The sequence below is a fragment of the Nocardia sp. IFM 10818 genome, assembly GCF_054655275.1.
In genome coordinates, this window is record NZ_BAAHJH010000001.1 from 3,286,397 (window position 1) to 3,517,082 (window position 230,686).

The window sequence follows — 230,686 nt, forward strand, 5'->3', positions numbered from 1 at the left end:
GTCTATCCGGACGGACGGCGCGAACCACTACCGCCGGCCACGGTTGTCGCCACCGTCGTGCGCAGCACCGCCGGCGGCACCTGGCTGCTGGACGAATTCCGTTGAGCGGCACCGACACACAGGTCATCCCAGGAGGCTGAAGATGGCGAAGAAAACGGTGAAGGACCCGGCCGATCCGGGGCCGGACACCACCCTGTACATCATCTACGCGTGCTTCGTGATCTTCGGAACCCTGTGGCTCGCCTTGCATCTGGGCAATCTGCTGTCCTCGCCCAAGCAGGATGTCCCGATCAATCCCATTGCCATCGGCGTGGATCTGGCCAAGGGCAATCTGACCTGGCCCACCGCCGCCACCGTCATCGTGGTGGTCATCATCCTCGCCGGTGTGGCCTGGATCTGGCTGCGCCGCCGGATGAAGGCGCGCGCCAATGTCGGGCGGCTCGCGGTGGACGACAAGGCCGACTACATGGGCAATGGCGGCGCCATCGCGGCGCTCACCGAGGCCGGCGTGCGGGCCAAGGCCGAGCAGCTCGGCATGCGCCTGGGCCGCGAGGACATGCCCGGCGTGCCCATCGGCATGTCGGTCTCCGACCGTGTCATGCTCTACGGCTCCTACGAGGATCTGCACGTCGACATCTGGGGCCCGCGCCAGGGCAAGACCACCTCCCGGGTTGTCCCCGCCATCCTGTCCGCCATCGGCCCGGTGCTGGTCACCTCCAACAAGCGCGATGTCGTGGACGCCACCCGCGACGTGCGCGACCACAAGGGCAGCCCCATCTTCATCTTCGATCCGCAGGACATCGCCTACGACCCGAAGAACCCGGATGACAAGGCGCGCAACTGGTTCTGGGATCCGCTGGCCTGGGTGGACGCCCGCAGCAGCGGCTGCGAGATGCGCGCTGCCCGCCTGGCCGGCCACTTCGCCGACGGCGACGACGGCGGCGGCACCGTCGCCACCTCCACCGACACCTACTTCGACCAGGAAGCCGAGGACCTCCTATCCGGTCTGTTCCTGGCGGCCGCCGTGGACGATCGCCCCATCACCCAGGTCTGGGAGTGGGTCACCAACCCGCAGGACACCGAACCCATCGAACTGCTGCGCCGCACCGGCCGATTCCACTTCATGGCCTCGGGCCTGGCCCAGCAGTACAACGTGGACGAGCGCACCCGTTCCGGCGTCTTCGGCACCGCCAAGAAGATGGTCCGCTGCCTCAAGCTGTCCAATGTGCACCGCTGGATCACCCGCGAATTCGGCGGCGAGCAGTTCGACGAACTCGCCTTCATCCGCGACAACGGCACCCTGTACTGCCTCTCGCTGGAAGGCCGCGGTTCGGCGGCGCCGCTGGTCAGCGCCCTCACCGAGGCCGTCATCGACGTCGCCATGCGGGAGGCCTCCCGCTCGCACGGCGGCCGCTTGGAGATCCCGCTGCTGGCGGTGCTGGACGAGGCCGCCAATGTGGTGCGCTGGAAGGATCTGCCCAAGCAGTACAGCCACTTCGGCTCGCGCGGCATCGTCGTCATGACGGTGCTGCAGTCCTGGGCCCAGGGCGCGCGCTGCTGGGGCGTCGACGGCATGGAAGCCCTCTGGGCCGCGGCCAATATCAAGGTGCTGGGCAGCGGCGTGGACGACACCAAGTTCCTGCAGGAGCGCTCCGAGGCCATCGGCGAATACGAGAGCGTGTCCTCCTCTGTCTCGGAATCCAAGGGCGGCAAGAGCTATTCGCGCTCACTGGGCTCGTCCAAGACCTTCAATGTGCACGCCCTCGCCACCCTGCCGCGCGGGCGCGCCATCGTGTTCTCCTCCGGTACCCCGGCCGTGCTCGTGCGCACCGTGCCGTGGTGGGAGGGCGACTACGCGGAAGACGTGAAAAGGTCGATCGCGCACCACGATCCGTCACCGCGTCGCAAGACCGAGATCAAGGATCTGATCGGCGCGCCGTCGCTGATCAAAGCGGAGCCGGCGAACGACGCCGGGCAAATCGAGGAGGTCAAGCCGCTGTGAGCGAGCGTGCGAGCGAACCATTGACACAGCGTGCTTCACTCGTGGGTGCGCCGAGCGCCAGCGAGGCGCGCCCATGAGCGACCAGCAGCAGAAACCCATGGTCTACGCGAGCGTCGTCGAGTTCGTGGAGAACTATCTGAGCCTGGTGTACCGGCGGCAGGTGACCGACATCAGCGATACCGTGTGGTGCCCGGAATGGTGGAAGCACGCGGAGGCGGTGGCGCGGCTGGATGCCATGTGGCGGGCGTGGGAGCACTACCGGCTGGACGGCAAGACCGGGCTGAGCGTGTGGTTCCTCGACCACGCCGATCCGCACATGGCCAAACTGTTCGACCCCAAGGGGCCGTTCAAATACTGCAGTGTGCGCAACGGGCACAAGGACATGCTCACACCGCTGCCGCTGAAGTCCCCGCAACAGGGGCTGTTCAGCAATCCGGCCGCGCCGATGGGCGATTACCCGAGCTGACCGGGCCGATGTCGCGCGGCTCCTCGGAGCCGCACGATAAAGCTGTTCGACTCAGGAACGGACGCGCTGCAGTCCGCGGGCTTCGACCTCGCGGGCGCGGCGCTGGGCGACCGCGGCTTCCTGCTCGCGAGCGCGCACGGCCTCGGCGGCCGACTGGGCCTGCCCGACTTCCAGCAGCATGCGTACCGCGGCCAGTTCCGGCGCGATCCCCATGCGGGAAAGATGCTGTGCGAGAGCGGTACGGCGCTCCACCGAGTCGTATCGCACCAAGGACTTGTTCACTGCGGCCTGGGTGGCGGCCATACGCGTGGCCTCGGCCTGAGCGGCGAACCGATCCTTCTCCAGGGATACGCCCTTGTCCAGGGGCGGCCTCTCGATCATCTTGGCGAGTTCGAGATTGCGCGGGTCCTTGGCCTTGGCGTCCGCGGCCTCGCGGAGCTGGAGCTCCCGGGCCTGCTTCTGCCGGGCTTCGGTGACCTTCGCGCGGCCTTCCGCCTCTTTCTGGCCACGTTCCCGGGTGCGCAACGCGACAAGTGTCGCGAGCTGCAACATTTGCCTCATCATCGCCGCTGTTTCGCGGCCGATGTCGTCGAGTTCCTCGGCCATTGCCTGCTCCCCGATGCTGCAGTGATCACTATGGATGATTGTGGTGCTTCGTCATGAACATCGCCACACGAACGGTAATTCGGGTAGCCATGTCCCGCCTGCAACGTGGACACCGGGAGTATGTGGGGGCGTGGGAGGGTCCGTTGGGGGTCACCCGGTGGGCCGTACTACGCCACTTCGTACTCCGTTCTACGAGGTTACCAGCGAAAACTCGGAAACTGCCGTACGCGAGCGTCGCGATCCAGCATAACTCTCACAATTCCGGCACTGAACGGAAAAGTTCGGATTTTCTTTGGTTAGGAAAGCCTTACACCGAACGTTCGGCGGCCCCTGGACGGTTGACCGGCCGAAAAATGAACGGGCCCGACCTCACCGTGACACGGCGGATGCCGCATCGTGACGTCGGGCCCGAAAGGCCGTGCTGGTCAGTTGATTTGGACCGATTGAATGGTCACATCGGTGGCCGGTTTGCCGTCCGAGGCGCCGCCGGTCACGCCCGCCTGGGCGATCTTGTCGAGGGTGGCCAGACCGGCCTCGTCGACGGTGCCGAAGATGGTGTACTGCGGCGGCAGCTGCGAGTCGCCGTAGACCAGGAAGAACTGGCTGCCATTGGTGCCCGGCCCGGCATTCGCCATGGCCAGCACGCCGCGCTTGTAGTCGACCGGGAACTGTGCGGCCTGATCATCGGCCGCGTACTGATCGGTCGGGTATTCGTTGTCGAACTCGTACCCCGGACCGCCCATGCCGGTACCGCTGGGATCGCCGCACTGCAGCACCTGCAGGCCCTTGCCGGTGGTCATGCGGTGGCAGCTGGTGCCGTCGAAGAAGTTCTGCTTGGCCAGCGACTCGAAGGAGTTCACCGTGCACGGCGACTCGCCGGCATTGAGGTTCAGGCCGATCTCACCGGCGCTGGTCACCATGGTGGCCTTGGCGTTCGCGGCGGTCGACATCTCCCCGCCCGGCTTGCTGACCTGCTTGTCCGACGGCCGCTGCGAATCGCGGTAGTCGCAGGTGACCGAGGCGGGCTTGGCCTTGGCGGCCGGCGGCGGAGCCGAGGACAGCGAGGCTTCCGGAGTGCTGGTGTCGGTGGCGGTGGTGGAGGCGTTGTCATCGCCCTTGGTCAGGAAGTAGATGCCGACCCCCGCCGCGACGGCGACCACGACGCCGAGAGCCGACGCGGCGATCGTCATCTGCTTGCGCTTGCGTGCGCGCTGGGCGCGGTTCTCCAGTTGACGCTCCAGCTTCCGTTTCGCCGCAGCGCGTCGCTGTTCATTGCTCGGCACTAGCCAGTCCCTCCGTATCGGTTGCTTCCGGCTTAAGAGTGTGCCATCCCTTCCTGAGCAGCTCCTATATAACCGTCACGCGCCTCGCGGGCGGGCCCGCCGATAACCGGTTGGACTTGCGAGGCGGCCGTGGGGAAAACTTATCGGCGTGACCAAGACCAGCAGCTTCAGTGCCCCGAGGGGGGTCCCCGACTATCTGCCGCCCACTTCCGCGGAGTTCGTCGCCGTGCGCGACGCGCTGATTCGCTCCGCGCATCTGGCCGGATACGGGCTCATGGAGCTGCCGGTGTTCGAGGAGACCGCCCTGTTCGCCCGCGGCGTGGGCGAGTCCACCGATGTCGTGTCCAAGGAGATGTGGACCTTCGCCGACCGCAATGGCGAGAGCTTCACGCTGCGGCCCGAGGGCACCGCCGGGGTCATGCGCGCGGTCATCGAACACAATCTCGATCGCGGCTCGCTGCCGGTGAAGGTGTACTACTCCGGTCCGTTCTTCCGCTACGAACGCCCGCAGAAGGGGCGCTACCGGCAGCTGCAGCAGGTCGGCGTGGAAGCCATCGGCGTGGATGATCCGGCCCTCGACGCCGAGGTCATCGCCATCGCCGACGCCGGATTCCGTTCGCTGGGGTTGACCGACTTCCGGCTGGAGCTCACCTCGCTCGGCGACGAGACCTGCCGCCCGCAGTACCGGGAACTGCTGCAGGAGTTCCTGCTCGGGCTGCCGCTCGACGAGGAGACCCGCCGCCGCGCGCAGATCAACCCGCTGCGCGTGCTCGACGACAAGCGCCCCGAGGTCAAGGAGATGACCGCGGACGCGCCGCTCATGATCGACCACCTGTCCGAATCCGCCAAGGCGCACTTCGACCAGGTGCTCGGCCTGCTCGACGCGCTCGGCGTGCCGTACGTGGTGAACCCGCGCATGGTCCGTGGCCTGGACTACTACACGAAGACGACCTTCGAGTTCGTGCACGACGGTCTGGGCGCGCAGTCCGGCATCGGCGGCGGCGGCCGCTACGACGGACTCATGGCCGAACTCGGCGGCCAGCCGCTGTCCGGCATCGGCTTCGGCCTCGGCGTGGACCGCACCGTGCTGGCCCTGGAGGCCGAGGGCAAGTCCGCCACCGACGGCACCCGCGTCGATGTCTTCGGCGTCCCGCTCGGCGATATCGCCAAGCAGCGCCTGGTGGTGCTGGCCGCGCAGCTGCGCGCCGCCGGCATCCGCACCGACCTCGCCTATGGCGGGCGCGGGGTGAAGGGCGCCATGAAGGCCGCCGACAAGTCCGGCGCGCGCATCGCCCTGGTGCTCGGCGACCGCGAGGTGGCGGCGGGTGAGATCGCGCTGAAGGACCTGCGCACCGGCGACCAGCGCCAGATCCCGCTGGACGAGGCCGTCGCCCAGGTGTCGGCCGCCCTTGCGGGCGAACAGAATTGACGCAGCGCCGCGGACCGGACGGTAGGTCCGGTCCGCGGTGATATCGCCCCGGGCGCGCGGTCGAATACCCGCCTACTTTCCGATCACCCTGGTAGCGTCCCGGGCGGTGTCGGCCCCGGTGGTTCCCATCGGCCCGCATCTCCTGTCGGACCCGGACGAATGCGCGAGCTGTGACCGAACAATCCAAATCCGAGCCCGCCGATGAGATCGGGCTCGACCTCATCGCACCCGAGATGTACGCGCCGGCGCTGCGGCGGCTGGCCCTGGCCGCGCTCGGAGTCGGGGTCGGGGTGGGGCTGCTGCTCGCGGTGGTGGTGAGCTGGCCGTGGGCGCTGGCCGCGGGCATCGTGCTGGGCGCGCCGACAGCGCTGTATGCGATCGGGGTACAGCGGCGGCGGATCTGGTTGTCCGGCACCGTGATTCGAGCGCGGACCTGGCTGGGGGAGGCGCGGCTGGATCTGGCGGCGGCGACCGGGGTGGAGATCCTGGTGTATCCGGCGCGGCTGAGCCGGGTGGTGCTGCGGGTGACCGCGGGGCCGGATACGCGCATCGTGCCGCTGGCCATGTACACCGATTCCGGGAGCGGGCGGGAACTGCACATCCTGGGGCTGCGCAAGCTCGCCGACGCCTTGGCGGCCTGTCCGCTGGCGGCGGCGCTGTCGGTCTCGGGGGTGCTGGTGCAGCAACTGCGCGCCGAGGCTCGCGACGCGGCGGCGGAGGAACGGCCGCTGTACCGGGCCATGCAGCTGGTACGGGACCGGGACGCGGTCTCGATGGTGGTGCTCAGCGACGCCGACATCGCCCAGCTGGCGCGCTAGTTCGACGCAGGCCGCTGCCGGGGGCCGCTGGTGCGCGGAGCGTTCCGGCGTACGGAGCCGCTGCGGACCATCGGCACGTGCTGTCCTCCGCTGGAGCGGTGGATGTCTGGTTGCTCACGACGGGTGGGAGGCGGCGGTGAGTGATCGTTAGGGTGGGTACGGGATATCCGCCTAGCGCGAGGAGTTCGCCGTGAGCAGTGCCGCTCGACCCGTGACCGTGACCGTGACCGGAGCCGCCGGGCAGATCGCCTACGGTCTGCTGTTCCGCATCGCGTCCGGTGCGCTGCTCGGCCCGGATACGCCGGTGCGGTTGCGGCTGTTGGAGATTCCCGCCGCGGTCGGCTCGCTCGAGGGCGTGGCCATGGAGCTCGAGGACGGCGCGTTCCCGCTGCTGTCGGGCATCGACATCGCCGATGATCCGTGGGTGGGCTTCGACGGCGCGAATATCGCGTTGCTGGTCGGGGCGCGGCCGCGCACCGCGGGCATGGAGCGCGGTGATCTGCTGGCCGCCAACGGGCCCATCTTCACCGATCAGGGCGCGGCCATCAATGCCAATGCGGCCGCGGACATCAAGGTTCTCGTGGTGGGAAATCCGGCCAATACCAACGCTTATATCGCCATGAGCAACGCACCCGACGTGCCCGCGGAGCGCTTCACCGCGTTGACGCGCCTGGACCACAATCGCGCGATCGCGCAGGTGGCCGAGAAGACCGGTGCGGCGGCGGCCGATATCCACCGGATCGCCATCTGGGGCAACCACTCCGCGACGCAGTACCCGGATATCAACCACGCCACGGTGGCGGGCCGCCCGGCCGTCGAGGTCATCGGCGACCGGGCGTGGCTGGTGGACGATTTCATTCCGACCGTGCAGCAGCGCGGCACCGCGATCATCAAGGCGCGGGGCGCGTCCTCGGCGGCGAGCGCGGCCAGCGCCGCCATCGACCACATGCACGATTGGGTGCTGGGGTCCGCGCCGGGCGACTGGGTGTCCATGGCGGTGCCCTCGGACGGTTCCTACGGGGTGCCGGAGGGGTTGATCAGCTCGTTCCCGGTGACCTGCGCCGATGGCCGGTACGCCATCGTGCCGGATCTCGAGATCGACGAATTCTCGCGCGCCCGTATCGATCTCAGCGTCGCCGAACTGGCGGCCGAGCGGGATGCGGTGATCGAGGCGGGCTTCGCCAAGCACGGCTGAGCCCGGCTCGATCGGCAGGTGATCGTCAGCTGAGTTTGGCGATCACATTGTCGCCGTACCACTTGATCTTGGTGATCTTGTCCTCGAGCGATTCGGTGTCGTGCTCCATGGCGTAGGAATTGCGGAAGCCGATGATCAGATCGGTGATGCCGCGCTCCTCGAGGCGCTTCACGCCGTCGGGGGTGTAGCCGTCCCGCGACACGGCATGGATCTCGAACTCGCCGGGATTGTCCCGCTCGCTGCGCAATTCGCGGATGCGCGCCAGGTACTTGTCCAGCTCCTCGTCCTTGCCGCCGGCATGCATCCAGCCGTCGCACAGCCGGACGGCGCGGCGCAGCGCGGCATCGCTGTGCCCGCCCAGCAGGATGGGCAGCGGCGCGGTGGGGGCGGGGGTCATCTTGATCTTGGGGATGTCGTAGAACTCGCCGTGGTACTCGAAGTACTCGCCGGTGGACAGCCCACGCACGATCTCGATGCACTCGTCCAGGCGCTTACCGCGCCGCTCGAAGGGCACGTCCATGATCTGGAAGTCCTCCGGCCACGGGCTGATGCCGACGCCGAGGCCGAAGCGGTTGTTGCTCAACCGGGCCAGCGAACTGGCCTGCTTGGCCACCAGTACCGGTGGGCGGATCGGCAGCTTGAGCACGAACGGGGTGATCCGTAGCGTGGTGGTCGCCGCGGCAATGGCGGCCGAGAGCACGAAGCACTCGATGAACGGCTTGCCGTCCAGGAACTCGCGATTGCCGTCCGGGGTGTAGGGATATTTGGAGTCCGACTCCGCCGGGTACGCGATGCTGTCCGCAACGGTGATGGAGTGGAACCCGGCCGCCTCCGCCGCCTGCGCCAGCGGGACGTAATAGTCCGGATTGGTCATCGCCTCTGCGTAGGTGAAACGCATCGATCGTCCTCTCGACGGTGAGCAAGTACGAAAACTAGAACAGATTCTAGTTGTTGTTCGGATCATAGTCCCGGTAACCGAGACCATTTTTCGGCCTCGCTTGCGGGCTGATTCTGCACCTTGTTCTAATCGATGTCATGACCATTGCCATCACCGGATCGGGCTCGGGCATCGGCGCCGCGACCGCCGCTGCGCTGACCGCCGCCGGGCACGACGTCATCGGCATCGATCTGCGCAATGCCGAGGTGACCGCCGATCTGACCGATCCGGCGGCGCGCGCGGCGGCGGTCGCGGCCGTGCTGGAGCGCTCGGGCGGCGTGCTGGACGGTGTGGTGCTCTGCGCCGGAGTCGGCCCGCAGGTGCCGGACCCGAACGTCATCGTGGAGATCAACTACCGGTCCACCGTGGCCCTGCTCGATGCGCTGCTGCCCGCATTGCGGAAGGGCGAATCGCCTGCGGCCGTGGTGGTTTCCTCGGTGGCCTCCACTCACATCCAATGGGCCGAGAATCCGATCGCCAAGGGCACCGAGGCCGAAGCCTTCGCGCAGGCAGGCGATTTCGCCGGTTCCTACGCCTACGCCGCCTCGAAGAACGCGGTGACCGTCGCGGTCCGCGAGCGCGCCGTGGAATGGGGCATGGCGGGCGTCCGCCTCAATACGGTGGCCCCCGGCAGCGTCGATACTCCGCTACTGCAAGCCGGGCTGGCCGATCCCCGCTACGGCGAATCCATCCGCAACTTCACAGCACCCATCGGCCGCAATGGCTCGCCGGATGAGATCGCTTCGCTTATCGTGTATTTGCTGGGCCCGCACGCCGGTTTCATCCACGGGGCGCAGTTCGTCATTGACGGCGGCATCGACGCGCAGGTGCGCCCGACCGTCGTCTGAAAACCGCAGCGCCCGGCGGCAATCGGGCGCTGCTCCCCGCGTGTGTGGGGATGAGCCTGGTGGTCGGTGCCCGCGGGGTGTACAGCCGCAGTCGGCCTCCACTGATGCCGCGGTGCCGGAGCAGCTACTCCGGTAACCGCGGCATCGCCTTGTTCACACGCTGCATCGCCTCGTTCACACGGGGCGCATCGCATGGTCCAGCCACCGTGCAGAAGTCAGGCCGGGTCGCCGTCGTAATCTCCGGCAACCTCGTCCTCGGCCTCGCCGATGACGTTCGGGGCCGCCTCGCCCAGATTGCCGGTGAGTTCGCTTTCGCCGGAACGGCTCTGGTGCGGCAGCACCGTGCGCGAATACTCCTGATCGCCGCCGCGCTGGCCCGCGCCCGCCGCATGCGGGGAACCCATGAAGCCCGGGCCGCCGACGCCGCTCGCGCCGGGCAGCCCGCCCGTGCCCGAGCCGAACGGGCTCGCGGTACCCGCCGGGGCCTTGCCGCCGGGAATCGAGGAGCCGGGACCGCCGGGCGTCGATGCGACGCCGCCCAGGCCGCCGCCACCGAGACCGCCGCCGCCTCCGGCACCGCCGCCACCGCCGCCGCCTAGTCCGGCGGCCTTGGTGTCGAGATCGTTCGAGCCGGGCTCGGCCGGGGCGCCGCCGAGGGGATCGCCGGGGGCGCCGCCGCCCTGCAACAGCCCCTTGGCCTGTTCGAGGATCGGCTGGCCGACATTCTGCGCGAGCGACTGGGCGACCTCGGCCGGGTTGGGGCCGCCGCCCTGGCCGAGCAGCTGGGCCACGACACCGTTCAATTGCGCGGTGTATCCGGCCAGTTCGCCGCGGGTGATGTTGACGACCGCCATGGCCTGGCCCAGGTGCTGGGTGGCCGAGGCGATGAGGGCGGTCTGGGCGGGCGGGGTCATGATGACCGGGGCCAGCGCGGTGGCCTGTGCGGCGAAGGACTGCGCGATGGCGGTGAGTTGGATATTGCCGCGCTGCACCACGGCCGCGGCCTGTTCGGTGACCGCCGAGATGTCGAAGCCGCGCTGCGCGGTCTCCTGACCGTGGTTCTGCGCCTGCTGACCGGCGGCCTGGGCATTGCGCGAGGCCTGGCCCTGCCACACCTGCTCGACGGTCTTGAACGCGCCCTGCCCGACGCTCATGGCGCCTTCGATGAGCTTGGAGCCCTGGCTCAGGATCGAGGCCGGATTGAGCCGGCCCAGGACACCGGTGCCGAAGCTGTTGATCAGATCCAGGAACGGCTTGAACAGGGCGTCCATCCCCGGGATGGCGGGCAGCGCCAGGCCCTTCATGAGATCGCCGACCGGGTCGGCGGGCAACGGCGGCAGTGCGGCCGGGTCCACCCCGGCCCGAGCCAGGGCGGCCTGCGCGGACTGCAGCGCGGCGGGCACAGTGTTCAGCGCCGCCTGTGCCGTGCCGAGCGCGCCCTGCGCGTCGCCGAGGGCTTGCTGTGCAGTGCCGAGTACGCCCTGTGCGTCCTCGAGCGCTTGCTGCGCGCCGCCGAGTACGCCGTGCGCGGCATCGAGGGCGGGGGAGTGGGGGCCGTCGAGGACCGAGGCCGCATAGGTGTCGTCACCGTGCGACGAGCCCGGGAAGCTGTGCGGCATACCGCCGGTCAGCGGCGACCCGCCCTGCTCGATCTCCTTGCGCGACAAGGCGAATGCGGGCGGCTCGAACGGGGGCATATCCTCGGGCAACTGCCCGAGCGGCGGGTCGAGCAGGACGCCGGACGCACCGGCGGGTAGCGTGGCGGCCGCACCGGCGACGCCCGGAGCGGTAGGGGCGACGACGCCGATCACGCCGTCCTCGGGGAACCTCATGACTGCTCTCCACGCGGTCCGGCACCGGAGCCGAGGCCGGCGGCGCAGCGGACGACGCCGACCGCGCCAGCCTCGGAAGACTTCGTGCCCGTCCTCCGCGCGGTCCGGCGCCGGAGCCGTCGGCGGCCGTCGCCGAGAACGTCCTCTCCACGGGCGTTCATGCCTGCCCCCCGAGTTGCCCGGTGACCCTGCTCAGCCCACCGGCGAATTCGGCATCGGTGGCGTCGTAGGTGGCGGCGGAGCCGAAGGCGGCCTGGCCGACGTGGGCGAAGCGGGCGGAGAGGGCGTTGATGTCCTTGTCGTGCAGCAGTTCGGCGGCGGCGAAGCTGACCAGGAAGTCCGCGCCGATCAGGCCGAAGACGGGTGTCATGGCGGCGACGTGGGATACGGTGTCCAGGCCGCCGGTCGCGGCGATGTCGGCGGCGACGCCGTCCTGCGTCGCGGCGAAGGTGCGGACCGCTGTGGTATCGACCGAGAGTTCGGCCATGATGTGCCCCCCTATCGTCGTGGACATGCGATGCCGAATATAACCCATCGTTCGTCCAGCTCGGCGTGCCGTCCGGCCCCACGCCGCCGCCGAAGCTTGTCCCGGCCGTTGTTGCAAATTAGAACAAGTTCTATATTCTTCAAGCCATGAAGGTCGCAGTCACCGGCGCTGCCGGGTTCCTTGGCACCAATTTGCTTCGCCTGCTTACGGATCGCGGTCACGAGGTGATCGCCATCGATCGCGTCCGCCCGGCCGGCGCGAGCGAACCCGGTGTCACCTGGGTCTCCGGTGACGTGCTCGATCCGGCCTCCATGCGCACCGCGCTCACGGGCGCCGAGGTCGTCTACCACCTGGTCGCGCTCATCACCCTGGCGCACAAGAACGATCTCGCCTGGCGGATCAATACCGAGGGCGTGCGGGTGGTGGCCGAGGCCGCCAAGGCGGTCGGGGTGCGGCGCATGGTGCACACCAGCTCCATCCACGCTTTCAACCAGTACAGCTGCGGCGGCACCATCAACGAGCGCTCGCCGCGGTCCATCGATCCGGATCTGCCGGTGTACGACCGCTCCAAGTTCCAGGGCGAGGTCGAGTTGCGCAAGGTCATCGACGCCGGCCTCGATGCGGTGATCTGCAACCCGACCGGTGTGTACGGCCCGGTAGACCACTCCGATTCCCGTATCAATGTCACGCTGTGGGATTCCGCGCGCGGGCGCACCCCGGTCATGATCGGCGGCGGCTTCGACCTGGTCGACGTGCGCGATGTGGCGCAGGGCCTGGTGCTGGCCGGCGAGCGCGGCAAGACCGGCGAGAACTATCTGCTCGGCGGCCATTTCGTGAACATGCTGGAGATCACGCGGTTCGCGGCCGAGTACAACGGCAAGCTCAAGCCCGCCTTCGCGATTCCGCCGAAGGTCATCAATGCGCTCATTCCGATCCTGGAGCCGGTGTCCAAGGCGCTGGGCAGCGACCGGATCTCCAAGGCGGCCATGGGTGCGCTGCTGTCGGCGCCGATCGTGGAGAACGCGAAGGCCAAGAGCGAGTTGGGGTATCAGCCGCGCTCCGCGCAGGAGACCGTCGGCGATCTCATCGACTTCTACAACGGGCGCAAACTCGAGCCCGACACGCAGAAGATCGCTTGACAGTCGGTAGAACAAATGTTCGACTTGGGTGGTGCGCTGGCAAAGCCAAACCCTGGACGCCGATGACGGCGCGCTGCCCGGGCTCGAACGTGCCGGTTTCGTACGCAGCGTACAGACACCGGAGTTCGAGGGCATCACATTCCACGAGGTGCTCTGCAAGAGCGCGCTGAACAAGGTGCCCGAGGGCGGGTCGCTGCCGTTCGGCTGGACCGTCAATCCCATGCGCGGCTGCTCGCACGCCTGCCGCTACTGCTTCGCGCGCGGCTCGCACGAGTACCTGGATCTGGACTCGGGCAATGACTTCGACTCGCAGATCGTGGTCAAGACCAATGTGGTGCCCATTCTGCGCAAGGAGCTGCACAAGCGGTCCTGGCGGCGGGAACCCGTCGCACTGGGCACGAATACCGATCCCTATCAGCGCGCCGAGGGGCGCTACCGGTTGATGCCGGGCATCATCGGCGCGCTCACCGAATCGGGCACCGGCTTCTCGATTCTCACCAAGGGCACGCTCATGCGGCGGGATCTGCCGCTGCTGACCCAGGCCGCGCGGCAGGTGCCGGTGCACCTGGCGGTGTCCATCGCCATCCTGGATCCGGAGCTGCACCGGGCCATCGAGCACGGGACGCCCTCGCCCAAGGCGCGTCTGGAGCTGGTGCGCGCCCTGGCCGACGCCGGGTTCGCCGTGAATGTCATGGTCGCCCCGGTCATTCCGTATCTCACCGATTCCAAGACCCATCTGGACGAGCTCATCGGGGCGATCGCCGAGGCCGGGGCCGCGAGCGTCACCGCTTTCCCCATGCATCTGCGCGGCAGCACCCGCGGCTGGTTCCTGAACTGGCTCGCCGAAGCGCACCCGGCGCTGCTGCGACGCTACCGGCAGCTGTATGGTCGCGGTACTTCGGTCACTCCGGAGTATTCTGCGTGGCTACGCGGCCGTATCGAGCCGCTGCTCGACAAGCACGGCTTGAACCGCGACCGTCCGGCCGAACCCGAGGTGCGTGCCGCCGAATCGCATACGCCCGACCCACAGCTGGCGTTGTTCGCCTGACGCCGGTGTAAATCTCTGCGTTCTGCCGCTCACTTTCGCCGGTGTGTCGCGAATAGAGCGGAGTAGTTTGGCGTTGGTACTTCTGACTCGACGAGGAAGTGATGCAGGCGCATGGTTTCGCAGCATGACAACCCGGTGGCGGCGCCCGGAAACGGCGCTGCCGCAGAGAAATTGGAAAAGGTCGTAATTCGCTTCGCGGGCGATTCCGGTGACGGCATGCAGCTCACCGGTGATCGCTTCACCCACGAAGCGGCCGCCTTCGGCAACGACCTTGCCACTCAACCGAGTTTCCCGGCCGAGATCCGCGCACCCCAGGGCACCCTGCCCGGCGTCTCCTCCTTCCAGATCCAGATCGCCGACTACGACATCCTCACCGCCGGTGACCAGCCCGATGTGCTGGTGGCCATGAATCCCGCTGCGCTCAAGGCGAATCTGGAGGACCTGGCGCGCGGGGCCACGCTCATCGTCAACACCGACGAGTTCACCAAGCGCAATCTGGCCAAGGTGGGCTACAGCGGTGATCCGCTCACCGATGACACGCTGACCGATTTCGTGGTGCACCGGGTGCCCATGACCTCGCTGACCCTCGCGGCGACCGAACCGACCGGTGTGGGCAAAAAGGATGGGCAGCGGGCGAAGAATATGTTCGCGCTGGGATTGCTGTCCTGGATGTACGGGCGGCCCATCGGCGGCACCGAACAGTTCGTGCGGGAGAAATTCGCGGCCAAACCGGATGTGGTCGAAGCGAATATCCTGGCATTTCGCGCCGGGTGGAATTACGGCGAGACGACCGAGGCATTCGCCACCACCTACGAGATTGCTCCCGCGACGCTGCCGCCCGGCACCTACCGGCAGATCACCGGCAATACCGCGCTCGCCTACGGCATTGTGACGGCCGGGCAGCTGTCCGGTCTGCCGGTATTCCTGGGCACCTATCCGATCACCCCGGCCTCGGACATCCTGCACGAGCTGAGCAAGCACAAGAACTTCGGCATCACCACCTTCCAGGCCGAGGACGAGATCGCCGGAATCGGTGCGGCGCTGGGCGCTTCGCTGGGCGGCGCGCTCGGCGTCACCAGCACCTCCGGGCCCGGGCTGGCGCTCAAGAGCGAGAGCATCGGCCTCGCGGTCATGACCGAGCTGCCGCTGGTCATCATCGACGTGCAGCGCGGCGGGCCGTCCACCGGCTTGCCGACCAAGACCGAGCAGGCCGATCTGCTGCAGGCGCTCTACGGGCGCAATGGCGAATCCCCGGTGCCCGTGGTGGCGCCGCGCTCGCCCGCCGACTGTTTCGATGCCGCCGTCGAGGCGGCGCGCCTCGCGCTCACCTATCGCACCCCGGTGCTGCTGCTGTCCGACGGCGCCATTGCCAATGGCTCGGAGCCGTGGGCGATTCCGCAGGTCGACCGGATGCCGCGCATCGATCCCGGCTTCGAACCCGGTGGCGAGCCCGACGATTCGTTCCAGCCCTACGCCCGCGATCCGGAAACCCTGGCCCGCCCGCTGGCGGTGCCCGGCACCAAGGGCCGCGCGCATCGCATCGGCGGCCTGGAGAAGGCCGACGGCACCGGCAATATCTCCTACGAGCCGGCCAATCACGAACTCATGGTGCGGCTGCGGCAGGCCAAGATCGACGGCATTGCCGTGCCCGATCTGGAGGTCGACGATCCGGGCGAGCGGGCCGAACTGCTGCTCATCGGCTGGGGCAGCTCTTACGGTCCCATCGGCGAGGCGTGCCGGCGGGCGCGGCGGCGCGGGGTGCCGGTGGCGCAGGCGCACCTGCGGCATCTGAATCCGTTCCCGGCCAATCTCGGTGACGTGCTGCGCCGCTATCGCACCGTGGTCGCGCCGGAGATGAACGGCGGCCAGCTGGCCATGCTGCTGCGCGCCCGCTACCTGGTGGACGTGCAACCGTGGACCAAGATCGCCGGCACCGCCTTCTCCGCGCAGGAACTGGTCGGCGTCATCGACGCGGCCCTGGACGGCTCGATCGCCGAGATGGAACAGAGCAAGGCCTTCGCCGCGCGGGCGCGGGCGACGTATCGCACCACAGGGGGTAAGTGATGACAATTCTGGAAAACCCGCTCGTCGGCACCGATCTCGGCCTCACCGGCCTGTCCGGCGTCCCCACCGCCGACAGCCCGCAGAAGGCCAAGGACTACACCTCCGATCAGGAGGTGCGCTGGTGCCCCGGCTGCGGTGACTACGTCATCCTCGCCACCGTGCGCGGATTCCTGGCCGAGCTCGGCCTCAATCGCGAGAATCTCATGTTCGTCTCCGGCATCGGCTGCTCCAGCCGGTTCCCGTATTACCTGGAGGCGTACGGGATCCACTCCATCCACGGCCGCGCCCCCGCCATCGCCACCGGCCTGGCGGTCACCCGCCCCGATCTGTCGGTGTGGGTGGTGACCGGTGACGGCGACGCCCTGTCCATCGGCGGCAACCACCTCATTCACGCGCTGCGCCGCAATGTGAACATGACGATCCTGCTGTTCAACAATCGGATCTACGGCCTGACCAAGGGCCAGTACTCGCCGACCTCGGAGACCGGCAAGGTCACCAAGTCCACCCCCATGGGCTCGGTCGACCATCCGTTCAACACGCTCTCGGTCGCTCTGGGCGCCGAAGCCACCTTCGCCGCCCGCGCCCTGGACTCCGACCGCGCCGGCCTGACCGAGGTGCTGCGCGCCGCCGCCGAACACCGCGGCACGTCCTTCGTCGAAATCCTGCAGGACTGCCCGATCTTCAATGACGGCTCCTTCGACGCCCTGCGCCGCGAGAACGCCGAATCCCATCTCATCCGGCTACACCACGGCGAGCCCATCCGCTTCGGCGCCGACGGCGAATTCGCCGTAGTCCGCCATGGTTTCGGCCTGCGCGTGGCCCGCGCCGACAGCGTCGCCGAATCCGACATCGTGGTGCACGACGCCTACGCCGACGATCCCGAGTACGCCTACGCCCTGTCCCGCCTGTCGGATCAGGACCTGAACCACGTGGTGACCGGCGTCTTCCGCAGCGTCTCGCGGCGCACCTACGACGACGGCGTCCGCGCCCAGCTCGACAGCGCCGCCGAAGACAAACCGGTGCACGAGGATTCGCTGCAGGCCCTGCTCACCGGCCGGGAGACCTGGACGGTCGGCGCGGCCGGCTAGCCGGCCTCCGGACAGGGGAAGGCGCGGCGGTAATCGCTGGGGGAGACGCCGATCTGCTTGAGGAAATGGTGGCGGAGGTTGTTGGCGGTGCCCAGGCCGCTCAGCTCCGCCACCTTCTCCACCGACAGATGCGTTGTCTCGAGCAGGGTTTGGGCCCGGCCGAGGCGCTGGTTCAGCAGCCATTGCAGGGGAGTGGTGCCGGTCGTCTCCTGCAGGCGGCGGTAGAGCGTGCGCGGGCTGACGGCGGCGCGGCGCGCCAGATCCTCGATGGTGAGGGGCTGGTCGAGATTGGCTCGCGCCCAATCCAGGACGGGCGCCAGGGTGTGCTCGTCGGTGGCGGGCACCGACAGATCGATGAACTGGGCCTGCCCGCCGGTCCGGTGCGCGGCCACCACCATGCGGCGGGCCAGCTGATTGGCCACCCGGGCGCCCAGATCGCGGCGCACCAGGTGCAGGCACAGATCGAGCCCGGCGGTCATGCCGGCGCTGGTGAGTAGGTCACCGTCATCGGTGTACAGCACCGAATCGTCGACCCGGACGCGCGGATAGCGGCGAGCCAGCTCGGCGGTGTGCATCCAGTGCGCGGTGGCGCGGCGGCCATCGAGCAGTCCGGCCTCGGCGAGTGCGAAGGCGCCCGTGCACAGCGAGACCATGCGAGCGCCCGCCGCGGCGGCCTCGCGCAGGGCGGTGATGAGATCCGCGGGCAGCGGAAGCCCGTCCTCGACACAGGCTTCCGGAACCGAGGGGACGATCACGGTATCCGCGCCGACAAGACCGTCCAGCCCGTAATCGGTGCGCAGTGTGAGACCCGTTTCCGCGCCGGGTGCGCGCTCACCGGTCCCGCACAGGCGCAGCTCGTACCAGTCCGGCGACAGGTCCGGCTGCGGCCTGCCGAAGATCGTTGCGGGAATGCTCAACTCGTACATGTCCCAGGACGCCAACCCGATGTCGCCGGGCACGACCAGGGCGACGGAACCGACGCTCATGCCCGTCAGGATATGGCAGGAATTTGGTGATACCCGGCATCGGTGTCACTGGTTCGCCATGATCGACGCTGCGAACCTGGTTCCTGTCAGAGCATCGAATGCAGTACGTCCCAAGGAGATCGCGGGCATGAGCACGAAGGTCGGCCTCTTCGCCGAACTGGAGCCGGAGTTCAACAGCTACGTCGGGGCCATCAACTACGCCACCATGGTGACCGTCGATTCCAGGAACCGGCCGCGCACCCGGGTGCTGATCCCGGTGTGGGAGAACGTGGACGGGCGGCCGCTGGGGTGGCTGGCCACCTACCGGACCCCGATCAAGGAAGCGCATCTGGCGCGCAATCCGCACACCAACTTCTCCTACTGGGCGCCGGGCAACAACTCGGTCGCCATCGACGCCGTGGCCACCGGGGTGGAGGACCGGGCGGACAAGGAACACGTGTGGGAGCTCTACCGCCGCACCAGCCCCCGCGGCGCGGGCTACCACCTCGGGCAGTTCTGGCGCTCGCCTGCCGATCCCACACTGCGGGTGCTGCGGCTGGAGCCGTGGCGGATCCAGGTGATCCGGGGCCGGGATCTGCGCAGCCGCATCTGGCAGGCCGATCCCGGCCCGCGGAATCAGCTCGCGGAGAAGGCGTCGAGCAGCTTGTCGTAGAGCGTCGCGAACCGGGCGCGCGCGGCCACCTGCTCATCGGTGAGGCCCTCGGTGGATTCGGGCGCGTACACGATCAGGTGCACGTCCGGATCCGGCTGGGCCGGCATGAAATCGAGGATCATATTGCCCTGATCGGTGACGGTGGGCGTGCCCAGATCCACCTGGGCCAGGGCCCGGATCTCGGTGGCGGCCGCGGTGGTCACCTCGGTGGGGACCTTGCCCTGCAGTTCCCGGGGCCCGCCGTCCGGCCGCCTCACCGCGGTGCCGTCGGAGCGGATCTCCAGTACCGGTCGCAGATCGAGCCGACTCTGCCAGCCATTGGGCATGGTGGTCAGCATGAACACCGTCGTGGCCGCCGGTTCGTCGGCGGCGGCGAAACCGCCTGTGCCGGTGAGCATCGCGGTCGCGACCAGCACCGCCGCGGCCGCGCGTCGCGCCGCTGTCCCGAATCGTGTTCTCGCGCCCAGTCTTCGCATTCACGTCCTCCGAATCCCTGTGCGGGCGTGCGCCCGCCGCCGGTGATTCTGCCTCGCGCACGACGGGCAGGAGCCGGGGGCACGCCGACGACGGCGCGGATCAGCGCAGAGCGGGCGGATTGTCCAGGTCGCGGGCGGAGTAGGTGTCGCAGGAGGCCACTTGGCCGGTCTTGTAACCGGACAGGAACCACTTCTGCCGCTGCTCGGACGAACCGTGGGTCCACGCTTCGGGATTCACGCGGCCGGTGGCCTTCTCCTGGATCCGGTCGTCGCCCACCGCGGAGGCGGCGGACAGGCCGTCGCGCACATCGTTCTCGGTGAGCCGTTGCAGGAACGGCGTGTTCGAGCCGGGGGCCGGCAGCTTGTCGGCCCAGTACGCCCAGACTCCGGCGTAGCAGTCGGCCTGCAGTTCGGTGCGCACCGCACCGGATTCCGGGCCCTGCGGATCGCGCTGGGCGCGGCCCAGATCGCCGAGCAGGTTCTGGATGTGATGACCGAACTCGTGGGCCACCACGTACTCCTGGGCCAGCGGCCCGCCGGTGGCGCCGAAGCGATCCTTGAGCTCCTGGAAGAAGGCGGTGTCGAAGTAGGCGGTCTGGTCGGCCGGGCAGTAGAACGGGCCGACCGCCGAGGACGCGCGACCGCAGCCGGTATTGATCACACCGGAGAACAGCCGCACCGACGGATCGGTGTAGCGGGTGCCGGTCTGCTTGGCCAGTTCGGTTCCCCACACCGAATCCAGGCTCTGCACCGTCAGCACCACGCGGCAGTCGACGTATTTATTGGCGTCCGCGCCGGTCCTGCAGTGTTCGGGCGTCCCGGCGACGGTCCCCTCCTGCTGCGCCTGCTCGCCGGTGAACTGGCCCAGCACGCTGCCGGGATCGCCGCCCAGCAGCAGCGTCGCGATCAGCGCGATGATGCCGAGGGCGCCACCGCCGAGGACCATACCGCCGCCCATGCCCGGCCCGCCGCCACCGCTTCGCACCCGGTCCGGGTCGATTTGCAGGCCCTCGTTGAAGGTCATGGCTCCTAGCTTGGCACGGCGGCGCGGATATCGGTTTCCTCTAGTCAAACGTGTCTCACTACGATAGGGGCGCACCCGGCCGACCCCGTGGTGCTTCGAGCCCGTCGAAAGGAATCCCGTGCTGCGCACCCACTTGGCTGGTTCGCTGCGAAGCGAGCACGCCGGTCAGACCGTCACCCTCACCGGATGGGTGGCCCGGCGGCGAGACCACGGTGGCGTGATCTTCATCGATCTGCGCGATGCGTCGGGTGTGTCGCAGGCTGTGTTCCGTGAGGGCGAGCCTGCCGAACAGGCCCACAAGCTGCGCAACGAATTCGTCGTGAAGATCACCGGAGTGGTCGAGAACCGACCCGCCGGCAGCGAGAACCCGAATCTGCCGACGGGCGCCATCGAGGTCAACGTGACCGAGCTCGAGGTGCTCAACGAGGCCGCGCCGCTGCCGTTCCAGCTCGACGACGAGCCGGGCGAGGAAGCCCGGCTGAAGTACCGGTACCTGGATCTGCGCCGCGAGGGCCCGGGCCACGCCATCCGGCTGCGGTCGAAGGTCAATGCCGCCGCCCGCGACGTGCTGGCCAAGCATGCCTTCGTCGAGGTCGAGACCCCGACCATGACCAAGTCCACCCCGGAGGGCGCGCGCGACTTCCTGGTGCCCGCGCGGCTGCAGCCCGGCTCGTTCTACGCGCTGCCGCAGTCGCCGCAGCTGTTCAAGCAGCTGCTCATGGTCGGCGGCATCGAGCGCTACTACCAGATCGCGCGCTGCTACCGCGACGAGGACTTCCGCGCCGACCGCCAGCCCGAGTTCACCCAGCTCGACATCGAGATGAGCTTCGTCGAGCAGGAAGACGTCATCCTGCTGGCCGAGGACATCCTGACCGCGCTGTGGAAGCTGGTCGGCTACGAGATCCCGACCCCGATCCCGCACATGACCTACGCCGAGGCCATGCGCCGCTACGGCTCGGACAAGCCGGACCTGCGCTTCGGCATCGAGATCACCGAGATGATGGAGTACTTCAAGGACACGCCGTTCCGCGTGTTCCAGGCTCCGTATGTCGGCGCGGTGGTCATGCCGGGCGGCGCCTCGCAGCCGCGCCGCCAGCTCGACGCCTGGCAGGAATGGGCCAAGCAGCGCGGCGCCAAGGGCCTGGCCTACATCCTGTTCAACGAGGACGGCACCCTCGGCGGCCCGGTCGCCAAGAACCTGTCCGACGCCGAGCGCGAGGGGCTGGCCAAGCAGGTCGGCGCGGAACCCGGCGACTGTGTCTTCTTCGCCGCCGGCGATGTGAAGTCCAGCCGGGCCCTGCTGGGCGCGGCGCGCGGTGAGATCGCCCGCAAGTGCAATCTCATCGACGAGGACGCCTGGGCCTTCGTGTGGATCGTGGACGCCCCCATGTTCGAACCCGCCGCCGACGCCACCGCCAGCGGCGATGTGGCCCTGGGCCATTCGGCCTGGACCGCGGTGCACCACGCCTTCACCTCGCCCAAGCCGGAGCACCTGGCCACCTTCGACACCGATCCGGGTGCGGCGCTGGCCTACGCCTACGACATCGTCTGCAACGGCAATGAGATCGGCGGCGGTTCCATCCGTATCCACCGCCGCGATGTGCAGGAGCGGGTGTTCAAGGTAATGGGCATCGGCCAGGAGGAGGCGCAGGAGAAGTTCGGCTTCCTGCTCGACGCCTTCTCCTACGGCGCCCCGCCCATGGGCGGCATCGCCTTCGGCTGGGACCGCATCACCGCGCTGCTGGCCGGCATGGACTCCATTCGCGAGGTCATCGCCTTCCCGAAGTCCGGCGGCGGCGTCGACCCGCTGACCGAGGCGCCCGCGCCGATCACCTTGCAGCAGCGCCAGGAGGCGGGCTTGAACGTGAAGCTCGACGCCGACGGCAAGCCGATCAAGGACGACAAGGGCAAGGAAACCGGGAAGTAGGCGCTCACCCGGCTAGGCTGCACCCGGCCGGTATCGACCGATACCGGAAAACCCGCTGATCACAAGGGGGTTCGGGTGCTGCACGTCCGGGTGATCTGTCCGGCCGAGACCACCGACGCCGCGCTGGCGCTGCTGCGCGGCGATCCGGGGGCGACGCTCGTCACCGTGCAGCGCGGCGCGGCGGTGGAACCGGCCGGCGATCTGGTCGAGTGCATGCTCGCCCGCGAGGCCGCCGACACGGTGCTGGAAGGGCTCACCGGGCTCGGCATCACCCACAGCGGCGGCATCGGCCTGGAACAGATCGACACCGTGCTGTCGGATATCGCCGACGAGGCGGTCGAGGCCGCGCCGGGCAGTCCCTCCGATGCGGTGGTGTGGGAGGAACTGGTCGCGCAGACCGGTGAGGCGTCCACGCTCACGCCCTCGTATCTGGCGTTCATCACCATCGCCTGCCTGCTGGCGGTGGTGGGTGTGGCGACCGATTCGCCGGTGACCATTGTCGGGGCCATGGTGGTGGGCCCGGAGTTCGGGCCCCTCGCCGGGACCGCGGTCGCCTTGGTGAGCAAGGACTTCCGGCTCGCCGCGCATTCCTCGCTGGCCCTGCTGGTCGGATTCCCGGTGGCCATGGCCATCGCCTGGCTGGCCACGCTGTTGTTCCGTAACCTCGGCTGGATCACCCGCGAGGGGATGGACAACATCCACAATGTCGACTTCATCTACAAGGTGGGGCCGTTCTCGGTGGTGGTGGCGCTGCTGGCCGGCGCGGCCGGGATGCTGGCGCTCATGACCCCGAAATCCGCTGCGCTGGTAGGCGTTTTCATCTCGGTCACCACCATTCCGGCGGCCGGTTTCGCGGTGGTGGCGGCCACGGTGGGGGAGTGGCACAAGGCGTTCATGTCCATCGGGCAGCTGGCGGTGAACATGGTCGGCATCGTGGTGGCGGGCGTGCTGGTGCTGTGGGTGCGGCCGCGCTACGGCAGGCGCGGCGGCGCGCTGGACCGGTTGAAGCGGTGGTGGCTGTCCGACGCGCGGTGAGCGATCAGACCTGCACCACCAGGCCGCCGGTGAGGGTGCGGTAGGCGTAGGTGATGGCGATGGCCGAGACCGGACCGGCCACCAGCAAACCCAAACCGCAGAACAGCATTCCGACCGCGGTGATGATCAGCACCGCCAGCGCCAGCAGCACGGTCGGCACGGGATTGCGGAACACCAGCTGGGCGCTGGACTTGATGGCGGTGACCGGATCCTGCTCCTGATCGATCACGAAGTGCAGCGCGAACATGCACAGCACACCGACGATGACCGCCGGGAACACGCACGCCAGCGAGGCCACCAGCGCGCCGACGAAGACCAGCACCGCGGTCAGCAGCACGCTGCCGGCATTCACGAAGCCGAAGAAGGCCGGGAAATCCGGTGGGGTGCCGTCGGTTTCGTAGAGCGCGCCGCGGATCATGGCCGCTTGCAGCAGCCACACCAGCAGTGAGGCCACCGCGAACAGCAGTAGCAGGGCCGGCAGCGACCGCACATCGAACACGTTCACCAGCAGGGTGACCGTCAGCCAGGAGATCAGGCCGAGCAGGCCCATGCCGATCCAGGGAATCGGATTGAGGCGGAAGCGATCCCAGCCGTAAACCAGGGCGCGGCCGACATCGAGCGATTCGGTGGGCTGGTAGGGCAGCGGCGGCTCGGACACCTGCGGCGGCGGCGCGCCCGGCGGCAGGCCGCCCGCGCCCTGATAGCCGGGCTGGGGCGGCAGGCCGCCCGGCTGGGGCGCGGCGCCCGGGGGCGGCACACTGCCCGGGGGCATGGCGCCGGGCGGCAGTGGAGTTTGCTGTGAATAGCTGGGCGCTGTACCCGGCGCGCCCGACTGCGGGGGCAGCGGCGGCGGGGGTTCCACGGGCTCGCTGCCGTACTGCGCGGCGCCCGGTCCCTCGAACTGCGGGTAGCCGGCGCGGCCGGGCAGCTCGTGCCGGCCGTGCCCCGGGGGCGGTTCGGGCGGTGCGGAATGCGCTGCGGGCTCGGGATTTTGGTGCCGGCCGGGCCGGGCGGAGAATTGCCGGCCACCCTCCTCGGCGGGCGGTTCGCCGGAGGGATCGTTCGGTGCGGAGGGCGGCGTGCCGGTCATGGTCGCGAGCCTTTCACATTTTCCGGTTTACGGTGTGGCGCACGGCAGTTGAACATGAGACAACTAGACCTGCCTGGTTGTGTCAAGCAACCAGCGCCGCGTGGGCAAACCCTTCACAAAGACACGCCGGACGACGCGCGAAAGGTTGCGCAACCGCTCGCTGAAAGTGACCTGAAGCGAGTAACTTGGGACGCGATGACCGCACTATTGGCCGAACGCGCCGCCGAAGTCGTGTCCGCGGCACAACAGTTGCTCACAAAGCGAATGGGTGCTCCGGTAAAGCTGAGCGATCCTATGGAACTCAGCGGCAGTGGTAGGACGACGGTGCTACGCGTCCGTGTTGCGGAGAACGCCTTTTCACTTCCGCGCACCCTCATTATCAAGCAGGTGCGCGGCGGAGCGAAGGAACGACGCACCGGCGGTATGGCGCCCGGCGTAGCCAGCATCGACTCCGCCTTCCTGCGGGAGGCGGTGTCGTACCAGTTCACCACCGCGCTGGGCCGTGACCACCGACCCGGTGCGTACCTGCTCGGCTACAGCCTGCCCGAGCGCCTGCTCATCCTCAGCGACCTCGGGGAGAACACCTCGCTCACCCAGGTGCTGCAGGCCGGCGTGGAGCCCGCCGGGCGCAATGCGCTCATGGCATTCGCCCAGGCACTCGGCCGCATGCACGCGGCGACCGTCGGCCGCGAGGCCGATTTCGTGGCATTGCTACGCCGGGTGGACGTGGTGCACCGGGTGGACGGCATCGCCCAGCAGGCCGAATCCGCGGTCGCCGAGGTGCCGATCATGCTGCAGCGCGAACTGGGCATCGAGGTGCCCGGCGAGATCGCCGAGCGCATCGTGCGCGGTAACCGGCTGTTCTCCGCCGGGCGGCACCGGGCCTTCAGTCCCTCGGACCTGTGCCCCGACAATGTCATCCTCAATGACGAGGGCGCGCGGTTCCTCGACTACGAATGGGGCGGCTTCCGCGACGCCACCCTCGATATCGCCTACGCGCTGGTGTCCTTCCCCGGCTGCCTCTGCGATGTGGAACTGTCCCGCGAACGCGCCCGCCAGATGGTGGAGGCGTGGCGCTCCGAGGTGGTCGCGGTGTGGCCGTCCCTCGCCGACGACGAGGTCCTGGCAGAACGCATTCTGGAGGCGCGCCTCATCTGGGTGTGGCTGTCCACCTTCTGGTTCCTGCCCGCCGATCATTCCCGCATCGCCTCGGCGCGCGAGCACGGGCTCTCGATTCCGCGCTCGGCCGCGCTCATCAACCGGTGGGCCGCGCTCGCCGAGGACGCGCGCTGCACCGGAGACGATCCGCTGGGCGATTTCGCCGAGCACGTATCGGCGACGCTCGAGGAGCATTGGGAGGAATAGTGAACCGGCCGCGTTTCGGGCGGCCGGTCCGTTGTGCTCCCAGGTCGTTCGTTCAGTTCACCGGTCCCGGCCGCGCTTCCACGCGCCCGACGCCGCTGCGCACCCCGAACGAGGCGCCGTGGCGCACACCGGTGTCCGGATCGGCCGCGGCGGTGACGTAGAACCAGTCCATCTGCGCCCGCTCGGCGGTGACCTCGAAGACGCCGTAGCCGTGCGAGTCGAGCTCGGCGTAGTGCAGGTGCGGGTTCAGGTTCCTGATCGTCTGCTCCAGGCCGAGCGATACCGTGCGGGCGGGCGTGTGCATGATCTCGCCGATGCTGGCCATGGACACCGAGGGCACCACGAATTCGGTGGCGGCGACCCGGCCGTGCGGATACTCGCGGGTGTCGACGGGGACATCGGCGGCCCACGAGGTGTGGATGTCACCGGTCAGGAACACCACATCGGCGATGCCGTGCGCGGTGATGGTGTCGAAGAGCCGCTGCCGGTCGGCAGCATAGCCGTCCCACTGATCCAGATTGATCGGGATGCCGGAGTCGGGGGTGCCCATGACCGCCTGGAAGGCCGCCGCCACGGCCGGATTCGTGGTCGGCAGGTGCAGCGGCGCGAACATGACCGGGGTGCCGACCAGCTTCCAGCGGGTGGGCGCGGAGGCCAAACCGGCGGTGAGCCAATCCATCTGATCCTTGCCCGTGATCGAGCGATGCGGATCCTCGGTTTCGCGCCAGCCCGCGACCGCGGGCAGCTGCTCGTCGCGGTAGGTGCGCAGATCCAGCATCGACAGCTCGGCCAGCGCGCCGAACCGGAAGCGACGGTAGAGGCGGGCATTCGCGGCGGTTCCGTTGGCGCGCACCGGCATCCACTCCAGATATGCCTGCAGGGCGGCGGCCCGGCGGGTCTGCCAGTCGCCCTCGGAGGGATCGTGGTTCTCCGCACCGCCCGCCCAGGCGTCATTGGCGGATTCGTGATCGTCCCAGATGGCGATGAACGGATAGCGGGCGTGCAGGGCCGCGAGATCCGGATCGGTCTTGTACTGGCCGTGGCGGATTCGGTAATCGGCCAGCGACACGATCTCATTGACCGGATCGTGTTCGCGCACCATGGGCAGCAGGCCGCGGTGCTTGCCGCGGGAGTACTCGTAGAGGTAGTCGCCCAGATGGATGACGGCGTCGAGATCCTCGCGTGCCGCCAGGTGCCGGTAGGCGCCGAAGTATCCGCCCTCCCAGTTCGCACAGGAGGCGACACCGAAACGCAGCCGGTCGGGGGAGTCCTGCGCGGCCGGGGCGGTGCGGGTGCGGCCGATGGCGGAAACCGCTGCGAGCGCGGTGAATCGGTAGAAGTAGTCGCTGCCCGCCGACAGGCCGGAGACATCGACCTTGACCGTGTGGTCGGCGTCGGGTCCGGTGGTGACCGCGCCCGAGGCGACGACCCATGCGAACGCGGCGTCGGTGGCAACCTCCCAGGTCACCGAAGCCGGTTCGCCGACGCCCGAACCCGGGGCGGCGGCCTCGGAGGGAGTGACGCGGGTCCAGATGATCACGCCGGTGGGCAGCGGATCGCCGGAGGCGACGCCGTGCCGGAACACTTGCCCCGCGGCGTGCGCCGGAGCGGCGGACAGCAGGGTGGCTCCGGCGGCGGCCGTCGCGGTGGTCTTCAACAGGCTGCGGCGGCTCAGCCCGCCCGGCCCGAGATGAACTGAAACACTGGAGTTTTGTTTCACAGCTGTATCGAACCCTGAACTCGGAATGCTCGCTACCGGACGGCGGGGAGTCGTCAGACGAGGGGACCCGGCCGCGGCTCCAGCCGCCCGCCGCGACGGGCGGCGAACGAGGCGCCATGGCGCACACCGGCATTCGGGTCGGCGGGATCGGAGATGTAGAACCAGTCCATCTGCGCCTGCTCGGCGTCGACGTGCAGCACGCCGTAGCCGTGCGAATCCAGTTCGATATAGCCCAGGTGCCGGTTGACGCCCCGAATGGCGCCCTCGGCCATGAGCGAGGCGGTGCGCGGCGGCGTTTTCGTCATATCGCCCATGGAATCCGAGGTCACCGACGGCACCACGAACTCCACGCCCGCGGTCTGGCAGGCCGGGTAGGTGGCGGCCACGGCCGGGACGTCGGCGGCCCACGAGGTGTGGATATCGCCGGTCAGGAACACCACGTCGGCTACCTGATTGCCGATGATGGCATCGAGCAGGCGCTGCCGGTCGGCGGTATAGCCGTCCCACTGGTCGAGGTTGGCCGGGATACCGGCGTCCGGGATGCCGATCAGCTCGGTCAGCGCGGCGGTGCTCGCCGGATCCAAGGGCGGGAACACCAGCGGGGAGATCATGACCGGATTGCCCACCAGCTTCCACTGCACCGGGGCGGTCACCAGAGCATTGGTGACCCAATCCATTTGGTCCTTGCCGGTAATGGTGCGGTTCGGGTCGTCGACCTGCCGCCAGCCCGGACCGGCGTGCACCTGCTCGCTGCGGTAGCTGCGCAGATCGAGCATGGACAGCTCGGCCAGGGTGCCGAAGCGCAGCCGCCGGTACAGCCGCCGGTCGGCGCCCGCGCGCACCGGCATCCACTCCAGATACGCCTGGCGGGCGGCGTCCTTGCGGGCCTGCCAATCGCCCTCGCCCGGATTGTGGTTGTCCGCGCCGCCGGACCAGGTGTCGTCGGCGGTCTCGTGATCGTCCCAGGTGCAGATGAACGGCAGCAGGGTGTGCAGGTTCGCCAGATCCGGGTCGGTCTTGTACTGCGCGTGCCGGATTCGGTAATCGGCCAGCGAGATGATCTCGTGCGCGGGCTCGTGCAGGCGGACCGAGCCGTTGCGGCCGCCGTACTCGCCATTGCCGTACTCGTAGAGGTAATCGCCGAGGTGCACGATGGCATCGAGGTCGCCGCGATCGGCCAGATGCCGGTAGGCGCTGAAGAATCCGGCCTCCCAGTTGGCGCACGACACCACGCCGAAGCGCAGGCGATCGGGGGCGTCGTCGGCGGCCGGGGCCGTGCGGGTGCGGCCGGTCGGGGAGGTCTGATCGAGCGCGGTGAAGCGGTAGAAGTAGTCCGCGCCCGGCGCCAGCCCCGAGACGTCGACCTTCACGGTGTGGTCGGAATCCGCTGTCGCGGTGTGTGTTCCGGAGGCGACGACGGAGCCGAACCCTTCGTCCCGCGCGACCTCCCAGCGCACGCTGACCGGGTCGCCCGCCCCGGAGCCCGGTAGCGCGTCCTCCGACGGGGTCACCCTGGTCCACAGGATGACGCCGCCCGGCAGCGGATCGCCCGAGGCGATGCCGTGCCGGAAGACCGCGGACTCGGCGCGCGCGACGGCGGTGCCGAGCAGGCCGGCCGCGGCGGTGCCGGTCAGGAGTACCGCGGCGGTGCCGCCCTTGATCGCCGCGCGGCGACCGATTCGGGCGGAAATGATCTCAGGGAGGCGCACGCCACAGATTCGATCGGATCGGCATCCCGAAAGCAAACTGGACAGATGAACAGTTAGTGAATCGATACCTGCCCGGACCTGCGCGCACCGACCTGTCGGAGCCCCTCGGTAGGGTCGTCCAGGTGAGCGATGGGTTGTTCGACGCGCCCGGATCGGAGGCCGTGTCCGAGGAGTTCGAGGTGATCAAGCCGACCGCCGGCGACAGGTTCGCGCCCTTGGCCGTGCGCATGCGCCCGCGCACCCTCGACGAAGTCGTCGGTCAGGAGCACCTGCTCGGCCCCGGATCCCCGCTGCGCCGCCTCATCGAAGGCTCCGGCGCCGCTTCGGTTCTCCTCTACGGACCGCCCGGCACCGGCAAGACCACCCTCGCCTCGCTGCTGTCCCAGGCGACCGGCCGCCGCTTCGAAGCGCTGTCCGCCCTGTCCGCCGGTGTGAAGGAAGTCCGCGGCGTCATCGACCTCGCCCGCCGCCGCCTCACCGCGGGCGAGCAGACCGTCCTGTTCATCGACGAGGTCCACCGCTTCTCCAAGACCCAGCAGGACGCCCTGCTGGCGGCGGTCGAGAATCGCATCGTCCTGCTGGTCGCGGCGACCACGGAGAATCCGTCCTTCTCGGTGGTCTCCCCGCTGCTGTCCCGCTCCCTGGTGCTGCAGCTGAAGTCGTTGTCGGCGGACGACATTCGCGCGGTCCTGACTCGCGCCATCGCCGACCCGCGCGGCCTGGCGGGCGAATACAAGGTCACCGACGCGGCCCTGGATCACATCATCCGCATCGCGGGCGGCGACGCCCGTCGCTCGCTCACGGCCCTCGAAGCCTCCGCCGAGTCCTCCCTCGACGGCACCGTCGACGTCGAACTCGTCGAAGCCAGCGTCGACAAGGCCGCCGTCCGCTACGACCGCGCCGGCGACCAGCACTACGACGTCATCAGCGCCTTCATCAAATCCCTGCGCGGCTCCGACGTGGACGCCGCCCTGCACTACCTGGCCCGCATGATCAGCGCCGGCGAAGACCCCCGCTTCATCGCCCGCCGCCTGATGATCCAGGCCAGCGAGGAAGTCGGCATGGCCGACCCCACCGCCCTCCACACCGCCGTAGCCGCCGCCCAAGTCGTCCAACTGGTCGGCATGCCCGAAGCCCAGCTCGCCCTGACGCAGGCCACCATTCACATCGCCACCGCCCCCAAATCCGGTGCGGTGGTCAAGGGCATCGGCGCGGCCATGGCCGACATCCGGGCGGGCAAAGCCGGAGCCGTCCCACCGCATCTACGCGACGGCCACTACGCCGGAGCCGAAAAACTGGGTAATGCCAAGGGCTACAAATACCCCCACGACCATCCGGACGGCGTTCTCGCCCAGCAGTACCCGCCCGACGAACTGGTCGGCACCGACTACTACCACCCCACCGACCACGGCTACGAACGCGAAGTAGGCCCGCGCGTCACCAAACTCCGCCGCATCGTCCGCGGCAAATAGAACGGCCCGATTCAGGCGCGGCCGAAGGCGAGGGCGACGTTGTGGCCGCCGAAGCCGAAGGAGTTGTTGAGAGCGTAGTCGATGCGGGTCCGCCGGGGTTCGTTGGTGACGACGTCGAGATCGATTGCCGGATCGGGGTTTTCGAGGTTGAGGGTGGGCGGGATCACCTGATCGCGGAGAGCCAGCACGGTCAGGACCGATTCGAGCGCGCCCGCCGCGCCGATGGAATGGCCCAGCGCGGACTTCGGGGCGTAGACGGCAGGGTGCGTGCCCACGGCCTGGGCAATGGCCTTGGCTTCGGCGAGGTCGCCGACCGAGGTGGCGGTGGCGTGGGCATTGATGTGGGTGATGTCGGCGGCGGACAATCCCGCCACCTGGATGGCCCTGGTCATGGCGCGCGCCGCGCCGGTGCCCTCCGGGTCCGGGGCGACGAGGTGGTAGCCGTCGGAGGTGATGCCGGTGCCGAGCAGGCGGGCCAGCACGGTCGCACCCCGGGCGCGAGCGTGCTGTTCGGTTTCCACCACCATGAGCGCGCCCGCCTCGCCGAAGACGAAACCGTCGCGGTCGGCGTCGAAGGGGCGCGACGCGCCCTTCGGGTCGTCATTGCGGGTGCTCATCGCCCGCATCATGGCGAACGCCGCGATCATGAGCGGATCCAGACAGCCTTCGACGCCGCCGGTGACAACCATGTCGGCATCACCCATGACGATCATCTGCCACGCCTTGGCGATGGCCTCCGAACCGGAGGAACACGCTGAGACCGGGGTGATCACCCCCGCGCGCGCCTTCAACTCCAGGCCGACGACCGCCGCCGGGCCATTGGGCATCATCATCTGCACCGCCAGCGGCGAGACCTTCCGATACCCGCCCGCGGTGAGGGCGTCGCGCGCGTGCACCACCGCGTCCGCGCCGCCCTGCCCGGTGCCGATCGCCACCGCCAACCGCTCGGTATCGACCTCCGGACTGCCCGCATTGCGCCACACCTGGCGGCCGAGCACCGCCGCCAGCTGCTCCACATAGGCCAGCCGCCGCAGTTCCACCCGGCTCAACCGGGTCTCGGGTTTGACGCGCAGCGCGCCCCCGATCCGCACCGGCAGCCGGTAGGTCCGCACCCACGGATCGGTGAGTTCCTCGATGCCGGATTCACCCGCAAGCAGCCCGCTCCAGGTGCCCTCTACATCACCGGCGATCGATGTCGAGGCCGCCAGCGCCGTTACCACGACATCCGGAAACCTGCCGTCCTCCGCGAACGGATTGCGCACTCCCACCGTGCCCTCCCGCTTTTCCACCCAGTGTGAGCCAGGTCGTACTCGGGAGATACCCAGACACCGGGCGGATTCGCCCAGCAGCGGCGATTCTGCGTGTCGTAAAGGTGAGTCCCCGCAAATTTTGCTCGCTGCGCGACACTGGTACCTAGGCTGATCGCGTCGATCCGCGATCCGCCCAGCAGAACGGAGGGATTCGGTGCCCGTCATGGCGAATCGGCCGAACGCTGCGGACCAGCCGCAGATGTCCGTTGCGGACTTCGAGGAGCTAGCGCGTCTGGCACGAAATGCCGAGTTGGGAGCCAGGCTCGAATTCATCGACGGGAAGCTGGGGGCGAAGCCGATGCCGGACGGGGATCATGACGAGATCTTCCAATGGCTGCTCGACCAGTTCCGCGAGCAGCGGGATGAGCGCTCGGTATATCCGGAGGTCGGTCTCAAAGTCGCGTCATATCGGGGTGGGCGGGCCCGTACCGATGCGGTGCTCGCGCCCAAGCGAGCTTTTGCCGGTCAGGGTGAGTGGAAAGATCCCGACCCGGTGCTGATGGTGGTGGAAGTGACATCCTTCGACTCCGATACGGATCGGCGCGACCGCAAGGAAAAGCCGCGCGCCTATGCCGAAGCGGGCATTCCGGTCTATTTGCTGATCGACCGGGACGTGTGTGAGACCTTCGTGTACAGCGGGATCGTGAACGACGTGTATTCGTCGACGGTCCACCTGCCATTCGGATCGGAGGTCGAGCTTCCGGAACCGGTGGGGGTGATCCTCGACACCGAGCCCTTGAAGGATCTCGTTCGCTGAGGCCGACGTGGGGTGGAGCGGGGCCGGTGGTGGGTGAAAACTCCCTGGACCGGGACCGGTAGGCTGGATACCTGTGCAGACCCACGAGATTCGACGGCGCTTTCTGGAGCATTTTGTCCGTGCCGGACACACCGAGGTACCCAGTGCCTCGCTGATCCTGCCCGACCCCAACCTGCTGTTCGTCAACGCAGGCATGGTCCAGTTCAAGCCCTACTTCCTCGGACAGGAAGCGCCGCCGTACTCGCGAGCTACTAGCGTGCAGAAGTGCGTGCGCACCGGTGATATCGAGGAGGTCGGCGTCACCACCCGGCACAACACCTTCTTCCAGATGGCGGGCAACTTCTCCTTCGGCGATTACTTCAAGGAAGGCGCGATCACCTTCGCCTGGGATCTGATCACCAAGTCGCAGGAGGAGGGCGGCTACGGTTTCGATCCCGAGCGCATCTGGGTGACCGCCTACGAGTCCGATCCGGAGGCCGCCGAGATCTGGGAGCGCGTCGCCGGGATCCCGAAGGAGCGCATCCAGTTCCGCGACGGCAAGGACAACTACTGGGATATGGGCGTGCCCGGCCCGGGCGGTCCCTGCTCGGAGATCTACTTCGACCGCGGCCCGGCCTACGGCAAGGAAGGCGGCCCGGTCGCCGACGAGGATCGCTACCTCGAGATCTGGAACCTGGTGTTCATGCAGGACATCCGCGGTGAGGACAGCCCCAAGCTGGGTTTCCCGCCGATCGGATCGCTGCCCAAGAAGAACATCGACACCGGTATGGGCGTCGAGCGCGTCGCCATGCTGCTGCAGGGCGTGGAGAACGTCTACGAGACCGATCTGCTGCGCCCCATCATCAACAAGGCCGAGGAGCTGACCGGCAAGTCCTACGGCGTCGAGCACACCGACGACGTGCGCTTCCGCGTCATCGCCGACCACGCCCGCTCGGCGGCCATGCTCATCTCCGACGGTGTGAACCCGGGCAATGACGGCCGCGGCTACGTGCTGCGCCGGCTGCTGCGCCGCATCGTGCGCTCGGCCCGCCTGCTGGGCGCGGACAAGCCGGTCATGGGCGCGTTCATGAAGGTCGTCAGCGACCTCATGTCGCCGTCCTACCCGGAGCTGGCCACCGACTTCAAGCGCATCGAGAATGTCGCCGTCGGCGAGGAGACCGCCTTCCTCAAGACGCTGTCCACCGGCACCAAGCTCTTCGACGAGACCGTCGACGAGGCGAAGGCCAAGGGCGCCAAGAAGATCAGCGGCACCGACGCGTTCACGCTGCACGACACCTACGGCTTCCCCATCGATCTCACCCTGGAGATGGCGGCCGAGGCCGGGCTCGAGGTCGACGAGGCGGGCTTCCGCTCGCTCATGGCCGAGCAGCGCCAGCGCGCCAAGGACGACGCCCAGGCCCGCAAGCACGCGCACGCGGACCTGACCGTCTACAAGGAGCTGGTCGACCGCGGCGCCACCGAGTTCACCGGTTTCGACGAACTGGCCACCGAGGCAACGGTTCTCGCCCTCATCAAGGACGGCGTGCGAGTGCCGGTCGCCGAGGCCGGATCCGATGTCGAGGTCATCCTGGACCGCTCGCCGCTGTATGCCGAGTCCGGCGGCCAGATCGCCGACCGCGGCTCCATCTCCTCCTCGCAGGGCCTGAAGCTGCGCGTCAACGACGTGCAGAAGATCGCCAAGAAGCTGTGGGTGCACAAGACCACCGTCGAGGCCGGCCAGGTCACCGAGGGCGACACCGTGCTGGCCAGCGTCGATCCGGCGTGGCGGCGCGGGGCGACCCAGGGCCACTCCGGCACCCACATGGTGCACGCCGCGCTGCGACAGGTGCTGGGCCCCAACGCCACTCAGGCCGGCTCGCTCAACAAGCCGGGCTACCTGCGCTTCGACTTCAGCTGGCAGGGCGCGCTGTCCGAGCAGCAGAAGGCCGATATCGAGGCCGTCTCCAATGACGCGGTCGCCGACGACTTCGCGGTCAACACCTTCGTCACCGATCTGCCCTCGGCCAAGAAGATGGGCGCGCTGGCGCTGTTCGGCGAGAACTACGGCGACGAGGTGCGCGTCGTGGAGATCGGCGGACCGTTCTCCATGGAGCTGTGCGGCGGTACCCATGTGGGTCACTCGTCGCAGATCGGACCCATCACCGTGCTCGGCGAATCCTCGGTCGGCTCCGGCATCCGCCGCGTCGAGGCCTTCGTCGGCCTGGATTCCTACAAGTACCTGGCCAAGGAGCGCGCGCTGCTGGCCGGTGTCGCCTCCGCGCTGAAGGTGCCCTCGGAAGAGGTTCCGGGCCGCGTCGAGCAGCTCGTCGAGCGCCTCAAGGTCGCCGAGAAGGAACTCGAGCGCACCAAGATGGCGGCCGTGCTGTCGAGCGCGGGCGCCTTCGTCGAGCAGGCGCAGCGGGTCGGCAAGGTGCTGCTGGTCGCCGCCGCCGCGCCGCAGGGCGTGGGCGCGGGCGATCTGCGCACCCTGGTGGCCGACATCAAGGGCCGCTTCGGTTCCGAGCCCGCCATTGTGGCGCTGCTCGGCAATGCCGACGGCAAGGTGCCCTTCGTCGTCGCGGTCACCAAGGCGGCGCAGGAGCTCGGCGTCAAGGCCGGTGATCTGGTGCAGTCCTTCGGTCCGAGCATCGAGGGCCGCGGCGGCGGCAAGCCGGAGATGGCGCAGGGCGCGGGCGCCAACCCGGCCGGCATCGAGGCCGGACTGGCGGCCTTGCGGGCGCGGGTGGCCGAGCTCGCCGGGTGATGCACGGTTCCGACTCTTCGGATGCACCGGTCGACACGGACGGGCGGTTCACAGCGGACCGCCCGTCGCACGCCGAGGATCCCGGCCGCGGGCGGCGCATTGGCGTCGATGTCGGCACTGTGCGAATCGGTGTCGCGAGTAGCGATCCGGACGGTATTCTCGCCACTCCCGTGGAGACCGTGCCGCGCGCGAAGAAGGTCGCGCCCGGCGCCCTCGCACCCGACTTGGCAAGGATCGCCGATATCGTGCGCGAATACGAAGCCGTCGAAGTGATCGTCGGCCTGCCGCGCACCTTACGCGGGGAAAGCGGCTCTTCGGCTAAGCTGGCGGCCACCTTCGCAAGGCGTTTGCGGACCCTGATCGAGCCGGTCCCGGTGCGACTTTCCGACGAACGTTTGACTACGGTGTCTGCTGCACGCGCGTTGCGGGACAGTGGAGTTCGTGCGCGTGGGCAGCGGCAGGTCATCGATCAGGCGGCCGCCGTATCGATCCTGCAAGGCTGGTTGGACGAACGGAGTGCACTTTTGAAGCCCCGCGGGGATGATGCATGACCGACCGCTGGACGCGAGCCGAGGAACGCTACCGGCAGAACGCGGAGCGCCGCTACCGCCGCGATGATCTGGACTGGGCGGACGCGGACGACTACGAGGACGACACCACCGTCATCCCGCGCTACGAGGACGAGGACGACGAACCGCCGCTCGAGCCCGAGCCGCGCCGTCGCCCCGCCCCGCAGCGGGCCGCCGGTGGCCGTCGCCCCGCCGCGCCGCGCGCCGGATCCCGGGCCGCGGGCGGCCGCTCCGCGGGATCGCGGGCGAAGCGGTCCCGGGTCGCGTCGCGCAAAGCCGCCGAGCGCAAACGGCGCCGCCGCAATCTGTGGGTCGTCGCGGTCGTGTTCGCCCTGCTGCTCGCCGCCGGCGTGGGGTTCGTGGCGTGGAAGTTCATGAACCGGCTCAGCCCGGCCGAGGATTTCGCCGCCGGGTCGGCCGGGCCGCTCACCGTCGTGCAGGTGAAGTCCGGCGACACCGCCACCCAGATCGCCGAAGCCATGTACGACAAGGGCGTCGTCGCCAGCAGCGCGGCCTTCTACGAGGCGGCGGTGCGCAACTCCAATATGAACTCGGTGCAGCCCGGGTACTACGCCATCGCCAGTCACAGCCCGGCCGCCGAAGCGGTGACGGCCTTGGTGGGCAAGAGTTCTCGCGTCGGCAATGTGGTGATCTCCGAGGGCCGCCAGCTGCACGACTCCACCGATGTGCACACCGGGGCGCGCAAGGACGGCATCTACCGCAAGATCGCCGACGCCAGCTGTGTCGGCACCGGCAGCACCGCCAAATGCGTGACCTACGAGCAGCTCGAGGCCGCGGGCGCCACTACCGATCCGGCCGCGCTGGGCGTGCCGTCGTGGGCCATGGAACGGGTCCGTTCGGTGCCCGATCGCAGCCGGCAGCTCGAAGGGCTCATCCGCGCGGGCACCCTGGACTTCGATCCCAGCGCGAGCCCCGAGCAGATCCTGAAGCAGCTGGTCACCGAGAGCGCGGCCAGCTACGAATCCACCGGACTGCTGCAATCGGGCGCGTCCAACGGCCTGACCCCCTACGAGACGCTGATCGCGGCGTCGCTGGTGGAACGCGAAGCGCTGCCCAATGACATGTCCAAGGTGGCGCGGGTCATCGTGAACCGCTTGGCCGTCGATCAGCCGCTGCAGTTCGACTCCACGGTCAACTACACCCTCGACAAGACCGAGGTCGCCACCACCGACGCCGACCGGGCGACCAGGACCCCGTGGAACACCTACGCCATGGCCGGTCTGCCCGCCACTCCCATCTCCGCGCCGTCGCTGGAAGCCTTGCGCGCCATGGAGAAACCGGAGCCCGGCAACTGGCTGTACTTCGTGACCATCGACCAGCAGGGCACCACGCTGTTCACCGACGATTACAACGAGCACCTGCGCAATATCCAGAAGGCAATGCAGAGTGGAATTCTCGACAGTGGCCGGTGAGGTTCGCAAGGCCGCCGTCCTCGGCAGCCCGATCACGCACTCGCGGTCGCCGCAACTGCACCTGGCGGCTTACCGCGCGCTGGGCCTGAATTGGACCTATGAGCGCATCGAGTGCACCGGCGAGCAGCTGCCGGGCCTGGTCGACGGACTCGGACCCGAATGGGTCGGGCTGTCGGTGACCATGCCCGGCAAGGTCGCCGCGCTCGGCTATGCGGAGGAGCGCACCGACCGGGCCGAGCTGGTGGGGTCGGCGAACACCTTGGTGCGCACCGCATCCGGGTGGCGCGCGGACTGCACCGATGTGGACGGGGTGCGGGGCGCGCTGCAAGGCGCCGGCGTCGAGGAGATCGAGCGCGCCGTCGTGCTCGGCGCGGGCGGCACCGCCCGCCCGGCGCTGCTGGCCCTGGCCGAATTGGGCGCGCACACCGTCACCATCGTCGCCCGGGACAAGGGCCGCGCGGCCGGCACCCTGGAATTGGCCGAGCGCCTGGGCATGTCGGCCGAAGTGATCGACTTCGATCCGGACGGGCTCGGGTTCGTCTGCTCCGACGTCGATGTCGCGGTCAGCACCGTGCCCGCCACCGGCGCCGCGCCCGTGGCGGAGGCGGTGGCCGCGGCACCGGTCGTGCTGGACGCCATCTACAACCCGTGGCCGACGCCCTTGGCGGAGGCCGTCATGCGTGCCGGTCACACCGTCGTCAGCGGTTTGGAGATGCTGCTGAACCAGGCCTACGGCCAGGTCGAGCAGTTCACCGGCAAGCCCGCGCCCCGCGCGGAAATGGCCGCGGCACTTCAGGAATGACCGGGGCGGGCTGATGCGGCCCGCTCAGGTTCGAACGCGTTCCGGAATGTGAACGCATACGGCGTGGGCCCGTGCTCGCGCAGATGCTCGAGACGCTCGACGGCCTCGCCGAGAGTCGGTATGTGCCCCACCGGAATCCACCACAGCGCGACCGGCGGCTCGCCCAGCGGCAGGAACCATTCGCGGCGGCGGCGCATGAATTCCATGTGCTCGCTGCGGTAGACGTAGTCGAACAGCGCCTCGCGCGATTCCCACACGCTCAGATTGATGAGCATGTCGTCGTCCCAGCCGTCCGGGCGCAGGGAGACGGCATTGTCGGACTCGCCGTCGACCAGCCGCCAGACGAAGCCGGGGGAGGTGTCGGCGAGTTTGTTGATCCGATCGAGGGCGTCGAAGAAGTCGGCCACGCGCGGATCGCCCTGCGGTGCGACCAAGCGGCCGATATTGAGCTCTGCGAGATGCATGATCGGACTATAACTAATCTTCGCTTGTTTTAGAAAAGCTCACGCAACAACGCCCTGGCGCCGGATCCATCCGGGCCGTCCACCCGGCCTCCGCCGCCGGGCGCTCGAGCAGGGCCAGATTCATGCCGCACACCAGCGGCGGGAAGTCCACCGCGAGCCGGTGAAAAGGGCAGTTGCGCAAGCGAATCACCGCACCGTCCCGGTACGGTTCGTACCCGCGCTCGCGCAGCGCCTCCAGCAGATCCCTCCCATCCAGCGAGGGGGCGTGCGCGGCAGCGGCTTTCGCGATCGCCTCCTCGAATCCGGCATGTTCCACCGCCTCGGCGAGCACCGCGGCGACGGTCCGGTAGTCCCGGGCGGGCAGGCTGACCGCGAACTCCGCATCCGCCCGCCGGTAGAACTTGGCGGGCCGCCCCGACCCGGGCCCGGTCCTGCCCTCGGGGCGGCGGAACACGGCGTCGAGCAGCCCGGCCTCGGTCAATTTGTCGAGGTGGAAGGCCGCCAGCGGCCGCTTGATCCCCGCCGCCTCCGCCGCCTCGTCCCGGCCCACCTCATGATCCGCCGCGGCCACATAGTCGTAGAGCCGCCGGCGAACCGGATCCTGCAACAGGGCGACGGCATCGATACTCACCATGCATTTCTACCGCGTGCGCCGCGGCGCTCCGGCATCACCGCACCTCGAGCACCGCCTTGCCGTGCAGGCGACGGGTCCGCAGCGCCTCGGCCGCCTCGTCGATCTCCGCCCAGTCCCCGCGCCAGAAGATGTTCGGATCCAGCGCGCCGGCCGCGACCTGCGCCGACAGCCAGTTCAGGTCCGGTGCGAGATTCGGGCACGACAGCAGGAAGAAGGTGACCACCGAGCGATCGTGGCGGCCCTGATCGCCGAAAAGCGCCCCGTACGGGAAGATCTCGTCCTGCCCGGCCGCATGGCCGACCGCGACCAGCGTCCCGCCCTCGGACAGGTTCCGGTAGGACTCGACCAAGTGGCGTCCGCCGACCAGATCCAGCACGCCGTCGACGGGTGACCGCAATTCCGAGGGATCGGCGATGACCTCGGCCGCACCGAGTTCCCGCAGGCGCGCACCGTGGGCGGCGGGATCGCTGCGGCCCACGCCGCCGGTCGCGCCGGCGCCGCGCTCGAGTTGTTCGCCGAGCGCGGGTTCGGCGCCACGACTCTCGACGAGCTCTGCGAGGCCGTCGAGATCTCCAAGCGCACGTTCTTCCGCAACTTCACCAGCAAGGAAGACGTGGCCATGGCCCCGCTGCAGGATCTGTGGGCGGCCTTCCTCGTGGAGCTCGCCGAGCGTCCGGGGAGCGGCACGCTGCTGGACATGGGGCAGGACGCCCTGCTTGCGGTGGTGGAACGGATGCCATCCGACGGCTGGGCCGAGCGCGCCCGGCGCAGTTATCGCCTCACCGATTCGACCCCCGCCATGACCGCCCACAATCTGGAGTTCTGTGACCGCACCACGCGCGACGCCCTGCGAATCCTGCGGGAGCGCTTCGGTCTCGACATCACCGCCGATCCCCGCCCGCGGCTCGCGCTCGACATCGTGATCGCCGCATTCCGCTGCGCGCTCGACACCTGGACCGCGCGCCCCGAATCCGCCGGCGCCGCAATATTGTCCGCGGATCTGCGTGCCGCGTTCGCCGCGATCCCCGGTGCGCTCACCATGACCCCGGCCGGAGTCGGTTAAGGTTCTAGAACGAGTTTCAATTCGGCCAGGGGGCCGCGCAGGTTAAGGTGATCGACATGAATGCGTGGGTGATGCGTGCCGTAGCTCTGGGGGCGCTGACCATTGTGCTGCGAACCCTGCTCGGATTCGCCATGGTGTACTGGCCGACCGGCGGGTCCTGGATGCGAATCCTGAGCCTGATCATCCTGCTCGCGGCAGTCGTCACCTGGGGCGTTCTCGACGGCCGCGCCGATCGCCGCGTCAGTCCGGATCCCGAACGCGGCGCGGATCTCACCATGCGCTGGCTGAAGGCGGGCGCCGCGGGCGGTCTCGGCAGCGGCCTGGCCGCCTGGCTGCTGGACTACCTGCCGAAGTTCGACCTCGGCGACAACGGCCTGCTGTTCGAGATCACCTCCGGTGCGTCGTTCATCATCCTGCTGATCTTCGTTCCGGCCATGATCGGCGTGACCATCGGCCGCTACCTGGTCGGGCGCGAGGCCGACAAGGCCCCGGCCGAGCCCGAAACCATTGCCCTGAAAAAGGAATCGGCCACGACCTGACCGCGCCCACTACGGGGCCCCTCGGTCGCGATGCGGGCTGTGTGACGGGCATCACGGGAATAAATCACTGTGAGCGGGAATCGGGAGACCGCTCGCAATGTTGTTAGCCTTGCTTAGTACTTGTTTGCTGTCTGGTCGATGGATACGGCTCTGGTCCGGATCTCGATGTGCGAACGCGGGTGACAGGCCGGATCCGTTCGGAGCGTGAAACAGCTCTGTTCAGGAGGCTGACCATGTCGTTCTTCACCGAAGCGCAGGAACATCGAATCGCCGATCTGATCGCACACGACGATCAACTCGCGCAGGCCCGGCCCGATCCGGGAATCTCCCTACTGCTGGACGATCCGGGCGCGAGTCTCGCCGACCTGGTGCGGACCGTGCTGGCGGGGTACGCGGACCGCCCGGCATTGGGCAGCCGGATATCGGAGCTGGTCACCGATCCGGACACCGGCCGGACCGAACCGCGATCGACCGAGAAATTCTCCATCCTCACCTACGGGGAGCTGGCGCGCCGGGCGGAGGCGGTGGCGCGCGGACTCGGGCGGGGGTCCGGGGGCGGGCCGCCGTTGACGGCCGGCGATCGGATCGCCGTGCTGGGCTTCAACAGTGCCGATTACACGGTGCTCGATCTGGCGTCGATGCTCGCGGGGACCGTGGCCGTGCCGCTGCAGTCCAACGCCTCGATCGCCCAGCTGCGCCCGATCATCGAGGAGACCGCGCCGCGGGTGATCGCGGCCGGCATCGGCTACCTGCCCGCCGCGGTCGAACTCGCGCTCGCCGATGCCGGGACGACGCGGCTGGTCGTCTTCGACTACCTGCCCGAATCCGACACGCAGCGAGAGGCTTTCGCCGCCGCCGCACAGCGCTTGATCGACGCGGGCTCCCCGGTGGTCCTGGAAACGCTTGCCGCGGTAGCGGAACGAGGCCGGGACGGCGACGACATCGCGGTGGGGCTCGCACCGGATCAACTGGCACTGCTGATCTACACCTCGGGCAGCACCGGCGCGCCCAAGGGAGCGATGTATCCGGCGCGGCTGGTGGCCAATCTGTGGCACAACGGATTCGCCTTCGACGGTGCGGACAATGACCGCGTTCCGTCCGTCACCATGAACTTCCTGCCGATGAGCCATGTCATGGGCCGGGCCACGCTCTACCGGACGCTCGGATCCGGCGGCACCGCGTATTTCGCAGCGAGCAGCGACCTTTCGACCTTTCTCGAGGACCTGCGCCTGATCCGGCCGACCGAACTGCCGTTCGTGCCCCGGGTGTGGGAGTTGCTGTTCCAGGAATACCGGCGGGCGGTCGACCGGCTGCCCGACGACGGCCGGCGGGGCGAGTGCGAACAGGAGATCCTGGCCGAGTTCCGCGATACCGTCCTGGGTGGCCGCGCGATCTCCGCGCTGACCGGGTCGGCGCCGACCTCACCGGAGGTCCGGGAGTTCGTCGAGGCGCTCACACAGGTGCCGCTGGTCGAAGTGTACGGATCCACCGAGGCGGGCGGCGTGCTGGTGGACGGGCGGGTGCGGCGGCCGGTCGTGCAGGACTACAAGCTCGTCGACGTGCCGGAACTCGGCTATTTCGGCACCGACCGGCCGTATCCGCGCGGTGAGCTGGTGGTCAAGACCGAGCACCTGTTTCCCGGCTACTACCGGCGGCCCGAGGTGACCGCCGAGGTGTTCACCGCGGACGGCTACTACCGCACCGGCGACGTCGTCGCCGAGATCGCGCCCGATGAATTGCGCTATGTGGATCGCCGCAACAATGTGCTCAAGCTGTCGCAGGGCGAATTCGTGGCGGTCTCGCGGCTGGAGGCCGACTACGAGGACAGTCCGCTGATCGAGCAGATCTACCTCTACGGCAACAGTTCTCGCGCCTATCTGCTGGCCGTCGTGGTCCCCGCCGCCGATGTGGTCGCGGCCGGGGATCCGGCGGCGGCGAAGCCACTGCTGGCCGAGGCGCTGCGGGCGGTCGCGGTCCGCAAGGGGCTGCAGCCGTACGAGATTCCGCGCGACTTCCTCATCGAGACAACGCCGTTCACCGTCGAGAACGGTCTGCTGACCGGCATTCGCAAACTCGCCCGTCCGGTGCTGCGGCAGCACTACGGCGAACGGCTCGAACAGCTCTACCAGCAGTCCGATCACGACCGGGAAGCCGAATTGCGCACGCTGCGAGCCGGTCTCGCACACCGTCCGCTCGAGGAGACCGTATCGCGCACGGTCGCCGTCGTACTCGGGCTGGATGCGGCCGAGGTCTCGCCCGAGGCGCGGTTCACCGATCTCGGTGGCGATTCGCTGTCCGCGTTGACCTTGGCGAACACACTGCACGAGCTGACCGGGAGGGAGGTGCCGGTCGGCGTGATCGTCGGCCCGGCCACCGATCTGCGCGCGCTCGCCGCATACCTGGGCTCCGCCGGCGACCAGCGACGGCCCACGTTCACCAGCGTGCACGCGAGCGCGGCGACCGAGATTCGCGCGAGCGAGCTGACATTGGACAAGTTCATCGATGCCGGTACGCTCGCCGCCGCGCCTGCGCTGCCCCGGGCGTCCGGGCAGATCCGCACCGTATTGCTCACCGGCGCCACCGGATTCCTCGGTCGCTTCGTGGCATTGGAATGGCTGGAGCGACTGTCGCGGGTCGACGGGCGGCTGATCTGCCTGGTCCGCGCCGCCGATGACGAGCAGGCCCGGGCCCGGCTCGACGCTGTCTTCGACAGCGGCGATCCCGAACTGTGGCAACGCTATCGGCAACTCGCCGAGCGGCACCTGGACGTGGTCGCGGGCGACAAAGGCGACTCGGGCCTGGGACTCGACCCCGCCACCTGGCAGCGTCTGGCCGAGACGGTCGATCTGATCGTCGACGTCGCGGCGCTGGTCAACCATGTGCTGCCCTATCAGCAGTTGTTCGGTCCCAATGTGGCCGGCACCGCCGAGCTCATTCGCTTGGCGCTCACCGGCAAGCTGAAGACGTTCGACTACATCTCGACCGTCGCGGTCGGCGCCGGAATCGATCCCGACGCGTTCACCGAGACCGCCGACGTGCGTGTCATGAGCCCGGTCCGGCCGCTGGACGACAGCTACGCCAATGGGTACGGCAACAGCAAGTGGGCCGGTGAGGTGCTGCTGCGCGAAGCCCACGACCTGTGCGGGCTGCCGGTGACCGTGTTCCGGTGCGACATGATCCTCGTCGACGGTCGCTACCTCGGCCAGTTGAATGTGCCGGACATGTTCACCCGCCTGCTGTTCAGCGTGCTGGCCACCGGTATCGCGCCGGAATCCTTCCACCCGCTCGACGCGGCGGGGCGGCGGCAGCGCTCGCACTACGACGGGCTACCGGTGGACTTCATCGCCACCGCCATCGCCGAACTCGGTGTGCGGGCAGGATTCCGGACCTACCACGTGATGAACACCCACGACGATGGTTACGGCCTGGACGAATTCGTGGACTGGCTCATTGCCGCGGGCAACCCGATCGAGCGCATCACCGGATACCGGGACTGGTTCGGCAGATTCGAGACGGCCTTGCGCGCACTACCGGAGGATCAGCGCAAGCATTCGCTGCTGCCGCTGCTGCACGCTTACGCCGAACCGCAGCCGCCGCATGCGGGCCGCCCGGAGTCGACCGCCCGATTCCGGGCCGCGGTCCGGGCCGCGAAAATCGGCCCGGACCAGGACATTCCGCACATCACCCCGGAAACCATCCGCAAGTACGAGGCCAACCTGCGGCACCTGAAACTGCTCTGACGGTCAGAGCAGAATCGAGTTGCCGCCGGGCGACTGCTCACGGGCGATGGCCGAGTAGGCCGCGGCCAGCAGGCTCGGGTCCGGGCCCTCGAGGCGGCCGGGCTTGGCGAGGCCGTCCAGGACGACGAAACGCAGCACGCCGGACTGGGTCTTCTTGTCGGTCTGCATGGACTTGAGCAGGTCGGGCAGGGCGTCGGCGTCGTAGCTGACGGGCAGGCCGATGCTGGAGAGGATGGCGGCGTGCCGGTCGGCGGTGGCGTCGTCGAGACGGCCGGCCAAGCGGCCGAGTTCGGCGGCGAAGACCAGGCCCACCGAGACGGCCGCGCCGTGCCGCCAGCGGTAGCGCTCCCGGCGCTCGATGGCATGGCCGAGGGTGTGGCCGTAGTTGAGGATCTCACGGAGGTCGGCCTCCTTGAGATCCGCGGCGACGACATCGGCCTTGACCTGGATGGCACGGCGGATCAGCTCGGGCAGCACCTCGCCGGTCGGATCGAGAGCGGCCTCGGGATCGCGCTCGACCAATTCGAGGATGACCGGGTCGGCAATGAAACCGGCCTTGATGATCTCGGCCATCCCGGCCACGATCTCATTGCGCGGCAACGACTCCAGCGTGGCGAGGTCCACCAGCACCGCCGCGGGCTCATGGAACGACCCGACCAGGTTCTTGCCCGCCTCGGTATTGATACCGGTCTTGCCGCCCACGGCCGCGTCGACCATGGCCAGCAGCGTGGTCGGCACATGCACGATGCTCACACCGCGCATCCAGGTGGCGGCCACGAACCCGGCCAGATCGGTGGCCGCGCCGCCACCCAGGCTGATGACGACATCCTTGCGCGTCAGCCCGATCCGCCCCAGCACCTCCCAGCAGAAGCCCGCGACCTGAAGATCCTTGCCCGCCTCGGCATCCGGAATCTCCACCCGATGCGCGTCGAGCCCCTTGTCCGCCAGCGCCTGCCGCACCACCTCCGCGGTCTCGGCCAGCGACGGCTGATAAAAGATCGCCACCGTCCGCACCCCGGACCGCCCGGTCACCTCGTCCACCAGGTCCCCCAGCAACCCCCGCCCAATGATCACGGGGTACGGGTCGGCGGTGCGGACCTCGATGCGGGTCGGCTCGCTCATAGGTGCTGCTCCGATTCTTCTCGTACGGTCTGATCTGCTGTGTGCTGCGCCGCCCGGGCCCGCGCCCGAGCCCGCCGAGCCCGCGCCCGCCGCGACCGCCCGGACCCCGGCGGCGGTGCCGGATCGGCCGAGTCGTTCGCCCCGGAAGCGGAATCCGCGGTGCCGCCGCCACTCTGGCGAGTGCCGGCCGCGGCATTACCGGCGCCGGCCCCGCGCCGGGAGCGGCCCGTGCCCGGCACATGTGCGGCCGAGCCCGAATCCTGTTGATCGGCCTTCGCCCCCGCACCGCCGCCAGTTCGAGCCGCGTCGGCCGCGGTGGCCTCGGTGTTGTCGGTTCGGCGAGAGCGTCCCGCGCCGCGCGATGTTCCAGCCGAGTCCTGTCCGCTGGCAGCGGAATCCGTGCTACCGGCAGCGCGACCGCCGCCCGATGCGGCTGCACTTGCGCCGGTGCCATCGCCCGCGGCGGCAGTCACATGTCCACCAGCGGCGTTACTCGTACTGGCTGGCGGATTACCGCGCGCAGCGGAGGTGTCGCCCGCCGGCGTGCTCGGGGACGGCGAATTCGTGCTGGAAGTCGGGGGATTCGCCGGAGCGCCCGTTGCTCGGGAGGCGCGTCGTCGGCGGCGGTTGCTCGTCGCGCCGGAGGCGGTGGCGGATCCGGCGGCGGGTGTGGCGCCTGTGGCGGGGGAGACTTCCGCTGCCGCGGTGGAATTCGTCGCTGCCTCGGCTGCGGTCGCCGTCGAACCGCCGGACGTCGTGCCCGGCCGCGAGGAGGTCGCGGAGGCGGGGGCGGCGGACCCGGATGTGGGCGTGCGGGTTTCGGAGTCGTGGCCGATCGCGGGTGCGGTGGCTGCACCCGAACGGCGACCGCGGCGTCGGGAGCGGCGGTTGCGGCGGGCGGGTTTCGCGGCGTCGGGGGTGGCGGCGTCGCCGGGCTCGCGGGTCGCGTTGTCGGGTGCGGTGGGCGAGTCGGGTTCGGCGGGAGTTGAATTCGAGGTTGTCGTGGTCGCGGGGGCATCGGGGCGGCCGCCACGGCCACGGCGGCGGCGGGAGCGGCGGGAGCGGGCGGCGCCGGTCGGGGTGGGGACGGTGGGCTGGGTGGCCGGGTCTTCCGGGCGGATCACCGATTCCAGGCCGAGTTTGGCGAGGATCATGCGGACCACGCGGCCGGGGCTGCGGCCGTCGGTGCGGACTCGGACCGTTGCCACCTCGCGGTAGAGGGGGCGGCGGATCTTCATGAGTTCGCGGTATTTCTTGGCGGGGTCGTCGCCGTTGAGGAGGGGGCGGTTGGTGCTGGCGCCGGTGCGGCGCAGGCCCTCGCCGACGCTGATCTCCAGATAGACCACGGTGTGGCCGCGCAGCAGCGCGCGGGTGGCGGCGGACAGCACGGAGCCGCCGCCGAGGGAGATGATGCCGTGGCCGGTCAGGACGGCGTCACGGACGACTTCTTCCTCGATGCGCCGGAATTCGGGTTCGCCGTCCTCGGCGAAGATTTCCGGAATGGTGCGGCCGGTGCGCTCCTCGATGCCGGCGTCGGTGTCATAGAGGTCCACGCCGAGTTCGCGAGCGAGTTTGCGGCCGATCGTCGACTTGCCCGCGCCGGGCGGACCGACCAGCACCACGCTCGGTGGTGACTGATCGGGCTCGGTCGTCACTGGGGCGCGTTGCCCGAGGGAACGTGCGGGCGCGCGTTGATCCGCTTCAGGTAGGCGGCGATATTGTCGACCGTCTCGGGCAGCGAGTCGCCGCCGAACTTCTCCAGCACCGCCTGCGCGACCACGAGCGCCACCATGGCCTCGGCGACCACGCCGGCCGCCGGCACCGCGCACACATCGGAGCGCTGGTGAATGGCGACGGCCTCGCCGCCGGTGGTCATATCGACGGTGGCCAGCGCCCGCGGCACCGTGGAGATGGGCTTCATGGCGGCGCGCACGCGCAGCGCCTCGCCATTGGTCATACCGCCCTCGAGACCGCCCGCGCGGTTGGTGGAGCGCAGCACGCCGTCCGGGCCGGGCTTCATCTCGTCGTGGGCCTGGCTGCCGCGGCGGCGCGCGGTCTCGAAACCATCGCCCACCTCGACGCCCTTGATGGCCTGAATGCCCATGAGCGCGGCCGCTAGTCGCGAATCCAGGCGCGCCTCACCACTGGTGAACGACCCCAGGCCGACGGGCAGGCCCTCTATCACGACCTCGACCACGCCGCCGAGGGTGTCGCCGTCCTTCTTGGCGGCCTCGATCTCGGCGATCATGGCCGCTTCGCCGTCCTTGTCGAAACAACGGACCGGGCTCTCGTCGATGGCGGCCAGATCACCGGCGCCCGGCACCACGCCCGAAGTATTGGCCGCGGCGCCGATCGAGACCACATGCGAGATCACCTCGACGCCCAGGGCCTGCCGCAGGAAATTCTTGGCAACGGTGCCGGCGGCCACCCGCGCGGCCGTCTCGCGGGCGCTGGCGCGCTCGAGCACATTGCGGGCATCGTCGAATCCGTACTTGAGCATGCCCGAGTAATCGGCGTGCCCGGGCCGCGGCCGGGTGAGCGGCGCATTGCGCGCCAGCTCGGCCAGCTCGGCCTCGTCCACCGGATCGGCCGACATGACCTGCGTCCACTTCGGCCACTCCGAGTTGCCGACCTCGATCGCGACCGGACCGCCCATGGTGCGCCCGTGCCGCACGCCGCCGATCATGGTGACCGCATCGGCCTCGAACTTCATCCGCGCCCCGCGCCCGTACCCCAGGCGCCGGCGCGCGAGCTGCGCGGCCACATCGGCAGAGGTCACCTCGACACCGGCCACCATCCCCTCGAGGATCGTGACGAGAGCGGGACCATGGGATTCTCCGGCAGTTATCCAGCGCAACACGGGTTACATCTTTCCACGAGAATTCGCTCGGCCGGACACGCGGTCCGCCGTAAGGCGATACGACTCACCATTGCTCGAGGTTCTGTCGGCCCCGAACGCCTGTCGCGCTCCGCTGAGCCACGGCCCGAACACGGTCGCGGCGGCCCCGTCCGCGGGGCCCGCACCGCACAATTTCGTCCCGGTCAGGTTCGCGCTGGGCAGGCTCGCGCGGTGGCTCGGGTCGGTCCGGTTGGGCTCACTGGGCCGCCAGCAGCGCGAGGATGCTCGCCGCGCACATGGCCGGGCCGTGCGGGATCGTGCCGGTGGATAGTGGGAGCGCCGGTGCGGCGTGGTCCGGGAAGGAGGTGGGAGCGGTGAGCGCCGCCGACCTGATGGGCGAATGTCGCTGGTGAGCGCAGCTGGTGACGGTCTCGTGAGGCGGTGGCATTGGTCCGGCGACCGTCGCTGTCAGTGCAGCGCCCGCCCCGGCTGCCGCGGTGAGCATGGGTGCGGTGAGCGCGGCCCATACCCAGCAGTTGGGCCCGCCCAGCGCGGTCGCGGCGCCGAGTCCGAGGGCGAGCTTCATATCGCCGGCACCCAGTGCGGCCGGATTCCACAGGTGCACCAGGAGATAGGGGGTTGCGAGGAGAAGTGCGCCCAGCACGGCGAGCGTGGGGCGGCCCAGGGCGGTCGCGTAGGTGAGCGCCGCCGCGGCGCCGGGCAGTGTCAAGGAATTGGGCAGTCGCCGGGAGCGCAGGTCGAACCAGCTCAGTGCCGCGCACCAGGCGGTGAGGATCAGCAGGGGAAGCGGTTCCATGGGTCGAGGGTCCCGCGGCGGGTGTTCGCGCGGGCCGCTGATTCGCGAAATGTGGAGGACCACTTGGTATGTGAACATCAGGGCTTTCGGCGAGAACCGCCCGGCTCCGTGTTGGGTGTCGGAGATACCGCGTGTCGGCAGTACCTTGGACGCATGTCTGCTGATCACGATCCGGTCCGGCGTCCCGACTACGCACTGCGCCGAGCCAGCCTGCGCAATCTGCTGGTCGAAAACCGGGTGGACGCCCTACTGGTGACCGATCTGATCAATATCCGGTACCTGACCGGATTCACCGGGTCGAATGCCGCCCTGCTGGTCTATGCCTGGGACAGCTCCGAGGATCGCACCGTCATCTGCACCGACGGCCGCTACATCACCCAGGTCGGCGAGCAGGTCCCGGATCTGCGCGCGGAGATCAATCGCGCCAGCGCCCGCCGGGTGGTGGAGATCGCGGGGGAGTGGCAGACCGGCCGCGTCGGCTTCGAGAGCCATATCCTCACCGTCGAACAGCACCAGGCCTTCGTGGCCCTGGGCACCGGCCTGGACCTGGTCCCGGTCGCGGGCCTGGTGGAGCAGCTGCGCATGGTGAAGGACGACTACGAGGTCGGCCGCCTCGCCGCCGCCTGCGATGCCGCCGACAATGCCCTGGCCACCCTGCTCGAACGCGGCGGCCTGCGCCCCGGCCGCACCGAACGCCAGGTCGCCCGCGAACTGGAATGGCTCATGTTCGAACACGGCGCGGACGCCGTCTCCTTCGAGACCATCGTCGCCGCCGGCCCGAATTCGGCCGTCCCGCACCACCGCCCGACCAATGCGGTGCTGGCCGCCGGTGATTTCGTGAAACTCGACTTCGGCGCCACCGTCGACGGCTACCACTCCGATATGACCCGCACCTTCGTGCTGGGCCAACCGGCGGACTGGCAGCGCGAGATCTACGACCTGGTGCACGCCTCCCAGGCCGCCGGCCGCGCGGCGCTGGCGGTGGGCGTGGCGACCAAGGCCGTCGACGCCGCCTCCCGCTCGGTCATCGAGGACGCCGGCTACGGCGAGTACTTCGTGCACGGCCTCGGACACGGCGTCGGCCTGCAGATCCATGAAGCGCCCGGAATCGCCAAAACGGGCACAGGTACACTGCTGGATGGCGTGGCGGTGACCGTCGAGCCAGGTGTGTATCTTCCCGGCCGCGGCGGTGTCCGGATCGAGGACACGCTCGTGGTTCGCAAGGGGGGCCCGGAACTGCTCACCCACACCAGCAAAGACCTGACCGTCGTCGACTGACGCGCGGTTTGACCGACTAGTAGGAGATCCGAGGACAGTGGCGGACACCAGCGACTTCAAGAACGGCCTCGTGCTGAAGATCGACAATCAGCTCCAGCAGATCGTCGAGTTCCAGCACGTGAAGCCGGGTAAGGGTCCCGCCTTCGTGCGCACCAAGCTGAAGAACGTCGTCTCGGGCAAGGTCGTCGACAAGACCTTCAACGCCGGCGTCAAGGTCGAGACCGCGACCGTCGACCGTCGCGATATGACCTACCTGTACCACGACGGCTCGGACTACATCTTCATGGATGGCGAGACCTACGACCAGATCCACCTGGGCGAGCAGCTGCTGGGCCGCAGCGCCGGCTTCCTGCTGGAGAACATGCAGGTCCAGATCGCCATGCACGAGGGCGAGGCGCTGTTCGTCGAGCTCCCCGTCGCCATCGACGTCGTCGTCACCCACACCGAGCCGGGCCTGCAGGGCGACCGCTCCTCGGCCGGCACCAAGCCCGCCACCGTGGAGACCGGCGCCGAGGTGCAGGTGCCGCTGTTCATCAATCAGGGTGACAAGCTGCGCATCGACACCCGCGACGGCTCCTACATCAGCCGCGTCAACTCCTGACGCGCGCGGATAATAGGACCGTGGCCGATCAGCCCGTGGACAAGAAGTCGAATTACAAGAAGCTGGGTGCGCGCCACAAGGCGCGCCGCCGGGCCGTGGACCTGCTCTTCGAGGCCGAGGCCCGCGATATCGACCCCGCGGAACTGCTGACCGAGCGTGTCGCGCTGTCCGTGCGCGACGACTCGGTGGCCCCGGTGAACCCCTACACCCGCGTCCTGGTCGAAGGCGTCGCCGACGATCTGGATCGGGTGGACGGCACCATCGAGTCCTATCTGCAGGACTGGGCGCTGTCGCGGCTGCCCGCCGTGGACCGCGCCATTCTGCGGGTGGCGGTGTGGGAGTTGTTCCACGCCAATGACGTTCCCCCGGTGGTGGCCGTCGACGAGGCGGTGGAACTGGCCAAGGCGCTGTCCACCGACGATTCCCCGTCGTTCATCAACGGCGTGCTCGGCCAGGTGGTCCTGGTGGCCCCGCAGGTCCGCGCCGCGGCCGCGGCCACCCTGGCCCCGCGCCCGGCCGACGACGAACAGCAGTAATACAGAGGAGAAGCGCAGGGTGCGCAAATACCTGGTGATGGCAATGCGCACTCCGCGCTTCGATTCGTCCGTGGCCCAGCCACACCGCGAATGGCTCGACGCCGTCCGCTCGCGCGGCCAGCTGGTGGAAACCGGCAAGTTCACCGACAACTCCGGCGGCGCCTACGTCATCCTCGCCGAAAACCTCGACGCCGCACGTGCATTGGTCTGCACCGACCCCATCCACACCACCGGCGCCTCCGAACTCACCGTCTACGAGTGGGAGATCACCGGCTGATCGCGAGTCGGGATCTCCATCGGCGCACAGCGAGTTGTCCCGTGGCGTAATATCGAGGGTATATACAGCCTCTAAATACGGGAGGTGTGCATGAGCGTCACCAGCGTCAACGTGGATGATGAGCTGATCAAGACCGCGCAGCAACTGAGCGGGCTCGGTACCAAACGCGAGGTTATCGATCTCGCCCTTCGTGAACTCGTGCAGCGAATCAAACAGCGCCTCCTGGCCGAACGCATCGCCGCCGGACAGCTGACCCCCACCCCCGAACTTCTCCAGCCGGAGTTCAGGGCGGCTGCGCGGCGGTGACCGGCTACATCATCGACACCAGTGTGTGGTGCAGGGTGGATCGGAATCCCGATGTCGCCCGCCGCATCGAACATCTGTTGCGAACCTTCTCCGTTTTCACGACGACCCCTCTGATACTCGAGCGTTGCTACTCTGGGCCCGATATGGCGACATATCTGGCTCTGCGCGAAGAGATGGAGCTGCTGCCGCGGCTGGATCCCGACGCCGAAAGCTGTGGGATCGCCCTGCGATTGCAAGAGGACCTCTGGGCTCGAATGCCGCGCGCGGCAGGCGCATTCGATGTCCTCGTCGCGGCAGTCGCGATCCGGGACGAGCTGACGGTCGTGCATTACGACGCGGACTACGAGCATCTGGCCGAGGTATCGGAGCTCCGCCACGAATGGATCGTTCCGCGGGGGACGATCGACTGATACCAACCGCTGTCAGACGGCGGGGTCGGGGCGCAGCACGATCGTGCCCAGGGCGCTGCGCTCCTCGATGAGCCGGTGCGCGGTCGCGGCTTGCGCGAGCGGCAGCACCGTCGCGGTGAGCGGTGTGAGGGATCCGCGGGCGGCGCGTTGCAGGGCCGCGCCGCGCGCCCGATCCACCCGGGCCAGCCAGTCCGGCCCGGCGCAGCCGATGAAGCTGAGCCCGCGCATGGTCAGATCCGTCGCCGTCACCTGCGCGAAGGAGCCGGACAGCAAGCCGTAGCCCAGCATGCGGCCGCGCAGCGGGGTCATCAGGTCCAGCAGGGTGGCCGCGGTGTCGCCGCCGATGGCGTCGAACACCACATCCACCGTTGTGCCGCCGAGGATTTCGCGCAGCCGCTGCGGCCACTGCGGATCGCGATGATCGAGCACCTCGTCGGCGCCGAGCTCGCGCGCCCGGTCCATCTTGTCCGGACCGCCCGCGGTGGCGATGATGCGGGCCGCGCCGAATTCCTTGGCCAGCTGGGTGAGGTAACCGCCGACTCCCGTTGCGGCGGCTTGGATCAGCACCGTCTCGACGCCGGTGAGCGCGGCGGCCTCCAGCAGCGGAATCGCCACGGAGGCGCTCATGGTCACCGCCGCCGCATCCACCGCGGACAGTCCGTCCGGGATGGGCGTGACGGATTCCGCTGGTACGCACACCCATTCGGCGTATGTGCCGAAGGTGTTGCTGGCCACCATGACTCGCCGACCGGTGAGCGCGACGTCCGCGCCCGCGCCCACCTCGGTGACCACGCCCGCCGCCTGCGTGCCGAAGACCAGCGGCAGCGGCGCGGGGATCGGGAACGCACCCGAGCGCAGCATGGTCTCCGGATACAGCACCGGGATGGCCTCGGCGCGCACGAGCACCTCGCCCGGCTGCGGGCGCGGCGCGGGCACCTCGCGCGCCTGGAGCACCTCGGGTCCACCGGTTGCGGTGATTAGGATTGCCTGCATCGAAACTCCATAAATTGACTGACGGTCCAGTTAATCTGATGACTATATGGACCGCCGGTCAATGTGTCTAGGAAAGTCGAGGAAATGCCTGATCAGCAGCCCAAGGAACGCGCCGATGCGGCGCGCAATCGGCGCGCGATCCTGGACGCCACCCGGATGCTGCTGGTCGAGCACGGCGCCGACGCGCTGAGCATGGATCGGGTGGCCGCGGCCGCCGGGGTCGGCAAGGGCACGATCTTCCACCGGTTCGGGAGCCGGGCGAATCTGCTCTACGCGCTGCTCGCCGAACCCGCCGAAACGCTCATGGGCGCGATCACCGACGGGCCGCCGCCGCTGGGTCCGGGGGCTCCGGCGGGGGAGCGGCTCGTCGCCTTCTTCGACGCCATGACGGTGATGATGGCCGACAATGTCGAGCTCATGGCCGCCTATCGCGCGGTGCCCGTGCCCCCGCATCCGCGCACCGCCGAATTCCACGGCACCTGGGACACCCACATCACCGCGCTGCTGCACGAGGCCCGCCCCGATATCGACGCCGAGGCGGTCGGCCGCCTGCTGCTGAGTTCGGTCGGTTCGGACCTGGCCCGGGAGATGGTGCGCGCCGGGGAAACCGACCGGCTGCGCGCCTCCATTCGGGAGATGGTGCAATCGGTCTTGCGACGCTGACGCATGGCTCACGAAAAAGTCATAATCTGCTGGCTACGCTGAGCTGGTTTTCATTCCGATTCCAGGGCGAGAGGAATCAACCGTGCGCCACCGAACCAGACTCGCGGTCGTCACCGCGGCAGTAGCGCTGCTCCTCACGGGCTGCTCGAGTCCCGATGAGCCGTCGGATGGGGCCGGGAGGAACGCCCCCGACGGCGCGGAGGCGACGCCGCTGGCGAGCCTCGCGGAATACGAACAGCAGCGGATCGATTGGCAGCCGTGCGCCGAACGCCCCGACGCGCAGTGCGGCACCCTGCGCATTCCCATCGACTACGCGAATCCCGGTGCGGCCGCCATCAAGATGCCGCTGATCAGGCTGGCGGCCACCAATCCCGCGGCCCGGCTCGGCGTGCTGACCACCAATCCGGGCGGGCCGGGCGAATCCGGTTTCGATTCGGTGCTCCTCCTCGAAGACGACGACCCCGCCCTGGGCCGACTGCGCGAGCGCTACGACCTGATCGGCTGGGACCCGCGCGGCATCGGCCGGACGGCGGGCATCAAATGCCTCAGCGATGCCGAGATGGACGAGTATCTGGCCACCGACTTCACACCTACCGATGAGGCGGGCCGGCAGCGAGTCGCGCAGGCGCACAAGAACTATGGCGAGGGCTGCCAGCGCAGTGCCGGCAAGCTGCTCGGCTTCGTCGGCACCGAGGTGCTCCCGCACGATATGGACGTGATGCGGGCCGCGCTCGGCGAGGACAAGCTCAACTACGTCGGCTTCTCCTACGGCACCCGGGTGGGCCAGTACTACGCGGACCGCTTCCCGGATCGGGTCGGGCGCATGGTGCTGGATTCGGTCGACGATCCCGGTGAGTTCGACGGCGCCTCCGAGGATTCCGAGGCGGGCGGGATGGAATCCGAGCCGCAGGAACTCGCCCAGGAGGAGCAGTCCGTGCGCACCATCCTGTCGGCCTGCGCCGCCGAACCGGCCTGCCCGGTCGGCGCCGATCCCGATGCCGCCATGGCCAAGCTGCACGACCTCGTCCAGCGCGTGGACGCCGACCCCCTGCCGCTGCCCGATGGCCGCAAACTGGGCTCGAACATGGCCTTGACCGGCGCGTTCCAGGCGACCTACGACACCGCCGACTGGTCGGTCTTCGACCATGCGCTGGCCGATGCCCTCGCCGGCAACGGCGCCGAACTGGCCGCGCTCGCCGATGCGTACGTGCACCGCAATGCCGCGGGCGAATACGACACCGCCGCCTACGCGTTCTCGGCGGTCAGCTGCCTCAATGGCGATCCCGCCAAGTACCGCAGCAGGTCCGACGAGCAGCTGCTGTCCGATCTGGACCGGGACGCCCAGCGGGCGCGCGGCGGCTCACCGCTGTTCGGCGTGAACGACGTCTACAAGGGCGCACTGTGCGAGTTCTGGCCGGTCGCGCCCTCGGCGAAGGCGACCGCCCTGAAGGCGGCGGGCGCGCCCGCCATCCTGCTGATCAACAACACCGGTGATGCGGCCACCACCCTCGCCGCCGCGGAGAACGTCGCCGCGAACCTGTCGAACGCGGTGCTGGTCGTGAACGAGCGCGATGACCACATCGCCTTCGGCAAGGGCTCGGCCTGCGTGGACGACATCGTCATCGGCTACCTCTTCGACGGCAAGCTCCCCGAACGCGGAACCTTCTGCCGGGCTTAGTTTTTCGAGGCCACGCCCCCGTCCTGCGCCTCGAATGCCCACATGGCGGCAGGACGGCCCGTGGCCTTCACGCGCACCCGCTCACCGGTGCGCGCCAGCCCGGGCAGCGCCGCCAGCGTGCGATTGAGATTGCCGGGATCCGGCCGCGCACCGTGCAGCGCGGTGGTCAACTCCACCGCGCGCGTGGCCGGAAACTGCTCCCCGGTCAACGCCCGCGTGAAAATCAGGTCCTTCCACAGCATTTCACCCAGCCGCGTGCGTGCCGCCGCAATGATCCGATTGTGGTCGAACGCCAGCGGCGGCACCTCGCCGAACGCCACCCACTCGGCCGCACCGGGCTCACCCACCACCGCCCACATGGCGATGGACAGCGTCGGCCCGCGCGGATCACGATTGGGCTCATCGAACGTCGCCACCTGCCCCACCGCCGCAATGGCCTCCTCGGCGACCCCCAGCTTGGTGTGCACCGCCCGCACGGCCGCCTCCGCAAGCCGCTCACCCCGCCCCAGCAGCACACCGGGCAATGCCAGCTCACCGGCGAACGGCTCCCACCGCCGCGGCGCGATACCCACCGTCACGGTCGCGTCGTCCCGCGCGTACCGCAGGGCGATCACATCGATGGATACCGCCGATTGTTGCTCCACAAGTGAACAATCATGCCGTAGTGGCCACCTGGATCGTGCGATCGGCGCGATCCGGGCCGTGTGCGGTGAGGACCACCGGGACACCGAGCTCGGCTTCGAGGTAGGCGGTGAGGTCGGCGGGCAGGTCGGTCAGGACGGGGGTTGCGGCGTTCGCCAGACCGGTGAGCCGCCGCTGGTGCTCGAGATCTTGCCAGGCGCCGCATGTGAGTCGATCGGTATAACCGTCCGGGGTGAGATAGCCGGTGGCGGTGCGAATTCCGGCGGTGGCGTCGAGGTGGTTGACGACCAGGCCATCGATGCCGCCGCAGGCCTCGACGGCATAGCGCAACAGGATCGGATCGAGGTGGCCGATGCGGAATTCACCCTGGTAGGGGCCGGTTCCATTGTGGTGCTCGGGGATTCGGAGGGCATGGTCCTCGGTGGGGAAGGGGCCCGCGCCGTGCCGGGTCCCGTAGGCGCGCGTCACGCCCAGCACGTAGGCGGGCGCGCCGATGCGGGCCAGCATGGCGCGCGCGTTGCGCGGTTCCACCGTGGACCAGGTGGTGTACGGGTGCAGGCCGCGCCATTCGTCCAGGAGCACGCCCTGTGCGCCCTCGAACACCAGGCGGCCCGCGTCGGCGAAGCAGGCGAGCTGATCGCCGGGCAGGATGGTCACGGCGTGCGCGAATTCCCGGTACAGATCGATCAGATCGTCGATCGGGTCGTGGCGGTGTGCGCCGCCGGCGAGCAGTGGGCGGTAATGCTCCTCGAGTGCGATCAGTTTGCGCCGCAGCACATCCGGGCGGCGGCAGTCGGCGACCCTCGGTGCGTCGTGGGTGAGGGCGTAACCGGCCGTCTCGCCGATGCCGAGACCGCACGAACCGTGCCGGGAAGCACCCCTCGCGTCCTCCCGGCAACGGTTGGCGGCCCCGTGGATCGGCGTGGTGAGCAGCGCTCGTTCGTCCACGTAGAGCAGCGACAGCGGGTCGGCGACGCCGAGCGCGGCCAGGGCGCGGGCTTCGGCGGCCAGCGCGATGGGCTCGACCAGCATGTGCCGCGACAGCAGGGTCGGCACGCCCGAGAAGGTGCCGGAGCCGAACTGGCGGAAGGTGTGGTGGCGCCCGGTGGCGACCACATTGTGCGCCGCCTGCGCGCCGCCGTTGAACCGCACCACGGCGGCGACGTCGAAGTCCGCCGGCGGTGAGCACAGCCAGTCCACGGTCGCGCCCTTGCCGGCGTCGCCGAAGCCGAGGTCCACCACGATCACGTGCCGGTCGCCGAACATGGGTGTGTCCCTTCTAGTTTCCGAAGTCGACGTAGTCGTCGCCGGTGGTCGCGGCGGGCAGCGCGCCGGTGCTGCGCCCGCGCGGGGCGGCCGCGGTGAGGGCGAGGGCCTTGCCCACCGCGTCGGCTTCGGCCTCGGAGCCGATATCGCGCAGATCCGCCAGTCCCGCACCGAGATCCACACGATCCTCGGTAATGCCGATGGTCAGTGCGATGAGCTCGCACACCGCCGCCGGATCGTCGAGTCGCAGGAACCGCTCGCCGAGCAGTCCCCGCCAGTGCTCGCCGATTTCGGGATCGTTGTAGTAGCTGGACTGATTGGGCAGGATGTAGAACACATGCCAGCGATCGGCCAGCTCGCGGTAGATCGACGGCACCGTGATATCGCGCCGCACATCGTCGCCGATCACGGCGCGCACATGCCGCCGTGCCAGCCGCGGCTTGTTGAGCTCGTCGCCGACAATGAACAGATAGCCCTTGCGCCCCCGCTTGTCCCAGGCGTCGGTTGCGGTGTGCCGGGCCATGAAATACGCGGCCAGCTCGTAGCTTTCGGACTTCTGCCCGCCACCGCCGCCCTCCAGCAGGATCAGCCGCAGCTGCTCGTCCATCCGGTTGTCCGACTCGAACTGCCCGACCTGCAACGGAACCCGATCGCTGTCGGCATCGCCGATGGCGCCGAACATGATCTGCGGATCCTCCGCATAACCTTTGCGCTGCAACAGCCCGTGCAATTTCGCGAGCTTCTCCTGCATGATGCGCGGCACCCGGCCCATGGACCCCGTCACATCGAAGAGCACCGCGATCGGCAGCGAATTGCCGTGATCCTCGGAATCTCTCGACTCCCGCACCCGCACCCCCTTGGGGTCGAGCGAGGGGTGCGCGGTCCACTGGCCGTAGGGCACCGACCGCAGATCGGCCGTATAGCCGAAATCATCGAGCCCGCGCGCGGCGCGGAAGGTGCGCGCCGCATCGTAGGCGGTGTCGTCCCAGCTTCCGTAACCCATTGCCATCACTTTCCTTTCGGGAGCTCGAAGGGCCGGAAGCGGTGCTGTCCGTAGAGCCCGTCGAGCAGATCGTCGAATTCGCCGAGCAGGTCGGCGGCGTCCGGTCGCATGCGCCGCCACCGAGCCCCGGACATGCAGTGCCCGACCGGATACGCGCATCCCGCATACCTCGAATTCCGGCGCCCCGGTATCCAGCCACTGCCGATACAGGTCCGCGAGCCGCGCGAACGCCGAGTCCGCGGCGGCGGTCTCGCCCGCGCCCGCCCGATCGGGGTGCACCAGCGCCGCCAGCCGGTGATATTCCCGCCGCTGCCGGTCGGCGGAATCGCTTGCGGCAGTGCCGAAGAGGTCTTCGGAGCGCCGTGCCGCTCGAATCGTCTCGGCGGTGGCCCGCGCTGTCGTCATGGTTTTAGCCTAGCCGACTAAAACATGGCGATCCAGACTTTTGCGAAACGTTTTTGTCGAGATGACAAAAACTATGGTGAGCGCATCGCCCGCCCCGAACGGCTAAGGTGAGAGAAGTTGTGGCAATTGCTCTCATCGAGGAGGCCGGATGGCTGCCGAACCCGTGACCGACGGCGCCGCGCGACTGCGCGCCCTGATGGCCGACGGCTGCACTCCGGAGCAGGCGTGGGAGCTGTTCGACGCGCTGTCCGCCGTGCCCGTCGAGGAGATCACCACCGGGCGGTGGCGCGGGGACGAGCTCGACACCGGCCATCCCTGGAAGGGCGTGCTCGTCGAATCCGGCTGGTACGGCAAGCAGTTCGACGATGCCGACACCGTGCAGCCGCTGCTGTTCGCCGGGTCCGACGGCGCGGTGTTCGCCGTGGATCCGCGCCGGGTGCCGCTGTTCCTGGCGGGCAAGGTCCCGGCGTCGGCCCTGCGGTCGGTGCGGCGCGGCCTCGGCGTGCTGCGCCCGCTGCTGAGTACGCGGACGCCGCGGGCCCGGCTGCGGAATCTGGAATTCCGCGGGAAGACCAGTGCCGCAATGATCTACGACCACCTGCCGATCATCGACGTCTTCCGCCGGGCCGACGCGGACACGCTGCTCGGTGTGATGGATCTGCGCGGGCTGCGCGAGCCGTACTTCTTCGTGCTGCACCGCGAGCGGTAATCCCCGAACCGCCCAGCCGCCGCGGATTCGGTCCTACTCTGGAAAGGGACCGATGGTTGGCGCGCCCGGGAGGGAAGCCCGATGGAAAGCACGACCTGTCTCGTCGCCGGCGGCGGTCCGGCGGGAATGATCTTGGGGCTCCTGCTGGCTCGCGCCGGCGTCGAGGTGACGGTGCTGGAGAAGCACGGGGACTTCCTGCGGGACTTCCGCGGGGACACCGTGCATCCCAGCACCCTGGTCCTGCTCGACGAGCTCGGCCTGCGCGAGGATTTCGCGAAATTACCGTACCGGCGGGTGAATTCGGTCCAGGTGCCCATCGGGGGCCGCATGGAGCGGTTCGCCACCTTCGACCACATGCCGGGCAAGTACAAGTTCATCGCCATGGTGCCGCAGTGGGATCTGCTGGATCTGCTGGCGCGCGCCGGCGACGCCGAACCCGGGTTCCGGTTGCGCATGCACACCGAGGCCACCGATCTGTTGCGTGAGCAGGGCCGCGTGGTGGGCGCCGAGTACCGGACCAAAGACGGTGCGACCGGGGAGATTCGCGCCGATCTCACGGTGGCGTGCGACGGTCGCGATTCGACGCTGCGCGCCGCGGCGGCCCTGGGTTCGCGCCGCTGGCCGACGCCCTTCGACGTGTGGTGGTTCCGGATCCCGCGCAATGGCACCGATCCGGCGGGAGCGGTCGCGGTCCTGACCGAGAATCGCGTCGCCATCATGATCGACCGCGGCGACTACTGGCAGATCGCCACCCTCATCGGCAAGGGCAGCGATCCGGCACTGCGGAGCGGGCAGCCGGTCGGCATGATCATGCGCAGCATGGCCGACAGCGTGGCGTGGCTGGCCGATCGCCTCGATGCCGTCCCCTCCTGGGACGACGTGAAGCTGCTGGATGTGAAGCTGGACCGGCTCGACCGCTGGTACACCGAGGGCCTGCTGTGCCTGGGCGATGCCGCGCACGCCATGTCCCCGGTCGGCGGCGTGGGCATCAATCTGGCCGTGCAGGATGCCGTGGCCGCGGCGCGAATCCTGGCCCCGAAACTCCTGTCGCATACGGTGACGACCCGGGATCTGGCCCGGGTGCAGCGCCGCCGCACCGTGCCGACGGTCGTCACCCAGACCCTGCAGCGAATCGCGCACGCACGCGCCATCGGACCGGCGGTTTCGGGCGCGCTGAACATCTCCAACGCACAGCGAACTCCCCTGGCATTGCGTGTCTTCCGCCGGATTCCGGTGGTGCGGAGCCTGCCGCCGTTCCTGGTGGGTCGCGGCGTGCTGCCCGAACACGCGCCGGACTTCGCCCGCCGCCCCTGAGCATCGGGGCGGCGGTCGAGAAGTCCTGTGCCGGAAGGTTACGCCGAGACTTCGGCCGGGGCGACGGCGGACAACCGTGCGAACTGCTCGTCGGACAGCCGCACCGCGCCGGCGGCGACGTTCTCCTCGAGGTGCGCGAGGGAGGTGGTGCCGGGAATCGGCAGCAGGGTGGGGGAGCGGTGCAGCAGCCAGGCCAGCGAGGTCTGCGCCGGCGTCGCGCCCAGCTCCGCGGCGACCTCGGCGAGCGGGCCCTCGGCCGCGGCATGCGCGCCCATGGCGACCGGGAAGAACGGAATGAACGCGATCCCGTGCGCCGCAGCGTAATCCACGACATCCTCGTGATGGCGGTCGCCGAGGTTGTAAAGGTTCTGCACGCTGGCGATCGGCGTGATCTCGGCGGCTTCCCGCAGCTGGTCGACAGTGGCTTCGGACAGCCCGATATGCCGGGCCTTGCCCTCGTCGACGAGCTGCTTCAACGCCCCGATCTGATCCGCGAGCGGCACCGCGGGATCGATGCGATGCAGCTGCAGCAGATCGATTCGGTCGAGTTTCAGCCGTCGCAGCGACAATTCGGCCTGCTGGCGCAGATATGCCGGATGCCCCAGCGGAACCCATTCGGTGGGCGACGGCCGCAGCACGCCCACCTTGGTCGCGACGACCACGTCCTCCCGATACGGGTGCAGGGCCTCGGCGACCAGTTCCTCGTTCTCGCCGAGCGCGTAGGAATCCGCGGTGTCGATGAGATTCACGCCCAGCTCCACGGCGCGCCGCAGCACGGCGACGGCGGAGTCCCGCTGCTCCGGAGCGCGCCAGATATGTCCGGGTCCCGGATCGAACCCGGGCTCCGGCGCGGCCGCCAGTCGCATGGTGCCGTATCCGATGCGGTTCACCCGCAGATCGCCGCCTAGCTCGAATGTTGCTGACATACCAACCACTCCTGTTGTGACTTGCCGTTGCGGAGCGAATGAACTTCCGCCATTCCTGTTTCATTCCCTGGGGGAGGCGGTGTCCCCGGAAATAGGGGTGGAGGCGTGGCGCGCGCACCACCTACGATGAGGGACGACGGGGGTCGGGTGGTGCTCGAAGGGGAGGAATTCAATGGAGCGCACCACGTGTTCGGTCGTGGGTGGGGGCCCTGCGGGCATGTTTCTCGGCTTGTTGCTGGCGCGTGGCGGGGTGGAGGTGACCGTGCTGGAGAAGCACGCCGACTTCCTGCGCGACTTCCGCGGCGACACCGTGCATCCCACCACCATGGACCTGCTCGACGAGCTCGGCTTGGGGGAGGAATTCGAGAAACTGCCGCAGCGGCACGTGAGCGAGGTCCAGGTGCCGGTCGACGGCCGCATGCGAACCTTCGCCACCATGAAGCATCTGCCCTTGCGGCACAAGTACATCGCCATGGTGCCGCAATGGGATCTGCTCGATCTGCTCGCCCGCGCCGCCGATGCCGAACCCGGTTTTCATCTGCGCATGAATACCGAAGCGACCGGTGTGATCCGGGAGCGCGGGCAGGTCGTCGGCGTCCGCTACCGCGCGAGAAACGGTGCGGCGGGCGAGATTCGCGCCGATCTGACCATTGCCTGCGACGGCCGTTCCTCGATCCTGGCCGCCGACGCCGGATTGCCGTCGCGCAGTTGGGAGATACCGTTCGACGTGTGGTGGTTCCGGCTGCCCCGCAACGACGCTACCGATCCGATCGGTGATGTGCAGGTGACGGCGGAGCAGATGGTCGTCATGGCCGATCGCGGTGACTACTGGCAGTGCGCCGTCATCATTCCCAAGGGCAGTGACGATCTGCTGCGCCGCGAACCCGTCGCCGATATCACCCGCCGCATGGCCGCGGCCGCGCCCTGGCTGGCCGATCGCGCCGGGGCGCTGCACAGCTGGGGTGAGGTGAAACTGCTGGAGGTGCAGGTGAATCGCCTGGACCGCTGGTACACCGACGGCCTGCTGTGCCTGGGCGATGCCGCCCACGCCATGTCACCGCTGGGCGGGGTGGGCATCAACTTGGCCATTCAGGACGCGGTGGCGGCCGCGAGAATCCTGGTGCCCGTTCTGCGTTCGCGCCCGCTGACCGTCGAGGACCTCGCCCGCGTCCAGCGCCGCCGCCAGTTTCCGGCCGCGGTCACCCAGCGCATGCAGTGCGCCATGCACACCGCGGTCGTGAAACGCGCTCTCGCCGACGCCATTCGCCGCCCCGACTCCGCACAGGCCCCGCCGCTGCTGCGCATGCTGCGGCATATCCCGATCGTGCGATCGGTGCCGCTGTTCCTGGCGACCCGGGGCGTAAGGCCCGAGCACGCACCGGATTTCGCGCGCCGTCCCGCTCGTGGGATTACCAAACCCCTTGTGGCCGAAACTGGATACTGATCCGCGGGCCGACCGGCCGCCGGGTCTTCGGCACCGCGTGCTCCCAGGTCCGCTGGCAGGAGCCGCCCATCACGATGAGATCCCCGTGCCCGAGCGGGTACCGAATGCTCTCCCCGCCCCCGCGTGGCCGCAGGGCCAGCGTGCGCGGCGCGCCGACCGACACGATGGCGACCATGGTGTCGGTCGTCGCGCCGCGCCCGAACGTATCCCCGTGCCAGGCCACACTGTCGTTGCCGTCCCGGTAGTAGCACAGCCCGGCCGACACGAACGGTTCCCCGAGTTCGTCGCGGTAGTGCGCGCTCAGCGCGTCCCGTGCCTGCGCCAGTACGGGATCCGGCAGTTCCCGTCCCTCCTTGTACGAGCACAGCAGCCGCGGCACATCGACCACCCGGTCGTACATGGCCCGCCGATCCGCCCGCCACGGCACCTCGGCCGCGAGCGTGTCGAACAGCAGGTCGGCCCCGCTCAGCCACCCGGGCAGCACATCCACCCACGCCCCGGCGGTGAGCTCGGTGCGCCGGATCCCGTCCAGCGCGCCGAGCTCGACCTCCCCGAACCCATCGAGCAGTGATCCCTGCAGCGGTGTGATCATGCCGCGAATCTACCATTATTCGAACAAATGTTCGCATAAAGGGGGTTGGCGGTGGCTGGGCCCCGGACCCCCTTTGTTCGCACGGGGCGGCTTGCGGGGGTGAGGGAAGGTTGCGGGGCTAAGCCCGTGTAACCCCCTTACTCACGGAGTGCGAGCGCGCCGGACGGGCACGCGTGCAACGCGTCCCGCAGCGCACGACCATCGCGTGGTTGCGGGTCGAGCAGGCGCACCCTGCCGTCGTCCTCGTCCTGATCGAAGACCTGTGGTGCGAGCAGGGTGCACATGCCCGCGCCGATGCAGCGTTCCCGATCGGTGGTGAGGTGCACGCTCATCGGTCCGCATCCGTCCAGGTGACCGGCAGTTCGTGCACGCCGTAGATGTTCATATCGGTGCGCAGCGGCACTTCTCCGGCGGGGACCGCGAGGGCGAGGGTGCGGAAGCGGCGGGTCAATCCTTCGAAACCGGCGCGCATTTCGATGCGGGCCAGCTGCTGGCCGAGGCAGGCGTGCACGCCGTGGCCGAAGGACAGGTGGCCGCGGGCCTTGCGGTGGATGTCGAGGGTGTCCGGGTTCTCGAAGCGCTGGGGATCGTGGTTGGCGGCCAGTAGCGAGACGACGACGGTGGAGCCCGCGGCGATGGTCTCGCCGCCGAGTTCGATGTCCTCGGTGGCGTAGCGGTAGAAGATGTCGGCCACCGACAGATAGCGCATGAGCTCCTCGACGGCCTCGGGGACCAGCTCGGGGTTCGCGCGCAGTTCTGCCAGCTGCTCCGGGTGTTCGAGCAAGGCGAAGGCGCCCAGCGCCAGCATATTGGAGGTGGTCTCGTGGCCGGCGAGCAGCAGCAGGAAGGCGATGCCGGTCAGCTCCTCGATGCCGAGGTCCTCGTCGCGGGCCAGGTCGGAGAGAATGTCCTCGCCCGGCTCGGCGCGCTTGCTCATGACCAGGCCGGCCAGATACGTGGTCATCGCGCCATAGGCGGCCATCTTCTCCTCGACCACCGGATTCCGGACCAGGAACTTGGCGGAGTTGAGCTGGAAGGTCGCCCGGTCCTCGTACGGCACGCCGAGCAGTTCGCAGATCACCAGCGACGGCACCGGCAGCGCGAACTCGCGCACCAGGTCCACCGGCGGGGTCAGCCGCGCCATCTCGTCCAGCTGCCGCTCGACGATCTCGATGATGTGGTCCTCGAGCTGCTTCATGCGCTTGACCGTGAAGGCGCCGGTCAGCTTGCGCCGCAGTCGCGTGTGGTCCGGGGGGTCCATGGCGATGAACAGGCCCGGAATCTGCGGGGACGGCTCGGTCTGCGCGGGCAGGTCGGGCGATTCGTCCAGCGCGTGCACGACGCCGAGGTCCTGGCGGGAGCTGAAGCGGGTGTCGGACATGACCCGGCGGACCGCCTCGTAGCCGGTGACGAGCCAGCCTTGATGCCCGCTGGGGAAGACGAGCGGACTGACCGGGCGCGCCTCGCGCAGCCGGGTGATCGCGCGGGGCGGATCGAACGGGCCCGCATCGCGCTCCGTGGGCAGGCCGTGCGGGACGGGAACCGTCGAGGTCATGGGGTTTTCCTTTCGTGGCGGGCTGTGCCGACCACGGTCGCCGAGGGCCCTGACATACGACTGACACGGATCTGACATCGCGGCCATGGCAAGATCGGCGGGTGCAGATCGGGATCCTGGGACCATTCGAGATTCGTACGGCCGACGGCGGTTTCGCCGACGTGCCGGGCGCTCGGTTGCGCGGGCTGCTGACGGCCCTCGCCCTCGAGCCGGGTCGCGCGGTCCCGAAAGCGACGCTCATCGACTGGATCTGGGGCGACAACCCGCCCTCCGATGCCGCGAACGCCTTGCAGCGCTTGGTTTCCCGGCTGCGGAAGGTCCTGCCGGAAGGGGCGATCGAGGGCCGGCCGGACGGCTACCGGCTGCGGGTGGAACCCGACGACGTCGATGCCGTGCGATTCGAACGTCTCGTCGCTCGAGCCCGCAGCACCGACGATCCGCTGGGGGTGCGGTGGCTGCGCGAGGCCCTCGCCCTGTGGCGCGGTGCGGCCCTGCAGGACATCGGCCTGCAGGAGTCCGGGGCCTTTGACGCGGTGATCACCCGGCTCGACGGTCTGCGCCTGGCGGCCCTGGAGGATCGTTACGACGCGGAGATCGATCTCGGCAACAGCGCGGAACTGGTCACCGAGCTGACCGATCTGGTGGCCGCGCATCCGATGCGGGAACGCCTCGTCGCCGCCCTCATGCGCGCCCTCACCGCGACCGGCCGCGAGAACGAGGCGCTGCGCGTCTACGAGCGCACCCGCGAAACCCTGGCCGAGGAACTGGGCGTGGACCCCTCCCCGGATCTGTCCGCCCTGCACGTCAAGCTGCTGCGCGGCGAGATCGGACGCCGCGAGGAGACCCGCAAGACCAACCTGCGGGCCGAGCTGACCAGCTTCGTCGGCAAGGACGCCGATATCGCCGCGGTCCGCGAACTCCTCTCCGGGCACCGGCTCACCACCCTCATCGGCCCGGGCGGCTCGGGCAAGACCCGGCTGGCCACCGAAACCGCGCGCACGCTGCTCGGCGACCTGCCCGATGGGGCCTGGGTCATCGAACTCGCGGCCATCGGCGCCGACGGCGACCCCGGGTCCGCGGGACAGGGGAGCGGCAACAACATCGCCCAGGCCACGCTCGCCGCGCTCAAACTGCGCGATGCTCTGCTCGGCGAGGCGCAGGACGCGGATGCGACCGAACGGGTCATCGCCGCGGTCCGCGAGCGGCAACTGGTGCTGATCCTCGACAACTGCGAGCACGTCATCGAGTCGGCCGCGGCCTTCGCCCATCGCGTGCTCGGCGACTGCCGGCGGCTGCGCATCCTCGCGACCAGCCGCGAACCCCTCGGCATCACCGGCGAAGCGCTGTGGCCCGTCGTGCCGCTGGCCCTGCCGGAGGACGACGCCGACCCGAGCGAGATCGAATCCGCTCCCGCCGTGCGGCTTTTGCGCGACCGCGCCGATGCCGTGCGCAAGGACCTCCCGGCCGACGACACCACCCTGGCGACCCTGGCACGGGTGTGCCGGGCGCTGGACGGCATGCCCCTGGCCATCGAACTGGCCGCGGCCCGCTTGCGCACCATGTCCCTCGAGCAGCTCGCCCATGGCCTCGACGACCGCTTCCGCCTGCTGACCGGCGGCAGCCGCACGGCGCTGCCGCGGCACCGGACCCTGCGCGCGGTGGTGGACTGGAGTTGGGAGCTGCTCACCGACGCCGAACGCGCGGTGCTGCGCCGGCTGTCGGTGTTCTCCGGCGGCGCGAGCCTGGAAGCCGCCGAACGGGTCTGCGCCGACGAGACGGTCGAGACCTGGGAGGTGCTCGACCTGCTGACCGCGCTGACCGAGAAATCGCTGGTGCTCACCGAGGACGGCCCGGCGCCGCGCTACCGCATGCTCGGCACCATCAAGGAATACGCCCGGCAGCGTCTCGCCGAAGCGGGCGAAGCGGATTCGGCGCGGCACGCTCATCTGGGCTATTTCACCGACCTCGTCGAAGTCGCCGACACCTATCTGCGCCGCGCCGAGCAATTGGAATGGCTCGCCACCCTGGAAGCCGAGCACGACAATATCGCCGCCGCCATGCGCGGCGCGATCGCCGCGCAGGAGGCGGACGCCGCCATGCGACTGGCCGCGGCCGCCGGCTGGTACTGGTGGCTGGGCGGGCACAAGGCCGAGGGCGACGAGCTGATCATGGCGGCCACCGCCCTGCCCGGCGAGGTGGCCGACAAGAGCCGGGCCATGGTGTACGCCTTCGTCGTCCAGTTCGTGGCCTCCGGCCGGCAGGGCGACCAATTCGAGGCCGAGGAGTGGATCCGCAAGGCCTACGAATTCAGCCGGCGGGTGCCGGCCAACCACCCGGTGCTGAAGATCGCCGCCCCGCTGGAACGCATGCTGCGGGGACCGGAGGAGATCCTGCCCGCCTGGGAAGCGCTGGCGGGCGACGAGGATCCGTGGGTGCGCGCCCTGGCGCGACTGCACTTGGGCAAGATGCGCATTCAGCTCGGCGACACCGGCCGCGCGGCCGACGACTGCCTCGAACGGGCGCTCACCGAATTCCGCGCGATCGGCGACCGCTGGGGGATCTCGTTCGCCCTGACCGAACTGGCCGATCGCATTGCCATGCGCGGCGAATTCGCCGCCGCCTGCGAGTACTACGGCCAGGCGGTCGCGGTCGTCACCGAGGTCGGCGCCATCGAGGACATCGTGCGCATGCGGTCCCGGCAGGCCCAATTGTATTGGCTCATGGGCGATTCCGAGTCGAGTGCGGCGGCCCTCGCCGAGGCGCAGCGGACCGCGGAGCGGGTCGCCTGGCCGAATGTGCTGTCCGACCTGGCGCTGTCGAAGGCGGAGCTGGCGCGCTGGAGCGGCGACGCCGAGCAGGCGCGCCGGCAACTCGACCTCGCGCGCACCGCGCTGGGCGCGCACGCCGACCGGGCCCTCATCCGCGCGGTCGTGCACGACCTGCTCGGCTACCTCGCCGAGGATCTCGCCGAGGCCCGCGCCCACCGCGCCGAATCCTTCCGCTCGGCAGCCGAAGCGGGGCACGCACCACTGATCGCCGGTGTCTTGGTCGGCGTCGCGGATCTGGCGCTGCGCGAGGAACGGTACGAGCAGGCCGCGCGCCTGCTCGCGGCGAGCGCCGCGGTGCGCGGCCTGACCGATCGCTCCCAGCCGGACGTGGCCCGAATCGAGCGGGCCGTACGAGATCACCTCGGCGACCACGGATTCGAGGTGGCCGCGCGGGAGGGTGCGCAAGCGCGCCCGAGCGAACTTGCCGAGGCAACGCTCACCCCATGAGCCGCGGCAGGCTCGCTCCGTGAGCCGAGGCAGGCTCGCTACGTGAGCCGGGTCAGGCTCGTTCCGTGAGCCGGGGGCTGGCTCGTTTTGTGAACGGGGGCTGGCTCGTTTCGTGAACGGGGGCCGGTGAACTCGTCGGCCCCCGGTCACGTTCCGTGGACGGTCAGCTGCCGTTCACATGGCTGCGCACGAAATCGACCACGGCATCGGTGAATTCGTCATTGGCATCGCTGGCCGCGGTGTGCGCGGCCGAACCGATCTCGGCGTATTCGGCGTCGGGCACCAGGGCGCGGAAGGCGGCCACCCCGGCCTCGCTCACCACGTCGGAGAGCGCGCCGCGCACCAGCAGCACCGGAATCTCCAGATTGCGCGCGGCGTCTTCGAGCACAGTGCTGTGCAGGTCGATGTCCTCGCCGCGGCCCGACATCATGGCCGGATCCCAGTGCCAGTACCAGCGGCCGTCGGCGCGCTGCCGCAGATTGCGTTGCAGCCCTTCGGGACTGCGCGGGCGGCGGCGGTGCGGGAGGTACGCCGCGACGGCGTCGGCAGCCTCCTCTAGGGTGGCGAAGCCCTCGGGATGCCCGCTGAGGAAGTTGAGCACCCGCTCCACGCCCGCCCGCTCCGGGCGCGGCACCACATCGACGAGCACCAGCCCGGTAATGCGATCGCGCTGCGGGTGCGCGGTGGCGAGCAGCCCGGTGAGCCCGCCCATGCTGGCGCCGACCACGAAGGCCGGACGGCCGAGCTGGTCGATCACGCCCATCAGATCCTCGACCATGGCCTCGCGGCGGTAGTTGCCGTCCGGGGCCCAGTTGCTGTCGCCGTGCCCGCGGGCGTCGAGCAGCACCGCGCGCATGCCGGCCTTGGCCAGCGCGAGTCCGGAGTCCTTCCAGGAGTGCCGGGTCTGGCCGCCGCCGTGCAGGAACACCACGAGCGGCCCGGCCTCCGGGCCCCAGCCGTCACCGGCCAGCGAGATGCCTCCGAAGCCACGGAAGGTCATCGGGGTGGGGTCGTTCCAGGCGGCGTCGTTGCTCACGCCTTCGAGCATCGCACACGGCGATATACGGTGTATAGACGATCTCGGTCGCCGGGATCGAGCGCGTGGCTCAGGGCTCGGTGCGCCCCGCGAGATCGGCGCTCACCTCGGCCGCGGTGGTGAGCGAGAGGTCCGGGTCCAGGCTGGCCAGCGCCGCGGTCGTCGGCGACTGGATGTGCAGCACCCGCATCGGGTACGGAATGACGATGCGCTCCTGGCGGTAGCGCCGGTGCAGGGCCTTGATGAATTCGCTGACCAGCAGGTACTGATCCTCGTAATTCCGGGTGCGCAGCACCACCCGGAATTCCACGCCGGAATCGCCGAAGGTGTGGAACCGCACCCGCGGATCGGCGCTGGCGAAGCCGCAGTCGAGCTCCTTCATCACCCGCCGCGCCACATCCAGGGTCACCTCCTCGACGAAGTCGAGATCGCTGTCGTAGGCCGCGCTGACCTCCACCGTGATGGCCATGTCCTGATCGGGCCGGTGGTAGTTGGTGAGGATGGCCTCGGCGAACTTGCGATTGGGCACGATGATGTAGTTGCCCGGGATGTCCTGGATGGTGGTGGTGCGCCAGTTGACGTCGCTGACCCAGCCCACCTCGCCGGTGTCGAGCTTGACGAAGTCGCCCGGATTCACCGTCTTCGAGGCGAGGATGTGCACGCCGGCGAAGAGATTGGCGAGCGTGCCCTCGAGCGCGAGCGCGATGGCCAGCGCGCCGATGCCCAGCGCGCCGAGCAGCGGGGTGATCTTCACGCCCACGCTGTCCAGGGTGATCAGCAGGCCCAGTACCAGCACGATGGTCTTGGTGATGGTGGAGAACAGGCTGACCGATCCGGCCACGCCGGTGATCCGGCGGGTGATGGAGATGACGACCTCCGCGGCCAGTCGCGAGACCGCGAACGTAATGGCCAGCATCATGGCCGCCGTCAGGATCCGGCGCACCAGATCGGGGGAAACCGGCAGCCCGGTCGGCAGCGAGACCGCGATCATGAGGCCGACCAGCGAGCAGACCGGAACCGCGATATCGCGGGCGAGCCCGAAGGCCATCCGGTACATCGCCCGGGTGCGCGTGGAGGTCTTCGCCTCCAGGCGATCGACCAGCCGGCGCAGGGTGATGCCGATGAGCGGGCCGGCAATCGCGATGGCGGCGGCGATGGCCCAGACAACCGGTTTATTCATCGAAACACCTCCTTGGATACGTCGTCCTCGAGAGCCGGAGGGATACGCAGACCCAAGCAGTGGATCTCACAATCCAGCTGTTTGCCAAGTAAGTCGTTGTTAGCCTGTGCGCCATGGCATCGTCGCGGGTGAAGCGGGCGTACAAGTACCGCTTCTACCCGGCCGAAGATCAGGCAGTCGAGCTGTCGCGCACATTCGGATGCGTCCGTAAGGTCTACAACCTGGCGTTGGCTGCTCGTACCGAGGCATGGACGCTTCGAGCCGAGCGCATCAACTACAACACGACCTCGGCGATGCTGACCGCGTGGAAGCAAATCGAGGAACTTGCCTATCTGAACGAGGTGTCGTCGGTGCCGCTGCAGCAGGCGTTGCGGCACCTGCAGGCCGCGTTCACGGCATTCTGGGACAAGCGAACGCGCTATCCGAAGTTCAAGTCGCGCAAGAAGTCCCGTGCCAGCGCCGAGTACACCAAATCGGGATTTCGGTGGCGCGACGGCTGCCTCACGCTGGCGAAGATGAGCGAACCACTCGCCATCGTGTGGTCGCGTCCGCTGCCCGAGGGTGCGGAGCCGTCCACTGTCACCGTCTCCCGTGACGCGGCAGGGCGCTGGTTCGTGTCCATCCTCGTCGAAGAAACCATCACTCCGCCCGAGTTTGCTGAGGGTGTGGTGGGTATCGACGCCGGCCTCGAACATCTCCTCACCCTTTCCACGGGCGAGAAGATCGCGAACCCGCGGCATGAGAGACGTGACCGCGCCCGGCTTGCGAAGGCTCAGCGGAACCTGTCCCGCAAGACGAAGGGGTCGATAAACCGAGACAAAGCCAAGCATGAGGTCGCTCGCGTTCAGGCTCGGATCGGTGATCGTCGCCGCGACTTTCTGCACAAGCTCACCACTCGACTCGTGCGTGAAAACCAAGCGCTCGTGATCGAAGACTTGACCGTGCGCAATATGGTCAAAAATCCGAAACTGGCCCGCGCCATCAGTGACGCGGCGTGGGCCACGTTCCGGGAGATGCTGGAGTACAAGTGCGCGTGGTACGGGCGAGAGCTGGTAGTCGTGGACCGTTGGTTCCCGTCGTCGAAGCTGTGTTCGAGCTGTGGCGCCCTGTACGAGGGAATGCCGCTGAATGTCCGCATGTGGACGTGCGGGTGCGGTGTGACCCACGACCGGGATGTGAATGCCGCGCAGAATATTCTGGCCGCCGGGCGGGCGGTGTCGGTCTGTGGAGCCGGTGTAAGACCTCAAAGGAGTTCTCCTGGAGGGCGGTTGGCGCTGAAGCAGAAAGCCCCGACTGCGAAGTCGGGAATCCCCATCCTGTAGGGCGGGGAGGACGTCAAGTGAGATTCCTCCCAGCTTCTTGCAAACCAAACGTTCGGATCATAGCTGTGAGATAGCTGACACTGTGTGGCTAATGGCAGCAAATCTCGGACACGAATGCGCAGGTGTCGAGTTCGCGGGCACCGATCGGGACGAACTGGCAGGTCGCTGGGACCAATGGTGGAACTGGCCCGCGTGAGCCTCCCGAGTGCCGGTTGCCACAGGGGTGCGGTGTGTTCGCAACGAGGCGGCGCTGATAGGCTCGGCAGCCGAAAAGACATCCTTTAACGGACCGTCCGGTGAGGCGGGGAAGGAGGTCGGCATGGCTGTGCCCGAAGACCGGGCGGCCAAGTCGAGCGCTGCCGAATACTCGCAGCGGCACGACCCTGAACAGGTCCAGGCCGGACGCGAGCTGCTGTCCGATTCCGATGTGGGCCGGACCATCGCGCGCATGGCGCACCAGATCATCGAGAAGACCGCGCTCGATTCCGGCGATCCCCATGCCGCTCGCGTCGTTCTCATTGGAATCCCCACCCGCGGAACCACTCTCGCCACGCGGCTGGCCAACCGGATCGAAGAGTTCTCCGGTGTCCGCCCCGCCATGGGCTCCCTTGACATCACCCTCTACCGCGATGATCTGCGCTCGCGCCCGCACCGCCCGCTCGAACGCACCTCGGTGCCCGAGGGCGGTATCGAGGACGCGCTGGTCGTGCTGGTCGACGATGTGCTGTTCTCCGGCCGCACCGTGCGCTCCGCGCTGGACGGGCTGCGGGATCTGGGCCGCCCGCGCGCGGTCCAGCTGGCCGTGCTCATCGACCGCGGCCATCGCGAACTGCCCATTCGCGCCGACTATGTCGGCAAGAACGTGCCCACCGCGCGCACCGAGGACATCTCGGTGCTGCTGCGCGAGCACGACGGGCGTGACGGTGTGTATCTGCGACAGGAGGGCGAGGACCAGTGAGGCATCTGCTGTCGGTCACCGATCTGGACCGCGCCGCCGCCACCGGACTGCTGGACGAGGCCGAGCGATTCGAGCAGGCGCTGCTGGGGCGCGAGGTCAAGAAGCTGCCGACGCTGCGCGGCCGCACCGTCATGACGGTGTTCTTCGAGAACTCCACCCGCACCCGCGTCTCCTTCGAGGTCGCCGGGAAGTGGATGAGCGCCGACGTCATCAATGTGAGCGCGTCGAGTTCCTCTGTCTCCAAGGGTGAATCGCTGCGCGACACCGCGCTGACCCTGCACGCCGCCGGTGCGGACGCGCTCATCGTGCGGCATCCGGCCTCCGGCGCCGCGCACCAGATCGCGCGCTGGTTCGCCGAGATGACCGACAAGAGCGGCGGGTACAACGGCCCCGGCCCCTCGATCATCAATGCCGGCGACGGCATGCACGAGCACCCGACCCAGGCGCTGCTGGACGCGCTGACCCTGCGCCAGCGCCTCGGCGATCTGGAGGGCAAGCGCATCGTGCTGGTCGGCGATATCCTGCACAGCCGGGTCGCGCGCTCGAATGCCTTCCTGCTCAGCACCCTCGGCGCCGAGGTGGTGCTGGTGGCCCCGCGCACGCTGCTGCCGGTGGGCGTGGACGCCTGGCCGGTGCGGATTTCGCACTCCCTCGACGCCGAACTGCCCGGCGCGGACGCGGTCATGATGCTGCGCGTGCAGGCCGAGCGCATGAACGGCGGCTTCTTCCCCTCGGCGCGGGAGTACTCGATCAACTACGGCCTGAACGAGCGCCGCCTCGGCATGCTCGACGAGCACGCGGTGGTGCTGCACCCCGGCCCCATGCTGCGCGGTATGGAGATCGCCTCGGCGGTCGCCGATTCGCCGAAAGCGGCTGTGCTGCAACAGGTCAACAACGGAGTCCATATGCGCATGGCGGTGCTGTTCCGCCTGCTGGTCGGAACGGATGAGGTGGTGGCATGACCGGCGTGCTGATCAAGAACGTCCGTCTCTACGGTGAGGGCGACCCGGTCGATGTGCTGCTCGCCGACGGCGAGATCCGGCAGATCGGCACCGATCTGGGCATTGTCGAGGCCGAGATCGTCGACGGCACCGGCAAATACCTGCTGCCGGGCTTCATCGACCTGCACACGCATCTGCGTGAACCGGGCCGCGAGGACACCGAGACCATCGACTCCGGTTCCGCCGCGGCGGCTCTGGGCGGCTACACCGCCGTGTTCGCCATGGCCAATACCAATCCGGTCGCCGACTCCGCCGTGGTCACCGACCACGTGTGGCGGCGCGGCCAGGAGGTCGGCCTGGTCGACGTGTACCCGGTGGGTGCGGTCACCGTCGGCCTGCAGGGCAAGCAGCTCGCCGAAATGGGCACCATGGCCCAGAGTGTCGGCGCGGTGCGCATGTTCTCCGACGACGGCCACTGCGTCTACGACCCGCTGATCATGCGCCGCGCCCTCGAGTACGCGAACTCCCTGGGCGTGCTCATCGCCCAGCACGCCGAGGAGCCGCGTCTCACCGAAGGCGCTGTGGCGCACGAGGGTCCGACCGCCGCCCGCCTGGGCCTGGCCGGCTGGCCGCGTGCCGCCGAGGAGTCCATCGTGGCCCGCGACGCCCTGCTGGCCCGCGATGCCGGCGCCCGCGTGCACATCTGCCACGCCTCCACCGCCGGCACCGTCGAACTGCTGAAATGGGCCAAGGCCCAGGGCATTTCGATCACCGCCGAGGTCACCCCGCATCACCTGCTCCTGGACGATTCGCGCCTGGAGACCTACGACGCGGTCAACCGCGTGAACCCGCCGCTGCGCGAATCCTCCGATGTGGCCGCACTGCGGCAGGCCCTGGCCGAGGGCGTCATCGACTGCGTCGCCACCGATCACGCCCCGCACGCCGAACAGGACAAGTGCTGCGAGTTCGCCGCCGCCCGTCCCGGCATGCTGGGCCTGGAGACCGCGCTGTCGATCATCGTGGAGACCATGGTCCGCCCCGGCCTGCTGGACTGGCGCGGTGTGGCGCGCGTCATGAGCGAGAACCCGGCGCGCATCGTCGGCCTCGACGACCAGGGCCGTCCGCTCGAGGTCGGTGAGCCCGCCAATCTGGTGCTCATCGACCCGGATGCGGAATGGACCGTCCGCAGCAAGGATTTGGCGAGTATCGCCAACAACACGCCGTTCGAGTCCATGACCCTGCCCGCGAAGGTGTCCGCCACCTTCCTGCGCGGCGCGATCACGGCCCGCGACGGCAAAGTCCTTGCCGGGGAGGCTCGGCGGGCGGGGAACCGAGGAGGACCGTAAATGGAGTTGGAGCGATGGCTGTGGGTCGTCGGGCTGCTCGCGCTGTTCGTACTGACCCTGTGGGCCATGTACCGCGCGTGGACCGGCCGGGCGAAGCGGCAGGCGGCCTCGATCGGTGAACTGCCGGCCGTGCCCGCCGACTGCGGTGCGCAGCTGCTGGAGCCGACCACCGGCCTGTATCTCGGCAGCACCCTGGCCCCCAGCTGGATTCAGCGAATCACGGTGGGCGACCTGGGTTTCCGGGCCACGGCCGAACTGACTCGATTCGAGCGCGGCATTCTGCTCGAGCGCGACGGCGCATCCACGATCTGGATTCCGCAGGAGTCCATTACCGCGGTGCGCGCCGAGCGCGGGCATGCCGGAAAAGTAATGACGGAAGATGGTGTGCTGGTAATTCGCTGGAAATTGGCGACCGGAACCGAGGTGGACACCGGGTTCCGGGGCGACGACAAGACGGTGTATCCGGCCTGGACCGGTGCGATGACGGGAGAAGAGGCATGAGCGGCAATACGGCGGTGATGGTGCTCGAAGACGGCCGCGTGTTCCGCGGGACGACCTTCGGCGCCGTCGGGCAGACTTTGGGTGAGGCGGTGTTCTGCACCGCGATGACCGGCTACCAGGAGACCCTCACCGACCCCAGCTACGACCGCCAGATCGTGGTGGCCACGGCCCCGCAGATCGGCAATACCGGCTGGAACGACGAGGACGACGAATCGCAGCAGATCTGGGTCGCCGGCTACGCCGTGCGCGATCCGGCGCGCCGCGCCTCCAACTGGCGCGCGAAGCGCACCCTGCAAGCCGAGCTGGAGAACCAGAACATCGTCGGCATCGCGGGCATCGACACCCGGGCCCTGGTGCGGCACCTGCGCACTCGCGGTTCCATGAAGGCGGGCATCTTCTCCGGTGAGCGGCTCGCCGACTACGACGAGCTGCTGGCCCGCGTCAACGGCCAGCCCTCCATGCTGGGCGCGGATTTGGCCGGTGAGGTCTCCACCAAGGAGATGTACACCATCGACCCGGCCGGCGACGCCCGATTCACCGTCGTCGCAGTCGATCTCGGCATCAAGGCCAACACCCCGCGCATGTTCGCCGAACGCGGCATGCGGGTGCACGTGGTCCCGTCCACTGTGACCCTGGACCAGATCAAGGAACTCAACCCCGACGGGGTGTTCCTGTCCAACGGCCCCGGCGACCCGGCCACGCAGGACGACGCCGTCGCCCTCACCCAGGGCGTGCTGTCGGAGGGCCTGCCGCTGTTCGGCATCTGCTTCGGCAACCAGATCCTGGGCCGCGCCCTGGGCCGCAAGACCTACAAGATGAAGTTCGGCCACCGCGGCATCAATATCCCGGTCGTCGAGCACCACTCCGGTCGCATCTCGATCACCGCGCAGAACCACGGCTTCGCCCTGGAAGGCGAGGCGGGGGAGCAGTTCGACACTCCCTTCGGCCGCGCCGAGGTCTCGCACACCTGCGCCAACGACGGCACCGTCGAGGGCCTGAACCTCCTGGACGGCAAGGCCTTCTCGGTGCAGTACCACCCCGAGGCCGCCGCCGGACCGCACGACGCCGCCTACCTGTTCGACCGCTTTGCCATGCTGATGGAAGGAGCCTGATGCCACGCCGCACCGATCTGAACCACATCCTGGTGATCGGCTCGGGCCCGATCGTCATCGGCCAGGCTTGCGAGTTCGACTACTCCGGCACCCAGGCGTGCCGGGTGCTCAAGTCCGAGGGCCTGCGCGTGTCGCTGGTCAACTCGAACCCGGCGACCATCATGACCGACCCGGAGTTCGCCGATTCGACCTACGTCGAGCCGATCACCTGGGAATTCGTCGAGAAGGTCATCGCCAAGGAGCGCCCCGACGCCATCCTGGCGACCCTGGGCGGGCAGACCGCGCTCAACTGCGCTGTCGCCCTGCACGAGAACGGCATCCTGGAGAAGTACAACGTCGAGCTCATCGGCGCCGACTTCGAGGCCATCCAGCGCGGTGAGGACCGCCAGAAGTTCAAGGACATCGTCGCCAAGGTCGGCGGCGAATCCGCCCGCTCCAAGGTCTGCTACACCATGGACGAGGTCCGCGAAACCGTTGCGGACCTTGGCTTCCCGGTGGTCGTGCGCCCCTCGTTCACCATGGGCGGCCTGGGCTCGGGCATGGCCTACAACCACGAGGACCTCGACCGCATCGCCGGCGGCGGCCTGGCCGCCTCGCCCACCGCGAACGTGCTCATCGAGGAATCCATCCTGGGCTGGAAGGAATTCGAGCTCGAGCTCATGCGCGACCGCAATGACAATGTGGTCATCGTCTGCTCGATCGAGAACGTGGACCCGATGGGCGTGCACACCGGTGACTCGGTCACCGTCGCCCCGGCCATGACCCTCACCGACCGCGAATACCAGAAGATGCGCGATCTGGGCATCGCCATCCTGCGCGAGGTCGGCGTCGACACCGGCGGCTGCAACATCCAGTTCGCCGTCGACCCGCGCGACGGCCGCCTCATCGTCATCGAGATGAACCCGCGCGTGTCCCGCTCGTCGGCATTGGCTTCCAAGGCAACGGGTTTCCCCATCGCCAAGATCGCCGCCAAGCTGGCCATCGGCTACACCCTCGACGAGATCGTCAACGACATCACCAAGGAGACCCCGGCCTGTTTCGAGCCCACGCTCGACTACGTGGTCGTCAAGGCGCCGCGGTTCGCCTTCGAGAAGTTCCCGGGCGCCGACACCACGCTGACCACCACCATGAAGTCGGTGGGCGAGGCGATGTCGCTGGGCCGCAACTTCTCCGAGGCCCTCGGCAAGGTGCTGCGCTCGCTGGAGACCAAGGCCGTCGGCTTCTGGACCCAGCCCGACGGCGAGTGGACCGATCCGCAGGCCGTTCTCGACGACCTGAAGGTTCCCACCGAGGGCCGCATCTACCAGGTGGAGCGGGCGCTGCGCCTGGGCGCGAGCATCGAGGACGTGGCCGCCGCCTCGGGCATCGACCCGTGGTTCGTGGCCGAGGTCGCCGGACTGGTGGAACTGCGCCAGGAGATCATCGACGCCGCCGTGCTGGACGAGCCGCTGCTGCGCACCGCCAAGCACTACGGCCTGTCCGATCGCCAGATCGCTTCGCTGCGACCGGAACTCGCGGGCGAGGACGGCGTGCGGGCGCTGCGGCACCGGCTCGGCATCCGCCCGGTGTTCAAGACCGTCGACACCTGCGCCGCCGAATTCGAGGCCAAGACCCCGTACCACTACTCGGCCTACGAGCTCGATCCCGCCGCGGAATCCGAGGTCGCGCCGCAGCGGGAGCGCGAGAAGGTCATCATCCTCGGCTCCGGCCCCAACCGCATCGGCCAGGGCATCGAGTTCGACTACTCGTGTGTGCATGCCGCGCAGACGCTCTCGGACGCGGGCTACGAGACCATCATGGTCAACTGCAATCCGGAGACCGTGTCGACCGACTACGACACCGCCGACCGCCTCTACTTCGAGCCGCTCACCTTCGAGGACGTGCTCGAGGTGTACCACGCCGAAACCGAGTCCGGCACAGTCACCGGCGTCATCTGCCAGCTCGGCGGCCAGACCCCGCTCGGCCTGGCGCAGCGCCTGACCGATGCCGGCGTCCCGGTGGTCGGCACCTCCGCGGCCGCCATCGACCTGGCCGAGGACCGCGCCGAATTCGGCGATGTCCTGGTCGCCGCGGGTCTTCCGGCTCCGAAGTACGGCACCGCCACCACCTTCAACGCGGCCAAGAAGATCGCCGCCGAGATCGGCTACCCGGTGCTGGTGCGCCCGTCCTACGTGCTGGGCGGCCGCGGTATGGAGATCGTCTACGACGAGGCCACTCTCGAGGGCTACATCTCCCGCGCCACCGATATCAGCCCGGACCGCCCGGTGCTCATCGACCGGTTCCTGGAAGACGCCATCGAGATCGACGTCGACGCCCTGTGCGACGGCGAGGAGGTCTACCTGGGCGGCGTCATGGAGCACATCGAGGAGGCCGGCATCCACTCCGGCGACTCCGCGTGCGCGCTCCCGCCGATCACCCTGGGCCGCAGCGATATCGAGGCCGTGCGCCGCTCGACGGCCGCGCTGGCCAAGGGCATCGGCGTCAAGGGCCTGTTGAACGTGCAGTACGCGCTCAAGGACGATGTGCTCTACGTCCTCGAGGCCAACCCGCGCGCCAGCCGCACCGTGCCGTTCGTCTCCAAGGCCACCGCGGTGTCGCTGGCCAAGGCCGCGGCGCGCATCGCCTTGGGCGCCACCATCGCCGAACTCCGCAAGGAGGGCCTGCTCCCGGCCGAGGGCGACGGCGGCCACGCCCCGTTCGACGCGCCGGTCGCGGTCAAGGAAGCGGTCCTGCCCTTCCACCGCTTCCGCCGCCCGGACGGCTCCGGCATCGACTCGCTGCTCTCGCCGGAGATGAAGTCCACCGGCGAGGTCATGGGCATCGACGCCGATTTCGGCACCGCCTTCGCCAAATCGCAGGCCGGCGCCTACGGTTCGCTGCCGACCGAGGGCACCGCCTTCGTGTCCATCGCCAACCGCGACAAGCGCGCCATGGTGTTCCCGGTCAAGCGCCTGCACGACCTGGGCTTCCGCATCCTGGCCACCGACGGCACGGCGGAAATGCTGCGCCGCAACGGTATTCCGTGCGAGCGGGTGCGCAAGCACTCCGACCCGGGGCTTGCGGAGGGTCGTTCCAGCACCGCGGACGGGTCCGAATTGATGCCGAGCATCGTGGACATGATCCGCGACGGCGAGGTCGACATCGTCTTCAACACCCCGTACGGCAACAACGGGCCCCGCGTGGACGGCTACGAGATCCGCACCGCCGCGGTGGGCGCGAACATCCCGTGCATCACCACCGTCCAGGGCGCCGCGGCCGCCGTGCAGGGCATCGAGGCCACCATCAACGGCGGCATCGGCGTGCGGTCCCTGCAGGAACTCCACGCCACCCTGCGGGGCTGACCCGATGACGACATTCGGTGTGCAGCTGCGGGAGGCGATGGGCAAACACGGTCCGCTGTGCGTGGGCATCGACCCGCACCCGCCGCTGCTGCGGGCCTGGGGCCTGACCGAGGACGTGGACGGCCTGGCGCGGTTCGCCGACGCCTGCGTCGCCGCCTTCGCCGGGCGGGTCGCCCTGGTCAAACCCCAGGTGGCCTTCTTCGAGACCTACGGCTCCGGCGGCATCGCGGTACTGGAGGAGGCCATCGCGACCCTGCGCGCCGCGGGCACCCTGGTGCTCGCCGACGCCAAGCGCGGCGATATCGGCTCCACCATGGACGCCTACGCCCACGCCTGGCTCGGCTACGGCCCCCTGGCCAGCGATGCGGTCACCGTCTCCCCGTATCTCGGATTCGGTTCCCTCGCACCGGCTCTGGAGCTGGCGCGGATGAACAACCGCGGCGTCTTCGTGCTGGCGGCCACCTCGAACCCGGAGGGCGCGGAACTCCAGCGCATCACCGGCTCCGACGGCCGCACCATCGCCCAGCGCATGGTCGACGACGCGGCCGCCGCCAATGCGGGCGCCGAATTCGGTTCGGTCGGCGTCGTCGTGGGCGCCACCCTGACCGAGGCCCCCGACCTGTCCGCCCTCAACGGCCCCATCCTCATGCCGGGCGTGGGCGCACAGGGCGGCGGCGCGGACTCCATCCGGAAGCTGGTCCCCGCGAGCGATCTGGGCGCGGTCGTGCCGAACGTCTCCCGCGAGGTTCTCAAGTCCGGCCCCTCGGTCGCCGCCCTGCACGAGCGCGTGGCCGAACTGACCGACGAATTCGCCTTCCTCCAGCGCTGATTCGCCTGGTCGGCGTCGATCCACCGGAACCCGGGGCACATGGTGTCCCGGGTTCCGGCGTTCCGGCTTAGGCTGTCCCAATGCTGTCGACCGCTCAGATTCTCACCCTGGCCGGAGTGATCGTGCTCGGCTCCATGACCCCCGGCCCCGATTTCCTCGTGGTCGTCCGCAATTCCGCCGTCTCCGGCCGGCGCGCGGGCATCGCCACCGCCGCGGGGATCGCGGCCGGTGTGTTCGTCTGGTCCCTGGTGACGGCGGTCGGCATTGCCGGGCTGCTCGCCGCCTCGGCCATGGCCTACACCGTCGTGAAGCTCGTCGGCGCGCTGTATCTCGCCTACCTCGGCATCCGCGCCCTGCTGGCCGCCCGCCGCGGCGATTATGTCCCCGAATCGAAATCCGGCGCCGCGGGTCCCAGTGCGGCCGTGACCTTCCGGCAGGGGCTGCTCACCAACCTGCTCAACCCCAAGTGCGCGGTCTTCTTCATCGCGCTCGTCCCGCAGTTCCTCCCCGCCGACCCCACCGCCCTCGGGACCCTGGAACTCGCCGTGGTCTGCGCCGTCGCCAATATCGCCTGGTTCGCCACCCTCGCCGTGGGCGTCGGCGCGCTGCGCCACATCTTCACCCGCCAGCGCGTCCGCCGTGCTCTCGACGCCGCCATGGGCACGCTGATGGTCGGTCTCGGCATTCGAATCGCCGTGCAGAGCAACTGATTCGGGGCGGCTCGCGAAACGGTCAACCGGAGAAGTGCGCTCCGGTACCGTGATTGCATGTCTGCCGCCGTGCCATCCAACGCATCTCGTCACACGCTCGTGCTCGGGGGAGGTGGTGCGGTCGGCATCTGCTGGATGGCCGGATTGCTCACCGGATTGCGGGACGCCGGTATCGATCTCGCGCTCGCGGACACGATCATCGGGACTTCCGCGGGCGCGGTCGTCGGTGCGGTGCTGGCCGATGACGGCGATATGAGCCGACTGGTTGTTCCGGCGCCGGGGGAGGCCGCGCCGATCGCGGCGGATCAGTCCGGGTTCATGGAGATCCTGGGCATTCTGTCCACGCCCGGGATCGAGCCGGTGGAGGCTCGGCGGCGGGCGGGAGCGCGCACGCTGGAGATGGATCTCGGCGATCCGGGCGATCACATCGGGCGCATTCGCGATCTGGTCGGCACCGACGCGTGGCCGCGCACGGAGCTGCTGGTCACCAGCGTCTCCGCGCTCACCGGTGAGCTGCGGGTGTGGACCCGCGCGGACGGGGTGCCGCTGGGCGCCGCACTCGCCGCCAGCACCTGTGTGCCCGGTGTCTTCCCGCCGATTCCGATCGAGGGTGATCGCTACTTCGACGGCGGCCTGCGCACCTCGATCAATGCCGATCTGGCGGTGGGCGCGGAAGTGATCGTCGTGATCGAGCCGCTGGCCCACCTGTTCCCGCGCGGTGCGCGCGATACCGAACTCGGCGAGGCCGCTTCACTGTTCGTGGTGCCGGACGCGGAATCCATTGCCGCGATCGGGTACGACCTGTTCAGCAGTGCCGCGTTCCAGCCCGCCTACGACGCGGCCGTCCGCCAGGCCGCCGAGGAAGCGGCGCGCGTGAAGGCGATCTGGCCCGTCCGCTGATCGAGGCGCGCCTACTTCGGCGTGGCGATGAGCAGGCGGTGCGGAATCGGTTTCTGGGGCAGGTCGCTGCGCTCGACGGTGCAGCCCGCGGCCTCCAGGGCATCGACGACTTCGGATACCGGGCGCAGCGTGAAACCGTATGGGGTGAACGGCATTTTGGCCATGGCGTCCGGGTCGCCGATGCCGACGACCAGCCGGCCGCCGGGGCGGACCACGCGCACCAGCTCGGCCACCGCCGCGGGCAGATCCGGGACGAAGTAGATCGTGTTGACCGTGATGGCGGCGTCCAGGCCGTCGTCGGGCAGCGGGAGCGAGGTCAGCGACCCCTCGGCGAGGCGTAACCGGCCGGTGGCGATATCGCCCGGGAAGCGCGACCGCGCCCGGTCCAGCATGTCCTGCGAGATCTCGATGCCGTGCACCGCGCCGTCGACGCCGACCCGGTTGAGCAGCAGCGGAAGCCCCGCGCCGCCGCCGAATCCGATATCGGCGGCGGTATTGCCGGTGGTGAGGCCGGTGGCCTCGACCGCGGCCGTGATCGCCGCGAGATTGCCCCGGTTGAGCAGCAGCGCAACGCCTTTGCCGAGCAGGCCGTGCGGATTGCCGAGCTGCCCGGCGATGGTCGCGAGCAGACGGTCGCGGACACTGGTCATGCCGGACATCGTAGCCGGGATCGAACACATGTCCTGATCGCTCGTCTCGCGGCCGTGCTGCTGCGGAACGCCCGGAAACTCACGGCGCGGTGGTTTCGCCCGCGAGTGGGCGTTCCAGGGGCCGGAAAGGGCCCTCCGGGGGTGTCGCGAGGCCCCGACCTGCGGCGGAATCGGGCATTACTACGACTGTGCATCATGTGGCTCGGAGGTCGTTCAATCGGTCCGCGTGATGCGCGACACGCGGTGCGGAATCGCCCGACACGCCGATAAATCCGAGAAAGTTCCAGGTCGCGTGATTACAGCTCGGTCACGGTTTCTGCGGGTGCCCGCACAACTCCTGCGCCCACCCCTGCCGAACCCGAAAAAGCCCTGGTGGCAAGGATATTCGCGGTTGTGGCGAGCGGATTCGCACGCCCGGTCGAGCCCGGCCCGCAAGGATGTGCTTCCGGCCTGGTCGTGCCCGGAATCTTGCGCTGACCTGGGGGGTGGGTTCGCAATCGCCGGGCGGCGTGGGTACGGTCGCTGAGACCGCTGGGTTACCGGCGGGAGTAGATGCAATGAACGATGAGACGGAGGAACCGTGGCCCTTCCCCAGCTGACTGACGAGCAGCGCGCCGCTGCTTTGGAGAAGGCGGCTGCCGCTCGCCGCGCTCGGGCGGAGCTCAAGGAGCGCTTGAAGCGTGGCGGTACCGATCTGAAGACGGTCCTTGCCGATGCCGAGAAGGATGAAGTTCTCGGCAAGATGAAGGTGTCGGCTCTGCTCGAGGCTCTGCCGAAGGTGGGCAAGGTCAAGGCGGCCGAAATCATGAGCGAACTGGAGATCGCTCCCACTCGCCGCCTGCGCGGACTGGGCGACCGGCAGCGTAAGGCGCTGCTGGCCCGGTTCGACTTCAGCGCCGAATAATCCGAGGGTGGTCGAACACACTCGGAAGGGTCGACTGGTAGTACTGGTCGGCCCCTCGGCCGTCGGCAAGTCCACCGTCGTGCGCTGCGTGCGCGAACGGCTCCCCGAATTGGTTTTCAGTGTGTCGGCCACCACCCGGGCCCCGCGGCCCGGGGAGGTCGACGGACGCGACTACCGATTCGTGTCCCGAGAGACATTCGACGCCATGATCGCGGCGGATGAACTTCTCGAATGGGCCGATATCCACGGTGGGTTGCAACGGTCGGGAACCCCGGCCGCACCGGTCCGGGAGGCGCTCGCGTCCGGACACCCGGTTTTGATCGAGGTGGACCTCGAGGGCGCGCGCTCGATCCGCACGGCGATGCCGGAGGCCCTGCTGGTCTTCCTGGCCCCGCCGAGCTGGGACGAGCTGGTGTCGCGACTGCGGTCGCGGGGCACCGAATCGCCCGAAGTGATAGAGCGCAGGCTGCAAACCGCCAAGACGGAATTGGCGGCATGTGACGAGTTCGACATCGTCATCGTGAACGACGAGGTGACCAGCGCCTGCGAGCGGTTGGTATCGTTGTTCGTTAGCACAAAATCGCGGTGAGCCCGTCCGGGTGAGCCGCGACCACCGGCTCCCCGCCTCTCTTGATCGATCAGCAGGGGAGGGGGCCGGTTCTGATCCGTTCCGACGACAACCCCGCAGGAGCCTCTCTAGTGAGTACGGACATGAAGGCAGCCCCGGCATACGACACTCCGGTCGGCCTGACCAACCCGCCGATCGACGAGCTGCTGGAGCGCACCTCGTCCAAGTACGCGCTGGTCATCTACGCGGCCAAGCGGGCCCGGCAGATCAACGACTACTACAACCAGCTCGGCGACGGCATTCTCGAATACGTCGGCCCGCTGGTGGAGCCGGGTCTGCAGGAGAAGCCGCTGTCGGTGGCCATGCGCGAGATCCACGCCGACCTGCTGGAACACTCCGAAGGCGAGTAGGACCCGAGCAGGACATCTCTACTACGGCGCTGGAGGCGTAGTGACGAACGAATTCACCCGGGGCATGCGGTGACCCGGGTCATCGTCGGTGTCGGCGGCGGAATCGCCGCATACAAGAGTTGCGCCCTCGTGCGCCGGTTCACCGAGACCGGCCACGAGGTGCGCGTCATTCCCACCGAGTCGGCGCTGCAGTTCGTCGGCAAGGCCACCTTCGAGGCGCTCAGCGGCAATCCGGTCAATACCGGGGTGTTCGCCGATGTGCCGGAGGTGCCGCACGTCCGCCTCGGACAAGAGGCCGACCTGGTGGTCATCGCCCCCGCGACCGCGGATCTCATGGCGCGCGCCGCCTCCGGCCGCGCGGACGATCTGCTCACCGCCACACTTCTGACCGCCCGATGTCCGGTGCTGTTCGCGCCCGCGATGCACACCGAGATGTGGGAGCATCCCGCCACCGTCGCCAATGTCGCGACGCTGCGCGCGCACGGGGCCATTGTCATGGAGCCCGCGCACGGCCGGTTGACCGGCGCCGATACCGGACCGGGCCGGCTGCCCGAGCCGGAGGAGATCTTCGGCCTGGCCATGCTGCTGCAGGAGCGCGCCGACGCGATTCCGCGCGATCTGGAGGGCCGCCGCGTCGTGGTGTCCGCCGGTGGTACGCGCGAACCGCTGGATCCGGTGCGCTTCCTCGGCAATCGCAGCTCCGGCAAGCAGGGCTACGCGCTCGCGCGGCTGGCCGCCCAGCGCGGCGCGCACGTGACGCTCATCGCGGGCAACACCATCGGCCTGGAGCCCCCGGCCGGTGTCGAGGTCGTGCACGTGACCACCGCCGAACAGCTGAAGGTCGCCGTCGACAAGCACGCGCTGGGCGCGGACGCGGTCATCATGGCCGCCGCGGTGGCCGACTTCCGGCCGGTGAACGTGGCCGCCGCGAAGATCAAAAAGGGTGCGGGCGAACCGAATTCGATCGAATTGTCCAAGACTCCCGATATTCTTGCCGGACTGGTGCAATCGCGCCGGGACGGTCTGCTCGCGGGTACCGCGATCGTCGGCTTCGCCGCCGAGACCGGTGACGAGCACGGCGATGTGCTCACCCACGCCAGAGCCAAACTGGCCCGCAAGGGCTGCGATTTGCTGGTCGTGAACGCCGTCGGCGAGGGGAAAGCCTTCGAGGTGGACCACAATGACGGCTGGCTACTCGGGGCCGACGGCACCGAGATCGCCCTGGACCACGGATCCAAGGCCTTGCTCGCGAGCCGGGTGCTGGACGCACTCGGTCCGCTGTTGCGCTGAGAGCCCTCGGCGCCGCGCTGAGAGCCCTCGGCGCCCGCAACCGCGCTGAGAGCCCTCGGCGCACCCGCCGCACTCGGCAGGCAACTGTCCGAGACGCAACCGCACCGTCATCAGGGTGCGGCGTGGCGGGAACACTCGCGTGGCCCACGCGGTAATACGTTTGGAATAGTCTGAGACAAAGGGTTGTGCAGGGGCGCTCGGGCGCTACTGTCGCAGGCCGATACGAGAAACCCGTTCAGGGAGAGGGAACAACTGTGCGCACGTCTGGCAGCCGCCTATTCACCAGTGAGTCCGTGACCGAGGGTCATCCGGACAAGATCTGTGACGCCATCAGCGATTCCATTCTCGACGCGTTGCTCGCGGCCGATCCGCGCAGCCGCGTGGCGGTGGAGACCCTGGTGACCACCGGCCAGGTCCATGTGGCCGGCGAGGTCACCACCTCGGCCTACGCCGATATCCCGACCATCGTGCGCGAGAAGGTTCTGGAGATCGGATACGACTCCTCCGCAAAGGGTTTCGACGGCGCCTCCTGCGGCGTGAACGTCGCCATCGGCGCGCAGTCGCCGGATATCGCCCAGGGCGTGGACACCTCGCACGAGGCCCGCGTCGGCGGCGAGGACGATGAGATCGCGCGCCAGGGCGCGGGCGATCAGGGCCTGATGTTCGGCTACGCCACCGTCGAGACCCCGGAGCTCATGCCGCTGCCGATCTCGCTGGCGCACAAGCTCTCGCGCCGCCTGACCGAGGTCCGCAAGTCCGGTGTGCTGCCGTACCTGCGTCCGGACGGCAAGACCCAGGTCACCATCGAATACGAGGGTGACAAGCCGGTGCGCCTGGACACGGTGGTCATCTCCACCCAGCACGCCGCCGATATCGATCTCGACAACCTGCTCACCCCGGACATCCGGGAGAAGGTCGTCGACTCGGTGCTGTCGGAGCTGGCGCTGCCGAACCCGTTGGACACCTCCAATATTCGCCTGCTGGTCAACCCGACCGGCAAGTTCGTGCTCGGCGGTCCCATGGGCGACGTCGGCCTGACCGGCCGCAAGATCATCGTCGACACCTACGGCGGTATGGCCCGGCACGGCGGCGGCGCGTTCTCCGGCAAGGATCCGTCGAAGGTGGACCGCTCGGCCGCCTACGCCATGCGCTGGGTCGCCAAGAACGTCGTCGCGGCCGGGCTGTCCGAGCGTGTCGAGGTCCAGGTCGCCTACGCCATCGGCAAGGCCGCCCCGGTCGGCCTGTTCGTGGAGACCTTCGGCACCGAGCAGATCGATCCCGCCAAGATCTCCGCCGCCATCGGCGAGGTCTTCGACCTGCGTCCCGGCGCCATCATCCGCGACCTGGATCTGCTGCGCCCCATCTACGGCCCCACCGCCGCGTACGGCCACTTCGGCCGCACCGACGTGGACCTGCCCTGGGAGCGCACCGACCGCGCGGACAAGCTGCGCGCGGCCGCCGGTCTGTAATTGGCCCACACGGAACCAGCAGCGGCGGGACGCCCCATCGCGCGGGTGCTCCCGCTGCTGGAACCGGCACACCTCGACCGGGACTTCGACTACCTCGTCCCACCCGAGATGGACGCCGACGCCCAACCCGGCGTCCGCGTACGAGTCCGCTTCTCCGGCCGCCTCGTCGACGGCTACCTTCTCGAACGCCTCGAAACCACCACCCACACGGGCAAACTCATGCCCCTGGACCGCGTGGTCTCCCCCGAACGCGTCCTCACCCCCGAAATCCTCCGCCTCATCACGGCAGTCGCGGCCCGCTACGCCGGCACCCGCGCCGACGTCCTCCGCCTGGCCATCCCACCCCGTCACGCCAAGGTCGAAACCGAGGGGCAAACCAAACCCCCCGCGAAGCCGAAATCCCGCCGCAAGAAGGCCACCGGAAACACCGAGCTCCAGGCCATACCCCCAACCCCCGCCTCCGATCCGCTTGCACCAGAAGACCCTTCGCCCGCGAGCTCGACAGCCGCCGCGCCCGACACAGCGGACGCTCCGTCACGTGACGCTCCCGCGGCCGAGCCCGGCGTTGCCGCGGAGCACGTTTCGCCCGAGATTCTCGGTTCGGAAGCAGTTGGTGGTGCTGCCGCGACCGCAGCGCAGGTCCCTGCGTCCACCGAAAATCGTGCGTCAGAGGGTGATTCCGTGGCGCATGAACCGGCGGCCGGTGCGACCGAAGGCGCTTCCCGCGCGAATCTCGCCCGCGAGTCCGGTGCCGTCGCTGATGGTGCCCGAGGCGCTATCGCGGGCACAACCGGCTCGGCAGATATGCGGCGGGGAGCCGAGGCCGCTGCCGCTCTGGTCGTCGAAGTGAACGCGGCCGGCGGGGGGAGCGCGACACACGCGCCCCACATGTCTCTGGCAGGAGGGGATTCGGCAGAGCCGACGGTGGCGGCGGCCGCGGACCGGTCAACCGATGCGGTGGCGGACGGTGCAGGCAGCGTTGCCGACGGCGACGAGCCGGGCGGAGACGCCGCTGCGGGCAGTGGAGTGGCCCCGGCCAGAACCTCGGAAACGCTCAACTCCGATGTAGCCGCCTCGAAGGCGCGGCCGGAAGACTTTCCGGCGTGGGGGAGGTATGTACACGGGCGGTCGTTCCTGGGCGCGCTGGCTGCGGGGCGGGGGCCGCGGGCGGCATGGCAGGCGTTGCCGGGGGAGGATTGGGCGCGGCGGCTGGCGGAGATGGCGGCCGTTGTCGTCGGTGGTGGGCGCAGTGCGGTGCTGATGGTGCCGGATCAGCGGGATTTGGATCGGGTGCTGGGGGAATGCGTTGCGTTGGTGGGGGAGTCGGCGGTCGGGTTGGCGGCGGGGTTGGGGCCTTCGGCGCGGTATCGGCGGTGGCTGGCGGCCCTGCGGGGGACGGCCCGCATTGTGGTGGGGACGCGGAGTTCGGTGTTCGCGCCGGTGAAAGATCTTGGGCTTATTGCCATTTGGGATGACGGGGACGATACGTTCGCGGAACCCCGTGCGCCGTATCCGCATGCGCGGGAAGTGGCGATGCTGCGGGCGCACGAGACCGGGGCGGCGTTTGTCGCGGGCGGGTTCGCGCGGACGGCCGAGGTGCAGGCGATCGTCGAATCCGGGTGGGCGCACGACTTGCTCGCCGATCGCGCTGATCTGCGGGCGGTCATGCCTCGGATCAAGGCACCGGGGGATACCGATGTGGCGTTGGAGCGGGATCCGATCGCGAAGGCCGTGCGGATTCCAGGTGAGGCGTTCATGGCGGCCAAACGCGCGCTGGCCGAGGGGGCTCCGGTGCTCGTGCAGGTGCCGCGCCGTGGGTACATTCCCGCGCTGTCGTGCGCGAAGTGCCGGACACCGGCGCGCTGCCGGCACTGCAATGGCCCATTGGCGTTGCCGGACAACGGGTCCAAGCCATCGCCGCCTCGGTCGAATAATGGTGGCACCGGTGCGCCGGGTTCCACCCGCGGCGGTGGTGCCGGGCGTTCGTCCGTGGGCGATGGCGATCGGCGCTTTGCCGGTGGCGACGGTGCCGGGCGTTCTGCCGGTGGCGACGGCGCTCGGCGTTCGGCCAGGGAGGTCGGTGTGGCCGCGAGTGTGGCCAGGGGCGGGGCGGAGGTCGCGCACAGCCCGACCTGCCGGTGGTGTGGAAAGACCGAGCCCGCCTTCCGCTGTGGGGCGTGCGGATCGCGGGCGCTGCGGGCGGTCGTGATCGGTGCGGCGCGCACCGCCGAGGAATTGGGGCGGGCCTTTCCCGGGGTGCCGGTGCGCGGATCCGGGGGCGGGAACGTGCTGAGCGAGGTGCCGCCCGGACCGCAGGTGGTGGTGGCGACCATTGGGGCCGAGCCGACGGTGCCCGGTGGGTACGGCGTCGCGCTGCTGCTCGACGGCTGGGCACTGCTGGGGCGCGCCGATCTGCGGGCGGCCGAGGACACATTGCGGCGCTGGATGTCCGCGACAGCGCTGGTGCGGCCCAAGGGACAGGCCCTGGTCATGGCCGAACCCACGTTGCCCACCGTGCAGGCGCTGTTGCGCTGGGATCCGGTGTGGCACGCGCAGATCGAGCTGTCCGGCCGCACGGAGGTGCGGTTCCCGCCCGCCGTGCGACTGGCCGCCATCGACGGCACCACCGACTCCATCGCCGAATTGCTCACCGAGGCAAAGCTTCCCGACTTCGTCGAGGTGCTCGGACCGGTCCCCTTGCCATTCGGCGCGCGAAAGCCGTTCAGCGGCGGGGATTCTCCGGCCGAGGTGGAACGCATGATCCTGCGCGTCGACCGCTCGGCGGGCTCCGCGCTGGCCCGTGCGCTGACTGCCGCGCAGGCCGTGCGCAGCACCCACAAATCCGATGACCCGCTGCGGGTCCAGATCGATCCGATCGATATCGGCTGATCCGCGGCCGCCGGCAGCGGCGTTAGGCTGGTGGGAATAGCGCTGTTATTCAGGCAGGAGGCCCTGCGATGGGCAATCGCTATCTCGAGGGTGGTTTCGCCCCGATCCAGCACGAATACACCCTGACCGAATTATCGGTCACCGGAACGATTCCCGATCACCTCGACGGCCGTTACCTCCGCAATGGCCCCAATCCCATCGGCGAGATCGATCCGAATCTCTATCACTGGTTCACCGGCGACGGCATGGTGCACGGCGTCCGCCTGCGCGAGGGACGGGCGGAGTGGTATCGCAATCGCTGGGTGCGCGGTCCGATGACCTCGGCCGCGCTCGGTGAGACGCCGGTGGTCGACCCGGGCGACGGGTTCGGAATCGGCGCGAACACGAGCGTGATCGGGCACAACGGGCGCACCCTCGCCCTGGTGGAAGGAGGTGCGGCCAACTACGAGCTGTCCGAGGAACTCGACACCGTCGGTGTCTGCGATTTCGACGGCACCCTGAGCGGCGGCTACACCGCACATCCCAAACGCGATCCGGAGACCGGTGAACTGCACGCGGTGTCGTATGCGTTCCGGAGCCCGAAGTCGGTGCAGTACTCGGTGATCGGGGTCGACGGCCGGGCCCGGCGCACGGTGGATATCGAGGTCGGCGGATCGCCGATGATGCACGACTTCTCCCTCACCGAGAAGTACGTCGTGCTCTACGACCTGCCGGTCACCTTCGATATGCGCCGGGTGGCCGAGATGTCGGTGCCGCGCTGGATGCGGCTGCCCGCCCGGCTGCTGCTGTCGGCCCTCATCGGCCGCGTGCGCATCCCCAGCCCGCCCCGACCGGCCGCGCCGCCCCGCGACCGGCGGCTGCCCTACAGCTGGAATCCCAAGTACCAGGCGCGCATCGGGGTCATGCCGCGCGCGGGAACGGCGGCGTCGGTGCGCTGGTTCGAGATCGAGCCCTGCTATGTCTTCCATCCCATGAACGCCTACGACGACGGCGACACCATCGTCCTCGACGTGGTCCGGTATCCGAAGATGTTCGATACCAGCCAATTCGGTCCCGAGGAGGGCGCGCCCGCCCTGGATCGCTGGGAGGTCGATCTGACCGCGGGCAAGGTCCGGCAGTCCCGGTTCGACGATCGCGCCCAGGAATTCCCGCGCATCGACGAGCGCCTGATCGGCAAGCGGCACCGCTTCGGCTACGCGCCCGCCGCCGGGCCCGGCTTGCACGGCGAATCCACTCTGTACAAACACGATCTGGTCAACTCGACGACCGTCTCCCGGTCGTTCGGCGCGGGAAAACAGCTGGGCGAGTTCGTCTTCGAACCCGCCGCCGCCGAGGCCGCCGAAGACGAGGGTGTACTCATGGGCTTCGTCTACGATGCCGGAACCGATCGCAGCGACCTCGCCATCCTGGATGCCGGGACCCTCGACACGGTCGCGAGCATTCACCTGCCGCACCGGGTACCCGCCGGATTCCACGGCAACTGGGTCCCGGCGGTGTAGGCGGCTGGTTCAGCGGAAGGCGGGGATATGGCGCTGCGCCCAGGCGGCGAACGGGCGAGGCGCGCGACCCAGGACCTGTTCGATATCGGGGCTGATGCGCAGCTCGTCCTCGGTGGGGGAGCCGAGGACCGCGAGGGTGGTGTCGACGACCTCGGGTGGCATGAACTTCAGCATCTGCTCGTGCGCCTCCTCCGGAGTCTGCTCGAGGAATTGCACGGGCTCGCCGAGCATTTCGGCCAGCACCCGGGCGCGCTCGCGCGGCGACTCGGCGACCGGCCCCGTCAGTGTGTAGATCCGGCCGGCGTGGCCGTCCTCGCGCAGGACGACGGCGGCCATGGCGGCGATGTCCGCCGGATCCACGAAGGGAATGCCGACATCACCGAAGGGCGCGGCAGCGGTGCGCTCGCTGCGGACCTGCTCGGCCCAGGCGAACATATTGGACTGAAAACCGCCCGGGCGCAGGATTGTCCACTCGAGCCCGGATTCCTGGACGGCGACCTCGATGGCCTTGCCGAGTTGCCCGTGTGAGACGCTGTCCGGCCGGGTGGCCACGCCCTGGGAGGACTGCAGCACGACGCGCCGCACCCCCGCCTGCGCGGCCGCCGCAAGGACGGCCGGTACATCCGCCTCGAAGGAACCCGGTGCGAAGAGCAGGTACAGCCGCTTCGCTCCGTCGAGGGCTCCGGGCAGACTCGTCACATCGGTCAGGTCGGCGGCCACGTGCCGCACGCCCTCGGGCAGGTCCGCGGGCGCGCGGCGGGACACCGCCGTCACCTGTTCGCCCGCCTCGGCGAGCATCCGCACCAATGCGCTGCCGACGTTTCCGGTCGCTCCGGTCACCACGATCATCTGTCTTACTCCTGAGTTAGTTGGCTGACTAACAACGAACGGTAGAGCATCCCCGCGCGGTTGTCTATAGTCAGTTGGGTGACTAACTCAGTGACTCGAGCGGGGAGTCCGCGCGGCGGCAAGCGGGAGCGGCTGGCCGCGGCGGCGGCGCAGGTCTTCTACGAGCGGGGCGTGGAGAAGACGACCATCGCCGATATCGCCCGCGTCGCCGAGGTGCCCGTGGGCAATGTCTACTACTACTTCAAAACCAAGGATCAGCTGATCCAGGCGGCCATCGGTGCGCACGACCGGACCATGCGCGAGGTCATCGCGGTTCTGGAGCGGGACGAGGACCCGGCCGAACGGCTCAAAGGGCTGGTGCGCGGCTGGGTGGAGCAGCGTGAGCTGGCGGCCGAATACGGTTGTCCGTCGGGCACTCTCGCCACCGAGCTGGACAAGCGCGCCGATGGGCTCGATCAGGAACTGGCCGAGGTCATGCGCGGGCTGCTGGACTGGATCGAGACGCAGTTCCGGGCCATGGGCCGCGACGACGCGCGGGAGCTGGCGGTGGCACTGCTCGCCGCGTATCAGGGGATCTCGCTGCTCACCAACACATTTCGGGATCCGGCCATGATGGAGGCCGAGGGTCACCGCTTGGAGCGGTGGATCGATTCCCTTCAGCTGTAAGCCGATTGCGCCGGGCGCACACTCCAGCGCCCGTCGGCGCGCACGATCCGGACCGGGTGCTCGAAGCAGGCGCTGATGTGCTCGGTGGTGACGACCTCGTCCACCGGCCCGGCCGCGACCACGCGCCCGCCGCGCAGCAGCAGGGCGTGCGTGGTGCCGGGCGGCAGTTCCTCCAGATGGTGCGTGACCAGGACCGATGCCAGGTCCGGGTGAGCGCGCTGCAAGCGGTCGACGCGTTCGAGGAGCTGCTCGCGCCCGGCCAGATCCAGACCGGTGGCGGGCTCGTCGAGCAGCAGCAGGCGGGGACTGGGCATGAGCGCGCGGGCGATGAGCGCGCGACCGCGTTCGCCCTGGGACAGGATCGGCCACGGGGCGTCGTGGCGATGCGACAGTCCGAGCAGCTCGATCAGGCGGTCGGCCGCGGCGAGCTGCTCCGCCGCCGGCTCCCAACGCGGCACCAGCGCAGCGGTATTCGTGATCCCGGTCAGCACGACCTGGTGCACCGAAAGGGGAGTGGGCGGGGTGTGCCGCGGATCGACATGACCGATGGCGGTGCGCAGCGCGCGCATGTCCACCGTGCCGAGCCGGTGCCCGAGCACCGCGACCGCACCGCGCGTGGGGTGCTCGAATGCGCCGAGCATACGTAGCAAGGTGGTTTTGCCCGCACCGTTGGGCCCGAGCAGCGCCCAATGCTCACCCGGGCGCACGATGAGCGAAACCTCTTGCAGGATGGGGTTTCCCTCGCGCACGAAATCGACCGCATCGACCTGGAGCACCGGTGAGTCCGTCATATCCACACCCTAGCAAACTCCTCAGACAAGTTGAGGAGTGTGGGCATCGCCCGGATAGCCGGCGGTGCGCTGTGTAGGGTGGCGACATGGCGATCGAGGCAGTGCTTTTCGACTTTTCCGGCACCCTGTTCCGACTCGAGGAAGCGCAGTTCCGGGAGGTCGAGCTCACCGACAACGACGGCCGCCCGCTCGACACCCACGAGATCACCGAGATCATGCGGCGCATGACGGCTCCGGTCGGGCAACTCGTCGAATTCGACGAGGCCGGCCAATACGCTTGGGAGAACCGGGATCTCGATCCGGCGCTGCATCGCACCGCCTACCTTCAAGTGCTGGAGCGCTCCGGCGTGCCCGACGTTCCCGCCAAACAGCTCTACGAGCGGTTGCTCGATCCCATGGCGTGGACGCCGTATCCGGATACCGGTCAGGTGCTGCGCGCGCTGTACGAGAGCGGCCTGGCCGTGGCCGTCGTCAGCAATATCGCCTTCGATCTCCGCCCGGCGCTCGTTGACCGCGGATGGGATCGATATATCGGCGATTTCGCCCTCTCCTTCGAGGTGGGCGCCATGAAGCCCGATGAGCGCATCTTCCGTTCCGCGCTGGAACGCCTCGGCGTCGCGCCCGAGAACGCCCTCATGGTGGGCGACAGTCTCGAAGCCGACGGCGGCGCAACGGTTCTCGGCTGTGAGTTCGCCCTGGTGGATCCGCTGCCCACGGTGGATCGCCCGTCCGCCCTGGCCGAGGCCGTGCGCTCGCGCGGTCTGCTGGACGGCTGCCGCTAAAAAGCCAGGCCAGTCGGTTTGTGTCTCGCCTCACTCTTGTCTTGGATAGATTGCCGATATATCGTCGATATTGTCAAGAACAACGACAAGCCTGAGGAGGCACACCATGGAACCCATGGACATGAACAAGGAACGGGGCCGCGGCCCCTGGCGGCGACTGCGCGCCGAAGAGCAGCAGGGCCCCGAACATCCGCGATTCCGCCGCGGCCCGCGCGGTGAGCGCGGCGGCCGCGAGCACGGCCCGCACCGCCACGGTCACGGCCGCGGCTTCGGCCCGGACTTCGGTCCCGGCGGCTTCGGACCCGGTTTCGGTCCCGGCCCGCACTTCGGTCGCGGCCGCGGACGCGGCGGACGTGGCCGGCGCGGCGATGTGCGCGCGGCGATCCTGCTGCTGTTGCAGGAGAAGCCCATGCACGGCTACGAGCTCATCCAGCAGATCCGCGAGCGCAGCCAGGATGTCTGGCGGCCCAGCCCCGGCTCCATCTACCCCGCGCTGGCCCAGCTCGAGGACGAGGGTCTGGTGCTCATCGAGAAGGTCTCCGGTCGCAAGACCGCCAAGCTCACCGAGGCCGGCACGGCCTATGTCGAGGAGCATCGCACCGATCTGGGCGATCCCTGGCAGGACGTGAAGGACGGCGTCGGCGATCAGGCGCTGGATCTTCGCGGGCTGGTCGGCCAGCTCATGGGCGCGGTCGCCCAGGTCGCTTCCGTCGGCACCGCGGCGCAGGCGGAGAAGGCGGCCGAGGTGCTCACCGAGGCGCGCCGGTCGCTTTACCGGATCCTTGCCGAAGACGACACACCCCAAAAGTAATGTCGTCGAATTGCCAACTCCGAATAGGGATTTCTGGCACATCTGCGCCATCATTTGGTCATGGGAATTGGGAGGTGGCCGGCGCTGCGACGCCGGATCACATCGGTGGGGGTCGTCGTACTGGGAGTCATGATGGGCGCGGGGGCCGCGCCCATCGAATCGGGCATCGCCACGGCTGATCCGGCCGGGTCGGTCGTGGTGCCCACCCAGTGGGGGCCGCAGCAGACCGATCATCTGACGGCCGCGCGGTATCTGAAGCAGTACCCGAACGCGGCGCCGCAGGGCGTCAACGACTTCGGATGCAAGCCGAGCGCGGAGCATCCGCGCCCGGTGGTGCTGGCGCACGGCACCGACTCCTCGGCCTACTCCGACTATTCCGTCATCGGCGCACAACTCGTGCAGGCCGGCTTCTGCGTTTTCGCGCCGAACTACGGCGGCAAGGCGGGCGCCAAGAGCTACGGCACCGAGGATGTGTTCCAGAGTTCCGCGCAGATCGGCGCTTTCACCGATCAGGTGCTGGCCGCGACCGGCGCCGCGCAGGTGGACATGGTCGGTTTCTCCCAGGGCGCCAGCGTGACTCGCTACTGGATCAACCAACTCGGCGGCGCGTCCAAGGTCGGCCAGTGGGTGGGCATCGCCTCACCCAGCTACGGCGGCGTCATGTACGGCCTGGTGACGGTCGCCGACACGGTGCCGATCGTCTACGACCTCGTCGCCCTGGGCAGCTCTACCGCCGCGGTGCAGCAGGCCGCCGGATCGCCGTTCATCACCGCCCTCAATGCCGGTGGCGATACCGTGCCCGGCGTGCGGTACACCACCATCGGCAGCCGGGTCGACGAAATGATCCAGCCGCGCGAGAACATCGCCCTCAAGGGTGCGGGCGCCACCAATCTGGTGCTGCAGGACCTGTGCGCCGACAATCTGACCGGGCACTTCCACATGGTCTACGACCCCTACGTGCAGCAGCTCGTGCTCAATACCCTCGATCCCGCCCACGCCCGGCAGCCGACGTGCGCGCCGGTGGCGTTCGGGACGGGCATCAAGGAAGTGGTCCTCGCCTCGCATTCCTAAGGGTGACCGACCGCACCGCGGCCATCGAAAATGATCAACGAAACATATCCTCACCTGCGATTTCAAGCAGGCTTTCACGGCTAGGCTCGCTGCTGTGCAGTGGAATGGAGGACGGTCCCGACAGGCGTTGATCGCTTTCGCCATAGGTGCGGCCGCCGCGGCGTCCGTGTTGTCGGGGGTGTCCGCGGCCGGTCCCGTCACCGGTTCGGTAATGGCGATACCCCGCTATCCCGGCCCGCCGCAGCCGGATCATCTCGGTGCGAAACGCTTCCTGGAGGAGCATCCCGACGCCGTCCCGATGGGTGTCAATGATTTCGGCTGCCGGCCCGGCGTCGACCACCCCCGGCCGGTGATCCTGGCGCACGGGACCGATTCGACGGCGTACTCCGATTACTCGGTCATCGGGCCGCAGCTGGTGGCGGCCGGATTCTGCGTCTTCGCGGTGAACTACGGGGGCAAGCCCGGTGACGACACCTACGGCACCCAGGACATTTGGACGAGTTCCGCCCAGATCGGGGTCTTCGTCGAGCAGGTGCTCGCCGCGACCGGGGCCGCGCAGGTGGACCTGGTCGGATTCTCCCAGGGCGCCAACGTGACTCGCTACTGGATCAACAAACTCGGCGGCGCGCCCAAGGTCGGCCAGTGGGTGGGCATCGCCTCGCCCAGCTACGGCGGCGTGCTGTACGGGCTGGTCCCCGTCGCCGAGGAGCATCCGATCATCTTCGATATCGCCGAGCTGGTGTCCTCGGTGGCGGCGGTGCAGCAGGCGGCCGGATCACCGTTCATGCTCGCACTCAATGCCGGCGGCGACACCGTGCCCGGTGTGCGATACACCACCATCGGCAGCCGGGTGGATGAAATGATCCAGCCGTTCGGCAATATCGCGCTGCGGGGTCCCGGGGCCGTCAACCTGGTGCTGCAGGACCTGTGCCCGATCAATCTGACCGGGCATTTTCATATGGTTTACGACCGCTTGGTCCAGCAGGTGGTGCTCAATACCCTCGATCCCGCGCATGCCCGCCGGCCGGTCTGCGAGTACGTGCCACTGGGCACCGGCATCGCCGAAACGCTGGAAGCGGGGCAATCGGAATCGGCGGACCTCGGCTCGTCCGTAAAATGAGACGACCGTATCTTCGTTAGCTACCCGGAGCTGCCCGTGACCATCCAGCCTGTCCGCCTGTTCGGCGATCCGATCCTGCGCGCTCGCGCGGCGGAGGTCGAGACGTTCGATCGGGAGGTGCGCCAGCTGGTGACCGACCTGACCGACACCATGTACGAGAGCGGCGGCGTGGGGATGGCGGCCCCGCAGATCGGGGTCGGGCTACGGGTCTTCGTCTACGACACCGGGGACGCGCAGGGGCATCTGATCAATCCGGTGTTCGAGGTGGTCGGGGAGGAGACGCAGACCGGGCCGGAGGGCTGTCTGTCGATTCCCGGTGTGCGCGAGGATGTCACCAGGGCGCTGACGGTCAAGGCCAGCGGTGTCGACATGGACGGCAAGCCGGTGGAGTTCGAGGCCACCGGGCTGCTGGCGCGGTGCGTGCAGCACGAGACGGATCATCTCGACGGCGTGCTGTTCCTGCAGCGGCTGGAACCGGCCGCGCGTAAGGCGGCGATGCGCGTCATTCGCGAATCGTCTTGGTTCACACAGGGAATCACCACGCTGGCGGCCTCCGAGATCGGCGGCCGCCGGTCCATCGCCACGCGGGAACGGAGTCGCTGATGCGCGTGGTCTTCGCGGGAACCCCCGAACCGGCGGTTCCGTCGCTGCGGCGGCTGCTCGAGTCCGAGCGTCACGAGGTGGTCGCCGTCGTCACCCGGCCCGACGCGGTCGCCGGCCGCGGGCGCAAAGTGACCCGTTCGCCCATCGGCCGCCTGGCCGACGAGCACGGCATTCCGGTATTCACCCCGCGCCGTCCCTCGGAACCCGAATTCATCGAGCAGCTCACCGAATTGGCCCCCGACTGCTGTCCCGTCGTCGCCTACGGCGCCCTGCTCCCCGAAGCGGTCCTCGACATCCCCCGGCACGGTTGGATCAACCTGCACTTCTCGCTGCTGCCCGCCTGGCGCGGCGCGGCCCCCGTGCAGGCGGCCATCCTCGCCGGTGACGAGATCACCGGCGCTTCCACCTTCCGCATCGAGAAGGGCCTGGACACCGGCCCGGTGTACGGCACGATCACCGAGAAGATCCGTGTCACCGACACCGCCGGCGACCTGCTCGCCCGCCTGGCCGACAGCGGCGCCCACCTCCTGGAATCCACCCTCGACGGTGTGGAAGCCGGTGCCCTGCAAGCGGTCCCGCAATCCCTCGACGGCATCTCCTACGCCCCCAAGGTCGATCCGGAAGCCGGCCACATCCGCTGGGACCAGCCCGCCCTGGCCATCTCCCGCCGCATCCGCGCGGTGACCCCCGCCCCCGGCGCCTGGACCGAAGTAGACGGCAAACGCCTCAAACTGGCCCCCGTCGAACTGATCGAGGAAAACCTCCCCGAACGCTCCATCGAAGTCCGCAAAACCGGCGTCTACATCGGCACCGCCACCACCGCGGTCCGCCTGACGGAAGTCCAGCCCCAAGGCAAACGCATGATGCCCGCCCTCGACTGGGCCCGTGGCGCCCGCCTCCAACCCGGCGCGGTGGTCGAATGACCCGCCCCACCCGGGCAACCTCCACCCACCAGCCCCCCGGCCGCCCCCGCCGCGACCACAACCCGCGGAAGGACCCCATGCGGCCCGACAACCCCAACCCCCGAAACACCAACTCCCGCAAGAACACCGACGACCGCACCGGTGAGCGGAAAGACTCTCCGGCACAGGACAACCAACGCCGCGGTGCCGGCGCAGCCGGTCGCCGGGCCGCCGGCGACGGCGGTCATGCCCGTGGCGGAGCCCGCTTCGGCGATGAGCGCGGCGACGGTGGCAGCCGCTTCGACGCCGACGAGCGAGGCTCGCGCAGCGGACGTCCAGCAGGCGCGGGTCGCGGTGGAAGCCGCGCCGGTGGCAACACCCGCAGCGGCGACCGCGAACGGTACGCAGAGCAAGACGATCGGCGCGGGGGTCGTGCGGCCGGTGGGCGCACGGGCGGCTACGACCGTGACTTGCGCGGCGGAACTCGTTCCGGTGGTACAGGTTTCGGTTCGGATGAGCGAAACTCACGGGATGGCGGCGGTCGACGCGCCGGTTCGGGCCGCGATGGCGGCGACAGGGCGGCGGACCGTGGCACCGGCGGCGCGTCGGGCAGGGGCGGGAACGGCGAGGGTTTCGGTGACGGCGGTCGGCGTGGTGGGGAGCGTGGATCGGCTGGGCCGCAGGCGGATCGGCGTCGCGCTGTCGGTGGCGGACAAGGGAGCCGGGGGCGTGACGGCAAGTCCGGCGCTGGTCGTCCGGGTTCCGGTGGAGGCAAGCGCGCCGAGCACGGCGGGCATGGGACGGATCCCGTGCGGGTGGTGGCGCGGGATGTGTTGCGGGCCGTGCGGGAGCGGGATGCGTACGCGAATCTGGTGCTGCCGGGGTTGTTGCGGGAGCGGCATATCAGTGGGCGGGATGCGGCGTTGGCCACCGAGCTCACCTATGGTGCGGCGCGGTCGCAGGGGCTGTTGGACGCGGTGATCGAGGCTTGCGCCGGGCGGTCGGTCGAGGAGATCGACGGGCCGCTGCTGGATGCGCTGCGGTTGGGGACGTATCAGTTGTTGCGGACTCGGATCGGGGCGCATGCGGCGGTCGATACCTCGGTGGCGCTGGCGCGGGCCGAATTCGGGCAGGGGCGGGCCGGATTCGTGAATGCCGTGCTGCGGCGGGTGGCGGAGAAGACGGTCGAGCAGTGGGTGGAGCAGCTCGCGCCTCGGGATCCGCTGGGGCATTTGGCTTTCGAGTACGCGCATCCGGTCTGGATCGCACAGGCCTTCGCGGATGCGCTGGGCGCGCGGGCGGGCGAGTTGCGGGAGGTGCTGGCCGCCGACGACGCGCGGCCCGCGGTACACCTCGTGGCGCGGCCCGGCGATATGACCGCCGAGGAACTCGCGCTCGTCACCGGTGGCGAGGAAGGGCGCTGGTCGCCGTACGCGGTGTACCTCGACGGCGGTGATCCGGCGAAGCTGGAACCGGTGCGCGACGGCATGGCCGCCGTGCAGGACGAGGGCAGTCAACTGGTGGCGCTGGCGGTTACGCGCGCACCCCTCGAGGGCGCGGACGGCGGCCGCTGGCTGGACCTGTGCGCCGGCCCGGGCGGCAAGACGGCACTGCTGGCCTCCATCGCCGAGATCGACGGCTTCCACGTGGACGCGGTCGAACCGGCCGAACACCGCGCCGACCTGGTCCGCAAGGCCACCCGCAATATGCCGGTCGACGTCCACGTCGTGGACGGCCGCGACACCGGCCTCGAACCCGGCTACGACCGCATCCTGGTCGACGCCCCCTGCACCGGCCTGGGCGCTCTCCGCCGCCGCCCCGAGGCCCGCTGGCGCCGCCAGCCCTCCGACGTCCGCGAACTGGTCACCCTGCAGCGCGAACTCCTCACCGCCGCATGGGAACTGCTCCGCCCCGGCGGCGTGGTCGTCTACTCCACCTGCTCACCCCACCTCCCGGAAACGGTCTCGGTGGTCGCCGACATGGCCCGTCGCACCGGCGCCGAACAACTCGACACCCGCGACCTCCTCCCCGGCGTCCCCGAACTCGGCGACGGCCCCGGCGCCCAACTCTGGCCCCACCGCCACGGCACCGACGCCATGTTCCTCGCCGCTCTCCGGAAGCCGCTGAAAGCCGAGTAGGCGCCCGACCTGAACGACGCCCACCGGGCACCGGTCGCGCGGTGCCCACCGGACGCCGCCATCGGTATCCGGTGGCGCCGCCACCGGCCGGATGTATGCGAGCTGCAGACTCTGCGGCGCGAGTTGCTCAGTGCCGCAGGGGAACTGGTTCGGCTCAACGGCGTGCCGCGTTCGAGGTGGTGGCAGTCGGCACTTGCCGGAGGCGGTGGCGGTGGTCGCCGGTATGGTCCGCGCCACCAGCAGTTGTGGTCGCATCGACACTTCGTCGCCCTCCGGAACCGAAACGACGCCGACCGGGAACTGGTGGCGGGGGCTTCTCGGGAAATGCCGCCACCAGTTCCCGGTGATCATGTGTCCAGGCTGGATGGGCTGTCGCCGAGCGGCTGGGGCGGCGGGCGGGTCGGGTCTTGGGGATTGGCAAGGTGATTCGAGGGTTGACCTGTGGTTCAGGTCTCGCCGATGATGGGTTCGGGCCTACGACAGGCGGCAACCCGGTACGGGTGCCGACCCACACTCTTGGAGAGGACCCGCGCGTGAATAGCAGTGTGTCGGCTGTGCCCGAAGCGATTACCCGGTTCTTGCGGGAACATGAGGCGGATCGGATTCCGCATCCTGGCGGCACGCTGATGGAGCATCTCCATCGTGTTGCCGGACTGCTGGGGTCCTGGGGCGGTGGTAGCGATCTGCAATATGCCGGGGTGTGTCATGCCGCGTACGGCACCGATGGGTTCGACCGATCGCTACTGGATCTTCGGGATCGCGCGACGTTGCGAGCGCTGATCGGGGAGAAGGCCGAAGCGCTGGTGTATCTGTATGGCAGTTGTGATCGCGCGGCGGTCTATCCGCGGATCGATGCCACGCCGGTGGTGTTCCGGGATCGGTTCACCGGTCGCGACCATGAACTCGCCGAGCCGGAGCTGCGGGAGTTCTTGGAGCTCACCGTTGCGAACGAGCTCGATGTCATGACCCACAATGCCGAACTGGCTGCGGCGCATGGTGCGGCGCTGTACCAGTTGTTCGAGCGGTGCAAGGATCACCTGTCGGCGCCCGCGTGGCGGGCCTGCCGGATGCTGCGCTGAGACCGGGGTCACTCGCGGGCTGATTGCTCCCGCAGGCGCGCAAGGGTTTTCGACAGGATTCGGGAGACATGCATCTGGGAGATGCCCATCTGCTGCGCGATCTGGGTCTGGGTCATCGATTCGAAGAAGCGCATGGTGAGGATGCGGCGTTCGCGTTCGGGGAGGCCGGCCAGCAGGGGGCGGATGGCGACGTATTCCTCGACGCGGTCGAACTGGGATTCCTCCTCGCCGAGGGTGTCCAGCAGGGACGCCTCGGTGTCGCGGCCGACGGAGACCGCGTCGATGGAGCTGGGCTGGTAGGCGTTTCCGGCAATGACGGCCTGGGTGACCTCGTCGGGATCGATGCCGAGTTCGGCGGCGATCTCCTTGGCGGTGGGGGAGCGGCCCAGCTGCTGCGACAGGGCGTCGATGGCGGCGCCGATGCGCAGGTGGGTTTCCTTGACGCGGCGCGGGACTCGCATGGCCCAGGTGTTGTCGCGGAAGTAGCGCCGGACCTCGCCCATGATGGTGGGCACCGCGAAGGACAGGAAGTTGGAGCCGCGGCCGACGTCGAAGCGGTCGACGGCGTGCACCAGGCCGACGCGCGCCACCTGGGTGAGGTCGTCGAACGGTTCGCCGCGCCCGCTGAACTTGCGAGCGATGTGGTCCGCCAGCGGAATACAGCGATTGATCAGTTCCGCGCGTAAGGCCGTGCGGCGCGGCGAGGCCGGGTCCGCGGCGGCCAGCTGCTCGAACAGCGCTGCCACATCGTCGTATCCGGAGACGCTGCGCGCGACCTCTTCGGCCTCGTCCGCGTCGATGGCCTCGTCGGCATCGGCATCGGCCTCGCCGTTCTCGGCGCCGTTCCCGGTATCGCCGGCGTCCTCGGCCTGCGCGGGCTCGAGATCCGGTTCCTCGGCGGGATCGGGCTGTGCTGCTTCGGGGGATGGGATCACGATGTCCTCGTCGGTCACTACGCCTTCCCCCGGCCCCGCCGGAATTCCACACTCGTCGGGTAGCCGGAGATCGCCGGATCGAAATCGCCCTGGGTCGCGGTGACCTCATCGGAGAGCGTCCGCAGCACATGCCAGCCGAAGCTGCGCTGATCCGGCAGGCCCTCCGCGGCGGCGGTCCCGCTGACCCGCACCACCAAATCCTGCTCGCCGACGGTGAACACGCACTGCAGTGTGGTGCCGGGCGCGGCGAGCGCGATCAGGGTGGAGGCGGCCTCGTCCACGGCGAGCCGGATATCGGCCACTTCATCGAGTGTGAAATCGCTGAGCAGCACCAGGGTTTCGGCGAGTCCGCGCACGATGGGCAACTGGGAGACGGATGCGGCGACACCGATCTCGACCGGTGTGGCACGCAGGCCTTGTTCCGCCGAAATGTTGATCACCTGCAATAGGCTACCCATTCCGGCGCGCGGCAATCAGCGCAATGGTCGCTATCGGGGTGTCTCCGCGTCGCGATACGATGCCGTTAGACTGCCGCCTGTGTGCACCTCTTCCTCCCCTTTCGCGCGGCCCGCGCCGATGATCGCCCCGTCCATCCTGTCCGCCGACTTCGCGCGTCTCGGCGATGAAGTGAAGGCCATCGAGGGGGCCGACTGGGTGCATGTCGATGTCATGGACAACCACTTCGTGCCCAACCTCACCCTCGGCCTGCCGGTGGTGGAGTCGCTGCTGAAGGCCACCGATATTCCGCTCGACTGCCACCTCATGATCGAGGATCCGAAGCGGTGGGCGCCGGGCTATGCGGAGGCGGGCGCCTACAACGTCACCTTCCACGCGGAGGCGACCGATGATCCGCTGAGCGTGGCCCGCGATATCCGCGCCGCCGGTGCGAAGGCGGGCCTTTCGGTCAAACCCAACACCCCCATCGAGCCGTACCTGGAAATCCTGCGCGAGTTCGACACCCTGCTGGTGATGAGCGTCGAACCCGGTTTCGGCGGGCAGTCGTTCATCCCGCACGTGCTCGACAAGGCCCGCACCGTGCGCCGCCTGGTCGACGCCGGTGAGCTGCGCCTGGTGGTGGAGATCGACGGCGGCATCAATATGAACACCATCGAGCAGGCCGCCGAGGCCGGTATCGACTGCTTCGTCGCCGGTTCGGCCGTGTACGGCACCGCCGATCCCGCCGCGACCGTGGAAGCGTTGCGGCAGAAGGTCATCGCTGTGGAGGCCGCACAGGCCGCCGAATAGGCTCCGCCCACCCCGGAACAGGCTCAGCCCACCCCGTCCTCGCCGACCCCGTCCTCGCCGACCCCGTCATCCCGGCGTGCTCTTGGCCGGGATCTCTCTCGCCCGTGTGGATTCCAGCCCGGAACACGCCGGAATGACGGAGGAACTAGCGACCGAGGATGGCCTCGACCACGGTTTCCAGCGGCGGCACGGCCGTCACCGAATCCGGCGACTGGATCCAGGTGCGATATCCCGTCCGCTCGTCATCGGCGGACGGGAGCACGACCTGTGCGCCCGAGCACGCGACGGTGGCGTAGAGCCGGAACAGCGCGGCCGAGACCGCGGTGCTCAGTAGGTCCGGGCGTGCGGGACCGGTAATGAAGGTCCAGCGCCGCGCCCGCGGATGATGGACGACGGGCCCGGCCAGGTCGGCTTGCGCCAGCCGCTGCTGTACCCGCTCGCCGAGTTCGGCGGGCATGGTGATGGCCCCGTACCGAGTGCCTATCTCCAGCAGGATGTGCCGTGACGTCGGATCGATCGATGCCGGCAGATGAAATTCGCGCCGATACTGCACACAGCGAACTTCCAGTGTCGAATCGAGAAGCGTGGTCACGCTGCACTCCCAATGATGTTGTCTTCCAACCGGATCCGACCCACGCGGGGTCCAACCTTCCCTAGGTGCGACTTGCTGCGACGCGTACCCCGGCCCGATGACGGCCCGGGACGCCGGTGACCGTTCTGCGCTGAACTGCTCGCGGAGAAGTTGAACTGTAGGAATCAGCTGCATAACAATCTTGCGACCATTTCTGCTGATGCGCAAGATTTTGGTGTAAGCGAGTCGCGAATTGGGTAAACGCCGCCTTCCGCTGTCTTCCGGTACCGAACGCTCCGGCGAACGAGGCCGTATGTCGCCTACGACCGCGCGTCGTTAGGCTGGTGGCAGCAGCCGCTCACCGCGGGAATACCGCCGGTGGTCCGGGCTGTTGGCGCAAGCGGCGGGCCCGGCAGGCGGGCCGGAGGGAGAGGCAGGGCATGTTCACAGGCATCGTGGAGGAGCTGGGCGAGATCGTCGCCACCGAGCAGCTGGCCGATGCGGCCCGGCTCACCATTCGCGGCCCCCTGGTCACCTCCGATGCCGGGCACGGTGATTCGATCGCCGTCAACGGCGTCTGCCTGACCGTGGTCGATGAGAAGGTCGACGGTGACACCTTCACCGTGGACGTCATGGCCGAGACCCTGAAGCGCTCCAGCATCGGCGGCCTGGACGTCGGCTCCCGGGTGAACCTGGAACGCGCCGCCGCGGTCAACTCCCGGCTCGGCGGCCACATCGTGCAGGGCCATGTGGACGGCACCGGCACCGTGCTCTCCCGCACCCCCTCGGAGAACTGGGAGGTCGTGCGAATCTCGCTGCCGGACAGCATCGCCCGCTATGTCGTGGAGAAGGGCTCCATCACCGTCGACGGCATCTCGCTCACCGTCTCCGGTCTCGGCCTCGCCGACGCGCCGGCCGCGGACGGCGCCCGGGACTGGTTCGAGGTCTCGCTGATTCCCACCACCCGCGCTCTCACCACCCTCGGCTCGGCTCCGGTGGGCGCCACCGTGAATCTCGAGGTCGATGTGATCGCCAAGTACGTCGAACGGCTCCAGCAACGCGGCGAGTAGGCGGCGCGCCCGGAGGCGGCGCAAATCGGACACCGGACCTGCCTTACTGTAGGTAGGCACCTAATCGAGATGGAGCACAGCAGACGTGACCAGGTTCGACACCATCGAGCGCGCAGTCGCCGACATCGCCGCCGGTAAGGCGGTCGTCGTCGTCGACGACGAGGGCCGGGAGAACGAGGGCGACCTCATCTTCGCGGCGGAGAAGGCGACCCCCGAGCTCGTGGCCTTCATGATCCGATACACCTCCGGTTATATCTGTGTGCCGCTCACCGGCGCCGACTGTGATCGGCTGGGCCTGCCGCCCATGTACGCGGTCAACCAGGACAAGCACGGCACCGCCTACACCGTGTCGGTGGACGCCCGCGAGGGCATCAGCACCGGCATCTCGGCCGCCGACCGCGCCACCACCATGCGCGTGCTGGCCGACCCGAACGCCAAGTCCGATGATCTGACCCGCCCGGGGCACGTGGTTCCGTTGCGCGCCAAGGACGGTGGCGTGCTGCGCCGCCCCGGCCACACCGAGGCCGCCGTGGATCTGGCGCGCATGGCCGGGCTCAGCCCCGCCGGCGTCATCTGCGAGATCGTCTCGCAGAAGAACGAGGGCGATATGGCGCGCACCGAGGAGCTGCGCGTCTTCGCCGACGAGCACGATCTGGCGCTCATCTCCATTGCCGACATGATCGCCTGGCGGCGCAAGCACGAGAAGCATGTCGAGCGCGTCGCCGAGGCCCGCATCCCCACCGAGTTCGGTGACTTCAAGGCCATCGGCTACAAGAGCGAATACGACGACACCGAGCACGTCGCCCTGGTCATGGGGGATATCGCGGGCGCCAATGGCAAGGGCGAGGAAGTCCTGGTCCGGGTGCACTCCGAATGCCTCACCGGTGACGTCTTCGGCTCGCTGCGCTGTGACTGCGGCCCGCAGCTGAACGCCGCCCTGCAGATGGTGGCCGACGAGGGCCGCGGCGTGGTGCTCTACATGCGCGGGCACGAGGGCCGTGGCATCGGGCTGCTACACAAGTTGCAGGCCTACCAGGTGCAGGACGAGCAGCAGCTCGACACCTACGACGCCAATCTCGCCATCGGCCAGCCCGCCGATGCCCGCGATTACGGCACCGGCGCGCAGATCCTCGCCGATCTCGGCATCTCGTCCATGCGGCTGCTGACCAACAATCCGACCAAGCGCGCGGGTATCGAGGGTTACGGCCTGTCCATCACCGAGCGCGTGCAGATGCCGGTGCGCGCCAACTCGCACAATCTGCACTACCTGCGCACCAAGCGGGATCGCATGGGCCACGACCTGGTCGGCCTGGACGATCTCGACCTGGGCGAAACAGCGAACTGACTCCGACCGCACAACTGACTACCGAGAGGGGCGGCTACCGATGAGCGGTACCGGCGTACCGACATTCGAGCTCGCGGATGCCAAGAATCTGAAACTTGGCATTGTCGCGTCGCGCTGGCACACCGTGATCTGTGATGCCCTCGTCGCCGAGGCCGAGAAGACCGCGCGCGAGGCGGGCGTCGCCGATATCACGGTGGTCCGGGTCGCCGGCGCCATGGAACTGCCCGTCGTGGCTCAGGCGCTGGCCCGCAGCCACGACGCGGTGGTCGCCCTGGGTGTCGTGATCCGCGGCGAGACACCGCATTTCGAGTACGTGTGCGATTCGGTCACCGCCGGCCTGACCCGGGTGTCCCTCGACGAGAGCACGCCGGTCACCAATGGCGTGCTCACCGTGAACACCGAACAGCAGGCCATCGACCGCGCCGGCCTGCCCGGTTCCATCGAGAACAAGGGCGAGCAGGCCGCCGCCGCGGCCCTGGACGCCGCGCTGACCCTGCGCGAACTCGGCCAGACCGTCTGATATGCCGGTCGTCCGGATCTGGAAACGCGACGGCGGCTCCGAGGAGCCGCCCCGCAAGCCCGCGCCCGCCGATCCGGCGATCGCCACGCCGCCCGCACCCGAGTCGAAGTCCGGAGAAGCCGAAGTGCCTGCCACGGAACAGAAGTCGGATCACGAACCCCGACCGGAGGCAGAGGGCCCCGGCGGGGAGTGGGACCTGGAGGTCAAGCCCCGCCACGCCATCATGACCGCTCGCATCGTGGCGGCCGTGCTGTTCCTGATCTTCCTGCTGGCGGGCATCTTCCTGCGCATCGACGCCACCGGCGTGAACTTCCGGGTGACCGATCAGGTCGCCATGGCCGTGATCGGCCTGTTCCTGGCCGGTGGCGTGCTGATGCTCACCCGCCCGCGGGTGCGGGTCGGCGCGCAGGGCGTCGCGGTGCGCAATATCCTGGGCGACAATATCTTCCGCTGGCAGGATATTCGCGGCATCTCCTTCCCGGACAAGAAGTCCTGGGCGCGACTGGAACTCGTGCACGACGAGTACATCCCCATGATGGCCATCCGCTCCAATGACAAGATGCGCGCCGCCGCGGCCATGGACCGCTTCCGCGAGCTGGGAGCGAAATACACCGAGGGACAGCCGGACTGATCCCTATCCGGGGATGTGCGCGACCGCGGCGGTTCCCGCCAGGTTCGCGTCGTCGAGGGGGAAGTAGCCCTGCTGCGGGGTGGTGTCGGTGCGGGTGTGCGCGGCGGGGATCTGGGCGCGCGAGATCAGACCCCAGGTGGTGACCCGGTTCTGGAGGAAGTCCTCGTAGGTGCCCGGTGCGGGTTCGGGCAGCTCGAGCACCGCACTGCGGCCCAGGCTTCCGGCAATGAAGGCGTACCGCTCGCCCAGTAGCGCCCCCACGATGGCGCCCGCGCTCTGCCACCCCAGCTCCATGGGTCCCATGGCCATGGTGCTGAGGTGTCGTTGCAGGTGCAGGTTGTGGGCGAAGACCAGCGTCGGCCCGCGCCCCGCCTCGAGGTCGCGGATCTCCAGGAGATTCCGGGCCATGAGCGCATCCCTGGTCCCCGACAGCCGCGACCATCGGGTGTTGTCGTCGAAACCACGCAGGGCGGCCTGCTTGTGGTAGCGCAGCAGGCCGAGACCCGCGGTGAGATAGGTTCCGGCCCTGACCCATTCGGCGTGTGAGGTGGCCGCGATCAGTTCCGGGGCGCGGGCGTAGAGCTGGACGAGCATGTCATCGGCGAGGACGCGCAACCTGTCCGCCTCCGCTGTCGCACCGGGCGATTCGGCCGCGTCCAGCACCGCCTCGGTCCGGTCCCACCGATCGTCGGCGCCGGTCAGACTCGCCACGTCGAGATCCAGTTTCAGATAGTCGCGGGCGTATTCGAGATGGCGGCGCGGGCTGGGGACATTCATGGTCTCCATGGCGGCGTCGAACCCGTGGAAGGCCAGTTGCTCTGCCGCAGGCCGGTTCTCGTTGTACTCGCGCATCCACGCGACCAGTCGCCGATTGGCGTCGAACTCACCGAAGCCGTGCGAGAAACCGGTCTCGAGCACGGCATCGAGGGTCCCGATCCCGTCCCGGACATAGTCGTTCACGATGAGCGCGGAGACCCGATCGGTCTCCAGGGCGATGGATCGGAACCCGTGCGCGGCCAGCTGCGCGAACAGCTCGTTGCGCAGCAGCGCGGACGCCGGTTCCCGATGCGCGGGTTCGCCCAGGCCCAGCAGTTCACAGGAGGCGGGTACGAAGTCTCGAATGTCTTGGCTCATGTGTCTCAATCGTATCGTTCAAGAATCGATTGAAACTTTTTGGCGATTCCTCACGTGAAACTTCTTGTAAAGTCTCAAACCAGTGAGAACCTTGCGACCATCCGACCTCGCCCGCGAGCACGGCCTCTCGGCACAGGCGGTGCGCAACTACGAGCAGGACGGGTTCCTCCCGCCCGCCGAGCGCACGCCCAGCGGCTACCGCGTCTACACCGAGACGCACGCGGTCGCGCTGCGCGCCTTCCTCGCGCTGGTTCCGGCCTACGGTCACGCGGCGGCCGGTGCGATCATGACCGCGTTGCATCGCGACGACCCGGACCGGATGCTGCTGATCATCGATCGCGGTCACGTCCAGATGCTGCGCGACCGGGAGACGCTCGCCGCTGTGCGCAAGACGATCGGCCACCTGGCAGCGGCGGAACTCACCGCGGAGCCGGCGGTGCTCGCTGCGATGCCCGTGCGCACCGCTGTCATCGAGCCTGCGTCCAGGGCCGCGGCGCTGACCATCGGCGAGCTCGCTCACAGACTCCGGCTCACCGCGGCGACCTTGCGCGCCTGGGAGGAAGCCGGGATTCTCGTGCCGTCGCGCGACCCGGCGACCGGTTACCGCCGCTACCGCGCCACCGACATCCGCGACGCCGAACTCGCCCATCTGCTGCGGCGCGGCGGCTATCCGCTGGACCACATCGCCACCGTGGTTCAGCAGATCCGGACCGCCGGTGGCACCGACGCCTTGGCCGCCGCCCTCGATGATTGGCAGCGCAGGCTCACCGCCCAGGGGCTGGCCATGCTGGACGCAGCCGCCGAACTCAGCCGCTACCGGAGCCTGCGCGGCGATACCCGATAAAGCGCAGGAGTCTGCACCGCTGTATCGAACGCACCCTCGGGTAGCATCCGCAGATGGAGCAGGAGGTGGTGTACGCGGTCGTTCTCCGCGCCATCGACGAGGGCAGCGACGATCCGCAAAACCCGTACGCAGGAGTGAGATTCGTGGAAGACGGCGAGCCGCTGGCACATGCCGCCACGCCGCCGGACTACCTTCCCGACTGCGGAGCGACCAAGCGCGTCATCCCCGGCTTGCCGTGGTCGGATCCGCTCCCAGCGGCCTATCGGCGCTGCCCGGAATGCCTGACAGCGCACCCGCTGTCGTGACGCATCGCATGGCAGACATCACCAGTCCAAAGATGTGTCAGCCGTTGTCGCCGAGGACCGCGCCTTCGCGGCGGGGGTCGGCGCCGCCGATGAGGCCGGTGCCGTCGCGCACGAGTGCGGACAGGCCGCTGACCTGCTGGGCGACCGAGACCTGGTGGCCCATTTCGCGCAGTTTCTGGACCAGCGGATCGTGATCGCCGTTATCGCTGGGGTCGATGGCGGGGTGTTCGCCGCCGACATTGGTGGTGGGGCTGTTGCCCGCGCCGAAGGAGACCGAGGAGACGGCCTGCTGCGGGTCCAGGCCCCAATCCAGCATGGAGATCAGGGTTTTGATGACGAACTGGATGATGACCGAGCCGCCGGGGGAGCCGGTGACATGGGTGAGGGGGCCGCGGGCGCCGTCGGGGGCGAGGTCGAAGACCAGGGTGGGGGCCATGGAGCTGCGGGGGCGCTTGTTCGGTTCCAGGCGGTTGGCGACCAGGGCGCCGTCCTCGCCGACGGGTTCGGCGGCGAAGTCGGTCAGCTGATTGTTGAGGATGAAGCCGTCGACCATATTGAACGAGCCGAAGGCGGATTCGACGGTCGTGGTCATGGCGGCGGCATTGCCGTACTGATCGATGATCGAAATGTGGCTGGTGCCGTGCTCTGGCGGCTGCGGGCCGGAGCCCAGGGGGACCGGGCCGAAGTCGCCGGGCTTGGCGGTACCCATGCTGCGCAGCGGATCGATCAGATTGGCGCGTTCCTTCAGGTACTTCGGATCCAGCAGCGCCTGCGGCGAATTACCCGGCAGCGGAATGAAATCCGAGTCGGCAATGTACTTGTTGCGGTCGGCGTAGGCCAGGCGCTCGGCCTCGGAGATGAGGTGCACGGCCTCCGCGGTCGGCTTACCGCCATTGCGCGCCGGATCGGTGTCGCCGGAGGCATTGGCGGGAGCCAGGGCGGCCAGATCGAAGTTGGACAGAATGCCCAGCGCCGCCGCGACCGTAATGCCGCCGGAGGACGGATTGGGCATGCCGCAGATCTGGTGGGTGCGGTACGGCGCGCACACCGGATCGCGCTTCTTCGCTTGGTAGGCAGCCAGATCCGCCGCCGAGACCACCCCGGGCGTGCGGCCGCCGGAGGTGTCGGCCACCGCGGCCACGATGGCGTCGGCGATGGCCCCGGTGTAGAAGGCGTCCGCCCCGTCCGTGGCGAGCGCGCCGAGGGTCTTGGCGTAGGCCGGGTTGGTCAGGGTGGTCCCGGCGGGTTTCGGACTGTTGTCGCCTTGCAGGAAATAGGCGCGGGCCGCCTCGTCGCGCGCGAGATCGGTTGCCGATTCCGCGATTTGGCCCGCCAGCCGGGGGCTGATCTCGAAGCCCTGGTCGGCCAGGGCGATGGCCGGGCCGAACAGATCCCGCCAGGGCTGCTTACCGTGCTCGCGGTGGGCCAGTTCGAGCAGCCGCAGCACCCCCGGCACCCCGATGGAGCGACCGCTGGCGCGGGCATTGGGTTGCGGTGCGGTGCGGTCGGTCTCGCTGATCCAGCGCAGATAGTCCTGGGTGGCGCCGCTGGGCGCGGTCTCGCGGCCGTCATAGGTCTCGAGCGTCTTGGCGGCGCCGTCGTAATAGAGGAGGAAAGCCCCGCCGCCGATGCCGGAGGCCTGCGGTTCGACCAGGCCGAGCACGGTCTGTGCCACGATGAGGGCGTCCGCGGCGGTGCCGCCGTCGCGCAGCACCCGGCAGGCGGCCTCGGTGGCGAGCGGATTGGCGGTGGAGACGGCGAAGGTATCGGTGTGCACCGGGGTCATGCCGGTGCGGTACCCGGAGGCGATCTCGGGACGCAGGCTCAGGTTCGGGGTGGTGGCGCCGGTCGCGGCGGTGGTGCGCGGGGTGATGGCGACGCCATTGGGTCCGGTCACACACGAGGCCCGGCCGGATTCGGTGTCCGAGCCACAGGCGGTGGCGAGTCCGAGGGTGATCAGCAGGGCGGCGGCCGCGCCGCCCCAGGTGTGCCGTCGCGTGCGCCTCATGATCGGACTCTAGCGCCGGGACGCGGGCCGGGCGGGGGCTTTGCGGGTCCGAATCGGGGCCGATGTCCGCGGGCGGCGGACCTGGGCGGATGGAGCGTCTGGCCCGCTATCTAGGCAACCTGCCCTGTCTGACAGCATGACAGGTGCTGTTTTGTCAAGAGTTGCCCAGCTCGGAGCGCCGATATGGTTCTCAGCACATGGCAAGGTACTCTCGGTTCGCCTCAATACACGATTGCGGAGGGTTAACCGGCGAATGACCGAGATCCGGACAAAGGCCACGAACCTTACTGCCGAGGACAGTGGCTATCACAAAGCCCTCAAGCCTCGGCAATTGCAGATGATCGCCATCGGCGGCGCCATCGGCACCGGCCTGTTCCTGGGAGCCGGCGGACGCCTGGCCAATGCCGGGCCGTCGCTGTTCCTGGTGTACCTGATCTGCGGCGTCTTCGTCTTCTTCATCCTGCGCGCGCTCGGCGAGCTGGTGCTGCACCGCCCGTCCTCGGGTTCGTTCGTCTCCTATGCGCGCGAATTCTTCGGGGAGAAAGCGGCTTTCGTCGCCGGGTGGATGTACTTCCTGAACTGGTCCATGACCGGCATCGTGGACACCACCGCCATCGCCACCTATCTGCACTACTGGGGGCCGTTCGAGCCCATCGCCCAGTGGATCCTGGCGCTCGGCGCGCTGGTCATCGTGCTCGCCATCAACCTGGCCTCGGTGAAGTGGTTCGGCGAGATGGAGTTCTGGGCGGCCATGATCAAGGTCGTCGCCCTGGTCACCTTCCTCATCGTGGGCACGGTCTTCCTGGCCGGGCGCTTCGAGATCGACGGTCAGGAGACCGGATTCCGGATGGTGAGCGAGGCCGGGGGCTGGTTCCCGACCGGCATCCTGCCGCTCGTGGTGGTCACCTCGGGCGTCGTGTTCGCTTACGCCGCAGTCGAAATGGTCGGCATCGCGGCGGGCGAGACCGAGAATCCGGCCAAGATCATGCCGCGCGCCATCAACTCGGTGATCATGCGGATCGCGCTGTTCTACTGCGGTTCGGTGATCCTGCTGGCGCTGCTGCTGCCCTACACCGCCTACAAGGCGGGGGAGAGCCCGTTCGTCACCTTCTTCGGCAAGCTCGGTGTCGCGCACATGGGTTCGATCATGAACTTCGTGGTGCTCACCGCGGCGCTCTCCAGCCTGAACGCGGGCCTGTATTCGACCGGCCGCATTCTGCGCTCGATGGCCATGAACGGCAGCGCGCCGAAATTCACCGCGCGGATGTCGAAATCCGGTGTGCCCTACGGCGGCATTCTGCTCACCAGCGCCATTGCGCTGTTCGGCATCTGGCTGAATTACATCGTGCCGTCGCAGGCCTTCGAAATCGTGCTGAACGTGGCCTCGCTGGGCATTCTGGCATCCTGGGCCACCATTGTGCTGTGCCAGCTGAAGCTGTGGTGGCTGTGGAAGCAGGGGCAGGCGCAGCGGCCCGCGTTCCGGATGGCCGGCGCTCCGTACACCGGAATCGCCACGCTGATCTTCCTTTTCGCGGTGCTGGTGCTCATGGCCTTCGACAAGCCGGTCGGCACCTGGACGGTCGCCAGCCTGGTCCTCATCATCCCGGCGCTCGCCATCGGCTGGAAGTTCGCGAGCCCGCGGGTGCTGGCCATCGCCAAGATGCGCGAGGGCTATACCGGTGAGTTCCCGGTGATCCCGCCGATTCCGCGGGACGACAAGTAGTTTCACGCTGTCCCGGCGGCCGTGCACGGAATTCGTGCACGGCCGTTTCGTGTTCGCGGTCACTGTTTGCGCGGGTCGGCTATCGCCTGTGGCCATGGTCATAACTTCGCTGCGCAGATTGTCCGGAATCGAAATATTTGGTTAGCGTCAGGCGCAGCGCGTTCGCAGGGGGCGCGTAACCAGATACTCGATGAGGAGTGCTGTGACTTCGCATGCGCCTACGGCCGCAGAGGTGGAAACCTCGTCGGCGGGTAATGGTTTCGAGATCGCGGTCCCCGCGCAGGTCCGCGAAACCCGCTACGCCGCCTTGGCGGCAACGGGATTCGCGATCCTGCACGGCCTCATCTCCGTGACCGACGGCCTGACCAGCGCCTTCGGCAGCGTCCTGCATTTCTTCGCGGCCTGGGCGATCGGCGGCGTCGCACTGCTTTTCGGCCTGCGCTCGCGCTGGATCTGGATCGCCGCGCTGGGACTGGCCAGCCTGCAGGCCTTCCACGGCATCTTCACCCTGGTCTCGGCCGAAATGCCCACCGGCGTGGGGCCGTTCACCGTCCTGTTCGGCGTGATGGCCTCCGGCGTCGTGCTGGCGCTGCTGCTGCGCCGCGAGTGCTACCGCTGGTTCGTCACCGCCTGAGGAGGGCGGTCCGATTCATCGGTCCAGCGTGCGCGCCAGCGCCTTTCCGGCCGCGCGGCCGGAGAAGATGCAGCCGCCGAGGAACGTGCCCTCCAGGGCGTTGTAGCCGTGCACACCGCCGCCGCCGAATCCGGCGACCTCGCCCGCGGCGTACAGGCCCGGGAACGGGGTGCCGTCCGGTCGCATCACCTGTGAGTCCAGATTGGTCTGCAAGCCGCCCAGCGTCTTCCGGGTGAGGATATTGAGCCGCACGGCGATGAGCGGCCCGTGCGCCGGATCGAGGATCTTGTGCGGGGTGGCGACGCGGCCCAGCTTGTCGCCCACATAGCGCCGGGCATTGCCGATCGCCATCAGCTGCGCGTCCTTGCTGAACTTGTGCTCGGCGTCGCGATCGCGCGCCACGATCTGGCGCTCGATCTCCGCCGCGTCCAGATGCGGGCCGCGAGCGATCTTGTTCATCCCGGCCACCAGCTCCGGAAGACTGTCCGCCACCACGAAATCCACGCCGTGCTTCTTGAAAGCCTCCACCGGCCCGGGCGCGCCCTTGGCGACCCGGCTCTTGAGCGTGAGCTTGAGATCCTTGCTGGTGATATCCGGATTCTGCTCCGATCCGGAGAGCGCGAACTCCTTCTCGATGATCGACTGGGTCAGGACGAACCACGAGTAGTCGTATCCGGTGGACAGGATCTCCTTCATGGTGGCATTGGTGTCGAAACCCGGGAAACACGGTGCGGCCAGCCGCTTTCCATTGGCGTCGAACCACAGCGAGGACGGTCCGGGAATGATGCGGATGGCGTGGTCGGGCCAGATCGGATCCCAGTTGTGAATGCCTTCGGTGTAGTGCCACATGCGATCCCGGTTCACGATCCGCCCGCCGGCGGCCTCGGTGATGGCCAGCATGCGCCCGTCCACGTGCGCGGGCACGCCGGAGATCATGTACTCCGGGCACGGCCCCAGCCGGTCCACCGGCCAGTTGCGGCGAATGAGTTCGTGATTGTGGCCGATGCCGCCGGAGGACACCACGACCGCCCGGGCCCCGAACTCGAACTCGCCCACGATCTCTCGTGAGGACTTCACCCCGCGCTCGGCCTCGGAGGGTTCGAGCACGCTGCCGCGCACACCGGTGACGGCATCGCCCTCGACCACCAGCTCGTCGACCCGGTGCCGGAAGGCGAAGCCGACCTGCCCGCGCCGCTCGGCGGCGAGCACCGGCTCCAGGAACACCCGCACCACCTCCGGCCCGGTGCCCCAGGTGAGATGAAACCGCGGCACCGAATTGCCGTGCCCGTCGGCGGTGGCGCCGCCGCGCTCGGCCCAGCCGACCAGCGGCGTCACCCGCAGGCCCAGATCGTGGAGATACTGCCGCTTCTCGGTGGCCGCGAACTCGACATAGGCGCGCGCCCACTGCCGGGCCCAGCTGTCCTCGTCCTCGCGGTCGAAGCCGGCCGAACCGAACCAGTCCTGCATGGCCAGCTCCAGCGAATCCTTCACGCCGAGGCGGCGCTGTTCCGGACTGTCGACGAAGAACAGCCCGCCCAGCGACCAGAACGCCTGACCGCCCAGGTTGGCCCGGTTCTCCTGGTCCAGGATGAGCACCCGCCGACCGGCCTCGACCAGCTCATGGGTGGCGACGAGACCGGCCAGACCGGCGCCGACGACGATGACATCCGGGTTCTCGATCATGCTTTCCCTCGCATCGGTGGAAGTTCGATACACGAGTGTATCGAACCAGCGTGTGATTCGGCCCGCATCGCCCAGTCTGCCGGATTCGCCCGCGCGGATCGCTGTCATCGGAGTGTTGCCAACAGATTGCTGTCATCGCGTCAATGGCGCGCCGGGTATGAATACGGGAGGCAATCGCGATAGCGGAATTCGAACAACCGGACTGAGCGGATGCCTACCGAATGGCACGCTGTATCGGCATCGCGGCACTATTCGTCAGTCGGCCGGATTCGGATCCACGCTGCTTCCGATCGGAAAGAGTATGTGGCAGAATCGAATTGGCGGGACACGCTGAACGTGCAGGGGAACTTGCAGCGTGGATGGAATCGGTAATCGACTGTGTGGTAAGGGATCCATTGAGGCGGAAGCCGGAAGGGGGCTGGATGGCGGCCGTTGATCCACGTGAACCGAGGGTGCTGCGGCCCGGTGAGCGAATCGAATTGCGCAGATTGCAATTCGGTTTGTCGCGCCGGGTGGTCGCGAATTTGGTCGGGCGCAGTGAGGAGTGGCTGCGCCTGGTCGAGACGGGCCGATTACGACTCGACAGCGTCGAAGTCATGATGCGGCTCGCGGAAGTGCTGCGGATAGACGACTTTCGGCAATTCATCGATCTCCCGTACCGGGAGGCCGGCCCGCCCATTGCGGTCGCCACTAGATTGCTGGATGATCTGCGCCGCGAGATTCTGCTGATTCCGGCGCTCGGCGCCGCCGCACCGGACACGCGCAACCGCGGCGGCCGGGACCCGGCGGCGGAGCTGCTCGCCTGCCAGGAGATCTGGAACGGATCCGAGCGGCGCTTCACCGGACTGACCACCCGGCTGCCGCGATTGCTGTCCGCGCTGCGCCGCCGCTACTACGAATCCGGCCGTGCCGAGGCCGGCGTTCCGCTCGTCCGCGCCTACCATCTGTGCCGCGAGGTGCTCACCCGCATCGGCGCGCACGACCTGGCCTGGCTGGTCGCCGACCGGGCCATGCTCGGCGCGGACTACAGCGGCCGCCCCGATCTGCTGGCCGCGAGCGCATGGCAGCTGGCCGCCGCGCTGCTGCATCTGGGCAAGGCCGTGGACGGCCGCGAGTACGCCTTGTCGGCGGCGGCCGGATTGGACGGGCACGACCTCGGCACCGCCGAGCGCACGGTGCTGCGCGGCGCCCTGCACCTGCTGGCCGCGGAGGCGTCGGCCGCCCTGCCCGATCCGATTGCCGCCGACCAGTTCCTCGGCCTGGCGGAGCGGGCCGCGGCGGAGCTCGGCGGCTACCGCCGCGTGGCGGGAATCGGCTTCGGCCCCACCGAAATCGGGCTGACCCGAATGGAAATGGCCGCCGCCCGCCGAGACTCCGGCGCCGTCATCGAGGTCGCCGTGGCGACCGATATTCCCGACCGGTACCCGGCGGGCCGGCGCGCGCGGTATCACATCATGGCGGCGACCGCCTTCGCCGAGCGCGACGACGAGATGGGCGCCGCGTTCCAGCTGGCCAAGGCGGCCGAGGTCGCCCCGGAGGATCTGCGCTACGACGTGGACGCCCACCGCACCCTGCGCCAGCTGCTGCGCCACGAGAACCGGATGCTGCGCCGCGATCTGGTGCGCCTGGCGGCGCTGATCGAATTCGACGGCGGCGCGGCGCGTTCCGTCGGCGCGTGAGGGCGATCCACGTCGATTTGGGCGGCCATCCGCTCCGCGTTTTGCGCTGCGGCGCGCCCCGCGATTCGCCGGGAATACCAATCCGATTCGCGGAGAACCGGTTTTGACGTCCGGGAGCAAGAAGGCATTGCCGCCGGACGCTGCCCCGATTTGGGCTGGGGCCCTCGAGTCGTCCGTACCGTCGGCGGCGGGCAGTTTTCTTCGACGATTCGAGGAGTATCGCTATGACCAGCCGTGTCCTCATCCAATTCCCGGGCCTGGGCGGTTATCTGCCGGGCGTGCTCGCCCGGACAGTCGCGGACTCACCGCATCTCGGCGCGGTGCTGGCCGAGGTCGACACGGTGGCCGCGAGCTACGGGATCGCCTCGGTAGCCGCGACGCTCACCGATCCGGCCGGGCCCGATATCGGTGAACTCGCCCGGACGCCGCAGCGGCTGCACATGGCGTGCTTCGCCGCCGCCTACGTGCTCTATCAGGCCCTGCGCGACAAGGGAATCGACGGCGATGTGCTGCTGGGGCAGAGCACCGGCGAGATCACCGCCCTCACGGCCGGCGGGGCGCTGACCGTCACGGATGCGGCGCGGGTGCTGTGCGAACGGGAGATCGCCGTCGAAGCGGCGAACATTCCGGGCGGGCTGGTCGCGGTGCGCACCGGCGCCGCGCGCGCCCAGCACCTGTGCGGTGCGGCCGATGGCTGGTCGCTGCAGGTGTCGCTGACGAATTCACCGGAGCAGTCCGTGATTTCGGGGACCGAGCAGGATCTGCCGCGGGTGGAGGCGGTGGCGCGGGCCGCGGGTATCCAGGCGACCCGGCTGCTGGTGCGCTATCCGCATCACAATGCCGCGCTGCGGCCCGCCGCGCACCGGCTCGCCGCGGTGACGGCGTCGTATCCGTTCCGGGATCCCACCGCGCGGGTCTTCTCGCCGATTCTCGGTCGCTTCGTGGCCGATGCCGCGGACGTGCACCGCATCGTGGACCGGCATCTCAGCGATCCGGTGCACTATCTGCGGGCGATCCGGATCCTGTACGACGACTTCGGTATGCGCGAGTTCCTCGAGGTCGGGGCCCGTTCGGTGCTGACCGACTGCACCCGCGAGATCGTGCCCGCCGGAACCGTCCTGCGCAGTGCACCGCCGAATGCCACTACGGCGCGGCAGATCCTGGACGTGCTGACCGGCGCCGCCACCCCGGAACCCGCGGCGGCGGCCAATGGCTCGGCGCTGTCACCACCGGCGCCATCGCCGAATGGCTCCGCGGTCGCGCAACCGGCGTCCTCGGCGAACGGCGCGGCCACCCGGTCCCTGCCGGACCGCCCGGAGCTGCTGGATCGACTGCGCGCCCTCTTCGCCGAAGCGCTCGGCTATCCGGAGGATGTCTTCACCGAGGACGCGCACCTGGAGGCCGATCTGGGCATCGCCTCGGTCAAGAAGACCGAACTGCTGGTCCGCCTGCTCGACGAGTACGACCTGCCGACACCACCGGCCCACCTGCGGATGCGTGACTACACCACACTCCCGAGACTCGCGGACCTCATGCGGGACCTCGCCGGCGGGGCCGCCGCATGACCACCCACGCGGTCGCCATTGTGGGCATCGGCATGGTCGCTCCGGGAGTCGACGGCCCGCGGGACTTCTGGCGAATCCTGCATTCGACCACGAACGCGCTGCGGGCGCCCGAGCACTTCGACGTCACCCACTGGTTCGACGCCGACCGCTCGGCGCCGGACAAGACCTACGCGTACGTCACGGGATTCCTGCACGGATTCACACCGCATCCACGCCTGCGGGAGGAACAGCCCCTCGGCTACTGGGACGGCGCCGACCAGACCGCGGTCTTGGTGCGGCACAGCCTGTTACAGGCCATGGACACCGTCACCCTGCGCCCGCACGACCGCTGCGGAGCCTATGTCGGCGCGCCACCGAGCGGTCTCGCGCTCGAGGACGCGATACTGCTGGCGACGGCGGCCGGCGCGCTCGGTCCCGGATCGGCCGAACGGCTGCGCTCCCACTATCCGCACGCGCCCGAATATTTCGCGGACGCCTTCCCCGACCGGATGCTGCGTACGGCCTGCCGGGATCTGCTGCCGGAGGACAGTGAGCTGCTGATCGTCGACACCGCCTGCTCGAGCTCGCTGTACGCCATCGATCTGGGCGTCAAGAGCCTGCTGGCCGGGGAGCGGGACGTGGCGTTCTGCGGTGGCGCCATCATGGGCGCGCGCCGCGATCTCGTGCTGTTCGCGAAACTCGGGGGGCTGGCCGACAATGGCGAGCTGCGGGCCTTCGATGCCGCCACCACCGGGACGCTGTTCGCCGACTCGGCGGCGGTGCTGGCATTGAAACGGCTCGATCGCGCGCAGGCCGACGGCGATGAAATCCTGGGTCTGCTGGGCGGATTCGGCGGCGCGACCGACGGCCAGGGCAGCCTGCTCGCGACCTCCCCGGTGGGGCAGCGCCTGGCCCTGCACCGGGCCCACGCCGTCGATCCGGGCACCGCCGAGGCGGTCGAGTGGATCCTCGCGCACGGCACCGGAACCAAGGTCGGCGATGATGTGGAGCTCGAAACGCTCACCGGCGCACCGGGTTCCGGTCCACTGTGGTGCACCTCGAACAAACCGCTGATCGGGCACGGCGCGTGGTCGGCCGGTGCGATCAATGCCATTCACGCGGTACTGGCCATGCGGCACGGGGAGATCCCGGCCGAGCAGTTCTTCACGGCGCTGCCCGACAGCGTGCCGACCGAGCGGATGACCATTCCCGTCACACCGGTGCCGTGGGCGGCGCGCACGGACCGTCCGCGACTGGCGGGCCTGTGCGCCTACGGCCTGGGCGGGACCAATGCGCACCTCCTGGTCCAGGCTCCGGATCCGGGCTTCCCGCCGCCTCGCCCGGCGGTGGCGAATACGGAGGAGCGACAGCGGGATCCGATGGTGCTGGTCGGCACGGCGGTGCAGTTCCCCGGTGACCTGCCGGAGACGGAGATCAGCCGTTGGCTGGGCGGCGCGGGACCCGCCCCCGCGCCCTCGTTCGGGGAGGAATATCCGCTGCCGCCGTTCGAGGAACTGCGGATGCCGCCGGTCAGCGCCCGCAGCATCGACCGCGCCCAGCTGATGGCACTCGCCGCCACGGGGAAGTTCGTGGCCGAGCACGGTGAGCTGTGGGACGACCTGCGTGAACGCACCGGGGTTTTCACCGGCCATACCGGTCCCACCCGCTCCATGGCCGAGTACAGTATCCGGGCCGGAGCGGATGATCTGCGCGCCGCGCTGCGCGAAGTCCCGGACGTGGCGCCCGGACAGCTGCGACGGCTGGACGACCTGCTGACGGCGCTGCGGGCACGACTCCCCGAATCCAATGACGCCAGCATGACCGGACACCTCACCAATATCATCAGCGCCACGGTGGTCAACCGCTACCGGCTCAATGGCGTGGCGATGAACATCGACTGCGGCCGGTCGTCCACCCAGGGCGCGCTGCATGCCGCCGAACGCTATCTGCGCTCCGGCGAACTGGATTTCGCGCTGGTCATCGGCATCAACGGCAACAGCACCGCACTGATGGCCGAACTGAGCGGCATCTCCGGCGCGGAACTCGCCGAAGGCGCCGTCCTGCTGGCGGTGACCCGCCGTTCCATCGCCGAGCGTCAGGGCTGGCCGATACGGGCCATCGTGCGGACCGATGCGGCCCGGTCCGGGCGGCACGCCGGTATTCCGGGTGCGCGGGGGCGCTGCTATTTCGGCGCCGACGGCGCACTCGCCGCGCTGCGCGCGCTGGCGGACGGCCGCGCGGGTGCGATCGTGCTCCGCAATGCCGATCCCGCCCCGCGCGTCGAAATCGAGCCGGTGCCACCGCATGTCGCCGACGCTCCGGCCCTGCCGGACCGCTCGGTGGTGGTACTGCGCCGCAGCGATCCCCGGCCCGGCGGCGCGCGGCGACCAGTGATCGAGCGCGGCACCCTGATCCTGACCCACAGCGCCGAGCTCGCGGCGCGGCTGGAACCTCGTGCGCGAGCGGCCGATTCGTGGATCCTGTGCACCGACCGGGCCGCAGTCGGCACCGACCGGATCACCGTGGTGAACGGCGCCGGACCGCGGGCGGCCATCGATGCCGCGGTCATGGGCTCGGATCTCGAGCATGTGCTCGTCGTCGCCTCGGTGCGCACTCCGGCCGCCGGCTGGCCCGCTCCGCCGGCACCGGAGCTCTCGGCGCTGCAGGAATACACGCTGGCCGCCGCCGCGGCCCTCGGCGAGCAACCCGACCCCGGCGTGACGGTCACGGCATTGCTGCTGGATCCCTTGCGCCGGAGTGTCATTCATCCGCATCTCACGCTGTTCACCGGCTTCCTGCGCGCCTTCGCGCACGAAGTCCCCAATCCGGTCCGCGCGGTGGTCACCGATGCCGGCCTCGGCGCCGGCCTCGAACAGCTCGCCGCGGAGGCGGACCAGCCCCGCGACCGGACCGTCGCGTACTACCGGCAGGGCCTGCGGTACCTCGAACAGCTGTGCACCGCACCGCTTCCCGCGCATCGCGTGACCGGTCCACCGCCATGGCGGGACCACCCGGTGATCGTCGCCACCGGCGGCGCGCGCGGCGCCACCGCCGTGGTGGTGACCGCCCTGGCCCGGCGGATGCGCCCGGCCGCGGTATGGCTGCTGGGCACCACGCCGGTCGATGAGTTGCCCGACGACCTGCTCGCGGCGGCGGACCACGAGCTCACCCGGCTCCGCTCGGAATTCCTTGCCCGGGAGCGGAAACTCGATCCCGCGGCCGCCATCGTGGCGCTCAACGAGCGATTCGACACCCTGCTGCGCGCCCGCGAGATCCACGGCACCCGGCGCCGGCTCGAGCAGCTGTGCGGTCCCGGCAACATCCACTATGTGGTGTGTGACCTGCGCGAGCGGGAACAGGTCATGCGGGCGGCGAAATCGGTGTACGCGCGGCACGATCGCATCGATCTGCTCATCCACGGCGCGGGTCGCATCCGGTCCGGCGCCGCCGCGCACAAGTCGCTCGCCGAATTCCGGGAGATCCGCGACGTCAAGGTGGCCGGCTATCACCACGTGAAAGAGGCCTTCGCGCACCCGGCGCCCGCGCTGTGGTGCAATTTCGGCTCCGGCGCCGCGCTGATCGGCGGCCCCGGCGACACCGACTACGTCTCCGCCAACGAATACCTCTGCGCGGCAGCGCGATACGGGGACGACAACGAACTCACCCCGGCCTGGGGGCTGTGGACGGAAACCGGCATGGTGCACCACCTCGCCGAGCAGCTGCGGCGCGACCACGGATTCGCCGAGATCAGCAACGAACGCGGCGCCCGCCTGATGCTGTCGGAACTCGCTCTGCCGCGCCCCCTGGATCGGGTGCCCGTATTCGGCTACGCCGAGGCCTGGGACCGCCACCCCGAACCGGTCGGCCCCCTGCTCGGCGATCCGGACCGCGCGGGAGTGTGGACCTGGCGGCCCGACCCGGTGCGCGACGCCTACCTCGGCGAGCACCTCATCGACCGGCGGCCGGTGCTCCCCGCGGTGATGATGCTGGCCATGGCCGCCGAGGCCGCCCTGCGGACGCGGCCCGGATCGCGGGTCACCGCCCTGCGCGAGGTGCACGTCGACGCACCGCTCTACGCCGATGCGCCCGGGGCCGGCTGCCGGATCACGGCCGAAACCCTTGCGGCAGGGACCATTCGGGTCGAGCTGCGCTCCGATGTGGTCGCGCCGGACGGGCGGGTACTGGTCCGCGACCGGCGGCACTGCCGGGTCGAGGTCGACCTCGGCGAGCTCGCCCCGCCGCCACCGGCGCCGCATGTTCCGGACCTGCCGGAACTCGAGGACGATCCGGCGGTCCGGCCCGATGTGGCCGCCCAGCTCTCCGGCGTCTGGCGCACCCTGCACCACCCCGCGAGCGATGCGACCGGAGCCCGGGCCCGCTGCCGCCCGCATGCCGAGCCGCACGGCGTCTTCGCGCGGCTCCCCATTCCGGCGCTGCTGCTCGACTCGACGCTGCGGCTCTTCGGTTTCCCGCCGCTGCCCGACGGCCGCCAGATCATGGCGGTGCCCGGCGCCGCCGCCCGCATCGATTTCTACACCGCCGACACCGATATCGCACTGGCCGCACGCTATCCGGCCGGACTGGACCTGTCCTTCGACGTCGCCACCGGCCGCGCCGTGGCGGCCGCCGAGGGCCGGATCCTGCTGGCGGTCACCGACCTGACCATTCACACCGTGGACGCCGTCCCGGCGCAGATTCCGTATCAGGAGTGGCACCCATGACCATTCTCGGCGCACCCGTCCTGCGGACCGGCCAACTCGACCCGCCACCGCGCGAAACCCCGTGGTTCACCATCGAACACACCGTCACCGCCGGTGACACCAGCGCCGTCGGCCCCGTCTACTACGCCCGCCTCATCGACTGGCAGGGCCAGTGCCGCGAACGCGCCGGCCTGTCCGGCGCGCCCCTGTTCAGCAGCGATATCGCCAGCGGCTACCTCATGCTGACCCAATCCTGCTCCTGCGAATACCTGAGGGAACTCTATTTCGGCGATCTGGTGGCGATCCGGGTCACCGTCCTCTGGGTGCGCATGCACCTGATGAAAGCCGAATTCCGCTACCACCGAATCGATTGTCCGGGCGATCCGGGCGGTGCGCTGGTCGCCCGCGGCGAACAGCTGTGGGCGAGCGCCAATCTGGTGAACGGCCACGCCGACCCCTGCCCGTGGCCGCCCGAAATGGCGGCCTGCGCAGCCGAACTCGGCGCCGATATGAGCCGCGCCCAGATCGGGGACTCCCCGCTCTATCCGAAAGAGAGAAGGCAGCGATGACCACCGTCGATACGCCCTCCGCACAGGCCGAACACGCCGCACACACCACACCCGTCGCGGAATTGCCGCTGGCCCCGCTGACCTGGCGCAGCGCACTCCGCACGGTGGACGTGCTGCTGTCGTTCGCGGCTCTGGTCGACGATCCGGGACTGCGGTTGCGCGAGAGCGGCGAGATCTACCGGCTCGCATTTCCCAGGCTGCCGAATCCGTTGAAGGCGCTCATTACCGAGTCCTTCGTCGACCGATTCGCCGGTGAGACCGTCGTCATCACCTCGCCGCGGCTGGTGAAAGAGCTGTACAGCCTGCCGCCGGGGCAGCTCGATTACGAGAACTGGAAGAAGTTCCTGCTCTTCACCCTCGGCAATCAGAGCCCGTTCGTGGTCGGCGGGCGCGATCACGTGCGGATGCGCCGGGCCATCGCGGCGGAGTTGACCCCGGCGCGCACCGAACACTATCGGGAGGGCATCGTCACGGTGCTCGACGCGATGATCGACGAGCTTCCGCTCGACACCCCGGTCTCGCTGCACGAGTTCTTCACCCGATTCACGCAGGACGTCATTCTGCGGGTCGTATTCGGCTGGGACTGCCCGGATCTCGGGCGGCTGCGGGAATTCCTGTACGAGGCCGGGCAGACCTACGCCGAACCGGGCGGGCTGCGGCTGGGCAGGTTCATGGTCGCCAGCATGGTCGCGCTGCGGCAGGGCGATCACCCCGTCGAGGTCTCGGCGCGTCCGGATATGCCGTCGCGACTGTTCTCACCGCGCGGCTACCGGTTGCGGCGGCGATCCAATGCGCTGATCTACCGCAAGATCGACGAGTTGCGCGCCCACCCCAATGACAGCATGGCCGCGCGGCTCATCGCCTACGGTGACCGCGAGGATCCCGCCTGGACCGACAAGCGGCTGCGCGACATGATCGCCACGCTGCTGTCCGCCGGTCACGACACCTCGGTGGTCGCGTATTCCTGGGCTGCCCAGTACCTGCTGCACAATCCGGGCCCCAGGGCCGAGGTCGTCGCCGAGGCCCGCGCGGGCGTCACCGACCGCTATGCCCAGGCGGCCAATACCGAAGCGCTGCGCATGGTTTCGCCGGTCACCTCCGTGGTGCCGCTGCCGGCCCGGCAGGACATCGCCGTCGGCGGCTACCGTATCCGCAAGGACACTTTCATCTTCGTGCCGGTGAACGCGCTGCACCACGATCCGCAGCTCTACCCCGAGCCCGAACAGTTCCGCCCGGAGCGCTGGCTCCAGCACGAGCCCGACCGCTGGGGCTTCGTGCCGTTCGGCGTCGCGACCCAGCCGCACCGCTGCCCCGGCAGCACGTTCTACCTCACCGAGGCGAGCATCGTCACGCACCGCCTGTTCGGCCGCCTCGACCTGGAACCCGTTCTCCCGCAGGTGGATTCCGCCCGCTATGTGATGGCCACCCTGAGCCGGCCGGCGGGACCGACCGAGGTGATCGTGCGCAGGCGCCGCGCCGCCGCCGAGGTGCCGTGGTATCGGCCCGGCGGGGACGAGCGGATGAGCCCGCTGAAGGAGGCGCTGCTGCCCCCGCCCGACACCGGCGAACCGGCCCGCTGCCCCCGGCAATGAGCCCCATGGCCGGATCTTGTCGGTGGGTCATGGCATGGTGCTGGGATGCGCACCATGTCCCTCGACGCGGCGCGTCGCACCGCCCTGGCAGCTCAGGGGTTCGGCGCGACCCGGCCGAGTAGCCCGCCCAGCCGCCGCACGATCATGAAGGTGCTGGACAGCACGCGGTTGCTGCAGCTGGACTCGGTATCGGCGGTGGTGCGCGCGCATTATTCGCCGGTATTCGCCCGCATCGGGGCCTACGATCGCGAGCTGCTGGACGAGGCGGCCTGGAGTCACACCGCGCGCCGCCCGCGCAAGCTGGTCGAGTACTGGGCGCACGAGGCGGCGCTGATTCCGGTGCAGGATTGGGCGCTCATGCGCTGGCGCATGGAGCAGTACCGGCACGGTCGCTGGAACGGGATGCGGCAGGTGCTGGAACGCAATCCGCGCCTGGCCGACGATGTGCTCGGCGTGATCGGTGAGTTCGGCGCCAGCACGGCCGGTGAGGTGGAGCGGCACCTCGAGCTGGATCGCCCACGCGCCAAGGACAATTGGGGCTGGAACTACAGCGATACCAAGGTGGTGTGCGAGGCGCTGTTCGCGGCGGGGGAGTTGACCGTGCCCACACGCGTCGGCTTCCAGCGGCATTACGACCTCGCCGAACGGGTCATTCCCGAGGAGGTGCGCAATCTCCGGCTCGACGAGGCCGACGCCATTCGCGAATTGCTCCGGCGTGCCGCGGCGGCCCACGGTATCGGCACCGAAACCGACCTACGCGACTACTACCGGCTGACCCGCAAGCAGACCGAACCCGCCATCGCGGATCTGCTGGCGGCGGGGGAGTTGGAGCAGGTCGAGGTGGCGGGCTGGGACAAGCCCGCCTATCTGCATGCCGAGGCCCGCACCCCGCGCCGGGTATCGGGCGCGGCGCTGCTGTGCCCGTTCGATCCGCTCATCTTCTTCCGGGCCCGCACCGAGCGGCTCTTCGATTTTCACTACCGCATCGAGATCTACACGCCGGAACACAAACGCGTGCACGGCTATTACGTCTTCCCGTTCCTGCTCGACGGCGAACTCGTCGCCCGCGTGGACCTGCGCGCCGAACGCGGCGCCGGACGCCTGCTGGTACCGGGTGCTTTCGCCGAACCCGGCCGCGATATCGCCAGGGTCGCAGCCGAACTCGCGGAATCGCTGCGCGAGATGGCGGACTGGCTGGAACTCGACACCATCGAGGTCGGCGAACGCGGCGATCTCGCGCCCGCGCTGGGCGCGCTCGTGCATTCCCGGCTGTCGGCGTGAGCACCGCTCGGCCGCGGTCGACGGCACGACCGCGGCCGAAGGTGCGACGGCCCGGAGCATTGCCGCGGCGTCCGATCCCGCCGCGGCGAGGGCTCAGAACGGGCCGTCGAGCCAGTAGTCGAGCACGATGCCCTGCCGTCCCTGGCCGGTGCACTCGACGGTGAGCGGAATGAACGGCCGGATCGAGTCACCCACGATGTAGGTGGGCTGCTGCACCCCGCGGCCGACCTGCCGGTAGCCGGCGCAGCGGACCACCGCCGCGTACCAGTTCTCGGTGTCGGTGCAGAAGAAGGTGGCGGTATCGAGCGTGCGGTCGATCCGGCAGCCCTCCCCGTGGGTGAAGGCCTGGGACGGCGCCGCGACCGCGACCAGCCCGACCGCGCTCAGGCCTACCGCCGAGCCGACGGCGGCGACCCGGTGACGCAGTCGAAAACGGGAAATCATCTGATGGTGCTCCCCTCGTGTGCAATGCCGATCGTCCAATGACAGGTCGTCCCATACTGACCGCGTGCGGACCTCCGGTGGGGAATTACGCCCCGTAGGCCGCCTCGGCGTGGCGCGTGTCCGCCCGATCGAGCCGACCGTATCCCCACCGGGCGGCTGGACAGCAGCGCCGGTCGCGGGGCGGCGATCAGGCGAGCGTCGTCCTGGCCGGGGTCTTGCCGCCGCAGAGGATGAGCGGCGATTCGTGCCTGAGGTAGTCCCCGTACACGAAGATCGACCCGTCGGAGTCGGCGGCCGCGGGCATGGACACGGCCACCAGCGCGGCGGCCGCCAGGCTCAGGGCGGACCCGATCGCGAGGGACCGGCGGCGACGGCGAAGGCGGATCATGGTGCAACTCCTCATCTGTGCGCTGATCTTGCCGATACCTTCGTCGCCGCGGCCGATCCGGATGAGCACATGCGGCGTGGCGCGTTCCCGGCCGTGTCGGCGGCTTGTCGGAGCGGCTCGTTAACCTGGTGGCGTGGCAGATCCCGCGACGTACCGGCCCGCGCCGGGCACCATTCCCGTCGAACCCGGTGTGTACAAATTCCGGGACGTGCACAAGCGGGTCATCTACGTCGGCAAGGCGAAAAGCCTGCGGAGCCGGTTGAACTCGTACTTCGCCGATGTGGCCTCGCTGCATCCGCGCACCCGGCAGATGGTGACCACGGCGGCCAGCGTGGAGTGGACCGTGGTGTCCACCGAGGTGGAAGCGCTGCAGCTGGAATACAACTGGATCAAGGAGTTCGATCCGCGCTTCAATGTGCGGTATCGCGACGACAAGTCCTATCCGGTGCTGGCGGTCAGCCTCAACGAGGAATATCCGCGGGTGTTCGTCTACCGGGGCGCGCGCAAGAAGGGCGTGCGCTATTTCGGCCCCTACGCCCACGCCTGGGCCATTCGCGAGACCCTGGATCTGCTGCTGCGGGTGTTCCCGGTGCGCACCTGTTCGGCCGGAGTCTTCAAGCGGCACAGCCAGATCGGGCGCCCCTGCCTGCTCGGCTACATCGACAAGTGCTCCGCGCCCTGCATCGGCCGGGTCGACGCCGCCGAGCATCGCCGGATCGTGGAGGACTTCTGCGACTTCCTCTCCGGCAAGACCGACCGGCTGGTCAAGGAGCTGGAACGGCGCATGCACGCCGCGGCCGAGGAGCTCGACTTCGAGACCGCCGCCCGGCTGCGCGACGATGTGCAGGCGCTGCGCCGGGCCCTGGAGAAGCAGGCCGTGGTGCTGGGCACCGGCACCGACGCCGATGTGATCGCCTTCGCCATCGACGAGCTGGAGGTGGCCGTGCAGGTCTTCCACGTCCGCAATGGCCGGGTGCGCGGTCAGCGCGGCTGGGTGGTCGACAAGTCCGGCGACGCCCTGGACTCGAGTTGGTCAGGCCCGGAGGCGGCAGCCAGCGTAACCGCGGAGGGCCCCGACTCGGGTCGAATCGGGCACGACGATGTGGAGGCCGGCGGCGAGGTCCCCGCCCTGGTCGAGCAGTTCCTGACCCAGTTCTACGGCGAGCAGTCCGCCATCGCCGATCAGACCGGCGAGGACGGCGCGGGCACGGTGGTGCCGCGCGAGGTGCTGGTGCCGGCGCTGCCGAATGACGCCGAGCAGGTGCAGCAGTGGCTGTCCGGGCTGCGCGGGTCGGCGGTGCAGCTGCGGGTGCCGCAGCGCGGGGACAAGAAGGCCCTCGCCGAGACCGTGCAGCGCAATGCGCAGGAGGCTCTCGCCCAGCACAAGCTCAAGCGGGCGGGCGATCTCACCGCGCGCTCGGAGGCGTTGCAGGGCATTCAGGACGCCCTCGAACTCGACAGCGCCCCGCTGCGCATCGAGTGCGTGGACATCTCTCATGTGCAGGGCACCGATGTGGTGGCCTCGCTGGTGGTGTTCGAGGACGGGCTGCCGCGCAAATCCGACTACCGGCACTACACCATCAAGGAGGCGGCCGGTGAGGGCCGCTCCGACGATGTCGGCAGCATTGCCGAGGTGACCCGGCGGCGTTTCGCGAAACTGCGCCGCGATATCGATGCCGCCGAGGCCGCGGATCTGGAATCCGATTCGGGGGCAACGGAATACGATGAGACGCTGCATCCCGGACTGCCGGGTATCGATCCGAAGACCGGTAAACCGCGCCGTTTCGCCTACCCGCCCAACCTCTATGTCGTCGACGGCGGCGCGCCCCAGGTGAATGCCGCGGCCGAGGTGCTCGACGAACTCGGCATCACCGATGTCGCGGTGATCGGCCTGGCCAAGCGCCTGGAAGAGGTGTGGGTCCCCAATGAGCCCGATCCGGTCATCATGCCGCGCACCAGCGAATCGCTGTATCTGCTGCAGCGCGTCCGCGACGAGGCGCACCGCTTCGCCATCACCTTCCACCGCAGCAAGCGCTCGCGCCGCATGACGGCCTCCGCCCTGGATGCGGTGCCGGGCCTCGGTGCGACCCGTAAGACCGCGCTGGTCACCCACTTCGGTTCGGTGGCCAAGCTGAAGAAGGCCACTGTGGAGGAGATCACCCAGGTCCCCGGCATCGGAGTCGCCACGGCAAAGGCCGTGCTCTCCGCCTTGAATCCGGAGGAACTCGCCGCCCCCGACACCGAATAACCGGGCCGGTTTCGGGGTAGAACCCTGCATGTCGGGGTAACCCGCCACCCGGCGGGTAGGCGTACCTCCGCCTGCGCTCCGGCCGGGCGCGGGCTTAGGGCGGCTACGCCGACAGCGTCCGTTAGGCTGTGGGCGCCGAGCCGCGCGACACGCCGAGAGGATGAATCGCGACACGCCGTCTGTGCAGGTCGGGAGGGAGAATCGGAACTGTGTCTCGCCTCCCGCGTGTGTCTGCCGCGGAATACGGCATCGGTGCAGGATGATCGACGGAAACCCAGAAACGAACCCGGTAGGACATGACGCGCGTCGAAGCCAGCAATAATGCGGTCGAAAACAGCAGCAGCACAACCGATATCGGTGATCCACAGCAGGCGCCCGTGGAGGTCGTCATCGTCACCGGACTCTCCGGCGCCGGTCGCGGCACGGCCGCGAAGGTGCTCGAGGACCTCGGGTACTACGTGACCGACAATCTGCCGCCCGAACTGATCGGCCGCATGGTCGAACTCGGGGAGGGCGCGCAACCGCCGATCCGGAAGCTGGCCGTGGTCATGGATGTGCGCAGCCGCTTCTTCACCGGGAATCTGTCGGCGGTGACCGAGCAATTGCGCTCCGCGGGCGTGCGCACTCGCATCCTTTTTCTGGAAGCCAGTGATGATGTGCTGATTCGCCGCTATGGTTTCGCGCGGCGTCGCCATCCGCTGCAGAGCGAGAGCGCCGACGGCACGCTGACCGCCGGCATCGCGGCCGAACGCGAGCGCCTGGCATCGGTGAAGACGGCCGCGGACCTGGTCATCGACACCACCGAATTATCGATCCACCAGCTGCATCGGAAGATGGAGGAGGCTTACGGCGGGGATGCGCCGACCGCTCTGCAGCTCACAATCCAATCGTTCGGTTTCAAGTATGGAGTACCACTCGACGCGGATATGGTGTTGGATTTGCGTTTCCTGCCCAATCCGCATTGGGTGCCGGAACTCCGCGAACAGACCGGACAGGATGCCGCGGTCAGTGAGTACGTGCTGTCGCGCCCGGGCGCCCAGGATTATCTGAGCACGGGCCGGCACCTCATCGACCTCACGACCGAGGGCTACCGCCAAGAGGGGAAGCGATACATGACCGTGGCAGTGGGCTGTACCGGTGGCAAGCACCGCAGTGTGGCGATAGCCGAAGCGCTGGGGGAGCTGCTCGGCGCGGCTGCGAACAACGGGGCGGCCGACGTGGTGCGCGTGGTCCATCGGGATTTGGGGCGGGAATGAGTGAGCGCGAAGCGAATCCGGCCATCGTCGCGCTGGGCGGCGGGCACGGTCTGTACGCCACCCTGTCGGCGGTGCGCCGGCTGACCCGCAAGATCACCGCGGTGGTGACGGTCTCCGATGACGGCGGCTCCTCGGGCCGGCTACGCGCCGAGCTCGGCATGCTGCCCCCCGGTGATCTTCGAATGGCGCTGGCCGCCTTGGCCGAAGAGACCGACGGGGTGTGGGCGCGCACCATCCAGCATCGCTTCGGCGGCTCCGGAGCACTCGCCGGGCATTCGGTGGGCAATCTGATTCTGGCCGGGTTGACAGAGGAATTGGGCGACCCGGTGGCCGCGCTCGACGAGGTCGGCCGGATGCTGCGCATCACCGGCCGGGTGCTGCCCATGTCGCCCATCGCGCTCACCATCGAGGCGGATGTCGCCGGGCTGGAAGGCGATCCGCGGGTGAGCCGCTGCATCCGAGGTCAGGTGGCCGTCGCGACCACGCCGGGCAAGGTGCGCCGGGTGCGGCTGATTCCCTCGGATCCGCCCGCGTGCCCCGAATCGACCTCGGCCATCGAGCACGCGGATGTCGTCGTGCTGGGCCCGGGCAGCTGGTTCACCAGCGTCATCCCGCACCTGCTGGTGCCCGAATTGCACGAAGCTCTACTTCATACCCGGGCGCGGAAAGTGCTGGTGCTCAACCTCGCTGCGGAACCGGGCGAAACGGCCGGATTCTCCGCGGAACGGCACCTGCATGTATTGTCCCAGCACGCACCGGATTTCACAGTCGACCATGTTCTGGTCGACTCGGGTTCCGTACCCGAGGGTAGGGAACGCGAACATGTGGCAAGAGCTGCCGAACAGCTGCGAGCACGAGTAACCTTCGCTGATGTCGCCGAGGCGGGGACGGACCGGCACCACCCCGGAAAGCTTGCCGCCGCACTGGATCAGGTGATCCGGCAACCTCGGCCGGAATTGGCAGGGCTTCGAGTCGAAGGACGGCATATGAGCCAACGTGTGCGGTCCGGTTTGGGTGGAAAGGAGCGCGTCTCGTGGCGATGACAGCGGAAGTGAAGGACGAGCTGAGCCGGCTCACCGTATCTCAGGTGAGTTCGCGCAAAGCGGAGCTGTCCGCACTACTGCGGTTCGCCGGTGGATTGCACATCGTCGGCGGTCGGGTGATCGTCGAGGCCGAGGTGGACATGGGTTCCATCGCGCGTCGGCTGCGCCGGGAAATCTTCGAGTTGTACGGATACGGCTCGGATGTGCATGTTCTCGGCGCGGGTGGGCTTCGGAAAACCTCCCGGTACGTGGTGCGTGTTTCCAAGGAAGGCGAGGCGCTGGCCCGCCAGACCGGTTTGCTCGATGTGCGCGGCCGCCCCGTGCGGGGTCTGCCCGCGCAGGTCGTCGGCGGCAGCATCGGTGATGCCGAAGCCGCCTGGCGCGGAGCGTTTCTCGCGCACGGCTCGCTCACCGAGCCGGGCCGCTCCTCCGCTCTGGAGGTGAGCTGCCCCGGTCCGGAGGCCGCGCTGGCCTTGGTCGGCGCGGCCCGGCGCATGGGCATCTCGGCCAAGGCCCGGGAGGTGCGCGGCACCGATCGGGTCGTGGTGCGCGACGGCGAGGCCATCGGCGCCCTGCTCACCCGGATGGGCGCGCAGGACACCCGGCTCACCTGGGAGGAGCGGCGCATGCGCCGCGAGGTCCGCGCCACGGCCAACCGGCTGGCCAACTTCGACGACGCCAACCTGCGCCGGTCGGCGCGCGCGGCGGTTGCCGCGGCCGCCCGGGTGGAGCGCGCGCTGGAGATTCTCGGTGACGATGTGCCCGACCACTTGGCGGCCGCCGGCAAGCTGCGCGTCCTGCACCGGCAGGCCTCGCTGGAGGAACTCGGCCAGCTGGCCGATCCGCCGATGACCAAAGACGCTGTGGCGGGCCGCATTCGCCGCCTGCTGTCGATGGCCGACCGGCGGGCCAAGGAACTGGGCATTCCGGATACGGAGTCCGCCGTCACGGCGGAGCTGCTGGAAGAAGCCTGATCGGCGGCGAACCCCCGCGCCCACGGTGCCGGGGGTTCGCTGCTGTCCTGAGGCGCATGACAATTGGTCATTCGCACAGGAAAAACCTCACCGCGGCCGAGACCATTTTGTGACACGCCCAGGTCACCAGTGACAGGGGCGTGTCGGAGATGGTTTCGGACGGGGCTAGGGTGATAGGCGCAACGGAAACGATCCGCTTGAAAGCTGAGGAGCGATAACGTGACTGTCCGGGTAGGCATCAACGGCTTCGGCCGTATCGGACGCAACTTCTTCAGGGCGGTCGAGGCGCAGAAGGCGCTCGGCCAGACTGACATCGAAATCGTCGCGGTCAACGACCTCACCGACAATGCGACGCTGGCGACCCTGCTCAAGTACGACTCCATCCTCGGCCGCCTGCCGCAGGACGTGTCGCTGGACGGCGATTACATCGTCGTCGGCGATCAGCGGATCAAGGCCCTGGAGATCAAGGAAGGCCCGGCGGCGCTGCCCTGGGGCGACCTGGGCGTCGACGTGGTCGTCGAGTCCACCGGCATCTTCACCAATGCCGCCAAGGCCAAGGGCCACCTGGCCGCCGGCGCCAAGAAGGTCATCATCTCCGCGCCCGCCACCGATGAGGACATCACCATCGTGATGGGCGTGAACGACGACAAGTACGACGGCTCGCAGAACATCATCTCCAACGCCTCGTGCACCACCAACTGCCTCGGCCCGATCGCCAAGGTGCTGCACGACTCGTTCGGCATCGAGCGCGGCCTGATGACCACGGTCCACGCCTACACCCAGGACCAGAACCTGCAGGACGCCCCGCACAAGGATCTGCGCCGCGCCCGCGCCGCCGCCCTGAACATCGTGCCCACCGGCACCGGCGCCGCCAAGGCCATCGGTCTGGTGCTGCCCGAACTGCAGGGCAAGCTGGACGGCTACGCGCTGCGCGTGCCGGTCCCGACCGGCTCCATCACCGACCTCACCGTGGATCTGGCCAAGGCCGCCTCCATCGACGAGATCAATGCCGCCATGCAGGCCGCCGCGGACGGCCCGATGAAGGGCATCCTGAAGGTCAACCACGATCCGATCGTCTCCACCGACATCGTGACCGACCCGTACTCCTCGATCTACGACGCGCCGCTGACCAAGGTCATCGACAAGCAGGTCAAGGTCGCCTCGTGGTACGACAACGAGTGGGGCTACTCCAACCGTCTGGCCGACCTGATCGGCCTCGTCGCGAAGTCGCTGTAATCCGACGATGACGATCAAGACTCTCGAAGATCTGCTGAACGAGGGCGTCGAGGGCCGGGGCGTGCTGGTGCGCTCCGACCTCAATGTGCCTCTCGACAACGGTGTCATCACCGATCCGGGCCGCATCATCGCGTCCGTGCCGACCATCAAGGCGCTCGCCGAGGCCGGCGCCAAGGTGATCGTCACCGCGCACCTGGGCCGCCCGAAGGGTGAGCCGGATCCGAAGTTCTCCCTGGCGCCCGTGGCGGCGCGGCTGGCCGAGGAGCTGGGCCGTAATGTCCAGCTCGCCGGCGATGTGGTGGGCCAGGACGCCCTCGCCCGCTCCGAGGGCCTCACCGACGGTGATGTGCTGCTGCTGGAGAACATTCGCTTCGACGCACGCGAGACCAGCAAGGACGAGGCGCAGCGGGTCAAGCTCGCCAACGCTCTCGTGGAGCTGGTCGGCGACGACGGCGCGTTCGTCTCCGACGGTTTCGGTGTGGTGCATCGCGAGCAGGCGTCGGTCTACGACGTCGCCAAGCTGCTGCCGCACTACGCGGGCTACCTGGTGGCCGCCGAGACCGAGGTGCTGAAGAAGCTCACCGAGAACCCGGAGCGCCCGTACGCGGTCGTGCTCGGCGGTTCCAAGGTCTCCGACAAGCTGGCGGTCATCGAGGCGCTCGCGCCGAAGGTCGACACCCTGGTCATCGGCGGCGGCATGTGCTTCACCTTCCTTGCGGCGCAGGGGCTTCCGGTCGGCGGCTCGCTGCTGCAGGCCGAGATGATCGACACCTGCAAGGATCTGCTCGACAAGTACGCCGATGTCATCCACCTGCCGGTGGACATCGTGGTGGCCGACAAGTTCGCCGCCGACGCGGAGTCGAAGGTGGTGGCCGCCAACGAGATTCCGGACGGCTGGATGGGCCTGGACATCGGTCCCGATTCGGTCGCCCGCTTCTCGGCGCTGCTCACCGAGGCCAAGACGATCTTCTGGAACGGCCCCATGGGCGTATTCGAGTTCGAGAAGTTCGCCGCGGGCACCCGCGGCGTCGCCGAGGCCATTGCGGTCGCCACCGGCAAGGGCGCGTTCACGGTGGTCGGCGGCGGCGACTCGGCCGCGGCCGTGCGCACCCTCGGCCTCCCGGACGACGGTTTCTCGCACATCTCCACCGGCGGCGGCGCGTCGCTGGAATACCTGGAGGGCAAGGAACTTCCGGGCATCGCGGTATTGGAGGACTGAGCCATGGCGCGCAAGCCTTTGATCGCCGGCAACTGGAAGATGAATCTGAACCACCTCGAGGCCATCGCCCTGGTGCAGAAGATCGCTTTCGCCCTGCCGGAGAAGTACTTCGACAAGGTCGACGTCACGGTGATCCCGCCGTTCACCGATATCCGCAGCGTGCAGACGCTGGTGGAGGGTGACCGCCTGCTGATCACCTATGGCGCACAGGACGTCTCCACCCACGACGAGGGCGCCTACACCGGCGAGATCAGCGGCTCCATGCTGGCCAAGCTGGGCTGCAAGTTCGTCGTGGTCGGCCACTCCGAACGCCGCCAGTACCACAACGAGGTCGACGCCACCGTGCTCGAAAAGGCCAAACAGGCCCTCAAGCACGGCATCACCCCCATCGTCTGCATCGGCGAGGGCCTGGGCGTCCGCGAAACCGGCACCCACGTGGCATACAACCTCGAACAGCTCCGCGGCTCCCTCAAGGGCCTGACCCCCGAGGAAATCTCCAAGGTCGTCATCGCCTACGAGCCCGTCTGGGCCATCGGCACCGGCAAGGTGGCCAGCGCCGCCGACGCCCAGGAAGTCTGCGGCGCCATCCGCAAGGAACTGGCCGAACTGGCCAACCCCGAGGTGGCCGCGGGCGTCCGCGTCCTCTACGGCGGCTCCGTCAACGCCAAGAACGTCGGCGAACTGGTCGGCCAGACCGATATCGACGGCGCCCTGGTCGGCGGTGCCTCCCTCAAGGGCGACGAATTCGCCACCCTCTCCGCGATCGCCGCGGGCGGCCCACTGCCGTAACGGTTTTCACCCGAAGGGGCCGGGCATCCGCGAGATGCCCGGCCCCTTCGTCGTTCAGCGGCGCAGCAGCCGTCGCCACCACGATCGGCGGGTGGTGGATTCGGCCGGGGGCGGCACCGGCGTGGCCGCGGCACGCTCGGCGCGCGCCGCATCCCGTTCGGCTCGCCAGGTGGCGACGACCTCCTCGACCTTGGCCGGGCCGATCGGCACCGCGGGGCCGGTGGGCATGCGCAGCCACTGGACGATGCGGTCGTTGAGGTCGGAAACGGTGTGGCGGACTTGCTGTTCGGTCTGCAGGTCGCGGACGGTTTCCTGGAGGCGTTCGCGTTCGCGGCGCAGGACGATGGATTCGGGGAGGAGGGCGTCGGCGCGGACGCCTTCGCGTTTCAGGAGGCCGCGCAGCCACCAGTCTTCGTCGGCGGCGCCCGGGGGGATGGGCTTGCCGGCTCCGGGAAGGTCGTTGAAGTCGCCCCGTTCGGTCGCTTCGCGCACCTGTTTGTCGATCCAGGATTCGAAGCTGAGATCGGGCGGTTTCCGCTCGGTCACGCCATCCAGCCTACCGGTGGGTCAGCGGGCTCGGCGGCGGCCGCGGAGGGCCTGTTCGCGGTCGGCGAGGATGCGGATGCGGCGGTCGGCCATGGCGGTGGCGGGGGAGGTGGAGGTGAGGCGGGCCTGGTAGACGGCGTGGGCGTCCTCGAGGGCGTCGCGGGCGCCGACGCCGGCGGCGGGGGTGATGGCGTGGTCGGCGTCGCCGATGAGCAGGACGGGGGTGGTGGGGGTGGCGGCATTGGTGAGGGGGACATCGCGGGCATTGCTGACGTGGACGGATTCCGTTGCCGCGAGCAGGGTCTTCAGCAGTGCCTCGTTGGAGGGCGTTGCGGCGGTGATGGTTTCGGTCCATTCGGCGACCGGGCGCAGGCCGATGTCATTGCTGGTGCCGGGCAGGGGCGGGCGGGGGACGCGCAGGAACCACAGGGCGGCGGGGTCGCCGGGCCGCCAGATGTGGCCGAGGGTGCTGCCGGGTGCGCCGGTGGCGGTCATCTCGGCGAAGAAGTGCAGGGTCGCCGGTGGGGTGGGGAGGGTGACCGGTTCGGTGGTCATGCCGTAGAGCACGACGTCGCCGGCGTATTCGGCGGGGCGATCGGGTTCCAGGCGGGCGCGGACCACCGAGTCGATGCCGTCGGCGGCGACGATGAGATCGTCGTCGACGGTCGTGCTGCTGCCATTGTGGTGCAGGATGCAGCCGCTCTGGGTGAGCGTGACATCGGTGATCGGTGTGCCGTAATGGATTTCCGCGCCCGAGCCGGCGACGAAGTCGGCGAGGATTCCGATCAGGTTGCGCCGCATCCAGAATCGGTGACCACGGCCGGTCAGGGCGCTGAATCGTCCTGTGCTGGTGGTGTAGTCGAGGCCACCGGTGACCGGATACGAGCCCGCCTCGATGGCGGATTCGGAGACGCCGAGTTCGGTGAGAGCCCGGTGGCCGCGATCGTCCATGAACAGGAAAGCACCGCCGCCCGCGGAGCCCGATCGCTGCTGTTCGTACAGCTGCACGGCTTCACCGCGGCGGGCCAGCCCGCCCGCCAGCGCGCATCCGGCTATGCCTGCGCCGATCACGGCCACCATTGGAGCACCTCCAGTTCGCTGATACGCCAAGGTAGCCCATCAACGGCAGGCATTTCAGGAAGACAGCGCGGCGGGGCGCGGCTCGGTCCGTCAGTCGGTGGGCAGGGCGTCGGAGTAGTCGCCGGTGATCGGGATATTGGTGATGATGTCGACGAGGGTCCCGCTGGGGTCGACGGTCATGAAGTGGCGCTGGCCGAAGTCCTCGGTGCGGAGTTCGAGGGGGATCTCGAGGCCGCCTTCGACCGCGCGCGCGTGCACGGCGTCCACATCCTCGACCTCGACGGAGATGAGCACTCCGGCGGGCCGATTGCGGAATGCCGCGGGCACGCTGGCGTGTTCGCGCTCGACGATGCCGATCTGCGCCTTGGGTTCGGCCGGGGCTTCGAGCTGGACATACCAGCCGCTGTCGAAGATGACCTTGAAGCCGAGCAGTCCGGTGTAGAAGTCGCGGGTGGCGGCGACGTCGTCGGCGCAGATGGTGGGGAAGATTCCGGTGATCATGATCGCTCCTCGTCTCGGTGGTGCGATCAGCCTAGGGTCTCCCGTGAGGGGAGAGTCGAGCGCCGTGTCCGACCCCACTTTTCAACGCGCCCCGATCCTTTCGGCGAGCTCCTCGGTGAGCGGATACGTCTTCTCCGGCGGTAGTAGGGCTTTCGCGCGGTCGGCACGGCCGTCGCGTAGGTGCGCGGACATCTTGTGCACCAGCGGAGTCAGATCGCGGATGTCCACGGTCCAGTCCTCGACATAGCGGTCGATAATGTGGCGGGAGAGCCCGACCTGAATGCTGCGATGGTCGAGTTTCGCTCCGCGCAGCGAATATTCGGGATCCCACTGCACATGCACGTGCGCATGCTTGAACTGTGCGCGCCACTGATTCGCATCCGCGTACACGCGCCGCTCCGGGCTGGTCAGCACCGCTTGGCCGAGGGCTTCCTCCCAGCCGGGGCGCGTGATGCGCACGGCGAGAATGCGTTCCTGGCCGGGCTTGCGCGCCCAATTGCTGCGCTGCATGAGCCAGCGGAACGACGGCTTGATCCACGTCATGCGATGGAGTGAGAACGGCGCGACGAACCGCTGCGCGGCCACGGCGGGCGCGGCGATGGCGTCGTTGTAGGCCTGATAGACGACGATGGTGTCGCGGTCGAAGTCGGCTCTGATTTCGTACTGATTCATTGCGAGAGCAACGCTAGGTCGGCGCGGCCCGTCACGGCCACTGAATTCTTCGCGGACCCGATCCGCGACATTCTCGGCGGCACAACCCCGGGTATCCGTGTCGCTCACGATTTGCTGGACGCGCGCCGCGTTCAATGGTCGGCGTGGTGCACACGCCGGATACCAGGACCGACGAACTGCGGATCGCCGATCGCCGGCTGCGGGCGGCGCAGCGCGGCGACGCGCACCGGCTGACCTCGCTCGGCGGACTGGCAGCCTTGTCGCTGGACGCGCTGTCGAGCGTGGCCTACGGCCCCGAGGCGATCGTGCTGGTGCTGGTGGCGGCCGGTGCGGCGGCGGTGGTGTGGACCCTGCCGGTGGCCCTGGCGATCACCGCGCTGTTGCTGGTGCTGGTGGTGTCGTACCGGCAGGTGATCGCGGTGCATCCGGATGGCGGCGGCAGCTACGCCGTCGCCAAGAAGGATCTCGGCCGCGGCGTGAGCCTGCTGGCCGCCGCGAGCCTGGTGGTCGACTACGTGCTGACCGTCGCCGTCAGCCTGGCCGCCGGCGCGGCCAGCCTCGCCAGCGCCTTCCCGGCACTGGCCCCGCACCTGCTGGAGCTCACGCTGACCGGGCTGGTCGTGCTGGCCGCGGTGAATCTCGCCGGGATCGCGGAATCGGCGAAGGCGCTGATGGGCCCGACCCTGCTGTTCGTGATCGCCATCTTCGCGGTCATCGTGGTCGGATTGCTGCGGCCCGCGCCGGTCGCGGTCATCGGCACCGATCCGGGCCCGATCGATCCGGTCGAGGCGGTGGGAATCGTCCTGCTGCTCAAGGCTTTCGCGGCCGGCTGCTCCTCGCTGACCGGTGTGGAGGCCATCGCCAATGCGGTGCCCGCCTTCCGCGCGCCCGCCGTGCGCCGCGCCCAGCACACCGAGGTCGGCCTGGGAATCCTCTTGGGCGCCATGCTGCTCGGCCTCGCCTGGCTGATCCGCGAGCACCGGGTGACCCCGCGCGGCGATGTGACCGTGCTGGCGCAGCTCTCGGCGGCGGCCTTCGGCACCGGCTGGGCCTTCTACCTGACCAACCTGCTGGTCACCCTGGTGCTGGCGCTGGCCGCCAACACCAGTTTCGGCGGGCTGCCGGTGCTGTTGTCGTTGCTGGCCAAGGACCGTCGCGTGCCGAGCCTGTTCGCCATGCGTTCGGAGCGCCCCGTATTCCGCTACGGCGTGGCCGCGGTGGCGGTGGTGGCGGGGCTGGTACTGGTGGCGGTCGACGCCGACACGCACCGCATCCTGCCGGTTTTCGCCATCGGAGTGTTCATCGGCTTCACCATCAGCCAGGTCGGCCTGGTGCGGCACTGGCAACGCCAACGCGGGCCCGGCTGGCGATCCCGGCTGGCCCTCAACGGTTTCGGGGCGATGCTGACTGCTGTCGCGGGCGTGGTTCTGCTGGTGGAGAAGTTCACCGAGGGCGCCTGGCTGCTGCTGATCATCATCCCGTTGCTGGTGGTGTCGTTCGCCCGCACCGAGAACTACTACCAGGAAGTCGCCACTGAGCTCGGCTTCGGCCGCATCCCCGCGCCGGGCGAGCGCCAGCCGGATTCCGGCCGTCCCCTCGTGGTGGTCCCGGTCGTCGCGGTCAGCACGGTCACCGCGCGCGCCCTGCGCGCCGCCGCCGATATGGGTGGCGACATCGTCGCGGTCGCAGCCGAAATCGATCCCGCGTCCACCAAACACCTGAGCGCACAATGGAAACGCTGGAATCCCGGTGTACCGCTCGTCGTGCTGCCCGCCCCGCATCGCAGCCTGATCGCCACCCTGGTCGGCTACGTACGCAAGCAGTCTCGCGAGGGCAGGCGGGTGATCGTGGTCCTCTCCCAGGTCGAGCCCCGCCGACCCTGGCATCGCCTGCTGCACAATCCGCGCGGCCCGGTCCTCGCCGCGACGCTGCGCGCCCGCACCGACGCCGTCGTGGCGACCCTCACCGTCCGCATCGACTAGGACCGGCCGGCCGTGGACGCGAAGCGGGCGGCGAAGGCGATGCGGTTGGCCGACACCGGATTCCGGTCCCACACGGCGAATACCACCCGATCGAACGCCGCGCCGTACTGCCGCAGGGCGAGATCGAAGGCCTCGGCCACCTCGGCCGGATCATTGCGGAACACGCCGCAACCCCACGCGCCGAGCACCAATTCGCGCACACCGTGCCGGGACGCGACCGCCAGCACCCGCTCCGCACGCTCGGCCAGCACCGCCCGCACCGAGACCGGCTGCTCCGACCGCAGGGCGAGCTGACCGGCATTGGGCGCGGGCGAGGTGAGGAACGATACCGGGATCGGCGGGGCGGCGAGCTCACCGCGCTCATCGCGGATCACCGGTACCTCGGGGGAGAAGATCACCCGATGGCTGTAGCGCAGATCCGGCGACGCCCGGTGGGCCGCATAGTAATCCGGCGCCTCCAACAGGCATCGGTACAGCAGCGCGCTGCGGCACAGGTCCTCCTCCTGAGCGCGCGCACCGCGCAGATAGCCGCCGCCCGGATTCCGCGCCGAGGCGAAATTCAGCACGGCGACCGCCTTCCCGCCGGATTCGTACAGCCGCCGCGCCGCGGCCGCACTGCCCTCCCCGGTCACCTCCACGGTTCCGGTGAACGGTCCGCGCGCGGCGTCGCCGAGATCGTCGGCGGGGGAGTAGGACACGGTGCCCGCACGCGCGGCGGCCAGTGCGGCGCTGATATCGACGACCGCTCCGGCGCGCGTCCGGTAGCTGCCATGATCGGCGATCTGCTCGTTCTCCGTGGCGATCTGCCTTGGGCTGGTACTCATTCCGGTGACCCTACGGGCCGGGCCGCCGCCGGTCACCCTATTTTAGTCGCGTGAACTAAATCAAACCGGCCGGCGCGTGCCGCCCTGCGGACGAGTCGGCCCCTGCGCCTACGATGACCGCATGACCAGCCAGCGCCTGCGCATCGTGCCCTCGCAGTTCGTGGTGGAGCACCTGCCCAACTCCACCTTCCCCGAGGACGACGAGTGGATCGCGCTGGTGCGAGCCCCCGAGGGCCTCACCGTGATTCGCGAGGCCCCGCCGTGGGCCGACGGCGAACGCTGGAAGGGCTTCTACGGCGACGCCGCCCACGGCCTCGACCAGCCCGGCATGCTCGCGGCGCTGGTCGGCCCGCTGGCCGAGGCCGGGATCCCGGTCTTCGTCGCCTCCACCTACCACGCCGACCTGGTACTCGTCCCTGATCACCGGCTCGACGACGCCGCCACCACGCTGCGCGAGGTCGGGCACCGCATCGCCGACTGATCGCGTCCGCGCCGGTCAGCGGACGTAGGAGACGACCGCCATCATTCCGGATTCGGCGTGATAGATGTTGTGGCAGTGCATCATCCACTGCCCCGGATTGTCGGCCTGGAAATCCGCCTCGACGGTCTGCATGGGCAACACCATCGTGGTGTCCTTGCGCGGCCCGTTGCCGACGGCGTTCACCACCTGGAAGGTGTGCCCGTGCAGGTGCATCGGATGCGCCATCATCGACTTGTTGACGAAGCGCAGCCGCACCCGCTGGCCTTCGGTGATATCGAGCGGCGCCTGCTCCGGAAAAGCCTTCCCATTGATGGTCCAGATGTACTTGGTCATATCGGATCCCAGCGCCACGTCCAGGGTCCGATCCGGTGACCGCTGCGGGAATCGCACGGCATCGGCGGCCACCAGCCGATCCCCGGTGACCGGCGCGACCGCGAGCTCGGCCGGGCGCACATCGGCCGCCGGCGCCGCGCCGCCGCCGGTCCGGATGAGCGCCAGCCCCTGACCGTTCTTGCCTTCGGCGGACGCGACGAACGGAAAGACGCCATCACCCAGCTCGACGACGACGTCGTACCGCTCACCCATGCCGATGAGCAGGCTCGACGCCGTGAGCGGCAGCACCGGAAAGCCGTCGCTGTGCGTGATGCGCATGATGTGATCGCCCACCGCGACCCGGAAGGTGGTGTCGGAGGCGGCATTCACGATCCGCAACCGGATACGCTGCCCGGGCCGGGCGGCGACGGTGACCGGATCGGCCCGGATGCGGCCGTTGACGAGATAGTAGGGATAGGTGACATCCCCGGCGTCCGCTCCGAGCGGATTGTTCGGATCGGCGGGCATGGACATGCCGGACCCGTTCATGCCGCCGTGGTCCATGCCGCCCATGCCGCCCATGCCGCCCATGCCGCCGCCCATGTCCATTCCGGCCATGCCCTCATCCTGCAGCTTCCGCAATTGCTGATCGGGATCGCGCCCGTCCACGCCGTCGAGCCAATCATCGAGTACGACAACGGCTTCCAGGTCGTAGTCGCGCCCGTCCGCGGGATCCTCGACGATGAGCGGCGCATACAGCCCGCGATCCAGCTGCACTCCCACGTGCGGATGGAAGAAGTACGTCCCGGCATCGGGCGCGGTGAACTCGTAGCGGAACACGCTGCCCGGCGCGATCTCCGGCTGCGTGACGCCCGGGACGCCGTCCATATCGTTGCGCAGCGCGATCCCGTGCCAGTGCACGGTGGTCGGCGCGGGCAGCCCATTGGTCAGCTCGGCCCGCAGCACCTCACCCTTGCGAATGCGGATCTCCCGCCCGGGCAGCTGCCCGCCGTACGCCCAGGTCCGCACCTGCACCCCGCCGAGGTCGACGGTCGCAGGCTCGGCGCGCAGCGCCACCTCCCGCACCTGCGCGTTCGCCGCGCGCCGCGCGGCCTCGGCCTTGCGCACCGCCTCCGAGTCCGGCTGGACGGCGCCCCCGCCGTCGTTCTTCGCGCAGGCGCCGAGCGTCAGGGCCGCGGCCGCGCCCGCTCCCAGGGCGAGGAATCCTCGCCGGTTGAGGGCCGATGGGAAGTGCCGGGACGACATGGTTCTCCCTTCCGGTTGCGCCGAACGCGCTCCCGAGCAACGATACTACTGTCTACGTACGTAGACAGTATGAGTGCGCGAGCCCGCCCGTGCGCCCCGGCTTGAGCCGCACCCGGCGCGACCCTACGATCGGGTACTACGCACCCGGGCAGTAGGCCGGACACGGTGCGAACCGAGTGCCGTGAGGTGAGGAGACGTCAACGTGGCTGCGCGAGGCTTCGGCGAGCTGGAAGCGGTCGTGATCGAACGGATCTGGGACCGCGCCGAGAAGACGACGGTCCGGGAGATCTTCACCGACCTGTCCGCCGAACGCGACATCGCCTACACGACCGTCATGTCCACCATGGACAACCTGCACCGCAAGGGCTGGCTGCAACGCGAACGCGTCGGCAAGGCCTACCGCTACTGGCCCTCGCTGACCCGCGAGGAATACAGCGCGCAGCTGATGCGCGAGGCGCTGGGCAGCGGCGGCCGCTCGGATCTGGTGCTCGCGCACTTCGTGGAGCAGATGAGCCCCGAGGAATCCGACGGACTGCGGGCGGCGCTGCGCAGGCTGTCGCGCGCCAAGCCGAAATAGCGCGGCACGCCGACGACTCGCGCATGCCGGCGCGGCGGAGTACGTAGCTGGATAGTAGATTGGTGTGCGGCGCCGATCGACGTTGCGTCCACAGGGGCTCGTCCGGCCGGAATGAATGCTCGGCCGCTCGGATTCGAGGCAGGAGGTGTCGGTGGTGGGAGCTGCTCCGCAGCGTCGCCGACCCGCCGTCGCCGTGGCCGTCGTGACGGCCCTGCTGGTGGTCCTGCTGGCGGACTGCACGCTGTTCCGCTCGGAGGGCCACGCGCACACCGCGGGGACCGCCGAAACGTCCGAGACCTCCGTCCTCGCCGCAATCGGGCTCGCCGAGGGCGGGTCGGTTTCCGAGACCGCCGGTGAAATCGAGGACTGCACACCGCATCTGGAGCATTGCGTGAAGTCCGCGCTGCCCGGCGCGGGCGGGATCACGGTGTCGCCGTTGCCGATCCTGCTCCTGCTCGCGATCATGCTGCCGGTTGCCGCGGGGATCCTGCCGGGCGTGCCCGGCGTACGCGGCCCGCCCGGACCCGCACTACCCGTCGTCGGCGGCCGAATGCTGTTGACGCGCATCTGTATCGCCAGGCGCTGACAGGTCAGCGCCAGGCCGGCGTGGGCATACCGCCGGCCGGTGTCCGCTGCCCGCGCACATCCGGTCGTCCCCGCGCGGACGACCCGATACAGAAAGCGACACCCATGGACAAGGTCCTGCTCGACAAATTCGCTTCGCTCGCAGAGGAATCGGTGGTGGCCGCGCCCGGCGCGGCGCGGCAACCACGCGCCCTGGTCGGCAATACGCCGGTGCTCTGGGTCGGCGAGCCGCTCGCCCCGGCCGGACGGGGGTTCTGGGCCAAGCTCGAAGGCTTCAATCCCGGCGGTATGAAGGATCGCCCCGCCCTGCACATGGTGCGCTGCGCCGAACTGCGCGGCGATCTCGCCCCCGGCGCTCGGATCGTCGAGTCCAGCAGCGGCACACTCGGTTTGGGTCTGGCGCTGGCCGGTCTGGTCTACCGGCATCCGGTGACGGTGGTGACCGATCCCGGGCTGGAGCCGATCGTGGCGCGCATGCTCGCCGCCTACGGCGCACACGTCGATCTGGTCGCCGAGCCCCGTCCGGACGGCGGCTGGCAGCAGGCCCGCCGCGATCGGGTCGCCGAACTGCTCGCCGCCGAACCCGGCGCGTGGTGCCCCGACCAGTACAGCAATCCGGACAATGTGGCCGGCTACGAGTCCCTGGCCCTCGAACTCATCGACCAACTGGGCCGCATCGACGTGCTGGTGTGCGCCGTCGGCACCGGCGGCCACTCCGCCGGAGTCGCGCGCGTACTGCGGCGCTTCAACCCGGATCTGAAACTCATCGGCGTCGACACCGTGGACTCCACCATCTTCGGCCAGTCCGCCGGACCACGGCTCATGCGCGGCCTCGGCTCGAGCATCCACCCCCGCAATGTCGATTACGACGCCTTCGCCGAAATCCATTGGGTCGCACCGGCCGAGGCCGTCTGGGCCTGCCGCACCCTGGCCGCCACCTATCACGCCAGCGGTGGCTGGAGCGTCGGCGCGGTCGCCCTGGTGGCGGGCTGGGCGGCGCGCACGCACACCACTGACACCCGGATCGCGGCGGTCTTCCCGGACGGCCCGCACCGCTACTTCGACACCGTCTACAACGACGCCTACTGCGCCGAGCACGGCCTGCTCGCCGCCGCACCTCCACCCGAACCCGACGTCCTCACGCACCCGGCGCAACGCCAGGTCCGCTCCTGGACGCGCTGCGCCACCGTCATCGATCCGGCCGCTCCCGAGGCCGGGACGCGCACCCGGGAGCACACGTCATGACGATCCTCGCCCGCTTCCGCGCCTTCGACACCGCCGCACGCCTGCTCATGATCAACCAGTTCGGCATCAACCTGGGCTTCTACATGCTCATGCCGTACCTGGCCGGATATCTCGCGGGCCCACTGGGTTTGGCCGCCTGGGCCGTCGGCCTGGTGCTCGGTGTGCGCAACTTCTCCCAGCAGGGCATGTTCCTGCTGGGCGGCACCCTCGCCGACCGGCTCGGCTACAAACCACTCATCGTCGCCGGATGTCTGCTGCGCACCGGCGGTTTCGCCCTGCTGATCTTCGCCGAATCGCTGCCCGGGCTGCTGATCGCCTCGGCGGCAACCGGATTCGCCGGAGCGCTGTTCAACCCCGCGGTGCGCGCCTACCTGGCCGCCGAGGCCGGCGACCGGCGCGTGGAGGCTTTCGCGATCTTCAATATCTTCTACCAAGCGGGCATCCTGGCAGGCCCACTGGTCGGACTCGCATTGATGGCCTTGGAATTCCGCATCACCGCCGCCGCGGCGGCCATGGTCTTCGCGGCACTCACGGTGGCACAATTGTTCGCCCTCCCCACCCGGCGCCCGGCGGAACCGCACACAAGAACGTCGGTCCTGGAAGACTGGCGCACCATCGTCGCCAACCGCCGTTTCGTGGCCTTCTCCCTCGCCATGATCGGTTCGTACATTCTGTCGTTCCAGATCTATCTGGCGCTGCCGCTGCAAGCCGAGCACCTCGCCGGTGATCGCGCTCGAGCGCTGATTTCGGCGCTGTTCGTCATCTCGGGCGTCGTCGCGGTGGTCGGTCAGCTCCGCATCACCGCATGGCTGCGCTCGCGCTGGGGCAGCGGCCGCAGCCTGGTAGCCGGTATGGCCGTCCTCGCGGTCTCTTTCCTGCCGCTCGCAATAGTCTCCGGCCCAACGCCTTTCGGCACATCGGCCGCCATCGGCGCCCTGCTGGCAGCGGCGGCGCTGCTGGCGGTCGGCACCGCGGCGGTCTTCCCGTTCGAGATGGACACCGTGGTCGCCCTGTCCGGCAACCGCCTGGTCGCCACCCACTACGGCTTCTACAACACGGTCGTCGGCATCGGCATCCTGATCGGAAACCTCGCCACGGGCGCGGTGGTGGGCGCGGCCCGCGCGGCCGACGCCGACTGGGCGGTGTGGACGGGTCTGATGGCCGTCGGCGCACTCGCGGCACTGGCCCTGTACCTGCTCGACCGTCGCGCACCCGCCGGGAAGCCGGACACCCCGCTCCCGGCCGACGACTTCGTCACCGAACCCCTGCCCGTCCTGGCGGGCGGGGGCCGCCACCGCCGCGATCCCGCGCCGACGGGCCGTCACCACCGGCGGTGAGCAGGGGAGTTCGTTTACCTCAATACGCCGTGCCCATCGCATCGCGGACCTCACCGAGCGTGCGGTCCGCCATCTCGTTGGCGCGGCGGTTGCCGTCACGCAGCACGCCGCGCACGTAGCCGGGATCGCGCGCGAGCTCGTCACGACGTCGGCGATGCGGTGCGAGGAACTCGTTGACCGCGTCGGTCGCGAGCTTCTTGAGGGCTCCCGCACCGGCATCGCCGATCTCGGCGGCGAGTTCGCGCTCGCCCACGCCCGTGCACAGCGCGGCGGTGGTCAGCAGCGCGGAGATGCCGGGACGGCCGGCCGGGTCGAAGGTGATCAGTCGTTGCGAGTCGGTGGGGGCGCGGCGGACGAGGGCCGCCGTCTCGTCCGCGGTCATCGACAGGGCGATCGCATTGCCGTAGCTCTTGGACATTTTCCGTCCGTCGAGACCCGGGACCTCCGGTGCCGCGGTGAGCAAGGCGTGCGGTTCGGGGAAGACCTCGCCGTAGCGTTCGTTGAAGCGGCGTGCGACCACCCGGGTCAGCTCGATATGCGGCAACTGGTCCTTGCCGACGGGCACCAGATTTCCCTTGCAGAACAAGATGTCCGCGGCCTGGTGGACCGGATAGGTGAGCAGCAGTCCGCTCAGCGCTCGCCCCGATGCCGCGAGTTCCGCTTTGACGGTGGGATTGCGATGCAGTTCGGCCTCGCTGACCAGGCTCAGGAACGGCAGCAGCAGCTGATTCAGCGCGGGCACCGCGGAATGGGTGAAGATGACCGCTCGATTCGGGTCGATCCCGGCGGCCAGATAGTCCAGGACCGCGGAGTAGACGTTCTCCCGGACCCGGCCGATGGCGTCGCGGTCGGTGATGACCTGATAGTCGGCGAGGATCACGACCGTGTCCACGCCCAGCCGGTGCAGGCGCGCCCGCTCGGACAGGGTCCCGAAATAGTGCCCCAGATGGAGCGGACCGGTCGGGCGTTCACCGGTGAGAATGCGGTACCGGTGCGGATTTTCGGCAATGTCGGCGCGGACCGAATCGCTGCGTTCGAGGGTGGCGGTGAGGGAATTCAACCTACAGCTCCTTGGAAGAGGGAAGAGCTGTACGAACCGCGGGAAATCGGAGCGACGTCACGGGCTGCGTACAGCCCGTGGACAGGATCAAGCGGGCTGCTGGAGCAGCCACCACCATGCCTGTCGGAAATCGATCACCAGGCGATGATAGCAGCCCGCCATCGCAGGGGACCCGGAGGAAACCGGGTAACCGCGCCGCCCGCCGGCCGTGCTCAGCCGGAAAACGGTGTGCAGAGCGCGATTCCGAGCACGGCGGTCAGCACGGAGGCCAGCGGGGCCAGGGTGGCCGTGGCCGCCGCCGCGGTGAGACCGATCCGGGCTCGGAGGCGCGAGGCCGCCGCGGTCGGGGCGGCCAGGCGCTGCACCCGGGTGGCCAGGGCGACCTCGGCCGCCCCGAGCGCACCGGCGGGCCCGGCCTTCATACCGGAGAGGGTGAGCAGCGCGCGCAGCACGGTGCCGCGGCCGTGAATGCGGGCGGCGGCGTCGTCGGCGAGCATTTCGAGCAGGCGGGCCACCTCGGTCGCGCCGACCGTGAAGAGGGTGAGGCGGGGGAGGACGGCGGCCAGCCCGCGGGTGGCGGCCAGCAGCAGATGGTGGCGGCCGGCGAGGTGGGCGCGCTCGTGGCTGAGCACCGCGTCGAGGTGGTCGTCCGGAAGGGCCGCGAGGACCGCTCTGCTGAGCACGATCGTATGCGGTTTGCCCGCAACGCAATACGCGGCGGGCTCGTCGACCTCGAGTACGACGGCATCCAGCTCGGGATGGTGACGGCCCGCCATGCGGGTCAGCTGTGCGTGCTCGAGGGTGGAGCGCCGGGCGCGCAGCAGGGATTTCGCCAGCCGCACCCCCAGCACCCCGGCGGCGAGGGCGACCAGACCGGCCAGCAGCAGGAGACCGGCTTGGACCGGCGTGCCGTACCGGCCGACCGAGGCGTCGTGCAGATGGGTCACGCAGGTATCCACGAACCGCTTGGGCGCGGTGGAAATGCCATGGGAGACAAGGTCGATGAGCAGCAGAACGGTGGCGGCCGACCAGGCCAGGACCGTCGAGGCCATGGACGCCAGCCAGGCGACGAGCGCGACCCGCGGAGCCGCGCCCGCATGGGTCACGCGCTGCAGCAGACGGGGTGCGAGCACCGCGACCGCGAATCCGTACAGCAGCAGACATACGGCGACGCTCATCGAACCACCTGCCCTGCCGTCCGGTGCACCATTGCTCCTTCTGTCGACCGCGCACGAGTGTACGGACGAAACCTGAGGGGATCCTTACCCGCGACCGGCCGCCGCACGCAGGCGGTCGGCGAGTTCGAGGCTGCGCTCCCGGAATTCGACGGGCTCCTCGATGCGGAAAGCCACGCCGAGGAAGGCGATGGTGAGGATCATCCATTCGAAGGAGTCCACCCAGATGGTGACTCGGCACCGGTCGGGGGACAGCGGCTCGATATCGCAGTCCTGGAACTTCAGCGCATCGGCGACCGCGCTCGCGCCGGCCTCGACCACCGCCACCGCACGGTGCCGTCCGGCGGTGAGCCCTTCCCTCAGGTAGTCCGCGGCCGAGCGTGCGGGCAGCGGGCGCGGCGTGAAAGGTGCAGCGGTGCTGGCGATTCCGGCAACCCGATCCAGGCGGAAGGTGCGCCACCCGGCGCGTTCGACATCCCAGGCCAGCAGATACCAGCGCAGGTGCATGTGGACCTGCCGATACGGTTCGACCCGCCGGGGCGTGGTGCGGCCGCTGCGGCTGGTGTAGTCGAAGGTCACCACCTCGTGGCGGGCCGCGGCCAGGCCGAGGGTGGTCATGGCCTCCGGGTCGACCGCGGGCGCGGCCAGCGGTGCGGCTTCCACCGTGGAGCGCAGCGCGCCGACCTGGGGGCGCAGGCGTTTGGGGAGGAACTGGTCGATCTTGCCGAAGGCGCGGTCGGCAGCGGTGCCCATATCGGCGTGGCCCTCCGGCTCGGTAGGCGCGGTTGCGCCGAGCAACGCCAGTCCCACCAGCGTGGCGACCGCTTCCTCGTCGTCGAGCACCAGCGGCGGCAGGGTGCGACCCGCGGCGAGCTGGTAGAACCCGCTCGGCCCGGGCTGGGTCGTCACCGGATACCCGTAGTCGCGCAACCGCTCCACATCGCGGCGCAGTGTGCGCGGGCTGATCTCCAGCCGCCCGGCCAGTTCGTGACCGCTGAAACGGCGGCCGGTCTGCAGCTGGGCCAGCAGTTCGAGCATGCGGCGCGTGACATCGGGCATGCCTCCATCATGGCCCGAATTGCGGTCAGGATCCGGCCGCATCTGTTCGTACCGTCGCAGTATGACGACGACACAGCCCGCTGACCTGCCTCATCGCCGCATCATCCGAATCCGGGCGGCGCGCACCAACAACCTGCGCGATATCGATATCGATGTGCCGCGCAACAGCCTCGTGGTGTTCGTCGGCGTCTCCGGCTCGGGCAAGTCCTCGCTCGTTTTCGACACCATCGCCGCGGAGGCGGGTTATCAGGTCAACGAGACCTATCCGCCGTTCGTGCGCAACCGGCTGCCGCGCTGGAGCCGCCCCGAGGTGGACGCCATCGACGGGCTCTCGCCGGTGGTGGTCATCGACCAGAAACGCCTGGGCGGCAATGCCCGATCGACCGTGGGCACCATCACCGACACGTACAGCTATCTGCGACTGCTGTTCTCGCGGGCGAGCGAACCGTATGTTGGTGAGTCCAACCATTTCTCGTTCAACGATCGCGCCGGTATGTGCCCCACCTGTTCGGGGCTGGGGGAGACGATCGTGACCGACGTGGACAGCGTGCTCGACCTGGACAAGTCGCTGGAGCAGGGCGCGATCCTGTTGCCCGGCTTCGGAAACGGGCAGTTCTGGTATCGCCAGTACGCCGATATCGGCTCCTTCGACGCGTCGACCCCGCTGCGGGACTGGTCCGCCGAGGAACGCCGCGCACTGCTCCACGGCGGCGAGGCCGCGGCCCGGCTGGGCACGCGCCCGCCGAAGGACTACGAAGGAGTGATCAACCGTTTCGAGCGCATCTACCTGCACACCGCCGACAACCCCTCCGAGCGCAAACAGGCTGTGGTGGAACGCTTCACGCACTCGCGGACCTGCCCGGAATGCCACGGTGAGCGGCTCAACGAGGCGGCCCGCACGGCGCGCGTGCTCGGCCACACCATTATCGAGATGAGCCGCATGGAGATCGGGGAACTGGCCGACCTGATCCCGGGCGTGACGGCATCGAATGTCGCCCCGGTGGTGGCGGCCCTGCGCGACCGGCTCACCGCACTGGCCGATATCGGGCTGGGCTACCTGTCCCTCGCCCGGCCCACCACCACCCTGTCCGGCGGTGAATCCCAGCGCATCAAGACGGTCAAGCACCTGGGCAACAGCCTCACCGAAATGCTGTACGTCTTCGACGAACCCACCGTCGGCCTGCACCCGCATGATGTGCGCTCGATGACGGAGCTGCTGAAGCAGTTGCGGGACAAGGGAAACACCGTGCTGGTGGTCGAACACGATCCGGATGTCATGCGCATCGCCGACCAGATCGTCGAAATCGGCCCCGGCGCGGGCACCGCCGGCGGCGAGGTCGTCTTCCAGGGCTCCTACGCGGATCTGCGCACCGCCGACACCCTCACCGGCCGGGCGCTGCGGCAGCGCCGCGGCTCGGCCGCAGCGCGCCCGGCGACCGGCAAGATCCGCATCGAGAACGCGACCCGCAACAACCTCGAGGGCATCGGCGTCGATATCCCCACCGGCGTACTCACCGCCGTCACCGGCGTCGCGGGCGCGGGTAAATCGAGCCTGATCGCCGAACTGGTGGAGCAGCACCCGGCCACCATCGTCGATCAGCGCGCGGTCACCACCAACCGCCGCTCCACACCCATCACCTACACCGGCATCGCCCCCGCGGTCCGCAAACTGTTCGCCGCCCGCAATGGGGTGAGCCCCACCCTGTTCAGCGCCAACTCCGAAGGCGCCTGCCCGGCCTGCAACGGCCTCGGCGTGGTCTACACCGACCTGGCGTTCATGGACGGCCAGGAGGTCGTGTGCGAAACCTGCGGCGGCCGCCGCTTCACCCCGGAGGTCCTCGCGTACACCCTCGACGGGCTGAGCATCGCCGATGTGGACGACCTCACCATCGACGAAGCCGCCCAGCGCTTTCCGGACCCGGCCATCACCCGCGCCCTGCGGCACGTCGAGGAGGTCGGCCTCGGCTACCTGCGCCTCGGCCAGGCGCTCACCACGCTCTCCGGCGGCGAATGCCAGCGGCTGAAGATCGCCAAGGAGCTCGCGAAACGCAACGGCCACACCATCTACGTGCTCGACGAGCCCACCACCGGGTTGCACCTGTCCGATATCGACACCCTGCTGGAGGTGCTGGGCCGGCTCGTCGACAAGGGCAACACCCTCATCGTCATCGAGCACAACCTCGATGTCATCCGCCGCGCCGATTGGGTGATCGACCTCGGGCCCGGACCCGGCCGCTACGGCGGGCGAATCCTCTACGAGGGCACTCCGGAAGGGTTGGCCACGCACACCGAGTCGAAGACGGCTCAGGCCCTGCGCGGATGACACGCGGGCACAGCGCGCGGTTGATGTGTGGGATCCGCCCGGTCGATGCGCGTGACCTGCGTGGTTGCGCGGCGTCACTACCATCCGGTATTACTAACTACGTACGTACTACGTAGATAAGCCTGGCGCCGCCCCCTCATCGGCGCCGGGGCGCCGACCGGACCGGCGCCGGCGACGTACCGGGATGCCGTACCCCCTCATCACGGTCATCCCGGTACGTTGTCATCCGGATCAGGGTGCGGCAATGAGCTTTTCGGCCGCCGCCTCGATCCGGTCCTCGTCCAGCAGCACGGTATTGGCGGCCGGGCCGAGCGGGACGAAACTGTCCTCGCTCGTCACGCGGGCGATCGGCCCGTCGAATCCGGCATCCAGCAGCGCCGCGCACACCGCCTCGGAAATGCCTCCGCTGCGGCGGGTCTCATCGGCGATGAGCACCCGCCCGGTGGCGCGGGCATTGTCCAGCAGCTCGTCCACCGGCAGCGGCGCGAGCCAGCGCAGATCGAGCACCCGGGCGTGAATGCCGCGCGCGGCCAGCCGCCGCGCCACTCGCAGGCTCATGGGCACCCCATTGGCGAAGCTCACTATGGTGAGATGGGTTCCGGTGCCGTGCACCCGCGCCGCGCCGATCTCGACGTGCCGCACACCGGAAATCGGTGCGGCCCAACCACCGTCGCCCGGCCGATGCAGATCGCGCGTGTGGTACAGCGCGATCGGCTCCAGGAATACGCACACCCGCCCGTCCACCCGGGCCGCCGACACACAGGTCCGCAACATGGCCGCGGCGTCATCGGCCCGCGACGGCGAGGCGATCACGACCCCGGGGATATCCCGCAGCGCCGCAATGGAATTGTCATTGTGGAAATGCCCGCCGAACCCCTTCTGATAGGCGTACCCGGCGATCCGCACCACCAGCGGATTCCGGTACTGCCCGCTGGAGAAGAACGACAGCGTCGCGGCCTCCCCGCGCAGCTGATCCTCGGCATTGTGCACATAGGCGAGGTACTGGATCTCCGGAATCGGCACGAACCCGGCCAGCGCGGTCCCGAGCGCGGTGCCGAGCACGCTCTGCTCATCGAGCAGTGTGTCGAAAACCCGCCGCACGCCGAAGGTCTGCTGCAACCCCTTGGTGACGCCGTACACCCCGCCCTTACGGCCGACATCCTCGCCGAAGACCAGCACGTCGTTGTCGCGCGCGAGCAACTGCCCGAGCGTGTGATTGATGGCCTGCGCCAACGTCATCGGATCTCCGGTGGCGGCCGTAGCGGAGGCCGCCGCAGCCGGGGTGGTCACCGGGGGAGTGGCGGCCTTGGCCGGTTCCGCCGGGCCGGCCGAGCGAATGGCATCGGTGCGCACGACCGTCGGCCGGGCCGGCGCGAGACTGGCCGTGACCGCGGCGGCGGACTCGAGTTTCGTTTCGCCCGAGACCTTTTCGGCCATCTCGGCGACTCTGGCCGCGATGTCGTCGTATCGCCTCAGCACCTCACCGGGCGTCGCCACGCCGGAGGTGATGAGCAGCTCCCCGGTGCGCGTCACCGGATCCCGGCGCAGATCCGCCGCCAGTTCGGCGGGCCGCCGGTAGGCCGCCTCCACATCCGAGCCCGCATGACCGAGCAGCCGCACGGTCCGCAACCGCAGGAAGGCCGGTTTGCGGTGCGCGCGAACATAATCCGCCGCCTGCCGGGCGACGGTGACCGCATCGGCCAGATCCGCGCCCTCGGCGTCGAAGTAGCGCAATCCGGGCCTGGCCCCATAGGCGTGCTCGATCCACGTCCGCGGCGTCGGCACGCTGATGCCGATGCCATTGTCCTCGCACACGAACAGCACCGGCATGGGCACGCCCAGGTGCGCGGTGTGCACGGCGGTATTGATGGCCCCGGCCGCCGTCGAATGATTGGCGGAGGCATCGCCGAAACTGCACACCACCACCGCATCCCCGGGCCACTGGCAGGCCACGCCGAGGTTCGCGGCTCGGTCGATGGCGAAGGCCAGCCCCACCGCGCGCGGCAGATGCGAGGCGATGGTGGAGGTCTGCGGAATCACATGGGCGGGCTTACTGCCGAAAACCTTGTGCCGCCCACCGGAAATGGGATCCGAGGCCGCCGCGACCACGCCCAGCAGCACATCGCGGATGGGGTCGAGCCCGGGTACCTGCCGGGCCCGCTGCACGAAGAACCCGGCCGAGCGATAGTGCAGCAGTGCCGGATCGGTGCTGCGCAGGGCCGCGGCCACCGCCGCATTGCCCTCGTGCCCGGAGGAGCCGATGCTGTAGTACCCCCGCCCGTCCCGGGTGAGCTGCCGCGCCGCGAAGTCGAGGTGCCGGGCGGTGGCCTGGGCGTCGAACAGCTCCAGGCATTGCGCGCCGGTCAGGGATGCTCCGGGAGACAGTGGTTCCTGTTGTGGCCGAGTAGGTCCCGGTTTCGTGGCGGCGATTTCGGCACGAAACCATTGGTCCAGCTCCGCTTCGCGCTCGTTGATACGACCCACCTCTCCCATATGTCCCATATGTCGCGTACGTCGGCCTCAGCGTAGATGTGAAATGGGCATCTCCGTGGCAACTCCACGCCGAAGGTCAGCCGGGCCGCACGCTCCCTCTCATCGTGGCCAAGGACGGCCGGTCATGTGCTCGATATCGGTGTTGAATCGGCGCAAATATCCGGCGAACGCGGCGACGTCCGCGGCGGACCAGCCGGCCATGGTGACCTCTAAAGCCTTGATGTTCTCGCTGCGCTCGTTGTCGAGCTGCCGCTCGCCCTCGGGCGTGACCCGGAAGCGCCGGGCCATGCCGCCGTCCGGATCCGGGATGCGCTCGATGAGCCCGTCGCGCATCATGGCCGCGGTCTGCCGCCGCAGTGTGGACGCCTCCAGTCCGAGCGCCTCGCTGAGCTGGCCGATGGACATGGATTCCTGATCGCGCAATCGGCTGAGCAGGGTGTAGGCGCTGCGGTCCAAGGTCCGGCTGGTGCGGGTCACGAGGGTGTACCGCCCCAGCAGCATCGTCTCGAACTCCACCAGATCCAAGGGCTTGTCCATCGCCATCCTCGCTGCTCGGCATTGGTTTCTCGGCAGGTATACCACGCGGTCCGTGTATCGACCATGAGTCGTGTAATAAACATGTTGCGTGTATCCAGCACGATGTGTGTATTCTACCCACTGCGTGTATCGTACACGCAGTCGTTCGAGTCAGAGAAGGAAAAGCTCATGAACCCGCCCGTCCCCGCGGTACGGCCCACCGGTGTGCTCACCGTGCTGGCCGCGGCCGGCATCCTCGCCGCGTTGATGCAGACCCTGGTCGTGCCCCTGATCGGTGATCTGCCCCGGCTGCTGCACACCAGCGCCGCCGACGCCTCCTGGGCGATCACCGCGACGCTGCTGTCGGCGGCGGTGGCCACGCCGATCGCCGGACGGCTCGGCGATATGTACGGCAAGCGGCGCATGCTGCTGGTGTCCACGCTGCCGCTGATTGCCGGTTCGGTGCTGTGCGCCATGGCCGGATCACTCGCGCCGATGATCATCGGGCGCGGGCTGCAGGGTCTGGGCATGGGCATCGTGCCGCTGGGCATCAGCGCCATGCGGGATCTGCTGCCGCCCGAGCGACTCGGGTCGGCCATCGCGGTCATGAGCGCGTCGATGGGCATCGGCGGGGCCCTGGGCCTGCCGATGGCCGCCGCCGTCGCGCAGCACACCAACTGGCATGTGCTCTTCTGGGGCGCCGCCGTGGTGTGCGCCGTGATCGCCGCGCTGATCTGGGTGTTCATTCCCGCGACCGGGAATGCTTCCCCCGCAGGTCGTTTCGACGTGCCGGGCGCACTCGGCCTGGGCGCGGGACTGGTCTGCCTGCTGCTGGCCATGTCCAAGGGCGCGGGCTGGGGCTGGTCGAGCGGTCCGACCGTCGGGCTGTTCGCGGCCGCGGTCGTGCTGCTGATCGCCTGGGCGCGGTGGGAGCTGTTCACCACCGATCCGCTGGTCGATCTGCGCGTCACCGCGCGCCCGCAGGTGCTGCTGACCAATGTGGTCGGCCTGGTGCTCGGCTTCGCGGTCTACGCGCAGTCGCTGCTGGTGCCGCAGCTGCTGCAGCTGCCGGCGGCCACGGGCTACGGTCTGGGGCAATCGATGCTGGGCATGGGTCTGTGGATGGCGCCGTCGGGTCTGGTCATGATGGCGGTGTCGCCGCTGGGCGCCCGGCTCTCGGCGGCCCGCGGTCCGAAGACCACGCTGATCATCGGGTCGCTGGTCATCGCCGCCGGATATGCCTCCGGTCCGGTGCTGATGGGCTCGGCCCGGGGTCTGCTGGTGCTCACCTGCGTGTGCGCCGCGGGCATCGGCCTGGCCTACGGCACGCTGCCGGCGCTGATCATGGGTGCGGTGCCGCTGTCGGAGACCGCCGCCGCCAACAGCTTCAACACGCTGATGCGGTCCATCGGTTCGTCGATCGCGGCAGCCGTTGTGGGCGTGGTGCTCTCGCAGCTGACCATTCAGTTCGGTTCCTACGCACTGCCGTCTGAGACCGGATTCCGCGCCGGCCTGCTGATCGGCTGCGCGGCCGCGGTGCTGGCCGCGGCCGTCACCGTCGCCATCCCCGCCCGGCGCGCCATTGTCACTACTACTTCCAAGGAGCTGCAACCATCATGAAACCGATTACCGAACGCGACATCCGGGCCTCGATCGTCAACGGTTCCAAGGGCGATGCCAAGCGCATGCCGGTCCCGCGTGACCTCGACACCCGTCCCTGGGAGGACCTGGACTTCCTGGGCTGGACCGACCCGTCCTATCCGGGCCGCGCCTATCTCGTCGTCCCGCAGGATGACCGCCTGGTCGGCGTGCTGCTGCGTTACGAGACCGGCGGCTCCGGCAAGACCCAGATGTGCACGGTCTGCTCCACCACGCACACCGCGCACGGCGTATCCCTGATGACCGCCCCCAAGGCCGGCGACTCCGGCCGCAAGGGCAATACCGTCGGCACCTATATGTGCACCGACCTGGCATGCTCGCTGTACGCGCGCAACAAGCGCCAGCCGACCCTGGGCCGCCGGTATCGCGAGGACCTCATCTCCACCGAGGAGAAGGTCGAGCGGGTCGTCGAGAACATGAACGCCTTCCTGTCCCGGCTCTACAGCTGATCGGCGGTGGCGCCCGGCCAGGCGTCCTGTTTCATCATCTCGATGACGAGGGCGGCGATGTTCCACGCGTCATCGCCGCCCCGGTGGTGGGTGCCCTCCAGGGGCAGCTCCGACATGGCCAGGGCGCCCGCCATCCCGTAACGGCGGTGGGTGCCACGGGATTCGGAGAAGGCGAGTTTGGCGTTGGTGTGGCGCGACCCGAACGGATACGGGACTCCGGTTGCGCCACACTGGCGTTCGAACTGCTTGCGGTCGTAATCCCCCCAGCTGGCCCAGGGGCGGGAAGCAGCGTGGAACTCGGTGCGCAGCAGCTCGCACGCCTGGGCGAAGGAGATGCCGCCCGCGACCTGTTCGGGGGTGAGAGTGGTGAGCTGCGTACAGAATTCACTCACCGTGGACCGATCCGGGCGCACCAGGATGCTGTGCTTGCTCACCCGTTCCAGGGTGCGGGTATCGAGCACGCACAGGCCGATCTCGATGATCTCGCTCGGCATGCCGGGCGGATTGGCCTGCTCCCAGCAGGTGGCCTCCACATCCACCACATTGAGATAGCGATCGTTCATGTCGCCGGACGGTACCGGGCGGGTGCCGTCCGGCGACAACGCTTTTTACTCCGCCGTCAGCTTCAGGCCGGTGCCGTTGGCCGCATTGCTGATGGTCAGCATGTCGGAATCGACGGTGGCCGTGGTCTTTCCGTCGAGGGCCTCGAGCACCTGGGTCTCGACCTCCATCACCTCCGGCGCGCACAGCATCTTGGTGGTGCCGATCTTGAAGGTGACGTCACCGCCCGCGATCTCGGCGGTGCCGGTCATCCGATTGCATCCGGCGCTGCCCGAGACCGCGCCGTCGGGCGCGATGGTCAGGGTCGGCCGCACCTCGTCGAGGGTCACCGAGCTCACCACGGCATCCGGCCGCACCAGCGAGGTGACCACCCAGGTGGTCCCGGTCAGCGGCTTGTCCGGATGGGCGACCTTGCGATCCAGCAGGGTGACGGTGCTGCCATTGCCGGTAATGGTGAGATTCGGCCCGTCGAGCTTCCAGGTCGGCTTGGATTCCAGCAGACCGGTCATCCAGCCGTCGGCCCCGGCGGTCGGCTCCGGGCAGCCGATCAAGGTCATGGCCAGCTGGTCGGTCTCGAGCACGTTCCCGTTCAGCGTGACCGGCCCGGACGCGGAATTGCAGCCCGCGCTCGCCAGCACCCTATTGTCCTTGAACCCCAGGTTCAAAGGCCCGCCGCCGGGAATCGGCAGGCCCTCGACCTTGGTGGAGACGTACTCCTTGCCCATGGGCGTGGCCTCGGGCTGCGGATCGGTGTCATCGCCGCCGGAGGAGCAGCCCGCCGCGGCCAGGGTCACGGCGAGCAGAACGCCACACACTCGAGTAGCTGACATAGCGCCGATCGTACGGACTACACCGGCATTCCCAGCGCCGACGCGAGGGTCTGGCCGATGGTATCGACGAACGCGCCGATGGCGCCCGGATCCAGCAGCGAGGTGATGACGTCGCGGTTGTTGCAACCGGCCGGGACGCTCACGCCATTGAGCCGGTCATCGAGCCACAGCACCGCGCTCGCGGTGCCGGAGACCGCCGCGATGCCGTGCTCGCTGAGCAGGTCGCGGGTGTAGAAGACGCGGGCTCCGGGATCCTTGCAGTAGGTGTCGTAGAGGTTGTTGACCGCGTTGATCGGCATCACCTCGTCGAAGGGGGATTCGTAGATGTAGAGCGGGCTCGGGGGAGTGCCGCGCTTGCCGAGGGTGAGCTCGTCGAGGACCGGCTGCATTTCCGGGGCCCGCATGGGATCGCCGGGATAGTCGAACAGCCCCTTGATGTTCACGAACGGGAAGGCTGCGAATTGCAGTGCCACGCACTGTCCTTCGTGCACCACCCGGGCCGCCTTGCCGAGCGGGTTCATGTACCGGTCGATGAACCGATTCACCTCCGGGTATTCGCGCGCCACCCCGAACAGCCCGCCCAGCACCGCGCCGCCGAAGGTCGAGGTGCCGTTGTTGTAGTCGATGGCCATGCGGATATCGGCCATGAGACCGCCCGCGGCGGTGCCGACCAGGTTCAGCTCCGGCGCGTACTCGGGTTGGAGTTCGGCCGCGTGCGCGGTGGGAATCGCGCCGCCGGAGTAGCCCCACAACCCGACCCGGGTATCCGCGCCCGGCAGCCCGGCGGGTGCGAAATTCTCCGCGGCGCGAATGCCGTCGAGCGTGATGCGGCCGCCGAGCGGGCCGACCGCGTACGCGGCGTTCGGGCCCTGATGGTCGGGCACCACCACCGCGTGCCCGAGTTGCAGCATGGCCTGCACCTCGATGAACTCCGCGCCGATGACCGGGTTCAGCGGGTTGGGCAGCGAACCCATCTGCAGGGTGTAGGACGGCGCGCAATTGATCGACAGCGAATCCTCGGCCATCTGGAACGACAGCAGCGAGCGCTCCCCGGTGGGCGCTCCCCGGTGCGGCACGATGACGGTGGCGACCGCCGCGATCGGCTCCCCGCGAGTATTGCTCGACCGGTATGACAGCTGCCAAGCCTTCACATTGAGCGGAATCAACCAGAAATTGGCCAGGTTCACCTGCCGCGCCGCGAGAATCTCCCCGGGCTGCGCCGCCGCCACGCGCGCCGGATCCGGTTGGTAGAACGCGGTATCCAGATACGGCGGCGCCGGCGGCACCGGGAACGGCAGTGCCGGTTGTACCGGAACAGGTTGTGCCGCAGCCGTATTCGCAACCACCGGGCACGCGGCGAGCGCCAGTCCGGCAGCCACCCCCAGGCACGTCCGGGCAATCGCGGTCCGGGTCCCCGCTGTCATATCGAACTCCTCCACGCCGCACCGCGGCCGAGCGCCCACCCTCATAAGATAGAGAGTGTTTGTTTTCTATGTTGCGATGGGGAGACTACGGCCACCGCGCGGAGTGTGTCAACGGTCACGTCGGCCCGACTGTTCGCACCACCGCGCCGACACGGCAGGATGTGCGAGGTGAGCGAAGTTTCCCGCCCGCGCCGGACGCAATCGGAACGCCGGGCAGCCACCGTGGCGAAGCTGGTCGACGCCACCATCGCCGCCATCGGTGAAGTCGGCTACCAGCGCGCCACCGTCCAGGAGATCTGCGGCCGCGCCGCCCTCTCGGCCGGCGCCATGTTCCGCCAGTTCGACACCCGCCTCGACCTCATCGTGCGCACCGCCGAAGAAGCCTTCGGCCGCCAACTCGAGGCCTACCGCGTGACCATGGATCACCTTGGCGCCCAAGACAACCCACTCGACGTAGCGCTCCGCTTCCTCCGCATGGCCCAGCAGTCCAACCTCACCCATGCCCTGCGCGAGATCTACCTCGCCGCCCGCTCCGACGTCGAACTGCGCGCCCGCATAGCCCCCATAGCCGAAACCTACTACCGCGAAATCGTCGCAACCTTGGAACGCAGCGGCCTCCTCGACGCCTACCCGCCCCAAGTCCGCGAACCCATGTTCTTCATGCTCCTGCACCTCTTCTCCGGCGAAGCCGTCGTCCGCGGCGTCTACCAACGCCCCGACCTCGACACCGCCGTCCTCGACCTGGTCGAAGACATGCTCGCCGCCTACGCCGACCGAACGGCCTCATCCCCGAAGCCCTGAACATCCCGCGCGGAATTCCCGCGCCCTCGTGGCGCGAGTGCCCGCGCTGCGTCCGGGCAGTGCCCGTTCGCCGCCCGGGCAGTGCTGCACGATGCTCGGGCGGTGCCCGTTCGCCGCTCTGCGGTGCCCGCTCACAACCTGGCCGGGCTCAGCCGCGTGCGTCGTCCCCGCTTGTTGCGTGGGCATGAGACCGTCGGGTCATCCCGGCGTGCTCGAGGCCGGGATCCACGTCGTCCCGGCGGATTCCGGCAGATCCCGGGCCAGAATGCGGCCGTGCGCATTCGTTAGGGCGCTCAGCTGCGCATATGCTTCCTCCGGTGACCGATGTTCGTGTGCAACCCCCTCCCGTGTCGGCCTGGGCGCCGCTGTCCTCGAAGGTGTATCGGGCGCTGTGGGTCGCGCAGTTGGCATCCAATCTCGGCACCTGGATGCAGACCGTTGGTGCGCAATGGCTGCTGGTGGATGAGCCGAATGCGGCGATGCTGGTTTCGCTCGTCCAGACCGCGACCACGCTGCCGGTGGTGCTGCTGGTCATTCCTTCCGGGGTGCTGGCCGACCTGATCGACCGGCGGCGGTTGCTCATCGGTGCGCAGTCGGCGATGGCGGTCATCGCTCTGGTGCTCGCCGTCTCGACGGCGCGCGGGCACACTACGCCCGGTGTTCTGCTCGGGCTGCTGTTCCTGATGGGCTGCGGGTCGGCGCTGACGATGCCGACCTGGCAGTCGATCCAGCCGGAACTGGTCCCGCGCGAGCAGATTCCGGCGGCATCAGCGCTGAACGGCTTGAGCGTCAACAGCGCTCGCGCCGTGGGGCCGGCCATTGCCGGTGTACTGGTCGCGGCGGCGGGGCCGTCGTTCGTCTTCGCGCTCAACGCCGTGTCCTTCATCGGCATTGTGCTGGTGCTCATTTCGTGGCGGCGGCCGGTGCGCGAGGAGAAGCTGCCGCAGGAGCGCCCCTTCGCGGCGCTACAGGCCGGTATGCGCTTCGTGCGTTCCGGTCCCGCCATCCGCCGGGTACTGCTCAGGGCCGTGCTGTTCATCATCCCGGCCAGCGCGGTCTGGGCCCTGCTACCGGTCGTCGCACACGAGCGGCTAGGGCTGTCCTCCTCCGGCTACGGCCTCATGCTCGGCGCGCTCGGCGTCGGAGCGGTCCTGGGCGGCGTCTCCTTCGCCCGCCTGCGCGCCCGCCTCACCGCGACCCGGATGCTGGCCCTCTCCGCCCTGCTGTTCGGCGTCCCGACCGTCGTCCTGACCGCGGTGCATCATCTCCCACTGGTCCTCATCGCCCTGTTGATCGCCGGCATCGGCTGGCCCCTGGCCATGTCGACGCTGAATTCGACCATGCTGCTCATGCTCCCGTCCTGGGTCCGCGCCCGCGGCATGTCCGTCTACACCCTGGTCTTCATGGGCGGCCAAGCGGCGGGCTCCCTCCTGTGGGGCGCGACCGGCACTGCCCTGGGCGTCTCCTCCGCCCTCTTGATCGCCGCCGCCCTCCTGGCCCTGTGCCTGGTCAGCCTGCTGTGGTGGCCGATCCGCCAGGACGCCACCGGCTTCGACCTCACCCCCATGGCCTTCTGGCCCGAACCCGACATAGTCTGCGAACCCGATCCCGCCGACGGCCCCGTCCTCGTCCTCCGCCGCTACCACGTCCCCGCCGAGGTCACCGAAGAATTCGTCACCGCCATGGCCCGCGTAGGCCGCTCCCGCCAGCGCACCGGCGCCATGGAATGGCGTCTCTACCGCGACGTCGGAGTAGCCGACCAATACGTGGAAGCCTTCGTGGTCCGCTCCTGGGCCGAGCACATGCACCAACACGAAGTCCGCCTCACCGCCCAAGACCTCCGCGGCGAACAGGAAGTAGCCAAATACACCCTTGGCGAGGACGAAATCACCCACCTCATCGCCGTCGAGGACGCCCGCTGACCCGTCGGCGACGCGGCAACTCCCGCGGCGGCCCACGGAAAATCCGTTGCGCTACTCCCGTGCGCCTGCGAATGTGGTTGTACCGCTGGATCATCCCGGCGGAGAGCGAAGATAAACCGGTCAGGGTGCCGGGACTCGTTGCTCTTCGTTATCGGAACGATTCCACCCGTAATCCGTGCGTTTTCACGATAGTCGGAATGTCGTTCGGCCGGATCAGCTGGCCTGCTGCGCACCAGTTGTGGGCAGAGACATGGCTGCCACACCACGTGCGAGCGCGGTCGGCGGGGGCATCGAGCTGGTGTTCTCCCTGAAAACGTTCGATCGTGGCTGATTCTGGCTATTGATACATGAGCAGCGATGTGCGCACTCGACTGTCTGATTGGGATTTCCGTTTTGAAGAGTGATCTGATAGGCGTACGACACGAGGCCCGCTTGAAGCCTGGACTCTACTCCGAGCTTTGCCATTATTCGGGCGACATGAGCTTTTACCGTGCGCTCCGTGATATTCAGCTGCCCAGCAATTGCACGATTGGATCTGCCATTGCCCAGCAGGTGGAAGACTTCGATCTCTCGGGACGAGAGCATGACGGCACGCTCAGCTTCCTCATGCCAGTTCGGCGGGTTGAGATTGGAGATGTAGGCACATCGTAGATTCCCCTGCGCTATCTCTTCAGACATTCATTTCCCCCATAGGGACGCTGCTCGATTTATTGCACCAAATCACTCAACCATGCGGTATCTAGGAGATCCTTTATACGCCTCTCTCACTGCATCCGTGTCGGTACCGGCGCAGTCGAAACAGTCACGCGGACATCGAACTGTGGGTGCCCGCGAGAAACGTCATGGGGGTGGCAACTGTAGCCAGTATTCACCCCTTTCTATGTGTCCGGCCAGATTCGTCCTATCAATCGGTGATGATACCTCAGGCTAACGACCGGTTCCAACTGGAACCTTCAACGTTGTGCTTCCGAGCGCTGCGCTCGGCCCTCCTTGATTGCCCGGCAGTTCACCCGCTGTCGCGCATCTTCCTGCGGTTATAGCAGACTTCGATGTGGGACTGGATCTTTACATCAAACCCTGGGTAATACCAAAGTTCGATGGTTGGCCGGTGGAATAAGCGACCCGTGAATTGCACCGCTCGCTTGCGGATTGAAATGGCAGGCATATCCGCTACCTGCACGAACAACTGGTTGGATTGATGCACAACGAATCGGAGTCGATGGCCACTTCTTGCCGAGGGTTCGGCACGAAGCGGCCATCGTGGCCATGCTAGGAGTCGCTGGATTCCAGAATGACGGCGGTGGATATGCCGCCGAGCCCGTGTGCCAGCAGGAGGATGTTCTGCCAGGTGGCCTTCTGGGTATTGACGAGGTAGTCCAATCCTGCCAGTGGATCCGCGGGACCAATGTGTCCTACGCGGCGGGAGAAGTCCCACGGTGTAATCGAGAGGTCCAAGGACAGTGGTTTGAGGAACTGTTGCATTGTCAGCTCGCGACCCAGGAACGGGCAGACAACGAAGTCGATATCTGAAAGTTTCACACCGGCCTGGCTCGTAGCGATTTCCACTACCGCTCGGATATCGCTCGCGAGAGCGGCCATGATGCGATCGCCGTCCAGGACCTCTTCGTGGCGAGTTCGAAGGTAAACGGGCCCGGATGAGTTTTCGCGCTCTGGTGTGAACGGATTCTTGCCGCGGCCGATGTACTCCAATTCCGGGTCGCTGAAAGATGCCATGCCGGCTATGCGCGCGAATCCGCCTTCTCGTGAGAGTATTGTCGCAGCCGCTCCGTCGCCGAACGGATTATTGGAAGTTCGCCATCGGTCCACATCGTGCTCGCGCCAAATGTCACCTGCTGTGATCAATGCGGTTTCATGCTTCTCCCGTGTCTTCAGAAAAGCAGCTGCGAGTTCGATTGCGATCAGGGCGCCATCGCATCCCGCATTGACATCACTGGTCGTGCAACGGCCAGATGGTATACCGATACCTCGGTGAATATACGGGGCGCCGTGCCACAATCGTCCGCCGGGTGTGAGCATCATGCAATGGAGGGCTAGGGCAATTTGTGCGGGACTGCTCCGAGCTCTTTCCAGAGCGAGCTTCGCGGCCGTCACCGCCAAATCGGGGGAGTTTTGATCGCGCGGCGCGACTGTGACTGAAATCTGCTGAGTTTCCGCAGCTTCGCGATTGGTCCATGCACCCGCTGCCAAAGCATCGCTCACCGGCATGAACGGTGGTATGTCAGCGGCGATTCCGGAGATGAAGACGTCACTCATGGTGTCATATCGGCTTTCTTGGAGATTCTGCGAACATATCAGTGCAGCTGTTCTAGTCCGAATGGCGGGTTCTCGTAAATTGAACCATTGCACATGAACGAAAGGTCATGTCCGAAGGTTCAATTGAGTGCAGGTCGAGGGCCTACCAAGATCTCAAGCATGTTGACTGCCGTCCAGCCCGTTCCATAGACATTCGCTGCGAGGATACAGATGGATTTTGCTCTCACTGCCGTCCAGACCGAGTTATACGAGGGGATCCTTGCCGGGGTGCGTCAGCGATTGGCCGGCGCCGGCACGTCACACGACGATGACTGGCGATCCGTTGCCGACCTGGGTCTCACGGGCCTGTGTATTCCAACCCGGTACGGTGGGGGAGGCCTCGGCGCATTCGACACTGCGCTGTGCCTGGAGGCGTTCGGTCGCGGGTGCCCCGATATGGGCCTCGTCTTCGCGGTGGCCGCGCACCTGCTGGCAGGCGCTGTGCCGATTCGGGATTTCGGATCCGAGAGTCTTCGCGACGAACTGCTGCCCGGTCTGGCAACCGGGGGACTGTTGGCCGCCAACGCGATCACCGAGGACGGGGCCGGCTCGGACACCAGCCGACTCGCTGCCACCGCGCGTCTCGACCTCGGTCGGTACGTGCTCGATGGCGACAAGTCGTTCGTGAGCAACGGGCCCGTGTGCGATGTTCTCGTAACCTATGCCGCCACCGACCCAGAGGGTGGATTTCTCGGCATATCGGCTTTCGCTGTACCGTCCAAACTCGGCGGTATCAGCCACAGCGAGCCGTTCGAGAAGATGGGCTTGGAGGGCTGTCTGGCGGGTCGGGTGCAATTTCGTGAGTGTCGTGTTCCGGAGGCCTACCGTCTCGGGAGCGAAGGGCAAGGCTCCGCGATCTTCGCTCATGCGATGACCTGGGAGCGAGCCTGTTTGTTCGCGGCTTACATCGGCATGATGGAGGATCAGCTCGACCGTTGTGTCGTACATGCCCGCGAAAGAAGCCAATTCGGTAGACCGATAGGCAAGTTCCAGGCCATCTCACATCGTATCGCCGTAATGAAGCAGCGGCTGGAGAGCGCCCGGCTGTTGCTCTATCGCGCCTGCTGGCTCATCGATCAGGGCCGAACCGAGCAGGCCTCCGCCGCTGCGCTCGCCAAGGTGGCCGTATCCGAGGCGGCGGTGGCGAACAGTCTCGACGCTGTCCAGATTTTCGGTGCGTCAGGCTATTTGGTGCCCGGAGGGGTTGAACGATACTTGCGGGATTCGATACCGGCCAGGTTGTTCTCGGGTACCACCGAGATCCAGCGGGACATCATCGCGAAAGCGGCAGGTCTATGAGTTTGCATCGTCTGCTCATGGATTCGGCGGCGAGGCATCCGGATCGGATGGCCCTCGCCGGGCCGTTCAGCGAGCTGAGTTATCGGGAGCTCGATCTGCTCGCCGCTCGACTGGCCCACGGGCTGGCCGCGCTGAACGTCGCACGAGGCGATCGAATAATCGTGTGGGAGGACAAATCTCCGATTGCCATCGCTGCGATGCAGGCTGCGCTGCGCGTGGGTGCGGCCTACATTCCCACTGATGGTGCGACGCCGCCGGCCAGACTGGCGGCGATTGCGAGAGACTGCGGGGCGGTGGTCGTCTGCTCTTCCCGGCCGCGGATCTCCGATCTGCCGGCCGGCGTGGTGTGGTTCGATCTGAATACGGATGCCCTTCCTGACGACAGGCTTTCCGAGGTTGTCGATGCGGAGCCTGCCGACCTGGCGTATGTTCTCTACACATCCGGATCGACGGGCGCTCCCAAGGGAGTGTGTATAAGCCACGGCAACGCACGCGCATTCGTGGACTGGGCCGTTGCCATGCTGGGAGCCCGGTCCGACGACAGGTTCGCAAACCATGCTCCGCTGACGTTCGACCTCTCGGTGCTGGACCTCTATGCCGCATTCGCCGTCGGGGCTTCGGTTCATCTCGTTCCCGCCGAGTTGGGCTATGCCCCGGTGCAGCTCGTCGAATTCTTACACGCGCGCTCGATAACCATCTGGTACTCGGTGCCCTCGGCCCTCATCCTCATGATGCGTGACGGCGGACTCCTGAATCGGCCGGCGCCACCAGCTCTGCGCGCTGTGCTGTTTGCCGGTGAGCCGTTCCCGATCCAGCACGTTCGAAGTCTGCGTGCATGGACCGATGCACGTTTGCTGAACTTGTACGGGCCGACGGAAACCAACGTATGCGCAGGCCACGAAGTAACGAGTGCCGATCTGGAGCGCGATCTGCCGGTGCCGATCGGAACGGCCACATGTGGAAACACGATCTGGGCGGTCCGGCCCGACGGCACGGTCGCCGGGCCGGGCGAGGACGGCGAGCTGATTGTCACGGGACCGACGGTCATGTCGGGCTATTGGGGCCAGGAGGCGCATCGGGGTCCCTATCACACCGGCGACGTCGTCAGGGTGCTCAGCGACAACCTGTTCGACTATCTCGGACGTCGAGATCACCTGGTGAAGATCCGCGGCAACCGAATCGAGCTCGGTGAGATCGAAGGCCGGCTCAACGAGCATCCCGCAGTCGCTGAAGCCGTGGCCGTGGTACACGGTACCGGGATGGATGCCCGCCTGGCCGCGTTCATTGTCGCGCGAGCGGGAGCCGAGTTGAGTGTGCTGGAAGTCAAGCGGCACAGTTCGGAGAGGCTGCCGCGGTACATGACACCTGACGAGGTGCATCTCGTACCGGCTCTGCCCAGGACGAGGACCGGCAAGACGGATCGCGTGGCTCTTCGTGAAGCTGCTGTTCGCGGGGTTTCCTTCCAAGCCGATACAAGGAGTAGTTCATGACGCAAGCCGACACCACCCAGGCCGAGGTCACCGCACGGCTGTTGTCCTTCATTCGCGATCGTTTCCTCGGCAACGATCCGGCAAGCAGGTTGGATGGCGAGACGCCACTGCTCGACTGGGGAATCCTCAACTCGATGAACACGGCGGAGCTGGTCACTTTCATCCGAACGGAGTTCGGCTACTCGGTACCGCAGGACGGCGTCAACGTGAAGAACTTTCGAACAGCCGATCGCATCGCCGCGATGATCGTCAACCGGGTCGATTGACCACATCGGACGTGCGCGCCGGCGACCGCGTCGGCGCCGCACAACCGGATACGGTGTGTCCGGCGCGGCGTCCGCAGCTGGGAGCATATGCCGATCGAGCTTCCCACTCCTGTAATGTCCTCGTGGACAGTGGTACCCAGTCAAGAGGGGGGAGCTGGCGTCCGGCTACGAACGCTTCTCCCGACAACCACCAGTGGTGAAGGGAGCGGGGCTTGGAGTTGGACCTCGGCGCAGTCCGGGCCTTCATCAGCGTCGCTGACCACCTCCACTTCGGTGCAGCCGCAGATCATCTGGGGGTGACGCAGCAAGCGGTCTCCAAACGCATCGCCAAACTCGAAGTCGGCCTCGATACGACGTTGCTGCATCGCTCGCGGTTCGGAACCCGCCTGACCGATGAGGGCGCGGCTTTTCTCCCCCATGCGCGAGCGTTGGTGGCATTGGCGGACCAGGCTGTGGAATCGATTCGCGGAGGCACCCGCCCGCTCCGTGTGGACGTGCTCGGCACGCGACTGGCCGCAACGGATTTGATCAGGACTTTCCACGAGGCTTACGCGGGCGTGGAGATCGATGTAGTCACCTCGAGTGGACTCCGGAGCGGCCGGTCCGCGCTCGTCGAGGGATCGATCGACGTTGCGTTCGCGCGCGTGGTCGGTCCGCTCGATGCCGCTATCGAGCACACTCCGGCCTATCTGGAGCCGCTCCATGTCCTGGTCGGACGCAGACATCGTTTGGCCGATCGCCGCGAGGTCCGGTTGACTGATCTGTCGGATTTGATCGCGCGCATGCCCAGCAATGAGCCGGGAAGCGAGTGGGCGCAGTTCTACGACGATCTCGCTGACGAGTTCGGGCTCACAATCGATACTTCGGGTCCCGACTTCGGACTGGACCATCTGCTCGACGAGATCTCTCGCTCAACCGAGAGCTTCGTCTTCTCCGGCGAACGTTTGCGCGTCCCATGGCATCCCGAAATCGTCCAGGTGCCGATCGTGGACCCGACGCCTACGTATCCCCATTCGATGCTGTGGCATCGACGCAACCGCCACCCCGCATTGCCGCGACTGATAGCGCACGTCACGACAGCCTTCCAGCCGTTCGATCCGGAACGTCATTGGCTTCCGGCGGCCGATATCGATGCGGGACTGTTCGGCGACTATCACCACCGGGCGTAAGAGCGGCCGTCACCAGTCGTGTAGACATTCCGCAAGCTGGTCGTCATCGATTTCGGCGGGCAGCACCTCGATCAGCCAATCCTGCCAGCACGCTGCCAGTACCGCATGGTCGTTCAGGGCCAACTCCTCGCAGCGGAGAAGCTGGTCGATCAGAGCCTGCGCGGCAGGCTTGTTCCGGTCGCAGTGGCTGCAGAGGCTCACCCTGCGGGTTCCTTGCACCTTGAACCCGTCGGCCCGCAGGAAGGAGTGCGGAACCGCTACCGACATGATCAGCGCGTCTCCACATCGATGGCACGGCACATTTTCGGCTGAGACTTCGACTGGCCATGACCTCATGTATCGATTGGACTCGATCATCAAATACATTGTCCAACAACCGAAATCCACTTCGATCAACCAATGGTTGTGAAGGGGCGCGCCTGATGTGGAGTGGATGTATTGCGGTAGTCTTCGCTCGTGCTCGATCCTGCGGAACGTACTCGAGATTTGGTGAGTTATGTGGTCTTGGTGGATCCCGACAATCGAGCTGTGTTCCTTGGCCAGCACCGAGACGATGGCCTGTGGCTGCCGATCGGGCGACGCGTTGCGCACAATGAGCATCCACTCTCCGCTGTCCGAAAGGCGGCACGCAAAGAACTCGGGATCGACGCCGAGTTCAGCATCGCAGGTGATGCGCCGTTGTTGTCGACGATAGCCACCACTGCCGGACATGAAAGCAATTCCGGAGATGCCGTGCTGTGGTACGTAATCCAGGGTGATCGCTCCATGGAGTACAACCTGGATCGGGATCGCTTCGCGCAAGGCAAGTGGTGGGACATCGATATGTACGCGATCCCGTACTCGGTGCCGGAATTCGTGCGGTTCCTGCACACTCTCGATGCGGCAATGCGCAGGGCCGAGTAGCGATACGTGCCTTCGGCCGTCCCGGCGCTGGTTCGAAGGTGTTGTCAGGTAAGTACTTTGATGCCGCGCACCGCGCGCAACTCGCCGAGCAGGGCCGAGCTGACAGTCACGGGATAGCCGTCGACAGCCAGCGTGGTGCGTCGCTGGCGGTAGCACAGGATCAGGCGCACCGGAGTTCCTCCGTGATGGGATTGCAGGGCGGATTTGAGTTCGAGCACGCTATCGCGATTGGTGGTCTCTGCATTGATCTCCAGCATCAGCGGAGGGGTCTGGTCGCCGCGTTCGACGGAACTGACGTCGATCGGGGCGAGATTGGTTCCGAAGACTCCCATCTTTTCCTCCCGCCAATTGACGCGACCCTCGACGACGACGACCGCGTCCACGACCAGATCCATCGCGAATACGCTGTAGCTCTTCGGGAAGAACAGAACCTCGACCGATGCGTCCAAGTCCTCGATGACAGCGATTGCCCAGCTTTCACCCTTCTTGTTGACCCGTCGTTCCAGTGCGGCGATCATTCCCGAGATCGTGATCGTTCCCTCTTTCGGAGCGTTGGCCAATACATGTGCGATCGGCTTCGGAGCGGCCTTGCGGAGAATGTGATTCGTACCGTCCAGGGGGTGGCCGGAGACGTACAGTCCCAACATTTCTCGTTCCAGCCCGAGGAGCACTTTTCGAGGCCACTCTTCGCCGTCGAAGCTGAGGTGGCTCAGTGGCGAGGAATCATTGGAGACATCCTCTGCGGTGTTCTCGATACCGAACAAATCGAACTGTCCCATCGCCTGTTGGCGCTTGAGTCCGGTGACCGCATCCACCGCCAGCTCGTGGACATCGATGAGCGCCTTGCGCGGGTGACCGAACGAGTCGAACGCGCCGGCCTTGATGAGGGATTCGAGGACGCGCTTGTTGCAGCAGACCAGCTCCGACTTCTCGACGAAATCGGCGAATGAGGTGTACTTGCCCTTCTTGGTGCGTGTCTCGATGATCGACTCCACCACGTTGGCTCCGACGTTGCGAATACCGCCGAGCCCGAACCGGATATCGTTGCCGACCGCGGAGAACCGAAGTGAGGACTCGTTGACATCCGGGGGCAGGACCTTGAGGCCCAGCTGTCGGCACTCGGCGAGGTAGATGGCCGACTTGTCCTTGTTGTCCGCCACCGAGGTGAGCAGGGCCGCCATGTATTCGGCCTGATAGTTGGCCTTGAGGTAGGCGGTCCAGTAGCCAACCAGCGCGTAGCCCGCGGCGTGCGACTTGTTGAATGCGTATCCGGCGAACGGCAGGACCGTATCCCACAGCGCCTGCACCGACTCGTCGGAGAACCCGTTCTCGCGCATACCCGCGCGGAAGCCTTCGAATTCCTTCTCCAGAACCTCGAGCTTTTTCTTGCCCATCGCCCGGCGCAGGACGTCGGCGCGGCCCATGGAGAAGCCGGCCACTCGCTGGGCGATCTGCATGATCTGTTCCTGGTACACGACCAGGCCGTAGGTCTCGGCGAGGATATCGCGCAGTGGTTCGGCCAGTTCTTCGTGGATCGGCTCGATCGCCTGCCGACCGTTCTTTCGGTCGGCGTAGTTGTTGTGCGTGTTCATCGCCATCGGTCCCGGCCGATAGAGCGCGTTGACGGCGATGATGTCCTCGAAGCCGGTGGGGCCCAACCGTCGCAGGAGATCGCGCATCGCATTGCCGTCGAGCTGGAACACTCCGAGACTGTCGCCTCGGCCCAGCAACTCGTAGGTCTTGATGTCGTCGGTCCCGAGCGAGTCGAGCTCGACCTTCTCGCCGCGATTGGTCTCGATGTTGTCGATCGCATCGCCGATCACGGTGAGGTTGCGCAACCCCAGGAAGTCCATCTTCAGCAGGCCGATGGCCTCGCAGGACGGGTAGTCCCATCCGGTGATCACCGCGCCGTCCTCGCGCTGCCACAGCGGGATCACATCCGCCAGCGGTTCCGAGGACATGATCACCGCGCACGCGTGCACACCCGCGTTGCGGATCAAACCTTCCAGGCCCCGAGCGGTTTCGAAGATCGTGGAGACGTCCTTGTCGGTCTCGATCAGCGAACGGACCTCGGCGGCTTCGGGGTAGCGCTCGTGCTTCGGATCGACGATGCCCGACAGCGGGATATCCTTCGCGGCTACCGGCGGGGGCAGCGCCTTGGAGATCCGGTCGGCGATGGCGAAACCCGGCTGGCCGAAGTGGACTCGTGCGGAGTCCTTGATCGCCGCCTTCGTCTTGATCTTGCCGAAGGTGATCACCTGGGCCACGCGGTCGCTGCCGTATTTCTCGGTGGCATAGCGGACCATCTCACCGCGGCGACGATCGTCGAAGTCCATATCGATATCGGGCATGGACACGCGTTCGGGGTTCAGGAAGCGTTCGAACAGCAGGCCATGCCGGATAGGGTCCAGATCGGTAATGCGCAATGCGTAGGACACGAGTGATCCGGCGGCCGAGCCGCGACCCGGCCCCACCCGGATGCCGACCTGCCGCGCGTAGTTCATCAGGTCGGCGGTGATGAGGAAGTAGGCGGGAAAGCCCTTCTGCACAATGATGTCGATCTCGAACTCGGCGCGGCGGATGTACTCGTCGGGCACGCCGGCGGGCAGTCGCGCGTCGAGGCCGCGCATGACCTGCTCGCGGAACCACGAGGTCATGTCGTAACCGTCGGGCGCTTCGTAGATCGGCATTCGGTCGGTGTGTTCCCATACCTCGGCGTAGGACTCGACCCGCTCGGCGATCAGCAGCGTGTTGTCGGCCGCGCCCGGGACCTGGGTGTCCCAATACGCTCGCATCTCTTCGGCCGATTGCAGGTAGTAGCCGTCGCCGTCGAACTTGAATCGAGTCGGATCGTTGAGCGTCTTGCCGGCCTGGACGCACAGCAGCGCGGAGTGGGCGTTGGCCTGGTCCTTTGTGACGTAATGAGAGTCGTTGGTGGCCAAAGGCGGTAGGGCGAGTTTCGCGCTGATCTCGAGCAGGCCCTCGCGGACCGATCTCTCGATGGGCAGCCCATGGTCCATCAATTCGACGAAGAAGTTGTCTTTGCCGAAGATGTCGCGGTAGTCGGAAGCGGCCTGGATGGCCTCGGCGTGCTGTCCGAGCCGTAGCCGAGTCTGGACCTCGCCGGAAGGGCAGCCGGTGGTCGCGATGATCCCGTCGGAATGTGCGGCGATCAGTTCCCGGTCCATGCGGGGTTTGCGGTAGTAGCCCTCCATGCTCGCCAGCGAGGACAGTTTGAACAGATTGCGCAGACCCCGCGCATTCCGCGCCAGCATCGTCATATGCGTGTAGGCGCCGCCACCGGAGACGTCGCCGCCGACGCCCTCCCCGTTGGAGCCGCGCTGATTGGCCTGGCCCCAGAACACCGGCTTCTTGTGCCACCGGCTGCCGGGGGCGATATAGGCCTCGATGCCGATGATGGGCTTGATCCCCATTTTCGTGGCGACCTGGTAGAACTCGTCCGCGCCGAACATGTTTCCGTGATCGGTCATGCCGACTGCCGTCATGCCGAGCCTGCCGGCCTCCTCGAACAGCGGCTTGATCTTTGCCGCACCATCCAGCATCGAGTACTCGGTGTGAACATGCAGGTGAACGAACGAGGACAACGGACGCCTCCAGACGCGACTCGGGCTCGGATCGACCTATTCGAGCCCGAGTCGGCGATCGGGGTCAAACAATCGACACGCACACGGTGACAACCGATCGTTGTCTCGGCTGGCCCTGTGCCGCAAGCTATTCCGCGCGCAGACCGGACATGCCCAGTAAGGACTCGATGACGGTGTCGATGACGGCGGTCCGGTGGTCGGTCAGGAAGAAGTGCCCGCCGGAGAAGACCCGGGTTTCACACCTCGCGGTGGTGTGCCGCGCCCAGTCGCGCGCCTCGTCCACGGTCGTCTTCGCGTCGCGGTCACCGACCAGCACTGTGATCGGTGATCGGACGGTGACTTCCGGTGCGCACCGGTACGTTTCGATCGCCCTGTAATCGCTGCGGATCGCGGGCAGGATCATCCGCAGCACCTCTTCGTCGCCGAGCAATGTACGGTTCGTGCCGCTGAGCGATCGAAGCTCCGCCACGATCGCATTGTCGTCCTGGGCATGGACGTTCTCGTCACGATGCCGAGAGGGCGCTCGGCGACCGGACGCGAACAGCATGGCCAGTACGATGCCGTCACGCTCCTCGAACCGGCGGGCGACCTCGAAGGCGACGATCGCACCCATGCTGTGGCCGAAGAAGGCCAGCGGGAGGTCGGTCCACGGTTTCAGCGCGGCATAGATCTGTTCGGCGAGTGCGCCGATGTCGTCGATGCATGGATCCAGGCGCCGGTCCTGCCGCCCCGGGTACTGGACGGCGAGCACCTCCACCAGACCCGAGCCGGACAGGGCCGCCGACATCGGGAAGAAATAGCTCGCCGAGCCTCCGGCGTGCGGAAAGCAGACCAGTCGGTGCGTCGGGGTGGGCACGGGATGGGTCCGCCGGATCCAGAGCGCATCGGTCGCCTGCTCTGTCATGGGTTGGGTCCTCCTGTGATCGCGGGTCGAACTTCCCGCTCCGCCACCCGGAATCGGTCGGCGGAGCGGGCTGGGATTCGAGACTTCAGGCGGTCAGTAGCGGCGCTCGCCGTCGCCGCTCAACGGCGACCACCACTGGGTGTAGTTCGTGGCGCCGTCACCGAAGATCCCCCCGGCGCCCTCGACGACCTTCCCGTTCTCCCACTTGAGCATCTGCACACCGGAGATGTCGAGCACGTCGAACGGGGAGGTGCTGCCCTCCGGCGCGCCCTTGCGGACAGCGTGGATGTGGTTGGCGTCGATCGAGTAGCCGTCCTCGTTATTGATGAGCAGCGTGACGGGCCGCATGCTCCACGTGCCGCCGGAGGCCTCCAGCATGCCCTGCACGTAGGCCATGAAATCGTCGATGCCGGTTCGCCAGCCCGCGTGCGCATGACTACCCGGCGCCAGGAAGCGCAGGTCCTCCGACCAGTACAGCGCGGTCTTCTCGCGGTCTCCCGAACTGACCGCCTCGTAGGCGGCGGCGACCAGTTCGGGGGTGATCTCGGTCATTTCTCATTCTCCTTTTCGGTTGTCACAGCCACTGCGGTGAGCCATGTATCCGCCGCTCGCGCGGCGTCTTCGGCGTGCTCTGCCAGGATCGTGAAGTGGTCGCCCGGGACCGCGAGGTTGGCGTCGCAGAGCTTCCACGCCGGTCCCCAGTCGGCCTCGGCCAATGGTGTTCCGTCGCTGTCGGGCAGTGCGTCGGAGGCGCGCAGGAACAGCGTCGGAGCGTCGATGCGCTGCGGCTCCCAGGCGCCGAACACCTCGAAGTACCCGCCCATGGCAGTGAGCGAGATGTGGTCCATCGACACCAATTCGCTGCGCCGCGCGAACAATCCGTGCGTGAACGCCTGGCTGAGCCGCGGATTCATCTCCTGGGGCAGGTAGGTGTCGATGAGTACGACAGCGGCCGGCGGCGAGTCGGTCTGTTCCAGGCGGGCGGCGACCTCGTGCGCGATCCACCCGCCCGAGGAGTAGCCGACCAGTGCGTACGGCTCGCCCGCCGCATGCTCGAGCACCGCCTGCGCCTGGATCTCGGCGAGGACCGCCACGGTGCTCGGAAGCTGTTCTCCGGCACCGAATCCCGGCTCGGGCAGGACCACGGTATCGCGGCTGTCGCGCAGCGCCGCGGCGAATCGGGCGTACTGGTGCGCGCCGGACATCGCCACCACGGCGGGGAAACAGATCAGCCGCGGCCGCCGCGGTCCACGAGACAACGGCACCGGATTCGGCCGGCGGTCGAGTTCGTCCGGTCGATGGAACACGGGGCGCAGGCGCGCCGCCACGCGCGCCAGCTCCATGCCCGCGTCGATCCGGTCTTCGGCGCACGCGAGCCGGAAGAGGGCGCCGAGGGTGTCGTCGCCCGCGGCGCCGGTCGCCGGGGCGGTCTGGATCAGCTCGTCGGAGAGGTACCGGATCAGCGCGGGTGGTGTCGGATGGTCGAACACCAGGGTGGCGGGCAGCCGCAGCCCGGTCGCCCGTTCCAGCCGATTGCGCAGATCGACGGCGGTCAGTGAGTCGAACCCGAGCTCGGTGAACGCCCGCCCGTCGTCCAGTTCCTCCGGCGAGGCGTGACCGAGCACGGTGGCCACCTCACGGCGGACCAGGTCGAGCAGTGCCAGTTCACGTTCATCGTCGGACAATTCGGCCAGGCGCGCGGGCAGATCTGGTTGCGGCGCCGAGCGGGTATCCGTCCGGGCGGGCCGGATCAACCCGTGCCAGATCGGTGGCAGCGGCTCGCGGTCGGCCGCGGCCCGGAGCGCGGTGGTATCCGCGTGCACCGGCACGAGCAGGGCTTCCGGCCGGGCCAGTGCCGCGTCGAAGAGCGCGAGGCCTTCCTCGGTCCGCAACGGGACGAGGCCGCCCCGCACGAGCCGGCGGCGTTCCGTCGCCATGCCGTTCTCGATATCCCACGGTCCCCAGGCCAGCGAGACCGCCGACAGCCCTTGCGCGGTGCGATGCGCGGCGAGTGCGTCGAGGAACGCATTGCCCGCCGCGTACGCGGCTTGACCCGCCGAGCCGAGGACGCCCGCCACCGACGAGAAGAGCACGAACGCCGCGGTGTCCCCGGCCAATTCGTGCAGGTGCCACGCCCCGTTCACCTTCGGGCGCAGCACCCGCGCGAGTTGTTCGGCGGTGAGCGACTCGACGACACCGTCGTCGAGCACACCGGCGGCGTGCACCACCGCCCGGACCGAACGCCCCGCGAGCAGGGCGGCAACCTGTTCTCTCTCAGCGACATCGCAGGCGACCACCTCGACGCGCGCGCCCGCCTCCGTCAATTCCCTGCGCAGCGCGCTCATTCCACCGGTCCGGCTGACCAGTAGCAGATCGCGCACGCCGTGCGCGGCGACGAGGTGGCGGGTCAGCAGCTGGCCGAGTGCCCCGGACGCTCCGGTGACCAGGACGGTGCCGGCGCTCAGATCCATCCGCGCCGAGGCGGGCCCCGTGACCGGCGCGAGGCGGGGTACGTGTACACCACCGTCTCGGATCATCGCTTCGGGTTCACCGGACGCGAGTGCCGCGGCGAGCGGACGCCAGCCGGGGTGTCCTGTGCCGGAGGGGATATCGATTGTCATCACGCGGCCCGGGTGCTCGGCCTGGGCGGCACGCAGCAATCCGGTGAGTACGGCCATGACCGGGTTCGTCGCGGCGTCTCGGGTCACCAGAACCAGGCGGCTCGCGGCGAAGCGCCGGTCGGCCAACCACGCCTGCAGAGTTGTGAGGACGCGTGAGGCGAGCCGGGCGGTGGCCGAGGGCAGGTCATCGCCGGATTCGGTCGGCGCGAAGAACACGGCATCGGGGACAGCGCTGGAAATCGTCGCCGCCGAGGCCAGTTCCGTCAGATCGGGATACGACTCCACATGGGCGCCGCTGTCCTGCAGGATCGAGGCCGGCCCCTGCTCGTCGTCGAGCACGGCCCACCATGACGGGGCTGTTACCGCATGCATCGGCAACACCTGCCAGCGCACGCCGAGTAGCGACCGGGGAGTCCCGGTCCGTTCGGAGTCGATGGCCACCCTGCGCAGCGTCAAAGATTCGACACTGCCGACAGCGCGGCCGTCGGAGTCGGAAAGGTCGAGCGCCACGGTGCCATTGGCGGTCGACCGGAGACGCACCCGCAATGCGGTGGCGCCGGAGGACGTGATGCGGACACCGCGCCAGGCGAACGGCAGACTCGGGGCGGAGTCGTCGGCCTCGATGAAATCGCCGAGCCCGATGGCGTGCAGCGCGGCGTCCAGGAGGGCGGGGTGGATGACGTGTCCGGAAGTATCGGTGCCCTCCGGTAGCGCCACTTCGGCGAACACCTCCTCCGACGTTCGCCACGCGGCCCGCAGACCACGGAATGCGGGACCGTACTGCAAACCGTTGTCCGCCAGCCGATCGTAGATCGCCTCGAGGCCGAGACGCTGAGCGTCTCGCGGAGGCCACGGCTGCGCGGTCGCGACGGGCTGCGGTGCGCTCGGTTCGGTGAGCACCGCGGTGGCGTGGCGGTCCCAGCTCTGCGCGGCGCCGGACTCTCGGGTGTGCACGCGGACGGTCCGGCGGCCCGCGTCGGGCGCCTCGACCGTGACCCGGATATCCAGTGTCACACCGGCGGTGAGCACGAGCGGTGTCTCCAGGATCAGGTCGTCGATTTCGCTGAGACCGCATTCCTGGCCCGCGTGCAGGACGAGGTCGACGTGTGCCGCACCGGGCAGCACGATCCGGTCCGCGACCGCGTGATCCGCCAGCCAGGGATGGGTGTCGAGACCGATGCGGCCGCAGAACGTCAGCGCCTCCGAGTCGGGATCGGCGACCACCGCCGTCAGCAGGGCGTGTCCGGCACTGTCGACACCGGCCGCCGCGAGGTCGGCCGGACCGGACGCGTGATGGTCGAGCCAGTAGCGTTTGCGCTGGAAAGGGTAGGTCGGCAGCGTCGTGGTGCGTGCTCCGGAACCGGCGAAGTAATTGTGCCAGTGGGGGTTCGCTCCGCGCACGACGAGGTGGGCGAGCGCGGTGGTGAGGGCATGCGGCTCGGGTAGGCCGGGGCGGAGGCTGGGGACCGCACCGGTCGCGAGGTGGGGGATGAGGGTCGATGTGGGTCCGATTTCCAGCTGTGTGTCGGCAGTGATGTGTGTGAGCGCGTCGGCGAATCGAACGGTGTTGCGGGCGTGGCGGATCCAGTGATCGGGGTCGGCGAGGGTGGCGTGGTCGACGGGTCTGCCGGTGACGGTGGAGATCATGGGGAGAAGGGGACGTGCGAAAGACAGGTTCGCGAGAGCTTCGCGGAACTGGTCGAGGATGGGCTCCATGAGGGGCGAATGGAAGGCGTGTGAGACGCGCAGCCAGGTGATTCGGCGCCCGGTGAGCGCGGCGGTGATCGCGGTGAGCGCGGTGCGGTCTCCGGACAGGACAAGGGAATTGGGCCCGTTGACCGCGGCGATGCCGACGGTGTCCAGGTGGGGTGTGAGTAGGGGGCGGATGGCGCCTTCGTCGGTGTCCACGGCGACCATGGCGCCGCCTTCCGGCAGCGATTGCATGAGTTGCCCGCGTGTGGTGACGAGCGTGGCGGCATCGGCGAGGGTGAGTACGCCGGCGATGTGTGCGGCGGTGATTTCACCGATGGAGTGCCCGGCTACGACGGTGGGTGTGATGCCCCAGTGTTCCCACAGTCGGTAAAGGGCGACCTGCACCGCGAACAGGGCGGGTTGAGCGTAGCGGGTCTGGTCGAGCAGATCCGGGTCGTCGCCGAAGACGATGTCGTGCATCGGCTGTGCGAGATGGCGGTCGAGTTCGGTGCAGGCGTTGTCGAATGCCGCTGCGTAGACAGGGTAGGCGTGGTAGAGCTCGCGGCCCATGCCGAGGTGTTGGGTTCCTTGGCCGGAGAAGATCATCGCGACCCCGCCCTCGCCGGCCCGGCCGACGATCACACCCGGATGTGAGCCACCGCGCGCGAATGCGCGGAGGGCCGCCGTGCGCTCGGCCGGATCGCTCGCGACCACCACGGCCCGCTCGTCCAGAGCGGCACGGCCCACGGCCAGTGCGTAGCCGACGTCCACGGGGGCCTTGCCATCCACGGCGTCGGCAAGACGAGTTGCTTGGGCGCGCAACGCCGTCGCCGTGTGCGCGGAGAGCACCCAGGCCAAGCATTTGTCGTCGCCAGGCCCTGGTGTCGTGTCGTTCTCGTGGTCGTCGGGCGCCTGTTCGAGGATGACGTGGGCGTTGGTGCCGCTCACCCCGAAGGAGGAGATGGCGGCGCGGCGGGGTCGGTTGGTGTCGGGCCAGGTCTGATTCTCGGTGAGGAGGGCGACTTTGCCCGTGTTCCAGTCGACATGTGGTGTGGCCTGGTCGATGTGGAGGGTGCGGGGGAGGGTGCCGTGGCGCATGGCCATGATCATCTTGATCACGCCCGCGGCGCCGGCGGCGGCTTGGGTGTGGCCGATGTTGGATTTCACCGATCCCAGCCACAGGGGCCGGTCGCGGTGTTGTCCGTAGGTGGCGAGTAGTGCTTGGGCTTCGATGGGGTCGCCGAGTCGTGTTCCGGTGCCGTGGGCTTCGACGGCGTCGATGTCCGAGGGGTGCAGGCCCGCGTTCGCCAAGGCTTGGTGGATAACTCGTTGCTGGGCGGGGCCGTTGGGTGCGGTGAGGCCGTTGGAGGCGCCGTCCTGATTGATTGCGGAGCCCCGGACGATTGCGAGGACGGGGTGGTTGTTGCGTTGGGCGTCGGAGAGTCGTTCGAGTAGTAGTAGTCCGATGCCTTCGCCCCAGCCGGTGCCGTCGGCGGTGCTGGAGAACGCTTTACAGCGCCCGTCGGATGCGAGACCGCCTTGTCTGCTGAATTCTGTGAAGGTGGTGGGGGTTGCCATGAGGGTGACACCGCCGGCCAGCGCCATGGTGCATTCGCCGTTGCGCAGCGCCTGGGCGGCCAGGTGCACGGCGACCAATGAGGACGAGCAGGCGGTATCGATGGTGATCGCCGGGCCCTCGAGCCCGAAGGTATAGGCGACCCGTCCGGAGGCGATGCTGCCCGCGCTGCCGTTGCCCAGGTAGCCGGCGACGTCCTCGGGGGCCCGGTCGAAGCGGGCAGCGTAGTCGTTGTACATGACGCCCGCGAAGACACCGGTTCGGCTGCCGCGCAACGACATCGGATCGATGCCCGCGCGCTCGAAGGTCTCCCACGTGGTCTCCAGCAGCAAGCGTTGCTGCGGGTCCATCGCGAGCGCCTCGCGCGGCGAGATTCCGAACAGCGCCGCATCGAATTCCGGGGCCTCGTGCAGGAATCCGCCCTCCCGGGTAGCAGATCCGCCGGGACCGTAGATGCTCGCCTCGTCCCAGCCCCGGTCGGTCGGGAACGCGGTGATCGCGTCCTGCCCGGCGGCCAGGAGCCGCCACATATCCTCCGGGCTGCCGATGCCGCCGGGGTACCGGCAGCCCATGCCCACGATGACGATCGGATCATCCTGGGATGCGGCGACGATCGCCGGTTCGGCGCCGGTCGCGGCCGTGCCGAGCAGTTCCCCGCGCAGGTACTCGACGAGTGCGGCCGCGGTGGGGTGATCGAAGACCAGCGTGGCGGGAAGCTCGAGCCCGGTCGCCGCACCGAGGCCATTACGGAACTCGACGGCGGTGAGGGAATCGAAGCCGAGGTCGTGGAAGGCGCGGGTGGGGGCGATCGCTGCCGCGTCGGCATGGCCGAGCACCGCTGCCGCCCGCTCGCGGACGAGGACGAGCAACGCGGTGTCGCGATCCGCCGGCGACATGCGGCGCAGCCGTTCGCGGAACGACTCCGACTCGCCCGCAACCGCCTTGCGCGGTGCGACGGGCACCAGCGCACGCAGCAGGGCGGGCACCGAACCGGTGGCGGCGGCGACCGACCGCGGGTCGAGATGCATAGGGACCGCGACGCGGGCGTCCGAGGTCAGCGCGGCGTCGAACAGCCGCAGGCCCTCCTCCGTGGTCAGCGGCCGCATCCCCGCCCTGGTGGCGGCGGTGTGTGCCATGCCGGTGTTCCAGAGGCCCCAGGCGATGCTGGTGGTGGGGTGTCCGGTGGTGGTGCGGTGGTGGGCGAGGGCGTCGAGGTAGGCGTTGGCGGCGGCGTAGTTGGCTTGGCCGGGTGAGCCGAGGGTGGCTGCGGCGGAGGAGAACAGGATGAAGGTGGTGAGGTTGTGGTGTTGGGTGAGTTGGTGGAGGTGCCAGGCGGCGGTGGCTTTGGGTGCGAAGGTCCGGTGCAGATGCGCAGGGGTCTGGTTGAGGAGGACCGCATCGTCGAGGGTGCCCGCGCAGTGCACGACCGCGGCGAGGTCGCGGCCGCGCAGGACGGCGGCGAGGTCCTCGCGATCGGTCACATCACAGACGGCGGACGTCACCTGCGCGCCGCCGGAAGTCAACTCCGCCAGCAGTTCCGCCGGAATCGGGCGACGTGCCAGGAGCAGGAGATCACGCGCACCGTGCGTGTGCACCAGGTGACGGGCCAGTAGGCCGCCGAGCGCACCCGCGGCCCCGGTGATCAGTACCGTGCCTGCGGTCCAGTCCGGGCCCCCGGTCGTGCCGGGCGCCGCCCGGACCAGCCGCGGCGCGTACGCCGTACCGCGCCGTACCGCGATCTGGGTCTCGCCCGCGGCCACCGCGGCGACGACCTGCTCACGCCACGGCGCGTCGAGGTCGTCGACATCCACCAGCACGAACCGTTCGGGATGCTCGGACTGCGCCGACCGCGTCAGGCCCCACAGTGCCGCATTCGCCAGAGCCACCGGCACATCGGCGGGCTCGTCGTCGTCGAGCAGGTGGGAGCCGGTGGTGACGATGGCGAGGCGACCGATCGGGTCGCTGGTGTCGGTCAGCCGGCGCTGAAGTATGGACAGTGCTTGTGCCGTAGCGTGTTCGGCGTCCACGGCCGGATGTACCGGCAGGAAATCCAGTTCCGGCGCCTTGCCGGGTTCGGTGTCCCGCAGCGGCACCCACGAGGTTCGGAACAGTGAGCGATGGAGCCGATCCATTGCCGCCGACTGCGGCAGCGGCCGCAGCGTGAGCCGCGCGATATCGAGCACCGGACGCCCCGAGGTATCGGTGAGCAACAGCGACACCGAGTCCCGCCCCGCGGGTGCGATGCGCACCCGCAGCCGCCGGGCGTTGACCGCATGCAACGAGACTCCGCCCCATGAGAACGGTACGACGGGAGTGCCGGCGTCGTCGACGAACGGGGCGAGCCCGATGGGATGCAGCGCGGCGTCGAGCAGTGCCGGATGCACCGCGAAGCGGTCCGCGTCCGCGTGTTGCGCCTCGTCCAGCTCGACCTCGGCGAACACCTCGCCATCGCGCTGCCACGCCCGGCGCACACCCTGGAACGCGGGGCCGTATCGGAGCTCGGGTCGATCCGCGTAGAGCACATCGGTATTCAGCGAGGTGGCCTCGGCGGGCGGCCACTGGGTGAGGTCCGCTACGGACTGCGCGGCCACGGCGGTGAGCCGTCCCTCGGCATGCTTGGTCCACGGCTCGTCCGGGGCGGCGTCGGCGGCGCGGGAGAAGACGGTGACCGTTCGGCCGGTGTCGTCCGGCTCGTCCACCAGGATCTGGACCTGGACCTCGGCGTTGCGGGGGAGTACGAGGGGAGCGCCGAGCGTGAGCTCGGACAGGTGCGGGTGATTCAGGTGTTGCCCGGCCTGCAATGCGAATTCGACGAATGCGGTGCCGGGCAGCAGCACCTCACCGTGCACGGTGTGGTCCGCCAGCCACGGGTGGGTGACCGGGGAGAGCGTGCCGGTCAGCACCGCCCGATCTCCGTCGGCGAGGCCGACCGCGGTGTCGAACAGCGGATGGGCCGAGTGGCCGGTGGCCTCGGCCGATTCGAGCCAGTACCGCGCGTGCTGGAAGGGATAGGTCGGGAGCGGCACCGCACGCGCTCCGCTGTCCTCGAAGTAGTTGCGCCAGTTCGGATTAAGACCGCTGACCACGAGCTGGGCGAGCGCGGTGGTGAGCGCACGTGGCTCCGAGTGGCCGGCGGGCAGGCTGGCGACGGCTCCGGCAGGCAGATGCGGGACGAGCGCGCCGCCGGGGCCGATCTCCACGAGTGCGGCCGGTTCTCGCGCGGCGACGGCGGCGACGGCATCGGCGAAGCGGACGGTATTGCGGGCATGCCGAATCCAGTGCTCGGGGTCGGCGAGGGTGCGGGGGCCGACCGGCGCCCCGGTGACGGTGGAGACCAGCGGCACATCGGGCGCTCGGAAGTCCAGTCCTGCGACGATATCGCGGAAGCGATCGAGGATCGGGTCCATCAGCGGGGAGTGGAAGGCGTGTGAGACGCGCAGCCACTTGGTCCGATGCCCGTCGAGACGACCGACGATCTCGGCGAGCGCGGTCTTGTCACCGGACAGCACAAGGGAATTCGGACCGTTGACGGCGGCGACGCCGACCCGGTCCGCGTACCCGCGCAACTGTGGGCGGACGGCGTCCTCGGTGCAGTCGACCGCGACCATGGCGCCGCCTTCGGGCAGCGATTGCATCAGCATGCCGCGGTGCGCGACGAGGGTGGCGGCGTCGCCGAGCGTCAGGACGCCCGCGACGTGTGCGGCGGCGATCTCGCCTATGGAGTGCCCGGCGAGAACCGTGGGCGCGACGCCCCAGTGCTCCCAGAGCCGGTACAGGGCGACCTGCAGGGCGAACAACGCCGGTTGGGCGTATTGCGTGCGATCGAGGAGATCCGGATCGTCACCGAATACGATGTCACGCAACGGATGCGGGAGATGCCGGTCGAATTCCGCGCAGGCCGCATCGAAGGCTGCGGCGTAGACGGGGTAGGCGTCATGGAGTTCGCGTCCCATCCCCGGGCGCTGGGTGCCCTGTCCGGAGAACACCATGGCCACACCGCCCTTGGCCGCCCGGCCCGTCACCGTCGCGGCGGAATGGCCGCCCGCGGCCAGTGCGAGCAGCGCCTGCCGGTACTCGTCGTGGCTGTCGGCCAGCACCACCGCACGTTCCTCGAACGGGGTGCGTGTGGTCGCTAGTGCGTAGCCGATGTCGAGCAGGGCGGTGGCGTCATCGTCGACACGGTCGGCCAGCCGGGCGGCGTGCGCGCGCAGGGCCTCCGGCGTTCTGGCGGACAGCAGCCAGGGCACCAGCGGCGGGGGAGTTCCGCTGTCCGCCACCGCAGTCGGCTCCGGCGCCTGTTCCAGGATGACGTGGGCATTGGTCCCGCTGAAGCCGAAGGAGGACACGCCCGCTCGACGGGTACCGTCCCGCTCGTCCCAGGCGGCCGGCTCGGTCAGCAGTTCGACGGCACCGGAACTCCAGTCGACCTCGGCGCTGGGTTCGTCGACGTGCAGTGTCCGCGGCAAGGTGGCATGGCGCATGGCCATCACCATCTTGATCACGCCCGCGATTCCCGCGGCGGCCTGGGTGTGGCCGATATTGGACTTGATGGAGCCGAGCCGCAACGGGTGTTCGCGATCCTGTCCGTAGGTAGCGAGCAGGGCCTGCGCCTCGATCGGGTCGCCGAGCCGGGTTCCGGTCCCGTGCGCCTCGACCGCGTCGATCTGATCGGCGCGCAGTCCGGCGTCGATGAGGGCGTCGCGGATCACACGTTGCTGGGAGGGTCCGTTCGGCGCGGTGAGGCCGTTGGACCGGCCGTCCTGGTTCACCGCAGTGCCGCGTACGACCGCCAGGATCGGGTGGCCGTTGCGGACAGCGTCGGACAGCCGCTCGACCACCAGCATGCCCGCGCCCTCGGCCCAGCCCGTGCCATCGGCACTGCGGGAGAACGACTTGCACCGGCCATCCGATGCCAAGCCCTGCTGCCTGCTGAAATCGATGAACGGCGCCGGGCTCGCCATCACGGTGACGCCGCCGACCAGGGCGAGCGAGCACTCCGAACGGCGCAGCGCCTGACCCGCCAGGTGCAGCGCCACCAGCGACGAAGAGCACGCGGTGTCGATCGTGATCGCGGGGCCCTCCAACCCCAGCGTGTAGGCGAGCCTGCCCGACGCGATGCTGCCCGAGTTGCCGGTACCGAGGAACCCCTCCACCACGTCCGGGATTCTGGCCAGGCGCGACGCGTAGTCGTGGTACATGACGCCGACGAAGACCCCGGTGCGGCTGCCGCGTAGCGAACCGGGCACGATGCGCGCGCGTTCCACCGCCTCCCAGGCGGTTTCCAGCAGCAGCCGCTGTTGTGGGTCCATGGCGAGCGCCTCGCGCGGGGAGATTCCGAAGAACTCCGCATCGAATTCGGCCGCGTCATACAGGAATCCGCCCTGCAGGGTGTCGGTGCTCCCGGTTTCACCGGGGCGCGCACCGCGCAGTCCCTCGATGTCCCAGCCGCGATCGACGGGGAACCCGTCGATCGCGTCGCGGCCGGACGCGACCAGCTGCCACAACTCTTCGGGCGTGCTGACCCCGCCCGGATATCGGCAGGCCATGCCTATCACGGCCAGTGGTTCCCGGCCGCTTTCCTCGACGTCGCGCAGCCGCTGGCGGGTGTCGCGCAGCTCGGCGGTGAGCCGCTTGAGATACTGAAGGGTCTTTTCCTCGTTCACGTCACGTCACTCTCGTCAGGACAGGTCGAGTTCGTCGTCGATGATGTCGAAGAGCTCGTCCAGGTTTGCGTTCGCCAGTAGGTCGTCGTCGCCGTTGTCGTTTCCGGCCGCCGTGTTCTCCCGGTCGTCCAGAAGCGATCGCAGCCGACTGCGTACCCGGGCCGCGTGCTGTGGTTCGAGCTGGGCGAGATTCGCCGCCAAGCGGTCGATATCGGCGAAAACCGAGTCCGCCGTGGCGGATTCGCCGGACAGCGCGCCGTGCAGGTGCTGGTGCAGCGCGGCGGGCGTGGGATGGTCGAAGATCAGTGTGGCGGGCAGGAGCAGCCCGGTGGCCGCGTTCAAGGCGCCGCGCAGTTCGACGGCCATCAGCGAGTCGAACCCGAGATCGGTGAAGGGCCGGTCCATGTCGATCGTCTCGGCCGGGTCGTGCCCCATCACCGCGGCGATTCGGCCGCGGATCAGTTGCCCGAGTCGCTCGCGTCGCTCGTGCGGCGCGAGCCCACGCAGGGTGTCGGCCAAGGCAGGCTGTGCGGCGGCCGCGGCGGCCCGGACCGGCCGCGGGACCAGGCCGCGCAGCACCGCCGGAAGCTGCCCGTCCGCGGCGCGGCGGCGCAGCATCGCCCGGTTCACCGGCAGCGGCACGACGACCGGGTCGGCGCCGGATACGGCCGCGTCGAACAGCGCGAGGCCGTCCGCCTCCTCGATCGGAGAGAGACCGGTGGCGGCGAGGCGCCGCCGATCCGCGTCGCTCAGCCGGTGTGCCATGCCGGTGTTCCAGAGGCCCCAGGCGATGCTGGTGGTGGGGTGTCCGGTGGTGGTGCGGTGGTGGGCGAGGGCGTCGAGGTAGGCGTTGGCGGCGGCGTAGTTGGCTTGGCCGGGTGAGCCGAGGGTGGCTGCGGCGGAGGAGAACAGGATGAAGGTGGTGAGGTTGTGGTGTTGGGTGAGTTGGTGGAGGTGCCAGGCGGCGGTGGCTTTGGGTGCGAAGGTCCGGTGCAGATGCGCAGGGGTCTGGCGCTCCAGGGTCGCGTCGTCCAGCGCACCGGCGCAATGCACGACGGCGAGCGGCCGCTGACGCGGGATGGTGTCGACTGCGGCGGCAAGCTGGCGCGGATCGGTGAGATCGCAGGCGATCTGGGTGACTACGGCGCCGGCGGGTTCCGGTGCGTCGCCGCCGCGGCTGAGCAGCACCAGATCACGGGCGCCGTGCGCATCGACGAGATGCTGTGCGATGCGAGCGCCCAGCGCGCCCGACGCACCGGTGACCACGATGGTGCTCGCGCTCCAGTCCGGGGTCACGGGTGACGCGGCGGGGGCGGGAACGAGACGAGGTACGCGAATCTCACCGGCGCGCAGCATCATCTGCGGCTCGTCGCAGGACAGCGCGTGCGGCAGGGCTGCCCACGATCGCTCGTCGGTATCGATGTCCACCAGCAGCACCCGTCCCGGCTGCTCGATTTGCGCCGCGCGGACCAAGCCCCACACGGCCGCCCCGGCGGGCGCGGGTGTACTGTCCACGGCAACCGCGTTCGATGTCACGACCACGATCGTTCGATCGTCGGCGCAGGATTGGATCGTGCTCAGCACCTCGGTCGCGGCCGCCAGTGCGGCGTCGGGGTGCGGATCGGCGCCGTGGTTCGCTCGTAGCAGCACATGCGTGGCCTCGGCGACCTCGCGCTCATCTCCCATGTCGGCGAATACCACTGCCGCCGTGGGGGTTTCCAGGGGCAGCCAGACGGGCACGAACATCGACCGCTGCGTGCTCGCGAACTGCTCCGGTGCGATCTTGCGCATGGTGAGGCGATCGACCTCGGCGACGGGCCTGCCCGTGACATCGGCGACCAGCAGCGCCACCGCGTCCTCGCCCTTCGGCGACAGGCGGGCCCGCAACACCGGCGACCCTGCGGCATACAGCGTGACGCCGGACCACGAGAACGGCAGGCGGGCCTGGCCGTCCTCACCGAACATCCGGCCGATCCCGACGCCGTGCAGTACGGCGTCCAAGAGCGCCGGGTGCAGATCGAAGCCGGCGGAGCGGTGCTCCTCCTCCGGCGCGAATGCCACCTCGACCGCAATGTCCTCGCCGATCCGCCACGCCGACCGCAGCCCCTGGAACAATGGACCGTAATCGACGCCGGCGGCGGCGAATTCGGCGTAGACGTCCGTGACGGACAACGCGACGGCGCCCTGCGGAGGCCAGATACCGAGGGACCACGACGGTTCGGCGCCGGGGGCGGCGTCGAGAACGCCGGTGGCATGGGGTTGCCACGCTTCGCCGGGCGCGTCGAAGCGGGAATGAACCGCGACCGCGCGGCGGCCGTCGCCGTCCGGTTCGGCAACGGCGATCTGCAGATCGATGGCGCCGCTCTCCGGTAGCGTCAGCGGGGTCTCCAGCGTGAGTTCCCGCAGGCTCCGCAGTCCGATCGTCTGCGCGGCCTGCAACACGAGTTCCACGAATCCGGTGCCGGGGAACACCACCGCGCCCGCGACACTGTGGTCGGCCAGCCACGGGTGAGATGCGAGTGACAACCGACCGGAGAGCACGACACCGCCGGACTGCGCGAGTTCCACGCTGGAGGTGAGCAGCGGATGACCCGAGCCCGCTCGATCCTGTGCGGCGGTGGACTCCGGCCAGTAGCGGGTGCGCTGGAAGGCATAGGTGGGCAGCGGGACTCGGCGTGCACCGGTACCGGCGAAGTAGCCGTGCCAGTCGGGGTCGATGCCGGCTGTGACGAGCCGCGCCAGGGCGGCGGTGATCGCGTCGGCATCACCCTGCTTGCGGTGTATAGACGGGATCGCCGTGCCGGGGACGTGCGGGGTCAGCGTGGCGTCGGGGCCGATCTCCAGATACACCGATGCCGCGGTGCGCTCCATGGCCTCGGCGAAGCGGACGGTGCCGCGGGCGTGCCGGACCCAGTAGTCCGGATCGGCGAGGGTCGTCGTATCGACGGGGCCGCCGGTGACGGTGGAGACGAACGGGACCGCCGGAGCGGCGAACGTCAGACCCGCGACGGTATCGCGGAACTCGTCGAGGATCGGATCCATCAGCGGAGAGTGGAAAGCGTGCGAGACGCGCAGCCAGCGGGTGCGGTGTCCGGGCAGCCGGTCCGTAATCGCGACGAGCGCGTCGTGCGCGCCCGAGAGGACAAGCGAATTGCGGCCGTTGACGGCGGCGAGGCCGACGTGGTCCGCGAATCCGTCGAGCAGCGACCGGATCTCGTGTTCGGCCGCTTCGACGGCGACCATGGCGCCGCCGGCCGGCAGGGATTGCATGAGTCTGCCGCGGGCGCTGACGAGCAAGGCGGCGTCGGTGAGGGTGAGGACCCCCGCGATGTGTGCGGCCGCGATCTCGCCGATCGAGTGCCCGGCCACCACGGCAGGCGTGATGCCCCACGATTCCCACAGCCGGTAGAGGGCGACCTGCACGGCGAACAGTGCGGGTTGGGTGTACTCGGTGCGGTCCAGGAGCGCCGCGTCCTCGCCGAATACCACATCGCGCAACGGATGCTGCAGCTCGAGCACCGCGCAGACGGCGTCGAAGGCCGCGGCGTAGACCGGATAGGCGTCGTACAGCTCGCGGCCCATGCCGAGGCGTTGCGAGCCCTGACCGGAGAACACCATTGCCACAGTGCCGCCCGTGCCCCGACCGGTGAACACGCCGGGCAAGACCTCCCCCGCGGCCAATGCGGTCAGCGCCCGGCCGCGTTCCTCGAGGTCGCCGCCGACCAGGACGGCGCGGTGTTCGAACGTGTGGCGGGTGGTAGCGAGCGAGTAGGCGATGTCCAGTGTGGAGATGTCCAGTGCCGAGATGTCCAGTGCCGAGGTGTCCCCGCCGACCTGGCGTGCCAAGCGGTCCGCCTGCGCGCGCACGGCGGCATCGTCGCGTCCGGACAGGACCCACGGCGCCGTGACCGGCGCGGGCGGCGCCGTGTCGTTCTCGTGGTCGTCGGGCGCCTGTTCGAGGATGACGTGGGCGTTGGTGCCGCTCACCCCGAAGGAGGAGATGGCGGCGCGGCGGGGTCGGTTGGTGTCGGGCCAGGTCTGATTCTCGGTGAGGAGGGCGACTTTGCCCGTGTTCCAATCCACTTCGTCGGTCGGTTGGTCGATGTGGAGGGTGCGGGGGAGTGTGCCGTGGTGCATGGCCATGATCATTTTGATGATGCCGGCGGCTCCGGCTGCGGCTTGGGTGTGGCCGATGTTGGATTTGATCGATCCGAGCCAGAGGGGGTGTTGGCGGTCCTTGCCGTAGGTGGCGAGTAGGGCTTGGGCTTCGATGGGGTCGCCGAGTCGTGTTCCGGTGCCGTGGGCTTCGACGGCGTCGATGTCGGTGGGTTGTAGTCCGGCGTTGGTGAGGGCTTGTCGGATGACGCGTTGTTGGGCGGGGCCGTTGGGTGCGGTGAGGCCGTTGGAGGCGCCATCCTGGTTCACCGCCGAGCCACGCATGATCGCCAGTACCGGATGGCCGTTGCGCCGGGCGTCGGAAAGACGTTCGACGAGGAGCAGACCGACCCCCTCGGCCCAGCCGGTGCCGTCGGCGGTGCTGGAGAACGCTTTACAGCGCCCGTCCGGTGAGAGACCGCCCTGCCTGCTGAATTCGACGAATGTCGTGGGGGTGGACATGAGGGTGACGCCACCGGCCAGCGCCATCGTGCATTCGCCACTGCGCAGCGCCTGGGCGGCGAGATGAAGGGCGACCAGGGACGACGAGCACGCCGTATCGATGGTGACCGCCGGGCCCTCGAGTCCCAAGGTGTAGGCGATGCGCCCGGATGCCACGCTGGTGGTATTGCCGGTGAGCAGGTACCCCTCGGTGCCCTGGGCGCCGTTCTGCAGCAACGAGGCGTAGTCCTGGCTGTTCCCACCCACGAAGACGCCGGTCTTGGTGCCGCGCAATATCATCGGGTCGATTCCCGCGTGTTCGAAGGTCTCCCACGCGGTCTCGAGCAGCAGCCGCTGTTGCGGGTCCATCGCGAGCGCCTCGCGCGGCGAGATTCCGAAGAACGCCGCGTCGAAATCCGCCGCACCGTCCAGGAATCCACCCGCCGTCGCCGTACTGCTGCCGCGCTCACCGGCCGCGGTCTCCAGTAGCGAGCCGAGGTCCCACCCGCGATCGGTGGGGAACTCGGACACGGCATCGCGACCCGCGAGCACCAGATCCCACAGTTCTTCGGGGCCGTGGACACCACCCGGGAAACGGCAGCCGAGGGCGACGATGGCCAGTGGCTCATCCGACTCCGCGATCGTCGTGGCGGGTTCGGTCGGTGACTCGTCGCCGAACAGCGCGGTGAGGTGCACGACGAGCCGCTCCGGGCTCGGATGATCGAACACCGTGGTGGCCGGAAGAGCGATACCGATGGCTGCGCTGAGTCGGTCGCGCAGCTCCACCGCGGTCAGGGAGTCGAACCCGAGGTCTCGGAACGCCCGGTCGGGATCGATCTCGCCCGTCTCGGCGTGGCCGAGCACGGCCGCCACCTCGGATCTGACGATGTCGAGCAGGCGTGAGCGCCGCTGTGCGCCGCCGAGCGCGGAAAGATGATGCCGCGCCGCGGTTTCGGGCACGTCACGTGTGCTCAGGAGCGCGCGCGCCTCCGGCAGATCGGACAGCAGGGCACTGTGGCGGGCGGAGACGAAAAGCGGCAGGAAATCCTCCCAGCGCACGTCCGCGACGGTCGAACACGGTTCGTCGTCGCACACCGCCTGCTCCAGCGCCGCGATCGCGAGATCGGGCGAGAGCGGAACCAGGCCGCGGCGGCGCATGTGCGCACCCGACTCGCCCTGGGCCATGCCGCTCTCGGCCCACGGCCCCCAGGCCACCGACGTCGCGGGGAGCCCGCGATCACGGCGGTGCTGTGCGAGCGCATCGAGGTAGGCATTGGCGGCGCCGTACGCGGCCTGCCCACCGGTGCCCCACACGCCGGAGACGGAGGAGAACAGGATGAAAGCGTCCAGCTTGCGGTCGCCGGTCAGTGCGTCGAGATGAGCCGCCCCGGCCGTCTTCGCTCGCACGATCTCGGCGAACGTGGCGATACCGGTATCGGACAACGGGGTCAGCTGTCCCACGCCGGCGGTGTGCACGACCGCGGTCAACGGCCGGTGATCCGGCACGGCCGCAAGCACATTCGCGACCGATGCGCGGTCCGCCACGTCGCAGGCAGTGATGGTCACCTCCGCGCCGAGCGCCGACAGTTCGGCTTCCAGTTCGGCCGCACCCGACGCCGCCGGACCGCTGCGGCTGACAAGCAGCAGATGCTCCGCTCCGCGCCGGGCCAGCAGGCGCGCCACGTGTGCGCCGAGCGCACCGGTGCCGCCCGTGATCAGGACGGTGCCCCGGGGTTCGAACCGTGTGGTGCCGGACGCGGACCGCGGTGTTCGCGCCAAACGCCGGGCGAACGCACCCGATGCACGGAGGGCGAACTGGTCCTCGCCGGCGGGATGAACCAGCAGCGCGGGCAATCGGGTGAGCGTGCGGTCGTCGAGAGTCACGGGCAGGTCGATCAACCCGCCCCAGCCCTGCGGCCACTCCAGCGCTACAGCGCGCCCCATACCCCAGAACTGGGCCTGTGCGGGCGAGCGCAATGTCTCGGAGCGGCCGATGGCGACCGCACCGCGAGTCAAGCACCACAGCGTTGCGTTGAACCCGGTGCGCTGCAACGTCTGAACCAGGGTGACGGTCGCGGTGAGCCCGCGCGGCAGCGCGGGTTCGGTGTCGTCGGCCGCCTCGTCGAAGGCCAGCAGCGACACCACCCCGGTAAGTCCGGAGACGTCACCGAGATCGGCGATCTGTCCGACCTGTATGTCGGCGCCTGCGTTCCGCAGGGCCTTCAGTACGGCGGTCACCTCGGCGTCCTCGTAGTGTGGCGACGGCACGACGACGAACCACGTACCCGAGAGCTCCGATGGCGTCCTGGTCAACGGTGTCCAGGTGACGTGATAGCGCCACGAATCCACCACGGACTGTTCGCGTTTGCGCTGTCGCCAGCCCGCGAGCACGGGCAGCGCGGCTGCGAGCGTCTCCTGGTCCCGGCTGCCCAGTTCACGGGCCAGCGCCGGAAGATCCGCTCGCTCGATCGCATCCCAGAACCGGGACTCGGCCGCGTCCGGCGTCGCCTCGCCGCTACCTTCCTCGTCTTCCCGGCCGAGCCAGTAGTGCTTGTGCTGGAACGGGTAGGTCGGCAGCGAGCTGGTGCGTGCGCCGCAGCTCGCGAAGTAGCTGTGCCAGTCGGGGTTCGCGCCGCCGACGACGAGGTGGGCGAGGGCGGTGGCGAGTGCCTGCGGCTCGGAGGTGTTGTGCCGCAGGCTCGGGACGGCCGTGCCGGGAAGGTGGGTGGTCAGCGCGGCATTGGGGCCGATCTCGAGACAGGCGCCCGCGGTGATGTGCGCGACGGCGTCGGCGAAGCGGACGGTGTCGCGGGCGTGGCGGATCCAGTGGTCGGGGTCGGCGAGAGTGCTGTCGTCGACTCGTGCGCCGGTGACGGAGGAGATCATCGGGAGGGTGGACGGGGCGAAGGACAAGCCTGCCACGGTTCGGCGGAACTCGCCGAGGATGGGTTCCATCAGTGGTGAGTGGAAGGCGTGTGAGACGCGCAGCCAGGTGATGCGGTGGCCGTGCAGGGTGTCGGTGATGGCGCTGAGCGCGGCGCGATCTCCGGACAGGACAAGGGATTTCGGTCCGTTGACGGCAGCGATGCCGACAACGTCGCTGTACTCGCTCAGACGCGGGAGCACCTCGTCCTCGGCGGCGTCGATCGCCACCATCGCGCCGCCTTCGGGGAGCGACTGCATGAGCCTGCCACGGGCGCTCACGAGGGTGGCGGCGTCGGCGAGGGTGAGCACGCCCGCGATGTGTGCGGCCGAGATCTCGCCGATGGAGTGTCCGGTCACGACCTCGGGGGTGACGCCCCAGGATTCCCACAATCGGTAGAGCGCGATGTGGAGGGCGAAGAGTGCGGGTTGGGCGTACCGGGTTTGGTCGAGTAGTTCGGGGTTGTCGCCGAAGACGATATCGCGGAGCGGCTGGGGGAGATGGGGGTCGAGTTCCGTGCAGGCGGCGTCGAAGGCGTCGGCGTAGGCGGGGTAGGCGTCGTAGAGCTCGCGACCCATGCCGAGGCGTTGGGTGCCCTGGCCGGAGAACGCCATGGCCACTCCGCCCTCGGCGGCGCGACCGGCGATCAGGCCCGGGACGGCCTGCCCGTTCGCGAACGACTGCAGCGCACGCGCGCGTTCGGCCGGATCGCCACCGGTCAGTACCGCCCGCTCCTCCAAGAGGGCGCGCGAAGTGGCGAGAGAGTAGCCGATGTCGAGCACGCTGGTCTCGTCGCTCACCTCTTCGGCGAGCCGGGCGGCCAGGGCCGACAGGGCGCCCTTGTCCCGCGCCGACACCACCCACGGAACCACCGGGGGAGATGCCGGGGTGTCGGCGAGCGGCTCCTGTTCGGGCGCCTGTTCGATGATCACGTGCGCATTGGTTCCGCTGACGCCGAACGCGGAGACACCCGCCCTGCGGGGCCGGTCGCCCTGCGGCCAGTCCCGGTCCTCGGTGAGCAGCGAGACCGCGCCCGATGTCCAGTCGACGTGTGGTGTGGGCTCGTCGACGTGCAGGGTGCGGGGCATGATGCCGTGCCGCATGGCCATGACCATCTTGATGACACCCGCGGCGCCCGCGGCCGATTGGGTGTGACCGATGTTCGACTTGATCGTTCCGAGCCACAGGGGCTCGTCGCGGTCCTGTCCGTAGGTAGCCAGCAGCGCCTGGGCTTCGATGGGATCACCGAGCCGCGTTCCGGTGCCGTGCGCCTCGACCGCGTCCACCTCGACCGGACTCAGGCCGGCATTCGCCAGCGCCTGGCGGATGACGCGTTGCTGCGCGGGGCCGTTCGGCGCGCTGAGCCCGTTGGATGCGCCGTCCTGGTTGACCGCCGAACCTCGCAGCACGGCCAGCACGGGATGGCCGTTGCGTCGAGCGTCCGACAGCCGTTCCAGCAGCACGACACCCGCGCCTTCGCCCCAGCCGGTCCCGTCCGCGGCCGCGGCGAATGCCTTGCACCGGCCGTCGGCGGCCAGACCCCGCTGGCGGCTGAATTCCACGAAGGCCGCCGGTGTGGACATCACCGTCACGCCGCCGGCGAGCGCGAGGGAACACTCCCCGGCGCGCAATGCCTGGGCGGCCAGATGCAGCGCGACCAGCGACGACGAACACGCGGTATCGATGGTGACGGCCGGGCCTTCGAGACCGAAGGTGTAGGAGATGCGGCCGGAGACCACCGCCGTCGCCGTGCCGGTGATGAGATAGCCCTCCGCGCTCTGCCCGGCGGCGCCGGTGGCGTAGTGCGAGGTGGCGGCGCCGATGAACACTCCGGTTCGGCTCTCCCGCAGGGCATCCACCGCGATGCCCGCCCGCTCGAACGCCTCCCATGAGGTCTCCAGCAGCAGTCGCTGCTGCGGATCCATCGCGATCGCTTCCCGCGGTGAGATCCCGAACAGCGCGGCGTCGAACTCCGCGGCCGCGACGAACGCGCCTTCGCGGGTGTAGGAGGTGCCCGGCCTGGAGAGATCCGGATCATAGATGCCGTCGATGTCCCAACCACGATCGGCGGGGAATTCGGAGACCGCGTCGCCGCCGCGCATCACCAGCTCCCACAGCGCCTCGGGCGAATTGACGTCGCCGGGGAATCGGCAGCTCATCGCGACGATCACCACGGGATCGTCGTCCCGGGGCGTCGCCTCGACCGTTGGCGCGGTCCGGGCGGTGGCGCCGGACATTTCCTGCTCGAGGTGCGTCACCAGCGCGGCCGGCGACGGATGGTCGAACACGAGTGTGGCGGGCAGCGCCAGGCCGGTCGCGGTGCGCAGCCGATTGCGCAGCTGGACGGCGGTGAGGGAGTCGACGCCGAGGTCACGGAACGCGGCACGCGGCGACACCGCCTCGGGCGACGCGTGCCCGAGCACGCCGGCTGCCTCGGCGCGCACCAGGTCGAGCAGGACACGATGGCGTTCGGCGGCGGTGAGTCCCGCGACCCGCTGCCGCCAGAGGCTGTCGCCCGAATCGACTGCGGCGGAACGTGGCTCGTCGAGTGCCGCGCGCGCTTCGGCGAGATCGTCGATCAGCGGGCGGCGGCGCATGGCGCTCAGCGTCGGTGCGAAGGTGTCCCACACGATGTTCGCGACCGTGACGGTCGTATCGTCGCCGTCGAGCGCCCGTCGCAGCGCCTCGACGGCGAGTTCGGGTGCCATGGCCGGCAAGCCGGTGCGGCGCAAGGCTTCTGCGGCCGAACCCTGTGCGGCCATGCCGTCGCCGCCCCACGTTCCCCACGCGACGGCCAGGGCGTGGACACCGCGGTCACGGCGAGCCTGCGCCACCGCGTCCAGGTACGCATTGGCGGCGGCGTAGGCGCCCTGCCCGCTGCCGCCCCACACCCCCGCGCCCGAGGAGAACAGCACGAACGCATCGAGTTCGGTATCGGAGAACGCATGGTCGAGGTTTCGGGCGCCCAGCGCCTTGCCCTCCCATGCCCGCGACAGCAGTTCGGTGTCGGTGTCTCGCAGCGACGCGGTGGTGCCGACGCCCGCGGTGTGGAACACGGCGGTGATCGGGCTGCCCACCGTGTGCAGCAGTCCGTCGAGCGCGGCGCGGTCGGCGACATCGCATGCCGCGATGTCCACGCGGACCCCGGGAGCGATCTGCTCCAGCTCGGCCCGCAGCGCTCGGGCGCCGGGAGCGTCGATTCCTCGCCGACTGGTGAGCACGAGATGCCGCACCCCCGACCGGGCCAGCCACCGCGCGACGTGACCGCCGAGGGCGCCGGTTCCGCCGGTGACGAGCGCCGAACCCGCGGTGGACCACGAGCGTCTCGTGGTCGCGCTCGATGCGCGAGTCAGCCGGCGGGCGAACACGCCGGAGGCGCGCACGGCGAGTTGGTCCTCGTCCCAGCCGCCCGCCAGGATCGCGGCGAAACGGGTGGCGGCGCGGTCGTCGACATGCTCGGGCAGATCGACGAGACCGCCCCACCAGCGCGGGAATTCGAGGCCCGCCACCTGACCCAGGCCCCACACCGACGCCTGTTCTGCATCGCGCATCCGGTCCGGACGGCCGAGGGATACCGCACCGGACGTCACACACCACACCGAGCCGTCCACGTCGGCGTCCGCGCAGGCCTGCAGCAGCGTCAGGGTCGCAGCCGCCGGGTCGGCGGCGAATGCGAGGAACGAGAGCACTTGCCGCGGTCGGTGTTCGGTGAGCAGCGCGGCAATGGACTCGCGAGTCGTTCTGTCGTCGAACGGGATTCGGACGACATCGGGAAGCACGTCCAGGGCGGCGGTGATCGCGGGGTGCTCGGCGTGCTCGGGACGAATGAAGGCGAGCACGCGCCCACCGGGCTCGGCCGCGGTGTGCGTCGCCGGAAGTGGGCGCCAGGTGACGTGGTACCGCCATGCGTCGACCGTCTCTTGCGCGGCGCGTTTCCGTCGCCAATCCGAGAGCAGCGGCAGCGCCGGGCGCAGGACATCCTGGGAGTCGTGGTCTCCGACCGCCAGCATCGCCGCCAGCGCATCGAGATCCTCGTGCTCCACCGCGTGCCAGAACTCCGCATCGGTCTCGCCGTCGGCCGCGACGGCCCGGACCGGAGCGTCGAGCCAGTAACGGGTGCGTTGGAAGGCATAGGTGGGCAGGGGGATTCGGCGTGCGTCGGAGAACTGCCCGGTCCAGTCGACGTCGATGCCGCGCGTCCAGGCTTCGGCTGCGGAGATGAGCAGCCGGGCGAGAGCGCCGTCGTCGCGGCGCAGCGTGCCGATCGCGACAACCGTGTCGGCGGACTCCTCGACGGCCGCGGTCAGGCCGGGGTGCGGGCTCGGTTCGATGAAGGTGGTGTGGGTCGGTACCAGTGATTGGACGACCGGGTGGAACAGAACGGGTCGGCGGAGGTTGCGGAACCAGTAGTCGGCGGTGAGTTCGGTGCCGTCGAGCCGGGTGCCGGTGACGGTGGAATGGAACGGAATGCGTCCGGCGCCGGGGACGATCGGCGCCAGGGCCGCGGTCAGTTCGGATTCGAGAGCGTCGACGTGCGCCGAGTGCGAGGCGTAGTCGACGGGGATGCGCCGCACCCGGACGTCCTGCTGTTCCAGTGCGGTGAGCAGGTTCTCGATCGCGGCGGCGGAGCCGCTGACAACCGTGGAGCGAGGTCCGTTGAGTGCGGCGATGTCGAGATCGGGGTCGTCGGCGAGGTGGTGCCGGACGGTGTCGGCCGGCAGGGCGATGGCGGCCATGGCGCCGCGTCCGGCGAGGCGGCGGGCAATGATGGCGCTGCGGAGGGCGACGATGCGGGCGGCGTCGTCGAGGGTGAGGATGCCGGCAACGGTGGCGGCCGCGATTTCGCCTTGGGAGTGGCCGATGACGGCGGCGGGTTCGACGCCGAGGGAGCGCCAGTTCTCGGCGAGGGCGACCATGATGGCCCAGAGGGCGGGCTGGACCACGTCCACCCGGTCGAGCGCGGCATGGTCGTGGCGTAGCACCTCGGTCAGCGACCAGTCCACGAACGGCGCCAGCGCCTGTTCGCAGCGGTGCATCCATGCGGCGAATACCGGTGCGGTGTCGAGCAGTTCGGCACCCATCCCGGCCCATTGCGAACCTTGACCGGGAAAGACGAATACAACCTTGCCCGCGGAGTCGGCCGTACCCTCGACCACGGCCGGGTGCGGGGTCCCGTCCGCCAGCGCTTGCAACCCGGTGAGCATCTCGGCGTGGTCACCGCCGACCACGACCGCTCGGTGGGCCAGCGCGGCGCGTGAAGAAATCAGCGACCAGCCGACATCGGCCGGGTGCGGGCCGGTCAGCGTCTTCAGCCGCCGGGCCTGATCGCGCAGCGCCGCACCGGTTGTGGCCGAGACCGCCCACGGCACAGCGACCGGCGCGGGTCGTGGCGCGTCGGATTCCTCGGTGGCGGGCGCCTGCTCGAGGATGACGTGCGCGTTGGTGCCGCTGATACCGAAGGAGGACACGCCCGCGCGACGTGCCCGGCCGGTCTCCGGCCATGTCCGGCTCTCGGTGAGGACGGCGACGTTGCCTCTGTCCCAGTCGACTTCGGTCGTGGCCTGGTCGATGTGCAGCGTGCGGGGGAGTATGCCGTGGTGCATGGCCATGATCATTTTGATCACGCCCGCGACTCCGGCGGCGGCTTGGGTGTGGCCGATGTTGGATTTGATCGATCCGAGCCAGAGGGGGTGTTGGCGGTCCTTGCCGTAGGTGGCGATCAGTGCTTGGGCTTCGATGGGGTCGCCGAGTCGTGTTCCGGTGCCGTGGGCTTCGACGGCGTCGATGTCGGTGGGTTGTAGTCCGGCGTTGGTGAGGGCTTGTCGGATGACGCGTTGTTGGGCGGGGCCGTTGGGTGCGGTGAGGCCGTTGGAGGCGCCGTCCTGATTGACGGCCGAGCCGCGGATGATCGCCAGCACGGGATGGCCGTTGCGCTGGGCGTCGGAGAGTCGTTCGAGCAGCAGCAGGCCCACGCCTTCGCCCCAGCCGGTGCCGTCGGCGCCGTCGGCGAATGCCTTGCAGCGCCCGTCGGGCGACAATCCACCCTGCCGGCTGAACTCCACAAACGTTCTCGGCGTGGACATCACGGTCACGCCGCCGGCCAGCGCCATGGTGCATTCGCCGTTGCGCAGCGCCTGCGCGGCCAGATGCAGCGCGACCAGCGAGGACGAGCACGCCGTATCGATGGTGACCGCCGGGCCCTCGAGTCCGAAGGTGTAGGAGATGCGACCCGAGGCGATACTGCCCGCACTACCGTTGCCGAGATGCCCCGCAACCTCGTCGGGGACTCGCTCGAAACGTCCCGCATAGTCGTTGTACATCACGCCGGTGAAGACGCCGGTCTTGCTGCCGCGCATCGCCGTCGGATCCATGCCCGCGTGTTCGAATGTCTCCCAGGCGATTTCCAGGAGCAGTCGCTGCTGCGGGTCCATCGCCAGCGCCTCGCGCGGCGAGATACCGAACGGGGCCGGGTCGAAATCGGCTGCGTCGTGCAGGAATCCGCCCTCACGCACAGTGGAGGAGCCGGGCGCATCCGGGTCGTCGCCGAACAACTCGTCCAACGGCCAGCCGCGATCGCGTGGGAACGCCGAAATGGCGTCGCCACCAGAGGACACCAAGCTCCACAAGGCTTCCGGGGTGTCGGCGCCGCCGGGGAAGCGGCACGACATCGCCACGACCGCGATGGGCTCGCGGTCGCGGTTCTCCACCTCCGACAGGCGTTCCCGCGCCTGCTGGAGATCAGCGGTGACCCGCTTGAGATAGCTGAAGAGCTTTTCGTCCTGCGCCATGCGCGCAACCACCTGTCGATTCGAACGGATGTCGGTACGGGTCTGCGTCAGAGATGGCGGTCGATGAACTCCATCAATTCCTCCGGAGTGGTGGTGTCGGCAAGGTCGATGCTGTGGTTCCCGTTCCCGGCGCCGGCGCCGGCGGCGGGAACGCGCAGATTCCAGTCGGCGAGCAGACGGGTGAGGCGTTCGGAGACCAGCTCGTGGTCGGCCGCCGACTCGGCTTGCAGCAGTGCCTCCAGCCGATCCAGTTCCGCGATCAAACCGCCGGTGGCGCCGGGCAATTCGTCGTCCAGGAATGCGGCGAGCGCCTCCAGCGACGGGTGGTCGAACGCGAGGGTGGCCGGGAGCGGCACACCGGTGCGCGCGGTGAGCCTGTTGCGCAACTCGACCACGGTGAGCGAATCGAAGCCCAGATCGGTGAAGCTCCGGCGGGGATCGAGCGCCGCGGCGGAGGCGTGGCCGAGCGTCGCGGCCACCTCGGCGCGCACCGCGTCGAGCAGCAGATCCCGGCGCTGCTCCCCCACCAGCCCGCCGATCCGATCCCGCAGCGACTCGGTGACCCGCCCGGCTGATTCCGGTTCGCGCCCGGCGACGGGCACGAAACCGCGCAACACGGCTGGAACATCGACCGTATCCCGCAGTGCCGCACGGTTCAGCAGGAGAGGAACGACGAGCGCTTCCTCGGATGCGAGGGCGTCATCGAACATCGCCAGGCCCTGCTCTCGGCGGATCGGCACCACACCCGCGCGGGCCAGGCGGCGACGATCGGCATCCGCGAGTTCGCCCGCCATGCCATGCGGGCCGTCCCACAGACCCCACGCCAACGCGACCGCGGGAAGTCCCCGCTCCCTCCGCATCTCAGCGAGCGCATCCAGAAACGCGTTCGCCGCGGCGTAGTTCGCTTGCCCCGCCGAGCCCAGCACACCTGCGGCAGAGGAGAACAACACGAACGCCGACAGCTCCAGATCGCGGGTCAACTCGTGCAGATACCACGCCGCGTCGGCCTTGGGCGCGAATACGGTCCGCAGGCCTTCACCCGACTGCCCCGCCAGCGTCGCGTCCTCGACCACGCCGGCGCAGTGCACGACGGCCGACAGCGGGTGCCGTTCGGTCGCCTGGGCCAACACCCGCGCCAGCGCCTGCCGGTCCGCCACGTCGCACGCCGCGAATTCCACCTCCGCACCGAGTTCACCCAGTCGGGCGGCCAGGTCGCCGGCACCGGGAGCGCCGGAGCCTCGCCGGCTGATCAACAGCAGCCGACGAACCCCGTGCGAGCGCACCAGATGTTCCGCGACCAGACTGCCCAGCGCTCCGCTGGCTCCGGTCACCAGCACGGTGCCGTTCCAGGAAACGGCCCCGGAGGAAGGAGTCCGGCGTACGAGCCGCGGCGTGAAGGCACGCCCCGCATGCAGCGCGAGCTGTGGTTCGCCGGAAGCCACGGCGGCGGCGAGCCGGTCGGCGCCACCGTCGGTGTCGACCAGCACCACGCGACCGGGATGTTCGGCCTGTACGGACCGCACCAGTCCCCACACCGCGGCAGCCGGCAAGCGGCGATCCGGATCACCGGACCGGAGGCCCTCGGTCACGACGAGCAACCGGTCCCCGGTTCCGGAATGCCGCGCAAGCCAGTCCTGGATCGAGTGCAGCACCTGCGCGGCCGTGCGACGGGCCGATTCGGCGAGGTCGCCCCGGTTCGACGGCCGCACAACGACGTCGAGCACCGCGGTATCGGCCGGCAACTCCGTCGCGGGCGGCAGCACGACCGGCTGCCAGTCCATCCGCAAGGCCGATTCCCGCGCCGATCGCAGCCGAACATCGGGGACCGGGCGTCCGACGAGCGATGCGACCGAGACGAGGGCAGCGCCGGACGCATCGGCGAGATCGACCGCGACCTCGCCGGGGCCGCGGCGGACCAGCCGGACCCGGAGCTCACGGCCCGCACGACCGTGCAGCACGACACCGGACCACTGGAACGGAAGGCTCGCCGGTGCGTCGGTCCGGGCATCGATCGCGGTGGTGTGCAGGGCGGCGTCGAACAGGGCCGGGTGTACGGCGAAACCATCTGTCGCATCGTCCAATTCGATAGCTGCGAACATCTCGTCCCCGCTGCGCCAGGCCGCACGCAGACCGCGGAAGGCCGGTCCGTAGCTGATACCGGACTCGGTCATTCGCGCGTAGAAGTCGGCCACGTCGACCTGTGTCGCGGCCGCGGGCGGCCACCGCACCGGCTCGACGGGCGGGAGGACGGGCGCGGTATCGAGCGTGCCGTCACAGTGCCGCGTCCACGGCTCGCCGGGTTCCGCGCCCTCCGGCCGGGAGAACACCGCGACCGTCCGGCGGCCGTCGACCGGCTCGTCGACCTCGACGCGGAGCTGGACGGCTTCGGTCTCGGTGAGCACCAGCGGGACACTCGTGGTGAGCTCCGCCAATCGCGGGTGGCCGCTGCGGCGTCCGGCGTGCAGCGCCAGATCGACGAATGCCGTGCCGGGGAACAGCACCGCCCCGTGCACGGTGTGGTCGGCCAACCAGGGCTGCGACTCCAGCGACACCCGGCCGGTGAACAGAATCCGGTCCGATGCCGGAAAGGCCACTTCCGCCTTGAGGATCGGGTGGTCGGCGCTGTCCAGGCCCGCGACACCGAGATCGATCGTCCCGGAGGGCTGGTTGTCGAGCCAGAGGTGCCTGCGCTGGAACGCATAGGTCGGCAGCGGTGCCGAGCGTGCGTTCGTGTCCGCGAAGTAGTTGTGCCAGTTCGGATTCAGGCCCGTGACGACAAGGTGCGCGAGCGCGGTGGCGAGCGCCTCCGGTTCGGGCCGGTCGTGGCGCAGTGACGCGACGGCGGGACCGGTGACGTGTGCGATCAGCGCGGCGGTGGGGCCGATCTCCAGATGCGCGACCGGGGCGTGCGCCGCGATCGCGGTGAGGGCATCGGCGAAGCGCACCGGCTGTCGTGCATGCCGGACCCAGTGCTCCGGGTCGGCGAGGGTGGTGTCATCGATCGGCGCTCCGGTGACGGTGGAGATCATCGGGAGGGTCGGTGCGGAGAACGCCAGATCGGCTACGGTGCTGCGGAATTCGTCGAGCATGGGCTCCATCAGCGGAGAGTGGAATGCGTGGGAGACGCGCAGCCATCGCGTCTTGTGCCCGTCGAGGCGCGCGGTGATCTCGGTGAGTGCGCCGCGCTCACCGGACAGCACAAGGGAATTCGGGCTGTTGACCGCGCCGATGCCGACCCGGTCCCGGTATCCGGCCAGCAGGGGCGAGACGTCGGTCTCGGATATCTCGACGGCCACCATCGCCCCGCCTTCGGGCAGCGACTGCATCAACCGGCCCCGGACCGCGATCAGTGCCGCCGCGTCGGCAAGGGTGAGGACCCCGGCGATGTGCGCGGCGGCGACCTCGCCGATGGAATGCCCGGCTACGACGGACGGGGTAATGCCCCACGAACTCCACAATCGATAGAGGGCGACCTGTACCGCGAAGAGTGCGGGCTGGGCGTATCGGGTCTGGTTCAGTAGCTCCGTGTCGGCACCGAAGACGACTTCCCGCAACAACACCGGCAGATGCGCGTCGAGGTGTGCGCACACCTCGTCGAATGCCTTCGCATACACGGGGTAGGCGTCGTAGAGTCCGCGGCCCATGCCGAGGCGTTGGGAACCCTGGCCGGAGAACACCATCGCCAAGCCACCCTCGGTGGCACGTCCGGTGATCACCGCCGGGTGCGTGACCCCCGCGGCGAGCGCGCGGAGCGCCGCTACCCGGTCGGTCCCGTCGGCCGCGAGGACGACCGCGCGATCCTCCAGGGTTGCTCGGCTGACGGCGAGCGACCAGCCGACATCGAGGATCGAGGCGTCCTCGGTCAGCTGCCCCGAGAGCCGAATCGCCTGGGCCCGCAGCGCAGCCGGGCCGCGCGCGGACAGCACCCACGGGACGACCGGCAGCGCGTGCGGTTCGGCGGAGTCGGGCTCGATCGCGGGCGCCTGTTCGAGGATGACGTGGGCGTTGGTGCCGCTCACCCCGAAGGAGGAGATGGCGGCGCGGCGGGGTCGGTTGGTGTCGGGCCAGGTCTGATTCTCGGTGAGGAGAGCGACTTTGCCCGTGTTCCAGTCGACATGTGGTGTGGCCTGGTCGATGTGGAGGGTGCGGGGGAGTGTGCCGTGGTGCATGGCCATGATCATTTTGATGATGCCGGCGGCTCCGGCTGCGGCTTGGGTGTGGCCGATGTTGGATTTCACCGATCCCAGCCACAGGGGCCGGTCGCGGTGTTGTCCGTAGGTGGCGAGTAGTGCTTGGGCTTCGATGGGGTCGCCGAGTCGTGTTCCGGTGCCGTGGGCTTCGACGGCGTCGATGTCCGAGGGGTGCAGGCCCGCGTTCGCCAAGGCTTGTCGAATGACGCGTTGTTGGGCGGGGCCGTTGGGTGCGGTGAGGCCGTTGGAGGCGCCGTCCTGATTGATTGCGGAGCCGCGGACGATTGCGAGGACGGGGTGGTTGTTGCGTTGGGCGTCGGAGAGTCGTTCGAGTAGTAGTAGTCCGATGCCTTCGCCCCAGCCGGTGCCGTCGGCGGTGCTGGAGAACGCTTTACAGCGTCCGTCGGATGCAAGACCACCCTGCCGGCCGAACTCCACGAACGGTGCGGGCGTCGCCATGATCGTCACGCCGCCGGCCACGGCCATGGTGCATTCACCCGAGCGCAGCGCCTGCGCCGCCAGGTGCACGGCGACCAGCGACGACGAGCAGGCGGTGTCCACGGTGACCGCGGGCCCCTCCAGTCCGAAGCTGTAGGCGACCCGTCCGGAGGCGATGCTGCCCGCGCTGCCGTTGATCAGATACCCCTCGACATCGGCCGGCACGTCGGTGAGACGAGCGCCGTAATCGTGGTACATCACGCCCGCGAAGACACCGGTTCGGCTGCCGCGCACCGACATCGGATCGATGCCCGCGCGCTCGAACAGCTCCCAGGAGGTTTCCAGCAGCAAGCGTTGCTGCGGGTCCATCGCGAGCGCCTCGCGCGGAGAGATCCCGAACAGGTCCGGATCGAACTCGGCCGCGTCGTACAGGAATGCACCCGTGCGCGGCGCCGCCGGGTCCCAGCCGCGGTCGGACGGCATGGCCGACACGGCATCACCGCCGGCGGAGACGAACTCCCAGAATGCTTCCGGAGTGCTGCCGCCGCCGGGGAACCGGCAGCTCATCGCGACGATGACCACCGGGTCGTCGTCGAGCTGCCCGGTGGGCACGGCATCCGGCGCCGGGTCCCCGTGTCCGTACAGCGCGTGTTCGAGGTGCGCGGCGAGCGCGGTCGGGTTCGGGTGGTCGAAGACGACGGTGGCGGGCAGGCGCAGCCCGGTCGCGGCATTGAGGCGGTTCCGCAGGTCGACGGCGCCGAGTGAGTCGAACCCGAGGTCGCGGAATGCGCGAGCCGACGGCACTTCGTCGGCGGAGCCGTATCCGAGCACGGCGGCGGCGCGGGTTCGCACCAGGTCGAGCAACACGCTCGCCCTCCGATCGGCGGGGATGTGCGCCAGCGGCCGCGCGTCGTGGTCCCGGCCGGCCGCGGCGCGCCGAATCGGGCCGCGAACCAGGTCCCGCAGCAGCGGCGGGACCGGGCCGCCGGACGCGAGCATCGCACCGGCATCGAGCCGGACCGGAACCAGCGCGGCGTCTTCGTGCGTGCCGTGCCAGGCCGCGTCGAAGAGCGAGAGCGCGGATTCCGTTGGCATTGCGCCGATGCCCAGCCCCGCCAGGCGGCGCAAGTCCGAGTCGGTCAGACCGGTGGTGAGCGCGCTGCGCTCGTCCCAGAGTCCCCATGCCAGCGATACCGCCGGTGCGCCGTTCTGCCTGCGATAGCGGGCGAGAGCATCCAGGAAAGCGTTCGCCGCCGCGTATCCAGCCTGCCCTGCGGAACCGAGAACTCCGGCGGCAGAGGAGAACAGGATGAAGCGGTGCACATCGTGCTGCCGGGTCAGTTCGTGCAGGTGCACGGCCGCATCGACTTTCGGCCGCAGGACCGTGTCGAGCTGCTCGGGGGTGAGTGAGCCGACGACTCCGTCCGCGAGCACACCCGCCGTGTGCACCACGGCGGTCACCGGGTGGGTGGTCCGCAGGTCGTCGAACAGGTGCGCCAGTTCATTCCGCTCGGCGACGTCGCACGCGACGATCTCTGCATGCGCACCGGCGGCCCGTAGGTCGGCGAGCAACTCGTCGGCGCCCTCCGCGCGCGGACCCTGCCGGCTGACGAGCAGCAGGCGGCGCGCACCGTGCTTGCCGACCAGATGCCGGGCGACCAGCCGCCCGAGTGTTCCGGTGCCGCCGGTGATCAGGATGGTGCCGTCGAGATCGACGGGTGCGGCGGCCGGGTCGGCCGCGCCCGCGTGCACCAGCCGAGGACAGCGAGGTTGCCCCTGGCGCATCGCGATCTGCGGCTCGCCGGTGGCGACCGCGAGCGGCAGCCGCTGGTACGAGGCGTCGGCGCCGTCCACGTCGGCGAGGACGAACCGGTGTGGATGCTCGGTCTGGGCCGCGGTCACCATGCCCCAGACGGTCGCGAACCGGGTGGTCACCGGATCGTCCGGGAGTACCGGAACGGCGTGCCGAGTGATCAGCACGAGTTGCAACTCGTCGAACAGCGGTTCGGCGAGCCAGTGCCGCAGGAGTTCAGACACCCGCACGGCCTCGTCGCGCGCGATCGCGGCCGACGGTTCCGCGCTCTCGTCGGGCCGAAGGTCCAAACGGGCGACCACCAGGCTCGGCAGCTCGGCATCGTCCTCGTCGAACGCGGCCGCCAGCGCGGCGAGGTCCGCCGCATCCGACACCTCGACATGCGAGACGATATCCGCGGGCACCACGGAAGCCGGAGTGAACACACTCCACTCGATGCGCAACAGCGCGTCGCCGCGTCCGCCGCCGAGCCGGGTCAGCCCGGCCAGGTCCACCGGCCGCAGCACGAGCGCCTCGGCCTCCGCGATCGGCACGCCCGCATTGTCGGTGATCGACAACCGGGCTTCGGTGCGGGAGAGCATCTGCAAATGCACCCGCGCGGCGACGGCACCGGCGGTGTGCACGGTGAAGTTTCGCCACTCGAACGGCAGTACCGAGGGTGCGCCGTCCCGCGGCGGGGCCGCGAGCAGGACGGTCTGCGCTGCCGCGTCGAGCAGCGCGGGGTGCAGGGTGAACCGTTCCGCGGGCGCGTGCTGCTCCTCGGGCAACGCCAGCTCCGCGAATACGTCACGGCCGGAAAGCCATACGGCTCGTAGCCCCTGGAACGCGGGACCATAGGAGTATCCGCGCCCGGCGAAGCGTTCATACACGGTGTCCATGGCCAGGGGTTCGGCGTCGCGGGCAGGCTGCGCTGCGGATGCCGCGGGGGCCGGGCGGCCCGAGCGGCCCGAGCGGCTCAGGCTACCGCTGGCGTGCAGTGTCCACTCGTCGCCTTCGAGGACGTCCTCCGGCCGGGCGTGCACGCTGATCGTGTGACGACCGTCGCCGGAGGGGGAAACCCGTACGCGCAGTTGGATTCCGCCGTGCTCGGGCACCACCAGCGGCGCGGTCAGCGTGAGCTCCTCGACGAGGTCGCAGCCGACCTCGTCGCCCGCCCGCACCGCCATCTCCAGTACGGCCGTGCCCGGCAGCAGGAGCACTCCGGACACGGCATGATCGGCGAGCCACGGGTGTGCGTCGAGCGAAATCCGTCCGGTGAGCAGCATTTCCTGCCCCTCCGGCTGATCGATGCGCGCGAACAGCAGCGGGTGGTTCAGCGCGGTCTGCCCGGCGGCCGCGAGGTTCGCCGTACCGGTGGGCTGCCCCTCCATCCAGTAGCGCGTGCGCTGGAAAGGATAAGTCGGCAACGGTACCGGTCGTGCCTGCGGGAACACCCCGGCCCAGCCGATGTCGATGCCATGGGTCCACGCCGTCGCCGCGGCGGTGAGCAGCCGGGGGAGACCGCCGTCGTCGCGGCGCAGCGTGCCGAGGGCGGTAACGGCGGATTCCGATTCCGAGAGAGCCGGGATGAGGACGGGATGCGGGCTGGGCTCGATGAATACCGTGCGGTTGCCCGCGACGAGGGCCTCGACCGTGGGATGGAACAGCACCGGCTGCCGGAGATTGCGGAACCAGTAGTCGGCGGTGAGTTCGGTGCCGTCGAGCGGTGTTCCGGTGACGGTGGAGTAGAAGGTGATGTCGCCCGGCCGCGGGCGAACCGGTGCCAGTGCCATGTCGAGATCGGCGCGGATGGCCTCGACGCCCGGAGTGTGCGAGGCGTAGTCGACGGGGATGCGGCGCACCCGGATCTCGCGCTGTTCGAGGGCGGACAGCAGCTGTTCCAGCGGCTCCGCAGGTCCGGCGACCACGGTGGATTGCTGTCCGTTGCGGGCGGCGATGCCGATGTCGGGGTGGTCGGTGAGGATGCGCTCGACGTCAGCGGCGGGCAGGGCGATGGAGGCCATGCCGCCGTGGCCGGCGAGGCGCTGGGCGATGATCTTGCTGCGGAGAGCGACGATCCGGGCGGCGTCTTCGAGGGTAAGAATTCCGGCGATGCAGGCGGCGGCGATTTCGCCCTGCGAGTGGCCGATGACCGCGGCGGGTGTCACGCCCAGTGAGCGCCAGGTTTCGGTGAGGGCGATCATGATCGCCCACAGTGCGGGTTGTACGACGTCGACGCGATCGAGTGCGACGGAATCGGCGCGCAGCACCTCGGTGAGCGACCAATCGACGAACGGTGCGAGTGCTTGCTCGCAGCGTGTGATGGATTCCGCGAATACCGTTGAGCTATCGAGCAATTCGGCGCCCATGCCGGTCCACTGCGAGCCCTGGCCGGGATAGACGAACACGATCTTGGCCGCAGCATCGGCGGTGCCTTCGACAACGGTCTCGGCTTGCACTCCGTCGGCGAGCGCGGTGAGCCCGGCCAGTAGCTGTTCGCGGTCGCTGCCGACAACGACCGCGCGATGGTCGAGCGCGGCCCGCGTGGCGGCCAGCGACCATCCGACATCCACCGGATCCCGGTCGGCGACAGCCAGCAATCGCCGGGCCTGATCACGCAGCGCGGCAGTCGTTTTCGCCGACAGCACCCAAGGCACGGTCGCCAGCCGCCCCGTCGGCTCCGCCTCCTGCCATCCCTGTGTGCCGGGCTCGGGTCGAGTAGTCGCGGGCTCGTCCGTGACGAGCGGCGCTTCGAGAATGATGTGGGCGTTGGTGCCGCTCACGCCGAAGGACGAGACCGCCGCGCGACGGGGGCGATCGTGACCGGGCCACTCCCGCTGCTCCCGTAGCAGCCGAACCTCGCTGGAGTCCCAGTCGACGTCGGGGGTCGGCTCGAGCACGTGCAGTGTGCGCGGCAGCACGCCGTGCCGCATGGCCATGATCATTTTGATGACGCCGGCGGCGCCGGCGGCGGCCTGGGTATGGCCGATATTGGATTTCACCGACCCCAGCCACAGCGGCTGCTCGCGATTCCGGCCGTAGGCGGCCTGCAGCGCCTGCGCCTCGATGGGGTCGCCGAGCCGTGTTCCGGTGCCGTGGGCTTCGACGGCATCCACGTCCCCGGGCCGCAGTCCGGCATTGGCGAGGGCTTGCCGGATGACGCGTTGCTGCGCAGGACCATTCGGGGCCGTGAGCCCATTGGACGCGCCGTCCTGGTTCACCGCGGACCCGCGCACGACGGCCAGCACCGGGTGGTTGTGGCGCCGGGCCTCGGAGAGGCGTTCCACGAGCAGCAGGCCCACGCCCTCCGCGGCTCCGAACCCGTCCGCGTCGCTGGAGAACGCCTTGCACCGACCGTCGGGTGAAAGCCCTTGCTGGCGGCTGAATTCGGTGAACATGTGCGGTGTCGCCATGATCGCGACACCACCGGCCAGGGCGATGGAGCATTCACCCCGTTGCACCGCCTGGGCGGCGAGGTGCAGCGCCACCAGTGAGGACGAGCACGCCGTGTCGATGGTGACGGCCGGCCCTTCGAGGCCGAAGGTGTACGAGATACGGCCCGAGGCGACACTGGGTGTCGCACCCGTCAGCAGGTAGCCCTCCAGATCCTGCGGTGGCTCGGCGATACGAGTCTGATAGTCGTGATAGGACATGCCGACGAACACGCCGGTATCGCTGCCGCGCAACGACATCGGGTCGATGCCGGCACGTTCGAAAGCCTCCCACGCGGTCTCGAGCAACAGTCGTTGCTGCGGGTCCATCGCCAGCGCCTCGCGGGGTGAGATTCCGAACAGCGCCGCATCGAAATCCGCCGCGTCGAGCAGGAATCCACCGCGACCGGTCGCCGAAGTACCCGGCCCGCCCGGCACCTCGGGCAGCAGCCGCGCGAGATCCCAGCCACGGTCGGCGGGGAAGTCGCCAATGGCCTCGCCGCCATCGGCGACCAGCCGCCACAGCGCCTCCGGAGAGTCGATTCCGCCCGGGTAGCGGCACGCCGCCGCGACGATCACCACGGGATCGTCGGCATCGCGCGCCGCCGCGCTGGTCGGCGGCGTCCCGGTCTCCTCGGCACCCAGGAGTGCGGACTCGAGATAGCGGGCGACCGCGCCGGCCGTCGGATAGTCGAACACCAGGCCCGACGGCAGCCGGACGCCGGCCTCGGCGCCGAGCCGGTTCCGCAGCTCGACACCGGTGAGCGAGTCGAATCCGAGGTCGTGGAAGGGCTTTTCGATGTCGACGGCGAGCGCGTCGGAATGTCCCAGCACGGCGGCGATCTGTGCCCGCACCACGTCGAGCACCGCCGCTGACCGCTGTTTCGGGGACAGCGCACGCACTCGCGCGGCCAGCCCGGAGCCGGGCTCGTCGTTCCGGCCGCCCGCGCCCGCCTCGAGCTGTGCGCGAACTTCGGGCAGATCCTCGATGAGCGGCCGCCGGCGCGCCTCGGTATAGGCGAGGAAGAAGCGGTCCCAACGGACATCGGCCACCATGACCGTCGCCCCGTCCTCGGCCGCGTCGCGGGTGAGGACGGTCAACGCGTGGTCCGGGGCGAGGGGCGGCACACCATGACGGCGCAGCCGGTCCTCCACACCACCGCTCGCGGCCATGCCATCGCCTGCCCACGGGCCCCAGGCGTAGGAGGTGGCCGGCAGACCGAGCCCGCGGCGATGTTCGGCGAGCGCGTCCAAATAGGCGTTGCCCGGCGCGTAGCCGCCCTGACCGGGGATGCCGAGCACCCCGGAAATCGAGGAGAACAGGACGAATTCGTCCAGTTCCATTCCGGCGGTGAGTTCGTGCAGATGTCGTGCGCCCTCGGCCTTCACCCGGAGCACGCGGTCGAGCTGGTCAACGGTGAGAGTGTGGACCACCGCGTCGTCGACGATGCCCGCCGCGTGAAACACCGAGGTCACCGGGAACCGCGCCAGCAATCGCGCCACGGCCGCCCGGTCGCCCAGATCGCATGCCACGACGCTGACTTCGGCACCGAGGTCCCGCAACTCGGCGGCGAGCTGGTCCGCGCCGGGCGCCTGGGGCCCGCGGCGACCGGCGAGCACCAGGCGGCGGACCCCTTGCTGGGCGAACCGTCGTGCGAGCTGCGCGCCGAGCGCGCCGGTGCCGCCGGTGATGAGCACCGTGTCACGCGGCGCACGCTGCTCGGCGGTGGGCGCGGCACCCGCGGCGTGCACCAATCGCCGTGTGAACACACCGGACTCGCGAATCGCGACCTGGTCCTCGGTCCGCTGGGCCAGCACCGTGAGCAGTCGCTCGACCGTCCGGTCGTCGGGCTCGGCGGTGACGTCGACGAGTCCGCCCCAGCGTTCGGGCTGCTCCAGCGCTACGACGCGACCCAGCCCCCACACCTGGCTCTGCACGGGATTGCGCAGGCCCTCGGTCCGGTTCACCGAGACCGCGCCCGAGGTGAGGACCCACAGCGGAACCTCGAGTCCGGCATCGGCGAGCGCATGGACCACCGTCAGCGTTGTCGCGGTGCCCGCCGGAACCGCGTTGCTGCCCGGATTCGGCGTCTCGTCGAGCGCGAGCAGCGACAGCACCCCGTCGACGGTGTGCGGAAGACGATTGCGCAGCGCGGCGCGATCGTCGGTGCCGGGCCGCAGCTCGACGACCTCGGCACCGGCGGCGCGCAGCGCGGTGAGCACCGCCGGTGCCCAGGCGGGCTCGTGCGCGACGTCCGGTATCACCACGAGCCAGGTACCGGCTGGTGCGCCACCATGGATCGTGGTCGACGGCGCCCACCGGATCGAGTACCGCAGGGCGTCGAGCGCCGAACTCGCACGGTGCGATTCGCGCCAGCGCGCCAGCGCGGGAGTCGCCTGGGCGAGCCAGTCCGGCCGGTCCTCCCGAAGTCCGAGCACCGTCGCGACCGCGTCGGCGTCGTCCGCCTCCACCGCCGTCCAGAACGCGGTGTCGTCCGCGTCGGCGGCGACCGGTTCGACCGTACTGCTCAGCCAATAGCGGGTGCGCTGGAAGGGATAGGTGGGCAAAAGGATTCGGCGTGCGACGGGGAACCGCGGATGCCAGTCTACGGCGACACCGTGCGTCCACGCCTGGGCGGCCGCGGCCAGCAGGTCGGTGCCGGAGCCCTGTTCGCGGCGGAGGGTGCCGACGGTGTTGACGGCGATATCGGCCGTCTCGGCGGTGTCCTGGATGGCGGCGGTCAGGACGGGGTGTGGGCTCGGCTCGATATAGGTGGTGTGGGTCGGTAGCAGTGAGTGGATGACGGGGTGGAATTGGACGGGTCGGCGGAGGTTGCGGAACCAGTAGTCGGCGGTGAGTTCGGTGCCGTCGAGCCGGGTGCCGGTGACGGTGGAGTAGAACGCGATTCGGCCCTGACGAGGCGCGAGATCAGCGAGTGCCGCGTCCAGTTCGGTGCGAATGCCGTCGACATGAGCAGTGTGCGAGGCGTAGTCGACGGGGATGCGGCGTACCCTGATCCCGCGCTGTTCGAGGGTCGACAGCAGATCTTCCAGCGGCCGCGGTGAACCGGCCACCACGGTGGACCGGGGTCCGTTCAGAGCGGCGATGTTCAGATCGGGGTAATCGGCCAGCACATCTCGGACAGCGTCGGCGGGCAGGGCGATGGAGGCCATGCCGCCGTGGCCGGCGAGGCGCTGGGCGATGATCTTGCTGCGGAGAGCGACGATCCGGGCGGCATCGTCGAGGCCGAGAATGCCCGCGACCGTGGCGGCGGCGATTTCGCCCTGCGAGTGACCGATGACGGCGGCGGGTTCGACACCGAGTGAGCGCCAGGTTTCGGCGAGCGCGATCATGATCGCCCACAGTGCGGGCTGGACCACGTCGACACGGTCGAGCGCGGCGTGTTCGTCGCGCAGTATCGCGCTGAGCGACCAGTCGACGAAGGGCGCCAGCGCCTGTTCGCAGCGGTGCATCCATTCGGCGAATACCGGTGAGCTGTCGAGTAGTTCGGCGCCCATGCCGGCCCATTGCGAACCCTGGCCCGGGAAGACGAACACGACATCACTCGCGCCCGCGGCCGCGCCGCGGACGAGCCCCGGATGCGGTCGTCCCGCGCTCAGCGCGGCCAGCGCCTCGGCGCGTTCGGTGACGTCCGCGCCGAAAACGGCGGCGCGCAGCCCGAAGACGGGACGAGCGGTCGCGAGCGTGGCGCCGACCGCGATCGGATCGGTCGCCTCGTGCTCCCGCAGAAATTCGCCCAGACGCCGTGCCTGGGCGCGTACCGCGGACTCATCCACGGCCGACAGCAGCCATGGCGCATCGAGCTCGCGACCGGTCGTGCCGTCGAGCGGATCGACCACCGCAACCTCGGCGCCAGGTGATTTCTCCAGCACCACATGGGCATTGGTGCCACTGATGCCGAAGGACGAGACGCCGGCGCGCCACGGCCGGTCGCCTTCGGGCCATGGCTGCTGCTCGGTCAGCAGCCGGACAGCGCCGGCGGACCAATCGACGTGGGTGCTGGGCCGGTCCACATGCAGCGTGCGGGGCAGGACGCCGTGCCGCATGGCCATGACCATTTTGATGACACCCGCGACACCGGCCGCGGCCTGGCTGTGGCCGATATTGGACTTGATCGACCCCAGCAACAGCGGCCGCTCGCGGTCCTGCCCGTAAACGGCGAGCACGGCCTGGGCTTCGATCGGGTCGCCGAGCCGTGTTCCGGTGCCATGAGCTTCGACGGCGTCGACGTCCGCGGGCCGTAGGCCGGCGTTGGCGAGAGCCTGGCGGATAACTCGCTGCTGCGAGGGGCCGTTCGGTGCGGTGAGCCCGTTGGAGGCGCCGTCCTGATTGATCGCGGAGCCGCGCACGATCGCGAGGACCGGGTGGTTGTTGCGCTGCGCATCGGAAAGACGTTCCACCAGAAGCAGACCCACGCCCTCGGCCCAGCCGGTGCCGTCGGCGCTGTCGGAGAACGCTTTGCAGCGACCGTCCGGCGCCAGCCCGCCCTGCCGGCTGAACTCGACGAAGATGCCGGGGGCGGACATGACGGTCACGCCGCCGGTCAGGGCCATCGAGCATTCACCGCGCCGCACCGCCTCCGCGGCGAGGTGCAGGGCGACCAGCGACGACGAGCAGGCCGTGTCGACCGTGACGGCGGGCCCCTCCAGGCCGAGCGCATAGGCCACCCGGCCGGAGGCCACGCTGCCCGTGGTGCCCGTCAATCGGTAACCGTCGGAGCCGTCCGATGGTTCGTGCAGGCGAGGACCGTAATCCTGTGCCATCGCACCGATGAACACCCCGGTGTCGCTGCCGCGCAGCGTCTGCGGGTTGATGCCGGTGCGTTCGAAGGCTTCCCAGGCTGTTTCCAGCAACAGCCGCTGTTGCGGATCCATGGCGAGCGCCTCGCGCGGCGAGATGCCGAAGAACGCTGCGTCGAATTCGGCCGCGTCGTAGAGGAATCCGCCGCGGGAGGTCACCGAGGCGCCCATGCCGTCGAGATCCCAGCCTCGATCGGCGGGAAGCTCGCCGATCACGTCACGTTCGGTGGCGACCACTCGCCACAGCTCCTCCGGCGAAGACACCCCGCCCGGGTAGCGGCAGGCCATCCCGACGATCACCACGGGGTCGTCGTCGCCTGCCACCGCCGCTCGGACCGGGACGGTCGGGGCGGCGGACGCCGTGCCCCGCACGCGCTCTTCCAGGTGGGCGGCGAGGGCCAGCGGTGTCGGGTAATCGAAGACCGCGGTGGGCGGCAGGCTCACCCCGGTCGCCCGGGCGAGGTCGGCGCACAATGTCGCCCCGGCGATCGAGGTCAATCCCTGCGACCGGAACGGCGCCGCGTCCTCGATCTCGCCGGGCATACCGAGGCCGAGGGCCAGCGCCGTATGCCTGCGCACCATGTCGAGCAGGACATCGCGCACATTCTCGGCGCCGGCCTCCCGCAGCCGCAGCGCGAGCGCCGACATGTCCGCTGCGACCGCGGCGTCCACGGTGTCCAGCCAGTGGCGGGTGCGCTGGAAGGGATAGGAGGGCAACGGAATTCGGCGCGCACCGGTGCCATCGAGCACTGTGGTCCAGTCGATCGCGACGCCGGCGGTCCATGCCTCGGCGGCCGAGCGCAGCAGTCGTGTGCGGGTGCCCTCGTCGCGGTGCAGTGTCCCGATCGCCGCGACCGGCCGCCCGGCCGCATCGGCGGTCTCCTGAACGCGGACCGTGAGCACCGGATGCGGGCTCGGTTCGATGAACGCCGCGTGCCGTTGCAGCAACGCCGCTACGACGGGTTCGAACAGGACCGTCTCCCGCAGGTTGCGGCACCAGTACGCCGCGGTCAGTTCGGTGCCGTCGAGCGCACCGCCGGTGACTGTGGAATGGAACGCGATATTCCCGGCCCGGGGCGTGATCGGTTTGAGGGCCTCGAGCAACTCGCCGGTTACGGCGTCGACGTAGGCCGAATGCGAGGCATAGTCGACGGGTATCCGCCGCACCCGGACCGCACGGCTCTCCAACAGCTCGAGAAGCCGCTCCAGCGGTCCGGACGGGCCGCTGACCACCACGGAGCGCGGCCCGTTGAGCGCCGCGAGTCCGACCTCGGGGTAGTCGGCGAGGATCTCACGCAGCTCGTCGGCAGACAGCGCGACCGTCGCCATGCCGCCTCGGCCCGCGAGGTGCCTGGCGATGATCCGGCTGCGCAGCGCGACCACGCGCGCACCGTCGGAGAGCGAGAGAATGCCCGCCACGCATGCGGCGGCGATCTCACCCTGCGAGTGCCCCACGACGGCCGTCGGGCGCACGCCCAGCGATCGCCACACGTCCGACAATGCGACCATCATCGCCCACAGTGCGGGCTGTACCACGTCGACACGGTCCAGCGCCGCGTCGGTCCCGTTGCCGCGCAGCACATCGGTCAGCGACCAATCGACGAACGGCGCGAGAGCGTTCGCGCACCGGTCGATCGACTCCGCGAATACGGGTGAGGAGTCGAGCAACTCGGCCGCCATGCCAACCCACTGCGGGCCCTGACCGGGAAAGACGAAGACCGGATCGGCCGCGTCGACCGCACGTCCGGCCACCACCGAGGCCGCGGGCTCGCTCGATGCCACCGCGGCGAGTCCGTCGAGCGCCGCGCCGACAGCATCGCGACCGGGCGCGAATACCACGGCGCGGTGGTCGAGTTGAGAGCGCGCGGTGATCAGCGACCAGCTCGCGTCGAGCAGGTCCGAATCCCCGCCGAGCATGGCGGCGAGCCGGGTCGCCTGCGCGCGCAGAGCCGCCGCACCGGCGGCGGACAGCACCAGCGGCACCGGTGTCGGTTCGGCGGCCGGGCTGTCCGCACGGCGCACCGGCACCGGCGGCGGCGCGGAAACCGCGACGTGGCAATTGGTCCCACCGATGCCGAAGGCGCTCACCCCGAAGATCGCCGAGTCGTTCCGGATCGGCTCGACGACCGTCTGGACGCGCAGGTTCAGCTCATCGAGCGGGATCTGCGGATTGGGTGTACGGAAATCCGCAGTGGGGACCAGTGTTCCGGCACGCACGCACAGCGCGGTCTTGATGAAACCGGCGATACCGGCCGCGGCCTCGAGATGACCGATGTTCGACTTGATCGACCCGACCCGCAGCGGATCTCCGGCCTCGCGCGCTGCGCCGAGCACCGCGCCGAGCGCGGCGGCCTCGACCGGATCACCGGCCGGAGTGCCGGTTCCGTGCAACTCGATATGCGCGACCGTGCCGGGGTCGAGGTTCGCCTGGCGGTACGCGGCGCGGATCGCCTCGGCCTGACCTTCGACCGTCGGCGTCGAAAGCTGCTCGCCGCCACCGTCGTTGGTCACGGCGCTGCCGCGGATGACGCAGTAGATGTCATCGCCGGCGGCGAGCGCGTCGGCCAGCGGTTTCAGCACGACGGCGCCACCGCCCTCGCCCTGGGCGAAACCATTGGCGCGCGCGTCGAATACATGGCACCGCCCGTCCGGGGACAGCGCTCCGATCCGATGGGCGGCGATGGCGTGGTGCGGGGTGAGCCGCAGGGTGACGCCCCCGGCGATGGCGAGGGAGCACTCGCCGCGGCGCAGACTCTCCGCGGCGAGGTGGACGGCGACCAGTGACGAGGCCTGTCCGGCATCGACCACGAGGCTGGGGCCCTTCGCCGCGAGGAAGTAGGACACGCGATTGGCGACGATGGATCGCTGTGATCCGGTGAACGTGTGCGGAGTGATCGCCGCGGCACCACTACTTCGTGCGAGCGTGGTGTAGTCGTCCCCGGCAACGCCGACGAACACGCCGGCGCGGGCGCCGGACACCGACCGGTCCGCGATTCCGGCGTCCTCCAGCGCCTCCCAGCTCAGCTCCAACATCAGCCGCTGCTGCGGGTCCATCACCGCGGCCTCCGAGGGTGACACCCGGAAGAACTCGGCATCGAACCCGGCGACATCGTCGAGGAAGGAGCCACGCCGGATGATGTCGGCCTCGGTGACGGACACGCCCGCCAGTGCGTCGGCCGCCCAGCGTCCGTCCGGAACCGGTGCGTCGACGATGGTTCCGGACATGAGCAGCGACCACAGCGCATCCGGGTTGGCCGCGCCGGGAAACCGGCAGGCGATTCCGACCACCGCGATGTCACCGTCGATACGCAGCGGCATCTACTTCCCCTTTCGTGGGTTCGTGTTCACTGGAGGCCGATCGAGTCGTCCCGCGGTCCGCGGCGTGGCGGCGTGGACAGAACGACGAATCACCCTGCCCGAGGCGAAAACGGACGTGCGGCGCAATGCATCGCGCCGAACATCCATCGTCAATTGCCCGGCACTGGTGGACCGATGAGAGTAATTTACTTTCAGTAACTTCTACTGAATTAGGACGCGAAGGTATATTGAACCTTCGTACACGCGGAATGATGCTGTGTACAAAAGGTCAATGCACTGTACTAAAGTGCAATTCTGGAAGAATTCCGATTACTGCGCGCCCGGCCGCTACAGCACGCGAGACCGCAAGGCAGCGCCGAAGTCGCCGTAGGGGTAACCACTCGGGCACGGATCGCTGGCCTCGGTCAACCGCGCGATCTCGTCGTCGTCGAGGGCGAGATCGCGGGCTGCCAGATTGCTCGCCACCTGTTCGCTGTTTCGGGCTCCGAGTACCACGCAGCTCACGCCCGGCCGGGCGGCAACCCAGGCCAGGGCCACACCGGCGGGCGTCACGTTCCTCGTGACGGCGATGTCGTGCAGGATCTTCAGCACCGCCCAGGTGCGGTCGCGCGCGATATGTCTGCTGTAGAGGGCCGTGACGTAGTTGTCGTGCATCATGCCGCGATCCAACTGCTCGCCGAAGCGGGAGCCCTCCGGGCGGGTGTGTGCGGAGTACTTGCCGGTGAGCAGTCCGCCGGAGAGCGGGGACCAGGCCAGCATGCCCAGGCCGTTGTGCCGGCCCGCCGGGATGATCTCCCACTCGACCTCGCGGCACAGCAGGCTGTACTGGGCCTGGTAAACCACGGGTCCGATCAGGCCGAGCGCTTTTGCCAGGTCGACGGCCCTCTGTAGTTGCCATCCCGTGAAATTGGACAGACCGATGTACTGGATCTTGCCCTGGCGCACCGCATTGTCCAGGAAGGACAGGGTTTCCTCCAGGGGAGTCAGGGGATCCCACGCGTGCACCTGGTAGAGGGGTATGGAGTCGACCCCGAGCTTGGTGAGCGAGGTATCGAGCGCCCGGGTGAGGTTGTGCCTGGTATTGCCCCACTCGTTCATCGCGGCGCTCGTGGTGTAGCCGCCGCCCTTGGTCGCGATCAGGACACGCCCGCGGATCTCGGTGGATTGCCGGCCGAGCCAGCGGCCGACGATCTCCTCGGCACGCCCGCCGGTGTAGCCGTCCGCGGTGTCCACCAACAGCCCTCCGGAGTCCACGAACACGTCGAGCGCGCGGCTCGCTTCCGCCTCGTCCGTGGAATCGCCGAAGGTCGCGGTGCCGAGGGCGAACACCGACGTACCGGCGCCACTGGCTCCGAGCAGTACGTGCTTCATCTATTGCCACCTCGCTGGCCTGTGGACACGAGCAAAACGATTTCATCCTCGCCTATCCGTCCGGCGGATTTGAATTGAACTTTCGTACACGACCGGTGCGAAATGCACAAAGGTTCAATTCACACTCGTGCTGCGGTGCGGTACCAACGAAATGATGCAGCGCACCTTCCACGGGATCCGAGGATGAGAATGTCCGATAAAGCGCCGGAAGTCGACTACGATCACCATTCGGCCGAGTACGCCCGTGACCCATGGGCCGCAAACATTGCGTTGAACACCCATACGCCGGTGGCCTACAGCAAACACCATGGCGGCTTCTGGCTGGTCACCGGCTACCAGCAGGTTTCGGACGTCGCGCACCAGCCGCAGTTGTTCTCCTCGGCGCACGAGTTGCCCAACACCCCCGGGCGGCCGCAGGGGACGGTAGTGCCCGCTTCCTCGTTCCGCGGGTTGCCGCTCGAGCTGGACCCGCCCGAATTCCTGGACTGGCGTAAGGCTTTGAACGCCTTCTTCTCGCCGGTATCGGCACGGCGGCTGCGTCCCCGGATCGAGCAGTTCGCCACATGGTGCGTGGACCAGCACATCGAGAGCGGCGAGATCGATCTGGTCATGGATCTGGCCAATCCGGTACCCGCACTGGTCACCCTCGATATCGTGGGCCTGCCGATGGACGAGTGGCGGCTGTACGCCGATGTCGTGCACGCACTGGTCTACACGCCGCCTGGCACACCGGAATTCGCGCGGGTCGAGGCCGGCTTCGCGCAGCTCATCGAGACCGTGCGGGAGCTGATTCCCAAACGCCGCGCCCAACCCGGCGACGATCTGCTCAGCTTCCTGACCCAGCTCGAGATCGACGGCGACAAGCTCTCCGACGAGGACATCGTCGCGGTGTGCAACGCGGTCATCCCCGGCGGGGTCGACACCACGACGGCACTGCTCGCCTCCACCCTGCACTATCTCGAGCACAACCGGAAAGCCCGGCAGCGGCTGATCGATTCCCCTGAGCAGATTCCGGCGGCCTGCGACGAGTTTCTGCGGTACTACACACCGGTCATGGGAGTCGGCCGCACCGCGATGGCCGACACGGAGATCGACGGATGTCCGGTGGGCAAGGGGGAGCGAGTCCTGTTGTCTTGGGCCGCAGCGAATCTGGACGAGAAGGTCTTCCCACACCCCGATGTCATCGACCTGGATCGCGATGCCCGCAAACAGGCCGCGTTCGGCATCGGCATCCACCGGTGCATCGGCCGCCACATCGCCCGGATGGATTTCGAGGTCGTCATCGATGAGGTGCTCCGGCGCATGCCCGACTACCGCATCGTTGCGGCCGAGAAGTACCCGACCGTGGGGCAGATCAACGGCTTCGTGCGGATGCCCGCCCACTTCAGCCCAGGATCCCGGATCGGTGCGGAAGCGGACGGCGTTCCCGCACAGCCGTTCCTGTCGAACTGATCCGAGATGAGGAAACAATGACACAGCAGAGAACACTGCGCCTGGGCGCATGTATCGATGGCCCCGGCGGCCACATCGCGGCCTGGCGGCATCCACAGACCCCCGCCGCGGCGCAACTCGATTTCGCGTTCCACCGCCGGAACGCGCAGGCGCTCGAACGCGCCGTGTTCGACTGTCTTTTCGTCGCGGACGTCGTCGCATTGTGGGGCACGGATGTGGAGCACCTGAGCCGGACTGCCCGCAACGAGCATTTCGAGCCGCTCGCCCTGCTTTCGGCCTACGCCGCGACGACCGACCGCATCGGGCTGGTCGCGACCGCCACGACCACCTACAACGAACCCTACGATCTCGCACGGAAATTCGCGTCCCTCGATCACCTCAGCGGTGGTCGGGCAGGTTGGAATGTGGTGACCTCTGCCGCGCCGTGGGAATCACGCAACTTCGGCTTTCCCGAGCACATGGAGCACGATCTGCGCTATGCGCGCGCGGACGAGTTCGTGGCGGTGACGAACCGACTGTGGACTTCCGGCGCCGAGCCGATCGGGCACCGCGGACAGTTCTTCAGCGTTCGCGGTCCGCTCAACGTGGCGCCCGCACCGCAGGGGCGACCGGTGATCTTCCAGGCGGGCGCGTCGCCCGTCGGTCGCGCGTTCGCCGCCAAGCACGGTGAGGTGATCTTCACCAGGCACACGCAGCTGTCCGACGCCCAGGAGTTCTATGCCGACATGAAGGCGCGTGCCGCCGGAAATGGCCGCGGACCCAATACCATCCAGATCTGGCCCGGTTTGGCGCCGATCGTCGCTGGCACCGAGGCCGAGGCGAAGGATCGGCTGCGGCAATTGCAGGAATTGATGCCGGACATCGTCGCATTGCGCGCGCTGCAGGCCCAGCTCGGGGAGGTGGACCTGACCGAGTACCCGCTGGACGGCCCGGTGCCGGATCTGCCCGTCACCAACAACTCCCGCAGTACCGCCCAGCGCTGGATCGACCTTGCCCGCCGGGAGAATCTGACCCTGCGCCAGCTGTCGGTGCGCACAGCGGGAGACATCGTCGCGGGTACCCCCGAACAACTCGCCGACCATATGGAGACCATGTTCACTCAGGGCGCCGCAGACGGATTCCTCGTCGACTTCCCTTGTCTGCCGGGGTCATTGGACGACTTCGCCGAGCAGGTGGTGCCGGAGCTGCGCCGGCGCGGGCTGGTGCGCACGGCCTATGTCGAGGGCACGTTGCGGGATAATCTCGGCCTGACCGAGTCGACGCTGGCAGGTGCGCGATGACCACCGTGCTCTTCGCGCAGTTGACCACCGCGGGCGGTGGCGGCGGCAACGGCCGGGCCACCTTCGCCCACGTCTGTGAGTGGGCGCGCGCCGCTCAGCGTGCGGGAATCGACGCCCTGCTGTTCGACGACGGCCAAAGCGTCCGGCCGGAGGGCCCCGGCACATTCGAGGCCGGCACACTCTCGGCCGCCCTGGCCGCCGCGACGGACGGTATCGGTCTGGTGCCGTCGATATCGACCGACCAGCTCGCGCCGTATCACGTCGCCCGACTGCTCGCGACGCTCGACTACCTCAGCGGTGGTCGCGCGGGATGGGAAATGAGCGCGCACGGCGACAGCGGCGAAGCCGCCAACTATCACGCGGACGACCCGGCGGCCGAGTGCCAGAACCTCGCCCGCGCCGAGGAATTCGCCGAGGTGCTGGGCGGGCTCTGGGACAGCTTCGACGACGACGCGTTCCTGCGTGATCGCGAATCCGGCGTCTATTTCCGGCCGGAGCGGCTGCACACCCTGGACCACAGGGGCGAATACTTCGAGGTGGCGGGGCCGCTCAACATCGCCCGGCCGCCGCAAGGGCATCCGGTGCTGGTGCGCCGAGCTGACAGCGCCGCGGCCGCCGCGCTGGCGGGCCGGGCCGCCGACGTCGCCATCGTGCCGATGGATTCGGCCGATGCGGTACGTGAGATCGCAGACGCGGTCGGCGAATCGGCTCGCGTCGCCGGCCGGCAGCGCGATGACGTCCTGACCCTGCTGGAGTGTTCGACTTCCACATCGCTCGACGACCTGGGCCGGCTGGCCGGCTCGGGCGTCGTCAACGGCTTCAGTTTGGTTGCCGCGCAGCATGATCCCGCGGAAGCGGCGTACGCCGACATGCTGGAGATCGCCAGCGCCCTGCGTCACCGGTCGCCGGGTGCGCCGGACGGGACGCTGCGAGCGAGGCTGGGGCTTCGCCGTCCGCTCGGCAAATGGAGCGCGGCATGACGCCGGCTCGACCATCTCAGACAGGAGCCACGCACAGATGAGCGCATATCCGGATCTCCGTGGAAAGGTCGCCGTGGTCACCGGCGGCGCTTCCGGCATCGGCAAGGGCACCGCCCGGCAACTGCTCGCCGAGGGGATGCAGGTGATCATCGCCGACGTCGAGCGCGAAGCATTGGAGCGGACCGCGGCCGAGATCGGTGCGATAGGCATCCATACCGACGTCAGCGATCTGGCCAGCGTGCAGGCGCTCGCCCGGACAGCGGTCGATCGATTCGGCACCGTGCACGTCGTGTTCAACAACGCGGGCGTCGGGCCTATCTCGCGGATCGCCGATCTCACGATCGAGGACTGGCAGTGGATGCTCGGCGTCAATCTCTTCGGCGTCATCCACGGCGTGCAGACCTTCCTGCCGATCCTGAAGGCGAACGCGGACGGCGGCCACATCGTGAACACCGCCTCGATATTCGGCCTGTTCTCCCAGCCGCCGATGGCTGCGTACGCCGTCAGCAAGTATGGGGTGGTCGCCCTCACGGAGGCGCTGGCGGGCGAACTCGATCAGGACGGTTCGAAGGTCGGGGCAACCGTATTGTGCTCGGCCACTGTGGAAACCAACGTTGCCTCGAGCACCCGTAACAGGCCGGAGCGCTACTCCGGTGGTGGCCTGTCGGACTTCGAGATGACCGAAGAGGAGTACCGGTCGCAGCGGTGGTTGACCCCCGCGGAGGTGGGTGCGATCGTGGTCGCCGCTATCAAACGCGGTGACCTGTATGCCGTCACCCACTCGGAGTGGTTCGCCCCGATCGAGCAGCGGCACAAGGCCATCGCCGCAGCCTTCGACCGTGCCGCCACCGACGCCCTCGAGGCCGGCTCGGCGAAATAGCAGTACATGAGAAGGGCGGGGCTTCCCTCGGAAGCCGCGCCCTTCTCATGTACTCGACCGTCCAGAAAAGCCGGGTCGCGATGTCATCGCGACCCGGCATACGGCCACTGTCAGCGGCGTGTGGCGGTGATGAACAGATAGCCGTTCTCCGGTGTAGCCGCCGCGCGGCGCATGAAACCGATGAACGAGTCGAGTTCTTGCTCCGTCGCATGCTCCAGGAATTCGGCGCGCTTCTTTTCGACCGCGCCGGCGAGCACGATTCCGGTGCGATTGACTTTGTCGGTGATATCGGTGATCTCGACATCGACGAAATCATTCGCGGCCAACTGATCGCGATACTCTTCAACGGTCCCGAGCGATTGGATCTTGTAGGTGGTGCGGATGTGGTCGAGCACGACCTTGCCCTCGGGGCTGACGGGCCCACGCTCCACCACATCGGCGATCGCCAGGCGCCCGCCGGGACGCAGCACGCGGGCGGCCTCGGCCAGCACCTGCCCGCGGTCGGGCATGTGCAGCATCGATTCGAGGGCCCACGCGAGATCGAAGGAGGCGTCGGGGAACGGCATATCCATCGCGTCGGCCAATCGGAACTCGGCGCGGTCGGCGAGACCGAGTTCGGCCACCCGGGCCTGGGCCTGCTCGGCCTGCACCCGGCTGATGGTGATGCCGACGACGGACACATCCGCTGTGCGCGCCAGGCGCAGTGTCGGATTGCCGTTGCCGCAACCGATGTCGAGCATGCGCTGACCCGGCCGCGCGTTCAGGCCCGCGATCATCAAGTCGGTGAGCCGATCCGTGGCGACCTCGATGGGGCCGTCATCGTCGGAGTCGTCGTCCCAATAGCCGTAGTGGAGATTCGCACCCCACAACTCGTCGAGCTTGCCCTCCAGACTGAACTTGTCGGTCCCGTCGTAGAAGCTGGCCACATCTTCCGTGCTGACTGTCATCGGTCTCTTCCCGTTCGATTGCGGATTCTTGGTGGGCTCTTCGTGAAGTGCCAGAGCGGCATTGGGGCAGAGCCGGACGACTTGCCGGACGATGTCGGCGCGGGAGGGATCGGGTTCGGGATCCGAGACGACGACACGACCGTCCTCGCCGGCGTCGAAGATGTCCGGGGTCGCGCGCAGACAGTGCCCCGCGCCGATGCAGCGGTCCCGGTCCGCGATGATGCGCATGCCAGGCCTACCAGGTGACGGGGAACTCGTCCAGGCCGAAGATCGCGGCGTCGTATTTGAACGACAGGTCGTCGATCTCCGTGTTCAGCCGCAGGCTCGGAACACGCCGGAAGAGCGTCTCGTAGGAAGTCTCCAGCCATGCCCGGGCCAGGTTCTGGCCGATGCACTGATGAACGCCGTACCCGAAGGCCAGGTGGTTGCCGGCGCCGCGGTGAATATCGAATTCGCCTGCCCGGGCAAAGGCCCGTTCGTCGTGATTAGCCGAGGCGCACAGCGCGAAGACGGCGTCTCCGGCCCGGATGACCTGGTCACCGACCTCGATGTCGCCAATGGCGATGCGGCCGAAGGTCGGCCCGTCCGCGACCGAGTGGTACCGCAGCAGTTCGTCCA

At 68.8% G+C, this 230,686-nt stretch carries 170 protein-coding genes and 1 pseudogene (2 of these 171 cut by a window edge); 104 read left to right on the plus strand and 67 right to left on the minus strand.

The annotated features are described in order from the left end of the window. From ACYQ5L_RS15230 to ACYQ5L_RS15240, 3 genes are all read left to right on the plus strand, one after another. Positions 1-105, plus strand: the 3' portion of a protein-coding gene (locus tag ACYQ5L_RS15230; RefSeq protein WP_459958040.1) for a hypothetical protein. 432 nt of this gene lie to the left of the window's left edge; 105 of the gene's 537 nt are visible here — the last part of the coding sequence; its start codon lies beyond the left edge, outside the window; it ends in the stop codon at positions 103-105. Positions 106-142: 37 nt separating this feature from the next. Further along, entirely contained in the window at positions 143-2,002 is a 1,860-nt protein-coding gene (locus ACYQ5L_RS15235; protein WP_459958043.1) for a type IV secretory system conjugative DNA transfer family protein, read from the plus strand. Between the two features lie 73 nt (positions 2,003-2,075). Next, a complete protein-coding gene (locus ACYQ5L_RS15240; RefSeq protein WP_379195224.1) occupies positions 2,076-2,468 on the plus strand; it encodes a DUF4913 domain-containing protein in 393 nt (130 codons plus the stop codon). Positions 2,469-2,519: 51 nt separating this feature from the next. Here the strand turns inward: ACYQ5L_RS15240 and ACYQ5L_RS15245 are convergent, their stop codons facing one another. Beyond that, positions 2,520-3,074 (minus strand): hypothetical protein, encoded by a 555-nt coding sequence (locus ACYQ5L_RS15245; RefSeq protein ID WP_459958046.1) that lies wholly within the window; start codon positions 3,072-3,074, stop codon positions 2,520-2,522. Positions 3,075-3,499: 425 nt separating this feature from the next. Next, positions 3,500-4,357: a peptidylprolyl isomerase gene (locus ACYQ5L_RS15250; RefSeq protein ID WP_459958048.1), complete on the minus strand. Its 858-nt coding sequence runs from the start codon at positions 4,355-4,357 to the stop codon at positions 3,500-3,502. Positions 4,358-4,505: 148 nt separating this feature from the next. Here ACYQ5L_RS15250 and hisS point away from each other — a divergent pair, with 148 nt between their 5' ends. The 3 genes from hisS (at position 4,506) to ACYQ5L_RS15265 (ending at position 7,799) form a co-directional block, all read left to right on the plus strand. Continuing rightward, positions 4,506-5,786, plus strand: coding sequence for a histidine--tRNA ligase (gene hisS / locus ACYQ5L_RS15255; protein WP_459958050.1), 1,281 nt, complete (start codon positions 4,506-4,508; stop codon positions 5,784-5,786). Positions 5,787-5,956: 170 nt separating this feature from the next. Further along, a complete protein-coding gene (locus tag ACYQ5L_RS15260) occupies positions 5,957-6,604 on the plus strand; it encodes a hypothetical protein (protein ID WP_459958052.1) in 648 nt (215 codons plus the stop codon). A gap of 190 nt (positions 6,605-6,794) precedes the next feature. Beyond that, positions 6,795-7,799 carry a malate dehydrogenase gene (locus ACYQ5L_RS15265; protein ID WP_459958054.1) on the plus strand — a complete coding sequence of 335 codons (1,005 nt, stop codon included), beginning with the start codon at positions 6,795-6,797 and terminating at the stop codon, positions 7,797-7,799. A gap of 25 nt (positions 7,800-7,824) precedes the next feature. Here the strand turns inward: ACYQ5L_RS15265 and ACYQ5L_RS15270 are convergent, their stop codons facing one another. Then, positions 7,825-8,697 carry a TIGR03619 family F420-dependent LLM class oxidoreductase gene (locus tag ACYQ5L_RS15270; protein WP_459958056.1) on the minus strand — a complete coding sequence of 291 codons (873 nt, stop codon included), beginning with the start codon at positions 8,695-8,697 and terminating at the stop codon, positions 7,825-7,827. A gap of 137 nt (positions 8,698-8,834) precedes the next feature. On the opposite strand from ACYQ5L_RS15270, the gene ACYQ5L_RS15275 reads away from it, so the two are divergent. Next, positions 8,835-9,584 carry an SDR family oxidoreductase gene (locus tag ACYQ5L_RS15275; protein ID WP_459958058.1) on the plus strand — a complete coding sequence of 250 codons (750 nt, stop codon included), beginning with the start codon at positions 8,835-8,837 and terminating at the stop codon, positions 9,582-9,584. Between the two features lie 215 nt (positions 9,585-9,799). On the opposite strand, the gene ACYQ5L_RS15280 is transcribed toward ACYQ5L_RS15275, so the two are convergent. Next, on the minus strand, positions 9,800-11,416 hold the full coding sequence (locus ACYQ5L_RS15280) for a hypothetical protein (protein WP_459958061.1): 1,617 nt from the start codon (positions 11,414-11,416) through the stop codon (positions 9,800-9,802). 157 nt (positions 11,417-11,573) lie between these two features. After that, positions 11,574-11,930 (minus strand): type VII secretion target, encoded by a 357-nt coding sequence (locus ACYQ5L_RS15285; RefSeq protein WP_459958063.1) that lies wholly within the window; start codon positions 11,928-11,930, stop codon positions 11,574-11,576. Positions 11,931-12,049: 119 nt separating this feature from the next. Between ACYQ5L_RS15285 and ACYQ5L_RS15290 the strand changes: the two genes are divergently transcribed. The 4 genes from ACYQ5L_RS15290 to ACYQ5L_RS15305 all read left to right on the plus strand — a co-directional run bounded on the left by ACYQ5L_RS15290 (position 12,050) and on the right by ACYQ5L_RS15305 (position 17,242). Beyond that, positions 12,050-13,042, plus strand: a complete 993-nt coding sequence (locus ACYQ5L_RS15290; RefSeq protein WP_459958065.1) for an NAD-dependent epimerase/dehydratase family protein — start codon at positions 12,050-12,052, stop codon at positions 13,040-13,042. 31 nt (positions 13,043-13,073) lie between these two features. Next, on the plus strand, positions 13,074-14,090 hold the full coding sequence (locus ACYQ5L_RS15295; protein WP_459958068.1) for an Rv2578c family radical SAM protein: 1,017 nt from the start codon (positions 13,074-13,076) through the stop codon (positions 14,088-14,090). 111 nt (positions 14,091-14,201) lie between these two features. Beyond that, positions 14,202-16,154, plus strand: coding sequence for a 2-oxoacid:acceptor oxidoreductase subunit alpha (locus ACYQ5L_RS15300; protein WP_459958070.1), 1,953 nt, complete (start codon positions 14,202-14,204; stop codon positions 16,152-16,154). Then, positions 16,154-17,242: a 2-oxoacid:ferredoxin oxidoreductase subunit beta gene (locus ACYQ5L_RS15305; RefSeq protein WP_459958072.1), complete on the plus strand. Its 1,089-nt coding sequence runs from the start codon at positions 16,154-16,156 to the stop codon at positions 17,240-17,242. The genes ACYQ5L_RS15300 and ACYQ5L_RS15305 overlap by 1 nt, the downstream gene beginning before the upstream one ends. On the opposite strand, the gene ACYQ5L_RS15310 is transcribed toward ACYQ5L_RS15305, so the two are convergent. After that, positions 17,239-18,228 (minus strand): GlxA family transcriptional regulator, encoded by a 990-nt coding sequence (locus ACYQ5L_RS15310; RefSeq protein WP_459958074.1) that lies wholly within the window; start codon positions 18,226-18,228, stop codon positions 17,239-17,241. The genes ACYQ5L_RS15305 and ACYQ5L_RS15310 overlap by 4 nt on opposite strands. 127 nt (positions 18,229-18,355) lie before the next feature. Here ACYQ5L_RS15310 and ACYQ5L_RS15315 point away from each other — a divergent pair, with 127 nt between their 5' ends. Further along, a complete protein-coding gene (locus tag ACYQ5L_RS15315; protein WP_459958076.1) occupies positions 18,356-18,880 on the plus strand; it encodes a pyridoxamine 5'-phosphate oxidase family protein in 525 nt (174 codons plus the stop codon). Here ACYQ5L_RS15315 and ACYQ5L_RS15320 read toward each other — a convergent pair. Both ACYQ5L_RS15320 and ypfJ read right to left on the minus strand, forming a co-directional pair. Next, on the minus strand, positions 18,844-19,356 hold the full coding sequence (locus ACYQ5L_RS15320; protein ID WP_459958077.1) for a sugar phosphate isomerase family: 513 nt from the start codon (positions 19,354-19,356) through the stop codon (positions 18,844-18,846). The genes ACYQ5L_RS15315 and ACYQ5L_RS15320 overlap by 37 nt on opposite strands. Positions 19,357-19,456: 100 nt before the next feature. Then, positions 19,457-20,380: a KPN_02809 family neutral zinc metallopeptidase gene (gene ypfJ / locus ACYQ5L_RS15325; protein WP_459958078.1), complete on the minus strand. Its 924-nt coding sequence runs from the start codon at positions 20,378-20,380 to the stop codon at positions 19,457-19,459. A 118-nt stretch (positions 20,381-20,498) separates the two neighbouring features. On the opposite strand from ypfJ, the gene aspS reads away from it, so the two are divergent. Next, the gene (gene aspS / locus ACYQ5L_RS15330) at positions 20,499-22,307 is read left to right on the plus strand and encodes an aspartate--tRNA ligase (protein WP_459958080.1); all 1,809 of its coding nucleotides are present in this window, start codon (positions 20,499-20,501) and stop codon (positions 22,305-22,307) included. A gap of 75 nt (positions 22,308-22,382) precedes the next feature. Continuing rightward, the gene (locus tag ACYQ5L_RS15335; RefSeq protein ID WP_459958082.1) at positions 22,383-23,342 is read left to right on the plus strand and encodes a DUF389 domain-containing protein; all 960 of its coding nucleotides are present in this window, start codon (positions 22,383-22,385) and stop codon (positions 23,340-23,342) included. A 4-nt stretch (positions 23,343-23,346) separates the two neighbouring features. Here ACYQ5L_RS15335 and ACYQ5L_RS15340 read toward each other — a convergent pair whose 3' ends face one another. Then, positions 23,347-24,432, minus strand: coding sequence for a DUF2189 domain-containing protein (locus ACYQ5L_RS15340; protein ID WP_459958083.1), 1,086 nt, complete (start codon positions 24,430-24,432; stop codon positions 23,347-23,349). Positions 24,433-24,627: 195 nt separating this feature from the next. On the opposite strand from ACYQ5L_RS15340, the gene ACYQ5L_RS15345 reads away from it, so the two are divergent. Beyond that, on the plus strand, positions 24,628-25,797 hold the full coding sequence (locus ACYQ5L_RS15345; protein ID WP_459958085.1) for a phosphotransferase family protein: 1,170 nt from the start codon (positions 24,628-24,630) through the stop codon (positions 25,795-25,797). 52 nt (positions 25,798-25,849) lie between these two features. On the opposite strand, the gene ACYQ5L_RS15350 is transcribed toward ACYQ5L_RS15345, so the two are convergent. After that, complete coding sequence (locus tag ACYQ5L_RS15350) at positions 25,850-27,517, minus strand: alkaline phosphatase D family protein (protein ID WP_459958087.1); 1,668 nt, start codon at positions 27,515-27,517, stop codon at positions 25,850-25,852. 53 nt (positions 27,518-27,570) lie between these two features. Then, positions 27,571-29,226 carry an alkaline phosphatase D family protein gene (locus tag ACYQ5L_RS15355; RefSeq protein WP_459958089.1) on the minus strand — a complete coding sequence of 552 codons (1,656 nt, stop codon included), beginning with the start codon at positions 29,224-29,226 and terminating at the stop codon, positions 27,571-27,573. A 122-nt stretch (positions 29,227-29,348) separates the two neighbouring features. Between ACYQ5L_RS15355 and ACYQ5L_RS15360 the strand changes: the two genes are divergently transcribed. Continuing rightward, positions 29,349-30,698, plus strand: coding sequence for a replication-associated recombination protein A (locus ACYQ5L_RS15360; RefSeq protein WP_459958091.1), 1,350 nt, complete (start codon positions 29,349-29,351; stop codon positions 30,696-30,698). An 11-nt stretch (positions 30,699-30,709) separates the two neighbouring features. Here the strand turns inward: ACYQ5L_RS15360 and ACYQ5L_RS15365 are convergent, their stop codons facing one another. Next, the gene (locus tag ACYQ5L_RS15365; protein ID WP_459963435.1) at positions 30,710-31,960 is read right to left on the minus strand and encodes a KasA/KasB family beta-ketoacyl-ACP synthase; all 1,251 of its coding nucleotides are present in this window, start codon (positions 31,958-31,960) and stop codon (positions 30,710-30,712) included. A 211-nt stretch (positions 31,961-32,171) separates the two neighbouring features. On the opposite strand from ACYQ5L_RS15365, the gene ACYQ5L_RS15370 reads away from it, so the two are divergent. The 5 genes from ACYQ5L_RS15370 to ACYQ5L_RS15390 all read left to right on the plus strand — a co-directional run bounded on the left by ACYQ5L_RS15370 (position 32,172) and on the right by ACYQ5L_RS15390 (position 38,312). After that, on the plus strand, positions 32,172-32,765 hold the full coding sequence (locus ACYQ5L_RS15370; RefSeq protein WP_459963436.1) for a Uma2 family endonuclease: 594 nt from the start codon (positions 32,172-32,174) through the stop codon (positions 32,763-32,765). A 73-nt stretch (positions 32,766-32,838) separates the two neighbouring features. Further along, a complete protein-coding gene (gene alaS / locus ACYQ5L_RS15375) occupies positions 32,839-35,508 on the plus strand; it encodes an alanine--tRNA ligase (RefSeq protein ID WP_459958093.1) in 2,670 nt (889 codons plus the stop codon). Continuing rightward, on the plus strand, positions 35,508-36,059 hold the full coding sequence (gene ruvX / locus ACYQ5L_RS15380; RefSeq protein ID WP_459963437.1) for a Holliday junction resolvase RuvX: 552 nt from the start codon (positions 35,508-35,510) through the stop codon (positions 36,057-36,059). Before alaS ends, ruvX begins: the two co-directional genes overlap by 1 nt. Next, a complete protein-coding gene (locus tag ACYQ5L_RS15385) occupies positions 36,056-37,510 on the plus strand; it encodes an endolytic transglycosylase MltG (protein ID WP_459958094.1) in 1,455 nt (484 codons plus the stop codon). The genes ruvX and ACYQ5L_RS15385 overlap by 4 nt, the downstream gene beginning before the upstream one ends. Next, entirely contained in the window at positions 37,485-38,312 is an 828-nt protein-coding gene (locus ACYQ5L_RS15390; protein ID WP_459958096.1) for a shikimate dehydrogenase, read from the plus strand. Before ACYQ5L_RS15385 ends, ACYQ5L_RS15390 begins: the two co-directional genes overlap by 26 nt. Here ACYQ5L_RS15390 and ACYQ5L_RS15395 read toward each other — a convergent pair. From ACYQ5L_RS15395 to ACYQ5L_RS15405, 3 genes are read right to left on the minus strand one after another with little or no spacing between them, the layout of a single operon-like run. Next, positions 38,303-38,776: a DUF3291 domain-containing protein gene (locus ACYQ5L_RS15395; RefSeq protein WP_459958097.1), complete on the minus strand. Its 474-nt coding sequence runs from the start codon at positions 38,774-38,776 to the stop codon at positions 38,303-38,305. The two genes, ACYQ5L_RS15390 and ACYQ5L_RS15395, sit on opposite strands and share 10 nt — an antisense overlap. A gap of 13 nt (positions 38,777-38,789) precedes the next feature. After that, complete coding sequence (locus ACYQ5L_RS15400; RefSeq protein WP_459958099.1) at positions 38,790-39,410, minus strand: helix-turn-helix transcriptional regulator; 621 nt, start codon at positions 39,408-39,410, stop codon at positions 38,790-38,792. Positions 39,411-39,444: 34 nt separating this feature from the next. Continuing rightward, on the minus strand, positions 39,445-39,888 hold the full coding sequence (locus ACYQ5L_RS15405; RefSeq protein ID WP_459958100.1) for a zinc-binding dehydrogenase: 444 nt from the start codon (positions 39,886-39,888) through the stop codon (positions 39,445-39,447). Between ACYQ5L_RS15405 and ACYQ5L_RS15410 the strand changes: the two genes are divergently transcribed. The 3 genes from ACYQ5L_RS15410 to car all read left to right on the plus strand — a co-directional run bounded on the left by ACYQ5L_RS15410 (position 39,862) and on the right by car (position 44,752). Beyond that, positions 39,862-40,473 carry a TetR family transcriptional regulator gene (locus ACYQ5L_RS15410; RefSeq protein ID WP_459958101.1) on the plus strand — a complete coding sequence of 204 codons (612 nt, stop codon included), beginning with the start codon at positions 39,862-39,864 and terminating at the stop codon, positions 40,471-40,473. The genes ACYQ5L_RS15405 and ACYQ5L_RS15410 overlap by 27 nt on opposite strands. 56 nt (positions 40,474-40,529) lie before the next feature. Beyond that, positions 40,530-41,012, plus strand: coding sequence for a B-4DMT family transporter (locus tag ACYQ5L_RS15415; RefSeq protein WP_459958102.1), 483 nt, complete (start codon positions 40,530-40,532; stop codon positions 41,010-41,012). 233 nt (positions 41,013-41,245) lie between these two features. Continuing rightward, entirely contained in the window at positions 41,246-44,752 is a 3,507-nt protein-coding gene (car, locus tag ACYQ5L_RS15420) for a carboxylic acid reductase (protein ID WP_459958103.1), read from the plus strand. A 3-nt stretch (positions 44,753-44,755) separates the two neighbouring features. On the opposite strand, the gene aroB is transcribed toward car, so the two are convergent. The 4 genes and pseudogenes from aroB to ACYQ5L_RS15440 all read right to left on the minus strand — a co-directional run bounded on the left by aroB (position 44,756) and on the right by ACYQ5L_RS15440 (position 49,530). Continuing rightward, complete coding sequence (gene aroB, locus ACYQ5L_RS15425) at positions 44,756-45,874, minus strand: 3-dehydroquinate synthase (protein WP_459958104.1); 1,119 nt, start codon at positions 45,872-45,874, stop codon at positions 44,756-44,758. 1,136 nt (positions 45,875-47,010) lie between these two features. Then, positions 47,011-47,529 (minus strand): annotated as a pseudogene (locus ACYQ5L_RS15430) (shikimate kinase); the annotation flags it as partial. Beyond that, entirely contained in the window at positions 47,526-48,734 is a 1,209-nt protein-coding gene (aroC, locus tag ACYQ5L_RS15435; protein WP_379204063.1) for a chorismate synthase, read from the minus strand. The pseudogene ACYQ5L_RS15430 and the gene aroC, both read right to left, overlap by 4 nt. A gap of 235 nt (positions 48,735-48,969) precedes the next feature. After that, the gene (locus ACYQ5L_RS15440; protein WP_459958107.1) at positions 48,970-49,530 is read right to left on the minus strand and encodes an A24 family peptidase; all 561 of its coding nucleotides are present in this window, start codon (positions 49,528-49,530) and stop codon (positions 48,970-48,972) included. A gap of 153 nt (positions 49,531-49,683) precedes the next feature. Here ACYQ5L_RS15440 and ACYQ5L_RS15445 point away from each other — a divergent pair, with 153 nt between their 5' ends. The 6 genes from ACYQ5L_RS15445 (at position 49,684) to ACYQ5L_RS15470 (ending at position 52,938) form a co-directional block, all read left to right on the plus strand. Then, positions 49,684-50,808, plus strand: coding sequence for a M24 family metallopeptidase (locus ACYQ5L_RS15445; RefSeq protein WP_459958109.1), 1,125 nt, complete (start codon positions 49,684-49,686; stop codon positions 50,806-50,808). A gap of 37 nt (positions 50,809-50,845) precedes the next feature. Beyond that, entirely contained in the window at positions 50,846-51,409 is a 564-nt protein-coding gene (efp, locus tag ACYQ5L_RS15450) for an elongation factor P (RefSeq protein WP_459958111.1), read from the plus strand. Positions 51,410-51,429: 20 nt separating this feature from the next. Then, complete coding sequence (nusB, locus tag ACYQ5L_RS15455; RefSeq protein WP_459958113.1) at positions 51,430-51,945, plus strand: transcription antitermination factor NusB; 516 nt, start codon at positions 51,430-51,432, stop codon at positions 51,943-51,945. Between the two features lie 19 nt (positions 51,946-51,964). Beyond that, a complete protein-coding gene (locus ACYQ5L_RS15460) occupies positions 51,965-52,222 on the plus strand; it encodes a YciI family protein (protein ID WP_459958115.1) in 258 nt (85 codons plus the stop codon). 90 nt (positions 52,223-52,312) lie between these two features. Beyond that, positions 52,313-52,528: a type II toxin-antitoxin system VapB family antitoxin gene (locus ACYQ5L_RS15465; RefSeq protein ID WP_459958117.1), complete on the plus strand. Its 216-nt coding sequence runs from the start codon at positions 52,313-52,315 to the stop codon at positions 52,526-52,528. Continuing rightward, on the plus strand, positions 52,525-52,938 hold the full coding sequence (locus ACYQ5L_RS15470; RefSeq protein ID WP_459958119.1) for a PIN domain-containing protein: 414 nt from the start codon (positions 52,525-52,527) through the stop codon (positions 52,936-52,938). The genes ACYQ5L_RS15465 and ACYQ5L_RS15470 overlap by 4 nt, the downstream gene beginning before the upstream one ends. A gap of 12 nt (positions 52,939-52,950) precedes the next feature. Here ACYQ5L_RS15470 and ACYQ5L_RS15475 read toward each other — a convergent pair whose 3' ends face one another. Then, positions 52,951-53,931 carry a quinone oxidoreductase family protein gene (locus ACYQ5L_RS15475; protein ID WP_459958121.1) on the minus strand — a complete coding sequence of 327 codons (981 nt, stop codon included), beginning with the start codon at positions 53,929-53,931 and terminating at the stop codon, positions 52,951-52,953. An 84-nt stretch (positions 53,932-54,015) separates the two neighbouring features. Here ACYQ5L_RS15475 and ACYQ5L_RS15480 point away from each other — a divergent pair, with 84 nt between their 5' ends. Both ACYQ5L_RS15480 and ACYQ5L_RS15485 read left to right on the plus strand, forming a co-directional pair. Further along, positions 54,016-54,594, plus strand: coding sequence for a TetR/AcrR family transcriptional regulator (locus tag ACYQ5L_RS15480; protein WP_459958123.1), 579 nt, complete (start codon positions 54,016-54,018; stop codon positions 54,592-54,594). Positions 54,595-54,676: 82 nt separating this feature from the next. After that, the gene (locus ACYQ5L_RS15485; RefSeq protein ID WP_459958125.1) at positions 54,677-56,272 is read left to right on the plus strand and encodes an alpha/beta hydrolase; all 1,596 of its coding nucleotides are present in this window, start codon (positions 54,677-54,679) and stop codon (positions 56,270-56,272) included. Here ACYQ5L_RS15485 and ACYQ5L_RS15490 read toward each other — a convergent pair. The 3 genes from ACYQ5L_RS15490 to ACYQ5L_RS15500 are packed head-to-tail and all read right to left on the minus strand — an operon-like array spanning position 56,269 to position 59,183. Continuing rightward, positions 56,269-56,916, minus strand: a complete 648-nt coding sequence (locus ACYQ5L_RS15490) for an NUDIX hydrolase (RefSeq protein ID WP_459958127.1) — start codon at positions 56,914-56,916, stop codon at positions 56,269-56,271. The two genes, ACYQ5L_RS15485 and ACYQ5L_RS15490, sit on opposite strands and share 4 nt — an antisense overlap. A gap of 10 nt (positions 56,917-56,926) precedes the next feature. After that, positions 56,927-58,180 carry an adenylosuccinate synthetase gene (locus tag ACYQ5L_RS15495; protein ID WP_459958128.1) on the minus strand — a complete coding sequence of 418 codons (1,254 nt, stop codon included), beginning with the start codon at positions 58,178-58,180 and terminating at the stop codon, positions 56,927-56,929. A 13-nt stretch (positions 58,181-58,193) separates the two neighbouring features. After that, positions 58,194-59,183, minus strand: coding sequence for a hypothetical protein (locus tag ACYQ5L_RS15500; RefSeq protein WP_459958129.1), 990 nt, complete (start codon positions 59,181-59,183; stop codon positions 58,194-58,196). 553 nt (positions 59,184-59,736) lie between these two features. Between ACYQ5L_RS15500 and ACYQ5L_RS15505 the strand changes: the two genes are divergently transcribed. Beyond that, on the plus strand, positions 59,737-60,297 hold the full coding sequence (locus ACYQ5L_RS15505; protein ID WP_459958131.1) for a DUF4334 domain-containing protein: 561 nt from the start codon (positions 59,737-59,739) through the stop codon (positions 60,295-60,297). An 81-nt stretch (positions 60,298-60,378) separates the two neighbouring features. Beyond that, positions 60,379-61,611 (plus strand): FAD-dependent oxidoreductase, encoded by a 1,233-nt coding sequence (locus ACYQ5L_RS15510; RefSeq protein ID WP_459958133.1) that lies wholly within the window; start codon positions 60,379-60,381, stop codon positions 61,609-61,611. Between the two features lie 38 nt (positions 61,612-61,649). Here the strand turns inward: ACYQ5L_RS15510 and ACYQ5L_RS15515 are convergent, their stop codons facing one another. Continuing rightward, the gene (locus ACYQ5L_RS15515; RefSeq protein WP_459958134.1) at positions 61,650-62,537 is read right to left on the minus strand and encodes an aldo/keto reductase; all 888 of its coding nucleotides are present in this window, start codon (positions 62,535-62,537) and stop codon (positions 61,650-61,652) included. 172 nt (positions 62,538-62,709) lie between these two features. On the opposite strand from ACYQ5L_RS15515, the gene ACYQ5L_RS15520 reads away from it, so the two are divergent. Further along, complete coding sequence (locus ACYQ5L_RS15520; protein ID WP_459958136.1) at positions 62,710-63,981, plus strand: FAD-dependent oxidoreductase; 1,272 nt, start codon at positions 62,710-62,712, stop codon at positions 63,979-63,981. On the opposite strand, the gene ACYQ5L_RS15525 is transcribed toward ACYQ5L_RS15520, so the two are convergent. The 3 genes from ACYQ5L_RS15525 to ACYQ5L_RS15535 form a co-directional block, all read right to left on the minus strand. Next, entirely contained in the window at positions 63,947-64,573 is a 627-nt protein-coding gene (locus ACYQ5L_RS15525; RefSeq protein ID WP_459958137.1) for an alpha-ketoglutarate-dependent dioxygenase AlkB, read from the minus strand. The genes ACYQ5L_RS15520 and ACYQ5L_RS15525 overlap by 35 nt on opposite strands. 137 nt (positions 64,574-64,710) lie before the next feature. Then, positions 64,711-64,905, minus strand: coding sequence for a ferredoxin (locus tag ACYQ5L_RS15530; protein WP_459958139.1), 195 nt, complete (start codon positions 64,903-64,905; stop codon positions 64,711-64,713). Beyond that, the gene (locus ACYQ5L_RS15535) at positions 64,902-66,128 is read right to left on the minus strand and encodes a cytochrome P450 (protein WP_459958141.1); all 1,227 of its coding nucleotides are present in this window, start codon (positions 66,126-66,128) and stop codon (positions 64,902-64,904) included. Before ACYQ5L_RS15535 ends, ACYQ5L_RS15530 begins: the two co-directional genes overlap by 4 nt. 101 nt (positions 66,129-66,229) lie before the next feature. Between ACYQ5L_RS15535 and ACYQ5L_RS15540 the strand changes: the two genes are divergently transcribed. Next, complete coding sequence (locus tag ACYQ5L_RS15540) at positions 66,230-69,403, plus strand: ATP-binding protein (protein WP_459958143.1); 3,174 nt, start codon at positions 66,230-66,232, stop codon at positions 69,401-69,403. 163 nt (positions 69,404-69,566) lie between these two features. Here ACYQ5L_RS15540 and ACYQ5L_RS15545 read toward each other — a convergent pair whose 3' ends face one another. Further along, the gene (locus ACYQ5L_RS15545) at positions 69,567-70,451 is read right to left on the minus strand and encodes an alpha/beta fold hydrolase (protein ID WP_459958145.1); all 885 of its coding nucleotides are present in this window, start codon (positions 70,449-70,451) and stop codon (positions 69,567-69,569) included. Between the two features lie 58 nt (positions 70,452-70,509). Further along, positions 70,510-71,619 carry a mechanosensitive ion channel family protein gene (locus tag ACYQ5L_RS15550; protein WP_459958147.1) on the minus strand — a complete coding sequence of 370 codons (1,110 nt, stop codon included), beginning with the start codon at positions 71,617-71,619 and terminating at the stop codon, positions 70,510-70,512. 113 nt (positions 71,620-71,732) lie between these two features. On the opposite strand from ACYQ5L_RS15550, the gene ACYQ5L_RS15555 reads away from it, so the two are divergent. The 10 genes from ACYQ5L_RS15555 (at position 71,733) to ACYQ5L_RS15600 (ending at position 83,579) form a co-directional block, all read left to right on the plus strand. Next, a complete protein-coding gene (locus ACYQ5L_RS15555; protein WP_459958148.1) occupies positions 71,733-72,941 on the plus strand; it encodes an RNA-guided endonuclease InsQ/TnpB family protein in 1,209 nt (402 codons plus the stop codon). Positions 72,942-73,260: 319 nt separating this feature from the next. Continuing rightward, complete coding sequence (pyrR, locus tag ACYQ5L_RS15560) at positions 73,261-73,899, plus strand: bifunctional pyr operon transcriptional regulator/uracil phosphoribosyltransferase PyrR (protein WP_379193673.1); 639 nt, start codon at positions 73,261-73,263, stop codon at positions 73,897-73,899. Continuing rightward, positions 73,896-74,861: an aspartate carbamoyltransferase catalytic subunit gene (locus tag ACYQ5L_RS15565; protein ID WP_459958150.1), complete on the plus strand. Its 966-nt coding sequence runs from the start codon at positions 73,896-73,898 to the stop codon at positions 74,859-74,861. Before pyrR ends, ACYQ5L_RS15565 begins: the two co-directional genes overlap by 4 nt. Then, a complete protein-coding gene (locus ACYQ5L_RS15570) occupies positions 74,858-76,186 on the plus strand; it encodes a dihydroorotase (protein WP_459958152.1) in 1,329 nt (442 codons plus the stop codon). Before ACYQ5L_RS15565 ends, ACYQ5L_RS15570 begins: the two co-directional genes overlap by 4 nt. Then, on the plus strand, positions 76,187-76,687 hold the full coding sequence (locus tag ACYQ5L_RS15575) for a PH-like domain-containing protein (protein ID WP_459958153.1): 501 nt from the start codon (positions 76,187-76,189) through the stop codon (positions 76,685-76,687). It abuts the gene before it with no gap. After that, a complete protein-coding gene (gene carA / locus ACYQ5L_RS15580; RefSeq protein ID WP_459958155.1) occupies positions 76,684-77,799 on the plus strand; it encodes a glutamine-hydrolyzing carbamoyl-phosphate synthase small subunit in 1,116 nt (371 codons plus the stop codon). Before ACYQ5L_RS15575 ends, carA begins: the two co-directional genes overlap by 4 nt. Continuing rightward, entirely contained in the window at positions 77,799-81,140 is a 3,342-nt protein-coding gene (carB, locus tag ACYQ5L_RS15585) for a carbamoyl-phosphate synthase large subunit (protein WP_459958156.1), read from the plus strand. Before carA ends, carB begins: the two co-directional genes overlap by 1 nt. A 4-nt stretch (positions 81,141-81,144) precedes the next feature. Next, positions 81,145-81,969: an orotidine-5'-phosphate decarboxylase gene (gene pyrF, locus ACYQ5L_RS15590; protein WP_459958157.1), complete on the plus strand. Its 825-nt coding sequence runs from the start codon at positions 81,145-81,147 to the stop codon at positions 81,967-81,969. An 80-nt stretch (positions 81,970-82,049) separates the two neighbouring features. Then, positions 82,050-82,679 (plus strand): LysE family translocator, encoded by a 630-nt coding sequence (locus ACYQ5L_RS15595; RefSeq protein WP_459958159.1) that lies wholly within the window; start codon positions 82,050-82,052, stop codon positions 82,677-82,679. Between the two features lie 57 nt (positions 82,680-82,736). After that, positions 82,737-83,579 (plus strand): patatin-like phospholipase family protein, encoded by an 843-nt coding sequence (locus ACYQ5L_RS15600; protein WP_459958160.1) that lies wholly within the window; start codon positions 82,737-82,739, stop codon positions 83,577-83,579. 11 nt (positions 83,580-83,590) lie between these two features. Here ACYQ5L_RS15600 and ACYQ5L_RS15605 read toward each other — a convergent pair whose 3' ends face one another. Next, positions 83,591-84,229 (minus strand): class I SAM-dependent methyltransferase, encoded by a 639-nt coding sequence (locus tag ACYQ5L_RS15605; RefSeq protein ID WP_459958162.1) that lies wholly within the window; start codon positions 84,227-84,229, stop codon positions 83,591-83,593. A 580-nt stretch (positions 84,230-84,809) separates the two neighbouring features. Between ACYQ5L_RS15605 and mihF the strand changes: the two genes are divergently transcribed. The 7 genes from mihF to ACYQ5L_RS15640 all read left to right on the plus strand — a co-directional run bounded on the left by mihF (position 84,810) and on the right by ACYQ5L_RS15640 (position 93,258). Further along, positions 84,810-85,133 (plus strand): integration host factor, actinobacterial type, encoded by a 324-nt coding sequence (gene mihF, locus ACYQ5L_RS15610; protein WP_033086940.1) that lies wholly within the window; start codon positions 84,810-84,812, stop codon positions 85,131-85,133. Positions 85,134-85,140: 7 nt separating this feature from the next. Next, the gene (gene gmk / locus ACYQ5L_RS15615) at positions 85,141-85,722 is read left to right on the plus strand and encodes a guanylate kinase (RefSeq protein ID WP_459958165.1); all 582 of its coding nucleotides are present in this window, start codon (positions 85,141-85,143) and stop codon (positions 85,720-85,722) included. A gap of 122 nt (positions 85,723-85,844) precedes the next feature. Continuing rightward, positions 85,845-86,111, plus strand: coding sequence for a DNA-directed RNA polymerase subunit omega (rpoZ, locus tag ACYQ5L_RS15620; protein ID WP_029924434.1), 267 nt, complete (start codon positions 85,845-85,847; stop codon positions 86,109-86,111). Positions 86,112-86,180: 69 nt separating this feature from the next. Then, entirely contained in the window at positions 86,181-87,401 is a 1,221-nt protein-coding gene (gene coaBC / locus ACYQ5L_RS15625) for a bifunctional phosphopantothenoylcysteine decarboxylase/phosphopantothenate--cysteine ligase CoaBC (RefSeq protein ID WP_459958167.1), read from the plus strand. Between the two features lie 254 nt (positions 87,402-87,655). After that, positions 87,656-88,870: a methionine adenosyltransferase gene (metK, locus tag ACYQ5L_RS15630; protein ID WP_459958169.1), complete on the plus strand. Its 1,215-nt coding sequence runs from the start codon at positions 87,656-87,658 to the stop codon at positions 88,868-88,870. Next, entirely contained in the window at positions 88,871-91,759 is a 2,889-nt protein-coding gene (locus tag ACYQ5L_RS15635; protein WP_459958172.1) for a primosomal protein N', read from the plus strand. Positions 91,760-91,827: 68 nt separating this feature from the next. Beyond that, positions 91,828-93,258, plus strand: a complete 1,431-nt coding sequence (locus tag ACYQ5L_RS15640) for a carotenoid oxygenase family protein (RefSeq protein ID WP_459958174.1) — start codon at positions 91,828-91,830, stop codon at positions 93,256-93,258. A 9-nt stretch (positions 93,259-93,267) separates the two neighbouring features. Here the strand turns inward: ACYQ5L_RS15640 and ACYQ5L_RS15645 are convergent, their stop codons facing one another. Beyond that, complete coding sequence (locus tag ACYQ5L_RS15645) at positions 93,268-94,107, minus strand: NAD(P)H-binding protein (protein ID WP_459958176.1); 840 nt, start codon at positions 94,105-94,107, stop codon at positions 93,268-93,270. A gap of 78 nt (positions 94,108-94,185) precedes the next feature. Here ACYQ5L_RS15645 and ACYQ5L_RS15650 point away from each other — a divergent pair, with 78 nt between their 5' ends. Further along, positions 94,186-94,773: a TetR/AcrR family transcriptional regulator gene (locus tag ACYQ5L_RS15650; RefSeq protein WP_459958178.1), complete on the plus strand. Its 588-nt coding sequence runs from the start codon at positions 94,186-94,188 to the stop codon at positions 94,771-94,773. Here ACYQ5L_RS15650 and ACYQ5L_RS15655 read toward each other — a convergent pair. Then, positions 94,764-95,564 carry an ABC transporter ATP-binding protein gene (locus ACYQ5L_RS15655; protein WP_459958180.1) on the minus strand — a complete coding sequence of 267 codons (801 nt, stop codon included), beginning with the start codon at positions 95,562-95,564 and terminating at the stop codon, positions 94,764-94,766. The two genes, ACYQ5L_RS15650 and ACYQ5L_RS15655, sit on opposite strands and share 10 nt — an antisense overlap. 86 nt (positions 95,565-95,650) lie before the next feature. On the opposite strand from ACYQ5L_RS15655, the gene ACYQ5L_RS15660 reads away from it, so the two are divergent. From ACYQ5L_RS15660 to fmt, 6 genes are all read left to right on the plus strand, one after another. Then, entirely contained in the window at positions 95,651-96,346 is a 696-nt protein-coding gene (locus ACYQ5L_RS15660; protein WP_459958182.1) for an HAD family hydrolase, read from the plus strand. Positions 96,347-96,461: 115 nt separating this feature from the next. Next, entirely contained in the window at positions 96,462-97,157 is a 696-nt protein-coding gene (locus ACYQ5L_RS15665; RefSeq protein WP_459963438.1) for a PadR family transcriptional regulator, read from the plus strand. 60 nt (positions 97,158-97,217) lie between these two features. Continuing rightward, positions 97,218-98,228 carry a lipase family alpha/beta hydrolase gene (locus ACYQ5L_RS15670; RefSeq protein WP_459958184.1) on the plus strand — a complete coding sequence of 337 codons (1,011 nt, stop codon included), beginning with the start codon at positions 97,218-97,220 and terminating at the stop codon, positions 98,226-98,228. 94 nt (positions 98,229-98,322) lie between these two features. Next, positions 98,323-99,348, plus strand: a complete 1,026-nt coding sequence (locus ACYQ5L_RS15675) for a lipase family alpha/beta hydrolase (RefSeq protein WP_459958186.1) — start codon at positions 98,323-98,325, stop codon at positions 99,346-99,348. A 36-nt stretch (positions 99,349-99,384) separates the two neighbouring features. Then, positions 99,385-99,951: a peptide deformylase gene (gene def / locus ACYQ5L_RS15680; RefSeq protein WP_459958188.1), complete on the plus strand. Its 567-nt coding sequence runs from the start codon at positions 99,385-99,387 to the stop codon at positions 99,949-99,951. Further along, complete coding sequence (gene fmt / locus ACYQ5L_RS15685) at positions 99,951-100,874, plus strand: methionyl-tRNA formyltransferase (protein ID WP_459958190.1); 924 nt, start codon at positions 99,951-99,953, stop codon at positions 100,872-100,874. Before def ends, fmt begins: the two co-directional genes overlap by 1 nt. Before the next feature lie 503 nt (positions 100,875-101,377). On the opposite strand, the gene ACYQ5L_RS15690 is transcribed toward fmt, so the two are convergent. Beyond that, positions 101,378-101,650, minus strand: coding sequence for a hypothetical protein (locus ACYQ5L_RS15690; protein WP_379193650.1), 273 nt, complete (start codon positions 101,648-101,650; stop codon positions 101,378-101,380). A 12-nt stretch (positions 101,651-101,662) separates the two neighbouring features. Between ACYQ5L_RS15690 and ACYQ5L_RS15695 the strand changes: the two genes are divergently transcribed. Both ACYQ5L_RS15695 and ACYQ5L_RS15700 read left to right on the plus strand, forming a co-directional pair. After that, positions 101,663-102,991 (plus strand): RsmB/NOP family class I SAM-dependent RNA methyltransferase, encoded by a 1,329-nt coding sequence (locus tag ACYQ5L_RS15695; RefSeq protein WP_459958192.1) that lies wholly within the window; start codon positions 101,663-101,665, stop codon positions 102,989-102,991. Between the two features lie 407 nt (positions 102,992-103,398). Further along, the gene (locus ACYQ5L_RS15700; RefSeq protein WP_459958193.1) at positions 103,399-104,070 is read left to right on the plus strand and encodes a DUF6817 domain-containing protein; all 672 of its coding nucleotides are present in this window, start codon (positions 103,399-103,401) and stop codon (positions 104,068-104,070) included. An 8-nt stretch (positions 104,071-104,078) separates the two neighbouring features. Here the strand turns inward: ACYQ5L_RS15700 and ACYQ5L_RS15705 are convergent, their stop codons facing one another. Together ACYQ5L_RS15705 and ACYQ5L_RS15710 are read right to left on the minus strand one after the other, a co-directional pair. After that, positions 104,079-104,870, minus strand: coding sequence for a SigB/SigF/SigG family RNA polymerase sigma factor (locus ACYQ5L_RS15705; protein WP_459963439.1), 792 nt, complete (start codon positions 104,868-104,870; stop codon positions 104,079-104,081). Positions 104,871-105,022: 152 nt separating this feature from the next. Further along, complete coding sequence (locus ACYQ5L_RS15710; protein WP_379193647.1) at positions 105,023-105,445, minus strand: anti-sigma factor; 423 nt, start codon at positions 105,443-105,445, stop codon at positions 105,023-105,025. Between the two features lie 136 nt (positions 105,446-105,581). On the opposite strand from ACYQ5L_RS15710, the gene rpe reads away from it, so the two are divergent. Next, positions 105,582-106,250: a ribulose-phosphate 3-epimerase gene (rpe, locus tag ACYQ5L_RS15715; protein ID WP_459963440.1), complete on the plus strand. Its 669-nt coding sequence runs from the start codon at positions 105,582-105,584 to the stop codon at positions 106,248-106,250. Positions 106,251-106,395: 145 nt separating this feature from the next. Here rpe and ACYQ5L_RS15720 read toward each other — a convergent pair whose 3' ends face one another. Continuing rightward, positions 106,396-106,842 (minus strand): hypothetical protein, encoded by a 447-nt coding sequence (locus tag ACYQ5L_RS15720; RefSeq protein WP_459958194.1) that lies wholly within the window; start codon positions 106,840-106,842, stop codon positions 106,396-106,398. Between the two features lie 419 nt (positions 106,843-107,261). On the opposite strand from ACYQ5L_RS15720, the gene ACYQ5L_RS15725 reads away from it, so the two are divergent. From ACYQ5L_RS15725 to ACYQ5L_RS15740, 4 genes are all read left to right on the plus strand, one after another. Beyond that, on the plus strand, positions 107,262-107,891 hold the full coding sequence (locus ACYQ5L_RS15725; protein WP_459958195.1) for a riboflavin synthase: 630 nt from the start codon (positions 107,262-107,264) through the stop codon (positions 107,889-107,891). A gap of 85 nt (positions 107,892-107,976) precedes the next feature. Continuing rightward, positions 107,977-109,236 (plus strand): bifunctional 3,4-dihydroxy-2-butanone-4-phosphate synthase/GTP cyclohydrolase II, encoded by a 1,260-nt coding sequence (locus ACYQ5L_RS15730; protein WP_459958196.1) that lies wholly within the window; start codon positions 107,977-107,979, stop codon positions 109,234-109,236. A 40-nt stretch (positions 109,237-109,276) separates the two neighbouring features. Further along, positions 109,277-109,756 carry a 6,7-dimethyl-8-ribityllumazine synthase gene (gene ribH, locus ACYQ5L_RS15735; RefSeq protein ID WP_459958198.1) on the plus strand — a complete coding sequence of 160 codons (480 nt, stop codon included), beginning with the start codon at positions 109,277-109,279 and terminating at the stop codon, positions 109,754-109,756. A gap of 1 nt (position 109,757) precedes the next feature. Then, positions 109,758-110,387, plus strand: a complete 630-nt coding sequence (locus ACYQ5L_RS15740; RefSeq protein ID WP_459958200.1) for a PH domain-containing protein — start codon at positions 109,758-109,760, stop codon at positions 110,385-110,387. A 3-nt stretch (positions 110,388-110,390) separates the two neighbouring features. On the opposite strand, the gene ACYQ5L_RS15745 is transcribed toward ACYQ5L_RS15740, so the two are convergent. After that, the gene (locus ACYQ5L_RS15745; protein WP_459958201.1) at positions 110,391-111,521 is read right to left on the minus strand and encodes an erythromycin esterase family protein; all 1,131 of its coding nucleotides are present in this window, start codon (positions 111,519-111,521) and stop codon (positions 110,391-110,393) included. An 82-nt stretch (positions 111,522-111,603) separates the two neighbouring features. On the opposite strand from ACYQ5L_RS15745, the gene ACYQ5L_RS15750 reads away from it, so the two are divergent. Beyond that, entirely contained in the window at positions 111,604-112,365 is a 762-nt protein-coding gene (locus ACYQ5L_RS15750) for a TioE family transcriptional regulator (protein ID WP_459958202.1), read from the plus strand. A 53-nt stretch (positions 112,366-112,418) separates the two neighbouring features. Continuing rightward, entirely contained in the window at positions 112,419-112,670 is a 252-nt protein-coding gene (locus tag ACYQ5L_RS15755; protein ID WP_459958203.1) for a hypothetical protein, read from the plus strand. A gap of 37 nt (positions 112,671-112,707) precedes the next feature. Here ACYQ5L_RS15755 and ACYQ5L_RS15760 read toward each other — a convergent pair whose 3' ends face one another. Then, on the minus strand, positions 112,708-114,678 hold the full coding sequence (locus ACYQ5L_RS15760) for a gamma-glutamyltransferase family protein (protein WP_459958205.1): 1,971 nt from the start codon (positions 114,676-114,678) through the stop codon (positions 112,708-112,710). A gap of 253 nt (positions 114,679-114,931) precedes the next feature. On the opposite strand from ACYQ5L_RS15760, the gene ACYQ5L_RS15765 reads away from it, so the two are divergent. Further along, on the plus strand, positions 114,932-116,401 hold the full coding sequence (locus tag ACYQ5L_RS15765) for an amino acid permease (protein WP_379193638.1): 1,470 nt from the start codon (positions 114,932-114,934) through the stop codon (positions 116,399-116,401). A gap of 202 nt (positions 116,402-116,603) precedes the next feature. Beyond that, positions 116,604-117,035 carry a hypothetical protein gene (locus ACYQ5L_RS15770; RefSeq protein WP_459958207.1) on the plus strand — a complete coding sequence of 144 codons (432 nt, stop codon included), beginning with the start codon at positions 116,604-116,606 and terminating at the stop codon, positions 117,033-117,035. A gap of 15 nt (positions 117,036-117,050) precedes the next feature. Here the strand turns inward: ACYQ5L_RS15770 and ACYQ5L_RS15775 are convergent, their stop codons facing one another. Continuing rightward, positions 117,051-118,718, minus strand: coding sequence for an FAD-binding dehydrogenase (locus ACYQ5L_RS15775; RefSeq protein ID WP_459958208.1), 1,668 nt, complete (start codon positions 118,716-118,718; stop codon positions 117,051-117,053). Positions 118,719-119,140: 422 nt separating this feature from the next. Between ACYQ5L_RS15775 and ACYQ5L_RS15780 the strand changes: the two genes are divergently transcribed. The 6 genes from ACYQ5L_RS15780 (at position 119,141) to ACYQ5L_RS15805 (ending at position 130,083) form a co-directional block, all read left to right on the plus strand. Then, on the plus strand, positions 119,141-120,397 hold the full coding sequence (locus tag ACYQ5L_RS15780; RefSeq protein WP_459958209.1) for a helix-turn-helix domain-containing protein: 1,257 nt from the start codon (positions 119,141-119,143) through the stop codon (positions 120,395-120,397). A gap of 224 nt (positions 120,398-120,621) precedes the next feature. Then, a complete protein-coding gene (locus ACYQ5L_RS15785) occupies positions 120,622-121,962 on the plus strand; it encodes an acyltransferase domain-containing protein (RefSeq protein WP_459958210.1) in 1,341 nt (446 codons plus the stop codon). Beyond that, on the plus strand, positions 121,959-126,662 hold the full coding sequence (locus ACYQ5L_RS15790) for an SDR family NAD(P)-dependent oxidoreductase (protein ID WP_459958211.1): 4,704 nt from the start codon (positions 121,959-121,961) through the stop codon (positions 126,660-126,662). The genes ACYQ5L_RS15785 and ACYQ5L_RS15790 overlap by 4 nt, the downstream gene beginning before the upstream one ends. Next, entirely contained in the window at positions 126,659-127,210 is a 552-nt protein-coding gene (locus ACYQ5L_RS15795; RefSeq protein ID WP_459958212.1) for an acyl-CoA thioesterase, read from the plus strand. Before ACYQ5L_RS15790 ends, ACYQ5L_RS15795 begins: the two co-directional genes overlap by 4 nt. Then, complete coding sequence (locus tag ACYQ5L_RS15800) at positions 127,207-128,802, plus strand: cytochrome P450 (RefSeq protein WP_459958214.1); 1,596 nt, start codon at positions 127,207-127,209, stop codon at positions 128,800-128,802. The genes ACYQ5L_RS15795 and ACYQ5L_RS15800 overlap by 4 nt, the downstream gene beginning before the upstream one ends. A gap of 45 nt (positions 128,803-128,847) precedes the next feature. Beyond that, positions 128,848-130,083 carry a winged helix-turn-helix domain-containing protein gene (locus ACYQ5L_RS15805; RefSeq protein WP_459958215.1) on the plus strand — a complete coding sequence of 412 codons (1,236 nt, stop codon included), beginning with the start codon at positions 128,848-128,850 and terminating at the stop codon, positions 130,081-130,083. A gap of 93 nt (positions 130,084-130,176) precedes the next feature. Here ACYQ5L_RS15805 and ACYQ5L_RS15810 read toward each other — a convergent pair whose 3' ends face one another. Both ACYQ5L_RS15810 and ACYQ5L_RS15815 read right to left on the minus strand, forming a co-directional pair. Further along, complete coding sequence (locus ACYQ5L_RS15810) at positions 130,177-130,527, minus strand: hypothetical protein (RefSeq protein WP_459958217.1); 351 nt, start codon at positions 130,525-130,527, stop codon at positions 130,177-130,179. Between the two features lie 187 nt (positions 130,528-130,714). Then, on the minus strand, positions 130,715-130,915 hold the full coding sequence (locus ACYQ5L_RS15815) for a hypothetical protein (protein ID WP_459958218.1): 201 nt from the start codon (positions 130,913-130,915) through the stop codon (positions 130,715-130,717). 133 nt (positions 130,916-131,048) lie between these two features. On the opposite strand from ACYQ5L_RS15815, the gene uvrC reads away from it, so the two are divergent. The 7 genes from uvrC to tpiA all read left to right on the plus strand — a co-directional run bounded on the left by uvrC (position 131,049) and on the right by tpiA (position 139,680). Beyond that, positions 131,049-133,163 carry an excinuclease ABC subunit UvrC gene (gene uvrC / locus ACYQ5L_RS15820; RefSeq protein ID WP_459958220.1) on the plus strand — a complete coding sequence of 705 codons (2,115 nt, stop codon included), beginning with the start codon at positions 131,049-131,051 and terminating at the stop codon, positions 133,161-133,163. A gap of 296 nt (positions 133,164-133,459) precedes the next feature. Beyond that, positions 133,460-134,419: an RNase adapter RapZ gene (gene rapZ / locus ACYQ5L_RS15825; protein ID WP_459958221.1), complete on the plus strand. Its 960-nt coding sequence runs from the start codon at positions 133,460-133,462 to the stop codon at positions 134,417-134,419. Continuing rightward, positions 134,416-135,462 carry a gluconeogenesis factor YvcK family protein gene (locus tag ACYQ5L_RS15830; RefSeq protein ID WP_379193630.1) on the plus strand — a complete coding sequence of 349 codons (1,047 nt, stop codon included), beginning with the start codon at positions 134,416-134,418 and terminating at the stop codon, positions 135,460-135,462. Before rapZ ends, ACYQ5L_RS15830 begins: the two co-directional genes overlap by 4 nt. Next, entirely contained in the window at positions 135,453-136,436 is a 984-nt protein-coding gene (gene whiA, locus ACYQ5L_RS15835) for a DNA-binding protein WhiA (RefSeq protein ID WP_379193629.1), read from the plus strand. Before ACYQ5L_RS15830 ends, whiA begins: the two co-directional genes overlap by 10 nt. A gap of 219 nt (positions 136,437-136,655) precedes the next feature. Beyond that, a complete protein-coding gene (gap, locus tag ACYQ5L_RS15840; RefSeq protein WP_379193628.1) occupies positions 136,656-137,672 on the plus strand; it encodes a type I glyceraldehyde-3-phosphate dehydrogenase in 1,017 nt (338 codons plus the stop codon). A 7-nt stretch (positions 137,673-137,679) separates the two neighbouring features. Continuing rightward, complete coding sequence (locus ACYQ5L_RS15845; protein WP_459958223.1) at positions 137,680-138,891, plus strand: phosphoglycerate kinase; 1,212 nt, start codon at positions 137,680-137,682, stop codon at positions 138,889-138,891. A 3-nt stretch (positions 138,892-138,894) separates the two neighbouring features. Continuing rightward, complete coding sequence (gene tpiA / locus ACYQ5L_RS15850) at positions 138,895-139,680, plus strand: triose-phosphate isomerase (RefSeq protein ID WP_459958224.1); 786 nt, start codon at positions 138,895-138,897, stop codon at positions 139,678-139,680. 54 nt (positions 139,681-139,734) lie between these two features. On the opposite strand, the gene ACYQ5L_RS15855 is transcribed toward tpiA, so the two are convergent. From ACYQ5L_RS15855 to ACYQ5L_RS15870, 4 genes are all read right to left on the minus strand, one after another. Beyond that, a complete protein-coding gene (locus ACYQ5L_RS15855; RefSeq protein ID WP_459958225.1) occupies positions 139,735-140,226 on the minus strand; it encodes a DnaJ family domain-containing protein in 492 nt (163 codons plus the stop codon). Between the two features lie 21 nt (positions 140,227-140,247). Further along, complete coding sequence (locus ACYQ5L_RS15860; RefSeq protein ID WP_459958226.1) at positions 140,248-141,306, minus strand: FAD-dependent oxidoreductase; 1,059 nt, start codon at positions 141,304-141,306, stop codon at positions 140,248-140,250. 90 nt (positions 141,307-141,396) lie between these two features. Continuing rightward, positions 141,397-141,807, minus strand: coding sequence for a VOC family protein (locus tag ACYQ5L_RS15865; protein WP_459958227.1), 411 nt, complete (start codon positions 141,805-141,807; stop codon positions 141,397-141,399). 81 nt (positions 141,808-141,888) lie between these two features. Next, entirely contained in the window at positions 141,889-142,479 is a 591-nt protein-coding gene (locus ACYQ5L_RS15870) for a DUF4291 domain-containing protein (protein WP_459958229.1), read from the minus strand. Between the two features lie 143 nt (positions 142,480-142,622). On the opposite strand from ACYQ5L_RS15870, the gene ACYQ5L_RS15875 reads away from it, so the two are divergent. After that, a complete protein-coding gene (locus tag ACYQ5L_RS15875) occupies positions 142,623-144,461 on the plus strand; it encodes an APC family permease (RefSeq protein ID WP_459958230.1) in 1,839 nt (612 codons plus the stop codon). Here ACYQ5L_RS15875 and ACYQ5L_RS15880 read toward each other — a convergent pair. Beyond that, complete coding sequence (locus ACYQ5L_RS15880) at positions 144,458-145,285, minus strand: TIGR02452 family protein (protein WP_459958232.1); 828 nt, start codon at positions 145,283-145,285, stop codon at positions 144,458-144,460. The genes ACYQ5L_RS15875 and ACYQ5L_RS15880 overlap by 4 nt on opposite strands. A gap of 121 nt (positions 145,286-145,406) precedes the next feature. Between ACYQ5L_RS15880 and ACYQ5L_RS15885 the strand changes: the two genes are divergently transcribed. Continuing rightward, entirely contained in the window at positions 145,407-145,766 is a 360-nt protein-coding gene (locus tag ACYQ5L_RS15885) for an ACT domain-containing protein (protein ID WP_459958233.1), read from the plus strand. Between the two features lie 15 nt (positions 145,767-145,781). On the opposite strand, the gene ACYQ5L_RS15890 is transcribed toward ACYQ5L_RS15885, so the two are convergent. Next, positions 145,782-147,344 (minus strand): multicopper oxidase family protein, encoded by a 1,563-nt coding sequence (locus ACYQ5L_RS15890; protein ID WP_459958234.1) that lies wholly within the window; start codon positions 147,342-147,344, stop codon positions 145,782-145,784. Positions 147,345-147,546: 202 nt separating this feature from the next. Between ACYQ5L_RS15890 and ACYQ5L_RS15895 the strand changes: the two genes are divergently transcribed. The 4 genes from ACYQ5L_RS15895 to ACYQ5L_RS15910 all read left to right on the plus strand — a co-directional run bounded on the left by ACYQ5L_RS15895 (position 147,547) and on the right by ACYQ5L_RS15910 (position 151,088). After that, positions 147,547-147,921, plus strand: a complete 375-nt coding sequence (locus ACYQ5L_RS15895) for a BlaI/MecI/CopY family transcriptional regulator (RefSeq protein ID WP_459958236.1) — start codon at positions 147,547-147,549, stop codon at positions 147,919-147,921. Between the two features lie 151 nt (positions 147,922-148,072). Next, positions 148,073-148,507 carry a putative copper homeostasis (lipo)protein LpqS gene (lpqS, locus tag ACYQ5L_RS15900; protein WP_459958237.1) on the plus strand — a complete coding sequence of 145 codons (435 nt, stop codon included), beginning with the start codon at positions 148,073-148,075 and terminating at the stop codon, positions 148,505-148,507. A gap of 104 nt (positions 148,508-148,611) precedes the next feature. Further along, positions 148,612-149,751 carry a PLP-dependent cysteine synthase family protein gene (locus tag ACYQ5L_RS15905; RefSeq protein WP_459958239.1) on the plus strand — a complete coding sequence of 380 codons (1,140 nt, stop codon included), beginning with the start codon at positions 148,612-148,614 and terminating at the stop codon, positions 149,749-149,751. Further along, positions 149,748-151,088 (plus strand): MFS transporter, encoded by a 1,341-nt coding sequence (locus tag ACYQ5L_RS15910; protein WP_459958241.1) that lies wholly within the window; start codon positions 149,748-149,750, stop codon positions 151,086-151,088. Before ACYQ5L_RS15905 ends, ACYQ5L_RS15910 begins: the two co-directional genes overlap by 4 nt. Before the next feature lie 19 nt (positions 151,089-151,107). On the opposite strand, the gene trpS is transcribed toward ACYQ5L_RS15910, so the two are convergent. The 3 genes from trpS to ACYQ5L_RS15925 all read right to left on the minus strand — a co-directional run bounded on the left by trpS (position 151,108) and on the right by ACYQ5L_RS15925 (position 154,382). Further along, on the minus strand, positions 151,108-152,148 hold the full coding sequence (trpS, locus tag ACYQ5L_RS15915; RefSeq protein WP_459958242.1) for a tryptophan--tRNA ligase: 1,041 nt from the start codon (positions 152,146-152,148) through the stop codon (positions 151,108-151,110). Positions 152,149-152,360: 212 nt separating this feature from the next. After that, positions 152,361-153,326 carry a M56 family metallopeptidase gene (locus tag ACYQ5L_RS15920; protein ID WP_459958243.1) on the minus strand — a complete coding sequence of 322 codons (966 nt, stop codon included), beginning with the start codon at positions 153,324-153,326 and terminating at the stop codon, positions 152,361-152,363. A gap of 84 nt (positions 153,327-153,410) precedes the next feature. Then, positions 153,411-154,382, minus strand: a complete 972-nt coding sequence (locus tag ACYQ5L_RS15925; protein WP_459958244.1) for a helix-turn-helix transcriptional regulator — start codon at positions 154,380-154,382, stop codon at positions 153,411-153,413. A 61-nt stretch (positions 154,383-154,443) separates the two neighbouring features. Between ACYQ5L_RS15925 and ACYQ5L_RS15930 the strand changes: the two genes are divergently transcribed. Beyond that, positions 154,444-156,705 (plus strand): ATP-binding cassette domain-containing protein, encoded by a 2,262-nt coding sequence (locus ACYQ5L_RS15930; RefSeq protein WP_459958245.1) that lies wholly within the window; start codon positions 154,444-154,446, stop codon positions 156,703-156,705. 231 nt (positions 156,706-156,936) lie between these two features. Here ACYQ5L_RS15930 and ACYQ5L_RS15935 read toward each other — a convergent pair whose 3' ends face one another. Together ACYQ5L_RS15935 and ACYQ5L_RS15940 are read right to left on the minus strand one after the other, a co-directional pair. Further along, complete coding sequence (locus ACYQ5L_RS15935; RefSeq protein ID WP_459958246.1) at positions 156,937-159,189, minus strand: thiamine pyrophosphate-dependent enzyme; 2,253 nt, start codon at positions 159,187-159,189, stop codon at positions 156,937-156,939. A gap of 108 nt (positions 159,190-159,297) precedes the next feature. Next, positions 159,298-159,735: a MarR family winged helix-turn-helix transcriptional regulator gene (locus ACYQ5L_RS15940; protein WP_459958248.1), complete on the minus strand. Its 438-nt coding sequence runs from the start codon at positions 159,733-159,735 to the stop codon at positions 159,298-159,300. 168 nt (positions 159,736-159,903) lie between these two features. Here ACYQ5L_RS15940 and ACYQ5L_RS15945 point away from each other — a divergent pair, with 168 nt between their 5' ends. Further along, complete coding sequence (locus ACYQ5L_RS15945; protein ID WP_459958250.1) at positions 159,904-161,334, plus strand: MFS transporter; 1,431 nt, start codon at positions 159,904-159,906, stop codon at positions 161,332-161,334. Then, positions 161,331-161,822, plus strand: a complete 492-nt coding sequence (locus tag ACYQ5L_RS15950; RefSeq protein WP_459958253.1) for an FBP domain-containing protein — start codon at positions 161,331-161,333, stop codon at positions 161,820-161,822. Before ACYQ5L_RS15945 ends, ACYQ5L_RS15950 begins: the two co-directional genes overlap by 4 nt. Here the strand turns inward: ACYQ5L_RS15950 and ACYQ5L_RS15955 are convergent. From ACYQ5L_RS15955 to ACYQ5L_RS15965, 3 genes are read right to left on the minus strand one after another with little or no spacing between them, the layout of a single operon-like run. Next, entirely contained in the window at positions 161,813-162,385 is a 573-nt protein-coding gene (locus ACYQ5L_RS15955; RefSeq protein ID WP_459958255.1) for a 3'-5' exonuclease, read from the minus strand. The two genes, ACYQ5L_RS15950 and ACYQ5L_RS15955, sit on opposite strands and share 10 nt — an antisense overlap. Positions 162,386-162,430: 45 nt before the next feature. After that, on the minus strand, positions 162,431-163,213 hold the full coding sequence (locus tag ACYQ5L_RS15960) for an META domain-containing protein (protein WP_459958257.1): 783 nt from the start codon (positions 163,211-163,213) through the stop codon (positions 162,431-162,433). Positions 163,214-163,230: 17 nt separating this feature from the next. Then, a complete protein-coding gene (locus ACYQ5L_RS15965; protein WP_459958259.1) occupies positions 163,231-164,637 on the minus strand; it encodes a lipase family protein in 1,407 nt (468 codons plus the stop codon). A gap of 168 nt (positions 164,638-164,805) precedes the next feature. On the opposite strand from ACYQ5L_RS15965, the gene ACYQ5L_RS15970 reads away from it, so the two are divergent. Together ACYQ5L_RS15970 and ACYQ5L_RS15975 are read left to right on the plus strand one after the other, a co-directional pair. Further along, positions 164,806-165,438 (plus strand): TetR/AcrR family transcriptional regulator, encoded by a 633-nt coding sequence (locus ACYQ5L_RS15970; RefSeq protein ID WP_459958261.1) that lies wholly within the window; start codon positions 164,806-164,808, stop codon positions 165,436-165,438. A 305-nt stretch (positions 165,439-165,743) separates the two neighbouring features. Beyond that, the gene (locus tag ACYQ5L_RS15975) at positions 165,744-167,360 is read left to right on the plus strand and encodes an MFS transporter (RefSeq protein WP_459958263.1); all 1,617 of its coding nucleotides are present in this window, start codon (positions 165,744-165,746) and stop codon (positions 167,358-167,360) included. 213 nt (positions 167,361-167,573) lie between these two features. Here the strand turns inward: ACYQ5L_RS15975 and ACYQ5L_RS15980 are convergent, their stop codons facing one another. Both ACYQ5L_RS15980 and ACYQ5L_RS15985 read right to left on the minus strand, forming a co-directional pair. After that, positions 167,574-168,038 carry a response regulator transcription factor gene (locus tag ACYQ5L_RS15980; protein ID WP_459958265.1) on the minus strand — a complete coding sequence of 155 codons (465 nt, stop codon included), beginning with the start codon at positions 168,036-168,038 and terminating at the stop codon, positions 167,574-167,576. Positions 168,039-168,629: 591 nt separating this feature from the next. After that, a complete protein-coding gene (locus ACYQ5L_RS15985; RefSeq protein WP_459958267.1) occupies positions 168,630-169,634 on the minus strand; it encodes a ketoacyl-ACP synthase III family protein in 1,005 nt (334 codons plus the stop codon). Positions 169,635-169,844: 210 nt separating this feature from the next. Here ACYQ5L_RS15985 and ACYQ5L_RS15990 point away from each other — a divergent pair, with 210 nt between their 5' ends. The 4 genes from ACYQ5L_RS15990 to ACYQ5L_RS16005 all read left to right on the plus strand — a co-directional run bounded on the left by ACYQ5L_RS15990 (position 169,845) and on the right by ACYQ5L_RS16005 (position 173,897). Beyond that, positions 169,845-170,972, plus strand: a complete 1,128-nt coding sequence (locus tag ACYQ5L_RS15990) for an acyl-CoA dehydrogenase family protein (RefSeq protein ID WP_459958268.1) — start codon at positions 169,845-169,847, stop codon at positions 170,970-170,972. Between the two features lie 17 nt (positions 170,973-170,989). Then, the gene (locus ACYQ5L_RS15995) at positions 170,990-172,462 is read left to right on the plus strand and encodes an AMP-binding protein (RefSeq protein WP_459958270.1); all 1,473 of its coding nucleotides are present in this window, start codon (positions 170,990-170,992) and stop codon (positions 172,460-172,462) included. Then, entirely contained in the window at positions 172,459-172,728 is a 270-nt protein-coding gene (locus ACYQ5L_RS16000) for an acyl carrier protein (RefSeq protein WP_459958272.1), read from the plus strand. The genes ACYQ5L_RS15995 and ACYQ5L_RS16000 overlap by 4 nt, the downstream gene beginning before the upstream one ends. A gap of 212 nt (positions 172,729-172,940) precedes the next feature. Next, on the plus strand, positions 172,941-173,897 hold the full coding sequence (locus ACYQ5L_RS16005; protein ID WP_459958273.1) for a LysR family transcriptional regulator: 957 nt from the start codon (positions 172,941-172,943) through the stop codon (positions 173,895-173,897). Positions 173,898-173,906: 9 nt separating this feature from the next. Here ACYQ5L_RS16005 and ACYQ5L_RS16010 read toward each other — a convergent pair whose 3' ends face one another. Next, positions 173,907-174,608, minus strand: coding sequence for a DUF6300 family protein (locus ACYQ5L_RS16010; RefSeq protein ID WP_459958275.1), 702 nt, complete (start codon positions 174,606-174,608; stop codon positions 173,907-173,909). A 21-nt stretch (positions 174,609-174,629) separates the two neighbouring features. Here ACYQ5L_RS16010 and ACYQ5L_RS16015 point away from each other — a divergent pair, with 21 nt between their 5' ends. Further along, entirely contained in the window at positions 174,630-174,800 is a 171-nt protein-coding gene (locus ACYQ5L_RS16015; protein ID WP_459958278.1) for a hypothetical protein, read from the plus strand. A gap of 44 nt (positions 174,801-174,844) precedes the next feature. Here the strand turns inward: ACYQ5L_RS16015 and dnaE are convergent, their stop codons facing one another. From dnaE to ACYQ5L_RS16050, 7 genes are all read right to left on the minus strand, one after another. After that, complete coding sequence (gene dnaE / locus ACYQ5L_RS16020; RefSeq protein WP_459958280.1) at positions 174,845-178,405, minus strand: DNA polymerase III subunit alpha; 3,561 nt, start codon at positions 178,403-178,405, stop codon at positions 174,845-174,847. Between the two features lie 127 nt (positions 178,406-178,532). Beyond that, positions 178,533-179,309, minus strand: coding sequence for a thioesterase II family protein (locus ACYQ5L_RS16025; protein WP_459958283.1), 777 nt, complete (start codon positions 179,307-179,309; stop codon positions 178,533-178,535). Between the two features lie 93 nt (positions 179,310-179,402). Beyond that, a complete protein-coding gene (locus ACYQ5L_RS16030) occupies positions 179,403-179,861 on the minus strand; it encodes a nuclear transport factor 2 family protein (protein WP_459958284.1) in 459 nt (152 codons plus the stop codon). Then, positions 179,858-190,861, minus strand: coding sequence for an SDR family NAD(P)-dependent oxidoreductase (locus ACYQ5L_RS16035; protein WP_459958286.1), 11,004 nt, complete (start codon positions 190,859-190,861; stop codon positions 179,858-179,860). Before ACYQ5L_RS16035 ends, ACYQ5L_RS16030 begins: the two co-directional genes overlap by 4 nt. A gap of 15 nt (positions 190,862-190,876) precedes the next feature. Continuing rightward, positions 190,877-205,168: a type I polyketide synthase gene (locus tag ACYQ5L_RS16040; protein WP_459958287.1), complete on the minus strand. Its 14,292-nt coding sequence runs from the start codon at positions 205,166-205,168 to the stop codon at positions 190,877-190,879. Positions 205,169-205,215: 47 nt separating this feature from the next. After that, the gene (locus ACYQ5L_RS16045) at positions 205,216-223,158 is read right to left on the minus strand and encodes a type I polyketide synthase (RefSeq protein ID WP_459958288.1); all 17,943 of its coding nucleotides are present in this window, start codon (positions 223,156-223,158) and stop codon (positions 205,216-205,218) included. Positions 223,159-223,485: 327 nt separating this feature from the next. Next, complete coding sequence (locus ACYQ5L_RS16050) at positions 223,486-224,529, minus strand: aldo/keto reductase (protein WP_459958290.1); 1,044 nt, start codon at positions 224,527-224,529, stop codon at positions 223,486-223,488. A 189-nt stretch (positions 224,530-224,718) separates the two neighbouring features. Here ACYQ5L_RS16050 and ACYQ5L_RS16055 point away from each other — a divergent pair, with 189 nt between their 5' ends. From ACYQ5L_RS16055 to ACYQ5L_RS16070, 4 genes are read left to right on the plus strand one after another with little or no spacing between them, the layout of a single operon-like run. Then, positions 224,719-225,981, plus strand: coding sequence for a cytochrome P450 (locus ACYQ5L_RS16055; protein ID WP_459958292.1), 1,263 nt, complete (start codon positions 224,719-224,721; stop codon positions 225,979-225,981). 17 nt (positions 225,982-225,998) lie between these two features. Next, the gene (locus ACYQ5L_RS16060; RefSeq protein WP_459958295.1) at positions 225,999-227,261 is read left to right on the plus strand and encodes an LLM class flavin-dependent oxidoreductase; all 1,263 of its coding nucleotides are present in this window, start codon (positions 225,999-226,001) and stop codon (positions 227,259-227,261) included. Further along, complete coding sequence (locus tag ACYQ5L_RS16065; RefSeq protein ID WP_459958297.1) at positions 227,258-228,241, plus strand: LLM class flavin-dependent oxidoreductase; 984 nt, start codon at positions 227,258-227,260, stop codon at positions 228,239-228,241. Before ACYQ5L_RS16060 ends, ACYQ5L_RS16065 begins: the two co-directional genes overlap by 4 nt. Before the next feature lie 37 nt (positions 228,242-228,278). Then, positions 228,279-229,121, plus strand: a complete 843-nt coding sequence (locus tag ACYQ5L_RS16070) for an SDR family NAD(P)-dependent oxidoreductase (RefSeq protein WP_459958299.1) — start codon at positions 228,279-228,281, stop codon at positions 229,119-229,121. Positions 229,122-229,231: 110 nt separating this feature from the next. Here ACYQ5L_RS16070 and ACYQ5L_RS16075 read toward each other — a convergent pair whose 3' ends face one another. Further along, positions 229,232-230,296: a methyltransferase domain-containing protein gene (locus ACYQ5L_RS16075; RefSeq protein ID WP_459958302.1), complete on the minus strand. Its 1,065-nt coding sequence runs from the start codon at positions 230,294-230,296 to the stop codon at positions 229,232-229,234. 7 nt (positions 230,297-230,303) lie between these two features. Further along, positions 230,304-230,686, minus strand: the 3' portion of a protein-coding gene (locus tag ACYQ5L_RS16080; RefSeq protein ID WP_459958304.1) for a cytochrome P450. It continues 997 nt past the right edge of the window; the window shows 383 of its 1,380 coding nt (coding positions 998-1,380); the start codon falls outside the window, past its right edge; its stop codon occupies positions 230,304-230,306.

Excerpts from the sequence above, each read along its gene's own strand:
- ACYQ5L_RS15235 (WP_459958043.1), top strand. The coding sequence starts at position 143 with ATGGCGAAGAAAACGGTGAAGGACCCGGCCGATCCGGGGCCGGACACC.
- ACYQ5L_RS15240 (WP_379195224.1), top strand. The coding sequence starts at position 2,076 with ATGAGCGACCAGCAGCAGAAACCCATGGTCTACGCGAGCGTCGTCGAG.
- ACYQ5L_RS15245 (WP_459958046.1), bottom strand. The coding sequence starts at position 3,074 with ATGGCCGAGGAACTCGACGACATCGGCCGCGAAACAGCGGCGATGATG.
- ACYQ5L_RS15270 (WP_459958056.1), bottom strand. The coding sequence starts at position 8,697 with ATGCGTTTCACCTACGCAGAGGCGATGACCAATCCGGACTATTACGTC.
- ACYQ5L_RS15275 (WP_459958058.1), top strand. The coding sequence starts at position 8,835 with ATGACCATTGCCATCACCGGATCGGGCTCGGGCATCGGCGCCGCGACC.
- ACYQ5L_RS15280 (WP_459958061.1), bottom strand. The coding sequence starts at position 11,416 with ATGAGGTTCCCCGAGGACGGCGTGATCGGCGTCGTCGCCCCTACCGCT.
- ACYQ5L_RS15285 (WP_459958063.1), bottom strand. The coding sequence starts at position 11,930 with ATGTCCACGACGATAGGGGGGCACATCATGGCCGAACTCTCGGTCGAT.
- ACYQ5L_RS15290 (WP_459958065.1), top strand. The coding sequence starts at position 12,050 with ATGAAGGTCGCAGTCACCGGCGCTGCCGGGTTCCTTGGCACCAATTTG.
- ACYQ5L_RS15300 (WP_459958070.1), top strand. The coding sequence starts at position 14,202 with ATGGTTTCGCAGCATGACAACCCGGTGGCGGCGCCCGGAAACGGCGCT.
- ACYQ5L_RS15305 (WP_459958072.1), top strand. The coding sequence starts at position 16,154 with ATGACAATTCTGGAAAACCCGCTCGTCGGCACCGATCTCGGCCTCACC.
- ACYQ5L_RS15310 (WP_459958074.1), bottom strand. The coding sequence starts at position 18,228 with ATGAGCGTCGGTTCCGTCGCCCTGGTCGTGCCCGGCGACATCGGGTTG.
- ACYQ5L_RS15315 (WP_459958076.1), top strand. The coding sequence starts at position 18,356 with ATGAGCACGAAGGTCGGCCTCTTCGCCGAACTGGAGCCGGAGTTCAAC.
- ACYQ5L_RS15320 (WP_459958077.1), bottom strand. The coding sequence starts at position 19,356 with ATGCGAAGACTGGGCGCGAGAACACGATTCGGGACAGCGGCGCGACGC.
- ypfJ (WP_459958078.1), bottom strand. The coding sequence starts at position 20,380 with ATGACCTTCAACGAGGGCCTGCAAATCGACCCGGACCGGGTGCGAAGC.
- ACYQ5L_RS15340 (WP_459958083.1), bottom strand. The coding sequence starts at position 24,432 with ATGACCGGCACGCCGCCCTCCGCACCGAACGATCCCTCCGGCGAACCG.
- ACYQ5L_RS15345 (WP_459958085.1), top strand. The coding sequence starts at position 24,628 with ATGACCGCACTATTGGCCGAACGCGCCGCCGAAGTCGTGTCCGCGGCA.
- ACYQ5L_RS15370 (WP_459963436.1), top strand. The coding sequence starts at position 32,172 with ATGGCGAATCGGCCGAACGCTGCGGACCAGCCGCAGATGTCCGTTGCG.
- ruvX (WP_459963437.1), top strand. The coding sequence starts at position 35,508 with ATGCACGGTTCCGACTCTTCGGATGCACCGGTCGACACGGACGGGCGG.
- ACYQ5L_RS15385 (WP_459958094.1), top strand. The coding sequence starts at position 36,056 with ATGACCGACCGCTGGACGCGAGCCGAGGAACGCTACCGGCAGAACGCG.
- ACYQ5L_RS15395 (WP_459958097.1), bottom strand. The coding sequence starts at position 38,776 with ATGCATCTCGCAGAGCTCAATATCGGCCGCTTGGTCGCACCGCAGGGC.
- ACYQ5L_RS15400 (WP_459958099.1), bottom strand. The coding sequence starts at position 39,410 with ATGGTGAGTATCGATGCCGTCGCCCTGTTGCAGGATCCGGTTCGCCGG.
- ACYQ5L_RS15415 (WP_459958102.1), top strand. The coding sequence starts at position 40,530 with ATGAATGCGTGGGTGATGCGTGCCGTAGCTCTGGGGGCGCTGACCATT.
- car (WP_459958103.1), top strand. The coding sequence starts at position 41,246 with ATGTCGTTCTTCACCGAAGCGCAGGAACATCGAATCGCCGATCTGATC.
- aroB (WP_459958104.1), bottom strand. The coding sequence starts at position 45,874 with ATGAGCGAGCCGACCCGCATCGAGGTCCGCACCGCCGACCCGTACCCC.
- ACYQ5L_RS15440 (WP_459958107.1), bottom strand. The coding sequence starts at position 49,530 with ATGGAACCGCTTCCCCTGCTGATCCTCACCGCCTGGTGCGCGGCACTG.
- ACYQ5L_RS15445 (WP_459958109.1), top strand. The coding sequence starts at position 49,684 with ATGTCTGCTGATCACGATCCGGTCCGGCGTCCCGACTACGCACTGCGC.
- ACYQ5L_RS15465 (WP_459958117.1), top strand. The coding sequence starts at position 52,313 with ATGAGCGTCACCAGCGTCAACGTGGATGATGAGCTGATCAAGACCGCG.
- ACYQ5L_RS15475 (WP_459958121.1), bottom strand. The coding sequence starts at position 53,931 with ATGCAGGCAATCCTAATCACCGCAACCGGTGGACCCGAGGTGCTCCAG.
- ACYQ5L_RS15480 (WP_459958123.1), top strand. The coding sequence starts at position 54,016 with ATGCCTGATCAGCAGCCCAAGGAACGCGCCGATGCGGCGCGCAATCGG.
- ACYQ5L_RS15495 (WP_459958128.1), bottom strand. The coding sequence starts at position 58,180 with ATGTTCGGCGACCGGCACGTGATCGTGGTGGACCTCGGCTTCGGCGAC.
- ACYQ5L_RS15500 (WP_459958129.1), bottom strand. The coding sequence starts at position 59,183 with ATGGGTTACGGAAGCTGGGACGACACCGCCTACGATGCGGCGCGCACC.
- ACYQ5L_RS15505 (WP_459958131.1), top strand. The coding sequence starts at position 59,737 with ATGGCTGCCGAACCCGTGACCGACGGCGCCGCGCGACTGCGCGCCCTG.
- ACYQ5L_RS15510 (WP_459958133.1), top strand. The coding sequence starts at position 60,379 with ATGGAAAGCACGACCTGTCTCGTCGCCGGCGGCGGTCCGGCGGGAATG.
- ACYQ5L_RS15515 (WP_459958134.1), bottom strand. The coding sequence starts at position 62,537 with ATGTCAGCAACATTCGAGCTAGGCGGCGATCTGCGGGTGAACCGCATC.
- ACYQ5L_RS15520 (WP_459958136.1), top strand. The coding sequence starts at position 62,710 with ATGGAGCGCACCACGTGTTCGGTCGTGGGTGGGGGCCCTGCGGGCATG.
- ACYQ5L_RS15525 (WP_459958137.1), bottom strand. The coding sequence starts at position 64,573 with ATGATCACACCGCTGCAGGGATCACTGCTCGATGGGTTCGGGGAGGTC.
- ACYQ5L_RS15530 (WP_459958139.1), bottom strand. The coding sequence starts at position 64,905 with ATGAGCGTGCACCTCACCACCGATCGGGAACGCTGCATCGGCGCGGGC.
- ACYQ5L_RS15535 (WP_459958141.1), bottom strand. The coding sequence starts at position 66,128 with ATGACCTCGACGGTTCCCGTCCCGCACGGCCTGCCCACGGAGCGCGAT.
- ACYQ5L_RS15545 (WP_459958145.1), bottom strand. The coding sequence starts at position 70,451 with ATGCTCGAAGGCGTGAGCAACGACGCCGCCTGGAACGACCCCACCCCG.
- ACYQ5L_RS15550 (WP_459958147.1), bottom strand. The coding sequence starts at position 71,619 with ATGAATAAACCGGTTGTCTGGGCCATCGCCGCCGCCATCGCGATTGCC.
- ACYQ5L_RS15555 (WP_459958148.1), top strand. The coding sequence starts at position 71,733 with ATGGCATCGTCGCGGGTGAAGCGGGCGTACAAGTACCGCTTCTACCCG.
- pyrR (WP_379193673.1), top strand. The coding sequence starts at position 73,261 with ATGGCTGTGCCCGAAGACCGGGCGGCCAAGTCGAGCGCTGCCGAATAC.
- ACYQ5L_RS15570 (WP_459958152.1), top strand. The coding sequence starts at position 74,858 with ATGACCGGCGTGCTGATCAAGAACGTCCGTCTCTACGGTGAGGGCGAC.
- ACYQ5L_RS15575 (WP_459958153.1), top strand. The coding sequence starts at position 76,187 with ATGGAGTTGGAGCGATGGCTGTGGGTCGTCGGGCTGCTCGCGCTGTTC.
- carA (WP_459958155.1), top strand. The coding sequence starts at position 76,684 with ATGAGCGGCAATACGGCGGTGATGGTGCTCGAAGACGGCCGCGTGTTC.
- carB (WP_459958156.1), top strand. The coding sequence starts at position 77,799 with ATGCCACGCCGCACCGATCTGAACCACATCCTGGTGATCGGCTCGGGC.
- pyrF (WP_459958157.1), top strand. The coding sequence starts at position 81,145 with ATGACGACATTCGGTGTGCAGCTGCGGGAGGCGATGGGCAAACACGGT.
- ACYQ5L_RS15595 (WP_459958159.1), top strand. The coding sequence starts at position 82,050 with ATGCTGTCGACCGCTCAGATTCTCACCCTGGCCGGAGTGATCGTGCTC.
- ACYQ5L_RS15600 (WP_459958160.1), top strand. The coding sequence starts at position 82,737 with ATGTCTGCCGCCGTGCCATCCAACGCATCTCGTCACACGCTCGTGCTC.
- ACYQ5L_RS15605 (WP_459958162.1), bottom strand. The coding sequence starts at position 84,229 with ATGACCAGTGTCCGCGACCGTCTGCTCGCGACCATCGCCGGGCAGCTC.
- rpoZ (WP_029924434.1), top strand. The coding sequence starts at position 85,845 with ATGAAGGCAGCCCCGGCATACGACACTCCGGTCGGCCTGACCAACCCG.
- ACYQ5L_RS15640 (WP_459958174.1), top strand. The coding sequence starts at position 91,828 with ATGGGCAATCGCTATCTCGAGGGTGGTTTCGCCCCGATCCAGCACGAA.
- ACYQ5L_RS15645 (WP_459958176.1), bottom strand. The coding sequence starts at position 94,107 with ATGATCGTGGTGACCGGAGCGACCGGAAACGTCGGCAGCGCATTGGTG.
- ACYQ5L_RS15655 (WP_459958180.1), bottom strand. The coding sequence starts at position 95,564 with ATGACGGACTCACCGGTGCTCCAGGTCGATGCGGTCGATTTCGTGCGC.
- ACYQ5L_RS15660 (WP_459958182.1), top strand. The coding sequence starts at position 95,651 with ATGGCGATCGAGGCAGTGCTTTTCGACTTTTCCGGCACCCTGTTCCGA.
- ACYQ5L_RS15665 (WP_459963438.1), top strand. The coding sequence starts at position 96,462 with ATGGACATGAACAAGGAACGGGGCCGCGGCCCCTGGCGGCGACTGCGC.
- ACYQ5L_RS15670 (WP_459958184.1), top strand. The coding sequence starts at position 97,218 with ATGGGAATTGGGAGGTGGCCGGCGCTGCGACGCCGGATCACATCGGTG.
- fmt (WP_459958190.1), top strand. The coding sequence starts at position 99,951 with ATGCGCGTGGTCTTCGCGGGAACCCCCGAACCGGCGGTTCCGTCGCTG.
- ACYQ5L_RS15690 (WP_379193650.1), bottom strand. The coding sequence starts at position 101,650 with ATGCCCGCCGTGCTCGGCGCGCTTGCCTCCACCGGAACCCGGACGACC.
- rpe (WP_459963440.1), top strand. The coding sequence starts at position 105,582 with ATGATCGCCCCGTCCATCCTGTCCGCCGACTTCGCGCGTCTCGGCGAT.
- ACYQ5L_RS15725 (WP_459958195.1), top strand. The coding sequence starts at position 107,262 with ATGTTCACAGGCATCGTGGAGGAGCTGGGCGAGATCGTCGCCACCGAG.
- ribH (WP_459958198.1), top strand. The coding sequence starts at position 109,277 with ATGAGCGGTACCGGCGTACCGACATTCGAGCTCGCGGATGCCAAGAAT.
- ACYQ5L_RS15740 (WP_459958200.1), top strand. The coding sequence starts at position 109,758 with ATGCCGGTCGTCCGGATCTGGAAACGCGACGGCGGCTCCGAGGAGCCG.
- ACYQ5L_RS15745 (WP_459958201.1), bottom strand. The coding sequence starts at position 111,521 with ATGAGCCAAGACATTCGAGACTTCGTACCCGCCTCCTGTGAACTGCTG.
- ACYQ5L_RS15755 (WP_459958203.1), top strand. The coding sequence starts at position 112,419 with ATGGAGCAGGAGGTGGTGTACGCGGTCGTTCTCCGCGCCATCGACGAG.
- ACYQ5L_RS15760 (WP_459958205.1), bottom strand. The coding sequence starts at position 114,678 with ATGAGGCGCACGCGACGGCACACCTGGGGCGGCGCGGCCGCCGCCCTG.
- ACYQ5L_RS15765 (WP_379193638.1), top strand. The coding sequence starts at position 114,932 with ATGACCGAGATCCGGACAAAGGCCACGAACCTTACTGCCGAGGACAGT.
- ACYQ5L_RS15775 (WP_459958208.1), bottom strand. The coding sequence starts at position 118,718 with ATGATCGAGAACCCGGATGTCATCGTCGTCGGCGCCGGTCTGGCCGGT.
- ACYQ5L_RS15780 (WP_459958209.1), top strand. The coding sequence starts at position 119,141 with ATGGCGGCCGTTGATCCACGTGAACCGAGGGTGCTGCGGCCCGGTGAG.
- ACYQ5L_RS15785 (WP_459958210.1), top strand. The coding sequence starts at position 120,622 with ATGACCAGCCGTGTCCTCATCCAATTCCCGGGCCTGGGCGGTTATCTG.
- ACYQ5L_RS15790 (WP_459958211.1), top strand. The coding sequence starts at position 121,959 with ATGACCACCCACGCGGTCGCCATTGTGGGCATCGGCATGGTCGCTCCG.
- ACYQ5L_RS15795 (WP_459958212.1), top strand. The coding sequence starts at position 126,659 with ATGACCATTCTCGGCGCACCCGTCCTGCGGACCGGCCAACTCGACCCG.
- ACYQ5L_RS15800 (WP_459958214.1), top strand. The coding sequence starts at position 127,207 with ATGACCACCGTCGATACGCCCTCCGCACAGGCCGAACACGCCGCACAC.
- ACYQ5L_RS15805 (WP_459958215.1), top strand. The coding sequence starts at position 128,848 with ATGCGCACCATGTCCCTCGACGCGGCGCGTCGCACCGCCCTGGCAGCT.
- ACYQ5L_RS15810 (WP_459958217.1), bottom strand. The coding sequence starts at position 130,527 with ATGATTTCCCGTTTTCGACTGCGTCACCGGGTCGCCGCCGTCGGCTCG.
- ACYQ5L_RS15815 (WP_459958218.1), bottom strand. The coding sequence starts at position 130,915 with ATGATCCGCCTTCGCCGTCGCCGCCGGTCCCTCGCGATCGGGTCCGCC.
- rapZ (WP_459958221.1), top strand. The coding sequence starts at position 133,460 with ATGACGCGCGTCGAAGCCAGCAATAATGCGGTCGAAAACAGCAGCAGC.
- ACYQ5L_RS15830 (WP_379193630.1), top strand. The coding sequence starts at position 134,416 with ATGAGTGAGCGCGAAGCGAATCCGGCCATCGTCGCGCTGGGCGGCGGG.
- ACYQ5L_RS15845 (WP_459958223.1), top strand. The coding sequence starts at position 137,680 with ATGACGATCAAGACTCTCGAAGATCTGCTGAACGAGGGCGTCGAGGGC.
- tpiA (WP_459958224.1), top strand. The coding sequence starts at position 138,895 with ATGGCGCGCAAGCCTTTGATCGCCGGCAACTGGAAGATGAATCTGAAC.
- ACYQ5L_RS15860 (WP_459958226.1), bottom strand. The coding sequence starts at position 141,306 with ATGGTGGCCGTGATCGGCGCAGGCATAGCCGGATGCGCGCTGGCGGGC.
- ACYQ5L_RS15865 (WP_459958227.1), bottom strand. The coding sequence starts at position 141,807 with ATGATCACCGGAATCTTCCCCACCATCTGCGCCGACGACGTCGCCGCC.
- ACYQ5L_RS15870 (WP_459958229.1), bottom strand. The coding sequence starts at position 142,479 with ATGAATCAGTACGAAATCAGAGCCGACTTCGACCGCGACACCATCGTC.
- ACYQ5L_RS15880 (WP_459958232.1), bottom strand. The coding sequence starts at position 145,285 with ATGAGTACCAGCCCAAGGCAGATCGCCACGGAGAACGAGCAGATCGCC.
- ACYQ5L_RS15885 (WP_459958233.1), top strand. The coding sequence starts at position 145,407 with ATGACCAGCCAGCGCCTGCGCATCGTGCCCTCGCAGTTCGTGGTGGAG.
- ACYQ5L_RS15890 (WP_459958234.1), bottom strand. The coding sequence starts at position 147,344 with ATGTCGTCCCGGCACTTCCCATCGGCCCTCAACCGGCGAGGATTCCTC.
- ACYQ5L_RS15905 (WP_459958239.1), top strand. The coding sequence starts at position 148,612 with ATGGACAAGGTCCTGCTCGACAAATTCGCTTCGCTCGCAGAGGAATCG.
- ACYQ5L_RS15910 (WP_459958241.1), top strand. The coding sequence starts at position 149,748 with ATGACGATCCTCGCCCGCTTCCGCGCCTTCGACACCGCCGCACGCCTG.
- ACYQ5L_RS15920 (WP_459958243.1), bottom strand. The coding sequence starts at position 153,326 with ATGAGCGTCGCCGTATGTCTGCTGCTGTACGGATTCGCGGTCGCGGTG.
- ACYQ5L_RS15925 (WP_459958244.1), bottom strand. The coding sequence starts at position 154,382 with ATGCCCGATGTCACGCGCCGCATGCTCGAACTGCTGGCCCAGCTGCAG.
- ACYQ5L_RS15930 (WP_459958245.1), top strand. The coding sequence starts at position 154,444 with ATGACGACGACACAGCCCGCTGACCTGCCTCATCGCCGCATCATCCGA.
- ACYQ5L_RS15940 (WP_459958248.1), bottom strand. The coding sequence starts at position 159,735 with ATGGACAAGCCCTTGGATCTGGTGGAGTTCGAGACGATGCTGCTGGGG.
- ACYQ5L_RS15945 (WP_459958250.1), top strand. The coding sequence starts at position 159,904 with ATGAACCCGCCCGTCCCCGCGGTACGGCCCACCGGTGTGCTCACCGTG.
- ACYQ5L_RS15950 (WP_459958253.1), top strand. The coding sequence starts at position 161,331 with ATGAAACCGATTACCGAACGCGACATCCGGGCCTCGATCGTCAACGGT.
- ACYQ5L_RS15955 (WP_459958255.1), bottom strand. The coding sequence starts at position 162,385 with ATGAACGATCGCTATCTCAATGTGGTGGATGTGGAGGCCACCTGCTGG.
- ACYQ5L_RS15960 (WP_459958257.1), bottom strand. The coding sequence starts at position 163,213 with ATGTCAGCTACTCGAGTGTGTGGCGTTCTGCTCGCCGTGACCCTGGCC.
- ACYQ5L_RS15965 (WP_459958259.1), bottom strand. The coding sequence starts at position 164,637 with ATGACAGCGGGGACCCGGACCGCGATTGCCCGGACGTGCCTGGGGGTG.
- ACYQ5L_RS15975 (WP_459958263.1), top strand. The coding sequence starts at position 165,744 with ATGCTTCCTCCGGTGACCGATGTTCGTGTGCAACCCCCTCCCGTGTCG.
- ACYQ5L_RS15980 (WP_459958265.1), bottom strand. The coding sequence starts at position 168,038 with ATGTCTGAAGAGATAGCGCAGGGGAATCTACGATGTGCCTACATCTCC.
- ACYQ5L_RS15985 (WP_459958267.1), bottom strand. The coding sequence starts at position 169,634 with ATGAGTGACGTCTTCATCTCCGGAATCGCCGCTGACATACCACCGTTC.
- ACYQ5L_RS15990 (WP_459958268.1), top strand. The coding sequence starts at position 169,845 with ATGGATTTTGCTCTCACTGCCGTCCAGACCGAGTTATACGAGGGGATC.
- ACYQ5L_RS15995 (WP_459958270.1), top strand. The coding sequence starts at position 170,990 with ATGGATTCGGCGGCGAGGCATCCGGATCGGATGGCCCTCGCCGGGCCG.
- ACYQ5L_RS16000 (WP_459958272.1), top strand. The coding sequence starts at position 172,459 with ATGACGCAAGCCGACACCACCCAGGCCGAGGTCACCGCACGGCTGTTG.
- ACYQ5L_RS16010 (WP_459958275.1), bottom strand. The coding sequence starts at position 174,608 with ATGTCCGGCAGTGGTGGCTATCGTCGACAACAACGGCGCATCACCTGC.
- ACYQ5L_RS16025 (WP_459958283.1), bottom strand. The coding sequence starts at position 179,309 with ATGACAGAGCAGGCGACCGATGCGCTCTGGATCCGGCGGACCCATCCC.
- ACYQ5L_RS16030 (WP_459958284.1), bottom strand. The coding sequence starts at position 179,861 with ATGACCGAGATCACCCCCGAACTGGTCGCCGCCGCCTACGAGGCGGTC.
- ACYQ5L_RS16040 (WP_459958287.1), bottom strand. The coding sequence starts at position 205,168 with ATGGCGCAGGACGAAAAGCTCTTCAGCTATCTCAAGCGGGTCACCGCT.
- ACYQ5L_RS16045 (WP_459958288.1), bottom strand. The coding sequence starts at position 223,158 with ATGCCGCTGCGTATCGACGGTGACATCGCGGTGGTCGGAATCGCCTGC.
- ACYQ5L_RS16050 (WP_459958290.1), bottom strand. The coding sequence starts at position 224,529 with ATGAAGCACGTACTGCTCGGAGCCAGTGGCGCCGGTACGTCGGTGTTC.
- ACYQ5L_RS16055 (WP_459958292.1), top strand. The coding sequence starts at position 224,719 with ATGTCCGATAAAGCGCCGGAAGTCGACTACGATCACCATTCGGCCGAG.
- ACYQ5L_RS16060 (WP_459958295.1), top strand. The coding sequence starts at position 225,999 with ATGACACAGCAGAGAACACTGCGCCTGGGCGCATGTATCGATGGCCCC.
- ACYQ5L_RS16065 (WP_459958297.1), top strand. The coding sequence starts at position 227,258 with ATGACCACCGTGCTCTTCGCGCAGTTGACCACCGCGGGCGGTGGCGGC.
- ACYQ5L_RS16070 (WP_459958299.1), top strand. The coding sequence starts at position 228,279 with ATGAGCGCATATCCGGATCTCCGTGGAAAGGTCGCCGTGGTCACCGGC.
- ACYQ5L_RS16075 (WP_459958302.1), bottom strand. The coding sequence starts at position 230,296 with ATGCGCATCATCGCGGACCGGGACCGCTGCATCGGCGCGGGGCACTGT.